The following is a 225,391-nucleotide window of genomic DNA, read 5'->3' on the forward strand; positions in this document are numbered from 1 at the left end:
GCGAACAGTTGGCCGCACCGCCCGGCTTCATGCTGGTGGTGTCGTACAACCCCGGCTACCAGCACGTGCTGAAAACGCTGAAGCCCTCCACCCGGCAGCGCTTCGTGGCGCTGGCGTTCGACTTTCCGCCGCCGGCGGTAGAGCTGACCGTACTGCGCGAAGAGGGCGGCGCCGACGAGGCGCTGGCGCGCCGGCTGGTGGCGCTGGCCACCCAGTTGCGCCGCTTGGGCGGCTATCACCTGGACGAAGCGGTCAGTACCCGCCTGCTGGTGTACGCCGCCAAGCTGATCGCTAGCGGCATGGCCGCCCGTACTGCCTGCCGGGTAGCGCTGGTGGAGCCGTTATCGGACGAGCCGGATACGTTGGCCGCGCTGATGGCGGTAGTGGATACACAGTTCGGAGCCTGACATGGAAGACCTCGTCGGCAGCTGGTGGGACCGGCTGGTGCGCCGTGCCGCCTACCCCGGCTACCCGCAAGCGGCGGTATTGCTGGATGACGTGGCGCCGCAAGCGTTGCTGTTTTTTCGTGCCATGGGCGGCGACCCTGGCCTGGCCATCCGCAGCGCAGTAGGCACGGCACACGGCGCCCGCCGCCGCTGGTTGGCACGTGTTGCCGGTATCGACACCCACGTCGAGCTGGCCTGGCGCGACGGACAGGCGCTGTACCTGCCCGAGCGCATCGACCTGTACCCGGACGCCGCGCTCAACCGCGGCCTGTATTTCTGGCTGATGGCCTTGGCCGCGCAGCCTCCAGCGCAGGGCGACTGGCTGCAAAGCAATAGCGAGGGCACGGCGCGCTGCCTGACCACCATGCCGGGGCTGGCGACCTTGTACCAGCGGCTGGTAGCGGCCTTGCTGCCGCTACGCAACTGGCCGGCAAACGGTACCGGCCAGGCCGCCGAGCAGGCCATCCGCCACGCGCTGTTGCAACCGGGTACAGCGACAGCTCTGCCTGCTGGCAGCCCGCCACCGCAGCCGGTGCCGCTGTGGCTGCACCCGTCACCCCCGTCTGCTGCCGCAGCTAACCAGGACGACGGCCAGCAGCCGGAGCAGGGCCATGGCGACAGCCGGGACAGCAAAGCCCGGCGCCGCTACCGTGCCCGCCGCGATAACCCGGACGATCGCAAGAACGGCATGTTGCTGCAGTTTCGCGCCGAAAGCATCTTTACCTGGGACGACTACGTGCGCGTCAACCGTCACCAGGACGAGGACGAGCCTGACGACGGTGCCGCCGCCGAAGACATGGATCGCCTCACCGTCAGCCGCGACGGCAAGACCCGCGCCAGCCGGCTGAAGTTTGACCTCGACCTGCCGGCTGCCGCTTACGACGACACGCCGCTGGGCGACGGTTTGCTGCTGCCGGAATGGGACTACCGCCGCGAGCGGTTGGTGGCCGACCATTGCCGCTTACAGCCGATGCTGCCACGTGACGCCAGCCCGGCACCTTTGCCGGACAAACTGCAGGCGGCCGCCCGGCGTTTGCGGCGGCAATTCCAGGCCTTGTCACCCGAGCGCAGCCGCAAAAGCGGTGAAGCCAGCGGGCCGGACCTGGACCTGGACCGCATCATCCGCTTCTTGGCCGAACAACGCAGCGGTGTGGCCGTGGCCGAACCGCCGTTGTACCAGGCATGGCCGCCCGCCGGGCGCAGCATGGCCTGCCTGCTGCTGGCCGACCTGTCGCTGTCTACCGAAAGCTGGCTGGGCGAGGCCGGGCAGGTGATTCACGTCATCCGCGACAGCCTGCTGCTATTTGCCGAAGCACTGGCGGCCTGCGGTGACGCCTTCGGCCTGTACGGTTTTTCGTCACTGCGGCGCAGCGAGGTACGCTACCTGCTGCTGAAAGATTTCGGTGAACCCTACGACGATGCCGCACGCGGGCGCATTCTGGCCATTCGCCCCGGTTACTACACCCGGATGGGCGCCGCTATCCGCCAGTCCACCTCCATCCTATTGCAGCAGCCTGCCCAGCGCCGCTTGTTGCTGATCGTGTCCGACGGCAAACCCAACGACCTAGACCACTACGAAGGCCGTTACGGCGTGGAAGACACCCGCCAGGCGGTGCTGGAAGCACGCCGCGCCGGGCTGATTCCGTTTTGTGTCACCGTCGACCGCGAGGCCGGCGACTACCTGCCGCACCTGTTCGGCAAGCGCGGTTACAGCGTGGTACACGACGCCCACCGCCTGCCGCAGGTGCTGACTAGCCTGTACGCCAGCCTGACTGCCTGAAACCCGTGTACCGGAGTGTGCCATGCGCCGCAAATTCCCCATTCACCCCGCCCATCCCGAGCGCCTGTGTTGGGGCTGCGACAAGTATTGTGCGGCCAGCGACCTGCAATGCGGCAACGGCTGCGGCCGCACCCAGCATCCGGCCGAGCTGCTGGGCGACGACTGGTACCTGCAGGGGGACTGGGGCTTCAGCACCGAGGAGCTGGCGCGTTTTACCGGGCTGGAAAGCGTTGATTCGAATCAATGATGATGTGCTGAGACGGGGCGGATGATGGACGCATGAATTCCCTCATAGCGTGGTGGAGAGCATCATGACAAGCTTCAGGATCCGTACCGTGGCCCAAGGCGTTTTATTGGCAACCCTGCCCTTTGCAGCTGCACTGGCCTATGCCGATGCGGCCAACAAACCTGTCAGTCCGGCTGAGGCAGCCTATCAGGCTGGCGGTTCGCCGCTCGCAGGCGAGGACATGCATCAGAATATCAACCCCAAAGCACCGCCTATGACTAAGGCTGAGTTTGCACGGGCTCGTCAGATTTATTTCGAGCGTTGTGCCGGCTGTCACGGTGTGCTGCGCAAGGGAGCTACTGGTAAACCGCTTACTCCAGATATTACTCTGGGTAAGGGTACCGATTATCTGAAGATCTTCATCGCCTACGGTAGCCCGGCCGGCATGCCCAATTGGCAGACCTCCGGCGAGATGAGCGAGCAGGATGTGGACCTGATGGCGCGCTACATCCAGCAGGAGCCGCCAACACCGCCCGAGTTTTCGCTGGCCGACATCGAGAAGTCGCGCAAGGTCTACCTGCCGGTAGACAAGCGCCCGACGCGCAAGATGAACAACTACAACCTGGACAACCTGTTCTCGGTAACGCTGCGCGACAGCGGCGAGGTGGCGCTGATCGACGGCGACAGCAAACAGATCATCAACATCGTCAAGACCGGCTACGCGGTGCACATCTCGCGGCTGTCCAAGTCCGGCCGCTACCTGTACGTGATCGGCCGCGACGCTCGCCTCAACCTGATCGACCTGTGGCTGCCCAAACCGGACAACGTGGCCGAGGTGAAAGTGGGGCTGGAAGCGCGCTCGGTGGAAACCTCCAAGTACAAGGGTTTCGAAGACAAGATCGCCGTGGCCGGCACCTACTGGCCGCCGCAGTTCGTGATCATGGATGGCGACACGCTGCAGCCGCGCAAGATCGTGTCCACCCGTGGCATGACCGTGGATAACGAGTACCACCCCGAACCGCGCGTGGCGTCCATCGTGGCCAGCCACTACCGCCCCGAGTTCGTGATCAACGCCAAGGAAACCGGCAAGATCATGATGGTGGACTACAGCGACCTGACCAACCTCAAAACCACCACCATCGATTCGGCCAAGTTCCTGCACGACGGCGGTTTTGATAGCAGTGGCCGTTATTTTCTGGTGGCGGCCAATGCCTCCAACAAGATTGCGGTAGTGGATACCAAGACTGACAAGTTGGCCGCACTGGTGGACGTGGGCAAGATTCCGCACCCGGGGCGCGGCGCCAACTTCGTGCATCCCAAGTATGGCCCGGTATGGAGCACCTCGCACCTGGGTAGCGACGAGGTGACGCTGATCGGTACCGACCCCGCCAAGCACCCGCAGTACGCGTGGAAGGCGGTTGCCACCTTCAAAGGGCAGGGCGGCGGCTCGCTGTTCATCAAGACGCACCCGAAATCCAGCAACCTGTGGGTGGATACCCCGCTTAACCCGGACGCCAAGGTCAGCCAGAGCGTGGCGGTGTACGACATACGCCAGCTGGACAAGCCGCCGCAAGTCATCGACATCGCCGCGTGTGCCGGCCTGGATGATGACGGTGCCAAGCGCGTGGTGCAGCCGGAGTACAACAAGGCCGGTGACGAAGTGTGGTTCTCGGTGTGGAGCGCCAAGAACAAGCAGTCGGCCATCGTGGTAGTCAACGACAAGACCCGCCAGTGCAAGGCCGTCATCAAGGACAAACGCCTGATTACCCCGACCGGCAAGTTCAACGTGTTCAACACCCAGCACGACGTTTACTGATCCAACCATCACGGCGGGCTGCGGCCCGCCCAGGGAGCCAATATGAAAACCCCGCTGCTTACCGCCATGCTGCTGTCTGCCGGCCTGCTGCTGGCCACCACCGCCCAGGCCTCGCCGGAACTGGCCAAGAAGTACAACTGCCTTGCCTGCCACAGCATGGACAAAAAGGTGGTCGGCCCGTCGTTCAAGGACATCGCCAGCAAGTACAAAGGCCAGAACGCCCAGGCCAAGCTGGAAGAAAAAGTGAAAAAAGGCGGTGCCGGCAGTTTTGGTCCGGTGCCGATGTCGCCCAACCCGCAAGTACCGGATGCCGACCTGAAGGTGCTGGTGAAGTGGGTGCTGTCGCAGTAAGCCGCCCGTGCCGCCAGCCCGTACCGGTATGGCGGCGTTGCGGCCAACCTTGCGCGGGCCGGCCCGGCCCGCGTTAGCCGGAGTACCGTCATGACGAAGCCACTGTACAGCAGGGGTAGCCTGATCGGCCTCATGCTGATGCTGCTGGCCTGTGCGCTGCTATTTGCCAGCGAGGCAGTGCCGGCGTCTCATCTGCCGAAGCCGGATGCGGCCCGGCGCCAGGTACTGCTGCATCTGCTGCGCGAAGACTGCGGCGCCTGCCACGGCCTGACGCGACAGGGTGGGCTGGGCAGCCCGCTCACCGCCGCCGCGTTGGCCGGCAAGCCGGCCGATAGCCTGGTGGCCACCATTCTCGATGGCCGCCCCGGTACCGCCATGCCGCCGTGGCGGCCCTTCATCAGCGAGCAGGAAGCCCGCTGGCTGGTAGAACTCTTGCAACAGGACCTCCCGCGATGACACTTCGAACCCTGCTGAGCGCCGTGTTGGCCGCAACTGCGCTGGCCGGCTGCGCCACCCCCACGCTACGCGGCAGCGGCGATCTGGGGGTGGTAATCGAACGTGCCGCCGGCAGCCTGCAGGTGGTGCAGCAACAGCCGCCGGCCAGCCTGGCACGCGTCAGAGGCCTGGGCGACCTGTCGCACGCTTCGCTGGTGTATAGCCGTGATGCCCGCTATGTCTACGTGTTTGCCCGCGACGGCGGCTTGTCCAAAGTGGACCTGCTCACCGGTACCTTGCAGGCCCGCGTGCTGCAGGCCGGCAACAGCATTGGCGGGGCCATTTCCAGCGATGGCCGCATCGTGGCGGCACAGAACTACAGCCCCGGCGGGGTGAAGCTGTTCGATGCCGACACGCTGACGCTGCTGGCCGACATCCCGGCGCAGGACGCCGCCGGGCAGTCGTCGCGTGTGGTGGGCCTGGCCGACTTGCCGGGTAACCGCTTTGCCTTTGCGCTGTTTGACGCCGGCGAAATCTGGCTACTAGACGCGGCCAACCCGTGCCAGCCGGCCATCACCCGTTACCGCGGCATCGGGCGGCAGCCTTACGACGGTCTGGCCAGTAGCGATGGCCGCTACTACATCGCCGGCCTGTTCGGCGAAGACGGCCTGGCCTTGCTGGACACCTGGCACCTCGATGCCGGCGTGCGCCGCATCCTGCCGGCGTACGGCCAGGGCGAGACCCGGCTGCCGGTGTACAAGATGCCGCACCTGCGCGGCTGGAGCCTGGCCGGCGATTATGCGTTCTTTCCCGCCATCGGCCAGTCACAGGTGCTGGTGGCCGATAGCCGCAGCTGGCAGTCGGTGGCCAAGGTGCCGGTATACGGCCAGCCGGTGTTCGTGATGGCCGAACCGGGCGGGCGCCGCGTGTGGGTGAACTTTGCCTTTCCACACAATGACACCGTGCAGGTGATCGACGTGCCCAGCATGCAGGTGGTGCACACGCTGAAGCCGGGGCGCTCCATCCTGCACATGGAGTTCACCGCCCGTGGCGACGCGGTATGGTTGTCCAGCCGCGACGACGACAAGGTCGTGGTTATTGATACCCGCACGCTGGCGGTACGCACCGAACTGCCTGCGGCCAACCCGTCCGGCATTTTCTTCAGCTGGCGTGCCGGCCGCATGGGGATGTGACATGCTGCAGCCACACGACCCGTTATTGCAGTTGCTGGACCGCCACCAGCGCGACTTCCCCTTGCTGGCATCGCCGTTCGGCTTTCTGGCCGCCGAATGCGGGCTGAGCGAGGCGCAATTGCTGCTGCGCCTGCGCTTGGTACAGGAGCAAGGCCTGCTGGCCAGGCTGGGGGCCGTGTTTGCGCCCAATACCGTGGGTGCCAGCACGCTGGCGGCGCTGGCTGTGCCCCCGGCGCAGCTGGACGCCGTTGCTGCGCTGGTCAGCGCCCAGCCGGAGGTCAACCACAATTACGCACGCGATCACCATTACAACCTGTGGTTCGTGCTGGCCGCTGATAGCCGCCCGGCGCTGGACGCCGCGCTGGCACGCATCGCCAGCGTGACCGGCCTGACGCCGCTGGACCTGCCGCTGCAGCGCGAGTACCACATCGACCTGGGTTTTGCGCTGGGCCCGCACGGCCCGCCGCGGCGTGCGCGCTTGCCGGCAGCGCAGCGCTTGCTGCAGCTGGCGGGCAGCGAGCAGCGCCTGCTGGCTGCGCTGGGACCGGGTTTGCCGCTGCAGCCGCAGCCGTTTCTGGCCCTGGCCGCTGCCAGTGGGCTGTCCGAACTGCATGTGCGCCAGCGCCTGCAGCAGTGGCTGGACGATGGCGTGATCCGCCGTTTCGGCTTTGTGCTGCGCCACCGCGAACTGGGCTACCGTGCCAACGCCATGTGTGTGTGGCAAGTGCCTGCCGCGCAACGCGACGCCATCGGCACGCAACTGGCCGCCGATGCCGCCGTCACCCTGTGCTACGCCCGACCGCCGCAGGGGGCGCACTGGCCGTACAACCTGTTCTGCATGGTGCACGCCCGCAGTAGCGATGAGGCGGCGGCGCACTACCGGCGGCTGAGCGCCGATTACGGTTTGCACGCCATGCCGTCGGCCATGCTGCTGTCTACCCGTCGTTATATCCAGCGCGGTGCGCGCTACCAGCAAGGGCTACTGACCCCATGACTTCTCCATTGGTACTGGACACGCTGGACGCGGCCATCATCGCCGGCCTGCAGGGCGGCTTCCCGTTGCAGGATACCCCCTACGAGGTAGCCGGCCAGCGCTGGGGCCTTAGCGGCAGCCAGCTGCAACAACGGCTGGCTGCCTTGTTGCAGCGCGGTGTGCTGACCCGCTTCGGCCCCCTGTACCAGATAGAACGCATGGGCGGCTGCTTCTTGCTGGCGGCACTGGCGGTACCCGAAGCGCGCTACGACGCGGTAGCGGCGCAGGTCAACGCGCTGCCAGCAGTGGCGCACAATTACCGGCGCGAGCACACCCTGAACATGTGGTTTGTGCTGGCCACCACCAGCCAGGCAGGGCTGGCCGAGGCAATGGCCCGCATCCAGACGGATACCGGCCTGCCGGTGTATGGCTTTCCCAAGCTGCGCGAGTACTACGTGGGCATGCAGTTGCTGCCCGGTGGCGACAGCGCGGTGGGGCGGCAGACGGTCACCGTCACCGACAGGCCCCCGCCAGTGCTGGACGACGCTGACTGGCGGCTGATCCGCGCCACCCAGGCCGGCTTGCCGCTGCTGGATGCGCCGTGGGCCGCGCTGGAGGACACCTGCCAGCTGGCGCCGGGCGAGGCCTGCAGGCGGCTGGCGGCCTTGCTGGCGGGCGGGGTGATCCGCCGCATCGGCGTGGTACCCAACCACTACGCGCTGGGCTATGGCGCCAACGGCATGGCGGTGTTCGATGTGGACGACGCGGCAGTGGACGCGCTGGGTACGCTGCTGGGGGCGCAGCCGGAAGTCAGCCATTGTTACCGCCGCGCGCGGCAGCTGCCGTCCTGGCGTTACAACCTGTTTGCCATGTGCCACGGCGCCAGCCACGCGCAGGTGACGGCTACGGTAAACCGGCTGCGCGGCCTGCTGGGCGAAGCTTGTGGCGACCATCAGGTGCTGTTTTCCAGCCGTATCCTCAAGAAAACCGGCTTGCGGGTGTAAGGGGCAGCCCAGCTGCGCACCGGTGCGGAAAGGCTTGATAGCCATCAAGGAGCCGGCTCCGCGCCAGGAAGAGCATGAGGCCATTGTCATCCGCGGAGCCTGCCATGCTGCGCCTCAGCCATTACCTGCATACCTTGCTGCATCCCGCCCCCTTGCCGCCGGCGCGCCGCCCGGCCGGCCCGGTGGTGATCTGGAACCTGCTGCGTCGTTGCAACCTTACCTGCCAGCACTGCTACGCCACCAGCGCCGACCGCGACTTTGCCGGCGAGCTGTCGCTGGACGAGCTGTACGCGGTGATGGAAGACCTGAAAGCCTGCGGCGTGTCGGTGCTGATCCTGAGCGGTGGCGAGCCGCTGCTGCACCCGGCTATTCACCAGCTGGGGCAGCGCGCCAAGGCGATGGGCTTCTACGTGGGCCTGTCCAGCAATGGCACGCTGGTAGACGCGGCCAATGTTGGCCGCATTGCCGAGACGGGTTATGACTACGTGGGCGTCAGCCTGGATGGCATAGGCACCACCCACGACCGCTTCCGGCGGCTGGCCGGGGCCTACGACCGTTCGCTGGCCGCCATTCGCCTGCTACGCGATGCCGGCATGAAGGTGGGCGTGCGCTACACAATGACCGAAGGCAATGCCCACGACCTGCCAGCGTTGCTGCAGCTGGTGGCCGACGAAGGCATCGACAAGTTCTACTTTTCGCACCTCAATTACGCCGGCCGTGGCAACAAGCACCGCGACGGCGACGCGCGCCACCAGCGTACCCGCTGGGCGCTGGACTTGCTGATCGACGCCGCGCTGGGCCACGTGCGCGCCGGACGGCAAAAGGATTTCGTCACCGGCAACAACGATGCCGACGCTGTCTACCTGCTGCAGTGGGCGCGCCGGCGCTATCCGCTACAAGCGGATGCATTGGCGGCCCGCTTGCAACAGTGGGGCGGCAACGCCAGCGGCGTGGGAGTAGCCAATATCGATAACCTGGGCAATGTGCACCCGGACACCATGTGGTGGAAAGTGTCGCTGGGCAATGTGCGGCAGCGGCCGTTTTCGGCCATCTGGGCCGACGCGGCCAACCCCTTGCTGGCCGGGCTGCGGCAACGGCCGCGGCCGGTGGCGGGGCGCTGCGGGGCGTGTCGGCACCTGGCCATCTGCAACGGCAATACCCGCATCCGCGCCTGGGAGCTGAGCGGCGATTTCTGGCAGGCCGACCCCGGCTGCTACCTGCACGATGCCGAAATCGGCGTGCCCGATGGCGCCTACCCGCTGCCAGCGCTGTCGCCGTGGCAACGGCCACAGGCACTACTGAGCGAGGTGCAATCATGAGCGCCCGCCACCTTGCCGCCGCGCTGGCCTGGCTGCTGGCTGCGCCACTGTGGGCGGCCACCCCCGTCACCCCCGTCACTGGCGCGCGCGCCGCAGCCCTGTACGACCAGCATTGCCTGGCCTGCCACGGTACCGGCCGGCTGGGCGGTATGGGCCCGGCGCTGCTGCCACAAAGCCTGGAGCGGCTGAAACCGGGTGAGATTCTGGCCACGCTGCGCCAGGGGCGGGCGGCCACGCAAATGCCGGCCTTTGCCGGTCGTCTCGACGATACCGAGCTGAACGAGCTGGCCGCCTGGCTGGGCACCCCTCCGGCCCAGCCGCCACAATGGACGGCTACCGATATGGCCGTGTCCCGTGTGCAGTACGTGGCCGAGGCCAGTCTGCCAGCCAGTGCGCAGCTGCCTGCCGGGGTAGACCCGCATAACCTGTTTGTGGTGGTGGAGGCGGGCGATCACCATGTGTCTGTGGTGGACGGCGACCACTTCACGAGGCTGGCGCGCTTCCAGAGCCGCTTTGCCCTGCACGGCGGGCCGAAGTTTTCGCCCGATGGCCGTTTTGTCTACTTTGCCAGCCGCGACGGCTGGGTCAGCCAGTACGACCTGTACAGCCAGCGCATGGTGGCCGAGATCCGCGTCGGCCTGAACACCCGCAACGTGGCGGTATCGGCCGACGGGCGCTGGGTACTGGCCGGCAATACGCTGCCGGAAACGCTGGTGCTGCTGGACGCACACGGCCTGATGCCGCGCCAGACCTGGCCGGTACGCGACCGCCATGGCCGATTGTCGCGGGTGTCGGCGGTTTACGATGCCGCACCGCGGCAGAGCTTTATCGTGGCGCTGAAAGACAGCGACGAGCTGTGGGAGATCAGCTACAACCCGCAGGCGGCGCCGGTCTACCCCGGTATGGTGCACGACTACCGCATGGGCGAGGGCGTGGCGCTGCCGGGTTTCCTGCAGCCGCGTGTTACCGCGCTGGACATGGTACTGGACGACTTCTTTTTCGACCCGGCTTACCGCCACGTGATGGCGGCGTCGCGCGAGGGCCGCGCCGAGGTCATCCAGCTGGACACAGGCGTGAAAGTGGCCGACCTAGCGCTGGATGGCATGCCGCACCTGGGCTCGGGCATTACTTTCGAGCGCGACGGCCAGCGCCTGATGGCCACGCCCAACCTGAAAGGCGGCAAGGTAACGGTGATCGACATGGACCGCTGGCAGTTGGTGAGTCAGATTGCCACGCCGGGGCCGGGGTTCTTTCTGCGTAGCCACGAAAATTCGCCCTACGCCTGGGTGGACGCCATGATGTCGCCGCGCAAGGACACACTGGGCATCATCGACAAGGGCACCTTGCAGCTGGTGAAAACCCTAAGCGTGCGCCCGGGCAAGACCAACGCCCACGTCGAGTTCACCCGCGATGGTCGCTATGTACTGCTGAGCATCATGGAGAACCCAGGCGAACTGGTTGTGCTTGATGCGACCACCTTTGCAGAGGTAGTTAGCCTGCCCATGAGTAAGCCAATCGGTAAATACAATGTGTACAACAAAATCAATCGCTCTGAAGGTACCAGCCACTAGGACTAGGTCATCTGGCCAGTGCCTTAGTCATGGTCGCCTGCGCTAGGCTGCCACTTTGGTCTTGTGGGGGCTTGGCATGAGTCAGATTGATATAGACGCTTTTTTACAGCACCAGCCATTGTTTCAGCAGCTGTCACCAGCGCAGCGTGCAGCTTTGGTTCCTGGTACGCATGAGGTACGTGGTCAGAAAGGACAGGTCATTTTCCAAAAGGGTGACCCTTGCGATGGCATGTATGTGGTGGTGTTCGGTAAAGTCAAGCTGGCATTGACCGCACAAAATGGCAGTGAAAAGGTGATGGAAATATTGCATCCTGGGCAGAGTTTTGCTGAGGCAGTGATGTTTCTCAACCGGCCTTGCCCGGTTATGGCACAGTTTCTGGAAGATGGGCTCCTACTGCACGTCAGTGCAGAAGTAATCTTTGGTGCTATTGCCAGTGACCCAGGTTTTGCTCAGCGTATGCTAGCCGGTCTATCGCTGCGTTTGCACAGCATGGTGCGTGATGTAGAGCGCTATTCGGTGGAAAACTCATTGCAAAGAGTGATCAGTTACCTTTTACAAGAGGGTCAGCCAGCATGTAATGGTAGAGTGGTGCACTTGCCTGTAAACAAGAACCTGATTGCGTCACGTCTAAATTTGACCCCGGAAACTTTCTCGCGGGTCCTGCATCAACTGGTTGAGTCGGTATTGGTAGAGGTTCGTGGACGTGACATTGTCCTTATGGATGTAGAAGGTATGCAGCAGCTGGTGTCTTGATGGCTGCTGCATCCAGGCTAGCTGTTTCGTAATGAAAAGTGCTCAAAGCGTGTTTTAGTCTCGGACAGTAAGGCTAGGTCTGGCCAGCCAGGGGGAGCGGCCCCTACTGGTGGTATTTGATCCGGTGCTGGGCGCAGCAGTTGCCAGGCGTAGTGGCGTACACCGTGTGTGGAGAGCCAAGCCGCCATCTGCTGCAGCGTTTGTCGGCTATGCCAGTGTGGATGAATGCTACTACGGCACTCAAATGTCACATTGCTGGACAGTAGTAGTGACAGGCTGTTCTGCACATGCTCGCCGCTGCCGGTCACGCCGGTCAGCGCCGCGTAATGTGACGGTAGCGTTTTGATATCTAATCCTACCCAGTCTAGCAGAGGCAAGGCCTTGGCCAATCTGTGTGGATAGCTGCCGCTAGTATGTAGGCCTGTTGCAAATCCCATCGCGCGAACTTGTTGCAAGAGCAGTGGCAGGGAGGGTTCCTGTAGTGGCTCTCCGCCTGAAAATACTACGCCATCTAGTAAACCGCACCGATTTGCCAACCAGGAAATAAAACGAGGCCAGTCCGTTTGCCCATTTTTTCTACGCAGCAAATGAGGATTGTGGCAATAACCACAGCGCCATGGGCATCCGGCCAGAAATACTACCGCACATAGCCGTCCCGGCCAGTCGCAGGCCGAAAACGGCTGCCAGCCACCCAGCCGCGCGCTAGTGGCGTCCTGGTTCGTCAAAGTGACGGCGTTCATAGAATTCGCCTTGTTTACCGGTGTTGAACGATGCCACTGGGCGGTGGTAGCCCATTACTCGGGTCCAGATTTCACAGCGAGTGCGCTCGCTGTCGTCCAGTAGCGGGCGTGTATCGGTGGTAGGTTGAGTCATGCGATAGCTCCTTCAGTGTTGGCCGCAGCGGTGGTCTTGCGCGCCAGAAGTTCGGCATCGCAGCGCGGGCAGAACTCGTGGCGGCCAGACAGATAGCCGTGTTGCGGGCAGATGGAAAATGTGGGAGTGATAGTGATGTAGGGCAAACGGAAGTTTTCCAGCGCCCGGCGCACCAGCTGGCGGCAGGCGTCGGCGCTGGACACCGCCTCGGTCATGTACAGGTGCAGCACGGTGCCGCCGGTATAGCGCGATTGCAGTGCCTCCTGGTGCGCCAGCGCGGCGAACGGGTCGTCGGTGTGGCCGACCGGCAGCTGGCTGGAGTTGGTGTAGTACGGCTTGTTGGCGCTGCCAGCCTGCAGGATGCCGGGGTAGCGCTTGCGGTCTTCGCGGGCAAAGCGGTAGGTGGTGCCCTCGGCCGGCGTGGCTTCCAGGTTGTACAGATGGCCGGTGTCGTGCTGGATGGCCACGATGCGCTGGCGGATATGATCCAGGTAGCGGCAAGCAAAGGCGTGCCCGCTGTTGCTGCTGATGTCGTCTTGCCCGGCGCTGAAGTTGCGGATCATCTCGTTGATGCCGTTTACCCCCAGCGTGGAAAAGTGGTTTCGCAGGCTGCCCAGGTAATGCTTGGTGTACGGATACAGCCCGGCATCGATGTGCTGTTGCACCACGCCGCGGCGCGCTTCCAGCACCTCGCTGCCCAGCGCCAGCAGGCGGTCGGTGGCGGCAAGCAGCGCGGCTTCGTCGCCGGCGTGCAGGTAACCTAGTCGTGCGCAGTTGACGGTAACCACGCCAACTGAGCCGGTTTGTTCGGCACTGCCGAACAGGCCGTTGCCGCGCTTGGCCAGTTCGCGCAGATCCAGTTGCAGGCGGCAGCACATGCTGCGCACCATGTGCGGCTGCAGGTCGGAGTTGACGAAGTTCTGGAAGTAGGGCAGGCCGTACTTGGCGGTCATGGCAAACAGCAACTCGGTGTTGGCGCCGTACCAGTCGAAATCGCGGGTGATGTTGTAGGTGGGGATGGGGAAGGTAAACGCGCGGCCACGGGCATCGCCCGCCAACATCACCTCGATGAAGGCGCGGTTGATCATTGCCATCTCGTCGGCACAGTCGCCGTAGCGGAACGGCATTTCTTCGCCACCGATCACCGGAATCTGCTCGCGCAGGTCGTCGGGGCACACCCAGTCGAACGTGAGGTTAGTGAACGGTGTTTGCGTCCCCCAGCGGCTGGGTACGTTCAGGTTGTATACCAGCTCCTGCAGGCATTGCCGCACTTGGAGGTAGTCAAGCTCATCCCTGCGTATGAACGGTGCTAGATAGGTATCGAACGAGCTGAATGCCTGGGCGCCGGCCCACTCGTTCTGCAGCGTGCCCAGAAAGTTCACGATCTGGCCGCAGGCACTGGAAAGGTGACGTGGTGGGGCCGACTCTACTTTGCCACCGACGCCGGAAAACCCCAGCTGCAGTAGCGTACGTAGCGACCAGCCGGCGCAGTAGCCGGACAGCATGTCCAGGTCGTGGATATGCAGGTACCCGTGGCGGTGGGCCTGCGCTGCGTCGGTGCTGAACACGGCGTTCAGCCAGTATTCGGCGCTGAGCTTGCCTGCCATGTTAAGGATCATACCGCCCAGGCTGTAGCCTTGGTTGGCGTTGGCCTGAACCCGCCAGTCGGCACGGCTCAGGTATTCCCGCACGGTGCTCACAGCGTCCACGTGGCCGGCGGTGAGGGGTTTTGAATGCATTTCGCATGGCTCCTGATGTAATTAAGTACAATATATAGTTAAATTTTTCTTTTAAATTACTATATGTTGTTTTCTTGATCGTTATCAAGCGTGCTAGCGCCGCAGGGCGGGCTCCCCGAAAGTCTTGATATGGGGCAAGGCTGCGCCGCCATCGCGCCGCGTAAGGTCGCCCCGTCTTGAACGGAGGGTTACACCATGCAGCTACCAGAGCTGGTCTGTCCGGCCGGCAACCTGCCCGCCCTGAAGGCCGCCGTGGATCACGGCGCCGACTGCGTTTATCTGGGCTTGAACAACGACACCAACGCCCGCCATTTCGCCGGGCTCAACTTTGATGCCGCCAGCGCCCGCGAAGGCCTGCGCTACGCTCGCCAGCGCGGGGTGAAGGTGCTGCTGGCCATCAATACCTTTGCCCAGGCCGGCGAAGAAGCCCGCTGGCGCGCGGCGGTTGACGAGGCGGCAGCACTGGCGGTGGACGCGGTGATCCTGGCCGATTTCGGCTTGCTCGATTACGCCAGCCAGCGCCACCCGCAGCTGCGCCTGCATCTGTCGGTGCAAGGCTCGGCCAGCAATTACGAAGCCATCAACCTGGCGCAGCGTATGTTTGGCGTGCAGCGGGCGGTGTTGCCGCGCGTACTCAGCCTGGAGCAGGTGGCGCAGGTGATAGCTGGCACTACGGTGGAAATCGAGGTGTTCGGTTTTGGCAGCCTGTGCGTGATGGCGGAAGGGCGTTGCCATCTGTCCAGCTACGCCACCGGCGAATCGCCCAATACCCACGGTGTATGTTCGCCAGCCCGTCACGTGCGCTGGTTGCCACACGCCAACGGTACCGAGGCACGTCTGAACGGGGTGCTGATCGACGATTTTGCCCACGACGAGCCGCGTGGCTACCCCACGCTGTGCAAGGGGCGCTTTCACGTGGGCGACAGCCTGGGCTACGCGCTGGAAGAGCCTACCAGCCTCAACGTGCTGCCTTTGTTGCCAAGGCTAATCGACATGGGCGTAGCGGCCATCAAGGTAGAAGGGCGGCAACGCAGCCCAGCCTACGTGGCGCAGGTAACGCGCACGCTGCGCCAGGCGCTGGACGAGGCACGCCGGTCTGGCTGGCAGCCGCCAGCCGCGCTGATGCAGCAACTGGGCCGGGTTTCCGAAGGACAACAAGTGACACTGGGGGCGTACAGCAGACCATGGAAGTAAGCCGACATACCGCATTACCACTACAGCTGGCCATCGGCCCCTTGCTGTATTTCTGGCCGCGCGACGAAGTGATGCGCTTTTATGCTGACGCGGCAGAGTGGCCTGTGGATCGCATTTATCTGGGTGAGGTGGTGTGCTCGCGCCGCCAGCAATTGAAGGTAGACGACTGGCTGGGTCTGGCGGCGGATCTGCAGGCTGCTGGTAAAGAAGCCGTGCTGTCCAGTCAGGGTTTGCTTGAGAGTGAATCTGACCTCAAGCGCCTGCGCCGCCTGATCGATGGGGCTGGTGTGCTGGTAGAGGCCAACGATACCGGCGCTGTCGGCATGCTGCAGCAGCGTGGCCTGCCATTTGTGGCTGGCCCACACCTCAACATCTATAACGCCGCTACCTTGGCACTGTACCAGCGCTGGGGAGCACAGCGCTGGGTGCCGCCGCTAGAAATGCCGGCACAGCGAGTGCAGGCTATTACTCATGCCTTGCCGCAGCTCGATACCGAAGTGTTTGCATGGGGGCGGATGCCGCTGGCGTTTTCATCGCGCTGTTTTACCGCGCGGCATGAAGGACTCCATAAAGACAGCTGCGAGTTTCGTTGTTTGGCGCATCCGGACGGGATGCCATTGCTCACCCGCGAGCAGCAGGGCTTCCTGCAAATTAATGGTACCCAGACACAGTCGGCCGCCTGCCACAGTCTGCTTGATGAGCTGGATGCCTTGCCTTCGTCGGGTGTGAATGCTATTCGCCTCAGCCCGCATAGCCAGCACTTTGCTGAGGTGGTCCAATGGGCAGCCGCCTGTTTGCGTGGCGAACCGGCTGGCATGCCGCTAGCTGGTCTGGCACCCGCACTGCTGGTCAATGGCTTCTGGCATCGACAGCCCGGTATGCAATTTCACGGAGTGCGCCATGACTGCTATTGACCCCCGTTTCGGTAAGTTGGCCGCACGCTTGTTGCGCGCTTGTCCTGATGCAGCTGCAAGCCAGTTGCTGGCACAGGCATTGAACCTCATGGGTTGGCGCGGTCTGATTCCATTGGATGACCCTATGCTGCAACAGCGCACGTTCCTTGTTGGTGTACGTGATGCAGGCCTAGTGCTATCACTAAGGCACGATGGCAGTACCTTTCGTGCCTGCCCGCGGCTTGCAGCCCCTGACTTTTTCTTGCACGCTGACTTGGCCGATCACTTGGCCCTGCTATGGCGGCAGGAAGATCCGGATACGCTATTTTTCCAGCGCCGTATCGACATCGGCGGCGATACCGAGCTGGGTTTGTGGGTGAAAAATGTGTTGGACAGCATTGATTGGCGATCACAGCTAAAGTTGTATTAATGCGATCAAGCGATACATGCGTTCAAGACAATTCAACGGGCTAGGCCTGCTGCACATGACGGGCTGGGACTTGATGCCAAAGATCAAACAGACTTGGGCCCAAGCCCTTGGCATCCAGTTGTTTCAGGACTCTGAGCTGGTTACTGGTGGGCAGCTAGTAGTGGATTGCCGTTCACATTCAGACTAAAGCATGGCAGGAAGGAGGCGTGCGCTTTCCTCGTCGATTTAGCAGGATGATACGGTCGGCACCGCCGAATTTCTGACCGTCAACAGTCATCCAGAGCGAACCCTGTAACCGGATAGTCTTGTCGTTAGCGTTCATACTTTGCCTCTGTTTATTGCTAACTTTTTGACATAATCAGGTATTGGTCCTGGCGCTTGCATGTTGGGACCTAATTGGTTTTCTGATGGCAAGATGCTGTTACTTGGCGGTCCAGATATCCGTCGCGCAGCTCGACGACATGGTCACCAAAGGTTTGTACGTCCAGCGGGTCATGGGTAATCAGCACCATGGGTATTTGTAATAGCTGCTGTAAATCGCTCAGTTCCCGACGCATGGTATTGCGCAGTGATGGATCGAGTGCTGCGAATGGTTCATCCAGTAACAGTGCCTGCGGTTCGGCAACGATTGTCCGAGCCAGGGCGACACGCTGCCGCTGCCCTCCGGACAGATCATCCGGCAGCTGGTGTGCCATGGCGGCTAAGCCGAAGGTGCGTACCCAGTATTCCACCTTATCGTGTCGATCTCGTGCTCGCGGGTTAAGCCAACCATGACTCAAGCCGAAAGCAATGTTCTGACGCACATTGAGGTGAGGAAATAGCGCATAGTCCTGGAATAGATAACCGACACGCCGCGCTTGCGGAGCCAAGTTCAAACTGGCCGAGTGGTCAAAAAACGTTTGGCCATTGATACGGATATGACCGCGCTCCGGGGTAAGCAGTCCAGCAATCGCCTTCAGAGTCAGGCTCTTCCCGGCGCCGGATGGGCCGTAGATCACATTGCGCTGGCTGCCAGACTGTAATTGCACGTTCAGCGTAAAACTACGCGTGCCTGCGTGCAAGGTCTTGTAGATATCGATATCAAGCTGCATTGCCTGCCTTACTCAATGCCGAACAATGCGCCCAGGCGCAAGATAGCCGGCAGTCAACAGTACCGCTATGCAAACGGCGGAGATGATGTACACAAGGATGTTGGCCAGATCGTCCTGCCCGGCCTGCACCGCCTCGTATACCGCGACGGACAGGGTCTGGGTCTTGCCGGGAATACTGCCAGCCACCATGAGCGTGGCGCCGAACTCGCCCAGCGCCCTGGCGAAGGCGAGTAGCAGCCCGGCCAGGATGCCGCGCCACGCTAGTGGCAGAGTCACCCGGAAAAAGACGGCGACATTGCTGATCCCCAATACCTTGGCGGCTTGCTCCAGCTGACCATCCACAGACTCGAATGCCGCTCGCGCCGGCTTGAATACCAAGGGAAAGATAACTGTGGAGGCCGCGATGACCGCGCCTTGCCAAGTAAAGATCAGGTTAATGCCGAACACATCGAACAACCATGCGCCAAAAGGGCTGCGACGACCGAGCAGAACCAGCAGGTAATAGCCCAATACGGTGGGTGGCAGCACCATGGGCAGGGTTAGCAGCGTGTCTAGCACATTACGCCCCGGAAACTTACCCCTGGCCAACACAAATCCTGCTGTCACACCCAGTACTGTTGTGGCAGTAGTGGCCAGCCCAGCCACTTTCAACGACAAGGCCAAGGCAACCCAGACCGATTCCATGATTGTGCTACTCCCGGGTCAGGGTTTCAGAAAGCCGTACTTGCCAAGAATGGTTTGGCCGGCGGGAGACAGGACGTATTCGATGAAGCTCTTGGCTTCCTTTGCATTGCTACTGCTGGTGCTCGCAGCAATCGGGTAACTGATTGCTGAATTGAGCGGCACGGTAAACGCTACTTTCACCTTGTCCGGCATCACCGCTGCGTCTGTTGCGTACACGAAGCCAGCCTCAACCTCGCCTCGTGCTACATAGTCCAAGGATTGGCGAACATTCTGTGTATTGATAGCCTTGGCCCGGATCACTGACCACAGGTTGGCAGTTTCTAGTGCAGCTTGGGTATAGCGGCCAACTGGCACACTGGCAGGTTTTCCAATAGCGACTTTGTCTATTCGCGATTGGGACAGGTCTCTGAGACGCTTGATCGCCAGTTTGCTGTCGAATGGCACAATAAGCACTAAGGCGTTACGTACAAAGTTATGCCGGCTGTTTGCAACGATCAGGCCCTGCTTGAAGGCCTGATCCATTGTTTCCTGATCAGCGGAGGCAAAGACATCCACTGGTGCTCCTTTGGCTATCTGCTGCAGCAGGGCTCCCGAAGCGCCGACGTTCAATAGGACCTTGGTGCCCGGGTGTTGCCCCTCAAATGACTGCGCCAGATCTTTGAAGGCATTGGTCAGACTAGCTGCAGCTGAAACAGTCACATTGCCTGCAGCAGCAAGGTTGCTGAGTATGAGCAGTATGGCACTCGCAATTGAATTCAGAGTGGGCTTCATGACGTCTCCATTCATGATCATATTTTCGCAATATAGCCAGGTACATAACGGTGCTCAATACTCCTTACGGCCTAGTCTGCGCTTCGGCAGCTGGGGTTATGAGGTAAGAATGTGACGGCTTAGATATAGACCTCGATTCTAAATTTTTTCACCCACATATCACCTCCATGTCAGCAGGGTGATGATGCCCTGGATTCGCCCCTCAAACCCCAGCCTAGCCTGGGGTTTTTCTATGGAGTCTGTGATATGTCTCATCTTGTCGAAACCATGGCTTACGTGGGTGCTACCCCTTGGCATGGCCTGGGTAACCAACTCACCGAACAACAGCCGATTGATGTCTGGCTGCACGAAGCAGGCATGAACTGGACCATCGACCAAAGCGATGTGCTGTTCAATGTCTCGCAGGACGGCATGCATATCCGCATGCACCGCGATGCGAAGGTGCTGTATCGCTCCGATACCTTGGCACCGTTGTCTGTCGTTTCCCCGCGTTACAAAGTGGTTCAACCCCATGAAGTCCTGCACTTCTATAACGACCTGGTGCATGCCGGGGGCTTTGAGCTGGAAACAGCTGGCGTGTTGAAAGGTGGCAAGAAGCTGTGGGCTTTGGCTAAGACTGGTCAGGAAACCTTGGTCCGTAGTGGTGACCGTGTGAAAGCCTACCTATTACTAGCGACCAGTTGCGACGGCACGCTGTGCACTACGGCGCAATTCACGTCTGTCCGAGTGGTATGCAATAACACGCTGCAGATTGCGGTGGGGGATAACCTGGGTGCAGTAAAGGTACCGCACTCGACCGTATTCGACCCTCTGGCGGTCAAGGATGCCCTAGGCCTGGGGCTGAGCGATTGGGATGTGTTCATGCGCAATATCAAAGCGCTGAGTCAACGGCCCATCTCGCCCGAAGAAGCCCGGCAGTACTTTGCCGATGTGCTGGATGAGCCAATGCCGGTAGAAGACGCCACACCCTCCAAAGCCATGCAACAGCTCCATGCTTTATATAGTGGGGCAGGGATGGGGTCGATGCTAACCGGTACCCGTGGCACCGCCTGGGGGCTGGTGAATGCCGTAACCGAATACGTCGATCATCACCGTCGGGCACGTAGCAGCGACTACCGTTTGGACTCTGCCTGGTTTGGCCAGGGTGCTACGTTGAAACAACGCGCAATGCATAAGTCATTGATTTTGTTGGATTGAATCGCGACTGCGCTTAACGCTGCCCCTTTCTATCGTTATCTGCCCAGCAGTGCTCGCCACTGCGGGTGCTGCTGTGGCCAAGGAGTGCTTTATGACTGCTCTGGCTCATTTCCCTAAAACCCTGCGCATCCAGCAACTGAACGACGCCCTGCGTACCCAGTTTGTCGGTGGCCAGGTGCTTCTCACGGCCGACTTTCAATCCCTGCCCGATGAGCAGCAAGCTGCCTTGTTGCTCGCCATCCGCCACTTCAACGACTTCACCCCCGACAACGACCCCTACGGCGAACACGACTTTGTCGCGGTCGAACTCGACGGCGTGCAGGTGTTCTGCAAGATCGATTACTACGACCCCACGCTGCAGCAGCACTCCGTTGATGCGGCCAACCCTGTACTGACCCACCGCGTGATGACGGTGATGTTGGCCGCAGAGTACTAAACCCTTTTACTCAAACCGATAGCCCGGACTGGCACTGCCAGCCCGGGCTTTATGCTTTTGGAGGTTTCTATGCGTGAACGCTACGGCCAGGCCAAGCGCCTGGCATCCACCCTGAATCTGCCGCGTGAACAATGGCTACAGCTGCGCCAGCTGGGTATTGGTTCGTCCGATGCGGCCGCCTCTGTCGGCCTATCTCCTTATAAGAGTGCGCTGTCGCTTTGGCTCGAAAAAACTGGCCGCAAACCGGCAGAGGATCTGTCCGATAAAGCCCCGGTGTTCTGGGGCACCATGCTGGAGCCGGTACTCGCCACCGTGTACGCCGAGCAAACCGGGCGCAAGGTACGTCGGGTAAATGCGGTACTGCAAAGCCCGCAGCACCAACACATGTTGGCCAACCTGGACCGTGAAGTACGTTGCGGGCGTGACGGTAACGGCATCCTAGAAATCAAGACCGCCAGCTATCACAGTGCGCCGCAGTGGGAAGAGGGCATTCCGGTCGCTTATCAGTGCCAGGTACTGCATCAGTTGGCCGTTACCGGCTTGGACTGGGCTGACGTGGCCGTACTGATCGGCGGGCAGGACTTCCGCATCTACCGCATTGAACGCGACGACGACAAGATCCTGGACCTGTGCGAACGCGAGGATGGCTTCTGGCAACAGGTCACCCAAGACCAGCAGCCATCGCCCGATGGCTCGGACGACGCGGGTAGGGCGCTGAGTTGGATGTTCCCTCGCGACCAAGGCATCACCCTGGACCTGTCCGAATCGATGGAAGCCAACAGCCTGTTTGGTACCTTGCTTGCCCTACGTGCCAAACAAGACGACCTCAGCCTGCTGGAAGCCCAAACCCGCCAGCAGCTGCAGAACATCCTCGGCACCGCCAGTGCCGCCGTGTTTGCCGACGGCAAAGTCAGCTGGAAGAAAACCAAAGACCGTACTAGCCCCGACCTGGACAAACTCAGCGCCGATTACCCCGACCTGCTGCCGCAATACAGCAAAACCGTCGAAGGGAGCCGGCGCTTTCTCATTCACACCGCAAGGAGCGCAGCATGATCAAAGGCCTCGCCATCACCCCGCCCGTGATCGGGCGCATCAGCATAGGCAAGCTGGTACAAAAGAACGACAAGTGGCTGCCGGAGAAAGACGACAGCTTCACCCTCACCACCCAGGTACAAAACCGCGACGGCTGGCTACTGCACCCGTTGCACCAACCGTTGGCCGACCAAGCCAACAACGGCAAGATCCGCGCTATCCCGGTACGCACCTTGTTTAACAGCAGCGAGCTGAACCTGCGTGCCGAATACTGCGCCTTCGATCGTGCCACCGGCCGCCCGCTGTGCGTAGGCAACGGTGAAAGCGCCAAGCTGTACCGCAAAGAAGGCCCCGAAGACGTGAAGTGCACCGGGCCAGACCGCTGCCTATACGCCAAAGAAGTGGGCTGCAAACTGTACGGCAGGCTGAACGTGCAGGTAGACGGGCAACAGGACGCGCTCGGTACCTTCATCTTTCGCACCACCGGCTACAACTCGGTGCGTACCTTGGCCGCCAGGCTGAGGTACTTCGAAGCCCTCAGCGGCGGGCTCACTCACTACCTGCCGCTGATGCTGCGCCTGCGCGCCAAATCCACCACGCAGTCGTATCGCACCCCCGTCTACTACGTGGACCTGACACTACGCGAAGGTGTGGAGCTGACGGACGCTATCTCACAAGCCCGGGCCGAAGCAGAGGCCGCGATGGAAGCCGGGGTCAACATCGAGCAATTCGAACAAACCGCCCTGCAGCTACTGGGTACTGGGCTGTTCGAAGAAACGGAAGAAGAGTTGCCACAGGTGATGGAAGAGTTCTACCCGGTAGAAAGCCCACCGCCAGAAGGGAGTACACCACCAGACAGCAAGCCTGTGCGCCTCACCGCCAGGCTGGGCAAGCAGACGGCCAAGTCAGCTTAATCACTGCTGCAGTCGGGCACTCAGTTGTTCTACTACCGAGATCACCATAGTGCGATCTTTTGTCGATAGCGGGGATAGGAGACGGGCCAGGTGCTGAGCCTGGCCGTCCGCGTGGCTGGACACCTCGGAGAGTAAAGCCGCGACATCGCATTCCAGTATCACGGCAATTTCGACCAAGCGGGCAACGGTGGGCATAACGATCCCGCGCTCCATACGCGAGACAGCTTCATTGCCAATGCCCAGCTGTTCCGCCAGTTGCTCCTGCGTTAGTCCTTTGCTCAGACGGTGGCGAGTGATGGCCTTGCCAATCACCTTCGCCAGTTGATCCAGGTCGATAGTTGTCATCACGCTCTCCAGTTCAACCTGAATAGTCGTAACTCAACCCATTGACATGAAGTGCCTGTCGGGTTGAAACTCAACCTATTGAGTTGATAAGCGACGTTTAAAGTTAGCGCTGTGCCAAGAGCTGCACCTCGGACTGCGCTTTCTTCCATCAAGGAACCCTCATGAAAACCAAAGTACGCACCTTCACGGTGCTGTGTCTGTGCGCCATGGCCCTGACGGGTTGTGGCGACAAAATCATGGACTTCCGTAATGCCGAGATAGCAAGCGGAAAGATGTACCGCCAAGGTGCCGATGAGCCTTTCAGTGGCAAGGTAACCAACGTGCCACTAGAGCGCCTGATCGATCGCCATCCTGGCTACTTCAAGGTGATGCCGGTTGCTTTTGTGGGAACCGGCACGCCAGCACCAGGGCTCGTATTCCAGGGATTGCAGGTGTACTCCAGCGGCTTGTTTGCACTGTGTGACGCTGAATTTACCGATGGCCAGATGGATGGCGCTATGTCATGCCGTAAGGAAAAGACCAACGAGAAATTGCTGGATATCCAGTTTGATAAAGGCATGCTCAGTGGCCCTTTCACCTTCTACACCAACCAAGCCTCGGCCAGCATCACGTTCAAACAAGGCATGCCAGAGGGCGTGTTGACGGTAAAGGTTAGCAAGACAGACAAGCCTGTTCATACCTACACATTCCAAGGCGGCAAGCTGAATGGCCGCGAGGAGGTACTGAATGAAGAGACCGGTGCGGTGACCAGCTATGCAAACTATGAGAATGGCTTGCTGGAAGGGGAGGTCGCGAGGTTTACGCCTGATGGCAAGCAGATGATCTACCTGGCGACCATGGTGAATAACCTGCAGGACGGTCCAGAAAAGTTCTTCTACCCCTCCGGCAAGTTAATGAAGACCGGCCAGTGGTCGAAAGGCATGCCTCAAGGCCGCTTCCAGTTCTATGACGAGCAGGGGAGTGTTACCCAGGAAGAAGTGTGGAAAGACGGCGTAAAGCAGAATCCTAACGCCAACACGCCTGAGTTGTGCCTTGACGAGAAAATCAAGGCATTCCGAGAAGAGAACGGTGATGAGCAACCCATCATGCATGACGTGATGATGGATTGGGAAGGCGAGTGCGGTCTACCTGCCACCGGTTACAACTAGCCACAAACGTTTATCAAGGAATGCACATGAAAACCAACGTTAGAGCTGTCTCGGTGCTGTGCCTGTGTACGATCGCACTGAATATCAGCCAGGCCAGCGTGCTGGATTTCCGCAACGCTGAAATTGCTAATGGCAAGGTATACCGCCAGGGTGCCAATGCTCCTTTCAGCGGGAAAGTAACCAATATGCCGCTGGAGCGCTTGATCAACAATCAAGGCGGCTACTTCAAGGTGATGCCCATCATTTTTTCGGGGACGGGCACTCCTGCACCAGGCATTTTGCTGCAGGGCTTGATGGCGTATTCAAATGGCCTGTTGGCTATCTGTGACGCTGACTTTACCGACGGCCAGATGGATGGCTTGGTCCAGTGCCGCAAAGAAAAAACGGGTGAGCGACTCCTCAAGATCCAATTCAAGCGAGGGATGCTCAATGGCCCGCTCAACTTTTACGGCAACGTCGCGACGGCCAATGTGAATTTCCAGCAAGGTCACGCTCAGGGACAGATGACCATCCGCATGGTGAAGTCCGGCAAGCTGATCCACACCTTCCAACTACAGAATGGCCTACTGCACGGGCGTGAGGCTGTACTGAATGAGCAAACAGGGGCCGTGACCAGCTACGCCAACTATGTCAACGGCTCGATGGAAGGGCAGATCGTCAGATTGACCCCCGATGGCAAGCAGATCATCTACCAGGGCACCATGGCCAACAACCAGCAGCATGGCCCAGAGAAGTTCTTCTACCCCTCCGGTCAGTTAATGAAAACCGGCCAGTGGGAGAAAGGTGTACCCGAGGGACTCTTCCAGTATTACGACGAACAGGGCAAGTCGACCAAGCAAGAGCTATGGAAGTATGGCGTGAAGCACGATCCTGTCGTCTATGCGAAGCGTGAGTGCGTACGAGAAAAAATAGAGGCATTCGAGGAAACCAATAATGACCCGGACATGGTGCGTCAAGAACTGAGAAGGTTGCAGGACCTGTGCTACGGGCCAAGCCCCGTCGAGCAATAGCAGCGAGTAAACAAGATTTCCAAACCATCAAAGCCACCTTCGGGTGGCTTTTTGTATTTGTGAGAGGACTCATTATGCAAGAACCAGACTTCCAGCCAGGCCAAGCCTTGGCGCAATTCAAGCAACTTATCGACCGCGCAGAGCTGCAGCTCACCAGCCAACAGCGCCAGCAGATCCTGGGCGTGGTGAACCAGGTACTGAACTACCACGCCGTGGTAGGCGTGATGGGCAAGACCGGTGCCGGTAAATCGTCGCTGTGCAACAGCCTGTTTGGTGCCACCGTTACCGAGGTCAGCGATGTGGGTGCTTGCACCCGCCACCCCAACGAAATCTCCTTGGTAGCCAAAGGCGATCGTGGCCTATCGCTGATCGACATGCCCGGGGTAGGGGAAAGCACGCAACGGGATGTGGACTACAAGCAGCTGTACCAAGAGTGGCTGCCCAAGCTGGACTGCATCCTGTGGCTGATCAAAGCAGACGACCGGGCACTGAGCGTAGATGAAACCTTCTATCGCGATGTGGTACTGCCAGCGTTGGCCGACAAACCCATCCCCATCCTGTTTGTGCTGAGCCAGGCCGACAAAGTCGAACCCTGCCGCGAATGGAATTGGCAGTTCCAGACGCCAGGCTTCATGCAAGCGGCCAACATCCGCGCCAAAGAAGCGCTGATCTGCCAGCAGTTCAAGCTCAGCCCGAAAAGTGTCTGCAGCATCTCGGCTGAAGAGAACTACGGCCTGCCCGGCTTGCTGGAGAAACTGGTGTTAGCTCTGCCCGCACAAAAAAAGTGGGCCATGGCCCGTGAAGCGAAAGCGGAGTGGGTCAGCGCGGCGGCGAAACAAGAAGCGCAAGACGGGTTGTGGTCAGTCGTGGTCGGCACGGTCAAGGCAGTGGCCAAAGAAGCCTGTGACTACGTGGTAGACCGTATCACTACCCTGGCCAGCCGTGTGTTTGGCTGGTTGTGGTAAGCCAAGTGAAGGAACGACGATGAAGATCCTGAGAATCCACGATGTGATGGCCATGATCGGTTTGGCCAGATCGACTATCTACAAGTACATCGGAGAGGGCCACTTCCCCAAGCAGATCCGCCTAGGTAGAAGGGCCGTGGGGTGGCTGCTATCGGACATCGAACGCTGGCTGCGAATGAAGGTGGCAGAACGGTAATGCGCAAGCACCATGTACCACCCGCTTCTACGCGGGCGGGACGTGGTGTTTTTTTTGCTATTGGTAGGTTGCTATCGGGAGCGACGACGGTTTGTTGTTTGGCCAATGTGTCCTGTCGATAACGGTGGCGTCATTGACAGCTACTGTCGTCGCTAGCTGCACGCGAAGGACAACTTAATTGACTTTCCGGGAATGCTTAACCATTACAAGTGGCCACTTTGGCCGATGAGCCAGAGTGGCCATATCCATTTTTTTTTGGTACAGTACTACCTATAAAAGTCTGTCCCCTTTATAGGTAGAAGAAAATTCTAATGAACAACCTTGTTGACGCATCATCGATTGAGAGTTGTAGTGTGCAAGAGCTAGGCCTAGGCATCTCCGATCATTGGAGTCAGATCCAGAAAACGGCAAACTTCAAGGGTGAGCGGCATGCTCTTCTTTTGGGGGATGCTACGAAAGTATTGCGAAAGCTCCCAGACGGATCAATAAACACCTGTTTGACATCGCCCCCCTATTGGTCCGTACGAGATTATGAGGCCGATGAACAGATTGGCTTGGAGGATTCAGTAGATGATTATGTCGAAAGAATAGTCAAGGTGTTTCGTGAGGTCAAACGAACCCTTACCAGCGACGGAACCGCATGGTTGAACATTGGGGACTGTTACATCAATGGCGCCAAGGCGGGAGACCCTACCTGGAAACGCAATAAGCAACTAGCATTGGTACCGTTCCGTGTAGCCATCGCACTCGAAAATGATGGTTGGTTGGTTCGAAATACCGTTGTCTGGCACAAGCCAAACGCGATGCCCTCCAGTGCATCTGATCGGTTAACGAATGCCTGGGAACCGATATTCCTACTAGCCAAGAATGAGCGTTATTTCTTTAACCTCGACGCAGTGCGAGTGCCCCATAAGACTGAAGATCATATTGAGCGACGCCGAGCTATGGAGGGTAATGCTGAAGGGAAGGCAAAGGGCAAAGATGAGCTTCGCCGTTGGCTCAACTCTCCTCGACATCGGGCTACTATCGATGGATTAAAAGAGGTTCGTCGTCGTCCAAACGCTCCTCTTGCGACGGAGCTTGCCGCTTACTTACGTGCTGCTGCTGAGCGTGAGGGTATTGCGATTAAAGAAGTTGCAAAAATCCTTAATCAACCATTCGAACGGGTTCGTCACTATTTCCGTACAGATGAAATTGGGGCGAGACGGCCTCCTGAGGAGACGTGGGGTACGCTAAAAGAGCTTTTATCACTTGATAGTCGCTACGATGAAGCAATGGCGGTTGAGGTAGGTGACAATGTGTTTCGAAACCATCCGAATGGCCGCAATCCGGGTGATGTGCAGTCTTTTTCCTTAACTGGTGGAGCAACTGATGCTAAAGGGCACTTTGCTGTAATGCCGCCGTCCCTAGCCAGTTGGTGTTTACAAGCGAGCCTTCCTCCCGGCGGAGTCTGTCTAGATCCATTCTTGGGTATCGGTACCACTGGCCTTGCTGCATTGGCACAAGGTGGACGCATCGTCGGGGTAGACGTTCGAGAGGATTATCTTGAGCTCGCCGCAAAGCAGTATGTCACCAACCCTAGCGGCCGAGGTAGGCAAAAGGGGTGATTGTGCCTGTTGGGCCCAGACCATCGCGCCACATGGGTTCAGCGTATGGATTGCCATTAAAATTTAGGCATTGAAGGCGCCAAGGACACATCGCCATTAAGCGAGTGAAGTAGACGCGGATGCGGGGATCTTCATCACGAGCTGATGAGTGCTTTCCTTGCCCAAAGAAAGTTGTTGTGGGGTCCGGGTTGTAGCGAGGTTTAAATCTAGCATGCGGAATGGCAAGGGCATAGATTGATTTCAGCTCTCGGTATGGTGCCTGTGTGGTGGATATGTCTCGGTAATAAAAATGTACAAATAGCGATGTTGTGACCGCATGAAGCGGTCCATTCATTGTGTCTGGCAACTCGAGGTGTGGTTCAACACCTGCGTTCATCGTCACATGGACGTCCTTCGAAATGAAGTCGGCGTTCATGGGCAGCTGTGATTGTTGAAGTGTCTCACGGTTATTTTCTGTTGATGCCTTGGCATCGACTAGTAAGGCTTGCGGAAGCAATCCGTAGGGCGTGGGCAGCCAGCGAATACGCTTGTAATCAATAAATCCAGCATATCGTCGGTTTATGGGATACGTTTCAGCCACCTCTAAGGCGTACTGTACTAGATCTTCTGCCAAAACAATGACCTCAGTCTTACTGGGGGCCTTTGTATTGTCGAAAATTTGCTTTGCTTCACGCGAATATTCCTGAAGCGCCTGCACTATCATCCGCAGTGATTGTTTCTCGACGGCTTCGTGTTCGTCGTCTGTAAGATTTCGGTAGTCCTGATTCATAGGTATGAATATTACAGGTGACTGCCTATTCAATGCTAGCCAATCCGTTGCATAGAGGGGTCGCTGTTGACTTCTCCTCCGTTTCTTTTGTGTCCAGCCTGGGTATCTAAATCGCCCTGGCTTCTCTAGAAACTCCGCAGCTGTCCACGGATTATCGCCATCTGTTGGGTGTGATGCCCTTTATCTGACAAGTCAGCTTTGATCGAATAGCAGCCATGCATCTCAACTAGCAGCCACCGTAAAGTCTGCAGGCTCTACAAACTCCCCGCGCTTTTCGAGTTCATCCAGCCAGTCGCTGTACCATTGCATCATCTCCTGTCGGTGCTGCAGGTAGCGTGCTTTCCGGTTGTACAGATCTCGTATGGCTTTAGCTGAGGGGGCTAGGTCGCCTTTGTCGTTTTTGGCTGCGTGGCCGATATGTAGTTCGATCGCATCCCTGTGGAAGCGCATGGCTTCATTCAAGGCTGATGTCATGGTGGTGCGGAAGCCGTGCAGGCATTGATCGGTGCCAGTGCTGTAGCCCATCGCCCGAATGGCATTGTTGATGCCAGTATTGGAAACCGGGCTGCCGACACGGCCTCCTGCGAACACGAAGGTGGCGTGTTCGTTTAGACCGTGTACCTGCTGCATCACCTCTATGGCTTGGCGGCTTAGGAAGATCATGCGTGGCCTGCCCATCTTTTCCCCGCGATAGCTATACGCTACGCCTTCTACCGGCTCTCGCTCCGGTGGGATAGTCCAGAGGCCTTCTGCTAGGTTGAACTCGTCCCAGCGGGCAAAGCGGATCTCTGATGATCTGGCACCTGTCAGCAAAGCAAAGCGCAGGAATAGCTTGATGATCAGCAGGCAATCTACCGAACGCAGCTTCTGTAGCAGCTGCGGCATGCTTTCCAGGGGAAGGGCAGCTTTGGGGGTGCTGACAATCACCGGCAAAATGCCATTACGCCCTGTAAGGCTGGATACCGGGTCGTGCTGGATGCGGCTGGTACGCTTACCGTGCTTCATCACGCTGCTGATGTGTTGCAGTACACGTGCAGCGGTTTGCTGGTGTCCTTGCTTGCTTAGCAGGTCTACCGGCTTGCGAAGTAGGGCTTCGTTCAGCGTATCGACCGGTAATCTGCCAATGTGCGGGAAGATATGCTTGCGTAGCTGGCTGGCAATGCGGGTGCTGGTCACCGGCTTGATGTTCTTTACCCTGCAGTGTTCTTCCAGCCATTCTAGTGCTACGACTTCGAACGTAGAGGCTTGGGCAAGCTTACCTGCCTCCTTATGCAATTTGCGCTCGACAGAGGGGTCCTTGCCACTGCGGATGCTATCTCTGCACTCTTCTGCGGCCAACCTTGCTTGTTTCAGTCCTAGCGCTGGGTAATCACCTAGCCAGATCTTGATACGCTTACCGTAAAGGCTGCTGACAAAGCGCCAGCGTTTTCTTTCTGCGGTTACAACCAACACCAAGCCGCCACCATCCCGGTAGTTCGACTCGGTCTTGCCCTCTTCTAGGTGGGCATTGCGACACTGAATATCCTTGAGTAGTGCCATGCCATTGCTTTTGTCTGCTGCCATAACGAAGTACCCCCATGCGTACCCCCTGAAGATAGCATGGGGGTACATATGGGGGTACGTTTTTGTGTGGCTGTAGTAACCCGGTACTAGACAGTCGTAGACATGTTGCCCAGTTTTATCTAGTAAATACAGGGTTGCATAGACACTCTAGAACAACTTGGAAATATCCTTCGCGTCCCAGTGCGGGAAGTGCTTGCGAACCAGCGCATTGAACTCGACTTCGAAGGCGCGCAGGCGGGCCAGGTCGCTTTGGTCCTGGCTGGCGCTGTCGATCTGCGCTTCGCCGCGGATCATGCCGGCACCGGAGGTGGCATTGCTCAGGCGGTCGATCACGATCAGGCTGCCGGTGGCACGGCACAGGCTGTAGGCGTCGAATACCACCGGGGCGGTGAAGGCGATGCGTACCAGGCCGATTTCGTTCAGCTGCAGCTTTTCGGCTTCGAAGGCGTCCAGCGTGTTCACGTCCACGCGGTGCACGATGCGCTCCACGCGGCCGGTAACGGTTTTGCCGGCCAGCTTGAAACTGTAGTCCTTGCCGACCGACAGCGGCGTTTCGTCCATCCACACCAGGTGGGCTTCCACCGCCTGGCTCACGGTTGGCGCAACTTCGTCGGCGCGCACGATCATGTCGCCGCGCGAGATGTCGATTTCGTCTGTCAGGGTCAGGGTAATGGCCTGGCCGCTGCCTGCTACATCCAGGTTGCCTTCGTACACCACCACGTTTTCTACCGTGCTTTGCTTGCCGGAAGGCAGGGCGATAACGCGGTCGCCGGGGTGGATTTCACCGCTGGCGATGGTGCCGCAGAAGCCGCGGAAGTCCAGGTTGGGGCGGTTCACGTACTGCACCGGCAGGCGGAAGGCGCTCTGGGCCACGTCGTGGTCGACTTCCACACTGTCGAGGATGCCCATCAGGGTCTGGCCGTCGTACCACGGCGTGCGCTCGCTGGCGCTCACCACGTTGTCGCCACGCAGCGCGCTGATCGGCACGAAGCGGATGTCGGCAATACCCAGGTTGGCCGCAAAAGCCAGGTATTCGTCGCGGATGCGGTTGAACACGGCCTGGTCGAAGTCCAGCAGATCCATCTTGTTGATGGCTACTACCACGTGCTTGATGCCCAGCAGGCTCACGATGTAGCTGTGGCGGCGGGTCTGGGTTTGCACGCCGTAGCGGGCGTCGATCAGGATCACGGCCAGGTTGCAGGTGGACGCGCCGGTGGCCATGTTGCGGGTGTACTGCTCGTGGCCCGGGCAGTCGGCAATGATGAACTTGCGGCGATCGGTGCTGAAGTAGCGGTAGGCCACGTCGATGGTGATGCCTTGCTCGCGCTCGGCTTGCAGGCCGTCTACCAGCAGTGCCAGATCGATGTCTTCGTCGGTGGTGTTGTACTTTTTCGAGTCGCGCTGGATGGCGGCCAGCTGGTCTTCGAAGATCAGCTTGGAGTCATGCAGCAGGCGGCCGATCAGCGTGGACTTGCCGTCGTCTACGTTGCCGCAGGTGATGAAGCGCAGCATGTCCTTGTTTTCGTGCTGCTTCAGGTAGGCCAGGATGTCGCTGGCGATCAGGTCGGATTGGTGTGCCATGAGCGTATGCCTTGCATCTGCAAGGTTGGCCGCGTGCGGCCAACCTTAGAATATTCGGTAGGGGCGAAGCGGGGCTTAGAAGTAGCCTTCCATCTTCTTTTTCTCCATCGAGCCGGCCGAGTCGTGGTCGATCACGCGTCCCTGGCGTTCGGAGGTTTTGGTCAGCAGCATTTCCTGGATCACTTCGGCCAGGCTGGTGGCTTCCGACTCTACCGCGCCGGTCAGCGGGTAACAGCCCAGCGTACGGAAGCGCACTTTCTTGTGCTGGATGCGCGCTTTTTCCTCTGCGCTCAGGTACTGCAGGATGCGCTCGTCGTCGATCATGATCATGGTGCCGTCGCGCTCGATCACCGGGCGTTCGGCAGCAAAGTACAGCGGCACGATCTCGATGTTTTCCAGGAAGATGTACTGCCAGATATCCAGCTCGGTCCAGTTGGACAGCGGGAACACACGGATGCTTTCGCCCTTGTTGATCTTGGCGTTGTAGATGTTCCACAGCTCGGGGCGCTGGCTTTTCGGGTCCCAGCGGTGGTTCTTGTCGCGGAAGGAGTACACGCGCTCCTTGGCGCGCGATTTTTCCTCGTCGCGACGCGCGCCGCCAAAGGCCGCGTCGAATTTGTACTTGTTCAGTGCCTGTTTCAGGCCTTCGGTCTTCATCACGTCGGTGTGCTTGGCACTGCCGGCGGTAAACGGATTGATGCCGGCGTCCACGCCGTCCTGGTTCACGTGCACGATCAGGTCCCAGCCGTATTCGCGGGCCTGCTTGTCGCGCAGGTCTATCATTTCCTTGAATTTCCAGGTGGTGTCCACGTGCATCAGCGGAAACGGTGGGCGGCCGGGGGCAAAGGCTTTCTGCGCCAAATGCAGCATCACGGCAGAGTCCTTGCCGATGGAGTACAGCATCACCGGGTTGTCAAACTCGGCGGCGACTTCACGGATGATGTGGATGGACTCGGCTTCAAGTTGCTTGAGGTGAGTCAGCCTCTCCTGACTGATTTTCATCTTTGCGCTCAATTCTCTGGCTGTTTGCATCGCGGCACCCGGGCAGGCGCCGTGCCGGACTTTCCGGCACTGCAAATGTACCGGAGAGCCGCTACCCCCGAAAGAATGAATATATATATCGATATGCTATATATGGGATGGTTTGATGCTATTGCGGGAATATAGACGTTCTGCGATTAGACAAAATAATCGAATAAAGCGGGTTTTTACTTAACGAACTGTGGCTAGAATGAAGGGTGCAGGCGCAATAGTGATCCAACATAAAAACCATGGCAGGTGCCCGATGAGCGACAAACCCCTGATTATTGTGATTGACGATGATGTGCTGACCACGGAAATGATCAGCGATGGCCTGGAGGATCAATACCGCATTGTCGGTTTCAGCAACCCGCTACAGGGCCTGGCACAGATCGCCAGCCTGCAGCCGGCACTGATCCTGCTGGATATCAACATGCCGCAAATGGACGGCTACGAAGTGTGCCGCCGGCTGAAGGAAGATTTTGAAACAAGTGACATTCCGGTGGTGTTCCTGTCCGGGCTTACCGCGCTGGAAGACCGCGTGGCGGCTTACGATGCCGGTGGTGAGGACTTTACTTCCAAGCCGCTGAACCTGGCGGTAGTGGCCTCGCGCATTGATGCCATCTTCCGGCGCCGGCGTGAAAAGGCAGCGTTGGCCAGCCAGGCCAGCTTTGCCACCGCTACGGCCATGACGGCGATGAGCAATGCGGCGGAGCTGGGCCTGGTGGTGGAGTTTTCGCGGCGTGCCATGGCCTGCGTGGACTTGCAGCAACTTGGGCGTACCCTGCTGGATACCGTGCAAGGCTTCGGTGTCACCGGTGCGGTAGCGCTGGCTAGCGGTGGCGAGCGGCTTGCACTGAGCCAGGAGGGTGAGGTCAGCGAGATGGAGCGCGGTGTATTGCAGCTGATTGCCGACTGTGGCCGGGTAGTGGCGATGGGTAAGCGTGTCGCTTTCAACTATGAAGGGATAACGCTGCTGATTCGCGATTTGCCGATAGAAGAAGACGATAGGGCCGGGCGCTTGCGCGACCACTTTGCCGTGCTGGCCGAGCTGGTGTCGGAGCGTTTGAAAATCCTGGCGCTACAGCAGCGCGTCTACCACCGGGAGAGCCAGTTGCGCTCGCTGTTGCAAACCATTCGCGAGGGTATTCATAGCCTGGACGCACAGCGCAACGAAGACCGCATGGCGGCCAGTACCTTTCTGGAAACCTCGCTGGGGCGGGTGGAGCGCGACCTGGTGCACCTGGGTTTGACCGAATCGCAGGAGGAGCAGCTGGTGTCTACCCTGCGCGAGACCAGTTACAAGGTACTAGACCTGTATCGTGGTGACCCAAGGGCGGTAGAAGCTTTGAAGCAGGCACTGGCCGCGCTGCCGGATCTGTAAACCCCCGGGGTTGGCCGCATGGCCAGCCCCGCTTTCTTTTATGCCCACTATGTCCCTACGCCATCGTTTCCTGCTGTGGTTTTTGCTGGGTAGCTTGCTGCCTGTGGTTTTTACCGGCGTGGTGGCCTACCAGCAGGCGCGGGAAAGCCTGCTGGCCGGCTTGTTTGACCAGATGCGCGCGCTGACCGACGACCGTGTACGCGAGCTGCAGCACTGGCGGCTGAGCCAGGCAGACCACGTGCAGGTGCTGGCGGCAAACCCGGCCATCCAGCAGTGCAAAACCCGTCTGGGTGAGGCCATGCGCCAGCACGGGCCGCTATCGGTGGCTTATGGTGTGGCACGTAGCATGTGTAGCCAGGCGCTGGCGCTGGGCGGGCTGGAAGGGGTGGACGATATCCTGCTGGCGGATGTGGATGGCAGGGTGGTGTATAGCGCCAAGGGGAGGCGCGATTTTGGCGCGGAGCTGTTTCGCGGCGAGCTGGGGCGTACCGTGCTGGCTGATAATGTGCGCAAGGCTTTGCGTGAGCCAGGCATGCATTTTGTGCCCTACGAGCTTTACGCACCTAGCGGTAGAGAAACGGCGTTCTGGCTGGCCAGCATGGTAGAGCAGGGCAAGGTGAGCGGCTTTTTCATCGTCAGTATCAGTAATGCTTCGCTCAACCCGATCCTGACCAGTCGCGAAGGCTTGGGGCAGAGCGGGGAGATGATGCTGGCCAGGCAAGAGCCGGATGGCAAGGCGCTGATCATGGGGCCGCTACGCCACCATAAAGATGCCGCTTTCCAGTTGCACCTTACCCGCCGTACTACCGACCCGCAGCCTATCTTCGACGCGCTGCAGGGGCAGCGCGGAGCGGGCTTGCGCCGGGATTATCGTGGCGAGCCGGTGTTGGCCGCCTGGGCCCCGGTGCCTGATCTGGGCTGGGCGGTAGAGGTCAAGATCGACCAGCAAGAGGCGCTTGAGCCGCTGCATCAGCTGCAGTGGCAAGTGCTGCAGGTGTTATTGCTGGTGGCGCTGGTCATCAGCGCCCTGGCTTACTGGGCCGCGCAGCGGCTGCTAAGACCGCTGCAGGCGCTGGTGCAAGCCAGCGTGCGCCTGGGTGAGGGGGATATTCACAGCCGTATCAGCCACCCCGGCACCGACGAAATAGGTGTGCTGGGGCACAGCTTCAACAGCATGGCCGAGCAACTGGCGCAGTCGCAAAAGCGGCTGTGGAACTATGCGTTCGAGCTGGAAGCCAAGGTGGCCGAGCACACCGCCACCCTGCTGCAGCGCCAGCAGCAGCTGGAAGATGCCGAGCAGATGGCCAGGCTGGGGTATTACATTGTCGATTTGTACAGCGGCGTGGTGTCGTGGTCGCGCCAGCTCAGCAGTTTGCTGGACTACCCCGAACAGTTTGACGCCAGCGAGGTGCTGTTCCTGGCGCGTATTCACCCTGACGATCAGGCGCGGGTGCTGGCCGCCTACCGTCAGGCGCAAACCGGGCCGTACCACCTGAACTACCGGCTGCTGCTGGCGGGGGAGGTGAAATACGTACAGGAACAAGGGCGCTACGACTTTACCGACACCGGCGAGCCGCTGCGCCGTATGGCGGTGATACAGGATATCTCGCACTACGTTGCCATTCTGGAAGAGAAAACCGCCACCCTGCAGGCGCTGGAGCAAGAACGCCTGGCGCGTGCGGAGCAGGCGGTAGGCCATGCCGAGGCCAAGGCGCAAGCCATTTTGCATGCCATCGACGATGGCATTATCGGCTTGAGCACGGCAGGGCAAGTGGTGTTCAGCAACCCGGCTGCTGCCAGCCTGCTGGGCCAGGTGGTGGCGACGCTTACCGGGCGGGCACTGGACGATGTGCTGCTGCACCATAACCCGGAAGGCGAGCCCTTTGGCACCCCCGGCCCGCTGGCGCAAGCCCTGGCCTTGGGCCAGCCCTGCGCCAGCCAGTGGGAGTTGTTTGGTAGTGCGCAGCGGGCGGCTTTTCCGGTGTCGTACGAGCTGCACCTGCTGCCGGAGGGGCACGGCGACCTGGCTGCCGTACTGTATTTCCGCGATATCAGCGCCCAGCGTGCCAGCGAGGCCAAGCTGGAGCAAATGTCGCGTGCGGTAACGCAAAGCCCTGCCGGGGTACTGATTACCGATACCCAGGGGGTGATCGAGTATGTCAACCCGCGGCTGATGGCCATGACGGGTTATAGCGAGCAGGAAATCCTTGGCCAGACGCCCCAGCTGTTCAAGTCCGGGCAGACCAGTGAACAGACCTACCAGGATTTGTGGCATACCTTGCGGCAGGGCAATAGCTGGCACGGCGAAATGCTGAATCGGCGCAAGGATGGCCGCGAGCTCTGGTTGATGCAGATGATCTCGCCGCTGCGCGATAGCGCCGGGCGGCTGACGCACTTCATCAGTATCCAGGAGGATATTGGCGAGCAAAAAGCGCTGGCACAGCAGATGGAGGCCGCGAGGTTGGCCGCGGAAGCCGCCGCTGCCACCAAGAGCGCGTTTCTGGCCAATATGAGTCATGAAATCCGCACCCCGATGAATGCCATCATCGGCATGGCCGACCTGGCGCTGCGCGATGCGCTGCCCGAGCGTACGCGGCAGTTCCTGCAAAAGCTGCTGGGGTCGGCGCGCGGCCTGCTGGACATCATCAATGACATTCTGGACTTTTCCAAGATCGAATCCGGCCACCTGCAGGTAGAGCACGTGCCATTCGACCTGGAAGACGTACTGGGCTCGCTGGCCGATATGCTGGCCATGCGGCTGGAAGGCAAGCCGGTCGAGCTGGTGTTTGACATCGCCCCCGGGGTGCCGCCCGTGCTGGTGGGCGATTCCTTGCGTTTGGGGCAGGTGCTGCTGAACTTGCTGGGCAACGCGGTGAAGTTTACCCGCGAAGGTGAAATCATCCTGCGCATTTACCCGCAGGACGGTGGTTGGCATTTCAGCGTGAGCGACTCTGGCATTGGCATGAGCGCTGCCCAGCAGCAAGGGCTGTTCCAGCCATTTAGCCAGGCCGATGTCTCCACGCAGCGGCGCTACGGCGGTACCGGCCTTGGGTTGGTGATTTCCAGCCAGCTGGTCCGCTTGATGGGCGGCGAATGTATCGATGTCGTTTCGCAGCCCGGTGTCGGCAGCACCTTCAGCTTTGCTCTGCCGCTGGCAGCGGGGGACGGTCAGAAGCAAGCCGGCCCGCTGGCGGTAAACCGGGTATACCTGTACGGCGTGCGGCCAACCTTGAGTGCGGTGTTGCAGCAGCAGTTAGCCGCCATGGGCTTGCCTGTGCAGCCCTTTGGCGGTGTCGGGGCTACCGTCTGCGCCTTGGCCGAGCAGCGTGCGGGCGATGTCTGGCTGGTGGATATCGATCAGCCGGGTTGGCCGCATGTGTTCAGCGAGGTGCACTGGCAGCCCGGCGTGTGGTGCGTATTGCTGAGTGTGCGCCACTTGGGTATGGCCGAGCTTGCCCCTTTCATGCCGGCCGCCATGCCAGTGGCTGCCATCTGGGTAAAACCGCTGACGCCGCAGCGCCTGCGGCACGGCCTGAAGCAGCTGGGGCGCAAGCCGGCCCAGCTGCAGCAGGTGCCTGCACAGGTGCACGAGCAATGCCTGGCCGGCAGGCAAGTGCTGGTGGTCGATGACGTGCTGCTGAACCAGGAGGTAGTGGCGGCCTACCTGATGGATGCGGGCGCCCAGGTAAGCTATGCCGGCAACGGTGAAGAGGCCTTGCACCGCCTCGCCAGCGAAAAGCCGGACATTATCCTGATGGACTGCCACATGCCGGTGATGGATGGCTTTGTTGCCACCGCGCGTATACGCGCCCACCCGCTCTGGTCCGGCATACCGATTGTGGCATTGACGGCAAATGCCTTGAGTGGCAGCCGCGAAGAAGCCATTGCCGCGGGCATGGACGACTACATCAGCAAGCCTATCGACCCCGACAAACTGTTTGCCGTGCTGGCGCGGCTGGGCATTAGCCAGCCGCAGGCAGGGGCGCGTGTTGTTGCACCGCTTGCTGTGGCTGGCGCCGCGATCGAGGCGGCGCCACAGGAGCACGATGCCTGGCAAGCCTTGCAGCATGCCGGTGTACACCTGGAAGAAGGGCTGGCGCGGGCCATGGGCAAGCGCAAGGTATACCTGAAATGGCTGCGGCTGTTCGCGCAGAGCCAGCAATCCTTCCCGCAAGACGCGGCGCAGGCGCTAGCGCAGCAAGATTGGGTGTTGCTGCAGCGTTTGGCCCATACCCTGAAGGGCGCGGCCAGCAATGTCAGTGCAGAAACGGTACGCGGACTGGCCGAGCAGCTGGAAAATAGTGTGCGTGATCAGCAGGCCGAGCCAGTGCTGGCAGGCCAGCTGGCGGCTTTGGTGCCGGTATTTGAAGCGTGCCGGCAGGCGATCGTGGTTTTGCCGGACAGCGAGTAGGCACAACAAAACAAAAAAGCCACCTTGCGGTGGCTTTTTTGTCGAATCCTGGCGTCCCCACGGGGATTCGAACCCCGGTTACCGCCGTGAAAGGGCGATGTCCTAGGCCTCTAGACGATGGGGACAGATTGTGGCGCACCCGGAGCGATTCGAACGCCCGACCCTTTGGTTCGTAGCCAAATACTCTATCCAACTGAGCTACGGGTGCGCTGTTCTCGTTTGACTGTTGTCTTTCGAGAAGGCGAACTATACGGAAGTGGGATTTGGCTGTCAACACATTTCTGTAAAATAACGTAATCAATGGCGGGGTGCTGGTTAGCCAGTAGCCCTTATGCGACAACATAAGCACAAGAACACCGAAGTAAGGCGAGGGGGAAATGGCATTTGACGACCGATTTCGTTTGAGCAGCCACGCCGTGATCTGCAATGTGGCAGGCGAGGTACTACTGCTGAAAGCCAGTTACGGCAGCCTGGCCTGGGGCCTGCCCGGCGGCGCGCTGGAGCCGGGTGAAACCATCCATCAGGCGCTATTGCGCGAGTGCCGTGAGGAGCTGGGCGTCACGCTAGAGATTTGTTACCTGTCCGGGGTGTATTACCACGCCCAGTACGATTCGCAGGCGTTTGTGTTTCGTTGCGCGTTGCCAGACGGCGCAGATATCCGGCTGAGCGCGGAGCACACGGCCTGGGCCTGGGTGGCACCCGCGCAGCTATCGCCAGTGCAGCGCCAGCGGGTGCAAGATTGTCTGGGGTTTGACGGCTATGTGCACAGTGCACGCTTTGACTGATGCGGCCAACCTGTCTAGGCAGGTTGGCCGCACGGGTTTCAGAGTGGCAGGTAGGGGGTAAGCTGGTTGATTTCGTTCAGTGCCTTGCGAAAGCGGGCGTGGGCACGGGATACGGTAGATTGGCTGATATCCAGCTGGCGCGAGGCGGCATAGCCGGTCATGCCATCAATTTCGATAAGCCACACGGCTTCGCGGGACTTCTTCTTCAAGCCGATCAGATTGGCGATATGGTTGAAGTGTTCCAGTCTCATGATGTGCTCTCCTGCGGGTGGTTGCGGTGGGCGAACCTGTGTTCAGCATAGAACGATGCAGGAAAAATGCACATATTTTGTTTGCGCCAGCCGGGCAGGAAAAAGCCCCGGGCGCGCCATGGGGTGGCAGCGCTGCGGGGCTGTTGGCCGCAGATCTAGAAGCGGCGGCCCAGGTGGGCTTTGTGCATGATGGTGGAGGCGATTTCTTCAATGGATTTGTGCGTGGTGCTGATAAACGGCACGGCATGGTGGCGGAACATCGACTCGGCCTCGTTTACCTCGCGGCGGCAGTTGTCCATGCTGGCGTAGCGCGAATCCGGGCGGCGCTCGGAGCGGATAAAGTGCAGGCGGTTCGGGTCGATGGTCAGCCCGAAAATCTTGCTCTTGAACGGCAGCAGGATTTTCGGCAGCGTCGGGCTGCCCAGGTCTTCCGGCGTCAGCGGGTAGTTGGCCGCCTTGATGCCGTATTGCAGCGCCAGGTACAGGCAAGTCGGTGTCTTGCCGGAGCGCGATACGCCCACCAGAATCACGTCAGCTTCGTCCAGGTCTTTCAGCTTTACCCCGTCGTCGTGGTTCAGCGAGTAGTTCACGGCTTCAATGCGATGGTCGTATTTTTCTTCATTGGACATGCCATGTGCCTTGCCCACTTCCAGTGTCGCTTTTTCACCCAGCTCTTTTTCCAGCTCGCCGATAAAGGTTTCGAAGAAATCGATCACCAATGCGCTGGGAATATTGAGAGCGGCGCGCACATCCGCCTTGATGATGCTGGTGAACACCAGCGGCTTTTCGTGGTCTTCGCGTGCCACTTCGTCAATACGCTGCGCGAGCTCCTGTGCTTTTTCGACTGTGTCGATAAAGGGGATGGTCTCGCGTTTGAATTCTTCGGTGTCAAACTGGGTCAGCAGGGTGTTGCCCAGCGATTCGGCAGTGATACCGGTGCGGTCGGAGACAAAGAAAGCAGAGCGGCGGTGTGGCATGGTGTGTCCTGTGCTTGAGTTGGTACGCTGGCATGAAGTCTGTGCCGTTTTGCCGCCAGCGGCAAGCAGGCAGATCAAGCAGCAGGCCGGATTGCCGGGGTGTTATGTAGTGGTGGCATTACATTTCTGTCTTTTATTCAGGGGGATAAACAGTATTCTTTATCCAGTATGCTGAAAATTCAGGGAAAGCCCTGTGTTGTGCGATGCAAAAGTCGCTACGCAAACCGGGGCTTGTTCGGCTAGAATGCGTGCTTCCCTATCGTCCAATCCAACACAGGAAGTGAAGTGATGGCAGAGAACTACGTCATCTGGTTCGAGAACCTGCGCATGACCGATGTCGAGAAAGTAGGCGGCAAGAATGCCTCGCTCGGCGAAATGATCAGTCAGCTTGCCCATTCCGGGGTGCGCGTTCCGGGAGGTTTTGCTACTACAGCAGACGCCTATCGGGATTTTCTCCAGCACAACGGTCTGGCTGACCGCATCAATACCGCGCTGTCGAAGCTTGATATCGACGACGTAACGGAGCTGGCTCGTGTCGGCAAGGAGATCCGCCAGTGGATCATCGACACCCCATTCCCGGCCAAGCTTGATGAAGATATCAAGACTGCCTGGGATCAAATGGTTGCCGATGCCGGTGGTGCCGATATTTCCGTAGCAGTACGTTCCTCTGCAACCGCAGAAGATCTGCCTGATGCCTCGTTCGCAGGCCAGCAAGAAACCTTCCTGAATATTCGTGGCCTTGACAACGTCAAGGACGCCATGAAACACGTATTCGCTTCCCTCTATAACGATCGCGCCATTTCCTACCGCGTACACAAAGGCTTTGCCCACGATGTTGTGGCCCTGTCTGCCGGTGTACAACGTATGGTGCGCTCCGATAGCGGCGCAGCAGGCGTGATGTTCACTATCGATACCGAATCCGGTTTTGAAGACGTGGTATTCATCACTTCTTCCTACGGTTTGGGCGAGACAGTGGTACAAGGCGCGGTGAACCCGGACGAGTTCTACGTTCACAAGCCAACACTGAAAGCCGATCGTCCTGCCATCCTGCGCAAGACCATGGGCTCCAAGCTGATCAAGATGGAATTCACCGACGCCTCGCAAGCTGGCCGTTCCGTGAAAACCGTTGATGTGGCCGAAGACCTGCGCAAGCAGTTCTCGATCACCGACGCCGAAGTGGCCGAGCTGGCCCAGTACGCGCTGATCATCGAAAAACACTACGCCCGCCCGATGGATATCGAGTGGGGCCGTGACGGCCTGGATGGCAAGCTGTACATCCTGCAGGCACGTCCGGAAACGGTAAAATCGCAGGAAGACCGCAAGGACACCCTGCGCCGCTACCGTCTGAAAAACACCTCCACCGTGCTGTGTGAAGGCCGTGCCATTGGTCAGAAGATCGGCCAGGGTACCGTGCGCATGATCAAGGACGCGTCCGAGATGGATCAGGTCAAAGCCGGCGATGTGCTGGTTACCGACATGACCGACCCGGACTGGGAGCCGGTCATGAAGCGCGCTGCCGCGATCGTGACCAACCGTGGCGGCCGTACCTGCCACGCGGCCATTATTGCGCGCGAGCTGGGTATTCCTGCGGTAGTAGGTTGCGGCGACGCCACCGACCTGCTGCGCGACGGCATGCAAGTAACCGTATCCTGCGCCGAAGGCGACACCGGCAACATCTATGATGGCCTGCTGGAAGTGGAAATCATCGAGCTCGAGCTCGACAAGATGCCGAAGTCGCCGGTGAAGATCATGATGAACGTGGGCAACCCGGAACTGGCTTTCGACTTCGCGCAGCTGCCGAACGAAGGCGTGGGCCTGGCGCGCATGGAGTTCGTGATCAACCGCCAGATCGGTATCCACCCGAAAGCGCTGCTGGAGTTTGATACCCTGCCGGCCGACCTGAAAGCGACCATTACCGATCGCATCGCAGGCTACGCCAGCCCGGTAGACTTCTACGTCGACAAGATCGCCGAAGGCGTGTCCACGTTGGCAGCGGCCTTCTCGCCGAAAAAGGTGATCGTGCGTATGTCCGACTTCAAGTCGAACGAGTACGCCAACCTGATCGGCGGCCAACTGTACGAACCGCACGAAGAAAACCCGATGCTGGGCTTCCGTGGTGCTGCTCGCTACGTGGCTGACAGCTTCCGCGACTGTTTCGAGCTGGAATGCCGCGCCATCAAGAAAGTGCGCGACGTGATGGGCCTCACCAACGTGGAAGTGATGATCCCGTTCGTGCGTACCCTGGCCGAAGCCGAAAAAGTGATCGAGATCCTGGCCGCCAACGGCCTGAAGCGTGGCGAAAACGGCCTGCGCCTGATCATGATGTGCGAACTGCCGACCAACGCTATCCTGGCCGAGAAGTTCCTGCAGCACTTTGACGGTTTCTCCATCGGTTCCAACGATATGACCCAGCTCACCCTGGGTGTGGATCGTGACTCCGGCGGCCCGATCGCGACCACTTTCGACGAGCGTAACGAGGCTGTGAAAGCCATGCTGCACCTGGCTATCCAGGCTTGCCGCAAGCTGGACAAGTACGTGGGTATCTGCGGCCAAGGCCCGTCGGATCACCCGGACTTTGCCAAGTGGCTGGTGGAAGAGGGCATCGAGACCATCTCGCTGAACCCGGATACCGTCGTGGAAACCTGGTTGTACCTGGCCAAGGAACTGAACGCCTAAGCGTTGCGTTTCGCCACACGCCCGACTCGCCAAAACGGCTTCCGTTTTGCCCTGGTCGGGCGTTTTTCTTTGCTGATGCATGTAGTGCGCAGGTAACACCCCAGACGCTTGGGGCAGGGTGGTAAACTTGGCTAACCCTTTCTGCGACCTATGTGATACGAGGACAATAATGAGCAGCCGTATCTCCCTCTCCCGATTCCTGATTGAAGAACAGCGCCTGCATGGTGCCCTGCCGCCGGATCTGCGTCTGCTGATCGAAACCGTGGCGCGTGCCTGCAAAGCCATTGCCCACTCGGTAAACAAAGGTGCGCTGGCTGGTGTGCTGGGCGATGCCGGTACCGGTAACGTACAAGGCGAAGCCCAGAAAAAGCTGGACGTGATCGCTAACGACATCCTGCTGGAAGCCAACGAATGGGGCGGCAACCTGGGCGCCATGGCGTCTGAAGAAATGGAGCTGCCGCACTCCATCCCCGAGCACATGCCCCGTGGCCGCTACCTGCTGATGTTTGACCCGCTGGACGGCTCGTCCAATATCGACGTGAACATCTCCGTGGGCACCATCTTCTCGGTACTGGAAGCGCCGGAAGGCAATACCCAGCCGACCGAAGCCGACTTCCTGCAAGCCGGTAGCCACCAGGTAGCCGCAGGTTATGCGGTATATGGCCCGCAAAACATGCTGGTGCTTACCTTTGGCCACGGTGTGTACGGCTTCACGCTGGACCGCGAGCTGGGCTCCTGGGTACTGACCCACCGCAATATGACCGTACCGGCTACCACCGGCGAGTTTGCCATCAATATGTCCAATCAGCGCCACTGGGAAGCCCCGGTGCAGCGTTATGTCGGCGAGCTGCTGGCCGGCAAGGAAGGCCCGCTGGGCAAGGACTACAATATGCGCTGGGTGGCCTCCATGGTGGCTGAAGTGCACCGCATCATCACCCGTGGCGGTATTTTCATGTACCCGAAAGACGCGCGTGACCCGGCCAAACCAGGCAAGCTGCGCCTGATGTACGAAGGCAACCCGATGGCGTTCATCATCGAGCAAGCCGGTGGCCTGGCTACCGATGGCCATCGCCGCATCATGGACATCGTGCCGCAGGGCCTGCACGAGCGTGTGGCTGTATTCCTGGGCTCCAAAGAAGAAGTGGCCCGCGTTACCGGCTACCATCAGGGCTGATACCCGTTTGCGGCCAACGTTGGCCGCAGTCGTACATGCCTACAAAACCGCCGGCGCTGAGTCGGCGGTTTTGCATTGTTCTGCTTTTATCTTCCTGCGTTGCAGCATTGCGCCTTCCTGCCCGTGGGCGAAACGCCTAAAATAGCGGCACAAACCCAACACAGCCCCTACGCTGGAGAACCCAATAATGACCATCATCCGTCAGGACGACTTCATCCAGAGCATTGCCGATGCCTTCCAGTACATCAGCTGCTACCACCCGAAAGACTATATCGACGCGTTGTACCAGGCCTATCTGCACGAAGAAAGCCCGGCCGCCAAAGACGCCATGGCGCAGATCCTGATCAACAGCCGCATGTGTGCCGAAGGTCGCCGCCCGATTTGCCAGGATACCGGTATTGCCGTGGTGTTCCTGAAAGTGGGTATGAAAGTGCAGTGGGACAGCACGCTGTCGGTACAGGAAATGGTGAACGAGGGCGTGCGTCGCGCCTATAACAACCCGGACAACAAGCTGCGCGCCTCCGTGCTGCTGGACCCGGCAGGCAAGCGCCAGAACTCCAAGGACAACACTCCTGCCGTGGTGCACTTCGAGATTGTTGAAGGCGACGGCGTGGAAGTGATCTGTGCGGCCAAGGGCGGCGGCTCCGAGAATAAATCCAAGTTCTACGCACTGAACCCGTCCGACAGCATCGTCGATTGGGTCGTGAAGACCGTACCGACCATGGGTGCAGGCTGGTGTCCACCAGGCATCCTGGGTATCGGTATCGGCGGTACGCCGGAAAAAGCCATGCTGCTGGCCAAAGAATCGCTGATGGACCACGTGGATATCCACGAGCTGAAGGCCAAGGCCGCCAGCGGCGCCGAGCTGAGCCGTGTAGAACAGCTGCGCCTGGAAATCTTCGAAAAAGTGAACGCGCTGGGTATCGGCGCGCAGGGCCTGGGCGGCCTGACCACCGTGCTGGACGTGAAGATCCTGGATTACCCGACCCACGCCGCCAGCCTGCCGGTCGCCATGATCCCGAACTGCGCCGCCACGCGCCATATCCATTTCCACCTGGACGGCAATGGCCCGGCCGTGCTGGAAACGCCGAAGCTGGAAGACTGGCCGGAAATCACCTACGACACCAGCAATGGCAAGCGTGTGAACCTGGACAGCATCACGCCGGAAGAAGTGGCCAGCTGGCAGCCGGGTGACGTGCTGCTGCTGAACGGCAAGATCCTGACCGGCCGCGACGCTGCGCACAAACGCATGGTGGACATGCTGAACAAGGGCGAGAAGCTGCCGGTAGACTTTACCAACCGCTTCATCTACTACGTCGGCCCGGTAGACCCGGTGCGTGACGAAGTGGTTGGCCCGGCCGGCCCCACTACCGCCACGCGTATGGACAAGTTCACCCGCCAGATGCTGGAACAGACCGGCTTGCTCGGCATGATCGGCAAGGCCGAGCGTGGCCCGGCTGCCATCGACGCCATCAAGGACAACAAAGCCGTCTACCTGATGGCGGTGGGCGGCTCGGCCTACCTGGTGTCCAAGGCCATCAAGGCATCCAAAGTGGTGGGTTTTGCCGACCTGGGCATGGAAGCCATCTACGAGTTCGAAGTACAGGACATGCCGGTAACCGTAGCGGTAGACGCCTGTGGCACCTCGGTCCACAACACCGGCCCGGCCGAGTGGAGCGTGAAAATTGCCGATATCGCCCGCGCTAAACACCCGGCCTGATAGTCTGGCCGTATCAAGCCCAACCCCTTCCGGTAGCCGGAAGGGGTTTTTTTATTGCGATCGAAAGCCTGATCTACAAAAGCGGTGCCAGCGGATGGTTTTTATTGGTTTAATACCAATTAAAGACCACGTGGCTTTGTCATGCCATAATGCCTTAACGCCCCGTAACTCGCCACGCTGGTGGCACCCCAAGACAAAGACAGGAACAGGCCATGAAAGTAAAACACAAGGCTTGGTGGGTATCGCTATTGATACTGGTCAGCATGCTGGCCATTGCACTGGCAGGCACCTATACCATGCGCCAGATGAGTGACCAGGACAACCGCGCGCGTATCAAGCAGCTGATGTCCAGTACGCATTCTGCCATTTTGCAGCTGGAACGAATGGCAGCCAGTGGCAAACTGAGCGATGCCCAGGCCAAAGACATTGCCACGCAAGTACTGCGGGAAAACAAATACAGCAGCTCCGAATATGTCTACGTGGCAGACGAGAAGCTCGATTTTGTCGCGACACCGCTAGACCCCCAGCTGCATGGCACCAGCTTTAACGACTTCAAGGACGCAGAAGGCCAGAGTGTCGGTGCCATCCTGAGTGCTGCGCTGCAGCGATCCGGTGGCGAGCTTACCCAGTACTGGTGGACGGCACGGCGCGAGGGCGAGGTGGTCAAGCTGCTGTCGGTCGCACAGCGCACCCCGCGATGGCACTGGGTGGTGGGGACCGGTATCAGCTTTGCCGAGGTTGACCAGCGTTTCTGGCACACCGCCCGTTGGCAGGTGCTGGTGTGCCTGCTGTTGGTGGCTGGCATTGCGACCGTCATACTGCTGTCTGTACGCGGTTTGTTAGCCAAGCTGGGGGGCGAGCCGGACGAGGTGCAGGCATTGGTGCAAAAAGTGTCTGCCGGTGACCTGCGTGGCGCAGAAGACCTGGCAGGCACTGTGCCGGCGCAGAGTATTTTTGGTGCGGTGCTTGCCATGCGTACCGCCTTGCGTGAATTACTGGGCAATATGAGCCAGTCTGTCATGACGCTGAACCAGAGTAGCCACGCCATTGTGGATCAGGCATCGGGTAGCCGGGTATTGGTAGCTCAGCAAACCGAAGCCACGGTGCGTATCAGCCAGGCCACTGATCAGTTCAGCCAGCAGGTAGCTGGCGCTGCAGGGCAAGCACTGGCGGCGCGGCAGCAAAGCGACGATGCCATCGATAGCGCGCTGAGCGGGCAACAAGTGATTGCCGGGGCTGTAGGGCGGCTGAATGACATCGGTACTCTGGTGATGGCCACGCAACGCAGTATTGACGAACTGGCCAGCCGCCTGGGCAGTATCAGCGCGGTGATCGGCGTGATTCGCGATGTGGCAGACCAAACCAATTTGCTGGCACTGAATGCCGCCATCGAAGCGGCCCGTGCGGGCGAGCAAGGGCGCGGTTTTGCCGTGGTGGCAGACGAAGTGCGTAAACTGGCCGAGCGTACCAGCCAGGCTACGGGTGAAATTACCCAGACCATCGGCAGCATCCAGGTCAACAGCCAGCAAGCCAAGCAGCGTATGGATGAAATGGTCGAGCAGCTGCATGGTGGTATTGCGCAAGCGCAGGACGGTGGCCAGGCGGTAGCCGTGATTCGCGAGAGCACCGAGTCGGTTTGTGTCAGCATGCAGAAGGTCGTGCTGGTACTGCAGCAGCAGGCAGACGCCAGCCGGGCCATACGTGAAGACCTGTCCGCCGTGGCCAGTATATCGTCCAGCACGCGAGAAGCATCCGAGCAAACCGTGCGTCTGGCCGAGTCCATCCGTCAGGCAGCCGACCTGCTGTCCCTGCTATCGGCCCGTTTTCAGCTGTAGCAGCACGCGCCGGCTGCGGGTAGGCCGGCCCGGGCCGTGCGCTGCAGTGCTGTTTGGCGCACTAGCGGCGGCGCAGCTGCTGTTTGACGCGCTGCCATAGCCACTTGGCCGCGATGCCTGCCAGCATCAGGGCGATACGTTTTTTTACCGACATGGCTAGCCTCCTTTTATCGTGGCATAAACATACTGACGGCCGGCACGGGTAAAGGCCATGACCTGATAGCTGTCGCGTATGCCGGTTTCCATGCCGGGGCTGCCTTGCGGCATGCCCGCCACGGCCAGGCCAGCGATGGCCGGCCGGTCGCGCAAGAGCTGTTGCACCATGGCAGCCGGTACGTGGCCCTCGATGGTGTAGCCGCCGATTTGTGCAGTATGGCAGGAGCGCAAGCTGGCTGGTACACCCAGCCGGTCTTTCAGCTGTGCCATGTCGCTGCGGTCCTGGCTTTGCAACGCAAGCTTGTTGGCACGCATATGTGTGGCCCACTTGCCGCAGCAACCACAGGACGGGTCTTTATACAGTTGGCCGCTATCGGCCGCCAGAACCGGCAGGCTGATGGCCAGGGCCAGAAAAAGCAGACGGGCAGTGCGCATAAGAGTTTCACCGGGCAAAATGGTGCATGGACGCGTATTCCCGTGGCAAGTTCCGCTACCAGCTATGCGATACTCTCGCTCCTGCCGTCCATGCTGACGGTGTCATGCGGGGTAAGAAGTGCGATTACGGTTTATTTTATGGCTCTGCTTGTTGTGCTTGTCGCCTGCATGGGCCACGCCAACCCAGGTCATGTCCCGGGCCTACCTGGTAGACCCGCAAGGCAAGCTGGATTTGCCCCAGGTACGCCAGCAGGCTTTCACCCCGCTGCCTGGCATCCTGGCGCGCGGTTATACCCCGACGGTGACCTGGCTGCGCGTCGTCGTGCACAATGGTGCGCCGGGCGAGCCGCTGGTGCTGCGCATCCGCCCGGGCTATCTGGATGAGGTCCGTCTGTACTGGCAAGACAGTCAGGGGCGCTGGCAGCAGCAAGCCGACGGGGACCGCTACCCCTACGCCAAGCGCAGTTATCCGGGTATCACGCCGTCTTTTATGGTGCGCCAGGTGCAGGCGCAGGCCGTGTACTACCTGCGTCTGCACACCACCAGTACCAGTATGCTGGGTATAGAAGCGCAGCCGCTGCACCAGGCGCTGCAGGCTGATGTGCGGCAATCGTCATGGCAGATCATCTACTACGCCATTCTGCTGTGGCTGCTGGTATGGGCCATTGCCGATTACCGCGAAAGCCGCGATCGCGTGGTGGGGCTGTTTATTCCCTACCAGCTATTGTCGGTGCTGGTAAACCTGGCTTTTATGGGTTACTACAGCATGCTGGTGCCCGCCAGCTACCCGCAGCTGGCCGATGTGGCCACCAGCTGGACGTCGACACTGTTCTGTCTGGCCAGCCTGATGTTCCATCGTCACTTGCTGCTGGGTTTCTCGCCGCCAGGCTTGCTGCGCTGGGTGCTCAAGTTATTGCCCTGCTATTACCCGCTGTTGTTCCTGATGCTGGCTTTCGGCACTATCCAGCCGGTCATGCAGACCAATACCATGGTGGCGCCTGTGCAGGTCCTGCTGATGGCCCTGACTGCCTGGCTGGTGCCGCCGCACCCGCTGCGCCGCCTGTTGCGTGTGCTATATACCCTTTCCATCGGGGTGATCGCCATTACCATGCTGCCCTTGCTGGGCATTGGCAATGTGCTGGAAATGAACCAGTACGGCCAACTGATACAGTCGCTATTGATCAGTGCACTGGCCTTTGTCCTGTTGCAGCGCCGTTCCGGCCAGCTGCGCAGCGAACGCCACGCCTTTGCAGTGGAGCTGGAGCTGGCTCGGCAACAGATTGTGATTGAACGGCAGCAAAGCGAAGAGCAGTCCCGTTTTATGGCCATGCTGACTCATGAGCTCAAGACCCCCATGTCTGTGATCCGTATGGCGCTGGGCAGCTTGCGTATGCAGCTGGGCGAGCAGCGCATTCTGGCGCACGCCGAGCGGGCGGTAGACGACATGAACGCCGTGGTAGAGCGCTGCACCCAGGCCGACCGTATCGAGCAGGGGCAGCTGGAGATTCAGAGCGAGACTATCGTGCTGGCCGAGCTGATAAATGATGTGCGCGACAACAGCCGTGAACCGGAGCGGGTAATATTGCACCCGGGCACGGTGCCTCTGTTGCGCAGTGACAGCCAGCTATTGCGGACTGTGTTATCAAATCTGATAGATAACGCTTTGAAGTATTCGCCGGCAGCCAGCACGATTAATGTGAAATGGGGCACAAAATCCACGGGATTGTGGCTATCTGTTGACAATGTTGCGTCTGCGGCAGGCATGCCGGATGCAAGTAAGGTATTTACAAAGTATTATCGAAGTCCTGGCGCTCATAGCAAAACCGGTTCTGGCCTCGGGCTGTATCTGGTGCGCGGCCTGTGTATACAGCTGCAAGGGATGGTTTCCTACCGGCCTGAAGCCAATATCGTGAGATTTGAAGTATGGTTACCCGTATCAACCCGTTAAACGTCGTGGTCGTCGAAGATCACGATGTCCTGCGAGAAGTCACCCTGGATGCTTTGCGCGTGCAGGGTTATCACGTGCAAGGTGTCGATTGTGCCGAAGCACTGGGCGACTTGCCGTTCCAGCCTGACCTGTACATTGTGGACTTGAACCTGCCGGGCGAGGACGGTATCAGCCTGTCGCGCCGCCTGCGCGCAGCCCAGCCCGAGGTAGGTATCATCATGACCACGGCGCGTAACAGTATTGCGGCCAAGGTAGAAGGCTATGCCAGCGGCGCAGACATCTACCTGACCAAGCCCTGTTCACTGGAAGAGTTGCTGGCGGCGGTGCGTTCGCTGGCGCGCAGGCTTACTGGCCAGGGCCCGGAGCATGGCTGGATACTGCAAACCGACAAGCAGCAATTGTCTGGCCCGGGCGGGCAGGTCGGGTTGACGTCGTCCGAGTTTGCCCTGCTGGCCGGGCTGTCCCGCGCCCCAGGGCGCCAGCTGGAAACATGGCAGATGATAGAGCTGCTGGGCAAACGGCTGGAGGAATACAGCAAGGCCAACCTGGAGGTACAGCTGGTGCGCCTGCGCAAGAAGCTGGTGCAGGCCGGCTGCGATAACCACGCGCTGAAAGCCGTACGCGGTCAGGGCTATCAGTTGGCGGTAACGCTGGCGATCCAGTAGCGCGCCAGCGCGAAGGTTGGCCGCAACAAACCCCGCGTGCATGGCAGGCGGGGTTTGTTTTTTAGCAGCCAGGCGGCCTGGCGCGCCGCTGTGCGGTATCAGGCGGCAGAGCGCATGCTGCTGCCTTCATCCGGCGCGCTAAAGTCGTCGTAGGCCCGCATCATCTCCATCAGCCGCTGGGCAATACGGCCCTGCATGTCCTGGCTACTGGACACACTGCCGCTGTTGCTCGAGCTGCTGTCGCTGCCAGTGCTGCCGGCTTGCTCTTGCTGGCGCTGGTAGGCCACGCTTTCGCTAAAGCTCACCTTGCCGTCACCATCGGCGTCTGCTTCGTCAAAGTTGTCTGCCAGCTGGCTGAACAGGCTGGCGGCCTGGGTATTGCCCGACTCTGCCGCGGCTGTGGCCATATCCCCCAGCTGGCTTTGGTCCAGGCCCTGATCCTGGCGCTGGCCACCAGGCCCGCCTGGCGGTGGCGGTGGCATGCCGCCGCCACCCATGCCCTGCATACTGCCTTGCATGCGCATGGTGTTGAACTGGCTATCCAGCTGTTCCTGCAGCGACTTGATGCCGCTGGTGAGTTCGTCCTGGGTGACTTTGCCGTCGCTATCGCTATCCAGGCTGGAAAACACCTCGTCGCTGCTGGCGGTGTTGCTGCTTTGCCCGCTACGCGATAGCTGGCTGATGGCGCTGGCAAAATCGTCAGCCTCCAGATAGCCCTGCTTGTCGGTGTCCAGCTTGCTGAAGATCTGCTCGGCGACCTCGCTGGCTTCCGGCCGCTGCCGCATGCCACGTGGCCCAGCGCCGGGGCCCTGCATCATATTGGGCATGTAGCTGCTGGTACTGCTTGTTACGCTGCTCATGGTCATTCTCCCTGAAGGGTAGGAAAACCCGCCCCAGCCGTGCACGGCCAATACCTGTCACGGCTTGTAGCGAGTCATGACACTGTATGGCTGGCTTGTCTGCATGATTTATCCGCTTTGTATCACGATGGATACAAACCACAGTGCTAGCGTGGCAGCACCAGCAGCGCAACCAGGCCGCCGTCATCGGCATTGCTCAGGTAAAGCTCCCCGCCCATGCGCCGCGCGGCATCACGGGCGATGGTCAGCCCCAGGCCGGTGCCACCGGTGTGGCGGTTGCGCGAGTCTTCCAGCCGCACAAAAGGCTCGAATACCCGCGCCAGCTGTGCCGCCGGTATGCCGGGGCCGTGGTCGCGAATGGCAATTTCTACCGTGGTATCGCTTTGCTGCAGGCTGATGTCGGCACTGCCGCCGTAGCGCAAGGCGTTTTCCAGCAAGTTGTCCAGGCAGCGGCGCAGGGTCGCCGGCAGGGTGCGCAGCTGGCTGGCTTGTCCGTTAAAGCTCACCGGCTGGCCCAGCTCCTGGGCGTCTTCCGCCATGGCTTGCAGCAGGGCTTCGATGTCCAGCTGCTCCCAGCCTTCTTGCTGGCTGTTATCGCGCAGGTAGGCCAGGGTGGCATCCAGCATGGCGGCCATCTCGTCTATGTCCTGATTCAACCTTTGCTGTAGCGCACTGTCGTCGATCTGGGTGCCGCGCAGGCGAATGCGCGTCAGCGGGGTACGCAGGTCGTGCGATACCGCGGCCAGAAAGTGGCTGCGCTCGTCCATCTGCCGGCGCAGTTTGGCGCGCATATCGTTGAACAACAGCGCTGCCTGGCGCGTTTCCAGCGGGCCGGTTTCGTCTATGGGCGGGGCGTCCAGCGTACGGCCCAGCTCCCGTGCGCCCTGGGTGAGCTGCTCGATAGGGCGTACCAGGCGGCGTGCGCCGTACCAGGCCAGTAGCGAAACGGCGGCCAACTGTAGGGCAAAGCCGGCCCAGAATTCGGGCGGCAAGCGGCGTTCACCCCTCTCGTGTGGCGGGCGCTCGCCAGGCGGCGGGCGCGGATGATCGGCCGCCCGTGGCGGGGGCGGGGCTTCGGGTGGCGGGCCGTCGGGCGCAAATACCACGAACAGGCCGGTCATCACCAGGTGGCTGCACAGCAGGGCAGCCAGTACCAGGCCAAACAGGCGGGTAAAAACGGTATCGGGTACAGGCCATTTCATGCGGTGGCTTTCAATTGATCTTGCAGTCCAGCAGGTAGCCTTCGCCGCGCACGGTTTTCAGTAGCTGCGGCTGCTTGGGGTCGTCGCCCAGCTTCTGGCGCAGGCGCGATACCAGCAGGTCGATGCTGCGGTCGAATGCCTCTACCGTGCGGCCACGGGCGGCGTCCATCAACTGTTCGCGGCTGAGGATGCGCTGCGGGCGAGCCAGAAAAGCGCACAGCAGGCGGTACTCGGCATTGGACAGCGGCACCAGCACTTGCCCGGGCGTAGTGATCTGGCGCTTCTGGTGGCTAAGCCGCCAGCCGGCAAACTGCACGGTGTCCTGGTCTACTGCCGAACCGGGTTTGCCGCGTACCCGGCGTAATACCGTGTGAATGCGCGCTACCAGCTCGCGCGGGTCGAAGGGTTTTACCACGTAGTCGTCGGCGCCCAGCTCCAGCCCCACCACGCGGTCGGCTGATTCGCCACGGGCGGTGAGCATGATGATGGGCGTGTTACCCACGGCGCGGATGTGGCGGCACAACGATAGCCCGTCTTCGCCCGGCAGCATCAGGTCCAGAATGATCAGGTCGACGCGTTCGTGTTCCAGCTTCTGGCGCAGGCCGTGGCCGTCACCTACGCACAGGCACTGCATGCCATAGCTTTGCAGGTATTGCGCCAGCAGGTTGCGGATATCGGGGTCGTCGTCCACGATCAGCAGGCGGATGCCGTGTTCGTTCATGCAGGCTCCTTGGGGAAGCGCCGTGCGCCTGCATGGTGGCGGCACGGCCGTGTGGTGGTGGGTAGCACAGCCCTAGCCCGGTGGCGGTATATCGTGTACCGGCGGTGGTGGTGACTGTAACACCTGGCGCACGATGCCGGCTTGCTGGCTGCTGAGGCTATCAAAAAATGCCAGCCAGGCAGCAGAAGGCTGCATGGCGGGGGCGGCCAGGCTAGCCGCGCGCAAGGCTTGCGACAGGCTCAGGCGGGTATCGGCCAGCTTTTCCTGTAGCCTGAAACCGGCGTGTTGCAGGCTGCGCTGCTGGCGCGTTTGCTGGTTCATATCGTGCTGTTCGGCGTGTAGCCACAAGGATTGCTGGGCGTCGCTCAGCTGCAGCGCGGGCAGGGCGTCCTCCAGCATGATAGCCAGCGGCGGCGGTGGCATGTCGCGCGGCATGTCGTGCCGGGGGCCATGCGCTGGCGGGGCGGCGTCGTCAGCCCGTGCAGGCAGGCTGGCGCCTAGTGCCAACAGGGCGGTAGCCAGTAGCAGGGTTTTCTTGTGCATGATAGGGCTCCTTGATCGGTGCGGCACGGGGCCGACGCTGGCAGTATCCGGCCCGGCTGTATCGCCGCCTTGTCCCCTTTGTAACAGCCCTGATACATCGCCGCGTACCTGGCTGGCCGCATGGCTGTATTTGTCCTGCACATGGCCAGCTACGGCATGGCACCCAGCTGTGCTGCCCGGCACAATAGCGCTATCTTCACTGGCATACAGGTAGCCCGCCATGTCCGCTTCTGCCCTGATCGTGATTGATGTCCAGCAATCCTTCCTGCACCGCCCGTATTGGGACCAAGCCGAGCTGCCGGCTTTCCGCCAGGCCGTGCTGGCGCTGATCGCCGGCGCGCGCGCCCGTGGCGTGCCGGTTATCTATGTGCTGCACGAGGATGGCGACGGCCCGTTTGCCGCCGCCAGCGGCCACGTGCAGCCGATGGACTGGCTGCCGCTGGCGCCGGACGTCACTTTTACCAAGCACGTGCACAACGCGTTTACCGATACCGGCCTGCAGGCGTGGCTGGCGGCACGCGGCATAAACCGCCTGATCATCAGCGGCATCCGCACCGAGCAGTGCTGCGAAACCACCACCCGCGTCGGCAGCGACCTGGGCTTTGCCGTGGATTACGTTACCGAAGCCACGCTGACCTTTGCCATGACCCATCCGCGCAGCGGCCGCGTGTTCAGCGCCGACGACATCCGCCAGCGTACCGAGCTGGTGCTGGCCGGCCGTTTTGCCGACATCCACACCGTGGCCAGCGTGCTGGCGCGGCTGGACGCCGCGGCGGCCAACCAGGCCACCCTCTGAAAGGACACACGCCATGCTGCAACTGCGCCCCGGCTGCGAACACTGCAACACGCCGCTACCGCCCGATAGCCCCGACGCCCGCATCTGCAGCTACGAGTGCACGTTCTGCGCCCGCTGTGCCGAGACGGTGCTGCACAACGTCTGCCCCAATTGCGGCGGCGGCTTTGCGCCGCGCCCCATCCGCCCGGCGCGGCAATGGGTTGGCCGCACCGGTCTGGCGGCACACCCGGCCACCAGCACCGTGACTTACCGGCCGGTGGATCTGGCAGCCCATGCCGCGTTGCTGGCAGCGCAGGGCGGGCTGCCGCCCACGCAGCGCTAGCGGCAGCTGTATCCGGTAAATCGGAACGCACTGTTGCTGTCTGGCGCGTGCCGGCTGGCGTAAGCTCGATGTCATCATGCACCGGCCGCGTGCGGCCAACCTTGGGGAGCAAGCCATGAACTGGCAAGACCGGCTGATCGCGTTGGCGATCGTTGCGGTATGGGGTTTCAACTTTGTGGTGATCAAGTGGGGCGTGGCCGGCGTGCCGCCGTTCCTGCTGGGGGCGCTGCGCTTTAGTGCCGCCGCCGGCCTGGGGCTGCTGTTTGTGCGCCGCCCCGCCATCCCGTGGCGCTGGCTGGCGCTGTACGGCCTCAGCGTGGGGCTGGGGCAGTTTGCCTGCCTGTTTACCGCCATCAAGCTGGGCATGCCGGCCGGGCTGGCGTCCATCGTGCTGCAATCGCAGGCGTTCTTTACCCTGATCATCGGCATGCTGTGGCTGGGCGAACGCTTTACGCCGTGGCAGCTGGCCGGCCTGCTGATCGGTAGCGCCGGGCTGTACCTGATCGGCGGCCTGGGCGCGGCCAACCTGCCGCTGGCCGGCTTTGTGCTGACACTGTGCGGTGCCGCCAGCTGGGCGTTGTCCAACGTGGTGGTACGCCGCATCGTGGCCGCCGGCTACAAGCCGGACATGCTTGGCCTGGTGGTGTGGAGTAGCCTGGCGCCCATCGTGCCGTTCTTTGCGCTGTCCGGCCTGTTCGAAGCCGACCGTATCGTGTGGGCGCAGGTGGCCACGCCGCAAAGCCTGTTTGCCATTGCCTACCTGGCGCTGGTGGCCACCCTGTTCGGCTACGGCCAGTGGAGCAAGCTGCTCAGCCGTCATGCGGCCAACGTGGTGGCACCGTTCTCGCTGCTGGTGCCGTTTTTCGGCGTGCTGTCGGCGGCGCTGGTGCTGGGCGAGCGCCTCAGCTTCTGGCAGCTGGCCGGTGGTGCGCTGCTGCTGGCCGGGCTGGCGGTGAACGTGTTCGGCCCGCGCCTGCTGGCCCTGTGGCGCAAGCCGCAGCCGGCGTAAGGTTGGCCGCATGTCTGCTTCCCTGATTTTGCGCCCGCCGCAACCGGCCGATTACACAGCCTGGCTGCCGCTATGGGACGCCTACAACGCCTTTTACGGCCGCCACGGCGCGCTGGCGCTGCCGGCCGCCATCAGCCAGCTGGCCTGGCAACGCTTTCTGGACCCGGCCGAGCCGCTGCACGCGCTGCTGGCCTGGCGCGGCGGCCAACTGCTGGGGCTGGCGCACTATGTGTTTCACCGCAACACGCTGATGGCGCAGCACGCCTGCTACCTGCAAGACCTGTTTACCGTGCCGGCCGCGCGCGGGCAGGGCGTGGCACGGCAGCTGATTGCCGCCGTACTGGCCGAGGCGCAGGCCGCCGGCAGCCCCAGCGTGTACTGGCATACCCGCCACGACAACGCCGCCGCCCGCCAGCTGTACGACCGCGTGGCGCGGGACACCGGCTTTGTCGTGTATCGTCATACCTTCTGACCACCGGACCCACACCATGAAACTGTACCGCTTGCTCACCGGCCCCGACGACAGCGCCTTCTGCCACCGCGTGACCGAGGCGCTGAGCCGTGGCTGGCAGCTGCACGGCGCGCCCACGCTCACCTTCAACGGCGAACGCGTCATCGCCGGCCAGGCCATCGTCAAGGAGGTGGACGGCGATTACCAGCCGGACATCAAGCTGGGCGAGCTGTAGATCATGAAATCACAAGAATGCGTCAGCAATGAATACAGCCCAGAACTATTTTGTTGAGACCGTAAAACCTACGGTTGATGAATTCTTAAATGATCCGTTTAGCGTGAGGAGAGCAAGACTAGCGGCGATTGTTCTGTATCACCTCGTGGATTACGTTCAGCTCCAATGGCCGGGGTCGAGTATTGGGTCGATTTCTGACAAGGTCGTTGTGCGATGTCCTGATTTCGTACTTATCCGAGATGTATGTAACGCAAGCAAGCACAACCTGCTGACCAAGAAAACCAAGCAACCTAGACAGCTTGATAGTGCATCGCAAGTTCTAGCAAACAGCTATGACGGCTTGTTCCATGCACCATTTGGTTATGGGCATTTTGCTGAGGCTAGCTATGTTTGGGTTCAGCTCAATGATGGCTCTTGGCGGAATTTTGTCGATATTGTGAGGTGTGTATCCGATTTTTTTGATCAGTTCGATTTTTCCAGTGAATTGAAGTGAAAGACATCTACTTCCTGCTCACCCCGCGCTACCTGGCGCTGGATTTCGTCGGCCCGGCCGAGGCTTTCCGCATGGCGCTGGACGAGGGTGCGCCGTTTCGGCTGCACATTGCCGGCCCGGCCACCGAGTGCGTCAGCTCGCTGGGGCTGGTGTCGCGCATCGCGCCGCTGCCGGACGCGGTGGCCGACGGCAGCCTGGTGATCGTGGTGGGCACGGTGGCAGAAGACCTGGATTACGCCACGCCCGAGGCGCAGCAGCTGGTGGCCTGGCTGCGCCAGCACATCCGCCCGCAGGTGGCGCTGGCCACCGTGTGCTCCGGCGCGCTGCTGGCCGGCATGGCCGGGCTGCTGGATGGCCGCGCCTGCACCACGCACCACAGCATTGTGGCCAAGCTGGCCGCCACCGCGCCGCGTGCGCGGGTGCTGGACAACCGCGTATTTGTGGAAGATGGCCACATCGCCACCTCGGCCGGCATTACTACCGGCATGGACCTGGCGCTGGCGCTGATCGAGCGCCACGCCGGGCCCGACGTGGCGGCGCGGGTAGCGCGGCGCATGGTGCTGTATAGCCGCCGCGCCGGCGACGATGCCCAGCTGTCGCCGTGGCTGGCTTACCGCAACCACCTGCACCCGGCGGTACACCGCGCACAAGACGCCATCGCCCGCGACCCCGCGCAGCCGTGGCCGCTGGCCGCGCTGGCCGAGCGTGTGCACCTGAGCCCGCGCCACCTCACGCGGCTGTTTCGCCAGCAAACCGGCGTCAGCATTGTGGAGTACCAGCAACGCCTGCGCGTGGCGCTGGTGCGCCAGCTACTGCAGCAAGGCGTGGCGGTAGAGCGCGCAGCCGAAGGCGGCGGTTTTGCCTCGGCACGCGATATGCGCCGTGTGTGGGCCAAGTTCGAGCCGCAGCTGCCGGGGCAGGTGGGCGGGCGTTTGTAAGCTGCCAGTTACCTGCGGCCACAATCTGCCAACCCTTTGCCAGGTTCTGGCTGGCATGCTGGTGTGTTTGGCCAGAAGGGAGCAGGGCATGAGTTACAGCGGTATGGCAGTTGGCGGCAGCCAGATGTTGAAAGGCGTGGCCGGCTTGGGTAAAGGTGCCTACCACGTGGGCGAGGCGGTGGTCGATGCGGTGGCTGCCGATTTCGGCGAGGCGGCGCTTGATCTGGGCGAGGCGGGCATCGAGCTGGCAGGTGCAGCCTTCAACCTTGCCGCGGGGGCGGCGGAAACGGCGGTGGAGGCGGCCGAGGTGGTATACGAAACGGTGTCGGCCACCGGCGAGAGCGTGGTGAACGGCCTGAAAGTGGCCGGTAACGTGATCGATATTTTTGCCTGAGGCAGATTCACGCAGTGAGATCAGCCAGCCCGCAGGCTGGCTTTTTTCATGGCGATTGCGTCGGCTACCACCAGTAGCGCGGGTAGCTGCCCGGCTGGCGCCAGCGGTGCAGCAGCCAGCCCAGCCCCACAATGACGAGGGTGCCCGACAGCACCGGCGTCAGCAGAAAGTGCCAGCTGGCCCCGCTGGCCAGCACCACCAGCGGGGTGGCCCCTGCCGGCGGGTGTACGGCGCGTGCCAGTTGCATCAGCGCTAGTGCCAGGGCCACGGCCAGCGCGGTACTCCACCACACCGGGCCGGCTAGCCACAGCCATAGCAGGCCGCTGAGTGCGGCCAGAAAATGGCCGCCCAGTACGTGGCGCGGCTGTGCCAGCGGGCTGTCCGGCAAACCGAAAACCAGCACGCAGCTGGCGCCGAACGGGGCCATCAGCCACGGGCTGCCGCTGTACTGGCTTAGCAGGCCACAGGCGCCGATGGCCAGTGCGGCCCCGGCAAAACTGGCGGCCACAAAACGGCGATCCGGCGCGGCCGGGGCTTGCGAAACGGGTAAGCGCAGCAGGGGCATGGCACGACTCCTTGGGGTGGTGTGTTTATAAAGTAAACCGATCTGTGTACTTGAGTCAACAGGTCTGTTTACTTTTGTGCGCCCAAAGGCGATACTGCTGCCATGAGAAAGTACCCGCAATTGCTGACCACCGCGCTGGACCTGTTCCACCAGCAGGGCTTCCACGCTACCGGTGTTGACCAGCTGGCCGCCGAGGCAGGCCTGACTAAAAAAACCCTGTACCGCTACTTTGCCACCAAAGAGGCGCTGATCGACGCCACGCTGCAGCTGCGCGACGACGACTTCATGGCCGCGTTGGACGCGTTCGTGGCGGCCACGCCGTTACCACAGCGGCCACAGGCCTACCTGGGCTATCTGGCACAGTGGTTTGCGCAGCCGGATTTCTGCGGCTGCCTGTTCATCAATGCTGCCGCCGAGTACCCGCAAGCCGACGATGCCATCCACCGCCAGGCGGCGGCGCACAAGACGCGCTTACGCAACTGGCTGCAGCAATGCTGCGCCGCTGCCGGGCTGGCCGAGCCGGTGCTGCGGGCGCAGCAGCTGTTTTTGCTGGGGGAGGGGCTGACGGTGGCAGCCCAGGTATCGGGCATGGACACGGCGCTACTGCAGGTGGCGCAGCTGCAGGTGGCGGCGTGGCCGTATCAGGATGAGGCGGTGCCGGCCAGCTAATCGCCGAACAGGCGCAGCTCGCGGGCGCGGTTGATCAGCTGCACCGCGTTGCTGGCGCCCAGCTTGCGTTGCAGGTTTTCGCGGTGTTTGTCTACGGTGCGTACCGATAGCGAAAAATGCGCGGCGATGCCGGCGTGCGGCCAACCCTGGCAGATCAGCTGCAGCACCTGGTACTCGCGGGCGGTCAGCGCTACCTGGCTGTCCTGCATCAGCGCGCTGGCCGCCGGGCTGATCACGCGCTGGCCGGCCAGCACCCGCTGCAGCGCGGCCAGCATGTCGGTGGCGCTGCCTTCCTTCAGCAGCAGGCCGTCGGCGCCGGCTTGCTGTACCTGGGCCAGCAGCTGCCCGCCGCGCTCTGCCGTCAGCATGACCAGGCGCAGGGCCGGGTAGCGCTGGCGCAGATGTTGCAGCGTGGCCAGGGCATTGCCGCCGGGCATGTTGTAGTCCATCAGTACCAGCTGCGGCTGGTGCTGTTGCACCAAGGGCAGCAGCGCGTCCAGCGTACCGCACTCGGCCACGACCTGGTATTCGGGCTGCATGCCCAGCAATAGCTTGAGGCCATCGCGAAAAATGGCGTGGTCGTCGGCTATGATCACGGCTGAGCGCATTTTTAACAGTTTTCCATGAAATCAATACGCAGCATTGTAGGCAGTCTGGCGTCCCTGTTGCTAGTGCTGCTGTGGAGCCTGCCACTGTCGGCACAGCCGCATTACTGGCAAGATCAGGCCGGCCAGCTAAGCGAGGAACAAGCCTGGCAGCAGGCGGCCAGCTGGCCATCGCAGCCGCCGGCACCGTGGCGTACGGCGGCGGCCGGCTGGGTGTGGCGGCCGGTTGCCGCGGCCGAGGCCGGGCCACAGCGCGTACTGGTGCTAGGGGTGCCAGACCTGCGCTTTGTCCAGCTGTGGCACCGCGCGGCCAACGGCCGGGTGACGGCGCTGGCCAACCTGCCGGCCGGCGCCTCGTACGCGGCACGGCCCTTGCCGGCGCGCATGCTGGCACTGCCGCTGCCGGACACCTTGCAGGCGGGCGATAGCCTGTTGCTGCGCTATCGCACCCACGGCAATACCCCGCTGCAGCTGGTGATCGAACCGCGCTGGCAGTGGCAGGCCGCCCTGGCCGACAGCAATATGGCAAACGGGGTGCAGCTGGGTGTGCTGCTGGCCTTGATGGTGTTTGCCTTGTTGCAGTACCTGCTGGCTGGTGAGCGCACCTTGGCACTGTACGCTGCGCTGGCGGCGGCCATGATGGCCATGCTGTTGCAGCTGGAAGGCTATGCTTTTGCCTGGCTGTGGCCGCAGGCCGGTAGCTGGAACCAGCTGGCGCCGCTCTTGCTGATGGGCGTGGTACTGCTGTTGCAGTCGCTGTTTGCTCTTGGCCTGTTTGCTGTGGCGCACAGCCACCGCCGTTTGTACCACGCTTATCTGCTGCAATTGGCCTCGCTACCGTTGGCCGCGGTGGCGTATCTGCAGGGCGGCTGGATGTGGCCGCCATTGCTGTCGGCGCTGGCCTACCTGGGGCTGATCGTCTACACCGGTGCTTACTACGGGCGGCGCGGTTCGCCGCTGGCCGTGCCGTTTCTGGCGGGGGCGCTGCTGAATGTGCTGTTGTCCAATGTGCTGTTTGGCCTGGTGCTTAGCGGCCTTACCTTGCCGGTTTCCCCTTTTGCCCTGCCCAAGCTGGGCTATGCCGCCGAGGCGCTGTGTTTTGCGGTAGCACTGGCGCGCAAGGTGGCGCTATTACAGCGCCGCGTGGCCGATAGCCGCCGCCGCCACGAGCAGGAGGCGCTACAGCTGGCGCAGGCCGAGGCCGCTACCGCTGCCGCCCGGCAGCAGGCGCGGGCCAGCCAGCTGCAGCTGGCCGCCACCAGCCACGACCTGTCGCAGCCGCTGGCGTCGCTGCGGCTGGCAGTGGGCGCGTTGGCACCGTTGCCGCAGGCGGCGCCGGTGCTGGCGCACGTGAACCGCACGCTGGATTACAGCGAGGCCTTGCTTGGCGGGCTGATTGCCGAGGCGCGCGGCCAACTGCAGGCGGTACCGGCCAGCCTGCCGCTGGGCCCGCTACTGGCTGATGCCTGCCAGCGCCACGCGCCGGCAGCGGTGGCCAAAGGTCTGCGCCTGGTATGCCACGATAGCGCCTGGCACTACCCGGCGGCACCGCTGCTGCTGGGGCGCATTCTGGACAACCTGCTGGTGAACGCCATCCGTTACACCCCGGCGGGCAGTGTGCTGCTGGGGGTGCGTTACCGGCCCGGTGCGCGGGTGATCGAGGTGCGCGACAGCGGCCCTGGCCTGGCTGCCGGCCAGCTGCAGCGCTTGCTGCAGCCGTTCCAGCGTGGCGCAGGGCAGGGCGGCGACGGCCACGGCCTGGGCTTGCACATCACCCGTTCGCTGTGCGAGGCGGCCGGCTATACCCTGGAGGTGCGCTCCACACCCGGCAAGGGGGCGGTGTTTGCCGTGGTGATGCCGCTGCTCGCTGCCGGGGCCGCCACCGGCTGACCGAAGCAGCGCGGCTCGGGCAGGCCCAAGCCTATTTCTGCAAAAGCACTGCCTATGCATTGGCGGTTGGCCGCTGTTACCTGGAACCAGTCGCGCCCGGCCAGCCAGCCAATGCCCAGGGTGTGGATGCTGTAATGCAGCGCCAGCGCCTCGCCAAAGCAGCCGAACACCACACCGCGCGACAACATCAGCAAGCGCCAGGACAAGCTGCCCAGAATGTAATGCAGCTGCGCCGAGTAGGCGTTGCCGGCGTCCTGGCGGATAACGTGGCTACGGCAGCGGGCATATTGCGCCATGTCCAGGTTGGCCGGCTCGGCCACGTCGATCACCACCAGCTTCTTATCGGGCCGGCACAGTAGCGCTACGTCTTCGGCTTGCAGTCTGGCCGACTGGCTGTGGGTACACGCCACCACCGCGTCTACCTGGCCGATGTCGGCGATGCGGGTGTGCACGGCAATGCCGTGTTCGGCCTGCACCTCGGCCAGCGCGCTGGCATTGCCGCCGTAGCCCACCACCTCGTAGCCGGCGTTGCGTAGTGGCTGCAGGATGGCCGAGCCCAGAATGCCGTAAGGGCCGATGACCAGCACGCGGCCACGGCCGGGGGCGATGGCGTGCGTTTTCAGCGCGCGGAACACGTCGGCCAGCAGCATGTTGGCCGTACCGTTATCGCCAATGGTGAACAGCAGCCCGGGAAAACGCGCCTTCAGCTCGGCACCGTCGCGGCCAAACAGGCGCTTGGTGGAGGCGGCCAGCAAGATGACGCGGGCACCGTTTTGTTCGGCCCACGCGGTAGCGTCAATAAACTGCGCCTTGGCCAGGCGGCGGCCGTCGCGGCTCAGCATCTCTTCTGCGGTGACAAAAATGCCGCGCACGCGGCCGGCCACGCCGCGCAGATAGATGCGCGGGCCGTTGGCGTGGCCCAGGCGCGGCGCCCGGCCGCCAAAAAAGCGCTGTCGTTCGTCTTCGTCACGCAGGTTGGTAATGAACACCACGTCTACCGGCGGGCGGCCGGTCAGCAAGCGTGCCAGGGCACGCAGATCGCACAGTGCTACCAGCAGGCGCCACAGATTGGCCAGCATGGCTTGTCTCCTGTTATTGAAATCAGCCGCCATGCTAGGGCGGGCAGCGCCCATACTGAATACGCGGTGTCGCGTATTCTTCGCCCTGACTGTGCAAAGCACGTACAATCCGCCGATTGATTTTGCGGTATCTGCCATGACCATTACCCTCCCTGCCGGCGACGGCAAACCCGGCCTGCACTTTCGCAGCCTGCACCGCGAGCGCTACGATTTTGCCGCGCTGATTGCGGCCAACCCCGAGCTGGCCGAGTACGTGCGCCATAACGAGCACGGCATCGAAACCGTGGACTTCCACAACCCTGCTGCCGTGAAGGCGCTGAACCGCGCGCTGCTGATGCACCACTACGGCGTGCTGTTCTGGGACATTCCGCCAGGCTACCTGTGCCCGCCGGTACCCGGCCGCGCCGACTACCTGCACCACGCCGCCGACCTGCTGGCCAAAAGCAATAAAGGCACCATTCCCAAGCGCGCCACCGTGCTGGATATCGGCGTGGGCGCCAACTGCATTTACCCCATTGTTGGCCGCCACGTGTACGGCTGGCGCTTTGTCGGCAGCGATATCGACGCCGACGCGCTGCGCATGGCGCGCTTGATCGTGGACGCCAACCCGCAGTTGAAAAGCGGCCTGAAGCTGCGCCAGCAAACCGATGCGGCCAACGTGTTCGACGGCATCATCAAGCGCGACGACCGCTTCGACCTGACCATCTGCAACCCGCCGTTCCACGGCTCGGCTGCCGAGGCCGACGCCGCCGCGCGCCGCAAGGTGGCCAACCTTACCGGCCAGCGCATGGCCAATGTGGAGCTGAACTTTGGCGGCCGCCACCACGAGCTGTGGTGCGAGGGTGGCGAGGAGTACTTCCTGGCCACCATGGCGCGCCAGAGCGTGCGCTACGGCCACCAGGTAGCGTGGTTCAGCTCGCTGGTATCCAAGGTGGACAATGTACGCGGCCTGCTGCGCGAGCTGGAAATGTGCAACGCCAAGCGCGTGATCACGCTGGACATGGCGCAGGGCAACAAGATCAGCCGTGTGGTGGCCTGGACCTTCCTGGACAAAGAAGCCATGGCCGAGTGGCGCGACGAGCGCTGGGACGCCTGATACGTTGTAGCAAGCTGCGGCAGGTGGCCGGTGCCGGGCGGCGCGCTGCCTGCGCAGCCACGGTGTGGTAATCCTTGATCTAGTGCAGGGTAAGGCAAAAACCCGACTGGTAGTATGTGTATTCGATAGAATATATTAACTTTGAGTGCGTGATTTTATGCATTTTGTTTGGTATTCTGCCCCTTAGCCAGCTGCCAAGCCGTCTGGAAACTTGTCATGAAATATGCCCTGCTTTGCCTGGCCACCCTGGCCACGCTACCTGCCGCTGCACACGCCGGCCGTCTGGACGACGTGCTGGCTACGCGCGAAGTGCGCGTGTGCATCTGGCCCGATTATTACGGTATCTCCTACCGTAACCCGAAAACCCGCCAGCTTAGCGGTGTCGATATCGATATGGCGCAGGGCTTGGGCCGCGACCTGGATGTGGCCGTGCGTTTTGTCGATAGCTCGTTTGCCAGCCTGATACCCGATATCGAGCAGAACCGCTGCGATATCGCCATGTTTGCCATCGGTATCAACCCGGCGCGCAGCGAAAAGCTAAGATTTACCCGCCCGCACCTGATCAGCGACATCTACGCCATTACCACCAAGAGCAACCGCCGCATCCAGCGCTGGGAAGATATCGACAAACCCGGCATGGTGGTGGCGGTGGCCAAAGGCACGCTGCACGAGCCGGTGATGCGTGACAAGCTGAAGCAGGCCACGCTGCTGGTGACCGACACCCCGCAAGGGCGCGAGCAAGAGGTGGAATCCGGCCGCGCCGATGTGTTCATGACCGACTACCCGTTTAGCCGCCGCATGCTGGAAACTACCGACTGGGCTCGCCTGGTGGCCCCGCCGGCCACCTATCACCTGACCCATTACGCCTACGCCATGAAAAAGGGCGACGATGCCTGGTACGAGCGGGTATCGCGTTACCTCGAGCGTACCCAGCAAGATGGCAGCCTGGCTGCGGCGATCAAGCGCCACAAGCTGGACCCGGTCGCCGAGCGCTAGGGCAGGGTAGCCAGTGAGTCAGTACGGCAGCCTGCAAACCAGGCTGGGCCTGCACCAGCGCGCTACCTTTGTCATGGTGGTGGTGCTGGTGCTGCTGTTTACCACCCTGGCTACCGCCTCGGTACAGTGGCGTTTGCGTAGCGAGGCACTGTCGCGGCAGTTTGCGCTGGCCAATCTGACCGTGCGCGCACTGGAAGACCAGCTCACCCAGAGCCTGAACGTGGTGGAGCGCACCTTGCTGCTATCGGGCAGCACCCGCCAGCGTAGCGACAAGCTGAGGGCGTTTTTGCAGCAGGCACCCTATATCCGCTCTATTGCGCTGCAGAACAGCCAGGGCGTGGTAGAGGCCAGCACCAATGCGGCCAACCTGGGGCTGCGCCTGCCGCGCCAGCAGTTCATGCCGCAAAGTACCGAGCCACTGGGCGTGCTGCGCACCGGCCCTTTAACCGCCGGGCGCGACTTTGCCGACAGCCGGCTGGCCGGCCAGCCGGCGCAAAGCGGCATCAGCTTTATCCCGGTGGCGCTGGATGTGATGCAGGACGACCAGCGCTGGGTCACCGTGCTGGCCGCGCTCAATACCGACTATTTCCTGAATTTCTACGATAACCACATCAACCCGCAGCAAGGCCAGGTGGCCCTGCTGCGTTACGACGGCAGCCTGATCATCAGCACCGACCCGCAGGCGCTGCCCGGCCACCGCGGCCCCAGCCGTTTGCTGGCCGCCAGGCTGGCGCAGACCGATGCCGACAGCTACCGCGAAACCTGGCCGGATGGCCGGCGCGTGCTGACCGCCTACCGTGCCTCGCGTGTCTACCCCTTTGTGCTGGCGGTGCACCTGGATGAAGCCTCTGCGCTGGCCGCCTGGCGTCAGGAAGCCTGGCGCACCGCCTGGGTGGTGGCCGGTGTGCTGCTGCTGTTGCTGGGGGTGGCCACGCTGTATTTTCTGCGCTTCGAGCGCCTGGCACGGGCGCGGGCGCGCGACGAGCAAGACCTGCGCATTGCTGCGGCGGCATTCGATTCGCAAGAAGGCATTTTTGTCACCGATACGCGCAGCATGATCTTGCGGGTTAACCGCGCCTTTACCCGTATTACCGGCTACACCCAGGCCGATGCCGTGGGGCAGACGCCCAGGCTGTTGAGCTCCGGGCGTCACGGGCCGGCGTTTTATGCCCACCTGTGGCACCAGCTGCTCAGCCACGGCAGCTGGAGTGGCGAAATCTGGAACCGCCGCAAAAACGGCGAAATCTACCCGGAGTGGCTCACCGTCACCGCCGTGCAGGACGCCTGTGGCGAGGTGACGCATTACGTGGCCATGCTCACCGACATTACCCAGCGCAAGGCGGCCGAGCAGGAAATCCAGCAGCTGGCCTACTACGACCCGCTGACCCGCCTGCCAAACCGCCGCCTGCTGCTGGAGCGCCTGCAGCGGGCGCTGGCGCACACCGATAGCGAAGGCGCCTTGCTGTTTCTTGACCTGGACAACTTCAAAACGCTGAACGACAGCCTGGGGCACGACCACGGCGATATGCTGTTGCAGCAGGTTGGCCGCAGGCTGCAAGCCGCTGTGGGCGAGGGGGATACGGTAGCGCGGCTGGGCGGGGACGAGTTCGTTATCCTGCTGCCCGTGCTGGGCAGTAGTGTGGACGAGGCGGCGGCGCTGGCGCAGCGCCTGGGTGAAAGCCTGCGCCTGGCGCTGAACGCCCACTACGACCTGAACGGCCACGACTACCAGTGCACGCCCAGCATCGGTGTCTCGCTGTTTGCCGACGGCCCGCGCGAGTGCGACGAGCTGATGAAGCGCGCCGACATGGCGCTGTATAGCGCCAAGGCGGCAGGGCGCAATACCGTGCGTTTTTTCGATATGCAGCTACAGCACAGCGTAACAGAACGCGCCCGGCTGGAAAGCGCCTTGCGCCGCGTACTGGCCGAAGAGCAGCTGAGTCTGCATTACCAGCCGCAGGTGGATGCCAGCGGCCGGATCTGTGGCGCGGAAGCCCTGCTGCGCTGGCACGATAGCGTACTGGGCAATTTGTCGCCGCAGCGCTTTGTGCCCCTGGCCGAGGAAAGCGGGCTGATCGTGCCCATCGGGCTATGGGTGCTGGAGCAGGCTTGCCGGCAGCTGGCGCGCTGGGCGGCCAGCCCGCATACGGCGGCCTTGAGCCTGTCGGTGAACGTGAGCGTATGCCAGCTGCGCCAGCCGGATTTTGTCGCCCAGCTGCGCGCCATCCTGGCGCAAACCGGTGCCGCGCCGGCACGCCTGGTGCTGGAGCTGACCGAAAGCGTGCTGATGGACGACAATGGCAGCGGTAGCAGCAAGATGCGCGCGCTGCGCCGCCTGGGGGTACGCCTGGCGCTGGATGACTTTGGCACCGGCTATTCTTCGCTCAGCTATCTGAAAAAGCTGCCGCTGCACCAGATCAAGCTGGACCAGTCGTTTGTGCAGGGCATGCTCAGCGACAGCCACGACGCTGCCATCGTGCGTGCCGTGCTGGGCCTGGCGCAAAGCCTGCAGCTGGACGTGCTGGCCGAGGGCGTGGAAAGCCAGGCGCAGTACACCGGCCTGCTGGCTTGTGGCTGCCAGCACTTCCAGGGCTACCTGTTTGGCGCACCGCAGCCGCTGGCCGCGTTCGAACAGCTGCTGTCTGCCGCGTACAGCAGCGGCGAGCGTTAAGGCTTGCCCGCCGCGGCGGCGGCGCGCAGCTTGTCTTTCTTGCTCATGCGTTTGCCCTTGATGCCGCCGTTATCGTCGGCTGCGGCCAACCTGGCAGCCGGCGTATCGGTGGCCGGGTAGGCTGCCAGCTGCTCGCGGGCAATCTTCAAACCCAGGCGTTTCTCGATCAGGCGAAAGTGCGCGCGGCTGTCGGCGTCGATCAGGCTGATGGCTACCCCAGTTTGCCCGGCACGGCCGGTGCGGCCGATGCGGTGGGTGTAGTCCTGCGGCGAGCGCGGCAGCTCGGCGTTGATCACCGCCGGCAGCGCCGGAATATCGATACCGCGTGCCGCCAGGTCGGTGGCCACCAGCACCTGTAGCGTGCCGTTTTTCAGGTTGTCCAGCACGCGCTCGCGCCGGCCCTGCGCCAGCTCGCCGTGCAGCGCAGCGGCACGGATACCCTCGCGTTGCAGCCATTGCGCCAGCTCGGCAGCGTCGTGCTTGCTGTTGACGAACACCAGCACCTGCGGCCACGCCGCCTCGTGCAGTAGCGCCTGCAGCACGGCGTAGCGGTGTGCCGCGTTGATCTCGATGGCACGCTGACTGATGTCCGGCGCCGCCTCGTCGGCGATAGCCACGCGCTGCGGTTGCTGCAGCAGGCGTGCGGCCAACTGTTGAACGTTGGCCGCAAAGGTGGCCGAGAACATCAGCGTTTGCCGCTGCGCCGGCAACAGGGCCAGGATGCGGCCCAGCTCGTCGGCAAAACCCAGCGCCAGCAGGCGGTCGGCCTCGTCCAGTACCAGGGTGTCGATGCTGCCCAGCGGCACGGCGTTATTGTCTATCAGGTCCAGCAGGCGGCCAGGCGTGGCAACGATGAAGTCGGCCCCGCCGCGCAGCGCCATCAGCTGCGGGTTGATGGACACGCCACCGTAAGCCACCACGATTTTCGGGCGCGGCAGGTGGGCAGACAGCTGCCACAGGGTGTCACCCACCTGCTGTGCCAGCTCGCGTGTAGGCAGCAGGATCAGGCTGCAGCCACGGCCGGCGGCCAGCTGCTTTTGCAGCAGGGGCAGGCAGTAGGCCGCCGTTTTGCCCGAGCCGGTACGGGCGGTAGCCAGCACATCGCGGCCAGCCAGAATCGGCGGGATGGCGGCGTGCTGGATGGCGGTGGCGCGGTCAAAGCCGGCGTCGGCCAGGGCGCGTTGCAGCGCCGCGTCGAGCGCCAGGGTAGAAAAAGGCATGGGGCAGGGCCGGGTAAGGTGCAAAGGCGGCAGTCTACGGGGTTTGCGCTGTGGCAACCAGCACAGCAAACACGCCATGGTATTGGCATAGTGGTTGACGCGGGTCGGCAGGATACGGATGATTCAAGCGCTTGTTTGATTATTGCCACCCCGCCACCGAGGCCACATGAAAAACCGCGAAGAAGACTTGTACGTGCCCGTTACCGCCAGCGATACCCTGTACGTAAAGCGTATCCGCCACCCGCAGCACAATGGCCAGCCGGTACTGATGGTGCACGGTGTGATGGCCAACGGGCGCATTTTTTATTCCGATAGCGGTAAAGGGCTGGCGCACTACCTGGCGCGCCACGGCTACGACGTATACGTGGCCGACCTGCGCGGGCGCGGGCGCAGCACGCCGCGCATCAGCCGCCACGCCCGCCACGGCCAGACCGAAATCATCCGCGAAGACCTGCCCGCGCTGCACGCGGCGGTGCGCCAGCTCAGCGGTGGCCAGGCGGTGCACTGGATGGCGCACTCCTGGGGCGGGGTACACATGAGCAGCGCGCTGTTGTACCAGCCGGCGTTGATTCCGCAGGTGGCCAGCCTGGTGTATTTCGGCAGCAAGCGCAGTGTGCACGCGCGTAACCTGAACAAGCTGCTGGAAGTGGACCTGATGTGGAACGGCGTGGCGCGGCTGCTGTGCCGCAGCGTGGGGTATTTGCCGGCGCAGCGCATCGGCCTGGGAGCGGACGACGAAACCGACAAAAGCCACTGGCAGAGCAAGCAGTGGGCCAAGGTACGCCCCTGGGTGGATAGCGACGACGGCTTCGATTACGCCGGCGCCGCCCAGCGCCATGCCTTGCCGCCGGCGCTGTATTTTGCCGCGCAGAACGACCCGTGCCGTGGCCACCCTGGAGATGTGCAGCGCTTTCGTGCCGAAAGCGGCGCCCATGCCTCGTGCGTACACCTGCTGGCGCGGCACACCGGCTACCGCCACGATTACAACCATGTCAGCTTGCTGACCCACCCCGATGCGGCCAACGACCACTTCCCGCTGGTGCTGGCCTGGTTGCAGGGCGCTTACGACAAGGTGGCAGAAAACTACTAGCTAGCCCGCACCTGCCCGGCGGCAAAGGCGTACGGTGCGCTTGATCTGGCGCATTGGCGGCAGGCGGCGCGCATGGTACAAAGCCCGCCTTGATGTTTTTTGCCGGATGTCGCCATGACTGTTTTGCAATTTGATCTGGATGCCGTACTGGACGCCTTGGCCGATAAAGGCTGGGTGGTGATACCGCACGCCTTGCCCGCCAGCCTGGTACAAAACCTGCGCGATACCTGCCTGTCGGTATGGCAGCAGGGCTTGTTTCACGAGGCGGCTACCGGCCGTGCCACCGGCCAGGCACGCCGCGCCGAGATTCGCAGCGACTCGGTGCTGTGGCTGGACCAGGTGGCGGCCGAGCCGGCGGTGCAGGCGTATAACGCCGCCATGGACGACATCATGCACGCGGTGAACCGTGGCCTGTATCTGGGCCTGGCCGAGCTGGAGTCGCACTTTGCCGTGTACCCGGCCGGCGCGTTCTACAAAAAGCACCTGGACCGTTTCCAGGATGACGACGCACGCACGCTGACTACCGTGTTTTATCTGAATGAAGGTTGGCCGCAAGGGGCCGGCGGGCAGATCCGCCTGTATCTGGACGACGCTTGCAGCGAGTACCTGGATATCGAACCGGAGGCCGGTACGCTGGTGTTGTTCCTGTCCGACCGTTTCTGGCACGAAGTGCTGCCGGCGCGGCAGCAGCGCCTGTCGGTAACCGGCTGGTATCGCCGCCGTACCGATCGCGTGCTGTAAGGCTGGCTGCTAGCCGGGTTTTGGCAGCGCGCTAGCCCAGGCTGTACAGCGCGTCGCTCAGCTCGCTATTGATGCCGGCTTCGCCGATGACGCAGTTACGGCCACTGCGCTTGGCGTGGTACAGGCGCTGGTCGGCCAGCTGCAGCAGTGCGGCCGGGGTGTCGGTAGCGCTTTGCAGGCTGGCTACGCCGGCGCTGATGGTGACGACCTGGCTGACCAGCGAAGCCGGGTGCGGGAGGGCCATGTTTTCTACCGTGCGGCGCATGCTTTCCAGCAGTTGCCACGCGCCCTGGCTCTGCGTAGCGGGCAGGATCAAGACAAATTCTTCGCCGCCATAGCGGGCGGCCAGGTCACCGGGGCGGCCCAGGTTGGCCGCAATGGTTTGCGCCAGCTGCTGCAGCACGCGGTCGCCCATGGCATGGCCACAGTGGTCGTTGTACTGTTTGAAGCAGTCTACGTCGATGATGGCTACCGACAGCGGTAGCTGGTTGCGGCGGGCGCGTTCCCATTCCCTGTGGTAGACCTGGTCCAGCTGGCGGCGGTTGGGCAGCTCGGTCAGGCCGTCGATATTGGCCAGGCTTTCCAGCATGCGGCGCTGTCGCTCCAGCTTCAGGTGGGTGGCCACGCGCGCCTTGACGATGACTTCGTTCAGCGGCTTGGTGATGTAGTCCACCGCGCCGCGCAGCAGGCCTTGCGCTTCGTCTTCCGGCCGGTCCTGGCCGGTAATGAAAATCACGGGAATATTCTTGGTGCGCGCGTCGTGGCGCAGGGCTTGCAGCACGGCAAAGCCGTCCATCTCGGGCATGACCACGTCGAGCAAGACCAGGTCGGGTTGGTGCTCGCGCGCCAGCTGCAAGGCTTGCTGGCCGTTCTTGGCCATCAGTACGGTGTAATCGGTTTTCAGCAGGCCATCCAGCAAGTGCAGATTGATGATCACATCGTCCACGATCAGGATTTTTTGTTGTTGTTTCATGTGGTACTTCCGATGGGCAAGTCCAGTGTCTTGATCAGTGTTTGCAGCTGTCGATAGGCCTGATCATATTCTATCTGGTCCAGTAATTTACCGATATTAATCAAATGCTCATGACAATCGATAGGCATGGCATCAAACAGTGCGGCTAGTGCTTCATCGGCACGCGAGTCGGCATGCTTGAGTTTATCTTGCAAATGTTGCAAAAGCCGCATTTGTTCCAGTGGTGTCTGCGGTGGTGCGGTGCTGCGGGCCTGTGTGCTGCGGGCAGCCTGCAGCTGATAGAGGATTTTATCCAGCTCGTCTTGCAGCTCGGGTAGCAGGGCTTCGGCCGCCAGGCGCTGGTGGTCGCGCAGGGCACTGTCGATATCCGACGCCAGCCGGGCCAGGCGCGGCGCGTCCACATAGGCGGCGGCCGCTTTCAGGCTGTGGGTGTGGTATTCGATGGCGGCCCAGTCCCCGGCTTCCCGTAGTAGCTGCAGCTTGGCGGGCAGCTGCCGGTAGCTGCTGACAAAGTGATACTGCAGGCGTTGCGCCAGGTTGTGGCTGCCCTGGCGCTGCGTGGGCTGCAGCGGGCGGCGCGGCTGTTGGGCGGGTAGCCAGCGCAGCAGGGTGGCAATCAGGGCGTCGGGGACAATGGGTTTGTCCAGGTGGTCGTTCATGCCGGCGGCCAGGCTGGCCTGATGGTCGCTGACCATGGCGTGCGCGCTGAGCGCCACGATGGGCAGGCTGGCGTGCGCCGGGTTGGCGCGTATTTGCCGGGTAGCGGCAAAGCCGTCCAGCATGGGCATCTGGATATCCATCAGCACCAGGTCGTAGTGGCCGATATTGACCGCGTCCACGGCATCCACGCCGTTTTCGGCGATGTCGATCAGCAGCCCGCTGTCTTCCAGCATGCCCAGTACCACTTCGCGATTGATGGCATTGTCGTCTACCAGCAGAACACGGCAGCCGGCTACGCCGGACAGGCTGGCCAGCTGGATGGCCATGCGCTGTTTTTCATCCGGCGGGGCGGGCAGGGCGTGGCCTGCCAGGCTTTGCAGCAGGGTAAGTACGCTGGCGGGGCGCGGCGGCTTGGCCAGCATGCCTTGCAGGCCCGTGGGCAGTTCGTCTTCGTTGTCGCCGTAGGGCTGGATCAGCATCACCACTGCCGGTTCGCACGCCAGGCGGGCATCGCGCAGGCGCTGCAGGGTGTCGCTACCGCTCCAGCCAGGCATCTGGCTATCCAGCAGCACCAGGTCTATGGGCTGGCCTTGTTCGCTGGCTTGATGCAGCTTGGCCAGTGCGGCCATGCCGTCGCCGGCTTCGCTGACCTGCATGCCCAGGTTGAACAGCATATTGCCGAGGGCGCTGCGTGCTTGCGGGTGGTCGTCCACCACCAGTACATGGCGGTTGGGCAGCGGGCTATCGGGGGCGGCATCGGTTTGCCATGGCAGGGTGATGCGCAGGGTAAAGCTGCTGCCGCGGCCAGGCTGGCTGTCTACCTGGAGCTCGCCTTGCATCAGGCTGGCAAGCTGTTTGCAAATGGCCAGGCCCAGCCCGGTACCACCGTAGCGACGGGTTACCGAGCCATCGGCCTGGGTAAACGAGTGGAACAGCTGCTCGCGCAGGGCGGGTTCTATGCCGATACCGCTGTCTTGCATGGTAAAGCCCAGGGTGACGCTGTGGGCGTCTTGCTCGGCCACGCTTACCGCCAGGGTGATCTGGCCGCGCTCGGTAAATTTGGCAGCATTGCTGGCCAGGTTGCACAGGATTTGTTCCAGCCGCAGCGGGTCGCCTATCAGCCTGCCGGGTACGTTGGCCGCAATCTGGTAGACGGGCTCGATGGGCTTGCCCTGGATACGCAGCACCATCACGTCGGCCACGCGTTCCAGAATGTTGTCCAGCGAGAAGGGCACGCTTTCCAGCGTGAGCTTGCCGGCTTCGATCTTGGAGAAGTCCAGGATGTCGTTGAGTATCTGCAGCAGCCCCTCGCCGCTGGCCAGAATCTTGTGCAGGTAGTGGCCTACTTGCAGGTCCGGGTCGCGCTGCAGCGCCAGGCGGGCCATGCCCAGAATGGCGTTCATCGGGGTGCGGATCTCGTGGCTCATATTGGCCAGGAACAGCGACTTGGTGCGCGTGGCGTCTTCGGCGCGCTGGCGCGACTCGGCCATGGCCTGCTCTGCCGCTTTGCGCGCGCTGATATCCATGATCACCACCACCATGCCGGCGTCCGGCTCGGCCGGGTTCACCAGCTTGGCGCTGATGGCGCACCACACCGGGCTGCCATCCTGGCGCCGCAGCGCCATGTCGGTTTCCAGATAGCTGCTGCGCGTCAGGTGGCCGGTGAGCTGGTAGTCGCTTTCGCTGAGGTAGGCCAGCTGGGTGGGCTGCTTGTCCAGCGCGCCGCGGGGGTAGCCCAGGATTTGTTCGAAGCCCTGGTTGCACTGCTGGAAGACGCGGTCGCGCACAAAGGCGATGCCCACCAGCGCGTTGTCCAGAATGGCTTGCTGCTCCAGCCGTATCTGGTTCAGCCGGGCGGTGCGCTCCTGGACCTGGCGCTCCAGGTTGTCGTACAGCCGCGCATTGTCGATGGACACCAGCGCCTGCAGCGTGAGCATGCGCAGGAAGGTGAGCCGGTCGTGGCTGAACGCATGGTGGATCAGGCGGTTTTCCAGGTACAGCACGCCGATAACCTGCTGCTTGCGCAGGATGGGCAGGCACAGCACCGAGCCTGGCTGGTGTTGCTCGACATAGGGGTCGGCATGAAAGCGTGGCGAGGCGGCCAGATTGCCTTCTACCAGCGCTTCGCCAGTGCGGATGACATAGCGCAGCAGCGACAGCGGCAGCTGCGGGTGCTGGCGTGCGTCCAGCAATACCGGCTCGGGCTTGCCGCGCTGGCCGTCGCCGCTTTCCAGCAACCAGTGGTTCTGGTAGTGCAGCAGCAGGCGGGCAGTCTGCGCCCCGGTGTTCTCGCGCACGATGTCCAGCAGCCGCGCCAGTACCCGCTCCAGGCTGAGCTCGCCAGACAAGGCACGCGTTGCTTTCAGAATGGAGGCCAGGTCCAGCGAGCTGGTGTGGTCGTGGCTGGCGTGGCTGCTATGGCTAACGGTGTGGGGCGCGCTGGCCGGGGCTGGCTGGTTGGCCAGCTGCAGGCCATGCGCCTGGTAAAGCTGTTGCAGCTGGCTGGCCTTGCCGCTGGCGCCCCAGGCCTGGTAACCCTGCCAGGCTTGCTGCAAAAATAGCTGGGCAATGGCTGGCTGGCCACAGGCCAGCCAGTAGTCGCCATAGCTTTCGCGCGCGATGGCGGCGATGTGGGCAAAGCCGTGCTGGGTGGCTTGCTCGATGGCTTGCTGGTAGTGCTGCTGTGCCGCGATATGCTGCCCGTCCAGCCTGGCCTGTTCTGCCAGCAGCAGGCTATGGCGCGCGGCGAAGTTGTCGGCGCACAGGCTGGCCCAGCCGGCGTAGCTGGCCAGGCAGCCGGCCAGGGTGGTTTGCCAGCTGTCCTGCTGCGGGTGGCCTGGCTGTTCGCGCAGGGCGCGGGCCAGGATCAGGCCGCAGTAGAAGGTGGCTTCTGCCACTTTGAACTGGCCGGCAACGTTGGCCGCAATGTGGGGCAGCTGCGCGGTCAGCGCGATGGTGTCGGGGCTGCGTAGCAGGTAGCCGGTAAACAGCTTGCTGTGATGGTAGTAGGCCAGGTGCAGCGGGCTGTGCTGGTAGTGCTGCAGGAAGTCGTGTTCGCTGAAAGTTTCGTCGTCGAAGCTGTGTGGCTGGTAGCTCAGCCCCATCAGGCAGCACAGCGGCTGCACGCTACCGACGCGGGTGCAGTCGTACATGTCTTGCCGGGTATGGCTTTGCAAGCGCTGCAGGTCTTGCTCGCCCAGCTCCAGCAGTTCGGGCAGGTACAAGCCCTGCATGATGCGGTCGGTGCCGCGCACGGCCAGGATATAGCCTTCGTTCAGCAGATCGCCGCTTTCCTGGCTCCAGTGCAGGGCTTCCTGGTAGTAGCCGCTCAGGCTGCGTAGCGGGTGCTGCCAGTGCCCCAGCTTGCTGGCGTACAGAAAGTGGGTATTGCCGCGAATGGCAAGCTGATGCTGTTTGTTGGACAGGTCCAGGGCGAGCTGGCCCCATTGCTCGGCCGCCTGGTATTGCTGGTGCAGCTGGCCCAGGGTAAAGCCGTACAGGGCGTAGGCGTAGGGGGAAAGCTCGCTATGGCCGTGCGTGAGCGATAGCCGCGTCATGTGCAGGACGGCGAGGGCGTCGAGGGTGAGCTGGCCAGACAGGTAGGCCGCGTGGCTCACGCCAAACAGCAGTGCCATGGCGGCTTGCGCCGTGTGGTCTGTCATCTGGCCCAGGCGGTGCAGGACGGTACTGTCGGGCAGGCCGTGCGCGGTACCCAGCTCGCTTTCCAGTGCCTGCAGCTGGGCTTGCTGCTCGGCCAGTGTGGCGGGCAGGCTGATGCCCAGCATGGCCAGGCCCTGGCGCTGCAGCTGTAGTGCCTCGTCAAAGCGGCCTTGCAGCAGGTACTGGTGCATCTGTACCAGATAGCCTTCGATTTGCGTGGTGACGCAGGGGCTGTGGGCTTGCAGTTGCGGGTAGAGGCTGTCAGCCAGGGCAAACTGGCCGCAGTGGCTGGCCGCGTCGCACAGGCCCAGCAGGATGTGGCGCAAGTCGTCGCTGGCGGCGTGTGCCGGCAGCAGCTGCTGCGCCAGCTGCATGTGGTGCAGGGCGGCGGGGTAGGCGGCTGCGCCTTGTGCCAGCTTGCCGGCTTTGTAGTTCAGCACGGCCAGTTGTTCGCGCTCGGCGGGGTCGTGCAGCAAAGCCACGGCCGGGTTCAGCTGTTCCAGAATGGCGTACAGGTCGTCTTGCAGCTGGGTGCTGTGTGCCAGCAGGCTGCGGCCAACCTTGAGGTGTTGCTGCAGCTGGCCGGCCTCGTCGTACAGCGCGTAGGCGGCTTGCTGGATGCGGTCGTGCACAAAGCGGTAGTCGTCGTGCCCGGCGGTGTTGTCGTGGCCGCCAGGGCGTATCAGCTCGTGTGCCAGCGCGGGTTTCAGCTGCAGGCGTGCGCTGGCCAGCGGCAGTGCCGCAATGCGGGCCAGCTGGCTTAGGGTAAAACGGTTGCCCAGTGTGGCGGCCAGTTGCAGCAGTGCCTGGGTATTGGCCGGCAGGCTGCGTAGCTTGTCTACCATCAGGGCAACAACGTTGTCGGTAAAGGCGGTGTTGTCCAGGGCTTGTTGCTGCCAGCACCAGCGCGCTTCTGCCGGGTGGTAGAACAGCAGGCCGCGGTCGTATAGGCTGCGCAGGAACTGGCGCAGGAAAAACGGGTTACCCCGGGTTTTGTGCTGGCATAGCGTGGCTAGCGCGCTGATGCTGTCTACCGGGCATTGCAGCGTATCGGCCAGCCATTGGCTGATCTGCGCCTGCCCCAGCGGGGCCACTGTCAGCGTTTGTATGGCAACACCGTGCTGTAGCAGCGCCGATTGCAGGTGTACCAGCGGGTGGTCGGCGCCGGTTTCGTTGTCGCGATAAGCACCCAGCAGCAGGATGTGGCGGGCTTGCGGGCTGGCCAGCAGCTGTTCGATCAGGCCCAGGGTGGCAGGGTCAGCCCATTGCAGGTCGTCCAGAAAGATCACCAGCGGGTGGTAGGGGCTGGCGAAGGTGGTGGCCAGGGTGAGCAGTAAGCGGTGTAGCCGGTGCTGCGCTTCTTGCGGTGGCAGCGGCGGGCTGACGTGCTGGGCTGGCAGCAGCAAGGCCAGCTCCGGCAGCAGGGCGCACAGGGTGTCGGCCTGTTCGCCCAGGGCATGGCGTAGTAGCTGCGACCACTGTGCCAGCTGGCTTTGCGGCAGGGTGAGCAGCTGGCGCAGCAGGTCTTGGAACGCCTGGATAATGGCCGCATAAGGCGTATTGCGCTTGTACTGCTCGCATTTGCCCGCCACGAAAAAGCTGCCTTGCTCGTTGGCGGGCTGGCGCAGGGCTTCTGCGAGTGCCGATTTGCCCACGCCGGCGAAGCCACCCAGTAAAACCAGCTCGTTATGCGGGCCACGGCAGCGGGTAAACGCTTGCAGTAGCTGGGCAAGTTGTGGCTCACGCCCGTACAGGCTATTCGGTAGCAGCAGTTGGCCGCGCTGGCTGCCCCAGCTGGCCAGGCCGCAGAGTGGCTGGGTATCGGCCAGCAGCTGGCGGCATAGCTGCAGGTCATTTTTGAGCAGGGCGATGGTCTGGTAACGGCGGTCCGGGTGTTTTTCCAGTAGCCGCTGCACCACGGCTACCAGCTGCGGCGGCAGGCTGGCAAAGGCCGGCAGCTGGAAGTCCGGCGGGCGTGCCAGGTGGCTATGCACCAGCTCCATCGCGTCCTGGCTATCGAATGGCAGCTGGCCACTGAGCAACTGGTACAGGGTAACACCCAGCGAATAGTAGTCGGCACGGTAGCCCAGCGTATGGCTGGTACGGCCGGTGTGTTCGGGCGAGCTGTAAGCCAGTGTGCCCTCGTAGCGCTGCCCGGTGGGCGGCTCGTAGCTGGGCGGCTGGGCCAGGCCGAAGTCGATCAGCTGTAGCTGGTGCGTGTCGGCGTTCCACACCATATTGGCCGGGTTGATGTCGCGGTGCACCAGCTGTGCCTGATGGACGCAGTCCAGGGCATCGCATAGCTGCAGGCTCATTTCTAGCACCAGGCCGGGCGGCAGTGCCTGGCCGGCCTGTGCCAGTAGCTGGCTCAGCGCCACCCCGCCGCAATCTTCCAGCACCATGACCCAGTGTTGCTGGTGCTGCAGCAACGCCAGCGGCTGCACGATACCGGCGTGGGCAAAACGCTGCAGACAGGCGTACTCGGCCTGGAAACGCGCTACGTCGGCAGCTTGTGGTTGCGGCTGGCGCAACACCTTCATGATGACGGGTTGGCCGCTTTGCCGGTGCCGGCTGCGGTAGATCAGCGAGGTGCCGCTATCGTGTAGCAGGCTGCCTGGGTGGTAAGCGGGCAGTGTGATCATGGTGTGAGCCTGTGTTCCTGCGTGTGCGGCATGCCCCTGCGCTATTGCCTGCGTGCCCCGGATAGGGGCTGCCGGGCAACTGGCGGGGTATCTGCTAGCTTTTTATATAGAACATGTGCTTATTCTATGATTTTGTGTGAAATGGTGGCCGGTTTGCCACTAATTCGCTGCAATTTGTGTGGCGCTGCGCTGCGTTGTGGCATTTTATGCAGCCCCATCATGCGGCCAGGCCTAGCCGCCAGCTGGCGGCAGCGGCGGTAAATGGGCCGCTGGCAGCACCTTGGCCACGCCAGAGGCCAGCCAGCTGCCGCGCCATGCTTTCCCCGCCTTCCCCTATACGGTTAGAATCGGGCTTTGTTTTTCAATCATTCAGATTCCGCCACATGCTCACTTTCCAGGAAATCATCCTCACCCTGCAGCACTACTGGAACCGTCAGGGCTGCGCTTTGTTGCAGCCGTACGATACCGAAGTGGGCGCAGGCACCTCGCACACTGCCACCTTCCTGCGCGCCCTGGGCCCGGAACCGTGGCACGCTGCCTACGTGCAGCCTAGCCGCCGCCCCAAAGACGGCCGCTACGGCGAAAACCCGAACCGCCTGTTCCAGCATCACCAGTTCCAGGTGGTGCTGAAACCGTCCCCGCCGGATATCCAGGACCTGTACCTGGGTTCGCTGCGCGAGCTGGGCATCGACCCGGCCATCCACGATATCCGCTTTGTGGAAGACGACTGGGAAAACCCCACCCTGGGCGCCTGGGGTCTGGGCTGGGAAGTCTGGCTGAACGGCATGGAAGTGACCCAGTTCACTTACTTCCAGCAAGTCGGCGGCCTGGACTGCAAACCGGTACTGGGTGAAATCACCTACGGCCTGGAACGCCTGGCCATGTACCTGCAAGACATCGAGAACGTGTACGAGCTGGTGTGGACGCGCCTGCCGGACGGCACCGTGGTGACCTACGGCGACGTGTTCTTCCAGAACGAGGTCGAGCAATCGAAATACGCGTTCGAAGAAAGCAATGTCGAGTTGCTGTTCAAACAGTTTGCCGACTACGAAAGCGAAGCCAAGCGCCTGCTGGAAGCCGGCCTGCCGCTGCCAGGTTACGAAACCATCCTGAAAGCCGGCCACACCTTCAACCTGCTGGATGCCCGCGGTGCCATATCGGTCACCGAGCGTGCCGCCTATATCGGCCGCATCCGCAACCTGTCCCGCGGTGTGGCCCAGGCTTATTACGACGCGCGCGAAGCCCTGGGCTTCCCGATGTGCAGAAAAGACTAAGCCATGAAGACAGCGGTCGCCTTTTTCACCCTGATCGCGGTGCTGGCCGGCCTGACCTGGTATTTGGCCAGCCAGCAGGAAGCACCGCAGCAGGAAGGCAATTTCCAGGTGTACCAGAGCGGTGACGCACTGGAGCTGGCCATCGACCTGGACAGCATTGCCAATGTGAACGAAGGCCTTGTCCGCTTCATCAACCAGGAGCGTTACGCCGAGAAAAAGCAGGAAGACAGCCTGGGTATCAGCTATCAGGTACGCCGCCTCGAAGGCCGTGCCGATTGCCAGAACATGCAATACGCCTTTGTGAACACCAGTTACTGGACCAAGCGCAACAAGCATGTCTACACCCAGATGTTCCAGCTGCAGCGCTTCAACTGGACCTTCGTGCCGGTAGAGCAGGGCTCGATAGCCGAAACCATGCTGAAGATTGTCTGCCGCCTGGCACCTAACGCCCCCAGCGAAAAGATTGAATGACCATGACCCAACAAGCCACCTTGCTGATCGAGCTGCTCACCGAAGAGCTGCCGCCAAAAGCTCTGGAAAAGCTGGCTAACAGCTTTGCCGACACCATTACCGACGAGCTGAAAAAGCTGCAGTTTGCCCCAGCCGATGCTGCGGCCAACGTATACGCCAGCCCGCGCCGCCTGGCGGTGCAGATTCCGGCCGTAGCCGCCATCCAGCCCGACCAGCACATCGTGCGTCGCGGCCCGGCCGTGTCCGCCGGCATGAAAGACGGCCAGCCGTCGCCGGCACTGGCCGGTTTTGCCCGCTCCTGCGGTGTGGATGTGGCCGCGCTGACCACCGTGCACGACGGCAAGCAGGACGTATACGCCTACGAATCCACCAAAGCCGGCGAGGCGCTGTCTGCCGTGCTGTCCGGCATTGTGGCCACCGCGCTGAAAAAGCTGCCGGCACCCAAGCTGATGCGCTGGGCCGACCTGGACCTGCAATTCGTGCGCCCGGTACACGGCCTGATGATGCTGCACGGCGAGCAAGTGATTGCCGGCGAGGTGCTGGGCCTGCAAAGCCGCAACCTCACCCGTGGCCACCGCTTCCTGTCCGCCGGTGACGTCACCGTGGCCAACGCCGACGCCTACGCCCGCACCCTGGCCGAAGAAGGCAAAGTCATTGCCAGCTTCACCGCCCGCCGCGAGCTGATCCGCCACAAGCTGGCCGAAGCCGCCGCCCGCCTGAACGCCACCATCGCCGCGCCGGATGCACTGTTCGACGAAGTGACCGGCCTGGTGGAATGGCCGGTGGTGCTGGAAGCCGGCTTCGAAGCCGAGTTCCTGAATGTGCCGCAGGAATGCCTGATCCTGACCATGCAGCAGAACCAGAAGTACTTCCCGCTGCTGGACGCGGACGGCAAGCTGATGAACCGCTTCCTGCTGGTGTCCAACCTGCAGACAGAAGACCCGCGTTACATCATCGGCGGTAACGAGCGCGTGCTGCGTGCCCGCCTGTCCGACGCCAAGTTCTTCTACGAGCAAGACCAGAAACAACGCCTGGACAGCCGCCTGCCGCGCCTGGCCAATGTGGTGTACCACAACAAGATCGGCAGCCAGCTGGAACGCGTCGAGCGCCTGCAGACCATCGCTGCCGCCATCGCTGGCAAGCTGGGTGCCGATAGCGCCCTGGCTGCCCGCGCAGCCTACCTGGCCAAGGCCGACCTGGTGTCCGACATGGTGGGCGAGTTCCCCGAGCTGCAAGGCATCATGGGCCGCTACTACGCGCGCCTGGACGGTGAAGATGCCGCCGTGGCCGACGCCATCGAAGGCCACTACCACCCGCGTTTTGCCGGCGACAGCCTGCCGCAAGGCGCCATTGCCACCGCCGTAGCGCTGGCCGACAAGCTGGAAACCATCGTCGGTATCTGGGGCATCGGCCTGATTCCTACCGGCGACAAAGACCCGTTCGCGCTGCGCCGTGCCGCGCTGGGCGTGCTGCGCATGGTGCTGGAACAGCCGCTGGACCTGAAAGCGCTGATCGCCGACGCCGCAGCAGCCTTCCCGGCCGGCCTGCTGTCTGCCAGCGTGGTGGACGAGGTATACGCTTTTGCGCTGGAACGCCTGAAGAACTACCTGGCCAACGACTACAAGGCCGACGAGATCGACGCCGTACTGGCGCTGGCACCAACCCAGCTGAACGAAGTGGGCGCCGTGCTGGCTGCCGTGGCGCAGTTCAAGGCGCTGCCGGAAGCCGCCACCCTGGCTGCGGCCAACAAGCGCGTGAAAAACATCCTGAAGAAAGCCGAAGGCGACATCGGCACGGTGAACCCGGCGCTGTTTGCCGAAGACGCCGAGCGCGCGCTGTTCGACGCCATCCAGGCGCTGGCCCCGGCCGTGGAAGCGAAGTTCGCCGCCCACGACTTTGCCGGTGCGCTAACCCAGTTGGCCTCGCTGCGGGCACCGGTCGATGCGTTTTTTGACGGCGTGATGGTGATGGCCGACGACCTGGCCGTGCGTGGCAACCGCATTGCGCTGCTGGCCAGCCTGGCCGCGCTGTTCAACCGCGTAGCGGATATCTCGCTGCTGGCGGAGTAAGACCGTTTTCGCCACGGACACACACGAAAGACACAGAAGACGGTGCGCTGCCTTCCGTGTTTTCTGTGTGCTTTCGTGGCGAACCAGCATTTTTTACGTGGCCTAAAAGGACACCATGAAACTCGTCATCCTCGACCGCGACGGCGTGATCAACCAGGATCGCGACGACTTCGTCAAGAACACCATGGAATGGCAGCCGCTACCGCGCAGCCTGGAAGCCATTGCCAACCTCACGCAAGCCGGCTGGCGCGTGGTGGTGGCCACCAACCAGAGCGGCATCGGCCGTGGCCTGTTCGACATGCACGCGCTGAACGCCATGCATGAAAAAATGCACCGCCTAGTGAACCAGGCCGGCGGCCGCATTGATGCTGTGATCTTTTGCCCGCATACGGCAGACGACCAGTGCGATTGCCGCAAGCCCAAGCCCGGCATGGTGCACGAGGTGATGGAGCGCTTCAATGTGCGCGGCGACGGCCTGCCGCTGATAGGCGATAGCCTGCGCGACCTGCAAGCCGTGGCCGAGGTGGGCGGCAAGCCCTTGCTGGTGCGTACCGGCAAAGGCCTGCGCACGCTGGAAAAAGGCGGCCTGCCGCAAGGCACGCAGGTATTTGACGACCTGTTCGATGCGGCAGACTACCTGATCAATCTGGACAACTGAGTGCCATGCTGCTGATTCGTAACCTGATTTACTGGCTGCTGGTGGCCATCCTCACCCCGCTGTTCTGCGCTGTACTGTTTCTGTGTGCACCGCTGCCGCGCCGCCGCCGCCACCTGGTGGGCGAGGGCTGGGCAAGGGTGCTGACCTGGCTGCTGTGGCACGTGGTAGGCCTGCGCTACCGCGTGATTGGCGAGGAGAACATCCTGAACCAGCCGGCCATCATCTGCGCCAAGCACCAATCCGGTTGGGAAACGCTGTCCTTGCAGCAGATCTTCCCGTCGCAGGTGTTCGTGGCCAAGCGCGAGCTGCTGCTGATTCCGTTTTTCGGCTGGGGTCTGGCGCTGACCAACCCCATCACCATCAACCGTTCCGACCGTGCCAACGCCAACCGCCGCCTGCTGGAGCAGGGGCTTAACCGCAAACAGCATGGTTTCTGGATCAGCGTGTTTCCGGAAGGCACGCGTATCCGCCCCGGCCTGGCCGGCAAGTACAAGCTGGGTGCCGCACGCATGGCGGTGCAGTTCGATATGCCCATGGTGCCAGTGGCGCACAACGCCGGCGAGTTCTGGCCGCGCAACGCCTTTCTCAAGCACCCGGGCGAGATCACCGTGGTGATCGGCCCGGCGCTGTTCCCGGCCGACTACGCCGGCCCAGAAGCCATGATGAAGGCCGCCCAGGCGTGGATCGAAGCGCGTCAGCGCGAGATCGGCGGCGTTGGCCCGTTTGCCCACCCCGATGAGCGCAAAGCCCGCGCCGCTCAGCCTCGCGCTGCCTGACGGCGTGGTGGCGGTGCAGCTGACGCGCCGCCCCCGCCAGAGCGTGGCGCTGCGCATCCGCGACGGCGTGGTAGAGATGATCGCGCCGCCGGGGCTATCGTTGGCCGCACTGCAGGACATCCTGGCGCAAAAGCGCGACTGGATTGCCGGCCACCTGGCGCGGCAACGGCAGGAAGACGCGCAGCGTGAGCAAAGCCGTGGCCAGGTGATGCTGGCCGGGCAGACGCTGCGCCTGGCGGTGGAAGACGCCAGCCGGCACCGCGCCTGCATCGACGGTGAGCTGCTGCGGCTGGCCGGCCCCGGCCTGCAGCAACCGGCCAGGTTGGCCGCCGCTGTCGTGGCCTGGCTGCAAAAAGAGGCGCGCCAGCGCTTCTGTGCGCGGCTGGAAGCCTGGGAGCAACGCGCGGCGCGGCCGCTGTCCGGTTGGGCGCTGTCGTCGGCGCGTTCGCGCTGGGGCAGTTGTACCAGCCAGGGCATCATCCGGCTGAACTGGCGCCTGGTGCAGGCACCGCCGACGGTGCTGGATTACGTCATTGCCCACGAGCTGGCGCACCTGCGCCACATGAACCATTCCCCGGCGTTCTGGGCCGAAGTGGAGCGCCTGTACCCGGGCTGGCAGCCGGCGCGGCAATGGCTGAAAACCCATGGCAACAGCCTGTTCCGCTATGGTTGAACAGCCTGTTCTGGCCACCTGCCTTTAACTTTGCCTGCCCGTCCCCATCTGCCTGCTCTTGCCGCGCTGCGGCCAACCTTATTGCCGGAGAACACCATGCGCCTGCTGCATACCATGATCCGTGTCGGCCAGCTCGACCGTTCCATCGCCTTTTACACCGAAGTACTGGGCATGACCCTGCTGCGCCGTCACGACTACCCGGAAGGCCGCTTCACGCTGGCCTTTGTCGGCTACGGCGACGAAGACAGTAACAGCGTGATCGAGCTGACCCATAACTGGGACACCGACAGCTACGAGCAGGGCAACGCTTTCGGCCACCTGGCGGTGGAAGTCGCCGACGCCTACGCCGCCTGTGACGCCGTGCGCGCCAAGGGCGGCAAGGTGGTACGCGAAGCCGGCCCGATGAAGCACGGCACCACCGTGATTGCCTTCGTGGAAGATCCGGACGGTTACAAGATCGAGTTCATCCAGAAAGGCACCCGCTAAGCACCAGCCTTCCGGTTGCGGCGAGTTTGCCGCTGCCGTCTACAGCCCTTCTGCTATGCTGAAGGGCTTTTTTGCGCCTGACACGGGTCACCCGTGGGCAGTATTTTGCTTTTGCAGCAAACAGATTCAGGAATTTATCGTTTAAACTGCGGTCACAGAACATTCTGTTACAAAAAAGAGCGGTTGTGACGCCGCCAGCACAAGGAGCCCTGATGACCCGTTTTACCTCTGCATTGCTGCTGAGCCTGCTACCCGGCCTGGCCCAGGCCGCCAGCCTGGATGGTGCCACGCTATCGCTGGCGTGGGGCCTGCCGTTTGCCGGCATCCTGCTGTCGATTGCCTTGTTTCCCATTTTCGCCCCCGGTTTCTGGCACCACCATTTCGGCAAGATTACCGCCGGCTGGACATTGCTGTTCCTGCTGCCGTTTACGGCTACCTTCGGGCTTGGCACCAGCGCCGGGCTGGTGGTGCATGCGCTGATGGCCGAGTTCATACCGTTCGTGGTGTTGCTGTTTGCGCTGTACACGGTGTCCGGCGGCATTCTGGTGTGGGGCAATCTGCACGGCTCGCCGGCGCTGAATACCGGCCTGCTGGCGCTGGGCACGGTGCTGGCGTCGCTGATGGGCACCACCGGTGCCGCCATGCTGCTGATCCGCCCGCTGATCAAGGCCAACGATAACCGCCAGCACAATGTGCACGTGGTGGTGTTCTTCATCTTCCTGGTAGCCAATATCGGTGGTGGCCTCACCCCGCTGGGCGACCCGCCGCTGTTCCTGGGCTTCCTGAAAGGCGTGGACTTCTTCTGGACCGTGTCGGCCATGGCGCTGCCTGTGCTGCTGTCGGTGCTGGTGCTGCTGGCGGTGTTCTACGCTGTGGATAGTTACTACTTCCGCAAAGAAGGCGTGCTGCCGCGCGACAAGACGCCGGACGCGCCGATCAAGCTGTACGGCCTGCGCAATATCCCGCTGCTGCTGGCGATTATTGTTGCGGTATTGTTGTCGGGCTTCTGGAAGCCCGGCATCAGCTTTGACGTACTGGGTACCCCGGTAGCGCTGCAAAACCTGGTGCGCGACGGCCTGCTGCTGCTGATTGCCGCCATCTCGCTGAAGATCACCCCGCACCAGGTACGCGCCGGCAACGAGTTCAACTGGGACCCGATTCTGGAAGTGGCCAAGCTGTTTGCCGGTATCTTCATCACCATCGGCCCGGTGATCGCCGTGCTGCAGGCTGGCCAGGCCGGTGCGCTGGCGCCGCTGGTAGGCGTGGTCACTGGCCCGGATGGCGCCCCGCTGAATGCCATGTATTTCTGGATGACCGGCATCCTGTCCAGCTTCCTGGATAATGCGCCGACCTATCTGGTGTTCTTCAACCTGGCCTCGGGCGACGCGGCCACGCTGATGGGCCCGCTGTCGCAGACCTTGCTGGCCATTTCGATGGGTGCAGTATTCATGGGCGCCAACACCTATATCGGTAATGCGCCGAACTTCATGGTGAAGGCCATCGCCGAGCAGCGCGGCATCAAGATGCCGAGCTTCTTTGGCTACATGCTGTGGTCCATCGTGTTCCTGCTGCCGCTATTCGTGCTGCAAACCTGGCTGTTCTTCTGATCCAGCGCGTAAATGCCGCCGTGGCCACCAAGCCACGGCGGCTTTGCGGTATGCTTCTGCCTTTCCCGCTTTCTGTCTGCAGCACATCATGCATATCCACATTCTCGGTATTTGCGGCACCTTCATGGGTGGTATCGCCGCCATCGCCAAAGCCGCCGGCCACAAGGTGACCGGCTGCGACGCCAACGTCTACCCGCCGATGAGCACCCAGCTGGAGGCCATGGGCATCGAGCTGCTGCAAGGCTTTGGCGCCGAGCAGGCCGATATCGGCGCCGACGTGTTTGTGGTGGGCAATGTGGTGACGCGCGGCAAGCCGCTGATGGAGGCCATCCTCAACCGTGGCCTGCCGTATATCTCGGGCCCGCAATGGCTGGCCGAGAACGTGCTGCACGACAAATGGGTGCTGGCGGTAGCCGGTACCCACGGCAAGACCACCACCAGCTCGATGCTGGCGTGGATCCTGCAGGACGCCGGCCTGGCGCCGGGCTTTTTGATTGGCGGCATCCCGCAAAACTTCGGCATTTCTGCGCGCCTGCCGGGTACCCCGGCACAAGATGCTGCCAGCCAGAGCCCGTTTTTCGTGATCGAGGCGGACGAGTACGACACCGCCTTCTTCGACAAACGCAGCAAATTCGTACACTACCGCCCGCGTACCGCGGTGCTGAACAACCTGGAATACGACCACGCCGATATTTTTGCCGATCTGGCCGCCATCGAAACCCAGTTCCACCACCTGGTGCGCACCGTGCCGGGTGAAGGCCTGGTGGTGGCCAACGGCCGCGAAGCCAGCCTGCAGCGCGTGCTGGAGCGTGGCTGCTGGACGCCGGTAGAAACCTTCGGTACCGACAGCGGCTGGCAAGCCGGCGCGGCGGACGCCGACGGCAGCTTTGATGTGCTGCTGGATGGCCAGCTGCAAGGCCGCGTGGTGTGGGATGTACCGGGCGAGCACAACCGCCTCAATGCGGTGGCCGCCATTGCCGCCGCGCGCCATGTGGGCGTGACGCCGGCGGTGGCCATCGACGCGCTGTCGCGCTTTCAGAGTGTGAAGCGCCGCATGGAAGTAAAAGGCACGGTGCGCGGCATTACCGTATACGACGACTTTGCCCATCACCCCACCGCCATCACCACCACGGTAGCCGGCCTGCGCCACAAGGTTGGCCGCAATACGCGCATCCTGGCGGTGCTGGAGCCGCGTTCCAACACCATGAAGCTGGGCACCATGAAGGCCGCGCTACCGGGCTCGCTGCAGGATGCCGACGTGGTGTTCTGCTACGGTGCGGCCAACCTGGGCTGGCGCGTGGACGAGGCGCTGGCGCCACTGGGTGACAAGGCGCACTGCTTTGACGATATCGACGCACTGGTCGCTGCCATCGTGGCCAAAGCCGCAGAGGGCGACCAGATACTGGTGATGAGCAACGGCGGTTTTGGCGGCATTCACGCCAAGCTGCTGGCGGCACTGGCCTAGCCAAGGCCAGCGCCAAGACAAAAAGCGCTTCGCGGATGTCATGCCGGCCAGTTGATACTGACCGGCAATTTTCTTTGGGTCTGTGTGTACCCTGTTTTCACAACGTGTGGACAAGGCCGGCCTGCTTTGCGAGCTGGCAGCAGAAATAGCCTGAACCACTCGAATCAACGATGTGTGTACCTGCGATCAAAAGTAATTTGTAAAGGGCCTGCCAAAATGAAAAGAGCCCTGCTGCTGCAGGGCTCCAGGGTGAAACGTTACACTTGATGCCGCAGGTGTATTTTAGAACGGAATATCGTCGTCCATGTCGTCCATGCGGGCGGCAGGCTTGGGTTCCTGGCGGCGCGGGGCGGCTGGCGGGGCAGACGGTGCTTCCTGGCGGGCTGGCGGGGTGGCGCTGTAGCCGTCGTCCATTGGCGGCATATCATCGCGGCGGCCGCCTTGCAGGCTGATCTCGCTCACGCGTACGTCTGGCGACAGGCGCTTGATGCCTTCCTTGTCTTGCCATTCGCGCAGGGTCAGCTGGCCGTATACGGTGACTTGCTGGCCTTTGTTCAGGTAGTTCTTCAGCGATTCGCCACGTTTGCCCCATACCTGGCAGCTAAACCAGTTGGTGGTTTTGCGCTCGCCAAAACCGATGTCGCTGGCCACGCGGAAGCTCAGCACCGATTCGCCGCTGGGGGTGTAACGCAGCTCTGCGTCTGCGGCCAGGCGGCCGTCAAAAGTAATGCTGTTCATGGAATCCTCCGAAAAATCTGTTCAATGTGTGGGGCGATAGCGTGTACCACCCTGCAGGGCTGCGTCAGCCCTGCGTATGTTTTCAGGCCTGGGCCGGGTAAGTGCTGGCAATCAGGGCGCGGGCGCTGGCTTCGTCCCAGCCTTGCTGGGCTACTTTCAGGAAAGCTACCCGCTCGTCCAGCATGATGACCACTTCGCTGACGCCTTGTACCGCCAGCAGCTGGCGCGATAGGGTGGCCACATCGCCCTGCCAGGTGTCACCAATGTGGAACATCTGCGTTTTTACTGCCTTGGGTGGCGTCATGGTAAACGACAACCATAGCCAGCTACCCATCAGCAGGCTGGTAAAGCCGAATACGCCAGCGGCACCGTGGTGGCTGTACAGCCAGCCGCCCAGCGCGGCGCCCAGAAACAGGCCTAGCGATTGCGCCGTATTATACACGCCGATGGCGGTGCCCTTCGCGTCGGCTGGGGCGATTTTCGAGATCAGCGACGGCAGTGTCGCTTCCAGAATATTGAAAGCAATGAAATACAGCGCCAGCCAGGTGACGATCAGCCAGAAGCTGGACAGCGCCAGCGCCATGCCCAGCTGGGCGGCGGTCATCAGCGCCACGGCGGCCACGAACACCTGCTTGAGCTTGGCCTTTTTCTCGCCGTAGATAATGGCCGGCACCATCAAAAAGAAGCCGGCTACCACTACCGGCAGGTACACCTGCCAGTGTTCGGACTTATCCAGGCCGCCGGTGCTGGTGAGCGCGAAGGGGATGGTGACAAACATCGCCATCTGCGCGGCGTGCAGGGCAAAGATGCCGTAGTTCAGCCGTAGCAGCTCCGGGTGGCGCAGTACGGCGGGCAGGCGCGCGGTATTGGTGCCGGTATCGGAGTGAAAGCGCGATACGGCAGGGTCGGGGATGATCTTCCATACGCCTACCAGTGCCATCAGCGAGAGTACGCCGGTAAGGGTAAAGATGCCGTCCACGCCGATGTGCTTGGCCAGCAGCGGGCCCAGTACCAGGCTGACGGCAAAGGTGGTGCCGATGCTCATGCCTATCATGGCCATGGCGCGGGTACGGTTTTCTTCGCGGGTAAGGTCGGCCAGCAGGGCGGTAATGGCGGCCGAGATGGCACCCGCGCCCTGGATCACGCGGCCCAGCATCAGCCAGTAGATGTCGTCGGCCTGGGCGGCAATAAAGCTGCCGGCGGCAAACAGCAGCAAGCCGGCGTAGATCACTTTTTTGCGGCCAACCTTGTCCGACAGCATGCCCAGTGGCAGCTGCAGCATGGCTTGTACCAGGCCATAGCTACCCAGCGCAATGCCGATCAGCGCATGATTATCGGCGCCTTTCAGCGTGGTGGCGTACAGGGCGAATACGGGCAGAATCAAAAACATGCCCAGCATGCGCAGGGCGTAAACACCGGCCAAACCCAGGCTGGCGCGCAGTTCTAATGCAGTCATGTGTATGCGTATAGAGAGGTGGCAAACGGGCAGCTGCCGTCGTGGCAGGGCTGCCGGTGGCCAGTGTAGCGGGGTTTTCCTGCCGTGCTGTGACGGTGTGTAAACCCTGCTGGCTATGTGGCCTGCTCAGGCTGCTGGAGCCTGCTGCAATAAGTCCGGTATAGTAGCAGGTTCCCCGATTCACGGTGAGACAGGCATGGACTCCATCCGCATACGCGGTGCACGCACGCACAACCTCAAAAACGTAAACCTGGATCTGCCACGCCACCAGCTGGTGGTGATAACCGGCTTGTCCGGCTCCGGCAAGAGCTCGCTGGCGTTTGACACGCTGTACGCCGAGGGCCAGCGCCGCTATGTGGAAAGCCTGTCGGCTTACGCGCGGCAGTTTCTGCAGCTGATGGAAAAGCCCGATGTGGACCTGATCGAAGGCCTGAGCCCGGCGATTTCCATCGAGCAGAAAGCGACCAGCCACAACCCGCGCTCCACCGTGGGCACCGTTACCGAAATACACGATTACCTGCGCCTGCTGTACGCCCGCGTTGGCGACCCGCATTGCCCCGAGCACGATGTGCCGCTGGCCAGCCAGACGGTAAGCCAGATGGTGGACCACGTGCTGGCGCTGCCGGCCGAAACGCGGGTGATGATCCTGGCGCCGGTGATTGTTGGCCGCAAGGGCGAAAACCTGGACCTGTTTGAAGACCTGCGCGCGCAGGGCTTTGTGCGCGTGCGGGTAGATGGCGAGGTGTACGAGCTGGATGCCGTGCCCAAGCTGGACAAGAACAAGAAGCACACGGTCGAGGTGGTGATCGACCGCCTGAAAGTGCGCGACGACATGAAGCAGCGCCTGGCGGAGAGCTTCGAGACCGCGCTGCGCCACGCCGAAGGCCGTGCCATTGCAGTAGAGATGGATAGCGGGCAAGAGCACTGGTTCTCGGCCAAGTTTGCCTGCCCGGTGTGCAGCTACAGCCTGCCCGAGCTGGAGCCACGCCTGTTCTCGTTCAACAACCCGATGGGTGCCTGCCCCAAGTGCGACGGCCTGGGCGAGATTACCTTCTTCGACCCCAAGCGCGTGGTGGCCCACCCCGAGCTGACGCTGGCTACCGGTGCCATCAAGGGCTGGGACAAGCGCAACCAGTTCTACTTCCAAATGCTGCAGGCACTGGCCGCGCATTATGATTTTTCGCTGGAGCTGGCGTTTGAAGACCTGCCGCAGCGCGTGCAGCACGTGGTGTTGCACGGCTCGGGCAAGGATGAGATCGAATTTACCTACGTGTCCGAGCGAGGCACCAAGTTCCAGCGCGCGCACGCTTTCGAGGGCATCATCCCCAATCTGGAGCGTCGCTATCGCGAAACCGACTCCGGCACCGTGCGCGAAGAGCTGGCCAAGTACCAGAACAACCAGTGCTGCCCGTCGTGCAAAGGCTCGCGCCTGCGCCTGGAAGCGCGGCACGTATTTATCGGCCGCAAGACCCTGCACGAAGTGAACCAGCTGGCGCTGAAAGAAGCGGCCGCGTTTTTTGCCGGCCTGCAGTTTTCCGGCCAGAAGCAGGCGGTGGCCGAAAAGATCGTGAAGGAAATCAGCGATCGCGTGTCCTTCCTGAACAACGTGGGCCTGGATTACTTGTGCCTGGCGCGCTCGGCCGACACCCTGTCCGGCGGCGAGGCGCAGCGTATTCGCCTGGCCAGCCAGATCGGCAGCGGCCTCACCGGCGTGATGTACGTGCTGGACGAGCCATCCATCGGCCTGCACCAGCGCGATAACGACCGCCTGCTGGCTACGCTGGTGCGCCTGCGTGACCTGGGTAACAGCGTGATTGTGGTGGAACATGACGAAGACGCCATCCGCGCCGCCGACTACCTGGTGGACATGGGCCCTGGTGCCGGCGAGCACGGTGGCGAGGTGCTGGTAGCCGGTACCCCGGCCGAGGTGGCCGCCTGCGAGCGCTCGGTTACCGGTGATTTCCTGTCCGGCCGCCGCCTGATACCGGTGCCGGCCAGCCGCCGCGAGGTGAACCCCGAGCGCATGCTGCAGATCGAAGGTGCCAGCGGCAACAACCTGAAAGACGTGACGCTGGATCTGCCGCTGGGCATGCTGGTGTGCATTACCGGCGTGTCCGGTTCGGGTAAATCCACGCTGATCAACGACACGCTGTACAAGATCGCCGCGCGCGACCTGAACGGCGCCAGCGAAGAACCGTCGCCGTACCGCCGCATCCATGGGCTGGACCACCTGGACAAAGTGATCAACGTGGACCAGAGCCCCATCGGCCGCACGCCGCGTTCCAACCCGGCCACCTACACTGGCCTGTTCACGCCGATACGCGAGCTGTTTGCCGGCGTACCGCTGTCGCGCGAGCGCGGCTACGGCCCGGGGCGCTTCAGCTTTAACGTAAAAGGCGGCCGCTGCGAGGCGTGCCAGGGCGATGGCGTGATCAAGGTGGAAATGCACTTTCTGCCCGACGTCTACGTGCCGTGCGACGTGTGCCACGGCAAGCGCTACAACCGCGAAACACTGGAAGTGCAGTACAAGGGCAAGAGCATTACCGAAGTGCTGGAAATGACGGTAGAGCAGGCGCTGGAGTTTTTCAGTGCCGTGCCTAGCGTGGCACGCAAGCTCAAAACGCTGATGGACGTGGGCCTGGGCTATATCCGCCTGGGGCAAAGCGCCACCACGCTGTCCGGCGGCGAGGCGCAGCGCGTGAAGCTGGGGCTGGAGCTGTCCAAGCGCGACACCGGCAAAACGCTGTACATCCTGGACGAGCCCACCACCGGCCTGCACTTCCACGATATCGACCTGCTGCTGCAAGTACTGCACCGCCTGCGCGAGCACGGCAACACCGTGGTGGTGATCGAGCACAATCTGGACGTGGTCAAAACCGCCGACTGGCTGATCGACCTCGGGCCCGAGGGCGGTGCCGGCGGTGGCCAGATCATCGCCAGCGGCACGCCGGAGCAAGTGGCGGCCAACCCGGTGAGCCACACCGGCCACTACCTGGCACCATTGCTGCAGCCGCGCAGCTAAGCGACAGGCAATGGCTAAAATGCAGTTAGAATCAGCTACCGGGCTGCATCGTGGCAGCTCGCTAAAGGGGAAAGCATGTTAACGCTAGGCAAGATCGACCATATCCATATCCGCGTCAGCGACGGCGCCAAGGCCGCCGAGTGGTACGACCGCGTACTGGGCCTGGCACCGGATGCCCGCTTCAAGCACATGCAGGAAGGCCCGCACAGCGCCATGATGCTGGCCAACCCCAGCGGCACCGTGCGCCTGGCGGTAAGCGAAGAACCCGGCGCCGGCTGCCTGGCGGGTGCGGTGGCCTTTGTGGTGAGCGGGCAGGACTTTCTGGAGTGGATAGACCAGTTGGCCGGCGAGCGCGTGCTGAACCGCGACGGCCAGACCATCGCCCGCGACAGCGTGCACGACCACGGCTTTTTCTGCTCGATTTCGTTTGTGGACCCGTTTGGCAACCCGTTCGAGATTGTCAGCTACGACCACACCTGGCTATCGGGCAAGCTCAAGCTGAAACGCCAGCCGGCCTGACGGCTGGCCTGGGCTACTGTGGCCCGTTGTTGCAATCACCCGCCGCCTGACCGCGTAATGCCAGTCAGTTAACGCTGACTGGCATTTTTTGCTTAGGGATTTTAAGAGGCGTGGGTGTCCGCTATGCGGACGTTGCTTACATGCCGTTTCCGCCCGTGACCGAGCGAGGCAAGCGCAGCGTCGCGAGGGAGTAAGACGGGAAAGGGGGCGGGTTGCCGCCCCCTTTTCTATCGTGGAGCGAATCAGAGATTCGCACGCAGACCCCGCAAGCCGGGGCTGCTCGGAACACCGTCCAAAATGGCAGGCCCCAGGCGCCGCCGAACTCGCATCACTGAGCAAATCAAAGATTTGCACGTAAATCGCTAACGGCTCGGGGCTCAAGCAAATCGGCGTCTTGTGCGTGCGAATCTTCGATTCGCTCAGCACAACCCTGCGGCGCATCATTTGGGCCGGCTCGCGCCAACGGGATGGGGCGCTTCATTCACGTCCTTATACTTGAAGGCCAAGCATATTCGCCTAACTAACTGGCATTAGCTTGCCGGCAGTTTTTTCTTGCGCGCGACACCGGCATAACGATAAGTTAACGCGTCGCCCTTGCGGCCAACCTTGTTCTTTACCGGAGCCTGCCATGTCACTGGCCACCTTGCTGTTGTTCCTGCCCGCCTGCTTTGCCCTCAACCTCGCCCCCGGCCCCAATAATCTGCTGTCGATCAGCAACGCTACCCGCTACGGCTTCCGTACCGCGTGCGTGGCGGGTGTCGGCCGTTTGCTGTCGTTTGCGTTGATGATTGCGCTGGCGGCCACCGGCTTGGCCGTGGTGTTGCAGGGCTCGGTACTGCTGTTTACCGCCATCAAGCTGGCCGGTGCCGGCTACCTGTTCTGGCTGGCGTGGCAGCTGTGGCGCGCCGGCAGCCTCAGCGGCCCGGCGGATACGCGGCCGCAGCAAGGTCTGCGCGAGCTGATGCGGCAAGAGCTGTGGGTGGCCGCCGGCAACCCGAAAGCCATCCTGATCTTTACCGCCTTTTTGCCGCAGTTTGTCGATACCACCCAGCCGGTGGCGCCGCAATTTTTGCAGCTGGGCGTGGCTTTTCTGCTACTGGAGTGGGTGGCCATCGGCGTGTACGCCGCGCTGGGCGTGCAGCTCAAGCGCTGGTTTGCCACGCCGCGCGGCCAACGTGTGTTCAACCGCAGCTGCAGCGTGCTGCTGGGCGGTGCCGGCCTGGGGCTGCTACTGGCAAGGCGCTAGCTGGGTAGGGGCTATGTGTCGCCAGGTTGGCCGCATGCTTTGACGTCATGGTGGCCAGGTATGAAAAAGCCTCACCTGTTTGACGGGTGAAGCTTTTGCTTGTGCGGTGGCGCGTGGCAGGTTCAGGCTGCCTGGCGCTGGCTGGACAACAGGCTGGCCAGGCGCGCCTGGTTGCCGGCGTTCTGCACATTGGCAAAGCCGGCGCTTTGCAGCTGCTTGCAGGCCATGGCCGAGCGCATGCCGCTGGCGCAGTACAGCAGTAGCGCCGGCGGTTTTTGCTGCTTCAGCCAGTCCAGGCGGCTGGCCAGCTGGCCCAGCGGAATATTGATGGCACCGGCGGCGTGGCCGCTGGCGAATTCCCCTTGCTCGCGTACATCGATGATCAGGGCCCCTTCAGGGATGGCAGCAGCCGGTTTTGCCGGGGCGCCGAACAGTTTTTTCAACCAGTGGATCATGGTCTGTCCTTGTGTGTCCGGTGGATATTGTTATCGGGCGGCAGCGTTTCGCTGCCGCTAATGTTATCGACAGCAATAAATCATTTCTGAAGGCAGGCTGCCTGTTCGGGCAGGCCGAGCTTTTTCAGCAGCAGGGCCAGCGGGCAGAAGTTGCTCAGCGAGTACTGCAGCAGGTTGGCGCCAACAAAGGCGGTGAGCCACAGCCAGTATTTGCTGATAAACAGCGGGCTGGCGTCGGCGCCCAGCGCCAGCGACAGCAGGATCATGCAGCCGGCAAAAAAGCGGATGGCGCGTTCGATGGTCATGGCGAGGTCCTTTCATGAGCTTGGCCGCGGAAGGCCATGTAATACAGCAGCGGGATGACCACCAGTGTCAGCAGGGTGGACACGAAAATGCCGAAGATCAGCGAGATGGCCAGCCCGTTGAAAATGGGGTCGTCCAGGATAAACAGCGCGCCTATCATGGCGGCCAGGCCGGTCAGGGCGATGGGCTGGGCGCGGGTGGCGGCCGAGCGCACCACCGCGTCGGCCAGCGCGCTGCCGGCGGCCACCTCCAGCCGGATGAAGTCCACCAGCAGGATGGAGTTGCGCACGATGATGCCGGCCAGCGCGATCATGCCGATCATGCTGGTGGCGGTGAATGGCGCGCCCAGCAGCGCGTGGCCTGGCATCACGCCCACCAGCGTCAGCGGAATCGGCGCCATGATGATCAGCGGCATCAGGTAGGAGCCGAAGTGCGCCACCACCAGCAGGTAGATCAGTACCAGGCCCACGGCGTAGGCGGCACCCATGTCGCGGAAGGTTTCGTAGGTGATCTGCCATTCGCCGTCCCATTTGATGGCGTACTCGCGCTGCGCATCGGCCGGCTGGTGGATAAAGTACTCGCCCAGCGGTTGCTGGTTAGCAGTGTGGATGCCGGCCAGTTGGCCGCGCATGGCAAACATGCCGTACAGCGGGCTGTCTTCGCCGCCGGCCATGTCGCCGGTCACGTAGTCTACCGCCATGCCATCCTTGCGCAGCTGCGGGCGCTCGGTGTCGGCCGGTACGGCGCTTACCAGCTCGGACAGCGGCATGACGCTGCCGTCGCCGGCGCGTACCGGCAGCGCCAGCAGCGCGTGGGTATCGGCTTGCAGTGCTTGCGGCAGGCGCAGCTGTACCGGTACCGCGTACTTGCTGAGGTCGCGCAGCCAGGTGGCGTTATCGCCGGCCAGCCCGGCGGCCAGCGTGCTGACAATGGCCGCTTGCGGCACACCGCGCTGCATGGCTTTTTCGCGGTCGATCAGCAGGATGCTGCGCGGGCCTTGCGGCTGCACGCTGCTGTCTACGTCCACTACGTGCGGGCTGCGTTTGAATACGGCTTCCAGCTGCTGCGCCACGCTGGCGCGGCCGGCAGCGGACGGGCCGTAGACCTCGGCCACGATGGGTGCCATCACCGGCGGGCCGGGCGGCACTTCCACCAGCTTGATACGGGCGCCGTACAGGCGGGCGATCTGTTGCAGCGCCGGGCGGTAGCGCAGCGCCAGGCTGTGGCTGGATTCGTGGCGCTGGTGTTTGTCCTGCAGGTTGATCAGGATATCGCCGCTTTCAAAGCCGCTGCGCAGATAGTACTGGCGCACTAGGCCGTTGAAGTTGATCGGCGCGGCGGTGCCGGCGTAGGCCTGGTAGTTCACCACCTCGGGCTGCCAGCCCAGCCAGGTGCCCAGGCTTTGCATCACCGCCGCGGTGTCTTCCAGCGGGGCGCCTGCCGGCATGTCCACCACCAGCTGCAGCTCGGATTTGTTATCGAAAGGCAGCATTTTCAACACCACCAGCTTGGCCACCGGTAGCGCCAGCGATAGCGCCACCATGCCGGCTACGCCCAGCAGCAGCAGGCTGCGCGCGCGGCCACCGCGTTGTACGTGCAAGAAGGGGGCGAACAGTTTTGCGGCCAACGGTTGCAGGCGGGCCGACAAACCATCGTGGTGCTGGTGTTGCCGTGGCAGCCAGCGCTGCGCCAGCCACGGTGTCAGCACAAAGGCGATGGCCAGCGAGATCAGCATGCCCATCGAGGCATTGATCGGGATCGGGCTCATGTACGGGCCCATCAGGCCGGACACAAAAGCCATGGGCAGCAGGGCGGCAATCACGGTGAGCGTGGCCAGGATGGTAGGGCCGCCTACCTCGTCCACCGCACGCGGAATCAGCGCTGTCAGCGGGGCTGATGGGTCCATCTGGCGGTGGCGGTGGATGTTTTCCACCACCACGATGGCGTCGTCCACCAGGATGCCAATGGAAAAGATCAGCGCAAACAGCGACACGCGGTTCAGCGTGAAGCCCCAGGCCCACGACGCAAACAGCGTGGCTGTCAGCGTAAGAATGACGGCCACGCCGACGATGGCCGCCTCGCGCCGGCCCAGCGCCAGCATCACCAGCGCCACCACGGCGGATGTGGCAAAAGCCAGCTTCTGGATCAGCTTCTGCGCCTTGTCGTTGGCGGTGGCACCGTAGTTGCGGGTGAGCGTGACCTCCACGTTATCCGGCAGCAGCGTGCCGTGCAGCTGGTCCACGCGCTGCGCCAGCGCGTTGGCGATATCGACCGCGTTCTGCCCCGGTTTCTTGGTGATGCTGAGGGTGACGGCGGGGGCGCTGCCCTTGGCGTCGCCGTACCACACGTAGTGGCTGGCTTGCTGTGCGCCGGCGCTGACCTCGGCCACGTCACGCAGGTACACCGGCCGCCCGTTGCGTACAGCCACGATCAGGCTGGCCACTTGCTCGGCGTTTTGCAGGAACGGCCCGGCCTCTACGGTAATGGCCTGGCGGTTCACGGTTTGCCCCAGTGGCAGCGCCTGGTTGGCCGCAGCCAGCGCCTGGCGCAGGTCGTCTACGGTGAGGCCGGTGGCTTGCAGCTTTTGCGGCAGCAGGCTCACATTGATGGCCTGGCCGGGGCCGCCGATGGTGGCCACTTCGCGGGTGCCGGGCACGCGTTTGAGCTCGTTTTCCAGCGCGTGGGCGATGCGTTCCAGGTCCAGGCTGCCCAGGCTGTTGTCGCGCGCGTGCAGGGTAAAGGTGACGATGGGCACATCATCGATGCCCTTGGGCTTGATCAGCGGCTGGCCTACGCCCAGGCCCGGCGGCAGCCAGTCGGCGTGGCTGTGGATGGTGTCGTACAGGCGTACCAGCGCGTCGATGCGCGGCACGCCTACCTTGAACTGCACGGTAAGGATGGCCATGCCCGGCCGGCTGACGGCGTACAGGTGATCCACGCCGTCGATCTGGCCCAGTACCTGTTCGGCCGGCTGCGCCACCAGGCTTTCCACGCTTTCCACGCTGGCACCGGGGAAGGGGATCAGCACATTGGCCATGGTGACGTTGATCTGCGGCTCTTCTTCGCGCGGCGTCACCAGTACGGCAAACAGGCCCAGTAGCAGCGCCAGCAGGGCGATTAACGGGGTAATGCGGGCGTGCTGGAAAAACGCGGCCAACCGGCCGGCCACGCCCAGCTTGTGCGGGCTATCCATCAGCGTGCTCCTGGTGTGCGGGTCTGCGCGGCTGCCTGTTCGGCGTTGGCGGCGATGCGTTCACCGGCGCGCAGGCCGGCCAGCACCGGGAAGGTGCCGTTTTCGATACTGCCCAGCCGCACATAGCGCAGGCTGGGGCGGCCGCTGCCATCTACGGTATAAACGGCGTCAAACTCGCGCTGGCGGCTGACGGCGCCGGCAGGCACCCGCAGCTGGCTGTCGCTACCGCGCAGGGTAAAGCCGGCTTGTACCATTTCACCTACCGGCACGGCGCTGCCGGCTTGCAGGTTGACGCGCACGGTACGGGTCTGGCTATTGGCGTCGGTGGCCGGGAACCACTCGATGCGGCCAACCTTCAGCGCCTGGCCGCGCCAGTTGAGCGTGGGTGGGGTTTGCTGGTTAACGTTGGCATAAACGCTGGCCGGCAGCTGTACTTCCACGCGCAGCGCGCTGCCATCGTACAGCTCGACAATGGCCTGGCCCGGCATGGCCAGCGCGCCCAGGTCGCCGTTGACGCGTGCGATGGTGCCGGTAAACGGTGCATTCAGCTGGTACAGGCCAGCCTGGGCGCCCGCGGCGCGGGCTGCGGCGATCTGGGCGCGCGCCTGCGCTTCGGCAGTTTTGAGCTGCGCTTGCGCGCTATCCAGTGCCGAGGCGCTGATGAAGTTCTGCGCGGCCAGCTTTTGGGAGCGGGCAAACTCGCGGCGCGCTTGCTCCAGCTGCGCCTGTGCGGCGGCGATCTGCGCCTGGCTGGCGCTGGCCGACTGCTGTGCCGCCTCGCCGTCCACGCGCGCCAGTACGGCGCCGGCTTTTACCGTGTCGCCAGCGCGTGCGCTAAGCTGGGTAATGCGCCCGGATACCGGTACCGCCAGCTGCGCGCTGCGTTGCGCCTGTACCACGCCCTGGCTCTGGTAGCTGGCCTGCTGCTGCAGGTTGCCCAGTAACAAGGTAGGTAGAGGGCTAGCCAGGGCTGGGCTGGCGCTGAGGGCAATGATACTGAGTCGAAGCAGGTGCACGGTGAGCTCCCGGGGGAATTGGCTACTACAAACATAATATAAAAATTGATAATGTACAACCTCGGCATTATCATGGTTTGACGATGGCACTTGGCCGATCGCTATTTCATACGGGAGAGATCATGCTGAAACGTAACGCACACGAGCTGGTGGCTGCTGCCAAGGCAGAAATCAAGGAATGCACGCTGGAAGAGGCCAAGGCGCTGGTGGCCACCGGCAGCGTATTGCTGCTGGATGTGCGAGAGCCGGAGGAATACCACGCCGGCCATCTGGCCAGCGCGGTCAATGTACCGCGCGGCTTGCTGGAGTTCCGCTTGTCTGGTGATGCTACGCTGGGCGATACCTCGCGCGCCATCTTGTTGTACTGCAAAACCAGTGGCCGTGCGGCGCTGGCTGCCAAAGTGATGCAAGAGATGGGCTTTGGACAGGTGGTATCGATGGCGGGTGGTTTTGACGCCTGGGTGGCCGCCGGGCTGCCGATAGAAAAGCCGCAAGCACTGGGCTTCGATTAGGCCAGTGGATAAAGCAAAAAGGTTGGCCGCGGCCAACCTTTTTTATTGGGTAATGCGCGCCTAGTACAGGCCGAAGATGCCCATCAGGGTAAATACCAGCACAAAGCAGGTCACGCCGGTCAACACCAGGTTGGTCTGCTTCTCTTTGCTGAGCGAGTCTTCCAGCGAGCGCTCCTGGGTTTTGATGGCGTGCACCTGACGTTGCAGCTCGGCTTTTTCGCCATCCAGCCGTGCGATATTGTCCAGCAGGGCGCTGACAGGTACCTCGGTGATTTTCTCGGTTTCCCAGCTGCTGATCAGGCGTGAAATCTTGTCCTTGAAGTAGCGGCCGGAGCGTTGTTCGCTATCCAGAAACTCTATGTCAAAGCCCTGTGCGGCCAGGCGGGCATTGCGCTTGATGCGCGCCTCTTCGCCTTCAGCCTCCGGGTTGGGCAGGGTGGTGGGCTGCACGCTGTATTCGGAATAGTGCGCTTTCAGCCACAAAATGGCCTGGGCATAAGCGTAGCTGGTCAGGCCCAGGCCGGTTAGCTCGGCGCTGAGGTTAAAGCCGGATTTGGGGCCAAACTGCACCGTCTGGCGCGGGTGATCTACCGAAACCTGCAGGCAGTTGCGCGTATTGAGCCACTCGCTGACTTCGCCCTGGTACGGCTTCCACTGCCCGCCTTGCAGCTGGGCATACGCGGCAAACTGGATGCGGAAAAAATCGGACTGCTGGGTTTTGCCAAAACTGCGCCGCACAAACACGTAAATCGGGCTGCCACCATCCATCAGCGCCAGCAGCTGTTCACCATGCGTGGTGGACAAACCAGCCAGAAACACCTCGTTCTCGACGGGCGGCAGCGGTGGCGGCTCTGGCGGGGGGGCTGCGACAGGTGTTTTGCTGGCTCTGGTGTTCATGGTGGTGCAGGCATTAAGAAGTAGCAGATTTCAGCCTACACGATTTTACAGTAAATGGTTATAACTATAGACAGGGCGGCTATGGGTTTGTCATGAGTGATGTGGGGAAGCCACACCCCTGCTGGCAGGGGTGTGGCTGGCGGGCTTAGGCCCAGGGAACGTCAATGCTGTCAGTGTTGCCGCTCTCGGGCTGGCTGGTCGCGGTGGTTGGGGCGGGTGTGCCCGAGCCTTGCTGGCTGGCCTCCAGGCCGCCCAGCGCGGCGACCAGGTCGTTTACCAGGTCGCCCAGTTCTTCCGCCATCAGCAGGAAGGTGGCTTCAAACAGGCTGGCCAGGTCGTCGCCGGCCTGGCTGGCTTCTTCTTGCAGCACATCCAGAAACTGCAGGCGCTTGAGTTGCAGCTGGTCGGTCAGTACAAAGCGGATACGCTCGCGCCAGATCAGGCCCAGCCGTGTTACCTGCTTGCCGGTGGCAATGTGCTGGCGGATTTCATCGGCGGTGAGGTCGATGCGGGTGCAGCGCACCACGGCGCCGTTCTCGCTGCTGTCTTTCAGCTCGCACTCGGCATCCAGCTCAAAGCCAAAGCCTGCTTCGCCGGCGGCCAGCCAGTCGGTCATCAGCGCATGCGGCGATACGGCGGTGCGCGGCAGCGCAGCCGGGAACGGTGGCAGTGCCTCGCGCAGGGTAGAGACCAGGTTTTCTGCTTTGCTGGCGGTACCGCTGTCAACCATCAGCCAGCCACGCTGGCTATCGATATAGGCGGTGGTACGGCCGGAGCGGGTAAAGGCGCGTGGCAGCAGGTCGTCGGTGATCTGCTCTTTGAGCTGCAGTTTTTCCTTGCGGCCAACCTTGCGCAGCTCGGCAGCTTCGATCTCGGCCAGCTTGCTGTCCAGGTGGTCGCGGATCACGCCTGCCGGCAGGACCTTGTCTTCACGGCGCAGGGTCAGCATCTGGTAGCCACGGGCCTGGTGCAGCGGGCTATCCAGGTGGCTGGCGGGGGCTACCCAGCCTTCGCTGAACCAGTCCAGGCCACTACAGCGCTGGAAAGGGCGTTTGGCCAGCTGATCGGCCAGCTTGTCGCTGTCGATAAGGAAATTCTCGTCCAGCCGAAAGAAAGACAGTTGCTTAAACCACATAATTGATAGATAATCTTCGTCCTCTGAGATCGGCAGATTGTAACGCAAAACAGCGGCAAACTGTCAGTTTCAGGATAAATGAATGGGTCGCGGGGTGTAGCTTAGCCTGGTAGAGCGCTACGTTCGGGACGTAGAGGCCGGAGGTTCGAATCCTCTCACCCCGACCAGCATTTAGCCTGATAGATCCGTCCTTATTCGGGGTGTAGCTTAGCCTGGTAGAGCGCTACGTTCGGGACGTAGAGGCCGGAGGTTCGAATCCTCTCACCCCGACCATATTTCAAAAGCCTGCTGAAAAGCAGGCTTTTTTCATGGTTGCTGCGGTGGCATGGCAAATTCTTGCAGCTGGTATTCGGTTGTTATCTGGTGGTAGCGCCCGTTCTGGTGCAGCTTCCATAGCCCGCGGTTGAAAGCGTCACGCCAGAACGACTGCATGGCACTGGGGGCAAACCCGACAGAGACCACCTCTTTGGCCAGTACCAGTTCTCCCCAGGCCAGTTGTGGCCTGCTTGGTAGCTTGCCGGAGCGTATCAGGGTATCGCCTACTGCCTTTTCTGTCATGGCGAACTGTACGCGCCGCTGCTGGAGTTTGCGCAGATTGGTTTCATCGTCGCGCGTATCGTCCTGATTCAGCTTGAGCTTGATTATGCTTTCCGGGTAGTGGTAGCCGGCTACGGTTCCGGCCAGCCTGCTGGTCAGCCAGCCCGCTGCTAGTGGTAGCGGTGCTTTGCCTTGTACGATATAGGCACCGATCAGGCTCTGGAATACCGGATTGCCTGGCTGGAGCTGCATGCTTTTCTGGTCGCTTCGCCATAAACCGATGACGCCATCAAAGCGGCCATACTGGTTGAGTGCCACGACGCGTTGCCATGGCATGACTATCACATTCACCGGAATGTCTTCCTGGGCAAACGCTTCCCTTACGATAGATACCAAGGCGCCGCCATCGGGGCGCTGGCGTTGGCAAAACGGCGGGTATTCCAAGGTGGCGAGTGTGATGGCTGGCTGGGCTGTCGTGGCGGCAGCCCGGGCGAAAGGGGTGATGCTGGCGGATAGGGCAAGTGCCAGAAAGAGAAGCGCGGTGTTCATGGCTGGCTTGCTTGGCGATGGGCAGCTTGTCTGGGTGAGCTGGGGCAGCATAAATGGGGTACGTGGGTGGTGTCGGGTTTTGCCGGATTGTGCGCTTGGCTGAAAATCTGGATAAAACAACTATTTCTTGTTGCAGATATTTCAATAAGTTTGAATGTTGGCATTTTGACACGTAGTGCCAATTGCATAAAAACTGCTATGTAATTGCTGGTGCTCCGGCCGGGCTCGGCGCAAAAAGAAAGCCCCTCTCGCACACGGCGTAGAGGGGTTTGTCGCAAGCGGGTAGCAGCTATGGCTTAGTTGCGGATGCGGCGCAGCACTTCTTCCTTGCCGATCAAGGCCAGTACCGCGTCAACCGACGGGGTCTGGGTGGTGCCGCATACCAGCACGCGCAGCGGCATGCCCAGCTGGCCCATCTTGATACCTTCGTCGGCGCAGAACGGCTTGAACAGGCCGTGGATGCTCTCGGCGCTCCAGCTGTCCAGTGCGGCCAGGAGGTCGGCAAAGCGCTGCATGCGCGCCAGGCTGTCGGCACCCAGGTGCTTTTCCACGTCTTCGGCTTGCGGGCTGCGCTTGGCGTAGAAGTAGTCCACTTCGCGGGCCAGGGCGTTCAGCTCTTGCACACGCTCTTTCACCAGGCCAATCACGTCGGCCAGGGCCGGGCCGTGGCGGGTGTCGACGTTGGCCGCAGCCAGGCGCTCGGCGATCAGCTCGCCCAGGCGGGCATTGTCGGCAGCCTTGATGTGCTGGGCGTTCAGCCACAGGAATTTTTCGTTGTTGAAGCGGCTGGCGGACGGGCTGACCGCTTCCAGCGAGAACCACTCGACGAATTGTTCCATGCTGAAGAATTCTTCGTCACCGTGGCCCCAACCCAGGCGCGCCAGATAGTTCAGCAGCGCTTCCGGCAGGATGCCTTTGGCAGCGTAGTCCACCACGCTGACGGCGTCGCGGCGCTTGGACATCTTCTGGCCGTCCTCGTTGAGGATCATCGGCAGGTGGCCGTATACCGGCAGCGGCGCGCCCAGTGCCAGCAGGATGTTGATCTGGCGCGGGGTGTTGTTGACGTGATCGTCACCGCGGATGACGTGGGTGATGTTCATGTCCCAGTCGTCCACTACCACGCAGAAGTTATACGTAGGGCTGCCATCCGGGCGCGCGATGATCAGGTCGTCCAGCTCTTCGTTATTGATCTCGATGCGGCCTTTTACCGCGTCTTCCCACACTACCGAGCCGGTCAGCGGGGTCTTGAAGCGTACGACAGGCTGCACGTCTGCCGGTGGCTGCGGCAAGGTCTTGCCGTCTTCCGGGCGCCAGCGGCGGTCGTAGCGTGGTTTTTCGCCACGCGCTTCCTGCTCGGCGCGCAGCGTTTCCAGCTCTTCCTTGCTGCAGTAGCACAGGTAGGCGTGGCCGCTGGCCAGCAGTTGCTGGATCACTTCCTTGTAACGGTCAAAGCGCTGGGTCTGGTAGAACGGGCCTTCGTCGTAGTCCAGGCCAACCCAGTGCATGCCGTCCATGATGGCTTTTACCGATTCCGGCGTGGATCGCTCCAGGTCGGTATCTTCGATGCGCAGCACGAAGGTGCCGCCTTGCTTGCGGGCAAAGGCCCAGGAGAACAGTGCCGTGCGCACGCCGCCGATGTGCAGGAAACCGGTGGGGCTGGGGGCAAAACGGGTGCGGATCATGGTCTACGCCTGCTGTGAATCGTAAAACCGGTATTGTACGTTGCCAGCGAAAGGGCGGGCAAACCGCGCAGGCGATAAATGGCCGCCAGGCAGGGCGGCCGTAGCAGTGGCAATGCTCAGATGGGGAAGTTGGCCGCGCCCAGGCGGCCGGCGGGCAGGCTGTCCAGCAGCAGCCACAGCGCTGTGCCGGCCAGCGTCAGCGCCATGGTGCCATTGAAGCAGGCCAGACGGCGCGGGGTGTTCAGCAGCTTTTGCAGCGCCACGCCGGCGCCGGCCCACACGCTGATACACGGCATCATGGTGATGAACACCAGCAGGAAAAACAACACGGCAGCCTGGCCGGCCGGCATGTCTTGCGGCAGGAACACCATGCCCATGTTCAGGCTCATCATCCAGGTTTTCGGGTTCAGCCACTGGAACCAGATGCCACCCATAAAGCTCATCGGTTGCTGCTCTTCTGCCTGCTTGCCCAGGGTGCCGGCTTGTTTCATCTGCCAGGCCAGATACAGCAGGTAGGCGCAGCCGGCCAGGGTTAGTGCCGGTTTGAGTGCGCCCAGCAGCGGCGCCAGCTGGCTCATGAACAGGATGATGATGGCCGATTGCAGCGCGATGCCGGTGGAAATGCCCAGCAGCGACGGTACGGTGCGGCCAAACCCGTGATTCAGGCCGCTGGCGGCCAGGATCAGGTTGTTGGGGCCGGGGGTCAGCGCCATCACGGACAGGTAAATCAGCAGGGCAGCGGTATTCATCAGGTGCGGCAACAAAGTATTAAACGATGGGCTGCATGATAAGGTGCGGTGCATTACAATAACAGATTCAGAATTTTCAATTTGCAACCATCACAGTTTGGTATGCGGCCAACTGTGCTGGTGCATGAGCGGCCAAACTGTGCCGGTGGAGCTAGCGATGGCGCAAGAGACGCTTTACATGCAGCTGGTCAACGAGTGGACGGCGCTGATCCAGCGCGGCGTGCTGCGCCCGGGCGAGAAAATGCCGTCGGTGCGCAAGGCCTGCGCCCAGTACCAGGTGAGCCCGGCCACCATCCTGGCCGCCTACCGCCTGATGGAAGAGCGCGGGCTGGTAGAGGCGCGCCCGCAGTCCGGCTTTTATGTACGTACCCAGACCCGGCTGCCGTTGCCGCACATGCGCCGCCAGAGCGGCACCGTGGCCACCGGCGACGAGGTACTGGACAACATCGAGCTGGTGTTGGCCGCACAGCAGCAGCCGGGCTACCTGGACCTGTCGATGGCGTCGCCACGCGGCGGTGACTTTTACCCCACCACGCGCCTCAAGCACATCCTGCACAAGCTCAGCCGCGAACAGCCGACGCTGGCCACCGACTACAGCTACCCGCCCGGCGCGCAGTCGCTGCGCGAGCAAGTGGCGCGGCGGGCGCTGGCCTGGGGCGTGGCGCTGGCAGCCGACGACATCGTCACCACCAACGGCTGTACCGAGGCGCTGCAGCTGGCGCTGCGCACTGTCTGCAAGCACGGCGACACCATCGGTCTGGAATCGCCTACCTACTTTCTGCTGCTGCCCTTGCTGAAAAGCCTGGGCCTGAACGTGATCGAGATCCCCACCCATCCCACTACCGGCCTGTCACTGGACGCGCTGGAGCTGCTGCTGGAAGAAAAACGGCTGCAGGCCATCGTGGCGATGCCCACCGTGCACAACCCGCTAGGCGCCACCATGCCGCCGGAAAACAAGAAAAGGTTGGCCGCGCTGGTGAATGCACACCGCGTGCCGCTGATTGAGGACTGCCCGCACGCCGACCTGTTTTACGGCCAACTGACCCCGGACGCGGTGAAGGCGCACGATACCGACGGCTACGTGCTGCTGTGCGGCAGCTTCAACAAGACGCTGGCGCCCGGCTTCCGGGTGGGCTGGATTGCGCCCGGCCGCTACCGCCGCGAGCTGACGCGGCTGAAGTTTGCTTCGTCGCTGTCGCAGCCGCGCCTGCTGGAAGAAACACTGGGGGTGTATCTGCAGGACGGCGCCTACGACCAGCACCTGCGCTTTTTGCGCCGCCATTACCAGGCACAGATGGCGCGCTTGCAAGATGTGGTGGCACAGGTGTTTCCGGCCGGCACGCGCGCCACGTCGCCGACCGGAGGCTGCCTGTTGTGGGTGGAGCTGCCAGGCGAGGCTGACGCGCTGCAGCTGTCGCGCGCGGCGTATGCCGAAAAAATGCTGGTGGTGCCCGGTGCGCTGTATTCGCCGCGCGGCCGCTACCGCAACTGCATCCGCCTATCGTGCTGCTACCCGTGGAGTGATGCGTACGAGCGCGGTTTGCACCGTCTGGCCGAGCTGAGCGCCGGGCTACTGCCCTGAGTGTGGCTCAAGGGCTTGTGCTGGGTGTCGATATAGCAATGGGGTGTACTGGGTACCAAATGGCATGGCTGGTTTAAAATGAAATTGCCTTTTAACAGCTATAAGCGAATGTCGGCGATATGTTTGTATCGATAGAGCGCACTGCGGTACGCTTGGTTTTATCGCGAGTTTGGTTTTGTAAAGCGTGCGCCGTGCCACAAGTACGATGCGCTAATCTAGAAGTAGTCTCGAGCGGGGTCAGATAAGGCAGCTATGACGCAGGAACGGGGTTTTACGCTGGTAGAGCTAATCATTACGGTAGCCATCATCGCCATCGTCATGTCGTATGCCGTGCCGGCCTACTCGCGTTTTGTCGCGCAGAACAAGGTGCAATCCTTTGCTTATGCGCTGGCTTCGGATCTGAACAACGCCCGCTCCGAGGCGATACGCCGCGGGTTTGATGTCAGCGTGTGCGCGGCTTCTTCCAGCACGGCTACCAGCTGTGGTGCTGCGACAGACTGGAACAAGAACTGGATTACCATCGTCCAGGGTGGTGGGGCCAGTGGCACCGTGCTGAAGGTGCATCAGGCAGAGGCGGGGGCCAACGCATCCAGCAGTTTGGCGGGTTTGCGCTTTGCACCGAGCGGCCAGGTGAAAAGCACAGCAACGAATGCCCGCGTAGCCAACAACCAGCTCATCACCTTCAGTAATAGTGACAACACGGTGTCCGCCAATGTCACGGTGGCACCCTACGGTACGATCAGGGTGACGAACTAATGAATAATCCTGTTCGAATGCACGGTTTCGCCTTTGTCGAGCTGCTGGTGTCGGTGGTCATCATCGGTTTTGGCCTACTGGCGATTTCTGCGCTACAGACCAATGCCCTGCAGGCGACCAACGCTGCCTATTTGCGTACCGCTGCCAGTGAATACGCGGTGGCATTTTCGGAACGCATGCGCACCAATACAGCAGACAGTATTTACCGTTACGACGAAGACAATAGCGTGTATATCCTGGCGCCTGTGGTGGCCTGCTACCTTCAGCAGGCGTCGAATACCGCGCTGACCGACCGGGCGACAGAGTGCGCCAAGGTGACCAATGCCAGCCAGACAGCCATTATGAACGCTGATATAGCCTCGATGACGCAGTGGGTAACCGATGCCTCCGGCACGCTACCGCAGGGGACCTGGGCGCTGAACTTGTTACGCAACGGCGCTGTAGCCAGCGGTATCACGGCGGCCAACTGCAATTTCTCGCTGGCAACCGGCGCCGCGGCAAGCCAGCCCTGCTCTTTGCAGGTGTCGGTGACCTGGCAAGAGCTGCGCGCCTCGGCGACAGTTGCCAGTATCAGTTACACATTCCGGTGAGCACCATGAGAAACAAACAAGCCGGTTTGACCATTATCGAGCTGATGCTGTCGCTGGCACTGTCGCTCTTTCTGATTCTGGTTGCGGCCCAGTTTTTTGTGGCCAACAAAATGACCTACCGCACCCAGCAGGCTCAGGCCGATATTCAGGAGCGTGGCCGTTTTGCCAGCTCCTGGCTGGCGCAGCAGCTGCGCCAGGCAGGCTATATCGGCGCGGTGCAGGTAGCCACTACAGATTTCAACACCGTGTTCGCGTCGCAAAACGCTAGCGGTACAGCACTGGCCATGGCGGCTGGGCAAGTGTTGCTGGGCACATCCGGCACGGTGCAGGTGCGTTACCGCGGTGCCGACGATACCAGCCTGGTGAATTGCCAGGGCCAAGGGGTGGCAGCCAATACCACGGCCACGCATATGATCAATACCAGTGGTACCAGCTTGATGTGTGATGGCACCGAGGTGGTACCTGGTGTCGTGCAGTTACGGGTGCAATACGGCCAGGATAGCGTGAACCCGCTGGACCGCATTGCAGACCAGTACGTGCAAAACGCACCGGCTTCTGCCGTGTATGCGGTCAGGTTATGCTTGCTGGTACAATCGCTGGAAAACAATGTCAGCCCGGTAAGCCAGACTATTGCAGCGGACTGTGATGGTAATGCGTATACCCCTGCCAACCGCGCGATGGCGAAAGTGTTCCGGTCTTCGGTTTATCTGAGGAATATCCCATGAGCAGGGTAGCAATGCAGCAGGGGTTTTCCCTGCTGGTGGTGATGGTTTTCCTGCTGGTGCTGGGTTTACTGGGCTTTGCCGTGACCAAAAGCGCCATTGTGCAAGAGAAAATCTCGGGCAACCTGCGTGAGAAGAACGTCTCGTTTCTGGCGGCAGAGGCCGCGCTGCGCGAAGGTGAAATCTATCTGACCACCGTGGAAGACCTGGCCAGTATCACCGCTTCCAGCTCGCTTCCCGCACAGAATGTGGTTTCATCGCTAGCCGGGGCATCGGCCAGCTACACCATAGGCTGTGTCAATAACTGTACGGCGTCGGCTGGTAAAGTCTATTACCGCATCGTGGCCAATGGTACCGGTGTGCGCAATGACTCGGTCACCGCATTGGAAGCGGTTGTGTCGGTAGAAGAGTAAGCGGCCAACAGGCTTTGGCAAGCAAGGGCAGGCCAGTGTGGCTATGCCCTAATGGAGAAAAAATGAAGCAAAACCAGGGTTTTACCTTGATCGAACTGGTAATCGTGGTGGCCATTGTGGGTATCCTGTCTGCTATCGCCATGCCGATGTACCGCGATTATGTTGTGCGTTCCAACCGTACCGAGGCCAAGACGGCATTGGCTGCTGTCGCGTTGGCACAGGAGCGCTACTACTCGGTGAATAACCAGTACAGTACGACGATTGCCTCGCTGGGCACCGTGATGGGTTTGAACAGCAGCGGTGTTACCGATAACGGTTTTTACAGCATCAGCGTTACTGCGGCCAACCCGGCTGCCAGCTATACCCTGAGCGCCACTCCGCAAAGCAAAGCCGGGCAGAATACCGACAAGTGCAATATCCTGACGCTCAGTAGCACTGGCAGCAAAGGCGTCAGCACAACTTACAGCGGGTATAGTGCGGCCAACTGCTGGTAAGTGGTGTCATGCAGCTGGCGTCTGGGCGCGCGCTGCATTAAGATAGCCCCCTTTTTGCCGGATGGCGTCGCTGTCCTAGTGTCTTGTTTTTGAAAGGACTGCGCGCAAACGTGTTTTGCCCAGTGACTTGAACCATGAAGAATGCAATGAAATCCAATAATGAAACGGCACTGGGTGCCGCACTGAAGACGGCAGTACAAAGTCTGAGCAAGAAAAGCCAGACCGAAATGATTGCTGCCCATGTTTACGCCAAATACGAAGTGTTCAAGCGCTTCCTGCCGCTGGCGCTGGGTATTCACGAAACACTGATCGCTGCGCTGCCGCAGTTCGATGCACAGCTGGTTGCCCGCGTACTGGCGAACCACTGCCGCCGTCAGCGCTATATCAAGTCGCTGGCCCGTGGTGGCAAGCGCTTTGATCTGGCCATGAAACCGGTAGGTGTGGTGAGCCCGGAAGAAAAAGCTGCTGCCGAACGCATGGCGCAGCCACGCCCAGCCAAAGCAGACGCAGCCGCCCCGGTGGCAGACCTGCCTGTTGCTGCCGAGGGTGTCGCACCCGACGCAGTTGCTGCTACACCGGCCACCGAGCCTGCTGCAGAGTAAGACAGCCTTGCTGTAAACCAACCCCTCCGGCCTGTGCTAGAGGGGTTTTGTTTTTATCGGGCTACGGTGGTAGCCAGGAAAGGATGCGCATGTTGACCAGGCAGCACGATGTCACTATTGAGCTGTGGCGAGGTGATATTACCCGGCTGACGGTAGACGCCATCGTCAATGCGGCCAACCGCGGCCTGCGTGGCGGCGGCGGGGTAGACGGCGCCATACACCGTGCCGCTGGCCCGGGCATGCTGCAGGCCTGTTTGCAGCACGGGTTTTGCCCGGTGGGCGAGGTGCGGGTGACGCCCGGTTTCGCGCTGCCGGCGCGCTGGGTGTTTCATACCGTCGGCCCGGTATGGCGTGGTGGCGATGAGGGCGAGGCGGAACAGCTGGCGCAGTGTTACCGCCATTGCCTGGACGAAGCGGCCAACCGTGGCGTGCGCGAGCTGGCGTTCCCGGCCATCAGCTGCGGTGTATACGGTTACCCGGCGCTGGCAGCGATGAGCGTGGCGTGGCAGGCCATTACCCAATGGTTGGCCGCAGCGCCGGCGCATGATTTGCAGCGCATCGTGCTGGTGGCCTTCGAGGACAGCGTCTGGCAAGCCGGCTGCCGCGTCATGCCGGGCATCAGCTAGCGCCGGTTATAGGCAAGCGTTCGAAACTTAGCAAAAAACGGTATTAGTCAGCGCGGGTACGGCTGTATAGAATTGCGCAGCATAACGGCTCGCGCCGTGCGCTCAACAGGAGAATAAACAATGCGTATTGCCTCTTCCGTCACCGACCTTATCGGCAACACCCCGCTGGTACGCCTGAACCGTGTCACCGAAGGCGCCGGCGCCACTGTGGTGGCCAAACTGGAGTTCTTCAACCCGGGCCACAGCGTGAAAGACCGTATTGCCGCAGCCATGATCGAAGCCGCCGAGCAAGACGGCAAGATCGGCCCCGGCACCGTGATTGTGGAGCCGACCTCGGGCAATACCGGTATCGGCCTGGCCATGGTGTGCGCGGCGCGTGGTTACAAGCTGATCATCACCATGCCGGAAACCATGAGCCGCGAACGCCGCCAGCTGCTGCGTGCCTACGGTGCCGAACTGGTGCTGACCCCGGGCCCGGACGGCATGGGCGGCGCTATCGCCAAGGCGCGCGAGATCGTGGCGGCCAACCCCGATACCCACTACCTGCCGCAGCAGTTTGAAAACCCGGCCAACCCCGAGATCCACCGCAACACGACCGCCGAAGAAATCTGGCGCGATACCGACGGCCAGGTCGACATTCTGGTAGCGGGTGTGGGTACCGGCGGCACCATTACCGGCGTGGGCGAAGTGCTGAAAGCGCGCAAGCCGGGCGTACAGATCGTGGCAGTCGAGCCTGACGCGTCGCCGGTACTGTCCGGTGGTGCCAAGGGCCCGCACCCGATCCAGGGCATCGGCGCCGGCTTTGTGCCGCCCATCCTGAATACCGGCATCTACGACGAGATCATCCGCGTGGGCAACGACGACGCGTTCGACACCGCCCGCAATGTGGCCACCCAGGAAGGCGTGCTGGTAGGTATCTCGTCCGGCGCGGCCGTGTGGGCCGCACTGCAGCTGGCCAAGCGCCCGGAAAACGCCGGCAAGCTGATCGTGGTGGTGATTCCCTCCTTTGGCGAGCGCTACTTGTCTACCGCGCTGTTCCAGCACCTGGCCGACTGATTATCGCTAGCACCCCAGTTGCAACCCTGCCTGTGTGGCAGGGTTTTTCTTTTATGGAAGGCAAGGCCGCGCCAGCCGCTATTCGGGTTTACAATCGGTAGCATGAAACGACTGCTTCTGATTCTGTCCCTGTTGTGGCTAGCCGGTTGTGCCACCTTGCAGGAGCTGGGTGGTGGCAATGCCGCTGCCGATACGCTGATGCGCGAGGCGCAACTGCTGGCGCCGCGTGTGGGCAAAGGCGAGCTGACCCGCGTGCAGGTGGCCGACAAGCTGGACGCGCTGCGCCAGCAGCAGGTTGGCCGCAATGCGGTGGACGATGACGTGTTCCGCACTTATCGACGCATCGCCCAGCAGCGCGACGCCGGCCAGGTCGATAGCGCCCGCGCGCAAAAACAGATGGAAGACCGTCTGGAGATGTGGCAACGCCGCTGGCCCGCGCTGCAAGACAAACCCGCCAACCCGGCTTTTACCCAATTTCTGCTCAAGCTCTACAGCCTGCCACCACTGCCGCGCTGATATCCGCATCATGAAAAAAACGCCCGCCACCACCGGCTGCCATTGCGGCCAACCTTTGTCCTACGCCGCTTGCTGCGGCCGTTATCATCAAGGCGAGCAGCCCGCCCGCGCCGAGCAGCTGATGCGCTCGCGCTATAGCGCCTTCGTACTGCAGCTGGCGCCTTATCTGCTACAAAGCTGGGCCAGCGCCACGCGGCCCGCCGATCTCGACTTGAGCGCCGACGACGGCGTGAAGTGGCTGGGCCTGCAGGTGCTGGCTAGCGCACAGGGTGGCGAAGGCGATGAAACCGGTACAGTCGAGTTCGTGGCGCGCTACAAGGTGGGCGGCCGCGCTTACCGTCTGCATGAAACCAGCCGCTTCCGCCGTGAGGACGGTGCCTGGCGTTACATCGATGGCGACTTGCATGAGGGCTAGGGTGTTGACCTAAGTATTTGATAGTGATCATTTTTTATCACTATCGTGCTGGAAATGCTGGCCGCGTGTGCCATGCTGAAACGGGCGTCTGCCCGGAAAGCGGAGGTGACACGTGAACGATACATTGCATGATTTCATTGCCCAGCTGGAACGCCACCAGGCCGAAGGGCGCGACCTGGGCCAGCTGTTGTCCGTCGACCCGGTGCGCCAGCTGGCGTTACCGCTCAATCACCAGACTTGCAGCCAGCTGCGTGCCATGGCGCAGGTGTTCCAGTGCGACGAGGCCTTGCTGGCATCGGCTATTCTGGCCGGGGCGTTGCGACACATGCAGCAGCATCTGGACGAAGACCTGGACGCGCTGGCCAGGCTGGCGCGCGAGGCGCTGGACAGCCCGTGCCAGGCCGCCAGCGAAGCCATTTAGCCCGGCTTGCCCTGCAGCAGCATGGTCAGTTGCTGCAGGGTCTGGCGCAGCAGCGCCGATTCTGCCTCGCGCCCCTCTGCTCCGTAGCGGCAGCGCATGGCCTGCGGGATGGCGGCGGCCTTTTCCTCCAGCGCCTTGCCGGTGTCGCTCAGCCACACTTCTACCCGCCGTTCATCGTCGCTGGCGCGCCGCCGCCGCAGCAGGCCGGCGGCCTCCAGTCGTTTCAGTAGCGGTGTCAGCGTACCGGAATCTAGCAGCAAGCGTTCGCCCAGCTGTTTGACGCTGGCACCGTCTTGCTCCCATAGCACCAGCAGCACCAGATATTGCGGGTAGGTCAGCCCCAGCTCGCCCAGCAGCGGCTGGTAGGCCTGCGTCATGCTGCGGCTGGCCGCGTATAGCGCAAAGCACAGCTGGCGGTCCAGTTGCAGTTCCGGCGTCATAGCAGGCGCTCGATCTCGCTGCGCAGTGCTTCCGGCGTGGTGCGCGGGCCGAAGCGGCCAACCACTTGGCCCTGGCGATTCACCAGGAACTTGGTGAAATTCCACTTGATGGCACGGGTGCCCAGAATGCCGGCTTTTTGCTGTTTCAGGTATTGCCACAGCGGGTGGGCATTGGCGCCGTTAACGTCGATCTTGGCCGCCATCCTGAAGCTGACGCCGTAGTTTTTCTGGCAAAAGCTGCCAATGGCTTCGGCTGCGCCGGGTTCCTGCTTGCCAAACTGGTTGCAGGGAAAGCCGATCACGGCCAGGCCCTGGTCGCCCAGCTCACGGTGCAGTGCTTCCAGGCCTTCGTACTGGTAGGTAAAGCCGCATTCGCTGGCGGTGTTAACCAGCAGCAGCACCTTGCCCTGGTAGTCGGCCAGCTGGATATCGCCGCCTGGCAGGGCTGGGACGCGGTATTGGTAGATGGACATAGTGTTATTTCGATTTTAGGAAATTAAATTGTACACAATTAAATATGCCAAAAAAAGAGCGAAGCGGCAAGGGGGAACCACAACGCTCATAAGAAACGGCTTGCTGTGCCCAGGGCGAGCATTGATTGACGCGCCCTGATTTCATCCTAGACCAGACGCCAGAAATTGCGAGTATTGATCCAAAACAAAAAACGCGGCCGGGGCCGCGTTGTGCTGGTGTGCTGGTTGGTTCAAGGGCGGGGCAGGGTAACGCCAACCTGGCCCATGTATTTGCCGGCACGGTCTTTGTACGACACGTCGCAGATTTCGTCCGACTCGAAGAACAGCACCTGGGCCACGCCTTCGTTGGCGTAGATCTTGGCAGGCAGCGGGGTGGTGTTGGAAAACTCCAGTGTGACGTAGCCTTCCCATTCCGGCTCGAACGGGGTCACGTTCACGATAATGCCGCAACGGGCGTAGGTAGACTTGCCCAGGCACACGGTCAGTACCGAGCGCGGGATGCGGAAATACTCCACGGTACGCGCTAGCGCAAAGCTGTTGGGCGGGATGATGCAGTAGCCCTTGCCGGAGACTTCTACAAACGAATCCGGGTCGAAGTTTTTCGGGTCGACGATGGTGCTGTTGATATTGGTGAACACCTTGAACTCGTCCGCGCAGCGGATATCGTAGCCGTAGCTGGAGGTGCCGAACGAGATCACCTTTTCGCCGTTCACGTTCTTGACCTGGTCGTACACAAACGGCTCGATCATGCCGTGTTGTTCGGCCATGCGGCGAATCCACTTGTCGGATTTGATGGTCATCGTATTGTTCTCTTTCGGGCTGGCTTTCAGTTGGCTGGATTTTACTGGTACACACGCGTAGGCGCTACCTTGCCATGCCTTGGCCTGATAGTGGGTGGATGCGGCCTTGTGATGCAGTGGCTATTGTTTTAAGTGCTTTAATTTTGTCATTATTGGCATTTAATGTCTTATTGGTGCGTATGATTGGTGGCGAATTGAATATTGTTGCGAATAATTCGCAAAAATGTACCATGACAGCCTGGGCGGCCTGTACTAGAATCCGCCTATTCGAATCATGACCAAGTATTACAGGGGCAAACACCATGCAAGGCCATCCAAAGATCATCGCGCTGCTTAACGACTTGCTGGCAGAAGAGCTATCTGCTGCCGACCAGTATTTTGTTCACGCCGAGATGTATAAAGACTGGGGCCTGAACAAGCTGTTTGCCCGCATCGACCACGAACGCGAGGACGAGCTGGAACACGCCCGCACCCTGATCGCCCGCATCCTGTTCCTGGGCGGCAAACCCAACGTGGCCAAGCGTGTGCCCATCGTGATCGGTGATGACGTACCGTCGATGCTGAAAAGCGACCTGGACGTGGAATACCGCGTGGCGGCTGCACTGAAAGACGTGATCGCCGTCTGCGAGCAGGAGCGCGACTACATCACCCGCGAACAGCTGATGGTGCTGCTGGAAGAAACCGAAAACGACCACGCCCACTGGCTGGAACAGCAAATCAAGCTGATCGACCTGGTGGGCCTGGCCAACTACCAGCAATCGCAAATGGCAGGCGACATCAGCGCCAGCTAAGCCCTGGCGGCCACCGTGTGCGGCCAACCTTGCCCGATACCCTGCCTGCCACTGCACGCAGGGTTTTTCATTGCACCATGTTTGAAATAATTGAAACACACGCTGTGCCGCTTTCTGTTAAACCTGATGGCAAAAACAGGGAGACGACAATGGACGACAGGCATGCCGTGCTGATTGTGGACGACGAAGCCGACATCCGCGACTGGCTGGCCGAGCTGCTGCAGGATTGCGGCTACGCGGCGGTGGGCGCGGCCAACGGTCGCGACATGCAGGCGGCGCTGCAGCAGCACACTTTTGCGCTGGTGGTGCTGGATCTGCGGCTAAAAGGTGAAGACGGCCTGCAGCTGGCGCGCACGCTGCGAGCACAGTCGGCGGTGCCCATCATCATGATGAGTGGCAAAGGCGACGAAACCGACCGTGTGCTGGGGCTGGAGCTGGCCGCCGACGACTACCTGACCAAGCCGTTTTCCGGCCGCGAATTCCTGGCGCGGGTGCGCGCCGCGCTGCGCCGTGCCACCGAGCTGTCGCTGCCCATGCTGCGCAAGCCGGGCGAGGCGCACGAGTGCTACTGCTTTCACGACTGGATTCTGGACGCTACCGCACGCGAGCTGCGCCATAGCCGTGGCGGCGAGCCGTGCCCGCTCACCCAGGGCGAATACGCGCTGTTGGCCGCACTGGTGCGCCACCCCGGCCGGGTGTGGAGCCGCGAACAGCTGCTGGAGCAAACCCGCGGCCTGGACACCGAGGTATTCGACCGCACCATCGATGTGCTGATCCTGCGCCTGCGCCGCAAGATCGAACCCAACCCGCGCCTGCCGGCGCTGATCTGTACCGAACGCGGCGCCGGTTATGTGTTTCGCGCCAGCGTCAGCAAAACCCAGAGCACATGATTCCCACCCTGTTGCAACAGCTGCGTACCCAGCCTATCCGTGCCCGGCTGCAGGCGGCTTTTGTCTTGCTGTTCGTGCTGATGCTGGTGGTGATCGTGGTCAGCATCAGCGCCATGCGCACTACGCTGGACACCCTCACTGGCTTTCGCGAGGAAGTGATGCCCGAGCTGGCGCGGGTGCTGGAGCTGGCCGAGAAAGTATCGCAAATCGCTGCCATCGCGCCGTCGCTGGCCGATAGCTACGCGCCGGAAACACTGTCGCGTGACATCAACCGGCTGCAGGCGCTGACGCGCGAGATTCGCCAGCTATCGCAAAACCTGCCACCGGAAGCCGACCGCCAGCTGGCGGTCAGCAGCATGCTGGAAGGGGCAGAGCGCGACCTGTCGCAATTGCTGCTGCTATCGGCGCAGCGCCGCAGCAGCCAGCAAATCCTCAACATCTATATGGCGCGGCTGGACGAGCTGGGTGGCCGGCTGGCTACCCAGCACGCCGCCCAGGCGCGGCGCGCACCCACGCTGATTCCGCTATGGCAAACGCTGCTGGCGGTGCCGCTATCGCGCGACCGTGCCCGGCTGGGCGAGCTGCAAGCCAGCGCCGAGGCGCAGATGCTGGCCATGGCACGCCGTGGCGAAACAGCCCAGCTGCCAGACTGGCTGGTGGCGGAGCTGGAGGTGATGGTGCAAGCACCGCAAAACCTGTTCGAGCAGCAGCGCGAGCTGACCGAAAGCGGCGAGCGCATTGCAGTACTGCTACAGCTGTACCGCAGCAATGCCGAGCACCTTAGCCGCCGTACCGCCAGCTATGTGCAGGCCATCCGCCAGCAGGCCGACGACCGCAGTGGCCAGATGGCCACCGAAATCCGTTCCGGCAGCAGCAGCGCCTTGCTGCTGGCCGCCATCGGCGTGGCCGTGGCGATGCTGGCCGCCGCCTATGTGCGGCGCGTGGCGCAGCGCATGCAAGCCATTTCCAGTGTGATGAGCCGGCTGGCCGGCGGCGATACCGGGCAGCTGACGCCGGCCACCGAGCAGGCCGATGAAATCGGCGACCTGGCGCGCGCCTTCCAGGTATTCCGCGACAACCTGCTGGAAAAGCAGCGCCTGTCGCACGGTATCGAGGCGCAGCGCCGCCTGCTGCAGACGGTATTTCGCAGCATGCACGACGGCCTGTCGGTGTATGACGAAGACGGCAAGCTGATGGTGTGGAACCCGCAGTTCCCGGCGCAGCTGGGCATGGCGCCCGATTGCCTGCACAGTGGCATGCCGTATACCGCGCTACGCGCCGCCATGCCAGCCGGCACGCGCTGGGAGGCGGTGGCCGGCGACACCGTGGCGCAGCCGGACGGCAGCCACCGCATCGCCAGCCACGCCGAGCTGCATCTGCCCGGCGGGCGCGTGCTGGAGTTCATGAGCCACGCTATGCCGGAAGGCGGCTGGGTGGCGGTATGCCGCGACGTCTCGGCGCGCCGCGCCGCCGAGGCGCAGCTGCAGCAGATGCAGAAAATGGAAGTACTGGGCCAGCTCACCGGCGGTGTGGCGCACGACTTCAACAATATCCTGATCGCCATCCTGGGCAACCTGGAGCTGCTGGAGCAGCGCGCCGACCTGCCGGCCGAGGCGCGCCAGCGCCTGGAGCGTGCCCAGGCTGCGGCCAACAAGGCGGCGGCGCTTACCCGGCGGCTGCTGGCCTTTGCCCGCCGCCAGCCACTGTGTACCGAGCGCGTGGACGTGGGCGACATGCTGTACGAGATGCTGGATCTGGTGGAGTACAGCGTCAGCGACGGTATACGCGTTAGCGTGGACGCAGCGGAAGGCATGGTGGTGCAGGTAGACCGTGGCCAGCTGGAAAACGCCATCCTCAACCTGGCGTTGAATGCGGCGCAGGCGATGGGCGAGCACGGCAGCCTGCAGCTACGGGTGGGCCGCATCCAGCGAGATAGCCGCGACTGGGTGGCCATCAATGTGCAGGACGACGGGCCGGGCATTCCGCCCGAGGTGCTGCCGCACGTGCTGGAGCCGTTCTTCACCACCAAGGCGCAGGGCAAGGGCAGCGGGCTGGGGCTGTCCATCGTGTACGGCTTCGTGAAGCAAAGCGGTGGCGAGCTGGCCATCCACAGCCGCCAGGGCGAGGGTACCACCGTGTGCATCGAGCTGCCGGCAAGCGCTGGCCAGTGCAGCCCGCAAGCCTGCGCCAGTGCGCTGCCTGCGGTACTACCCGCCCGCCACGTGCTGTTGGTAGAGGACGACGCCGACGTGCGCGACACCGCACAGCAGCAGTTGGCCGCACTGGGCGCCCGCGTCAGCGTGTTTGCCAGCGAGGCGGCGCTGCTGGGCTGGCTAACCGCCGGTGGCGAGGCCGACCTTGTGCTGTCCGACATCATGCTGGGCGAAGGCGGCGACGGCGTGCGGCTGTACCGCACGCTGCAGGTAGCCTACCCCGCGCTGCCGGTGGTGCTGACTTCCGGCTTGCCGCCCGAGCACCACGCCCGTCGCAGCGACTGGCCAGCCGGCGTACCGTTTCTGGCCAAGCCGTACCGCCGCGACGACCTGGCCCGCCTGTTGGCCTGGCAGGCGGCGGCACCATGAGCGATGTTGCAATTGTTAATGGCATCGGCATGGCGATGAAATTGCACATTAACGTTTCCGCGTTTACATGGCAGGGCGACGGCACGCAGCCGGCCTGCCTGGCCGCTGGCGTGCGGCCAACAATACAACGAGGAGACACAAGATGAAAAAATCCAGCCTGATGCATACTGCCGTGCTGATGACCCTGGCTGCTGCTGCCCAGGCCGCGCCGCTGAAGATTTCCTGCGGTGCCGTGGGCCAGGAGCTGGAGCTGTGCAAGCAGTCGGTGGCCGAGTGGAGCAAGAAAACCGGCAACGACGTGCAGGTGGTATCCACCCCGAACGATTCCAACGAGCGCCTAGCGCTGTACCAGCAGATTCTGGGCAGCGGCTCCGACAAGATCGACGTGTTCCAGATCGACGTGGTGTGGCCCGGCATCTTGGCCAACCATCTGCTGGACCTGAAACCGTACACCAATGGCGCCGAGAAGCAGCACTTTGCCGGCATCGTCGGCAACAACACCATTGGCGGCCGCTTGCTGGCCATGCCGTGGTTTACCGACGCCGGCGTGCTGTATTACCGCAAGGACCTGCTGGAGAAATACAAGCAGCCGGTACCCAAAACCTGGGAAGAGCTGACCGCCAGCGCCAAGAAAATCCAGGACGCCGAGCGCGCGGCCGGCAATGACAAGATGTGGGGCTATGTATGGCAAGGCCGTGCCTACGAAGGCCTGAGCTGCGATGCGCTGGAATGGGTGGTGAGCTACAAGGGCGGCACCATCATTGACGCTGCCAGCGGCAAACCTACCATCAACAACCCGCAGGCGGTGAAGGCCCTGACCACCGCCGCCGGCTGGGTGGGCACCATCACGCCCAAAGCGGTGCTGAACTACGGCGAAGAAGAAGCACGCGGCGTGTTCCAGGCGGGTAATGCGGTATTCATGCGCAACTGGCCGTACGCCTGGGCGCTGGCGCAAAAACCGGATAGTGTGGTGAAAGACAAGGTCGGCGTGGTGGCGCTGCCCAAAGGCGGTGCCGACGGCCGCAACGCCGCCACGCTGGGTGGCTGGCAGCTGGCGGTGTCCAAGTACTCCAAGAACCAGAAGCTGGCGGCCGAGCTGGTGAACTATCTGACCAGCAGCAGCGTGCAGAAAATGCGTGCCATCAACGGTGCCTACAACCCTACCATCTCGGCGCTGTACCGCGACCCGGACGTGCTGAAAGCCAACCCCTTCTTTGGCGAGCTGTACAACACCTTCACCAGCGCCGTGGGCCGCCCGTCCTCGGTATCGGCCGCCCGCTACAACCAGGTGAGCAACCAGTTCTGGAATGCCACCCACGACGTGCTGTCCGGCAAGACCGACGCCCAGACCTCGCTGGCGCAGCTGGACGCCCAGCTCAAGCGCCTGGCGCCGCAAGGCTTTAGCGCCGCCAAGTAAGCCCCTGCCTGCCCTGACCGGGGCGGCACCGGCTGCGGCCAACCCTGGCCGGCGCCCGCCCCGCGGAGAACCCTATGTCTAGCCCAACCCTGACCGCCAGCTTGCCGGCGGGCGGTGCCTTGTCGTCGCTGCAGCGCAGCCGGCAGCGCATGGCCTGGCTGCTGGTGTTGCCCAGCCTGCTGGTGCTGCTGGCCATCGCCGGCCTGCCGCTGGCGCGTACTTTCTTCATGAGCCTGACCGACGCCCAGCTGTCCGACCTGTCGGCGCGGCAGTTTGTCGGCCTGGCCAACTACATCGGCGACGCCGGCGTGCTGGCCGACCCGCAATGGTGGGAGGCGGTGCGCAACACGCTATGGTTTGCGCTGCTGTCGGTATCGCTGGAAACCGTATTCGGCCTGGGCGTGGCGCTGATGCTGAACCACCCGTCGCCGCTGAAAGCGCTGCTGCGCGCCGCCGTGCTGGTGCCGTGGGCCATCCCCACCGTGGTGTCGGCCAAAATGTGGACCTGGATGCTGCACGACCAGTTTGGCGTCATCAACGCCATGCTGCTGTCGGCCGGCCTGATCGACGCGCCGCTGGCGTGGACCGCCGACCCCGACCTGGCCTTTGCCACCATCGTGCTGGTGGACGTGTGGAAAACCACGCCGTTCATGGCGCTGCTGATCCTGGCTGCGCTGCAGATGGTGCCGGGCGATTGCTACGAAGCGGCGCGTGTAGACGGCGTGCCCACCTGGTCGGTGTTCGTCAACATCACGCTGCCGCTGATCACCCCGGCGGTACTGGTAGCGATGATCTTCCGCACGCTGGACGCGCTGCGCGTGTTCGACCTGATCTACGTGATGACGTCCAACAGCCGCAGCACCAAGAGCATGTCGGTGTACGTGCGCGAGCAGCTGATCGACTTCCAGCTGGCCGGCTACGGCTCGGCCGCCGCCACGCTGCTGTTCCTGCTGATTGCGCTGATTACCCTGTGTTACATGGCGCTGGCGCGCCGCCGCATGGAGGGCCACTGAGATGCTGCCCAAACGTTTGCAGGCCACCGACCTGGCCTATTACCTGTTGCTGCCCTTGGTGCTGGCGTTTTCGCTGTACCCGTTTGCCTACGCCATCGCCAGCTCGTTCAAGCAGGGCAGTGCGCTGTTTTCCAGCGATTTCTGGCCCAAAAGCTGGAGTGCGGCCAACTACGTGGCGGTGTTCGCCGAGCAGCCCTTCGGCCAGAACCTGCTGAACTCGGTGCTGGTAGCGGGCGGCGTGGTGCTGCTGTCGCTCACCGTGTCGCTGCTGGCGGCCTACGCGCTGGGGCGGGTGCAGTTCCGTGGCCGTGGCGTGCTGATGATGACCATCCTCGGCGTATCGATGTTTCCGCAGGTGGCCATCCTGTCCGGCCTGTTCGAGCTGATCTCCTGGCTGGGCCTGTACGACAGCCTGTGGGCGCTGGTGCTGTCCGACCTGATCTTCACGCTGCCGTTTACCGTGTGGGTGCTGGTGACCTTCATGCGCGAGCTGCCGCGCGAGCTGGAAGAGGCGGCGCTGATGGACGGCGCCGGCGTGCTGACGGTGATTTTCCGCATCTTCCTGCCGCTGCTGTGGCCGGCGGTGGCGGCCACCTCGCTGCTGGCTTTCATCGCGGCGTGGAACGAGTTTCTGTTTGCGCTCACCTTCACGCTGTCCGGCGAGCAGCGCACGGTGCCGGTGGCCATCGCGCTGATCAGCGGCGCCAGTAGCTACGAGCTGCCATGGGGCAACATCATGGCCGCCTCGGTGATTGTCACTGTGCCGCTGATCGTGCTGGTGCTGATATTCCAGCGCCAGATCGTGTCGGGCCTGACCGCCGGTGCGGTAAAAGGCTGAGGTAATGTCGCTATAAAACGCCTGTGTATTTCCAGGGAAAAATACTGCCTGATCGCCGGCATGAAATAGTCTGCTGCCATATAGGCAGCACAGGATGTAAAGCCTGATGGCACAGCCGTTTTTATTTCGTGATTTTCGTGGCCAAGGAATAAAAGAATGCAAAAGAATCAACACTGGTGGCAAAACACCGTGATTTACCAGATTTACCCGCGCAGTTACCAGGACAGTAATGGCGATGGTATCGGTGATTTGCCGGGTATTACCCGCCGCCTGCCGCATATTGCGCAACTGGGCGCCGAGGCGATCTGGATTTCCCCGTTTTTTACTTCGCCGATGGCCGATTTCGGTTACGACGTTTCCGATTATTGCAACGTGGACCCGATGTTCGGCACGCTGGACGATTTTAGCGCCCTGGTTGGCCGCGCCCACGAACTGGGGCTGAAAGTACTGATCGACCTGGTGCTGAGCCATACATCGGACCAGCACCCGTGGTTTGCCGAAAGCCGCGCCAGCCGCGACAACGCCCGCGCCGACTGGTACGTGTGGGCCGACCCGCGCGCCGATGGCACACCGCCGAACAACTGGCTGAGCATCTTTGGCGGCAGCGCCTGGCAGTGGGACGCCCGCCGCGGCCAGTACTACCTGCACAACTTCCTCACCAGCCAGCCGGACCTCAACTTCCACCAGCAGGCGGTGCAGGACGCGGTGCTGGACGTGGCGCGCTTCTGGCTGCAGCTGGGGGTAGACGGCTTCCGGCTGGATACCGTCAACTTCTACACCCACGACGCGCAGCTGCGCGACAACCCGCCACAGCCGGCCGGCAGCTACGCTGGCGGCGTGCCGCGCAGCAACCCGTATGCCTTCCAGCGCCACCTGTACGACAAGACGCAGCCGGAAAACCTGGCTTTCATCCGCCGTCTGCGCCAGCTGTGCGACGCATTCGGCGCCATTACCGTGGGCGAGATCGGCGACGATTTGCAGTACCAGACGCTGCGCGACTACACCGCCGGCGACGAGCTGCTGCACATGGCCTATGTGTTCACGCTGCTCACCGACGAGTGCCACCCGCGCTACCTGCACCGCGTGCTGCAGGAGTACGTAGCCGAAGCGGGTAACGCCACAGTGTGCTGGGCACTGTCCAACCACGACAACATCCGCGTGGTCAGCCGCTGGGCGGCACTGGGCGGCAGCGAGGCGGCGCGCGCCCGTGTGTTTGCCATGCTGCTGCTGGCGCTGCCGGGGCCGGTGTGCCTGTACCAGGGCGAGGAGCTGGGCTGGCCGGAAGCCGAGATCAGCTACGAGCAGCTGCAAGACCCGTACGCCAAGGTGTTGTGGCCCGAGTTCAAGGGCCGTGACGGCTGCCGCACGCCAATGGCGTGGGATAGCAGCGCCGACGGCGGCTTCGGCAGCACGCAGCCGTGGCTGCCGCTGTGGCCGGCGCACCGTAGCGCCGCCGTAGCCCAACAGGCAGGCCAGGCTGATAGCACGCTGGCGTTCTGGCAGCTGCTGCTGGCCTGGCGCCGTGCACAGCCCGCGTTGCATGGCGGTGACTTTGTGCTGGGCGCGGCCGACGACAGCCTGCTGCGCTTTGGTCGTCGCGCGGATGGCCAGCAGCTGCAGTGCGTGTTCAACCTGGGGAGTACCGCGGCCAACTTGCCGCTACCGGCTGGTGCCAGCGTGCTGCTGCACAGCGATGGTAGCCAGGCCGCCGGAAACGTTATCGAACTGGCGCCGATGTCGGCTGCCTTCATCCAGCTGGCCGTGGAGGGCTGATCATGAGCGAAATCCGACTGCAGGGCATGCATAAGCGCTTTGGTGGCAACCCCATCCTGGCGGATATCAACCTTACCATCGCGCCGGGCGAGTTCTGCGTGTTCATCGGCCCGTCCGGCTGCGGCAAATCCACGCTGCTGCGGCTGATTGCCGGCCTGGACGACGCCAGCGGCGGCGAGCTGTACATCGATGGCCGCTGCGTGAACGACGTGCCGCCGGCGCAGCGCGACGTAGCGATGGTGTTCCAGAGCTACGCGCTGTACCCGCACATGACGGTGTACGACAACATGGCCTTCGGCCTGCGCCACCTGAAGCTGGGCAAGGCCGAGGTGGAGCGCCGCGTGCGCAGCGCCGCCGAGTCGCTGCACCTTACTGCACTGCTGGACCGCAAGCCGGGCGCGCTGTCCGGCGGCCAACGCCAGCGCGTGGCGATTGGCCGCGCCATTGTGCGCCAGCCCAAGGTGTTTCTGTTTGACGAGCCGCTGTCCAACCTGGACGCCTCGCTGCGCGTGAAAACGCGGGTGGAGATCGCCCGCCTGCACCGCGAGCTGGGCCGCGCCAGCATGGTGTACGTGACGCACGACCAGGTAGAAGCGATGACGCTGGCCGACAAGATCGTGCTGCTCAAACCGCTGGCCGGGCAGGAGGGCGTGCCCAGTATTGCGCAGGTGGGCCACCCGCTGGCGTTGTACCACCACCCGAAAAACCGCTTTGTGGCCGGTTTTATGGGCTCGCCGGGCATGAACTTTTTCCCGGCCGAGGTCAGCATGGCGCGCAGTGACGGCCTGCAGTGCCAGGCCGGTACTGCCACGCTGCTGGCGGCGGTGAACGCCGCCGGCCAGCTGGCGGGTAGTACGGTGACGCTGGGCGTACGCCCTGAGCACGTGCAGGTAGGCGAGGGTAGCCTGCTTGGCCGCATCAGCCATCTGGAACACCTGGGCGAGCACAGCTATGCCTACCTGGAAACCGACCTGTCGCCGGCACCGCTGGTGGTGAAGCTGGTTGGTGGCGGCGCAGCCATTGGTGACGGCCTGCGCTTTGCGCTGCCGGCCGAACGTGTGCACGTGTTCGACGCCGCCGACGAGGCGCTGCCCAGGTTGGCCGCCAGCCAGGCTGCTGCATGAGTGGCGCCATGCGGGCTTGAGTAAAGGCACCGCAAGGTGCCTTTATTTATTTGTGCTGTATTTCAAATGTTAATGCTGTATTTTGTTTGTGATTAATATTTTGTTGCTGATAACCAATTAATGGCAGTAAATGGCAGATTTTGTTTTGTAATTTATTGGCTACATGTCTGGCGCCGTTTTAAATAAGCAACACCGGCAAGCGCTGGAAAATAAACACAAACGGAGACAAGCATGAACCAGAAACACATTGCCCTGCTGATCGCCAGCACCCTGATGGCCGGCCACGCCTTTGCCCTGGACGGCGATATCAAATTTACCGGCAAGGCCGAAGTCGGCATGGCATCCAAAAAAGAAAACGGCATTAGCAACCGTGCGGTGGAAGACGGTGGTTCCGAATTGAATGTGGTGGGCAGTGCCGATATTGGCAATGGCCTGAAAGCGCTGCTGCAGGTAAATACCGATATCAAACTGGATAATAATAAAGGCACCGATCATTTTGCCAATGGCGATACCTTTGTCGGCCTGCAGGGTGATTTTGGTACCGTAAAAGTAGGCCGTGGCATTAATGCCTATGGTGATGGCTACTTCAAGGCCAACCTGTACGCCTACGACGTGGGCCCGGACCGTGGCGATATTGCCAGTGGCGGTGGCAGCAGCCGCGGTGCTTTCAAGTACGAAGCGCCAAACCTGAATGGCCTGGCGCTGTCGTTCAGCTACTCGCCGGGTGAGGACAAGACCACCACGCAGCCGCGCGCCACCGACGCCTGGGCCGCCAGTGGCACCTACGAGCAAGGCATGTTTGGTACCCGCCTGTCGTTTGGCCAGCAAAAAGTGGCTGCCGGCGGCACGCTGAAGGACACGCTGCTGGCTTTCAAGCTGGTGCCCGCGGCCGGCTTGACGCTGGCGACCGAGTTCAACAACTCCAAGAATGTCAGCGGCCCCACGCAGAAGAGTGTGGGCGTGTACGCCGAATACAAGCCGCAGCGCTTTGGCGTGCGGGCCGGCTATATCAATACCAAGGATTACGGCTATGTGAACAATGGCAAGCACAAGGTCAGCCTGCTGGGTGCCGACTACGATCTGTCCGGCAAGGACAGCCGTTTCCAGACCAGCTTGTTTGCCGAGTACAAGTCGGACAAGAAGAACAACGGCAAGCGTGACAGTTACCTGTTTGGCGGGGTGCACATCGGCTTCTGATGCCGCTGTGTGTGGCAGCGCAAGCTGCCGGTTCCGGATGAGGTCTTGGCCTGCCGCGTTGCGGCAGGTTTTTTTCATGCAGGAGACGCAATGACACAGCCTTTACCGGCCTTGCTCTGTTTTGGCGAGGCCTTGACCGACATGATCACCCAGCCCGACGGACGCTGGCTGTCGCGCCCCGGCGGTGCACCGTGGAATGTGGCGCGCATCCTGGCTGGCTGGGGCTTGCCGGCGGCGTTTGCCGGCGCCATCAGCCGCGACTGTTTTGGCGATGCCTTGCTGGCGGCCAGCCGCGACGCCGGGCTGGACCGGCGCTATCTGCAGCAGGTGGCTGCCTCGCCGCTATTGGCCATGGTGTACAGCACGCAGCCGCCGAAATATTTCTTTGTCGGCGACTGCAGCGCCGATTTGCATTTCGATGCGGCCAACTTGCCGCAAGGTTGGCCGCAGGCGGCGCGCTGGGCGCTGTTTGGCGGCATCAGCCTGGCGCGGCCGCCACTGGCTGGCCACCTGTTGGCACAGGCCAGGCTACTGAAGGCGGCGGGCGTGCGTATCGCCTACGACCCGAACTTCCGCGTGGCGATGGACGCCGGCTACGACGACATGCTGCGCCAGATGGTGGCACTGGCGGATGTGGTGAAAGTATCGGACGAAGACCTGGCCGGCCTGTTCCGCCACGACGATCAGGCTGCCGCGCTGGCGACCTTGCGGCAATGGAACCCGCAGGCCTGGGTGCTGTACACCCGTGGCGCGGCTGGCGCGCAGTTGTACGTGGGTGATACTGCCTGGCAGCTGGCACCGCCTGCGGTAGCGGTGGTGGATACGGTAGGGGCGGGCGACGCCAGCATGGCCGGCTTGCTGGCCAGCCTGTGGCAAGCACCGCAGGCGATGCCGGCACAGCATCTGGCGGCGGCGGTGGCCAGCGGCAGCGCCGCCTGTGGCATGGCGGGGGCGTCGATTCCCTTGCGTAGTGCGGTAGATGCCTTATGTCAGCAAGAGCTGCCGCACGTGACGGTGATGGCGTGATGCAGTAGTAAGCGCTGCCGTTTGCCCAGGCCGGCAATTGATGCGCCGAAAAGCACAAGGCCGCCTGTGGGCGGCCTTGCTGTTGCCAGTGGCGCTGCTGGCGCTTAGTCCAGCTGCGAGGTGCAGCACGGGCAGCGCGTGGCTTTCACCGGGATGCTGGACAGGCAGTAGCGGCATTCCTTGGTGGTGACCTCGGCCGGGGCATCGGCCACTTTTTCTTCGCGCTTCAGGCGGTTGATGACCTTTACCAGCATGAAGATGGCGAAGGCCACGATGGTGAAGCTGACCAGGGCATTGATGAACAGGCCGATATTCAGGGTCACGGCACCGGCTTCCTTGGCGGCAGCAACAGACGCGTACGGGGCGGCCGCCTTGGCGCCTTCCTTCAGCACGACAAACAGGTTGGCGAAGTCGACATTACCTACCAGCAAGCCGATGGGCGGCATGATCACGTCGTCTACCAGCGACTTGACGATAGCGCCGAAGGCACCACCGATCACCACACCGACCGCCAGGTCGATCACGTTGCCGCGCATGGCAAATTCGCGGAATTCTTTCAGTACGGACATGTGTGCCCCCCTTTTGATTTTGTAATGAAGATTAACAAGCCGGATAAGTATCGAACGAAAATCGGAAAAACTGAAGCTTGGTACTTGATTTGATTATGTAGCATGCAAATGCAGCTGTGACTGTTTAGATTTAGCTTAACAACGGCGCGTCAGCACAGTCAGAAATGAAAAACCCCGGCAGGGCCGGGGTCTCTGAGGCGATGTGCACCTTGTGCGGATCAGGGGTGAATTACCAGCGCGGTAAATGGCGGCAGGTAGGCCATGGCCGATACCACCAGGCCCACCAGGCAAGCCAGCGCCAGCGAGTGGAAGAACACGTAACGCAGGATCACGCCTTCCTTGCCGTAGTACTGGGTGGCGGTAGAGGCCACCACGATGGACTGGGCGTCGATCATCTTGCCCATCACGCCACCGGCCGAGTTGGCCGCGGTCATCAGTACCGGCGACAGGCCCAGCTGTTGCGCCGAGGCTTTTTGCAGGCCGCCGAACAGCACGTTGGCCGCGGTGTCGGAGCCGGTCAGCGCCACGCCCAGCCAGCCCAGCAGGGTGCCGAAGAACGGGTAGAACACGCCGGTATGCGAGAAGGCCAGGCCCAGGGTGATGTCCACGCCGGAGAAGCGGGTGACGTAGCCCAGCGCCAGCATGGCCACGATGGTGATCAGCGAGTAGCGCAGCGACCAGAAGGTCTCTTTGTACACTTTCACCATTTCGGATGGGCGGTAGCCCATGATGAAGGCCGACATCAGGCCCGCTACCAGAATGCCGGTACCGGTGGTGGACAGCAGGTTGAACTTGTAAATGGCGGCTTCCAGGTGCGGTTCGGCCACAACAGGCGGCATTTTGTAGATCAGGTTATGCAGGCCTGGCCACTGGATTTCCAGCGTGAAGATGCCGTCCAGAATCTTTTTCACTGCCGGCGAGCCGAAAGCAAACACGCAGACCGACAGGATCAGCCACGGCAGCCAGGCGCGAATCACTTCGCCGCGGCTGTAGCCATGCTTGCTGTTGGAAACCACTTCTTTGGCGCCCAGTGCCGCTTCGCCACCCATGGTGCCAGCGGTGGAGGTGTAGATCTCGGCTGGTTTCCATACTTTCAGGAAGCCTACCAGTGCCGCGATGGAGCACACCGAGGCAATAACAGCCACCAGCTCGGGGCCCATGGTGTTGGACACGATCAGCTGCGGAATGGCAAACGACAGGCCAGCTACCAGTACCGCCGGCCAGATGCGCAGGGTGTTGCGCCAGCCGCAGAAGGCAATCAGCAGCCAGAACGGCACGATAATGGCGAAGATAGTCATCTGGCGGCCAACCATGGACGAAATCTGCAGCACGTCCAGGCCGGTTACCTTGGCCAGGGTGGTAATCGGAGTACCCAGCGCGCCGTAGGCTACCGGCGCGGTATTGGCGATCAGCGACAGGCCGGACGCGGCCAGCGGCGAGAAGCCCAGGCCGATCAGCATGGCACCGGTTACCGCTACCGGGGTGCCGAAGCCGCCGGCACCTTCAAAGAAGGCACCGAAACAGAATGCGATCAGCAAGAGCTGCAGGCGACGGTCGGTAGTGATGCCGGAAATGGACTCGCGCAGCACGGCGAACTGGCCTTTGCGCTCGGTCAGCTGGTACAGGAAGATCACGTTCAGGATGATCCAGCCAATCGGCATCAGGCCGTTGGCCGCACCCAGCAGGGTGGCGCTCATCGCCATGTCGCCAGGCATGCCGAAGATGGCGACGGCCACCAGCAGCGAGGTCGCCAGGCCCAGCAGGGCGGCAATGTGTGCCTTGATATGGAAAATGCCCAGCGCGCCCAAGAGGACGATTACCGGGATGCTGGCGGCCAGCGTGGACAGCCACGGGTTGCCAAGCGGGTCATAGACGTGTGACCACATGTTTGCTCTCCTAGTTGTGTCGGGTGGCGGGCACCGGCAATAAACCCTGGGGTCCGTCCGGTTTTACCGCGTCTGGCACGCACTGTAGCGGCAGGCAAATCGTGTGTCAGTTGGGGCTGCCCCTTGCGGGAAAACCCTTGCGGGATAACCCTTGTAGCGGTTTCTTGATTGTGATGGCCGGCGTCTGTGGCGGGAAACGGGAGCGGAAAGCAGGCAGAAGCGGGGTCTGCCGGACGTGCACCGGCAGGCAAGGTTGGCCGCAGCGTGCGGCCAACCATGGCTTACAGTGACAGCGGGTGGGCGCTGAGGCCGTGTTCGTCCAGGCGCAGGTAGCCGCCGCGGCCGGCGTACCAGTCGGCGATGACCCAGCGCTGGCGGGTTTCACCGTTCAGCGCTTGCGTGTGGCAGGCAGGCCGGTGCGTGTGGCCGTGAATCAGCGTGGCGCCGGGGGAGGCGGCCAGCAGCGCTTCAATGGCGGCCGGGGTGACATCGCCCATCTCGTTCAGCCCTTCGTCCTGTTTCTTGGCCTGGCTCATACCGCGTATCTGCTGGGCGATGGCGTGGCGCTCGGCCAGTGGCTTTTGCAGGAAGGCGGCTTGCCAGGCTGGCTGGCGTACCATGGCGCGAAACTGCTGGTAGGCCGCGTCGTCGGTGCACTGGCCGTCGCCGTGCACCAGCACATAAGGTTGGCCGCAGGCCTGCAACAGATGGGGTTCGTCCAGCAGGGTGGCGCCGCTGGCGGCAGCAAAGCCGGCGCCCAGCAGAAAGTCGCGGTTGCCGCGCATCACGTAGAGCGGCGTGCGGGCGCTGAATGCCTGCATGGCGGCCAGCATGTCTTGCGCAAACGGGTCGCTGTCGTCGTCGCCTACCCAGTACTCGAACAGGTCGCCCAGGATATACAGCGCGTCGATCTGCCCGCGCCAGCTCGCCAGCGTGCGGGTAAACAGCTGCCCCAGCCAGGGCTCGCCCGGGTGCAGGTGCAGGTCGGATATGAAGTGTATGGCCATGTGTCAGTCATGAAAAAAGGCCGCACGAGGCGGCCTGTGCAGGGCGGCTTAGCCCTGGGTGATTTCTGCTTTTTCGATGATCACTGCCTCGGATGGTACGTCCTGGTGGCCACCTTTGCGGCCGGTGGCCACGGTCTTGATGCGGTCAACCACGTCCTGGCCCTGTACCACCTGGCCGAATACGCAGTAACCCCAGCCTTGCATGGTTTCGCTGCGGAAATCCAGGAAGTCGTTATCGGACACGTTGATGAAGAACTGGGCGCTGGCCGAGTGCGGGTCCGGGGTGCGGGCCATGGCAATAGTGTAGGTCTTGTTGGACAGGCCGTTGTTGGCTTCGTTTTCGATGGTGTCGCGGGTGTCTTTTTGCTGCATGTCGGCAGTAAAGCCGCCGCCCTGGATCATGAAACCGTTGATGACGCGGTGAAAGATGGTGCCATCATAGTGGCCGTCGATTACGTACTGCTCGAAGTTGGCCGCAGTTTTCGGGGCTTTGTCGGCAAACAGTTCCAGAACGATGTCACCGTGGTTGGTCGTCAGCTTGATCATGTTGTTTATCCTTGCTATCAGGGTTTATAGGTGGCTTTGGTGATAACGACAGGCTCGATAGGCACATCCTGCATGCCACCTATCATGGCGGTGCGGGCTTTGGAAATGCGGTTTACCACATCCATGCCGGCCGTTACCTTGCCAAATACGGCATAACCCCAGCCTTGCGGGGTTTTGCTGCGGTAATCGAGAAAATCATTGTTCACCAGATTGATGAAAAACTGTGCGGTGGCAGAATTCGGGTCGTTGGTGCGCGCCATGGCAATGCTGCCGATCACGTTTTTCAGGCCGTTGTCGGCTTCGTTGGCGATAGGGCTGCGGGTGGGCTTTTGCGCCAGCTCGCCATCCTTGATGGCAAAGCCGCCACCCTGGATCATGAAGCCGTCAATCACACGGTGAAACAGGGTGCCGTTGTAGTGGCCGGCTTTGACGTAGGCGACAAAGTTGTCTACCGATTTGGGCGCACGCGCGGCGTCCAGCTCGATGGTAATCAGGCCTTTGTTGGTAGCCAGTTCCACAGTAGGGGCTGCCAGTGCCGACAGCGGCAGCAGCATCAGCAGGGAGCACAGCAGTTTTTTCATGATGAACTAGAGTCCTAGAGTGCGGGCGGCTGGCAGTTTATCACGCCGGCCAGCATGCGGTAGATTGCGCAAGGTCAGGGCAGCTTTCTAAATTAAAAGTGTAAGCTGGCTCAAGATTTCTATTTGATGTCCGATAAGCCGATGTGGCTATAAAATGATTTGGATACTCGGCGGAGCGAAATAATGAAGAATATCACCCGAATGATTCCCGGCTTGCTGGCCATGACCGTGCTGTCGGCCTGCGCCTCTGCGCCTGCGGCCAACACTGCGGGTGAGGGCTGGTCTGTGGTGGCGGTAGCGCCGGCCGCTGCCGATGCGCACGGTGCGGTGACTACTGCGCCGGCGGTGGGCGGCAGCCACGAGCAGCCAGGTATTTCGCGTCAGCCGGTTATGTCTCCGGGCGGGGTAATGATGGGTGGAGCCTATGCCGGCCCGCTGGCGGACCCGCCGGTAGAGCATAAGCAAGAGGCGTTCAATGCCCTGCGCATCCGCGTGGTGGGCTATGGTGCGCCGCCAAACAGCAAAGAGCTGTCGCCGGTGCAGCGCCGTCTGCTGGCCATGCGCGCCTCGCAGCTGGATGCCTATCGTGCCGTGGCCGAGCAGGTACAGGGCTTCAAACTGTCCGGCAGCAGCTCGGTGGGTAATCTGGTCACGGTCAACGACACCTTCCGTGTGTACGTGGATGCCTATCTGCGCGGCGTGCGTTTGCTGTCTACCGAGTTCAAGGCCGATGGCAGCAGCGAAACCATTGCCGAAGTGGTACTGGATGAAGGCTTCTTCAAAGCGTATCGTACCGCTTTGGTCAGCGCGGGCGATGTGGCCGCTGCAGCGCGGGTGATGCCCGCCGCAGACGGCAGCAAGCTGGGTTGTACTGATAGTGGCTGTGTATACGGCGGGGATTTCTACGTTTCGCACTAGGACATGATGCGACCATCCATTCTGTTACGCGCCGCCTGCTGGGCGGCGTTTGTTTTCGCGCTACCGGGCGCGCAGGCCGAGGTATACCAGGCCGAGGGCGTCGCTTCGCTGGAAGCTGGCCGCGTGGCCGCGCGCGAGGCGGCCATCGGCGATGCCCTGCGCCAGATTGCCATTACCCACCGTGGCGGCATGCTGGCGTCCAGCCAGGTTGTGGCTGGCCTGCAAACGGCGGAAAGCATGATGCTGGGGCCGTTGAGCTTGCCGGGTAAAACACGCGTCTTGTCCGAGACCCTGCGCGATGGCCTGTTGCTGGTGCGGGTAGAGCACGATACCGATGCCGCCGACGGCGAGCAGAAGGCCGATGCCTGCCAGCGCGCTGCCATGCCGCCAGGGCGCTTTCTGGCGCGCCGTATCGTTACCAGCTATTTCCAGCTGGAGCGGCCGGCTGACGCCAGCGATCTGGGCAGTATTGCCACCTGGTTTCCGGGCGAGCTGGTAAGGCTGTTCAACCTGCGCCGAGAAACCCAGGCGCTCTACGCCGGTGGCATGTCTGTTTTTCCTGGCGGGCGTATGCAGGAAGCCACGGCAGCTGCCGAAACAGTGCGCGAAATCGGCCGCCGCGAGGGGGCGCAGTTTGTGCTGGCCGGGCGCATTATCGATACCGCGGTCACCCGCCGCGAGCCCCGTGTCGGCGTGTTTGGCAGTGGCGCTGCCAGCGGGCAGGGCACGTACTATACCGGGCCGCTGGCAGGCTTGCTGGGCATGTCGGTGCGCAACGTGCCGGTCGAGCGCCGTTTCGAGATCGAATACTGGCTGTACGACACCCTCAGTGGCGGTGTCTTGCTGCGCGACAGCTTGCGCCGTGTGGCGCGCGGAGACGTTCACACGCAGTCCAGCCGCGTGTTTAACGTTGATGCCATGGCGCAGTCGGAGTACGGGCAGGCCATGGGTCAGGTGCTGGAAGAAGTCGCCGCCAAGGTGTCCGGTGCGGTGCAGTGCCTGCCGTTTGCCACGCGCGTAGCCCGAGTAGAGGGCGACAAGGTGTATCTGTCCGCTGGTGCGCTGGATGGCCTGGCCGTGCGCGACCGCCTGGTAGTGTACAAACCGCGCCCGGCTACCGAGATCCGCCGTATCGATGGCGAGGTGCTGGGGGTGCCCGAACTGCAGCTGGGCGATGTGGAAATCGAGCAGGTACAACCCCGCTTTGCCGTGGCCCGTTTGCGTAACGGAAAACTGAAAGTGGACGTAGGTGATTGGGTAAGGTTCCCGGTTTTGCCTAAATAATGCTGAAATGCGAAATGGTGTTGATAATGGTTCTCTTCACTGTTTATACTCGGCCCCCATGTTGATACACCTTGCCCTTGCCGGGCAATGCACAAGGAGTGGGTCATGAAGAAACAAGTAATATTGGCTGCAGTACTGGCAGCGTTCAGTGGTGTGGCCATGGCCGAAGAAGTCACGCTGTACACCGCGCGTGCCGAGCAGCTGATCAAGCCGATTCTGGAAGCCTACGAGAAAGAAACCGGCGTGAAGGTGAATGTAGTCAGCGGCGGCGAAGGCCCGCTGATGGAACGCCTGAAAGCGGAAGGCACCAATACCCCGGCCGATATTTTCATGACTGTAGACGCCGGCAACCTGTGGCAAGCCAGCAATATGGGCCTGTTCCAGCCGGTAAAATCGGCTGCGCTGACGGCCAACATTCCGCCCAACCTGCGTGACCCGGCGGGTAACTGGTTCGGCCTGTCCGTACGTGCCCGTACCATTTTCTTCAACAAGAAAACCGTGAAGCCGGAGCAGCTGTCCAGCTACGAAGACCTGGCCGACGCCAAGTGGAAAGGCCGCCTGTGCCTGCGTACTTCCAAGAAGGTGTATAACCAGTCGCTGGTGGGTACCATGATCGCCGACAAAGGCGTGGCCGCTACCGAAAAAGTGGTCAAAGGCTGGGTAGACAACCTGGCTGCGCCGGTATTTGCGGACGACACCAAGATGCTGGAAGCCATCGACGCTGGCCAGTGTGACGTGGGCATCGCCAACACCTACTACTACGGCCGCCTGCTGAAGAAGAGCCCGAACCTGCAAGTGGGCATTTTCTGGGCCAACCAGAAGCAGAACGGCGTACACGTTAACGTGTCCGGCGCCGGTGTGACCAAGCACGCCAAGAACCCGAAAGGTGCAGTAAAGCTGCTGGAATGGCTGTCGTCCGAAAAAGCGCAGAAGCTGTACGCCGATATCGACATGGAGTTCTCGGCCAACCCGAAAGTGAAAGCCAATGCCACCGTGGCATCGTGGGGCAGCTTCAAGTCTGACCTGATCAACGTATCCGAAGCCGGCGCCAAGCAGGCTGAGGCGGTGAAGCTGATGGACCGCATGGGCTACAAGTAAGCCTGAACCTGCCGGTAGATGGCAGATAGGCGGGGGCGCTGCGGCGCCCCTGTTTTCTTGTGGTTCCCTTTTTCTGCTGCGCTGTCTTTTCTTCATGGCGCAGCTGCAACGATAATGCTTCCTTTTCTTGCCCTTTTATTGCCATGAGCCGCCTGCACACGCTTGTGATCCCTTGGCTACTGGCCTGCCTGATTGCCCTGTGCACCATCGTGCCGCTGGGCGTGGTGATGTTGTCTGCCCTGACGCCAGACCCGGCCATCTGGTCGCACCTGATCGAATTCACGCTGCCCGAGCTGTTCAAGAACACCGCCATCATGTTGCTGGGGGTGGGTGCCGGTGTGCTGTTGCTGGGCGTCAGCCTGGCCTGGCTGGTGGCGGTGTACGACTTTCCCGGCCGCCGTATCTTCAACTGGGCGCTGATGCTACCGCTGGCGATGCCGGCCTACGTGATGGCTTTTGCCCAGGTGGGGTTGCTGGAATTTACCGGCCCGGTGCAGACCTGGCTGCGGCCGCACTTCGACACGATGCGCTGGTTTCCCGAGATCCGCAGCAGCTGGGGCCTGGTGCTGGTGATGTCGCTGGCCTTTTACCCCTATGTTTACCTGCTTAGCCGCAATGCTTTTGCCACCATGGGCCGCCGTGCGCTGGAAGTGGGGCAGAGCCTGGGCTTGTCGCGCAGCCAGGGTTTCTGGCGCATCGCCCTGCCCATGGCGCGGCCGTGGATTGCCGGCGGGCTGATTCTGGTGGTGATGGAAAGCCTGGCCGACTTTGGTACCGTGGCGGTGTTCAATTACGACACCTTTACCAGTGCCATCTACAAGGCCTGGTTTGCGCTGTTTTCGCTGGATACCGCCAAGCAGATCGCCTCGTTGCTGGTGATGCTGGTGTTTGTGGTGCTGGTGCTGGAGCAGCGCAGCCGTGGCCGCCGCGCCTATGCCCAGGCCGGGCGTGCCGCACCGCAGCCCCGCTTGCCGCTGCCAGGCTGGCGCGGCTGGGTGGCCACGTTGGCCGCAGGCAGCGCGCTGCTGCTGGCTTTTGTCATTCCCATGTTGCAGCTGGTGTATTGGGCGTCGCTGGATTTTGCCAACCAGTTCAGCAGTGATTTCCTGGGCTACGCCTGGCGTTCGGTCAGCCTGTCGCTGATCGCCGCCGTGCTGGTTACCGCTATTGCGCTGGTACTGGCCTACCTGGTGCGGCGCCAGGGCAGCCAGGCCATGCGCAACCTGGCGCGGGTGGCCACCATGGGCTACGCCATCCCCGGTACCGTGCTGGCGGTGGGGGTGTTTGTGCCGGTGGCGTGGCTGGATAACCAGATCATTGCCGCCATGGGCTGGCAGGGCGAAGTGACGGCGGTGCTGAAAGGTACGCTGCTGGCCATGCTGCTGGCTTTTGTCGCGCGCTTTCTGGCGGTGGCGTACTCGTCGGTAGACACCGCCATGAACCGCATTACCCGCAGCCACGACGAGGCGGCGCGTAATCTGGGTTATTCGGGCTGGGCGCTGCTGCGCAGGGTGTATCTGCCGCTGTTGTCCGGCGGCCTGTTTACTGGCGTACTGATGGTGTTTGTCGATGTGATGAAAGAGATGCCCATCACCCTGATGACCCGGCCTTTCGGCTGGGACACCTTGTCGGTACGTGTTTACAACATGACAGCCGAGGGCATGTGGGACCAGGCAGCGCTGCCGGCCATTGCCATCGTGCTGGTGGGGCTGATTCCCACCATCCTGCTGTCGCGCCAACGGGATGTTGCCTGATGAGTGCATTGCTAGAGTTACAGTCGGTGTCGCAACGTTATGGCGACAAGGCCGTGGTCAATGACATGAGCTTTACCCTGCAGCAAGGCGAGATCGCCTGCCTGCTGGGCAGCTCCGGCTGCGGCAAGACCACTGTGCTGCGCTGTATCGCGGGTTTCGAGCCTTTGGCCGGTGGTGAGATCCAGCTGGCAGGCCGCCGTATTGCCAGCGTGGCCAGCAGCGTACCGGCGCACCTGCGCCAGATCGGCATGGTGTTTCAGGATTACGCGCTGTTTCCGCACCTGAATGTGCAGGAAAACGTGGGCTTTGGCCTGGGCAAGCTGGGCCGCAGCGAGCGCGAGGCGCGCGTGATGGCGGTGCTGGACGTGGTAGGGTTGGCCGCGTACGCGCAGGCCTTCCCGCACGAGCTGTCCGGTGGCCAGCAGCAGCGTGTGGCGCTGGCGCGGGCACTGGCGCCCAAGCCCCAGCTGCTGTTGCTGGACGAGCCGTTTTCCAACCTGGATGTCGACCTGCGCGAACGCTTGTCGCGCGAAGTACGCGAGATCCTGAAATCGCAAGGCACCACCGCCATTCTGGTTACGCACGACCAGCACGAAGCGTTTGCCATGGCCGATAAGGTGGGGGTGATGCACCAGGGCCGGCTGCAGCAGTGGGCGCCGCCGTACGAGCTGTACCATGAACCGGCCAGCCGTTACGTGGCCGACTTTATTGGCCAGGGTGCCTTTGTGCCGGGCAAGGTAACCGGCCCGCGCTGTGTCACGCTGGAGCTGGGCGAGTACTGTAGCGCCGTGCCGCGCCAGTTTGCCGACGGCGATGAGGTAGACGTACTGCTGCGCCCGGACGACGTGGTGCACGACGATGCCAGCCCGGTAACGGCCAAAGTGCTGGGCAAGGTATTTCGCGGCTCCGAGTTTCTGTACACGCTGCAGCTGGATTCCGGCCAGCAGGTGCTGGCACAGGTGCCCAGCCATCACAACCACGCCATTGGCGAGCCTATCGGTATCCGCCTGGAGCTGGATCACCTGATTGCATTCCGGCGACAGCCGGCCTGATGCACCGTTGCGGCCAACCTTGTGGTGTGAAAGGTTGGCCGCAGCGTAATGAACAAGGCCCCGCGCAACTGCGCGGGGCCTTGTGCTGGGTGGCAGAGCCTGGCTTGAATCAGCCCGACAGCCAGCTGTTAGGGTGCGCCTCCAGCCAGGTCTTGATGGACTTGGCGTCGTTCACGCGCGCGGCCGAGCCGTTGGCCGCCAGCAGTACCACGATCAGGCGCTGGCTGCCCATGGTGGTTTCCATCACCAGGCAGCGGCCGGCTTCTTCGATGTAGCCGGTTTTGGACAGGCCGATATCCCACTCGCCTTCACGTACCAGCGGGTTGCTGTTTTTGTAATGCAGCACGCGGGTGGCGCTGGGGTGGGCAATGTATTCGTGGGTGGTAGAAAACTGGCGGATCAGCGGGTACTGGTAGGCCGCTTTCACCATGCGTACCAGGTCCATGGCGGTGGCACTATTGCGCATGTCCAGGCCGGTGGCGTCATGGAACACCGCATTGCGCATGCCGATGCTGCGCGCCTTCTGGTTCATTTTGGCAATGAAAGCCGCCTTGCCGCCGGGGTAGGTGCGTGCCAGCGAGGCCGAGGCGCGGTTTTCCGACGACATCAGTGCCAGCAGCAGCATTTCGCGGCGGGTGAGGGTGGAGCCCACACTCAGGCGCGAGCTGGTGTTTTTCAGGCGGTCGACTTCGTCCTCGGTGATGGTGATGGGTTCATCCAGCGACAGGCCGGCATCCAGCAGCACCATGGCGGTCATCAGCTTGGTGATGGACGCAATGGGCTGGGTTTGTAGCGGGTTTTTTTCGTAAACCAGCTTGCCGGTTTGCGAGTCTACTACCGCTACCGACTGGGAATTCAGCCGCGGGCTACTGGTCAGTGCCTGTGTTTGCAGGTTTACAGGCTGGGCGGCATAGGCCACCATGCTGCTGGCGGCAAGGCAGCCCAGCAGTGCAAAGGTTCTGAGCATCATTCATGACTCCGATGCAGTGTTCATACGGCAGGCAAGACGCTGGCAGGGCGGTATCACACCCGGTGATGCGCAAAAGCGCCGTGTCTTGGCACGGCCTGTCAGGCTTGCCCTGTTATTGGTTTATCGAGCACTTTTATTTTAAATTGATTCCCTTGCTTTGTCCGGCTTTACTTTTAGTCAAAACACACAAGTTATGCGTTAAATGCCGGCACGAAGCGTGACAAATGAGTGAAATTCCATGGTAGTCAGCTATCCAGGCAGTGCGTTCAAGCTCCATCAGCCCTTTGCCCCTGCGGGCGATCAGCCGGCGGCCATTGCCAGCCTGGTAGAAGGCCTGTCCGACGGGCTGAGCTACCAGACCTTGCTGGGGGTGACGGGGTCGGGCAAGACCTACACCATGGCCAATGTCATTGCGCAAACCGGGCGGCCGGCCATCATCATGGCGCACAACAAGACGCTGGCGGCGCAGCTATATAGCGAGATGCGCGAGTTTTTCCCCGAAAATGCGGTGGAGTACTTCGTGTCCTACTACGACTACTACCAGCCCGAAGCCTACGTCCCCAGCCGCGACCTGTTCATCGAAAAAGACTCCAGCATCAACGAGCACATCGAGCAGATGCGTCTGTCGGCCACCAAGAGCATTCTGGAACGGCCGGATTGCGTGATCGTGGCCACGGTATCGGCCATCTACGGTATTGGTGACCCGTCCGACTACCACCAGATGATCCTGCACCTGAAAGAGGGCGAAACCACGCCGCAGAAGGATATTGTCAGCCGCCTGGTGGCCATGCAGTACGACCGTAACGACACCGACTTTGCGCGCGGCACCTTCCGCGTGCGCGGCGACGTGATCGACGTATTCCCGGCGGAAAGCAACGACACCGCCGTGCGTATCAGCCTGTTCGACGATGAAGTGGAAACGCTCACGCTGTTCGACCCGCTGACCGGCACCACCAAGCAACGGGTTGGCCGCTTTACCGTGTTTCCGTCCAGCCACTACGTCACGCCGCGCGATACCGTGCTGCGTGCCTGCGAAAAGATCAAGCTGGAGCTGGCCGACCGCGTGGCCTGGTACCTGAAAGAAGGCAAGCTGGTGGAAGCGCAGCGTATCGAGCAGCGCACGCGCTTTGACCTGGAAATGCTGTACGAAATGGGCTTTTGCAAGGGTATCGAAAACTACTCGCGCCACTTTTCCGGGCGCGAGCCCGGTGGTGCGCCACCAACGCTGATCGACTACCTGCCCAAGAATGCGCTGATGTTTATCGACGAAAGCCACGTGACCGTGCCGCAAGTGGGCGCCATGTACAAGGGCGATGCAGCGCGCAAGCAAAACCTGGTGGATTACGGTTTCCGCCTGCCGTCGGCGGTGGACAACCGCCCGCTAAAGTTTCATGAATTCGAGCAGCTGATGCCGCAAACCGTTTTTGTCTCGGCCACGCCAGCCGATTACGAAAAAGAGCACGCCGGCCAGGTGGTGGAGCAAGTGGTGCGGCCAACCGGCCTGGTAGACCCGGTGATCGAGATCCGGCCGGTCGCGACCCAGGTAGACGACCTGCTGTCGGAGATCCATTTGCGCATCGGGCGTGGCGAGCGCGTGCTGGTGACCACGCTCACCAAGCGCATGGCCGAGCAGCTGGCCGACTACTACACCGAGCACGGCATCAAGGTGCGCTACCTGCATAGCGATATCGACACCGTAGAGCGAGTGGAAATCATCCGCGACTTGCGCTTGGGCATGTTCGACGTGCTGATTGGCATCAACCTGCTGCGAGAGGGCCTGGATATCCCGGAAGTCAGCCTGGTCGCCATTCTGGATGCCGACAAGGAAGGCTTTCTGCGTAGCGAGCGCAGCCTGATCCAGACCATAGGCCGCGCCGCGCGTAACCTGCACGGTAAAGCGCTGCTGTACGCCGACCGCATTACCAACAGCATGCAGCGCGCCATCGATGAAACCGAGCGGCGCCGTAACAAGCAGATGGCTTTCAACGCCGAGCACGGCATCGTGCCGCAAGGGGTGAGCAAGAAGATCAAGGACATCATCGACGGTGTGTACCAGAACGAGCCGGTGGACAAGAAAGCACTGGCCGAAAATGCCCGCATTGCCATGCTGGATGAAAAGGCGCTGGCCAAAGAAATCAAGCGCCTGGAAAAAGACATGATGGAAGCGGCGCGCAATCTGGAGTTCGAAAAAGCCGCCAAGCTGCGCGACGAACTGAAAGCCTTCAAAGAGAAGGCCTGGATGAACGGTTTGTAAGCCGCCTGCCTGTCAAGGTTGGCCGCAAAAGGAAGGTTATGGAGAAAAAGCGCATTCTGATGGTGTGCATGGGCAATATCTGCCGCTCGCCTACGGCAGAGGGGGTGATGCGCAGCATGTTGTTAAAACATGGCTTGCAAGACCAGCTTGAAGTAGACTCCGCCGGCACGCATGCCTATCACATAGGCGAGGCGCCTGACTTACGCAGTACGCACGCTGCTTTGGCGCGCGGCTATGATTTGCGCCGGCAGCGCGCGCGCCAGGTGTGTGCCGACGATTTCGAACGCTTTGACTATATATTGGCCGCAGACCGTGCCAACCTGGCCAGCTTGCAGGCCTTGCGCCAAAAAGGCGTGACGCCGCAATTATTGTTGTCGATATTGGGTACAGAGGCCGATGTGCCGGACCCCTACTACGGTGGCCCGCAGGGTTTCGAGCAGGTGCTGGATCTGATAGAGCAGGCATGCGAGGCGTGGTGTCTGGCGTTTTGCCGCAAGGCAGGGCCGGTGTAGAGTTTGTTTGCCGCAAAATGACTAAGGGAAAGTATGGCCCTCGATAAAAAAACAGCTGCGTCCAAGCCCATAGAGGTGGCCCCCAGCCATAGTGCCGACATGATTTTGCCGCGCCAGCCGGGCAAGCTCTCGCTGGGTAGGCAAACCGTCATCGTGATCGGCTCGTCCACCGGTGGTACCGAGGCGTTGCGGGTATTGCTGACGGCCTTGCCGGCAACCATGCCGCCTATTGTCATCACCCAGCACATGCCGGAAATGTTCACCAAGTCGTTTGCTGTGCGGCTGGATGCCCTGTGCAAGCTCACTGTAAAAGAAGCCGAAGACGGCGAGCGCCTGCAGCCGGGCCATGTGTATATCGCCCCCGGTCACTCCCATTTGCTGGTCAAGCCAGCCAGTACCATAGGCTACGCCACCAGCCTGCACCACGGCGTGCCGGTGAACCGCCACAAGCCGTCGGTGGATGTGCTGTTCCGTTCTGCGGCCAACGTGATCGGCAAAAACTGTATCGGGGTGATTCTTACCGGTATGGGGCGTGATGGCGCGGCAGGTATGGCCGAGCTGAAAGAGGCCGGTGCGCACAATATCGCGCAGGACGAAGCCTCTTGTGTGGTATTCGGTATGCCCAAGGAGGCGATTGCCTGTGGTGGTGTGCACGAAATCTTGCCCCTGTCGGCGATTGCTGGCCGTCTGGTAGCGCTGTGCGCGGGCCGTGCGCACGCGGACTAAGTTTTACGGATGTAGAAACACATGAAACGATTGCCGGTACTGGTAGTAGAAGATGACGCCGACCTGCGCGAGGCGCTGGTAGATACGCTGGAGCTATCCGGCTTCAGCGTGGTAGAGGCCAGCGATGGCGAAACGGCACTGGATGTATTGCGCCGCGAGCCGGTGGGTTTGGTGGTGTCCGACGCGCAGATGCAGCCCATGGATGGCTACACGCTGTTTACCCACGTGAAAGACCGCTACCCCGGCTTGCCCTTCGTGCTGATGACCGCCTATGGTGTGATCGAGCGGGCTATCGAGTTGCTGCGTGCTGGTGCCAGCCATTACCTGCTCAAGCCGTTCGAGCCGCAGCGCCTGATCGACGAGGTCGAGCGTTTCTTGCTGGATGCGCCCGAGGTGGCTGCCGAATCCATGGTGGCCGAATCGCCAGCCATGAAGCAGATCGTATCGGTAGCCAGCCGGGTGGCACCCAGCGACGCCAGTGTGCTGATTACCGGCCCTAGCGGGGCGGGCAAAGAGGTGCTGGCCCGCTTCATGCACCAGCATTCGCGACGCAAGGACGGCCCGTTTGTGGCGGTAAATTGTGCAGCCATCCCGGACAACCTGCTGGAATCCACCCTGTTTGGCCATGAAAAAGGCGCGTTTACCGGTGCGGCCACCGCGTTGCCTGGCAAGTTCGAGCAGGCGCAGGGCGGGACGATCTTGCTGGATGAGGTCACTGAAATGCCTTTGCCTTTGCAGGCCAAGCTGTTGCGCGTGCTGCAGGAGCGCGAGGTGGAACGTGTGGGTGGCCTGAAAACCATCAAGCTGAATATCCGTGTGTTGGCCACCAGCAACCGGGATATCCAGGCTGAGGTGGCTGCAGGGCGGTTTCGTGAAGACCTGTATTTCCGCTTGAATGTCTTCCCGCTGAATCTACCCGGCCTGGCTGCCCGCCCGGAGGATATCTTGCCTTTGGCACGAAAATTGCTGCGTAAACACGGTGATGCGATGGATAAGCCGCGATTGGTGCTAGGTAGTGATGCCGAGCGAGAATTGACGGCCTATAGTTGGGGAGGTAACATCCGCGAGCTGGACAATGTAATGCAAAGAGCGGCAATTCTTGCCGCGGGCGCGGAAGTTTCTGCCGCCGACCTGATGCTGAACGTTGGCCTGTTTGCCAAAACTGTTACCGCACCAGAAGCAGCACAAGAGGCGCCGCAAGAAACCGATATGCGTTCGGTGGAGAAACGGCATATTCTGGATGCGCTGGCAGCAACCGGTGGTGCAAAAAAGCTCGCGGCCGAAAGGCTGGGTATCAGTGAGCGCACCTTGCGGTACAAACTGCAGCGCTATCGCGAAGAAGATGGAGAGTCTGTCTAGGCAGATTCTTTAACGGGTAGAGGTCAACATGTCTACGCAAGGCATCAATCAGTTGCTGGGTGAGCTTCGAGCCATGTCCGCGCTTGCCGCTGGCAAGCAGGCACCTGCGGCCGAAGAGACTCCGGAAGTTGATTTCTCTAATGTGTTGAAGTCCACGCTGGAGCAAGTCAACCAGGTGCAGCAAACATCACAAGAGCTGCAAAAGCGTTTTGAGCTGGGTGAAGAGGGGGTCGACATCCAGGATGTGATGGTGACGATGCAGAAAGCCAGTCTGAGCTTCCAGACCATGGTGCAGGCCAGGAACAAGCTGGTTTCGGCTTATCAGGAAATCATGAATACGCAAGTGTAGCGCTGCGCTGCCCCGGTTTGGCTTGCAGCGGAAGATCAATAACGAAACAACCACTGTATGGCTGATCTGGTAGACAACGCTGCGCCTGCCTGGAAAGTGCGCCTGAATGAAGTGCTAGAGCGCTTCAAGGCCCTTCCCAACAATAAAAAAATTCTCTTCTTCACCGCTGTCGCAGCGGTGTTGTCTATTGCTATTGCCCTTTTTGCGTTCAATCGCGAACCTGCTTATAAAGTCCTGTTTACCGGCTTGGCCGACCGGGATGGTGGCCAGATCACTGCATCGCTGCAGCAGATGAATGTACCGTACCAGATCAGCGACGGTGGGGTGATTTCGGTACCTAGCGACAAGGTCTACGACGTACGGCTCAAGCTGGCAAGCCAGGGCTTGCCCAAGGCCGGCGGGGTGGGCTTCGAGCTGATGGACAAGCAGAAATTCGGCATCAGCCAGTTTGCCGAGCAGGTGAACTACCAGCGTTCCATCGAGGGCGAGCTGGCCCGTACCATTGAATCCGTCGGCGTGGTGGAAACGGCTCGCGTGCATCTGGCCATGCCCAAGCAAAGCGTGTTTGTGCGTGAGCAGCAGTTGCCTACTGCCTCGGTCATGCTGAGCATGCGTGGCGGGCGCATTCTGGATGCCGGCCAGATCGCCGGTATCTTGCACCTGGTTTCCAGCTCGGTGCCCAATCTGCCGGTGCGCAATGTGTCGATTGTCGACCAGGATGGCAACCTGTTGTCCAGCCTGCCGGACCTCAATAATGCCTCTGGCCTTGATCGCCGCCAGCTTGACTACGTGCGCCAGATCGAAACCGACTACGCCAAGCGCGTCGAAGTTATTCTGGAGCCCATCTTTGGCAAGGGTAATGCCCGTGCGCAGGTCACTGCCGCGGTGGACTTTGCCGAGGTAGAGCAGACCTCGGAAACCTATCGCCCCAATTCCACGCCCAACCCATCCGCCACGCGCAGCCAGCAGATTGTCGAATCGCTGGGCAAGGACGCCAGCCTGCCTTCTGGCGTGCCGGGTGCCTTGACTAACCAGCCGCCGTCAGCGGCTTCTGCGCCGCTTACCTTGCCGCCAGGCGCCGCCCCGGGTACGGCGACACTGTCCGGCCTGCCCATGGGTACGGCATCGGGCACCACACACCGGGAAATTACCACCAACTACGAAGTCGACAAGACCATCCAGCACACCAAGATGCCCAAAGGGAACATCAAGCGTCTGACGGCTGCCGTGGTGGTGAACTACAAAATGGTGCCGGATGCCAATGGCGAAGCCAAACCGACACCGCTGACAGACAAAGAGTCCGCCCAAATCCAGAGCTTGGTACAAGAGGCCATCGGCTACAATAAAGAGCGTGGTGATTCGGTTAACGTAGTAAATGCCAGCTTTGCCGATGCTGTACCGGTCACCACGGCGAAGGATCGTGCACTGGATTTCATCAGTGCCAATGCGGGTGAGCTGATCAAGTATGGTTTGTTTGCTCTTGCCGTGTTGTATCTGCTGTTTGGTGTGGTGCGTCCTATCATGCGGGATGTGGCCAAGCCGCCTGTGCCAGACACGCCAGAGGATGCAGAAGAAGCCGCTGCGGCTGGCGGGCGTCTGCTGGCTGTGGCCGGCGAGGATGGCGAAGAGGGAGGCCAGGCCGGTGCAGAAGGCGGCGCCGGTGGCGGCGATAGTGGCGATCCGAAAGAGCAAGCCCGTCGCCAGTACGAGGCCCATCTGCAGGCTGCGCGTGATCTGGTGAAAGCTGACCCGCGCATGGCAGCGCAGATCATTAAAGAATGGATAACGTCAGATGAGTGATGCCGGTATTCGTCGCAGCTCGGTGCTGCTGTTTAGTCTGGGCCAGGCCGAGGCCATTGAGGTATTCAAGTACCTGGGGCCCAAGGAAGTACAGAAGCTCAGCCTGGCTATGGCGGGCTTGAGCAACCTGAGCCACGAGGAAGTGGAAAAGGTGGTTGGCCAGTTCCGCGAAGAGTGCGCGGCCAGGGCCAACTTCGGTGCTACTGACGAGTACCTGCGCAATGTGCTGGTAGAGGCGCTGGGGCCGGATAAAGCGGCCAACCTGCTGGACAAGATTTTGCAGGGCAACGATCACAGCGGTATCGAAAGCCTGAAGTGGATGGACCCCTCATCCGCGGCGGACCTGATTCGCAACGAGCACCCACAGATTATTGCCACCATCATGGTACATCTGGACCCCGACCTGTCCAGTGCCATCCTGGCCTACTTCCCGGAGCGCATGCGTAACGAGGTGCTGATTCGTACTGCCACGCTGGAAGGCGTACAGCCACAGGCGCTGCGCGAACTGAACGACGTGCTGACCCAGCTGCTGTCCGGCTCCGACCGCGTGAAGAAGAGCGCGGCCGGCGGTGTGGGCATGACGGCCGAGATCCTGAACTTCCTGGGCTCCAACGTGGAGGCGTCGGCGCTGTCGTATATCCGCGAGTACGACCCCGAACTGGCGCAGCGTATCCAGGACAAGATGTTCGTATTCGACAACATCCTGGAAATCGACGACCGCTCTATCCAGACTATCCTGCGCGAAGTGCAGTCTGACTCTCTGGTGGTGGCGCTGAAAGGTACCAGCCAGGAGCTCAAGGACAAGATCTTCCGCAATATGTCGTCGCGTGCGGCCGAGATGCTGCGCGACGATCTGGAGTCCAAAGGCCCGGTCAAACTCTCCGAGGTGGAAGCCGAGCAGAAAGAGATTCTCAAAATTGTGCGCAAGCTGGCAGACGAAGGCCAGATCGTGATCGCAAGCAAAGGTGGAGACGAAGGCCTTGTCGAGTAACAACATCATCCCGGCGGAGTCGCTGGGTCAGTGGCAGTCCTGGCGCTTCGGCGAGATCGGGGCGCAGCCCGTCCCGCAGCCCGAAGCCAGCATTGCCGCGACAGAAGCCCCCGCAGAGGGGGTTTCTGCTTTGGACATGGTGGAAGAGGAAGTGGTGCAGGCCGCAGAGGCGGTGCAAGAAGAGGTTTTGCCGCCACCGGCCTACCCGACGGCGGCCGAGCTGGAGGCCATTCATCAGGAAGCCTGGCAGGCCGGGTTTGAAGCAGGCAAAGAAGAAGGCCTGCAGCAGGGCCAGGCCGAGGGGGCGCAGCAGGCATTGGCCGATGCCGCCCAGCAGTTCGAGAGCTACTGGGCGCCGTTGGCCGAGCTGCAGCAGGCCATGGAAACCCAGCTGCAGCAGCTGGGGGCGGCCTTGTCTGCCGAAGTGCTGCAGCTGGCCGTCGGCTTTGCCGAGCAGATCGTCTCCAGCAAGATTGTACTGGACCGCAATGCCGTGCTGCCCGTGCTGCAAGCAGCGCTGGATGAGCTGGGTCATAGCTTGCTGCAGGCTCGCGTGCGCGCGCATCCGGAGGACATGGCCGTGATACAGGCTTTTGCGCAGGAGCGTTTTGCGGCGGTGAGCTGGCAATGGGTGGCGGATGAGGCGGTAGCGCGTGGTGGCTGCGTGGTGGATACCGGCAGCGTCAAGCTAGACCTGACGCTGCCACCAAGGTTGGCCGCATTGCGTCAGGCGCTGGGGTTGCCCGTGCATGATTGACTTGCTGCAAAGCCAGCGTAGCTACCTGGCGGCGTGCCAGCAAACCATCGCCAACACGCCGGCCTGGCTGCCGGAAGGCCAGCTGACGCGTGTTACCGGCCTGGTGATGGAGGCGGTTGGCCTGCGTTTGCCGGTGGGGAGTGCTTGCGAGGTGCAAATTGCCCAAGGCCACAAAGTTGAGGCCGAAGTGGTCGGTTTTGCTGGCGACAAGCTGTTCCTGATGCCGGTGGCCAATATTCAGGGTTTGTTGCCAGGCACGCCGGTGCGGCCATCGCGCAGCATTCAGCCGCCCGCCTACGGGCAGCAGCAGATTACTGCCGAGGTGAATGGGCCGCTGGGCCGCCAGGTGCCGGTGGGCTTGAGTCTGCTGGGCCGTGTGCTGGACTCGCTGGGCCGCCCGCTGGATGGCAAGGGGCAGATTTTTCCCGAGGCTTATTTCCCCCTGTACAGCCAGCCCTTGAACCCCTTGCAACGTACCCCGGTGCGCCACGTGCTGGATGTTGGCGTGAAGGCCATCAACGGCTTGCTGACGGTTGGCCGCGGCCAACGTCTGGGCTTGTTTGCCGGCTCGGGTGTGGGCAAGTCGGTATTGCTGGGCATGATGGCGCGCTATACCCGCGCCGATGTCGTGGTGGTGGGGCTGATTGGCGAGCGGGGGCGCGAGGTGAAGGACTTCATCGAGCACATCCTGGGTGAAGAGGGCCTGGCGCGCTCGGTAGTGGTGGCGGCGCCGGCCGACATGCCACCGCTGATGCGCTTGCACGGTGCCGCCTACGCTACGGCGCTGGCCGAGTACTACCGTGCGCAGGGGCTGGATGTGCTGCTGTTGATGGATTCCGTTACCCGCTACGCCATGGCGCAGCGTGAAATTGCCCTGGCCATCGGCGAGCCGCCGGTCAGCAAAGGCTACCCGCCGTCGGTATTTGCCAAGCTGCCGCAGCTGATCGAGCGCGCCGGTAATGGTGAGGCCGGCGGCGGCTCCATTACGGCTTTCTATACCGTGCTGTCCGAGGGGGACGACCAGCAAGACCCGATTGCCGACTCGGCACGCGCTATTCTGGATGGCCACTTTGTGCTATCGCGCGAGTTGGCCGAATCCGGCCATTACCCGGCTATCGATATCGAGCAGTCGATCTCGCGCGTGATGGTGGACGTGGTGCCGCGCGAGCATATGGATAGCGCCCGCCGTTTCAAGCAGCTGTTCTCCCGCTACCAGCGCAGCCGTGACCTGATCAGCGTGGGTGCCTATGTGCCCGGCTCGGACCCGATGCTGGATGAAGCCATCCGCTTGCATACCCGGCTCACCGGCTTTCTGACCCAGGCGCAGCATGAAAACGTGGATGCCGGCATGACCACGCTGTTGCTGAACGATGTGTTGGCTAGCTAAGGGCTAAGTCATGAGCAAATTTGCCCTGTTGGTACGCCTGGCAACCGACCGCATGGATGCGGCAGCCGAGCGTATGCGCAAGGCGCAGCAGGCGCATGCTCAGGCTGAGGGCACGCTGGAACAGATCAAGGGCTATATCGGTGATTACCAGCAACGCATGCTGGCGCTGGGGCAGACCGGTACCAGCGTGGCGCAATGGGCCGACTATCGGCTGTTTTTGCAAAAGCTGGACGATGCGCGTGAGCAGCAAAGTCGCGAGGTGGACCGCAGCTTGCAGCGCTTTCTGATGGAAAAGCAGGCTTGGCTGCAGCAGCGCAAGCAGCTGAAATCCTACGAGGTGCTGCAAGAGCGGGAAAAAGCCCGCTTGGCACTGCGCCAGCGGCGACAAGAACAAAAGGCGCTGGACGAATTTGCAGCGAGACCCAAGCCCGAATAGCGGTGCGCGCCAGGCTTGCAAGGTGTTGTACTGACTGCATATCTATTGGCATGCTTCATGCTTTAACCACCTCATTCCGTACATGGGGTGCCGGCCATGAGCTTCTCCTTGAAACCCGTATCACACAGTGCCACTGCGGCCATTGCCAGCCAGAGCGCAGCTGCGCCCGCGGCGGGAGCACCTGCGGCTACTGCAGGGGATGGTTTGTTTGCCAGCCTGTTTGCCGGCCAGCTTGGCGAAGGGGGGCAAGGCCAGCAGGCTGACCTGACCAGCCTGCTGGGGTTGCCGGTGGCGACCCCGGCTACGCTATTGCCCGCTACGCCGGGGGTGCATGACACACCGGTCACGCAGGCTGAAGCACCGTTGGCCGCACAGCCTGCCGGTGCCGATGCGGCCATGATGATGCAGATGTCCGGCTTGCTGCAGCCTCCGGCATCGCTGCCCCCGCCCGTACAAGAAAAGCAGGCTTTGCCAGCCCTGGGTGACAGCGCACAGCAGCAACAGCAAGATCAGTCCGGGCAGCCAGACCAGGCATTGCTCGCCGCACAGGCTGGCATGGCTGCTTTGCCGCTTGCCGCGCAGCAAGCTGCGGCACCCGCTAGCCAGCCCGCGCAGGCCGCCATTGTGACGGCGAAGGACGTTGCTCAGGCTGCCAGTGTGGTAGCGCAGGAAGCCACGCAGCCCGCCTTGCCGCCGGCAACACAAGCGCAGCTGCGTATTGATGCGATCGTACCCAAGCGCGATGCCGGAGTCTTGCCGCCTGCAGCTGCGCCGGAGGTGGGCAAGCTGCAGGCAGACAAGGCTGGCCAGACGACCGTGTTGCCGCCGGCACAAACCGTCCCAGTGCTGGCCCAGCAAACGGCTCAGCAAAACAGCTTTACTGCCCGTGATGACACGCCAATGCCGGCTGTTGCGGCATCGGCACGTGGCAAGGCCGACATTCTTCCTGCGGATGTGCGCCTGATGTTCCGCAAGGAAATGCAGCAGGCTGGCAGCACGGTGGCACTCGAGGCGGCAGATGTAGTGGCCGGCCAGCGGCAAATCTTGCCGCCAGCCTTGACCGCTGCCACGCCGGCCGTGGCAGCGCCAGCGTGGCGTATTGACCCGCCCATGGCGCGTACTGCCGAGTGGCAAGCGGCATTTGGCGAGAAAGTGGGCAGCATGGTGTCCATGAAACTGGATAGCGCCACAATCCAGGTTTCGCCAGAGAATCTGGGCCCGCTGGATATTTCGATTCGTTTCGATAGCCAGGAGCAGGCGACGATTTCAGTGGTGGCGGCCACCCCCGAGGCCAAGTCCATTGTAGAGAGCAGCCTGCCGCAGCTGTCGCGCATGCTGGAGCAAAGTGGCATCCAGCTGGGTAATACCCAGGTATCGACCCAGCAGCAAGCTCATCAGCAAGCCCAGCAGCAGGCGCAAGAGCACGCCCGCCAGCAGGCCGGCAGGCCGGGAGGGGGGCGCAACCACGAAACGGCCGGGGAAGCGGTATTGCCCGAGACCGAGCTGGCACGCGCTGGCGTTGCTTCACGCCAAAACGGCCTGAGTATTCACGCTTGATGCTTTAATCTGTGGAAACGCTGTTCAACTGGCTCGGAAATGGGGAAAATACGCTTTAACAATTTCCTCATGACGAGTTAAACCCAAATGGCTGAAAAAGAGAAAAAAGAAGACCCGAAAGCAGCAGCTGCAGGGGCACCGGCGCCGGCCGGCGGCAATAAAAAGCTGATGATTATCGTGATTGTTCTTTTGGTTCTGGTGTTGGCTGCCGTTGGCGGTTTGGGTGCCTATTTGTTCCTGGGTCAGAAGCACGCAGCCGAAGCGGCCGCAGCTGGCGGTGCGCATGGTGCTGCAGCGACTGACCACGAAGCCGCCCCGAAGAAAAAAGAGAAAAAAGAAGGCCCGCCGATTTTCGAAAAAGTAGAGCCATTCGTCGTAAACCTGTCTGGCGGCCCTACCGCGCCCATGCTGCAGCTGGAAATGCAGGCCGAACTGCTGGACGAGCACGCCAAGACAAACTTCAAGGCTTACATGCCCAAGATTCGTAGCGCCGTGATTCTGCTGCTGTCTTCCAAAACCGAAGAAGACGTCGCCTCCGCCGAGGGCAAGGTGAAGCTGCGCGCGCAGATCAAACGCATCATGAACGAGTCCATGGATGCCGCCGAAGAGGAGCCGGTGGACAGCGTTCTGTTTACTTCTTTCATTATCCAGCAGCAGTAATACCGTATGGCTGATGAAATCCTGTCCCAGGAAGAGGTCGACGCGCTATTACGAGGCGTCACCGGGGAAGAGGACGACGAAAGTGGTGGTGCGGACAGTGGCGCGGTCCGGTCGTATGATATCGGCCGGCAAGAGCGCATTGTCCGTGGCCGCATGCCAACGCTCGAGATCATCAACGAGCGTTTTGCGCGTAACCTGCGCATCGGTTTCTTCAACTTTATCCGCCGTAATGCCGAGATTTCGGTCGGCCCGGTACGGGTACAGAAGTACAGCGAATTCATACGTAACCTGGTGGTGCCCACCAACCTGAACCTGGTTCACATCAAGCCGCTACGCGGTACCGGCTTGCTGATTTTCGACCCGGATCTGGTGTTTCTGGTGGTGGATAACCTGTTTGGTAGCGACGGACGCTTCCACGTGCGGGTAGAGGGGCGCGACTTTACGCCTACCGAGCAACGCATCATCCAGAAAATGCTGGAAGTGGTGTTTACCGAGTACCAGAAAGCCTGGGAGCCGGTATATCCGATCGAGTTTTCCTACCTGCGTTCCGAGATGAATACCCAGTTCGCCAACATTGCCACCCCTACCGAGGTGGTGGTGGCGGTCACTTTCCATATCGAGCTGGGTGCCGGTGGCGGCGATTTTCACGTTTGCCTGCCATACTCGATGGTAGAGCCGCTGCGCGACATCCTGGCCAGTACCATGCAGGCTGACCGTACCGAGGTGGATAACCGCTGGGTCAACCTGATGCAGCGGCAGGTGCAGGCTGCAGAGGTAGAGCTGGTGGCCACGCTGGCAACGGCCAAAATCAGCCTGGGCCAGATCCTGAACCTGAAAGAAGGGGATGTGGTCATGGTGGATATACCGGAAAAAATTGTCGCAGACGTATCGGGCATCCCCGTGCTGGAGTGCAGTTATGGCACGGTTACCGGTAACTACGCACTGAAAGTAGACGCAATCCTGGCTGGCGCGCACGATCTGGCCGACCTGCCCAATGGAGAGAACGAAGATGGCTGAAGAACAAGCCTTTGACCCGGATTCTGTTGCGGGTGCTGTTGACGACAGTGGCGACGCGGGCGTGATGGACGACTGGGCAGCGGCCATGGCCGAACAGGAAGTCGCGGAAAGTGCGGCTGCTGAGGTGAAGACAGCCAGCTCGCTGTTCCAGGACTTCTCCGGCGCAGCTGGTGCACAGTCGGTACCACAGAATCTGGACATGATTCTGGATATACCGGTACAGCTCACGGTGGAGCTGGGGCGTACCAAGATCGCCATCCGTAACCTGCTGCAACTGGCGCAGGGCTCGGTGGTGGAGCTGGACGGTCTGGCCGGCGAGCCGATGGACGTGCTGGTAAACGGCTGCCTGATTGCCCAGGGCGAGGTGGTGGTGGTAAATGACCGTTTCGGTATCCGCCTCACCGATATCATTACACCTGCCGAGCGTATTCGCCGCCTGCAAAAATGAAACTGAAACCTACGCTGTGTGTTTTGCTAGCCAGCCCGGCCTGGGCGGCCCCTCCGGTAGAGGGGCCTTCGCCTTTCTGGAGCATGGTACAGATGGTGTTTGGCCTGCTACTGGTGTTGGGGCTGATTTTTGCTGCCGCCTGGCTGTTCCGCCGTTTTACCATGGGCAGCATGTTGGGGCGCTTTCAGCCTGCTCGCGTTGTGAGCGGGGTCATGGTGGGCCCGCACGAGCGCGTGGTGATTGTCGAGCTGGGGGGCGAGTGGCTGGTATTGGGCGTAACATCCCGCAGCGTCAATCTGCTGAAAACCATGGATAAACCGCCGCAGGCCGATGCGGCCAACGTGGCGGCGGCCACGCCGCCATTTGCACAATGGTTGGCCGCAGCCATAGAAAAAAGCCGTAAGCGCCAAGGGGGCGAGGGCGAATGAAAAGAAAGTTCTGGCTGGCGATGCTGCTGTCGCTGGTATTGCCGGTAAGCGCGTGGGCGGCAGGCCTGCCCATGATGAACAGCACCCCGGCACCGGGGGGTGGGCAAAACTATTCGCTTAGCCTGCAGATGCTGTTGTTCATGACGGGCCTGGGCTTTATCCCCGCCATGACGCTGATGATGACGGCGTTTACGCGCATTGTGATTGTGTTGTCGCTGCTGCGCCAGGCGCTGGGTACCATGCAGTCGCCGCCCAACCAGGTACTGATCGGCCTGGCGCTGTTTCTGACCATCTTCGTGATGACACCGACGCTCGACCAGGTCTACAACAAAGCCTGGGTGCCGCTGTCGGAAGACCGTATCAGCTTCCAGCAGGCTGCCGAAGAGGCCGCCACCCCGATGAAGGCGTTCATGCTGTCGCAGACGCGCGAGAAAGACTTGCAGTTCTTTATCGAGATATCGCAGTCACCCGCCCCGGCCAGCAAGGCCGACGTGTCACTGAAAACGCTGGTACCAGCTTTTGTGGTGAGTGAGCTGAAAACGGCCTTCCAGATCGGTTTCATGGTCTTTATTCCATTCCTGATCATCGACCTGGTGGTAGCCAGTATCCTGATGGCCATGGGCATGATGATGGTATCGCCGGTCATCATTTCCTTGCCGTTCAAGATGATGCTGTTCGTGCTGGTGGATGGCTGGGCGTTGGTAATGGGCTCGCTGGTACAGAGCTTTGCCGCCAAGTAGGAGCTGACATGACCCCTGAAACCGTCATTAACCTGGTACAGAACGCGCTGTTTGTGCTGATTCAGGTATCGGCACCGCCGCTGGCCGTGTCGCTGCTGGTGGGTTTGCTGGTCAGCATCTTGCAGGCGGCGACCCAGATCAACGAAATGACGCTGACTTTCATCCCCAAGCTGCTGGCCATGTTTCTGGTGCTGGTGCTGGCCGGGCCGTGGATGATGACCACCCTGCTGGACTACATGACGCGCCTGTTCCAGAGCATCCCCAGTGTTATCGGCTAAGGCATGATCAGTTTCAACGATGCCCAGATCAATGCGCTGCTGGCGTATTTTCTGTGGCCGTTTGCCCGTATTGTGGGCCTGATGCTGGCCGACCCGCTGCTGTCGTCCAAAAGCATACCGCGCCGCTACAAGGCGGGTTTTGGCATGTTTCTTACCATCCTGCTGGCGCCGGTATTGCCGCCCATGCCCGAGGTGTCGGTGGTATCAGCACAGGGGACGCTGATCGTGATCCAGCAACTGCTGATCGGCATCATTATCGGCACGGTGATGCGCATTGTGCTCACCGGGGTGGAAATGGCCGGTTTCCTGATGGGTAGCCAGATGGGCTTGGGCTTTGCCATGTTTTTCGACCCACAGCATTCCGCCCAGGTGCCGGCGGTATCCCGTGTGCTAAGCGTGTTTGCCACCCTGATATTTCTGACCTTTGACGGCCACCAGGTCTTGATTGCCACCCTGGCGGAAAGCTTCCGCCTGATGCCGGTGGGGGCGCCATTTCCGGCGGCATCGCTGTATAGCCTGGCGGTATGGGGGGGCAAGCTGTTCGAGTGGGGGCTGTGGCTGTCATTGCCTGTGGTCGGCACGCTCTTGGTGGTGAACCTGGCCATCGGGGTGATGACGCGCGCGGCGCCGCAGTTCAACGTGTTTTCCTTTGGCTTTCCCGTGACGCTGTTTATCGGCTTTGTAGCGCTGTACCTGTCGCTGCCACTGATGGAGCCTGCCTTGTCACAGCTGTACCGCGAGTCGTTCGACTTTATTGCAGCGTTGCTGAAGGCGCGCTAGCTTTTTGCTAGAATCCCGCACTGAAAATTTTTGCGGCTTGCCGGTGGCAGGCTGCCAACACACTGAAACCGAGGCTTTTATGGCTGGCCACAGTAAATGTCCATAGCTATTTTTCTGGCTATGTTTTTTTTGGCCTTTTGGTGGTGTAAGTTGTTGATTTTTCTAGGTTATTGTGACTATTTACTTGGTTGTATAATGACTAGAAATGGCCAGAAATTACTGCTAATGACTGTGTAACTGTGTAAAAACTGTGTAGTGTGTAGTGCTCTACAACAATACTTTAAGAAAAAGTAAAGTGTGTAAAGAGCTGGAACTGTGTAAATCTTGAGAGTGAGCAAGCTATGTTTGAAGTGATTTTGAGAGAACTACAAAAAAAATTTGGTGATAAAATTTTGCTCACTCCTGAAGATTTAGTATTGATTACTGGTATCAGTGTGGGACAACAAGCCAAGTTGAGAAGTGAAGGAAGGTTTCCAATACCTTTTGAAAAGCTTGGAGGAAGAATAAAGATAAATATTTTTCATTTAGCTGAATATTTAGCAAGTAAAGCTAATAATTATGCTAAAAGTAAAATGAAAGAAGATAAGAAAGAAAGTGGAAATCTTGTAAATAATAGACTTGTAGCAAGAAAAGATAACAAGAAAAAGAATGAAAAAGGAAGATTGAAAGATAATTGGTTTAGAGAATTTCTTGCTATGTTTTGCTCTCATTTTGAAAAAATGGAACTAAACAACATTTCAAAATCAAGAATTGGGAAAAATTTTATTAAGTTATAAATAAAAAAAGGGGCTGATTGCCCCTTTTCTTTTTTTGGTATTTCATTATGCTGCTAGTGTTTTGTATTTTTCTGTTTTCTTGATTTCTTCTTCTTTTCTATTAGCATAAGCAATATTTTCATCAGTCTTATTAATCAAAATATCTGCCAGTTTTACACCTTGAAACTTCATTGCTTTAAGCAATATTTCTGGCCTTTTGCCTCTTTCCAGATTTCCATACTTTTTGCCATTGTGTTCAAAGAAGTGTGATTTTTCAGCAGTTTCAGTCTTGACAACTACAATTCCTGCTTTAATCAAATCATCAGCAGTCAAGCTAAATTTCTGCATCACTTCTTTAACTGCTGCAATGCCTTCATCAAAACTTGCTTGTTTCCTTTGAGTAGCAAGTTTGCTCAATTCTTCAATTTGCTTTTGAATTTCTTCAAGAGACATGTTGCTGAAATCAGTCATTTTCTGCTTTCAAGGTTGTTGAGTAAGTAAAGTCATTATAGCAACAATAGCAAAGCAAGAAAAGTATTTTTTCTTTTCTAGATTTTTTCAGTTTTTTATGTTGTTTTTTTGATTTTAAGTAAGTATTTCAATAAAACCCATGAATTTTAACTTTTCAGTAGCCTTTCTTTTGAAATATTTAAGGTATTGAGAAGGCCCAAAAGGTTTTCTTGGATAATTCTTTTTAATTGTAGAGTTGTGACTAGAAAAATCAACATGAAAATCATCTTTTTCTGGTTTTTTCTTTAAAGTAAATAACTCTTTAAGAACTTTTATTCCATCAAAAGTAAAGCCTAATATTTTTTTGTAGATTGTGCCAGTAGAAGTTTTCACAATTTCAGTTTCTAGTGAAATACTATCTGCTAATTTTTGAAAACTATATAAATCATTAGTAGTAATGATGTTGCTTAAAATAACATTGTCACTCAATGATTTTTCTCTTTTATAATTTCTAGCAAAAGTTCTCCATTTTGTTATCAAACCTTTTTTCAATCCAAAAAAGCTTAATGCTCTTACTGAACAAGCTTGACGCATTGCTTGATTTTTCATAGTTGTATAGTAATCTTTGTCAATTGTTGATTTTTCAGCTACATCACTAGATAAAGTCTTTTGAATATACTTAAAGCAATATGAACTTGCTGACGCATTGCCATTATTTAGTTCAATCTTTGCTTGATTTTCATTTGAGTTAAAGTGATTTTTTACTATCTTTGTAATTTTATTAAAATTTTCAGCATCATGAAAGACTAAAGCATGAAGATGAAAGCATCCATCTTGATGAACTTCTGCAACTTTCACTCCATAAACTCTAATTTGATTATCATGCAAGTTAGTTCTAATTCTTGCCCATTTCTTTTGTAAAATTTCTACACTTTCATAAACTGGAACACCATTCCAGTGATTTGAACCTTTTGTTGGGTTTGGATGGTATTCACCATCTAATGTCATGGTGATGAAAGACCAAGTGTAATTATCTTCTTCTGCCATTTTTTCATAGCAATTCATGATTGCCAATTTTTCAGCAAACTCTTGTTCTGGTGTTCTAACAATATCTTTCAAGTTCAAAACTTTATCACTTTCTCTTGAACTTAATATTGTATTTTCAATATAGTTTTTATTTCTTAATCTTTGTTGATTGAAAAGTTCAAGTGTTTTATTAGAACAGTATTTTACTTGCTTATTAACAAGTCCAAAAATTGAGCTAAGTTGCACTACTAATCTTCTTTGAAGTTTTCTATATTTTCTTCTTAATGACTTGCTGCTATATTTTTTGTTGAAATTCTCTTCATCTTTTTTTGTCATGTCTTTTGAGTAGTGTGCTTCAAAAAATATTCTATGCATAGCATTTGCTTTTTTTACAATTTCATCATCATCAAGATTGGCAATGTTGAACTCTTCTTCAGTTATGTTTGTAAGGAATTGATAATTAGTCACAAATATAGTGTAAAGTCTATCAATTAAATCTTTATCAAGAGATTGAAAGAATGATTTTGATGCTAAAGAGAAAAAATCAATATTTGTTTTCTCAAGCAAATGCTTATCAATTATTTGTCTTACTACATTGTTGCTTGTATATGTGCTTAAGAACTCAACAAACCAATAATCTCCAAATTCTCTAAAGTTATTTTTGTCTTTGAAAAACTCTATTTGAGTGTATTTTTCTTCAATTATCTTTGTTGTTTCTAAAAAATTAAAATTATTCATAAAAAAACCCTTTAAAAGTATTGACTTTTAAAAGGTTCCACATTACTATATATTTATAACTGTCGAGGTTATTTGAATAATTGGAACCTATTCAAAGTCGTTGTTAGAAAAAAGTGGAGCTACTAACTCTGCTTTTTTTATTTGTATTTGGATAATTTACCATATTTAATTTATTTGTCAATATAAAAAGGGCTTTATGCCCTTTTTTATTACATTGATAAACCTCTTTTTATTTTCTTTTCATCAATTTTAGTTTTCTCAAAATTTTTGATTATATCAGCCAATCCTATTTTCTCCTCTCTAGCTTTTTCAATTGCAACCAATTCACTAACTTTCATATTTGTATTTTTTTCCAGTTCAAGTTTAGCATAATTAGTTAGATGTTCTTTTGCATCAATTGATAATTTTTTAAAATCCTTTGATAAGTTTCTATCATCAGTAATATTTTTGTGAGTTGCATCAGATGTATCTATAATTTTATTTAAACTTAAGTAGTCAAATAGTTTGTCATTTGATAAATAATTTGCCATTGTGTATGGTTCTTTATTATTGTTTATGAAATACTTTATTTTGTTTTTCATTTCTTCCACATAATCTTCCAGTATTTGATTATTTTTATTTTTTGTGTCATTTATGCTTTCTGTTGTTGAATATGAGTTGTTTAACAATCTTGTAATTTTTTGATTTTCATTGCTTTTTGATTTTCCAACTATTGTGTTGTTGTAAAAAAGAAAACCAAAATTATTTTTTGTTTCTATTATTTCTCCAATTTTTAAATTTAGATTTTCTCTGTTTTTGTACTGAATAACATCTTTACCATCAAGTATGTTTTTTATATTGAATAATTCTTTCACACTTTCTAAATCTTTCATTGTTGAGTTTTTTATTTTCTCATCAATCAAATTGCTAAAAGTTGAAAAATCATACTCTTTTGCTATTGCTTTATCATGAAAAATCTTAACATCAAAAACTTTATCATCAATTCTTATGTATTCTCTATCTTCTTCAATTTTGATTTTTTCAATATCTAGTTGAGAATTTCTTGAAATGTCAAGACTGAATTTGCTTAAAAAATGCTCATTACTTAATATTTTATTAAGTTCTGCATCTCTTCTTGCCTCTTCAAAGCCTTCTTTTGCTTTTGCTATTTCTTCTGCTGCTATATCTTTGAAAAAGTTGAATGTTTTGCTAATGATTGACTTGCTTGTTGTAATGGCTGATGTGAAAGTTTCTTCAACTAGATTTTTTGTTTCAATCATTTTTTGCAATTTATTGTAAGCATTTACATTGTCAGCATTTAATTCTTTTGCTTTCTCTCTTGCTTCATTGTTAAGACTTTCTAATCTTCCAGTTTCTAACATTGATATATTGTTGTCTTCTCTAAATTTTTCAATAATTTTCTTTGAGTAGTATTTTTCTATTGAAACTGGCTTTATTCCATTTTCAATGTTTTCTTTTGTTATTTCTTTTTTCTCAATATCAATTTCTCTTACTATGTCTCTAATATTGTAAGTGTCTGCTTTTGAGCCATAAATTTGCTTGAAATTATCTTTTGTCTCTTGTGTTCCATATATTTTTACTTCATTTCTATGTCTAGTTAAAGCAACATTAAGATTGTTAGCATTAGATAAAGGTGTTTTTCTTGCAATATAAAAAGTATTATCAACTGTCAAGCCTTGGCTTGCATGTATAGTGCAGCCATAACCCAATCTAAAAGGAACATTATTTTTTTCAACATCAAGAGAAAATTTAGTTTTGTCTTCTTTTTCAAGTTCAATTCTCAATTTTCCATTCACTTCTTCAATGTTCAAAACTTTTGCTTTCATATTATTGTTGTAAAGTCTTGAGTTTGTTTTTCTATCTTTTTTTGCATTTTCAGTAAATTGTATTGTATCATTTATCATTAACTTATATTCTGTTTCAGTTGTTGATTTTGTATTTTTCAAATCAAAAGAAGTTCCAAAAAGTTCTCCATTCTTTATCTTTGCTTGCTGTACTTCATTGTTTATCATTTTCAATTCTTCATTAGTAGAACACAATATAAGTTTTGTTCCACTAGTTTTCATATAGTCTTTTACTGCTTCTTTTATGTTGTCTTCAAGTTTTTCACTTACTTTGAAAATGTCTTGCTTGTTAATCAATTCAAAAGTTTTTTCAATATCTAAACTTGAAACTGCATTTGCTAACTCAAGTCCTTCTTTTGTTTTCTGTCTCATTATCATGTCAAGATAAAAAGTTTTTGCTGCTTTTTCTTCTATTAAAGTTTGAAATGGATTGCCAGCACTCACTGGTGTTAATTGTTGCGGGTCGCCAAGCAAAATCAATTTGCATTTCTTTTCATTTACTAAATCAATTATTTTTTTCATTTCTCTAACACCAATCATTCCAGCTTCATCAATGATTAAGATGCTATCTTTGTTTAGTTTGTTTTGTTCTGCTTTGCTTGATAAAAGCATGGCAATGTTTGAGCCATTAACTTCTTTATTAACTTTATTTAGTACATTAGAAAAGTCTTTTTCTAGATTGCTTTGAAGTTCTTGACTTGTAGTAGAGACAAAAATGTTTTTGTTTTTTTGTAGTGCTGCATACTGAGCAAGAGAGAAGCTCTTGCCAGTGCCTGGAAGCCCTACTACAAGCTGCACACGCTCATTACTGTTGTGCAGGTTAGTGACTAGCTCTAGCTGTGCTCTGTTGTCTTTGAAAAGCTCTGCTGTGGCTTTAGGAAGGGGTAGAGGCTTTGGTGCTGGTAAAGAACTGGCTGGTAAAGAACTGGCAAGGTTCATAGCATTGACATTGCTTACTATATCAATGTGCATGTCATGCAAATGAGCTGGTATGTAATCAATCTTATTTTCTTCATTCTTATCTATATGTTTGACAAATAATTCTGGATTGTTCAATTTTTCTTCAAGTAACTTCTCTATTTCTTCACTTGTCTTGTTGTCATGATAGATAGTAAGTAATGTTTTGTATTTTGAAATATCTAACTTAATTTGATTTTTACAAATACAATCAATCAAATCAAGCTCACTCATTTCTTTTACTTTGTTTGTGTATGTTACTTCATTTGTTTTTATGTTCTTGTTTTCATAATTTGAAAAATTAGTTTTTATTTGCTCTTTCCAGTCTTGATGAAAATCTACACTCTTTTTACTTTTTCTTGTAATTTTAAGAGTGTCAGTTTTATCATCCCAGCTTTGGGCTTTTCCTTTAGTTGCATTACTTCTTTTTGAAAAATGATTTTTTATATCTTCACCAATTCCTTTTATTTCAATATCAAATAAATCTTTCCCAACATTGTATGTTAGAGTTGTGTTGTAATTTAGTTTTGACATTTGAATTGAAAGTTCTTTTTTGTAAATGTCACCTATTCTTTTCATTAAGTCTCTGTCAGTGTAAAAGTCAATAGTGTTAAGACTTCTAACTTTGCCATCTTCACATTTCATTGAATTTGAAACATAGACATGGTTATGAAGTTGTGGGTCGCCCTCGCGACTGTCTATGTGAAGAAATGAAGCAATGATGTTTGCTTCTGCTTTTATGTAAATTTCTTCTCTTTGTTTCTTGTCTTTTCTCTCTTCTGCTGACAATTTTTTCCATTCTTTTTCAGTGTAATTTCTTCTTATTTCTCTTGATTTGAAATGTTTTTTAAGTTCTTCAAGAGCTTTCTCTACTGCTATATTTTGAGCTTTTGTGATTTCAATTTTTTCATTTTCATTGGCAAGAGCAAATGCAACTGAAACTGATTTTGGTGCTGAAAAAGTAAAATCATGCCCCAAGATTTCAGTGTTTGTATTTTTGTTTTTTATGCTTGCTTCAAATGCTTTTTTAGCATTTTCATCAAAAGTATTTGATAGATTGTATTGTTCTTTGTATTCATTTGAAGCATATATTTTTGTCAATAATTCACTTTCATTAACTTTGTCTTTATTTGAGTAGTAAGACAAGCTTTCTTTGAATTCTTCATTGCTTAAATATTTATCATAGCTGAAACTTTTTGAACCATCTTTTTTTACTTCTATAATTGTGTGACTTAACATATTTTATTCTCCTGTTTTGTTATTTTGTTGTGGAACCTTTCTTTATTTTTAAAGTTTGAAGAACTTTGAAAATCTAAACACCTTCAGGTGTAATGGTGTATTAAAAACCATCTTTTAAAAAGATAACAAATAAAAAACAAAAGTCAACTGCTTGAAAAAAATTAACTGACAATTTATTGACTGCAAATAAGCCAAAAATAAAAAACTTTTTTGTTTTTATTTTTCTTGGCTTATTCAATCTAATGTTTTGAAATTAAGTAAAGAAAAAATAAATTACTGACAAACTATTGACAAATAAAATAAATAAGTTACAGTTTAAATGTCACAAATAATAATACAGGGGGGAAGAGTAGAAAAATGAAATACAAAACAATGGAGGACTATTTTTTAATGAATAAAAAACAAAGGAAAAAGTTTTTTAGACTTAAAGAAGAGGGGAAGACTTTTAGAGAAATACAAGAAATATTGTCAGCAGATTGTCAATTTAGATGGAAACAAACAATGTTGAAAAATTACTTTTATAACTCAAAAAAGAATGAACTTAATAGAAATGAAATAAAAAGCATTAACAATAAAATGAATGAGTATTGCAAAATATTAGATGTTGATTTTCATGATTATGTAAGCAAAATGATTAAGTATCTTGCTAATAAAGTAGATGCAGCAAAAGAAAAAACAAATAAAATTAATAATGAGGAGTAAGAAAATGGATATGGATTATATAAAGATTAAAAACACACTAACAATAATGGAATTGTATTCAATGAATACTTACTTGCTTTTAGATGAAAATAGAGAGAAAAAATATGGCGTTGTGATGACAAATAGTTTTTTCTTTGATGAAGAGTTTTTTTATGATTGTGCTGAGTTTGCAAAATTATTAGAAGAAAATGGATTGATTGAGTATTTTAGTTCTTATGATGACTTTTTTCAAAATAGTAAATATAGCAATCATCTTAAAGCTGACAAAGCAGCAATAGTAATTGTTGAAAATAGTGATTACATAATAGAGAGAAGTTTTGAATTTTCAGATTTTTATAGAGAATTTAATTTGGCATTTTATAATGCAAAATGCATTGAGGAAATAATAAAAAATCAAATGAAGAATGAACTTTTAGAATTGAGAAGGATTAAAAAATATGAGGTTGATTTTTGATATTGAAATGTTGTTTATTTCATTATCAAAAAGCAATCAATATAAACTTTTATTGATAAAATTTGGCTGATAAGCAAAAGAGTGAGAATTTTCAAAAAGAAAAAACCCCCAGCATTGGGGGTTTAGTTTATTGGTTACTTCCATAATTTTTTTACAATGTCTGTTGCTCTTAAGTTTGAATATCTTTGAAGCATAGACATAGTAGCATGTCCAGATATTTCTTGTATTTCTCTATCTCTTAAATCAGTTTTAAGATATAGATTTGTGATAGCAGTGTGTCTTAAGTCATGAAATCTAATGTCTTGAATGTTAGACATATCACAAATAAGCTTAAATCTATGAGAAAGAAGATTTTTAGTTTGCCACATATGAAAAACATAGTTGCTTTCACTTGTCTTAAACTTTTTTATTTCTTCTAAAACTTCAAAAGCATTTTTACTTAATGGTACTTGTCTTTCTCTTTTTGTTTTTGTTTTGTCTTTTTCAATCAAAATTACTTTATCTTCAAAATTTACATTCTTCCACTCTAATGTGATTATCTCATTTAGTCTTAAAGCAGTTTCAATGGCAAAGTCAATGACAAGTTTCAACTCTTCTTTTTTTACTCTCAATCTTTCATCAATAGTATTAAATAGAGTTTGTTTTTCTTCTTCTGTTAAAATTCTTGTTCTTTCATCACTTTTACCTGAATATTTCACAAGTTCAAAAATATCTTGTTTATATTCATACTCTTTTGAGTGATAAGTTAGGGCATTTTTAAGTGTTATGTAGAGCCAATAAATTGTCGCTGGCTTGTTTATTTCTTCTCTTTTTTCTAGATAGTGTCTTAATCTATCAGCAGTAAAGGTTTCAATTGTGTAATTTGTATTGCTAAAATCATCAATTAACTGATTTAATCTTCTAATGTGTTTCTCTCTTTTTTCTACTTTTTTGTAACTTTCTAGAACTTCAATGAGTTTGTCTTTTCTTTTGTTCTTGAATACTTTTTTGTTGTTGTTTGATATTTCATTTTCAGTGATGAAAGCATATTTTTGTGCTTCTTTATATGCTTTTTCTTTATCTTTTTCACTTTCAAATGAGAAAGATTTTGAAATTGTGGGATGGCCTGATTTTCTAATTTGAACTTGATAAAAGCCTTTTCCAGAAGTGCTGACTCTCTCTTTAATGCTTGCCATAGCTTGTGCCCATCTATGTGAGTATTTGGGGGTATGATAAACTTTGCTATCAGTAAAGTGTGTAAAAACTGTGTAAATCAGCAGTTTTACAAGCTCCTAATCCAGCTAAGTTGTTGAAAAATATAGGTAAAGGTGATTATATGGCAGGACACAGTAAATGGGCGAATATCAAGCACAAGAAGGAACGCGCTGACGCCAAGCGCGGCAAAATCTTTACCCGTCTGATCAAGGAAATCACCGTTGCCGCCAAAATGGGCGGTGCCGATATTGATTCCAACCCGCGCCTGCGTCTGGCGGTGGACAAGGCCTGGGATGCCAACATGCCCAAGGACAACATCCAGCGCGCCATCGACCGTGGCGCCGGCACGCTGGAAGGCGTGGATTACCTGGAATGCCGTTACGAAGGCTACGGCATTGGCGGCGCTGCCGTGATGGTGGACTGCCTGACCGACAACAAAACCCGTACCGTGGCCGACGTGCGCCATGCGTTCTCCAAATACGGCGGCAATATGGGTACCGACGGCTGCGTGGCCTTCCAGTTTACCCACTGCGGCTACCTGGTATTTGCACCGGGTACCGACGAAGACGCGCTGATGGAAAAGGCACTGGAGGTTGGTGCCGACGACGTAGTCAGCAATGACGACGGTTCGCTGGAAGTGATTACCCCGCCGTACGAGTTCACCCGTATCAAGGGCGAGCTGGAGGCCGCAGGCTTCAAGTCCGAAATGGGCGAAGTGACCATGCGTCCGCAAAACGAAAGCGTGCTGGCCGGTGACGACGCTGTGCGTATGCAGAAGCTGCTGGACGCACTGGAAGACCTGGACGACGTGCAAGAGGTGTATACCTCGGCCGTGCTGGAAGATTGATGCCGGCAGTGCGTCTGGCCAAAGCCTGCTTCATAGCAGGCTTTTTCTTTTTGCTTGGCCACGCAGGGTTGGCCGCAGCCACGCCTGTGCGCATGTATTGCAGTGAGCACACCGTGCCCAAGCACTTTGCCGAGCATGGCCGCCCCGCCGGTTACGGTGTAGATCTGGGCCTGGCTATCCTGAGGCAGGCAGGTATCGAGGCCGAAGCCTATTGCATGCCGTGGGCGCGCGCCATTCAGGAAGTGGCAGCTGGTAAAGGCATCATGGCACCGGTGTTTTCCAAAACAGCGGAACGCGAGCAGCAGATGCTGTTCTCGCACAAGGTCATGGATGACCCGGTGGTGCTGGTGCAAGCCGCTGCGCGACCATTTGCCTTTCGCCACCCTACGGATCTGGCCGGGCGCAGGGTGGGTACCACCCGTGCTTCACGCTTTGCCGATGCGTTCAATGCGGCCATGCCATCCATGCTGGTCAACGAGGATGGCGGCCCGCAGCAGCGTTTGCAGATGCTGGTAGCGGGCCGGCTGGATGCTGCGGTGATTGCCGGTGGGGTGCACGCGGTGCGTTACAACGCACGTCAGGCGGGTATTGTCATCGAGCAGCTGCGTATCGTGAGCCTGCCCATCATGCTGGACCCGAACTATTTTGCGGTCTCCCGCCATTATCCAGGTGCCCGCGCAATGATCGCGCGGCTGAATGCCACCATTGCCAGGATGAGGCAGGATCGTAGCCTGAACCGCTTGCTGGCCGAGCTCCAGGCGCAGTACTAGGCCCGGCAAGGTTGGCCGCAGGCAGCGTGCTGCCGCGTTGCGGCCAACCCGGCTCAGAACACCGACTGGCCGCTACGGGTGGTAAAGCGGTCCAGCGCCTCCAGCCCGGCTAGCGAGTTGCCGCGCGCGTCCAGCCCGGGGCTCCACACGGCGATGCTCATCTTGCCCGGCAGGATGGCCAGAATGCCGCCACCGACACCGCTCTTGCACGGCAGGCCCACGCGATAAGCAAACTCGCCGGCGGCATCGTAGGTGCCGCAGGTCAGCATGATGGCGTTCACCTGCTTGGCCTGGCTGCGGCTAAGCCGCTGCTGGCCGCTGATGGGCGAGGCGCCGTGGTTGGCCAGAAACAGGCCGGCACGCGCCAGTTCGCGTACCGACATGCGCAGGCTGCAGGCGCGGAAGTAGTGCGCCAGCACCTGGTCTACCGGGTTGCCGATATTGCCGCAGCTCTTCATGAAGTGCGCCAGCGCCGCGTTGCGGTGGCCGTGTTCGGCTTCCGATGACGCAATCACATAATCGAAATCCAGCGCCTCTTCGCCGCTTTCTTCGCGCAGGAAGCTGCGTAGCGCCGCGCTGCTGTCGCCCTGCTGGCTGATGGCGATATCGGTTACCACCAGTGCACCGGCATTAATGAAAGGGTTGCGCGGAATGCCGTGCTCGTACTCCAGCTGCACCAGCGAGTTGAACGGGTTGCCGGAAGGCTCTTTGCCTACGCGCTGCCACAGGGCTTCGCCGGTTTGGGCCAGCGTTTGCGCCAGCATGAAGGCTTTGGAAATGCTCTGGATGGAAAAACGCTTGTCGGCGAGGCCGGTATGGAAGTGCTGGCCGTCCAGGGTGGAAACCGCCATGGCAAACTGTGTGGCGCTTTCCCCGGCCAGCGCCGGGATGTAGTCCGCCGGCTTGCCGGCTGACAGGTAGGGAATGATATCGCGGGCGATATCGTCTATCAGTTGCTGAATGTCCATTTTTATCACAGGTGTTGTGGTAGTAAAGGTGGCGCGGGCGGTCTTTGCCGCCCTGCTGCCGATGGCTGTGGCCAGGGTTGGCCGCAGCGTGCCGCGGGCGGGCCCGCGTGCATTCAGGGTTGCTTGCTACCCCACTCCGCCAGAAAGGTGGCACGGAATTGCATGATCCAGGCCAGGCGCTGTTCGCCCAGTGCGCGGCCTGCGTCGGTTTGCATGGTGGCCGGCAGGGTGGCCAGCTTTACGGCGATGTGGTCCAGCGCGTAGCTACGGTCATCCAGCGGGCGCTGCTGTGCCTGCGGGTCGTCCGGGTGCGCCAGCTGGCTGTCCATTTTGCCGGCGGTGTAAAACAGCCGCGCCAGGCCGACGGCGCCCAGTGCATCCAGCCGGTCGGCGTCCTGTACGATCTGCGCTTCCAGTGTTTGCGGGGAGATGGCCGCGGAAAAACTGTGCGCCTCGATGGCGTGGCCGACTGCGGCCAACTTGTCGGCAGGGAAGCCGGCCGCGGCCAGCTCGCTGCAGGCCAGCGCGGCAGCCTGGCGCGAGGCCAGGTGGCGTTCCGGGTGGTTTTTGGGCAGGTTCACCAGGTCGTGCAGGTAGCAGGCTGCCATTATCACCAGCGCATCAGCTTGCGGGTAGCTGTGCAGCAGCTGGCTGGCGCTTTGCCATACGCGCTGCAAGTGGGCCAGGTCGTGGGCGCCGTCGTTGCCGGCGTGGCGCGCGGCCAGGTCGCGGCAGATGGCCTGCCAGTGGGGTAGAGCGTGCGTCATGGTGTGGCTTTCCGGTAAGGGCCGCCCATTTAAAAAGCCGGCGGGCAGCCTGTCAATGTGCTGCCTGCCAAAAAAACAAAAGCGCCCCGCAGGGCGCTTTTATCGGCATGAAGCAGGTTATTTCTTGCCTTTGATGCTTTCTTCCAGCTCCTGGAAGGTGGGGCGCTCGGTGGAGTACAGCACCTTGCGGCCAAACTCCACCGCAGTTTGCGGGGCATAGCCCTGCATGCTGGCCAGTAGCACGGTCTTGATGCACTGGAACTCTTTCGAGCTTTCATCCAGCTTTTGCTCCAGCAAGGTACCCAGCGGCGCCACGATACCGTAAGCCAGCAAAATACCCAGGAAGGTACCCACCAGTGCCGAGCCGATCATGCCGCCCAGTACCGCAGGTGGCTGGCCTACCGAGCCCATGGTGTTCACCACACCCAGCACCGCTGCCACGATACCGAAGGCCGGCAGGGCGTCACCCAGGCGGGTAATCGCCGCGGCGGGGGAGTGGCCTTCGTGGTGATGGGTTTCGATTTCGATATCCATCAGGTTTTCGATTTCCATGGCGTTCAGGTTGCCGGATACCATGATGCGCAGGTAGTCGGTGATGAAATCCATCACGTGATGGTCGTGAGCAATCGCTTCGTACTTGGAAAATACCGCGCTGCTATGCGGGTCTTCGATGTCTTTTTCCACCGACATCAGGCCTTCTTTGCGGATCTTGACCAGAATCTCGAACAGCATGCCCAGCAAGTCCATATAACGGGCCTTGGTGTAGGGCGAGCCTTTGAACAGGGTGGGCAGGGCGGCTTTCACCGCCTTGAGTGTTTTGCCCTGGTTGGATACCACAAAGGCACCAATGGCACCGCCCAGAATGGCCATCAGTTCGGTAGGCAGTGCATGGACAATCACCATGATGTCGCCGCCGTGAATGATGTAGGCGCCAAAAATACAAATCAGCGCAATTGCGTAACCGATACCAACGTTCATGAGCCTGCGTTCCCCTAAGTGTGCAAGGCGTGGATGTGAGTGAATTTAAGGACAGATACGGCCGGAATACCAGCCGCAGTGCAACATGTCAGTAGTCTACTTTCCCGCGCATGGCCTTGATGCTACCGCGATTGCATTTACCTGCCAACCGGCGCTGCTGGCTGCCCCAGGTGGGTTTGGTGGCTTTGCGGGCTTTTATCGTGATGTTGGCCGCATCAAGCATGGCCTGCAGACGTTGCAGTGCGTCATGACGGTTTTGTTCCTGGGTGCGGTATTGCTGCGCTTTGATGATGATGACGCCGTCTTTGTTGATGCGCTGGTCACTACTGGCCAATAGCTTCTCTTTCAGGCTGTCAGGCAGGCGCGAGGCGCGAATGTCAAAGCGCAAATGGATGGCGGACGATACTTTGTTCACGTTCTGCCCACCCGCGCCCTGGGCGCGTATGGCAGTAAAAGTCACGTCATCCGGGTGGAGCTGGGCCAAGTCATTCTTCCTGCGGCAAAAGTCTGGCGGCAGTGTAGTGCCTGCCGTGTCTGGCGGCTAGCGCTATGTGCGCTGCTGCCGCCGCTCGGCAAAGGGTCGCTGTCCGTCGCAGCTGCGTTCGCGCTTTTTCAGGTACATGGCGTTATCTGCCTGCTCGATCAGCGCTTCCAGCTGGCTATGGGCGGTGACCGGGCAGTAACCGATGCTCGCGCTAACCGATACGATAGCGCCGGATGGCAAGGCGATAGGGCGGCTTAGCGCATAGTCCAGCTCGTCTATGGTGCGGCGTATCGCCTGGCTGCTGTCCCGGCACAGCGCCACAATGAATTCATCGCCACCAAAACGGCAGCACACGTCTTGCACCTGCAGGGTGGTAAGCAGGCGTTCTGCCGTGATTTGCAGCACCATATCGCCCGCTTTGTGGCCGTGCTGATCGTTGATGGGCTTGAAGCGGTCCAGGTCGATTTCCAGCAAAGCCTTGTCGCCAGGCCCGGCTGCCTGCTCCAGCATCTGGCTGATATGGCGTATGCCCGCGCGCCGGTTGTACAGCCCGGTAAGCAGGTCACGGTCTGCCATGTGTTGCATCTCGCGGTGGCTGCTGGCGAGCTGGCGCATGGCTTGCTCGGTGCGTTGCCGTGACTTTTTCAGCAAGTGCAGATTGTTATCGTGCCGCCTGGCCTGCTTGCACATGATGCGGCCTATGGCCAGGCACAGCAGCAGGCTGATGGTGGCGTTTTCTGCCACGGTGGCTACGGCAAAGGTGGGCAGATTGAACAGCTGCAGCGAAGCAATGGCGATCAGCCAGTTACAGAGCGATGCCACACAAAGCAGGCTAAAGCGCGACGTGGTGGCAACCAGCATCAAGTCGACAATCGCAAAACCCTGGGTCATGGACAAATAGCCGATGCCGATGCCGATGCGATCCAGCTCATAGCCGAACCACACCACGGTGGCAGGGTAGAGCAGGCCGCCACCTACATGGAACACATTGCCCCACCGCCTGGCGTTGCGGCCGTGCATCAGCATGAGTGCACCAAAAGCCCAGCAGATACCGGCGACACGCGGCAGCAGGATGCTTTGCCAGTGAGCCTGGTTCTGTACGTACTCCATGCACAGCATCAGCGTAAAGATGCTGCCTACCAGCAGCGCGGCGGTGCGTCTGGCCGGCAGGGCGTGCAGGTCTTGCCGTGCGTGGTAATACGCCATGCGGGAGGGCTTGTCCGGCGATAGCATGCTAGTAGCTGAAGATCTTTCCCGGGTTCAGCAACTGCGCCGGGTCTAGCGCCAGCTTGATGGCGCGCATCATGGCGATGCCGTGGGTGCCGGCTTCCGCCGCCAGATACGGCTGTTTGCCAATGCCGATGCCGTGCTCGCCGGTACAGGTGCCTTCCATGCCCTGCGCGCGTTGTATCAGGCGGTGATTGACAGCCTTGGCCTGTGCCATGGCGGCTTCGTCGCCGGGCTGTACCAGCAGCATCAGGTGGAAGTTGCCGTCGCCAACGTGGCCGAACAGCGGCGCTTGCATGCCTTCGTGCCGCAGGTCGGCGTAGGTAGCTTCAATGCACTCGCTCAGGCGCGATATCGGTACGCATACGTCGGTGGCCACGCAGCGGCTGCCTGGCTGCAGCTGCAAGCCGGCAAAGTAGGCGTTATGGCGCGCCTGCCACAGCTTGTTGCGCTCTTCGTCGCGCGTGGCCCAGGCAAAGCCGCCGCCACCGTTGGCCGCGGCCAGCTCGCCCACCATGGCGGCTTGTTCGGCCACGCTGTCGGCGGTGCCGTGGAACTCCAGAAACAGCGTAGGGCGCTCGGGGTAGTCGGTGCGGCTGTGGCGGTTCACCGCCTGCATGGTCAGCGCGTCCAGCATCTCGGCGCGGGCCAGCGGGATGCCGCACTGTATGCTCTGGATCACGGTATCCACCGCGCCGGTAACGCTGTCGAAATTCACTACCGCCGCCGACATGGCATCCGGCATGCCGTACAGGCGCACGGTGACTTCGGTAATGATCGCCAGCGTGCCTTCCGAACCCACCAGCAGGCGGGTCAGGTCGTAGCCGGCAGACGACTTGCGTGCCCGCGTACCGGTGTGGACCACCTCGCCGCTGGCCAGCACGGCGGTGAGTGCCAGTACGTTTTCGCGCATGGTGCCGTAGCGCACGGCGTTGGTACCACTGGCGCGCGTCGCGCTCATGCCGCCCAGTGTGGCGTCGGCGCCAGGGTCGATCGGAAAGAACAGCCCGCTGTGGCGTAGCTCCCGGTTGAGCTGCATGCGTGTCACGCCGGCTTCTACCGTGGCGGTGAGGTCGGCTTCGTGAATGGCCACGATGCGGTTCATCTGCGACAAGTCGATGCAGATGCCACCGTGTATGGCCAGCGTGTGGCCTTCCACCGAGCTGCCGGCACCATAAGGCACCATGGGCACGCCGTGCTGGCTGCACAGACAGGCAATCGCGCTGACCTCGGCCGTGCTGTGTGGCCACACCACGGCATCGGGCAGGGCGTCCGCGTGGCAGGACTCATCGTGGCCGTGGTGGGCACGCATGGCCTCGCTGGTGGACATGCGTTCGCCTAGCAGAGCGTGCAGTGCTGCCAGTAGTGGCTCGCATGGGGAAGCGGTTGTCATGGGTGTCTCAAGATGGGCGGATGCGGAATTATCACCCAAAATGAATAATGTGACAGTATTTATATATAGCGCTTACGTAACAACGCGAGTCGCTGTGGTGAAACCCGCAAGCCGCCCCGCGGTGGGACGGCTTGCGTCGCCGTGCCAGGGCTATTGCAGCAGCCAGCGCCCTTCGCCCTCTAGCTGCAGCTGGTGGCTATGGTGTACCAGCAGGGTGCTACGGTGCCCTACGCTGACCAGTACCGTGTCCGGCAGCTGGCTGCGCACCAGCCGGTATAGTGCGTCTTCCAGGCCTTCATCCATGGCCGAGGTGGCCTCATCCAGGAATGCCACTTTCGGTGCGGCCAACAGCAGGCGGCCAAATGCCAGGCGTTGCTGCTCGCCCAGCGACAGGATGCGGCTCCAGTCTGCCTCTTCGTCCAGCCGGCTGGCCAGGTGCCCCAGCTGTACCGCTTGCAAGGTGCGCTGGATACGGTCGGTGTCGGCAATGGCGGCCTGCGGGTAGCTCAGTGCATCGCGCAGGCTGCCTAGTGGCAGGTAGGGCTTTTGCGACAGGAACAGCACGCTGTCCAGCGGGTAGCCGATATTGCCCTGGCAATACGGCCACAGGCCGGCGATGGCGCGCAGCAAGGTGGTTTTGCCACTGCCGGACGGGCCGCGTATCAGCAGCGCATTACCCGCTGCCAGGCTCAGGCTCAGGCCGCTCAGCAGGGGGCGGCCATCCGGGGTAGTGACGTCCAGCTGGCCAAGCTGCAGGCCGCTGCTTTGCTGTTGCGTATGGGCACAGGGCAGGGCGTCGCTGGCTTCGGCGGCTTCCAGAAAGCCGGTAAGACGATCCAGCACCGCTTTGTATTGGGCAAAGTCGTCATAAGCACGGCGGAAGAAAGACAGATTGTCTTGCAGTTGCCCGAAAGCCTGTGCGGTTTGCACCATGTCGCCCAGCGAGATCTGTTTGGAGAAAAACCGTGGTGCCTGGATGATGAACGGGAACACGGCAGCGGTCTGGCTGACAACAAAGTTGAAACCGGTGAATTTCAGGTTACGGAACAGGATGGCCCAGCTGTTATCGATAAGTCGGCCGAAGCGCTGGCGTAGCTGCGCGCCTTCGACAAGGTGGCCACGGTAGAAGGCAATGCTCTCGCTGTACTCGCGTAGCCGCACCAGTGCGTAGCGGTAGTCCGCACCCAGTTTTTCGTTAAGGAAATTCAGGCGGATCAGCGGGCGGCCAATGCCAAAGGCAAACACCGTGGCCACGATCACGTACAGGTATACGGCAAACACCATGCCGCGCGGAATCTCCAGCCCGAATACCGCCAGCACGCCGGACAGACCCCACAGGATCAGGGTGAACTCGAAGGTGGATACCAGGGCATCGATCACGCCCATCGACAGCGCCAGGCTGCTGCTGACAAAACTGGCGATATCCTGCTGGATGCGCTGGTCCGGGTTGTCTACCGGGTCGGCCAGGTGCTGGGTGCGGTAAAACGTCTGCCCCTGCAGCCAGCGTGACAACATGCGCTCGTTCAGCCACTCGCGCCAGCGGATAACAAAAGCCTGCTGGATGTATACCTCGAACAGGCTGCGGCCAACGTGCACGCTGGCCAACACGGCAAAAATCAGCATGGATGCCCAGAACAGCTTGGCATCCAGCTTTTGCAGCGAGGCGTACATTTCGTTGTACCAGTTGGAAAACAGCACATTTACCCGCACCCCGGCCAGCGTTACCAGCAGCACCAGCAGGATGGTCAGCAATGGCCGCCAGCCGTTACTGGCCGGGCGGAAAAAGTCACCGGCCAGGCGCAGGAACTGGCGCCCCCAGCGGCTGAAACGGGTGGTGAGCCAGATGGCCATGCTGCTGATCAGCACCGTAATCAGCATGGCCTTGCCCAGCCAGATGCCGCTGGCCAATAGTTCGTTTCCCCAGTTCATGTTCTACGGCTCCTGTTGTCATTTTATTTGTGAAACAAAGCATGCTGCCGGGTGTGAAAGCGGCCTGCTAGGGGCTTGACGGCTTTGCTACAATAGCGGTTCGTTACTTAACCGATACAGGCCAAGTTGTCATGCTCAAGCTCTACAACACACTGACCCGCCAGAAAGAAGAATTCAAACCGCTCGTACCCGGCCAGGTAAAGATGTACGTGTGTGGCATGACTGTCTATGACCTGTGCCATATCGGCCACGCCCGTATGCTCACTGCCTTCGACGTGATCTACCGCTGGTTTGCCGCCAGCAACTACGACGTGACCTATGTGCGCAATATTACCGATATTGACGACAAGATCATCAAGCGTTCTGCCGAGCGTGGCATTACTGCCGATGCGCTGGTGGAAGAAACCATCGCCGACATGCACGCCGATACCGAAGCGCTGGGCCTGCTGCGGCCAACCTTCGAGCCGCGTGCCACCCAGCATATTGGCGGCATGCAGGACATCATCAGCAAGCTGATCCACCGTGGCAAGGCCTATCCGGCACCGAATGGCGACGTGTACTACGCGGTGCGCGAGTTCGACGGCTACGGCAAGCTGTCCGGCAAGACGCTGGAAAGCCTGCGCGCCGGCGAGCGTATCGACGTAGACCCGAACAAGCGCGACCCGTTCGACTTTGTGTTGTGGAAAGCCGCCAAGCCGGGCGAGCCGCAGTGGCAAAGCCCGTGGGGCGCCGGCCGCCCTGGCTGGCACATCGAGTGCTCGGCCATGAGCTGCCACCACCTGGGCGAGCATTTCGATATTCACGGCGGCGGCGAAGACCTGCAGTTCCCGCACCACGAGAACGAAATCGCGCAGAGCGAAGGCGCACACGGCCACCAGTACGTGAACTACTGGATGCACAACGGCTTTATCAACGTGGATGGCACCAAGATGTCCAAGAGCCTGGGCAACTTCTTTACCATCCGCGATGTGCTGGGCCATTTTGATGGCGAAGTGATCCGCTTCTTCATCGTGCGCAGCCACTACCGCAGCCCGGTGAACTTTACCGATGGCATCCTGAACGATGCCAAGCAGGGCCTGACCCGTTTGTACACCGCACTGCGTGGCCTGGACCTGCCAGCCAGCAGCGGCATTGACTGGGCCAACCCGTACGCGGCGCGCTTCAAGGCGGCGATGGACGATGACTTCGGCACCTCCGAAGCCGTATCGGTACTGTTCGAGCTGGCTGGCGAGGTGAACAAGAGCAAGGACCTGGCACTGGCGCGCCTGCTGAAAGACCTGGGCGGCGTGCTGGGCCTGTTGCAGCGCGACCCGGAAGCCTTCCTGCAAGGCGATAGCGCCGAGGGTGGCCTGAGCGCAGAACAGGTCGAGGCGCTGATCCAGGCGCGCAAGGACGCACGCGCCGCCAAAAACTGGGCCGAGTCCGACCGCATTCGCGACGAACTCACCGCCGCCGGCATCGTGCTGGAAGACAGCGCCGGTGCCACGACCTGGCGCCGTGCCTGAGTTGAAACCGCGCTGCCCATAGCAGGAAAGGTTGGCCGCGGCCAGCTTTTCCTTGCCAATGGCCGTTTTAGTCTGGATAATCACGCGTTTTGAAGAAGTACAGGCAAAACCCCTGTACCCGAGTTAAAAGGAAAAGCCATGCAAGCCGATATTCAGCCGAACTACAAAGAAGTAGCCGTTACCTGCTCCTGCGGTAACCAGTTCACCACCAAGTCCACCATGGCTAAAGACGCCTTCCACATTGAAGTGTGCTCCCAGTGCCACCCGTTCTACACCGGTAAACAGAAGATCGTTGATACCGCTGGTCGCGTTGATCGCTTCAACCAGAAGTTCGGCAGCTTCTTCAAGCGCTAATTACCGCTTGCAAGATGGACATAAAGGCAGCTTCGGCTGCCTTTTTTCATGCCTGTCGTGCCGCCATGGCGCGGTGCAGGCCGGCCTTGGCTGAAATGTCAGCTACAGCGCGTGGTCATATCGTCTACACTATGCCGGTTTACGTTTTCGAGCCTGTTAGATGATGCCCGTCAATATCGTGTACCTGTCGCACGGCAGCCGCAAATACCACGACCAGACCCGCTTTTCGGTGCTGACCCTGCTGCATCTGCTGTTGCAGCAGCAGCGCGATGATATCCGTATCGTGGTGTACACCGACGATGCCCGCGAAGTACCGCAGCACCCGTTGATCCGGGCCATTGTCCTGCAGCGCGCCGAGTTGGCCGCATTCCGTGGCCCGTTTGACTACGTGCATCGCATCAAGCTCAATGTATTGCGCCGTGCCAGCGCCGAGCTGGACGGCCCGCTGCTGTATGTAGACTGCGACACCCGTTGGCTGCATCTGCCCGACGGCATTTTCAGCCGCCTGCGCGGAGACGGCGGCCAGGCGCCGTTGTGCTGCATGCATGTGGCAGAGGGCGCGTTCTCGCCAGCGTTCTTCCCGGATTACCACCGTTATGTGCAGCAAAAGCAGGCGCAGCTGCAGCGGCTGGGCATTACCGATACCTCGCGGCTGTTGATGTGGAACGCCGGTGCCATTGGTGTACCGGCGGGCAGTACTGCCTTCTTTGATGACGTGATTGGTGTCAGCGATTATCTGTTTACCCGTGTGGTGCCGCGTAACTGGGTAGAGCAGTTTGCCCTGTCGCTGGTGGCTTGCAGCCGCTACGAAATGGTGGCACTGGATGCAGCCTTGCACCACTACTGGAACTACAGCTACGAAGCGCCGCTATATCTGGCCAGTTTTTTTGCCGCCCAGCCGCCGGGCTTGTCGGTACCGCAGCTGGCAGCCGCGTGCGCCCGGCACGACTGGCGCGAGGACGAGCTCAAGCGCCTGCAAGCGGCGCCAGAGCACAAACGCCAGCGCCGCCGTAACAAGCTGCGCAACTCGCTGCAAAAGCGCCGTATCGACCTGAAAATCGCCATCGCCCGCCTGGGTTTGCGCCTGCGTGGACAGCTAGGCTAGCCCGCAAGCCGTTTGTCCGCCCGCGCCACGCCGCTTGCCGCGTGGCGTTTGTTTTGCCTGCTAGGTGCAGGCGACGATTATCACTACAATGTCGGCTTACTCTCTTTTGGTCATTTCCGCGCATGCTGACTTATTCCGCGCAAAGCCAGGTGGCCGCCCGGCCTACCGAAAAACCCTGGGTACTGTTGCTGCTGTGTTTTGTCTGGCTATGGCCAGGTATTCTGGGGCATACCCCGTGGAAACCGGACGAGCCTTACGTCACTGCCGTGGTGCAGAGCTTTGTTGCGGGTGGCCACTGGCTGCTGCCCGCCATCGACGGCCAACCCTATCTGGAAAACTCGCCGTTGTACTACTGGGTCGCCGCCGGCCTGGCGCGTTTGCTGTCCCCGTGGTGGCTGCCGCTGCACGATGCGGCGCGGCTGGCGACGCCACTGTTCATGGCAGTGGCGCTGGCGTTTGCCGGGGGCATAGGGCGCGAGCTGATCGGCCGCCGCCACGGCCGCAGTGTGGTGATGATCCTGATCGGTTGTCTGGGGCTGATCGTTACCGGGCATGAAATGAACCCGATCGTGGCGGGCTTTGCCGGTTTCTCGGCGGCTTTGTACGCCATGGTGCTCAGCCGCCGTGCCCCGGCGCTGGCCGGTGCGCTGCTGGGCGCAGCTAGTGTGGTGGTATTCCTGTCTACCAACCTGCTGCAGCTCATGCTGGTGTGGAGTGTGGCGCTGCTGTTGCCGGCCTTCGCCAGCTGGCGTAACAAGCGCTACGCCATCACCCTGGCTATGGCGCTGTTGTTTGCCTTGCCTTTGCTCATGGTGTGGCCGTGGGCACTGTATAAAAACTACCCGCTGGTATTCCAGCAGTGGTGGCAGGCTTACGCGCTGGGGCCGCTGCACGGTTTTGGCGGTATCGGCCTGTTTCATGAGCTGGGCTACTACCCCAAGCTGGTGTTGTGGTACGCCTGGCCAGCTTGGCCGCTAGCGGCGTGGGCACTGTGGAAAAACCGCCGTTACGAACTGCCCATGCTGCAGCTGCCCTTGCTGAGCTTTGCGGTGTTGTTGCTGTTGCTGACCTTTTCCAATAACAGCCACACCGAAGAGGCCATGCCGCTGCTATTGCCGCTGGCGGTGCTGGCTGCGGTGGAGCTCGACAGCCTGCGTCGTGGCGCGGCAGCTTTCCTGAACTGGTTTGGCCTGATGGCCTTTGGCTTCTTTGCCTTGCTGGTGTGGCTGGGTTGGGCGGCCATGAACTTTGGCTGGCCGGCCAGGTTGGCCGCACGCGCCGAGTATTTCAGCCCTTACTACACGCCGCAGGTATCGCTGCTGGCTGTGCTGCTGGCGCTGCTGGCGACGGCGGTGTGGGTGTGGGCCGTTACGCGGCGCCATTTGCGTGGCCGCCAGGCCATTACCAACTGGGCCGCCGGCTTGTCGCTGCTGTGGGGTTTGCTGCTAACGCTGTGGCTACCGTTTCTGGACGCAGCCAAAAGCTACCAGCCGGTGGTGGCAGGCATGATGAAAGCCATGCCGGCAGGGGATAAATGCGTGGCGATAGACGAGCGCCAGATGATGGCGCGGGTAAGCTGGCAATATTACGCGCAGCTGCGCCTGAAGCCGGTGGCGGCAGGGCAAGCCGCGCCGTGCACGCTACAGCTGGTGGTGGGGGAGAAGGACCAGCCACCCCATTACGATGGCTGGCAGCTGCGCTGGCAGGGTAGCCGCCCGCGTGACAAGCACGAGGTGTACTACCTGCTGCAGCGCCTGCCGGCAGCGCATTAAGTTTGTGCTTGGATACTGCCAGTAAAAGCCAAGGCCACCGCATGCGGTGGCCTTGGCTTTTGGCGCGATTGCGGCCAACTTGGGTTGGCCGCAGGCTACGTGCTAGCTTTGTAGCTGTGGCAGCCGGGCAAACAGCTGCAGCGCTTCCGGGTTGGCCAGCGCGCTCAGGTTGTTCACCGGTTCGTCGTGAATCACGTTTTTCACTGCCAGCTCCACGATCTTGCCGCTGATGGTTTTGGGGATGTCGGCCACGGCAATGATCTTGGCCGGTACGTGGCGCGGGCTGGCGCCGTTCTTGATCCTGTCCTTGATGGCCGCCACCAGCTCGCTATCCAGCGCCTGGCCGTCGCGCAGTTTCACAAACAGTACCACGCGCTCGTCGTCCTGCCAGCGTTGGCCTACCACGATGCTTTCCAGTACCTGCGGGAAGGTTTCTACCTGGCGGTAGATTTCGGCGGTGCCGATGCGCACACCGCCCGGGTTCAGTACCGCGTCGGAGCGGCCGTAGATCACCATGCCGCCGTGTGCGGTGAGCTCGGCGTAGTCGCCGTGACACCACACGTCGGCAAAGCGGTCAAAGTAGGCCTTGCGGTATTTTTCGCCGTTGTCATCGCCCCAGAAGCCGATAGGCATGGACGGGAAGGGTTTGGTGCATACCAGCTCGCCTTTTTCGCCCTGTACCGGTTTGCCATGGTCGTTGCGTATTTCTACCGCCATGCCCAGGCCACGGCATTGCAGCTCGCCACGGTATACCGGCAAGGCGGCGCAGCCTAGTGCAAAGCAGGACACGATATCGGTGCCGCCGGAGATGGACGCCAGGTTCATGTCGGCCTTGATGGCCTGGTAGGCCCAGTCGAAGCTTTCTGCCACCAGCGGCGATCCGGTAGAGAACACGGCGCGCAGGCTGGACAGGTCGTAGTGCTGGCGTGGCTGCAGGTCGATTTTCTTCAGGCCGTCGATGTACTTGGCCGAGGTGCCAAAATGGCTGCAGCGGTAAGCCTGGGCGTACTCCCACAGGATATGGCCGCCCTTGGCAAACGGCGAGCCGTCGTACAGCATCAGCGTGGCACCGCTACCCAGGCCGGACACCAGCCAGTTCCACATCATCCAGCCGCAGGTGGTGAAGTAGAACAGGCGGTCGCCCGCGTGGATATCGGCGTGCAGCTGGTGTTCTTTCAGATGCTGCAGCAAAGTGCCGCCGTGGCCATGCACGATGCACTTGGGTTTGCCAGTGGTGCCGCTGGAATACAGGATGAACAAGGGGTGATTGAAGGGCACGCGCACAAAAGCCAGCTCGCGTGCCACAAAGCCCTGCATGAAGCCATCCAGCGTGCTGGCCTGCGGCAGGCTGGCCGCAAAAGCGTCAGCCTCGCCCAGGTAGGGCACCACCACGATTTTTTCTACCGATGGCAAGCCGGCAGCGATAACACGCATCTTGTCCAGGATCTGCACCTGCTTGCCGTTGTACCAGTAGCCATCGGGGCAGAACAGGATGCGCGGCGCGGTCTGGCCAAAGCGGTCGATGGCACCGTCGGTGCCGAAGTCCGGCGAGCAGCTGGTCCATACCGCGCCCAGGCTGGTGGCGGCCAGCATGGCGGCCAGCGTTTCCGGCATATTGGGCATATAGCCGGCAATGCGGTCACCACACTGTATGCCGTGTTCTTTCATGGCCTGCTGCAGGCGTGATACCAGATCGTTCAGCTCCCACCAGCTCAGCTCGCGTTTTACCTTGTCTTCGCCCCAGAATGTTACTGCCAGCGCATCGTCTTTGCGCCGCAACATGTTTTCGGCGTAGTTCAGCGCGGCTTCGGGAAAAAAGCGCGCCTCGCGCATGCCACCCGGCTGCTGCAGCACGATCCCGCCCTTGCTGCCCAGCACGCCGCTGTAATCCCACACCTGGTTCCAGAACCGGTCTGGCCGGTCTACGCTGGCCTGCCACAGGCTGTCGTAGTCGGCATAGCCGCTGCCGTCCAGCGTGGACATCAGTTTGCTGAAGGCTGCCAGGTGGGTGGCGGCAGCGCGGCCCGGGGCGGGCTGCCAGATAGGGGTATCCGGTGCGTGCATGGGTGGGTCTCCTCTGTGTCGTGTTATTCCGGCGGTATGGCTAGTGTACGACGACTTACGTTAACGTAACAGGCTCAGTCTTCCTGATAGCTGCCGTCGTGCATCCAGCGGGCGTGTTGTGGCGCTTTACGCGTGGCCGCCCACTCGTTGAGCATGTCCCATTTCACTTCGTCCAGCAGCTGCATCATTTTGGGCGTGCCGGTATTGCAGGCTAGCTCCAGGCGGTGGCCGTTGGGGTCGAAGAAATAAATGCTGTGGAAAATGGTGTGGTTGGTGGGGCCGATCACCTTGATGCCCGCCGCCTCCAGCCGTGCCTTGGTGGCTAGCAGGGTGTCCATGCTATCTACCTGTAACGCCAGGTGCTGCACCCAGGCCGGGGTGTTGGTATCGCGGCCCATTTCCGGGCTGTTTGGCAGCTCGAAGAATGCCAGGATATTGCCCTGGCCGGCGTCCAGAAACACGTGCATGTACGGGTCTGGCTGCTTGGTGGATGGCACTTCGTTTTCGGCAATAGCCAGCACAAACTTCATGTCGAGGTGTTTTACATACCACTCGACGGTTTCTTTGGCGTCTTTGCAGCGGTAGGCCACGTGGTGGATTTTCTGGATCAGCATGGTGTTGTCTCCGTGGGCAGGGCAGCGATGGCTGCATGGGCTGAACCATACTGCATTGTTAGATATTGCTCAATAGATTCTATATTAACAAACATTCGCACCGCGGCAGCAATGCTACACTGCGGCCAACCTCACTCGCTTATATCGTTATGGACGCAGAAAAAGACGCCCGCCGCGGCATTCAATCTATTGAAGTGGGCGGCACCCTGTTGCAAGCGCTGGTACGTGCCGGCGCACCGATGATGCTGAAAGACCTGGCGCGCGACGCGGGCATGCCGCCAGCCAAGGCGCACCCTTATCTGGTGAGCTTTGGCAAACTGGGTCTGGTAGAGCAGGACACGGTGACCGGCCAGTACCGGCTGGGCAGCTTTGCCCTGCAGATGGGCCTGACCGCGCTGCACGAGCTGGATGCAGTGAAGATTGCCAGCGACGCTGCCACCCGGCTGGCGCTGGACATTAACCAGAACGTGGCGCTGGCGGTGTGGGGCAACCACGGGCCTACCGTGGTACGCATCGTGGAGTGCAACCGCATCGTGCACATCAATATGCGCGCCGGCAGCGTGATGTCGGTGCTGGATTCGGCCACCGGCCGCGTGTTTGCCGCCTGGCTGCCGGCCGAGCTGACGCGTGCCGTGATAGAAAGCGAGCTGGCGCACAAGCCGTCCGGGCAGCAGCCCGGGCTGGCGGCTACGCTGGCCGAGGTGCGCGAGCACGGCATGGCCCGCGCAGTGGGCTATCCGCTGCCAGGCATCAATGCACTGTCGGCACCGGTGTTCGACAGCAGCGGCCAACTGGCACTGGCCATTACCACGCTAGGCCCCGCTGCAGATTTTGACCCCGCCTGGGGCGGCGAGCTGGCCCGCAAGCTGGCTGCTTGCGCTGCAGCCATATCGTATAGCCTGGGTTTTAATGCAGCAGCGGGGGGCTAAGCTTTCTGCTGTGGTGCAGCATCAACACCTAATCGAAACAAGCTGGCTATAAATTGGCCATCAATTTTAAATATTAATTTTAATAACGTATGCTGTCATAGCCACCTTGGGTGGCTATATTTTTTTTAAATCAGCTACTTAAGGCGATGTGCACTGCTGCGGTGCACGTTATCCTATAAGAATGCGTGTAAAAAAAACCGGTTGGCATTAATGAAATTTGTACGATTGTTGTAAAATATAGGTGAAAGAATGGCAGTGTGAACAGCAATGCTATTTATCGAAATACCGTGCCGCGTCATCCCACTGCGGCGGTATGCTTACTGCAGGAAGTACACCATGAAAACCGGCCGCCTCAAGCAAGGCTCTGCCATAGTCAGCAATATCATCTTGTTACTGGATGCCCTTACCGTGTGGCAGGCCGCCGAGCTGGCGACCTGGCTGCGTTTTGGCGGCAGTAGCACCCTGCCACTGGGCTACGACAGCCTGATTGTAGCCACCAGCCTGTTAGCCATGCTGTGCTCGTCGCTGGTGTACCAGTCTTTCCGTGGCGGCTCGTGGCAGGCCATGTACGGGCGTGTAGTACTGGCGTGGGTCATCACAATAGGCTTGTTGTTGTCCTGGCTGTTTTTCAGCAAAAGCTCTGAAGCGTATTCGCGCCTGTTTGTGGGCACCTGGATAGCCAGCATGCTGCCGCTGCTGCTGCTGCAGCGTACCCTGGTGATGCAGGCCCTGCGCTGGCTGCACCGCCGTGGCGTAAACACCCGCGAAGTGCTGCTGATAGGCAAGGGCCCCATGAGCAACGACCTGGCCAAGCGCGCCCGTGAGGCATCGTGGAGCGGCTTTAAAGTCACGCGCCAGGTCAGTGCCAACGACCTGGCACGCATTACCCAGCTAGCCAGTGACGCCACCTACGACGAAGTGTGGATCAACCTGCCCGCGCACGAAGCTTCCAGCATCCCTGCTGTGCTAGATGCGCTAAAACACAGCGCTGCCGATATCCGCGTGGTGCCAGATCTGCTGACCTACCGTATGATCAACCACGGCGTAACCTTCATCATGGGCGTGCCTATGCTGGATATCAGCGGTAGCGCACTGGGTGGCATAAACCGACTGATCAAGCAGATAGAAGACTACGTACTGGCCAGCATCATCCTGCTTATGATCAGCCCGCTGATGCTGGGTATTGCCGCCGCCGTGAAGCTGACATCGCCCGGCCCTGTGATCTTTCGCCAGAAGCGCCACGGCTGGGGCGGTGAAGAGATTGTGGTGTACAAGTTTCGCAGTATGGCCGTGCACCAGGAGCACGACAAAGTGACCCAGGCCACCAAAAACGACGCCCGCATTACCCCGCTGGGGGCGTTTTTGCGCCGCACCAGCCTGGACGAGCTGCCGCAGTTCATCAATGTACTGCAAGGCCGCATGAGCATAGTAGGCCCGCGCCCGCACGCCGTGCAGCATAACCACTACTATAAAGAGCTGATCCCCAACTACATGCTGCGGCACAAGATGAAGCCCGGCATAACCGGCTGGGCCCAGGTAAACGGCCTGCGCGGCGAAACCGACACCATAGACAAAATGAAATGGCGTGTGGAATACGACCTGCACTACCTGGAGCATTGGTCGGTATGGCTGGATCTGCGCATTGTGTTCCTGACGGTATTCAAGGGCTTTGTGAACAAAAACGCTTATTAACACTGGATATGATATGACCATCAAAGTTTTGACTGTTTTTGGCACACGCCCCGAGGCTATCAAAATGGCCCCGCTGGTACACGCGCTGGCCGAAGCCGATGGTATCGATAGCAAGGTATGCGTGACAGCCCAGCACCGCGAAATGCTGGATCAAGTACTGGCGCTATTTGAAATAAAGCCAGATTACGACCTGAATATCATGAAGCCAGGCCAAAGCCTGTCTCAGATAACCAGCACCATACTGCAAGGCATGGAGCCAGTGCTGGCAGACTTCAAACCGGATATCGTGCTTGTACACGGTGATACCAGCACCACGCTGGCCGCTAGCCTGGCCGCATTTTATGCCCGCATCAAAGTAGGCCACGTAGAGGCTGGTTTGCGTACTGGCAACCTGTATTCACCATGGCCAGAAGAAGCCAACCGTAAACTGACCGGTGCATTGGCCGAATGGCACTTTGCCCCTACCGATACCAGTAGCCAAAACCTGGCAAAAGAAAATATACCTGCCAGCCAGGTAGCCATTACCGGCAATACCGTCATTGACGCGCTGCTATGGGTAAAAGCCAAACTGGATAGCAACGTCAAATTTGCAGAGCAGTTTAGCCAGCAGTTTGCTTTCCTGGACAGTAGCAAGCGCATGGTTCTGGTTACAGGGCACCGCCGCGAAAGCTTTGGCAGCGGCTTTGAAAATATTTGCAGTGCGCTGGCACAGTTGGCCGCAGATTACCCGGATGTACAGATTGTTTACCCCGTGCACCTTAACCCCAACGTACGTGAGCCGGTAAACCGCATACTGTCTGGCGTGGACAATGTGTACCTTATCGAGCCACAAGATTACCTGCCATTTGTCTACCTGATGGATAAAGCCCATATCATTCTGACGGATTCGGGTGGTATTCAGGAAGAGGCACCATCGCTGGGTAAGCCAGTACTGGTAATGCGCGATACCACCGAGCGGCCAGAAGCAGTAGCTGCCGGCACAGTAAAACTGGTAGGCACCGACCAGTCAAACATCATTAGCACCGTTAAACAGCTACTGGACAATCAGCAAGCTTATCTAAGCATGTCCAAAGCGCACAACCCTTATGGCGATGGCAAAGCATGCCAGCGCATTGTAGAAATCATTAAAACTTCACAAGGGAAATAGTATGTCTTTCAGCAAAATCTCTGTTATTGGCCTGGGCTATATCGGTTTGCCTACCGCGGCTGTCATTGCATCGCGTGGTATCGAGGTAATTGGTGTTGACGTTAACCAGCACGCAGTAGATACCATCAACCAAGGCAATATCCATATTGTAGAGCCGGATCTGGACATAGTCGTACGCAGCACGGTAATGACCGGCAAGCTGCGCGCCACCACCAAGCCAGAAGCAGCAGAGGCATTTGTTGTGGCCGTGCCCACTCCGTTTAAAGGTGAAAACCACGAGCCGGATTTGAGCTATATCGAATCTGCGGCCAACGCTATCGCCCCGGTGCTGGAAAAAGGTAATCTGGTGATTCTGGAAAGCACCTCGCCAGTAGGTGCCACCGAGCAGATGGCCGCCTGGTTGGCCGCAGCTCGCCCGGATCTGACCTTTCCACAGCAAAAAGGCGAAGCCGCCGATATCCGTGTAGCACACTGCCCGGAACGCGTACTGCCCGGCTATGTGTTGCAAGAGCTGGTAAGCAACGACCGCGTTATTGGCGGCATGTCGGCAGCCTGCAGCGCACGCGCAGTTGAGCTGTACAAGACCTTCGTACGTGGCGAGTGCATTATTACCAATGCCCGAACTGCCGAAATGGCCAAGCTGACAGAAAACAGCTTCCGCGACGTAAACATTGCTTTTGCCAACGAGCTATCGCTAATCTGCGACAAGCTGAAAATCAATGTATGGGAGCTGATCAAGCTGGCAAACCGCCACCCACGTGTAAATATCCTGAATCCCGGCCCAGGGGTAGGCGGGCACTGCATTGCCGTAGACCCGTGGTTTATCGTAAACAGCTGCCCGGATGAGGCAAAGCTGATTCGCCAGGCCCGCGAGGTGAATGACTACAAGCCGCAGTATGTGATTGAAAAGATTGCCGCCGCTGCGGATCAATTTAAAAAGCCAGTCATTGCCTGCTTTGGTTTGGCATTTAAGGCTGATATTGATGACCTACGTGAAAGCCCTGCTTTGGAAATCGTTAAATCATTAGCAGAAAAAGAAATCGGCAAAGTAATCGCTGTAGAGCCAAATATTGATACTTTGCCAAGTAAGTTAAAAGATGCAGGTATTGAATTGAGCGATGTTGAGTCAGCTTTAAATTTTGCAAATATCATTGTGATTTTAGTAGATCATAAGGAATTTAAAGTGATCGATAAGAGTAGCTTTGCAACTAAAATTGCAATTGACACACGCGGCATTATTTAGTATTAAATTTTTTTAAATCACACTAAGTAGTTTTAGTAACTAAATGAAAGTTATTCTATTGTTGCTGTGGGGCTGTCGCTTGTTGATTCATTTGGCGCGACACGGTCTAGATTTTTTCATCAAGTTACAAGGGGTTACTTAGTCGCTGTCTTCAATTATGGCTTTAGAATATCTAGTGTTCTTTATTTTTGACCTAGTCGTGAGTCGTTCTGTAGTTTTGTGCATACGATCTATTTGATGGTTGTTTTAGAGGTAGAGTTTAGCAATTCATCTCTCGCTAAAAATGTATTGCACAAGTTTTTTATGGAAGTGGAGTGTGAATTGATAATGAAATATTTTCGAATGGCCATGTACTTCTTGTATATGGCAATTTTTAGGCACACCCCCGAGCCATATAGGCCATATTCATTCTTTCTTCCAAAGGTACGTGTTTTCTTAGTAAGAAATTTCTTAACTGAGTGCGGCGATGGTTTGGTTGTTGGTTCTAATGCGGATATATCTTATGATATTAAAATTGGATCAAATAGTGGGATTGGCACTAGATCGGTTATACAAAGGAAAGTGACGATAGGTAGTGGTGTGATGATGGGGCCTGATGTAAAAATCTATAGTACAACGCATGGGCACTCCAAATTAGATGAATTCATGTATTTACAGCCAATAACAATTGTTCCTACAAGTATTGGCAATGATGTCTGGATCGGCGCAAATTCAATAATTTTGCCCGGGAAAAAAATAGGCAATCATGTCATCATTGGTGCAGGATCCGTTGTTACGAAAGATATACCCGATTGGGCTATTGTAGGGGGTAATCCTGCAAGAGTCATTAGGTTCCGCAAAGAGGTTATATAAAAGTCATTATTAATGTTTCCGTGTATATAGGAGTGGCTTGTGCTATCAAGTGCAAAAAGATTAATTGAGCAGGTTGCTTTTTCCGGTGCGAACTTATTTGTTGGCGTTGCAATTGCACATAACTTTACTTCAGATGGCCTGACGAATTTTAGTGTGGCTATAATCGTTGCCACACTTGGCGTTACATTAATTCGAGCAATGATTCTCGATCCTGTTAGTTTAAGATTTATTAAAATTAGTGATGTGAGAATTAATGGTTTTTATCTTTTTTTGGTGCCGCTTCTTATTTTGTTCCCATTTGTGTTCGTGTGGGAACCTGTTGGTGTTTTGTCTTTATTTATCTATTTGTTTGCGACATACTGTGGTGTTGAATTCTCTAGAGTAAAGAAAAATAATCACAATGAAAGCTTGGTTTTATCATTGCTCTTTTTGATCGGCGCTGTAATTATATTTGTTTTTTGTAAACAAGGGGCGGGTAATTGGGTTCTTTTTCTTGTTATGTGCTTTCCAGCTGTTTATCCACTGAGATTTTATCGATTACTTATTAAAATAAGGGTGAATTGTGTTTTGTTTCGTTTAGTATATTGCAAGGTCTTGAGAGCTAATGCGCTCCCTGTAATTGTTAATCAGATGATATTGAATCTACCATTTTTATTGGTTGCATTTGTTGATAAAGCACTTGTCGAGGTTCTATATATTGTACGATCTGTTTTTCAGCCAATTAATGTTGTGCTTAGATCGATGGAGGTTGTACACAAGCGGCAGATAGGTCGTAGTGAAAATAAAATAAACACTGCTGTAAAAAGCGTCTGTCTAGCTACATTAATACTAGTGCTCTATTTTATATTGGCTTTCTTTTTTGCAGATCAGGTTGTCTATTTGTTGTATAAAAGAATTTTTGATTATTTAAATTGGTGTATTTTTCTATTTTGGGTTTATCTTACAATTTTATGGTTTAACGTCTATATCGAATCACTTCTGGTGATCGAATCGAAGCTAAGCACAACACTTGGTCCGCGTATTTTAATCATGTTTTTAGGTGGTGGACTATTTGTTGCTGCCTATTTGCACCAGAGCCTGACCTCTATGATCGTGCTAGTAGTGAGTATTTTTCAAATAGGAATGCTAGCCTTAATGAACTTCAAAGTAATCAATTCAATTGTTAGGTGGAAACCATTTTTTTGAGGATAATGTATGCTAAAAAATAGTTTTTCAGGCCAAGAATTTAGAAAGATATGTGGAGTGATTCTGCTGCTTTCAGTTTTTCTATTAGATGCGGTTTTTCGCGTCCGTGAATATAGTGATAAAGGAGTTGATTTTCAGGTTGTAATTAAATTGTTGATTTATTTAGCAGCTATCTGTGTGCCATTCGTTGGTTTTTTGATTAGCCGTTCTGATGTGCGAGCTGCTTACAGTGGTGCAAACAAGTGCTTACTGTTATTGATCCTTGTTTTTGGATTTGGCGCGGTGTTCTCAATAAATTCAGAATATGCCTTAGTGTCGGTTTTTTCTTTGTTAGCTTTTTTTTTGCTGATTAATTTTCTGATTGATAAGTACGGTACTGAATGGGTAGTTAATTTAATTGGATACTCTCTATTTCTTTTTCTAATTGCTTCTCTATTGGTCTATATTGTTTTTCCATCACTTGGAAGGATATCATATTGGGAATATGGTGTTTTCATTGATGGTGGTAGAATGAGTGGTATTGCTGGTAGCGCAAATAACTTGGGGCGAGTCGCATCGCTAGGTTTTATTTTTGGTATTTATCTATTTTTTTCTGGAAATAAGACTATTTCAATTTGGTTGATTCCTATATCCATAATATGCTTGCTGTTGTCAATGAATAGATCAAGTGCATTGGTTGCACTTATTGGGTATCTGATACTAACTTATAAAAAAAAATACCATTTAATCTATACACTGTTTTTTGCTTTTGGGTTATATTTGCTACTTTGGGTGGCTCTTAATCTTGATTTTGTTCTTCCTCTAATATCTCGGTCAGGTGAGGTAGTAGAGGTATTAACTTTTACTGGGCGTACATATATTTGGGATGTAACCATAGATTTAATCAAAAGAAATCTTTTTTTTGGCTCGGGATATGGTAGCAGCATGTTTTTGTTGCCTCAGTATGAATCCGAAATTGGGTTCACTGCATCACATACGCACAACATATTGCTTCAGATATTGTTATATTCTGGAATAATTGGATTGTCTTTATTTTTTATATCTGTGATAGCTTTTTTTCGTGAGCATCCAAGTCGGCTCCAATACTGCCTCTTTTTCTTCACTGTAGCTAATGGATTGTTGGAATCTGGACCATTCAATGGCCTTGCAAACATTACCACGTTAACTCTATTTCTTGCATACTCTAATATTAGCTCGAGTTTTAAATTATGACCAAAATTTTGCATGTAACGGCAGATTTTCCTGATGTCTTTGTAAAAAACAAAACTACAGCTGTAAAAAATCTAGTAAATGGATGCGTCTTTGAATCATTCGTTGTTTCAATTAATAGGAAAAATATCCCTGGCAAGACAGAATTTGTCCGCGACGGGAATGTTTTGTCTGTGAAGTATTTTAGCCCTCCTTTAGGAATACTTAATATATTTTTTTTGAGAAAATTGGCGGGCGAGATTTGTAACTTCATAGATTGCCGTTCTTTTGATATTGTCCATGCACACAAATTATGTGTTGAAGGTGTTATTGCCGATGTGATCTGTGAAAATTCTAAAGCTAAACTAGTATGTAGTTTATGGGGATCTACGGATCATAAATTTCTATCGAAGCTAAAATGGAATAGGCCCGTTTACCGTCGTTTAATTGAGAAAGCTGCTTTGGTTTTACCAGCTTCTCCATGGATATCGGAATATGCCTATAATATTTTTGGCTTGAAAATGCGTAATGTTCATCTACTCCCAATTGTTACGGAAAATATAAAGCACACATTTTCAAGTGATTGCAACGATCGAATGGTTACAGTTTTTAATTTGGATTTGTTCGAACTTAAAGGTTTGGAAAATTTATTGCGTGCAATTAAGTTATTTGGTGACGAATCCCCCGCGTTGGATATTTTTGGCGGCGGGACAGAGGATAGTGTAAATAAGATTTCGCGATTGATCCATTCTCTAGAATTGGAAGATAAAGTTTTTCTGAAAGGGCGAGTTGAGAATGCAGATATTGTAGAAATCCTTTCACAATATTTATTCTTTGTTATGCCTACTCGCAGTGAAACATTTGGAATGGTGTATATAGAGGCTTTATTTGCGAATATACCAATTGTATATTCGCGAGATAGGGGGGTATCGGGTTATTTTGATGAAGTTCTTGTTGGGTCGAGTTGCGACCCTTTGTCGATTGAATCAATTCGTGATGCATTATCATTTTGTATGAAGAATAATAGCAGGATACGATTCGATATTAACCGGTTGCATCTAGATGGCTTTTTTTCTAAATTTACACGTGATTCTATTTTGTATGGGTACAATTCGCTTTTGGGGGCTTTATGAAATTATTTAAATCCTTTGTATTTTCTATTCGCAATTTTCTCATATTAGTCAGGGTTTGGTTTTTTAATTTTTTTGGTGCGAAAATTAGTTACAAAGCGAGAATTTCCCTTTCTGCGAATTTGGATAAGACGAATCTTAGGGGTGTTGTAATTAAAGATGGCAGTTATGTTGCATTTGATGCTGTCATTCTAACGCATGATTTTACGCGAGGTTTTCATGCTGAAACTCAGATTCTTGAAAATTGCTTTATAGGTGCTAGGTCAATAGTTCTTCCTGGCTTGAAAGTAGGGCCTGGTTCAATTGTTGCCGCTGGTGCGGTTGTTACGAAAGATGTTCCTCCTAGCGTGATTGTTGCTGGGAATCCAGCTCGAATAATTCGTGAAAATATTCTGACTGGTCAATACGGTAAATTATTAGATCATGCTAAATCACAGTATTAGCAAAATTACATTTTATTTATTTCTGATTTTTACAGTTCCAATTGTCTTCGCAGCAGACGAGCTTACTTTTGCAGGGTATGGCTGGATAACAAGGAATGGTAATGGTCAACCAGGCCCCAATAATTTTAGTTCATCCCGTGTTCGTGTCGAAAATGACAGTTTAATCATGTCGATGAGTAAGGATAAAGTGGTTGGCTGGTTATGTTCAGAAATCATAAGCACTAGCTATTTTCATTTTGGCGAGTTTATTTTTGAGCTCGAAGCACTTCCTACTTTTGATAAAAAGCTAGTGTTTGGTATTTTCACATTTCCAGATAAAAGTGATGAGGATGGTACAAACGAAATTGATATTGAGTTTAGTCATTGGGGGAGCCTTGCTATACCACGTGGGAATTTCGGTCTTTTTCGCAAAGATAAAGATTTACGAGGCAAGCCAGTGAGGTTCAGATTCGACGTTCCCGAGATGACAGAACGGGTTGTAGTGAAAATTTTATGGCTACCACACTCCATTAAATATAGTGTTAAATCACCACATATCAATGTGGAGTGGGTTTACTCACCACAAAATTATAAGGATTCCATACCGAACTTGCCACAGCGTTTACATCTAAATTACTGGAAAATGCCTGGTGATATTTTAATGTCACCTCCCGATGTTAAAGTAACCAGTTTTAAATATTTTCCATTAGATAAGGATTAAGTCATATGCCTAGGATTACTTTACTAAATTGTCCTGTTGATGTAATGACAATAGAAGAGTCTGTTTGTTTGATCGGTGAGCGTATCAAGGCTAATTTATTTACGCAGCATGTAGTTGTTAATGTTGCGAAATTGGTTCATATGCTAGAAGACCAATCCTTAGCTGACTCTGTGAAGTCTTGTGATATTATTAATATCGATGGCATGGGCGTTGTATATGGTGCGCGATTTCTTGGTTACCACATTCCAGAAAGGGTAGCAGGAATTGATCTGTTCCATAAATTGCTCGAGCATTCAGTGATCTGTGATTTACCGATTTTTTTATTGGGTGCTACTGAGGAGGTAGTATCAAAAACGGAAGAAGTAGTCAGGAATAAATATCCTGGCTTAAAAGTTGCTGGATTTCACCATGGCTATTTTTGGGATGACGAAGAGGCAATTGTTGATCAAATCGCTGCGTCTGGCGCACAATTGTTGTTTGTGGCTATTACTTCCCCAAAGAAAGAGAATTTTATTAATCGATGGCGTGATCGTTTAGGAGTTACGTTTGTGATGGGGGTTGGTGGTACTTTTGATGTTGTTGCTGGCAAAGTAAAGCGTGCGCCGCTATGGATGCAGAATGCGGGTTTGGAGTGGTTTTACCGTGTCTTGCAAGAGCCTGGCCGCATGTGGAAGCGCTACGCGGTTACCAATAGTAAGTATGCTTTTTTATTGTTAAAAGAAATCTGGCATGTGCGTATTTTAGGTAAGCACAAATAGGAGCATGTTTAACTTAAGGGTTGTTATATTCCTGGGTTTGTTTTTTTTTCGTAATATTATTGTTCTGGGGCTTTGTTGCATAACTCCACAGAGCGGCGGGCTTGACAGTGCTGGCATGCTGTAAGGATGAAACCACCAAAACCGCGTTACCACACCACCAACTGGCCCGAATACAACCGCAGCCTGCAAGCCCGCGGTGATCTGACGATCTGGTTTTCCCCCGAACTAGCCTGGCACGCCAATGAGCGAGCGGGCCAAACCGGACGTCCAACCCGCTACAGCGATCAGGCCATCCAGATCATGCTGCCGTTGAAGGTGCTATTCCAGCAGGGCTTGCGTCAGATGCGGGGGCTGGTTTCAAGTCTGGTGCGCATGCTGGGTTTGGACTGGAAGGTGCCGTGTTACAGCACGGTCAGCCGACGACAAGCCACCCTGACCGTACAGATTCCAGTCCGGCGCAGCCGGGAACCGCTGCACCTGCTGGTGGATAGCACCGGCATCAAGATTCACGGCGAAGGCGAGTGGAAGGTCAAAAGACACGGGCCAGAGTACCGACGTGGCTGGCGCAAGGTGTACTTGGCCATTAGTCGGGATACACAGGAAATCCATGCGGTGGAAATGACCGATCAACGTCAGGCCGATGGTTCGCAAGTGGAAGCATTACTGTCGCAACTGCCGACTGAAACCGTTCTGGGGAGCCTCGGCGGAGATGGTGCCTATGACAGCCGCCGGGTGTATCGGGTTGTGCATGGCTATGGTGCGGAGTTGATCGTACCGCCACGCAAGAATGGCAAACCGTGGCAGGACAAAGCCGCGTGGGCGGTCGGCCGCAATGACAAGTTGGCGGCGATAGGCCGTGTGGGGCGGTCGATCTGGAAACGCTGGAGCGGTTACCATCGGCGCAGTCTGGTGGAAACCGCGATGCATCGTTTCAAGCGGCTGGGCGACAGGCTGCTCGCACGGAAGCCGGAGCGGCAAGTGGCCGAGGTGCATGTACGCTGCGTGATCCTGAACCGGTTCGCGCATTTTGGCATGCCGAAAACGGTTGCTCACGCCTGAAATCCGTCTGGGGAAAGGGGGCGTTCGACCGGTGAATAGGTTATGCAACAAAGCCCTTAGGGACTGGCAGCAGGCGCTCTTCGATTAGTCGGTTAATTACTAGAAGATTGAAAAAGGAATCTCATGAGTTTAGTGCCGATAATTCTCTGCGGTGGTAGTGGTACCCGTATGTGGCCGCTATCGCGTTCGACTTACCCTAAGCAGTATCTGGCCTTGCACGGCGAGCAGATGTTGGTGCAGCAAGCCGCTGCCCGGCTGGATGGCCTGGCCAATGTGGCAGCTCCCATCATCATTACCAATAACGAACAGCGTTTTCTGGTAGCCGAGCAGATGTTGGCCGCAGGCTATGTTGCTGGAGCCGGTGGGCCGTAATACGGCGCCTGCAGTGGCGGTAGCGGCGTGGCAGGCGCTGCAGCACGATGCCAATGCGGTGTTGCTGGTGCTGCCATCAGATCATGTCATTCGTCATGAAGATGTATTCCGTGCGCTTGTTTTAAAAGCATTGCCAGCTGCGCAGCTGGTTACTTTCGGTATTGCTCCTGATACTCCGCATACTGGCTATGGCTATATCCGTAGCGGCCAACCTTCGGCTGATGTTGATGGCTTGTATGAAGTCGAGGCTTTTGTCGAAAAGCCGGATCTGGCGCGCGCGCAGGCCTTTGTGGCCGATGGTAGCTATTACTGGAACAGCGGCATGTTCCTGTTCCGTGCCGATGCCTACCTGCACGAGCTGGAGCAGCTGCAGCCAGCCATGCACCAATACAGCCAGCAGGCCTTTGCCCAGGCGCAGCGCGATCTGGATTTTGTCCGACTGGATGCGCAGGCCTTTGCTGCTTGCCCGTCGGACAGTATCGACTACGCAGTCATGGAGAAAACCGCCAAAGCCGCAGTGGTACCGGCGGCAGGCTTGGGCTGGAGCGATATCGGCTTGTGGGGCGCACTGGCTGATATCAGCGCGCAAGACCAGCACGGCAATGCCCTGCAGGGCGATGTGCTGCAGCATGCCACCCACGGCTGCTATGTGCGTGCCGAAAGCCGCCTGGTGGCCACCGTAGGGGTGCAAGATCTGGTGGTAGTAGAAACGGGCGATGCCGTGTTGGTAGCGCACAAAGATCAAGTGCAAGACGTGAAAAAGATTGTGGAACAGTTGGCCGCCGCCGGCCGTAGCGAGGCGGTGCTCCACCAGCGCCTCAACCGCCCGTGGGGCTGGTACGAGGGTCTGGCTATGTGCGAGCGCTTTCAGGTTAAGCGCATTCAGGTCAAGCCGGGCAGTTCGCTTAGCCTGCAGCTGCACCACCACCGTGCTGAAAAAGGCACAGCACCCATTACCAATGGCGATAGCGAGCTACTGCTTAGCGAAAACCAGTCCACTTACATACCCTTGGGTACCGTGCACCGCCTGGTGAACCCGGGGCGTATTCCGCTGGAGATTGTCGAGGTACAGTCGGGTAGCTACTTAAGCGAAGACGATATCGTGAGCCTGGAAGACGTGTATGGCAGGGCGCCGGCATGAGCCAGCAGCCCTTGCCGTTTGGCCAGTTCATGGCCGTGGTAGAGCACGCGCCGCTGGTTTCCATCGATCTCTTGGTATTTAACCCGCAGGGCCAGGTGCTGCTGGGCTGGCGCAACAACCGCCCGGCCAGTGGCCACTGGTTTGTACCCGGCGGGCGTGTGCTGAAAGAAGAACGGCTGGACGACGCTTTCATGCGCCTTACCAATGTAGAGCTGGGCATAGCCTTGACGCGACAGCAGGCGCAATGGCAGGGTGTGTACGAACACTTTTACTCCGACAACGCGGGCGATATGCCGGGCTTTGGCACCCACTATGTGGTGCTGGCTTACCGCTTGCAGCTGGATGAAACGCAGCTGGCTGCATTGCCCCTCGGTCAGCAGCATGCCCGCTACTGCTGGCTGACACCTGCCGAGGCTGCACAGCACCCGCAGGTGCACCAACACAGCAGGGACTACTTCGTATCGGCCAACTGATGGCGTGGCGTTTGGCGGTGTTGCTATTACTGTCGTCGCTGGTGGCGCTGTTGTTCTGGTTTCAGCACCAGCTATGGCTGCCCACGGTCAACCCGCCGTACGACAAGCTGGTACACGCGGTAGCTTACGGTTCGGCCTTGTTGCTGGCTGGCTGGGCTTTGCGGCCAACCTTTTGGCGCTGCCTGGTGCTGGCGCTGCTGGGCATGGCGGTGGGGGCAGGGCAGGAGTGGCACCAGGCGTGGTTGCCGGGGCGGGTAGCGTCGGTAGAAGACTGGCTGGCCGATGTGGCCGGTTTGCTGGTGGGGCTGCTGCTGTGCTGGCTGCTGTCTTGCTGGCAGCGGCGGCGCCCAACCCCGCCAGCGGCTAGCTAGGCTGCCTGGGTGCACGGGTGGCTTGCTTGTGCTTGGGGCGAGCTGCAGCTGGCTGCCGCACGCTCAACATAAAACGCACCAATGTTAAAACCCCCGCTGGCTTGACTGGCGGGGGTTTTGCGTTATGGGTTCAGGGCTGGCGTAGCTGGCTGGCGGTGGGGCCGGGTATCTGCTTTAGCAGGTGCTGTAGCTGCTTTTGCGCCGGCTCGCTCTGCTGCGCGTACACCTGGCGTGCAAACGCCAGGGTGGCGGGCGGCAGCTTGTCTTCAAACGGCAGCGTGGCCAGCAGCAGGCTGCGGCCTACGCTGTAGTCGCTGGGCGCCTGGCGCAGGGCGGTGGTCAGTGCTTGCTGGTATACCGCGCCCTGGTCGCCGGTAAGGATACGCAGCAGCGCAATATTGGCCCAAGCGCGGCCGTTTACCGGGCGCAGCGCCAGAGACTGGCGGTAGTAGTTTTCTGCCCGTTCGGCCATATAGGCTTGCACGCTGGCTACGCGCCCGGCACGCAGGGTGCGCAGGGTGTACAGCGTAGCCAGGTTGTCCAGTATCTGGTGGTGTGGAGGCTGCCTGTCCAGGCTGGCCTGGGTGAGCTGGCGCTCTATCGCTACGGCTTCTTCCAGTAGCAGAGGGGTTTGCTGGTCGGCGGTGGCGCGTTCCAGTGTGGCGCGGGGTTTGGCCAGTGCCAGGTCTTGCCAGGCGGTGCGCAGGGCGCCGGGTAACACCAGGGCAGCACAGCCTGCCATGGCCAGGGCCAATGCGTACGGTGTGGCGGCTTTCATAGTGTGTCTTCCTGGGTGGGTATGCTGGCGGGGGTGCTGTGGTACAGCAGGCCGGGGTGCTCGGTAGTCAGCATGTCGGCGTAGCCGCTATCAAAGCGGCGGCTTAGCCACTGGTGGGCCTGGGCCATATTGGGCTGCCGGGCTTTCAGGTTGTGGGTGTCGGTGGCTACCAGGTACACCAAGTCTTCTTCCAGCAGCTGTTCGGCGGTGGCCTGGGCGCGGGTGCCAAAGCTGCCTAGCAGGGCGCCGGTGGTCACCTGCAGCCAGCAGCCGGCGCGGTGCAGGCGGCTGGCCTGGCCGGGGTCGGCCATCACGGCTTTGTTGCGCTCGGGGTGGGCGATCAGCGGGCGTACCCTGTGCCGCATTAGCCAGGGTATCAGCTGCCACAGGCCGGCGGGTATCTGTTGGTCTGGCATTTCCAGCAGCAGGATATCGTAGCCGTTTACGTGCCCCAGCATGGGGATGCGCCCGGCTTGTATCAACTGCGGTAGTTCGTCGCACACTCGCACCTCGGCCCCCAGCTTGATGTCCAGTGCCAGGTTGGCCGCAGCCATTGCCTGGCGTAGCAGGTCTAGTGCGGGCTGCAGGTTGGCGTAGCCATTGTCCCAGCGGCCGGGGTAGATGTGCGGGGTGCATATGGCCTGGCGTATGCCGTTGCTGGTGCTGGCTTTTACCAGCGCCAGGGCGGCGGCCAGGTCTGCCGGGCCGTCATCTACGCCCGGCAGCAGGTGGCAGTGTACGTCTATCACGCGGGGCCTTACTTTTTGGCGGGGGCGCCATAGTTGCCGTAGTACTGGCCATTGGTGCCGTAGTCGCCATAGCGTTCTGCCTGTTTCAGGTCTACACCATTCAGCACAATACCCAGCAGGTGGCCACCGGCGCGTTGCAGGCGGCGGGTACCTTTTACTACCAGCGGGGCGGCGGTTTCACCGGCACGCACTACGTAAATCAGGCCAGTGGCTTTCGGTGCCAGGGCTACCGCATCGCTCACCATTTCACACGGTGTGCTGTCGATAATGATCATTTCGTACTGCTGCTGCAGCGTGGCCAGCAGCTCGTCAAAACGGCGCGATAGCAGCAGGTCCAGCGGGTTGGGCGGCAGTGTGCCGGCGCTGATCAGGTCTACCTGGCTGCCCGGCAGGCGTTGCAGTACGTCGGCCAGCTGCTTGGTTCCGGCTATCAGGTCGGACAGGCCGGCGGCGTGCGGGTCCAGCCCCAGTGACGCAGCTACCGACGGGCGGCGCATGTCGGCGTCTATCAGCAGGGTACGCTTGTTTTGTGATAGCGACAGCGCCAGGTTGCAAGATGTGGTGGTCTTGCCTTCGCCGGCTACGCTGGACGTTACCAGCAGCACGCGGCGTTCCTGGTCGATATCCGACAGCAGCACGCCGGTTTTGGCGGTGCGCACCGCCTCGGCAAACGGGGTGTGCGGGTCTTGCTGGCTCAGTACGGCAGCTTGCTGGCGCTGTTTTTTGTCTAGCAGGGGCAGGGTTGACAGCAGCGGCTGCTTTACCTTGCGTTCCACGTCGGCTGGCAGCTTCAGCGTGTTGTCCAGGCGTGCGCGCAGCAGGGCGGTGGCGGCACCCAGCAGCAGGGCCAGCACAAAGGCCATCAGGGTCACCTGGGCTTTTTTCGGCGCTACCGGTTTTTCGGGTACTTCGGCGCTGTCCACAATGCGGCCTACGCTGCTCTGCAGGTCTTGCGAGGCGGCGGTTTCTTTGGCGCGGGTCACAAACATGTCGTACAGCTGGCGGTTAGACGCTACTTCGCGTTCCAGCACGGCTAGCTCGAAGTTTTTGCGGTTGTCGGTTTGCGCGCCGCCACGTGCCTGGCCCAGGGTGCCTTCCAGGCTGCGCTCGGTGGCGCGGGCTACTTCGTACTCGTTGGTGACGCTGGCCACAATGCTGTTGATCTGGCGCTTGGCGCTATCCCGCGCCGACTGCAGCTCGGCTTCTGCCTGCACCATGCGCGGGTGTTCCGGGCCATAGCGCTGCGACATTTCGGCGTGTTTGCGCTCGGCGTCGGCCAGCTGTTTCTTGGCTTCGGCTACCAGCGGGTTGCGAATCACGGCAGGCAGCGAGCCCAGGTCTTGCACTTTGCCGCCACGTATCTGGTTGTAGGCGTTTTCGGCTTCGGCACGGCGCATGCGGGCTTCTACCAGGCGCTGGGTTACTTCTTCAATCAGCTTGCCGGTACCAAACTGGTTGCTGGCGTCTACGGTAATCACACCGGCGCGCTCGCGGTAGCCTTGCAGTTTGCGCTCGGAGGTTTCCAGGGCTTCGCGCAGGCTCTTGGTGCGGTTTTGCAGCCAGTCGCTGGCTTGCTGGGTCATCTTGAAGCGTGCTTCGCGGTCGTTCTCTATGTAGGCTTCACCCACGGCGTTGGCAAAGTCGGCTGCCACTTTGGCATCGGTAGAGTCAAACGACACGTTTACCAGCTGGCTCAGGCGTACCAGCTCGATATTGAGCTCTTTGTTGATACGTTGGTAGACGGCAGCGGCCAGCAGCTCGTCGTTCCACTGCGGCTGCGGTTTGCGTTCCATGCCCAGCATGTCCAGCAGCGGTTGGTGTACCGGCGGTTTTTGCAGGCGCGGGTTGTAGTCCGGGTGCTCCCACAGCTTCAGTTTCTTGATGGCGCGCAGGGCTACCTCGCGCGATTTCATGATTTCAGCCTGGGTCTGGAAGTATTCACGGTTGCTGCCTACGCCGCCGTATACCTCGTCAATAGACAGTACTTTGGCTTTGTTGGCTTCTATCAGTACTTCGGCGGTGGCGCGGTAGGTGGGCCGCATGGCCTGGGTGGTGATCAGGGCTACAGCACCTACAGCGACACCCAGCGCCAGAATGCCCCATTTTTTGGCATTGACTATGTGCCAGTACTCCAATATGAGGGAGGTGTGCTGTTGGTCGTTGTCCTGCAACAGCAGCGCAGGTTTGGCAGCCTGGGCTTGGGGTTTGGTTTCTTCACCAAAAAGCGACATTCGGTATCTCCGCGCGGTTTAGCGCACTATCAGCATTTCGATCAGAAAAAGCTTTGTTCCACAATAACCGTATCGCCCGGGTAGATGGGCGTGTTCATATCGGCTTTGATGGCTTCCTGGTTTTTGTCGTTGGCACGAATCACATACACCTTGTCTACCGACGCGCGTATCTTCAGGCCGCCCGCAATGGAGGCGGCTTTGCGCACGGTTAGCGCAGGCTGGTAGGGGTAGCTGCCCGGTTTTTCTACCAGGCCATTTACGTAAAACGGCCGGTATTCGTCCATCTGCACCGATACCTGCGGGTTTTTCAGGTAGCGGCCGCGCAGGCCGTCGGTGATGATTTTTTCCAGCTCGCCTACGGTCAGGCCTAGCAGGCGTATTTCACCCAGCACCGGGTAAGACAGCGTACCGGCGTCGGTCAGGCGGATTTTTTCCAGTGTCAGTTCCGGCTCGCCCAGCACGCGTATGGTCAGCATGTCACCCGCACCCAGCTGGTAGGTGGAAAACAGGCTGGCAGCATCGGCAGGCACTTGCAGGGTGGTCTGGGCACTGGCTGCCAAAGGCTGCATGCTTGCTACAGCGAGCAGGCATGCAGACAGCCAGCATTTCAGCGTAGAGCTACGTTGAAAAGCATTCAGGGCCATGAATTACAGTCCAATCAGGGTATTGAGCATGATCACGTTACGTTTGTAGCTGCTGGCTTGCACGGTGGAGTTATTGTCGGTGGTGGTCCACTCAAGCGATACTTTCATCCAGCGGCGGGCATCGTAGGCAACGCCGGCTTTGTAGCTCTTCTTTTTGTCTTGGCGAGTAGCACCTACGTAGTTGGAATCGGTGTAGGTGTAGCCCAGTACGGAGGAGAACAGGTCGGTCAGCTTGTGGTTCCACTGCAGGCCGTAGCTGCTGCGCTTGATGTAGTCACCGGTACCGCTGGAATCATCGGTGGAGCGGCGGGTGTTCAGGTCTACTACCGAGTATTCCAGTGGCGACCAGCGTACGGCACCTTCCCAGGTCAGGCCGCTAAAGTCGCGGCGGCTGGCTTGGGCAAAGTCTTTTTTCAGGTTACCGGCTTTCACTGTGCCCTGGGTGGCGGCAGTGGCTTCCCAGGTGTAGCCCAGCAGCAGGCGCTGTTCAGTGCTGTCCTGGTTCGGGCTGGCCAGCTTGTAGTCGTAGTCGGTGTAGCGGCCTTCTACAAATACTTTGCTGTTGGGTGCTACACGGTAGTAAAAGCGGCCGGCGGTATCCAGCGCAGCAAAATCACCGTCTGCAGTGGTGGCGCGGTTATTGGTGTAGCGCTTGTCGTTGTAGTTGATTTCTGCTTCCAGGCGGCCTTGGGCTTCAGGCGCGCCGTAGCCTACCAGGTAGCCAGCGTAGCTATTGCGGAACTCGTCCGGCTTGCTGGCGGTGGCGCGGTCGGTGGTTTCGCGCGGGTCGGCGCTTAGCAGTACACCGGCGCGGAATAGGGTATTCAGGCGGTCGTCGTACTGCACGGCAGCTTGACCCTGGAATTCGTGCAGATCGGTATTGTCGTTGCTGCTATTGGTGTACTGGGTAAACGAGCCGCTGTAGCTCAGGGTGTAGCGGTCGCCACCGTTGGTGTGTTCCAGCAGGGCGGCGGGGCTCAGGTTCCATACCGCAGACGATACTTTGTTGCTGTTTACTGCAGTCACGTTGTCGTCGTGGCCTACGCTTACGCCTACACGTGGGTACAGGTAAAAGCCGCCCACGCGGATAGCGCCATCTGGGTCGGCCTGTTCGTTAGGCTTGTAGGTGTCAAACGCTTTATAAATATCGTGTTGTTGCGGAATGGCAGCATTGGGGGCAGATTGCGCCACAGCATAACCACTCAGCAGCGACAGTGCCAGCGCCAGGGGGGTGAGTTTGTACATGGTGGAGCTCCACATTATTCTATAAAAATTCAGCTATTAAAGCTGCCGGGCAGGCCGCTCGATGAATCCGGCACACCAGCCCAAGCCTAAAATGCAGGTAAACAGCATGGCATTGGTGGGCACCTGCAGGTTGAAATCCACCAGGCTGTGCAACAGTGCAGCGCAGCATGCCATCATCGTAGAGAAAGCCAAGCCTTTGGCTAGCGCAGATTTTCTGTTTCTCAGTACCACAATTGTACGTGCTAAGACACACAGAACAAGTGCGGCGAACAATGAAATGCCGATAAATCCATGATCTGTAAGTAACTCTACATAATCGTTGTGGGCGTGATCGTAGTAGTTGTTTACAGTGGCTGGTTTGTATGTCGGGAATATTGTATAGAATGTGCCGGCACCCGTGCCGGTGAGCGGGTAGTCTTTGATGATGTTTGCTGCGTAATCGGCAGGCAGCATGCGTGCCTCTACCGATTCGTCGCGTGGCCATTCCGGGCTGTTTTCCTGGCCGCGTATCATGGCACTAAGCGTGGCGCTGTTTTTGCTCAGCGCGGTATTGCCTATGCGCTCGGCTACCTTGTCTAGCCCTACCCAGCTACCCAGTACCACGATATCGATAATCACCACGCTGGCTACCAGCCACAGCAGGTTTTTGTTACGCGGTTTTACCAGTGCCAGGTACACGGCCATGCTGGCCAGCAGGGCGGTAAAAAAGGCGGCGTTGCCCATGCGCGATTTGGTGAGTACCAGTGCAATCACAATCACAATCAGCCCCAGGCGCAGCAGCATCTTGCGGCTTTCCACAAAGGCCAGCAGCTTGTTGAGCTGCTGCTTCCAGCCACCGTTTTGCTGGGCGGCGGGCTCCGCCATGATCAGCCCTAGCCCGAGGCACAGCGTCATTACCAGGTAAAAGGCGTAGTGGTTGTGGTAGGTAAAAGTGCCAATGGTGCGCACATGGTGCAGGGCAAAGTAGAACAGGGTGTAGTCTGCATTAACCGAGTACAGGTAGATGCCGGCTACGGCCTGAAAAATGCCGGCCAGCACCAGTACCAGCAATAGCTGCTTTATCAGCCGGGCGGACTGCAGGGCAAAGTACTGGATAAACACAAAGGCGGATGCATAGCACAGGGTCAGCGTGGCATAGAGCTGGGTGTTGAAACGGTCTAGCGACAGGCTGCCCTGGCCCTGCCAGATGGTGGCCAGCCCGGGCGACAGAGTGGCCAGCCAGCTGGCAGGCAGGGTAAGGGTTTGTATGGTTTGCAGTAGGCCAATGCCTGCCAGGCAGGCCAGGGGGAGCTTGCTGTGGCTGATAGCCTGGCCTAGCTGCTGGCGGCTGCTGTCACTGGTTAGCAGCAGGCCCCATATGGCCAGCAGGCCGGGGGCGATAATCAGCAGCACCCATGATCGGTTGCCACCTAGCGGCAGTGGCATCAGTACCAAGGTAAGGCAAAACAGCCACCAGGCCAGATTGGGCAGGTGCGGTATCCGCAGCATGCGGTTTCTCCATCAGCAATCGGCAATAAAAAACCGAACTTGCGTTCGGTTTTTTGTGTAGCACCGTCGGTTCAGGCTTAGCTGCGGCTTACGCTGCTACCGCCGCCACCGCCCAGAGTCGGGCTGGAAGGGAAGGACAGGGCAGGATTATTGCCAAACGTACCGATACCGTTAGCCTGAGCCTGAGCCTGGGCCGGGCCGGCAGCGGTAGGCGATACTACGGTGTTCAGGTCCACGTTTTGTGCCAGTGCTACTTGTACCAATGTTGCAGCGTCGGCACCAGCGGCTTGCAAGCTTGCGATGGCTACTTGGGGTGTAACACCTGCAGCAACTAATGCACTTGCAATTGTTTGCGCATCAACACCTGCTTGCATCATTGCTTTGGCAATGTCTGCAGGGCTTGCGCCAGCTGTAACTGCAGCAGCAGCTACCACTGAACTGTCAAGCTTTGCAGCTATAGCTTGAGTAATCAGTTCACTTACCGACTCGCCTTTCGCTACCGCTTCAGCAATCTGTGCCTGTACTTGAGCCGGAGCCATGTCGGCAGTAAAAGTGGCTGCAAACGACACCGATGCCACCAAGGCTGCAGCAAGAATGAATTTCTTGGTCATGGTTGAATCTCCTGCTCACTAGAGCATGAACTTATCTATATGCTTGCATGATACGGTGGCAAAACCGAATTGGCAAGGCAGGATGGCAATAAATTTCCCCTGCGCGCACCGGTTAAAAGCTTGTTTACATTAATATTTTTTATATTAAATTGTTGCTGCAAAGTGACGGGGTTTTTTATTAAGCAGTTGTGTGTTGATGCGCTGTCATTACGGGTGTTTAGCCCTGCCAGGCGTGTGCTAGCCGTGAACCCGGGGCCCGGCCCAGCGCGGCAGCAATATAGTGCGAGGCAGCCACCAGCCGGCCCATGTCCACACCGGTGTGGTAACCCAGGCCGTGTAGCAGATATACCACATCTTCGGTGGCCACATTGCCCGACGCGCCCTTGGCGTACGGGCAGCCGCCCAGGCCGGACACCGAGCTGTCAAAGGTGCGTACGCCGGCTTGCAGCGCAGTGTGGATGTTGGCGATGGCCATGCCGTAGGTGTCGTGGAAGTGGCCGGCCAGCTTGGCTACCGGCACTTGTTCGCTCACCGCGTCCAGCATGGCGGTCACTTTATCCGGCGTGCCCACACCGATGGTGTCGCCCAGCGAAATCTCGTAACAGCCCATGTCGTACAGCGCGCTGGCCACCTCGGCCACCTTGCGCGGCGCGATGGCGCCTTCGTACGGGCAGCCCACCACGCACGATACATAGCCGCGTACGCGAATGTTGGCCGCTACCGCGCGCTTCATCACCAACTCGAAGCGCTGCAGGCTCTCGGCGATGCTGGCGTTGATGTTTTTCTGGCTAAAGGCCTCGCTGGCGGCGCCAAACACGGCAATTTCGCGCACGCCGGCTGCCAGTGCCGCATCCAGGCCCTTGTCGTTGGGCACCAGTACCGGGTAGTTCACCGTGCCATCCAGCTGCAGCGCCTGCAGCACCTCGGCGCTATCGGCCATCTGCGGCACCCACTTGGGCGACACAAATGCGCCGGCTTCGATGTTCAGCAGGCCGCTGGCGGCCAACCTTTGGATCAGCTCGATCTTTACCGCTAGCGGGACGGTCTGTTTTTCGTTCTGCAGCCCGTCGCGCGGGCCTACTTCCACGATTTTTACGTGTGTCATGTCGGTTTTCCTCACGCGCCCGCTGCTGACGGGCGCAGATCATTCAATAGCGGCTGCGGTAGCCAAAACGCGCCAGCCACAAGCCGGCCGCGATCCAGCCCGCGCGCACAAGCAGCCGCGCCAAGCCGGGCGGGGTGACCCAGCACATCAGATGGATAAAGCTGCCGAGTGCACCTAGTCGCCTCGGCCACGCCGGGTCGGGTGGCAGCAGCTGCAACCACGCCCACAGCCCGGAGTTTGGTGGCCTGGCATCCCAGACCTGCCATAACGCAAACAGGTGGTACGCCGCTAAAGCCAGGCCGGCCAAGGTAACTAGCCAGCCAAAGGTGTATCGATTCATTTAGTAGGGGCAACACGATGACGATGATCACCATGTTAGCCCAATGGCATTAGTCCGCCTCGAAATCAACCAGCTCGTCGCCGTCACCGACCTGTTCGCCAGCGGCAAAGTAGAACGCCTTCACCACACCGTCGGCCGGGGCGTTGATGGTGTGTTCCATCTTCATCGCTTCCAGGATCAGCAGCGGCTCGCCCTTGGCGATGCGGGCACCGGCTTCGGCTACCAGCGCGACCACACGGCCTGGCATCGGTGCCTTGAGGTGGGTTTCACCGTGTACGCCGCCTTCGGTAAAGGCGTACGGGTCCACGTAGTCCACTGCCACGCGTTCGCCATCGGCAAACAGCACGCGCTGGCGGGCGTGGCGTACCACCGTGGCTGCCAGCTGCTTGCCGTCCAGCGTCACGCGCAGTGTGTGGCCGTGCAGGCTGGCCTGGGCTTGCAGCGTGCTGCCTGCAGCATTGATGCGGTAGCCGTTGCTACTGTGCTGTAGCGTCACGCTGTGGCGGGTATCCCCCAGCTCGAAACTGACGCTGCGGTCGTGGCTGCCGTTCAGGCGCCAGCCGGCAAGCGTGGCAAAGGCATCATCGCCACCGGCTTGGCTGGCCAGCACTTCGGCCAGCGCCAGCAGGGCGAGCTGTGCCGCGCTTGGTGCGGCAGGCACGGGCAGCAGGCTGTCGTGGTGGCGGGCGATCAGGCCGGTGTCTACGTTGCCGCTGGCAAAGTCCACGTTGGCCGCAATGCGGCGCAGGAAACGGATATTGGTGGTGACGCCTACTACCTGGTAGGCAGCCAGCGCCGCGTCCAGCTGCTGTAGTGCGGCTTCGCGGTTTTCGCCCCACACGATCAGTTTGGCGATCATCGGGTCGTAGAACGGGCTGATGCTATCGCCCTGCAGCACGCCGGTATCCACGCGTACGCTGTCGCTTTCCGGTGGCGGCACCAGGTGCACCAGCGTGCCGGTGGCCGGCAGGAATCCTTTGTCCGGGTCTTCGGCGTAGATGCGCGCCTCGATGCTGTGGCCGTGAATCTGCAGCTGGTTTTGTGCCAGCGGCAAAGCTTGGCCGCTGGCCACTTTCAGCTGCCACGCTACCAGGTCCTGGCCGGTGATCATCTCGGTGACCGGGTGTTCTACCTGCAGGCGGGTGTTCATTTCCATGAAGTAGAACTGGCCGCTGTCGACATCCATGATGAACTCGACGGTGCCGGCGCCCACGTAGCCGACGGCGCGGGCGGCGGCCACGGCGGCCTCGCCCATGGCGCGGCGGGTGTCGGCCGGCAAGTGCGGGGCCGGCGCTTCTTCCAGCACTTTCTGGTGGCGGCGCTGTACCGAGCAGTCGCGTTCGAACAGGTACACGCAGCCGCCCAGGCTATCGGCAAACACCTGGATTTCCACGTGGCGCGGGCGGGTCAGGTATTTCTCTACCAGTACCTTGTCGTCGCCAAAGCTGGCGCGCGCCTCGCGCTGGCAGCTGGCTAGCGCGGCCTCGAAGTCGGCGCTTTTCTCCACGATGCGCATGCCTTTGCCGCCACCGCCGGCGCTGGCCTTGATCAGCACCGGGTAGCCCATGGCGTCGGCCTGCGCCTGCAGGAAGGCGGGGGCCTGTTCGTCGCCGTGGTAGCCGGGCACCAGCGGCACGCCGGCTTTTTCCATCAGTGCCTTGGCGGCCGACTTGCTGCCCATGGCGGCAATGGCGCTGGCCGGCGGGCCGATGAAGGCGATGCCGGCGGCTTCGCACGCGGCGGCGAAGTTTTCGTTTTCCGACAAAAAGCCGTAGCCGGGGTGCACGGCCTGGGCACCGCTCTGGCGCGCAATGTCCAGGATCAGCTCGGCCTTCAGGTAAGACTCTGCCGCCGGGGCCGGGCCCAGGCGCCAGGCTTCGTCGGCCAGCTTCACAAAGCGGGCGCCTGCATCGGCGTCGGAGTACACCGCCACAGTACGGATACCCATGGCGCGGGCGGTCTTGATGACGCGGCAGGCAATTTCGCCGCGGTTGGCTATGAGGATCTTGCTGAACATAGGGCGGTTTACCTCGGGGGCGGCCGGCGCAGGGTTGGCCGCAACGCGGCTGGCGCATGGGGTAGGGTAGGCGTGCATGATGTGTCCTGTCTGGCCACGAAGCCCACGCAAGTCACGGCAGGCGGGTGCCACGCGCACCTGTCAGGCTGCGCGTTCTGCGCTGCGCTGGCGCGCTTGTCCGTGTCTTGCGTGTGTTTTCGTGGCAAAAATCATTGCCAGCTCGGCGGGCGCTTTTCGAAGAAGGCGGCCAGGCCTTCGCGGGCTTCGTCAGTAATGCGGATGGCGGCAATGCGGTGCGCGGTGTCCGACAGCAGCTCGTCATCCAGCGGCGAGCTGTCGTGCAGGCAGCCCAGCAGGTCTTTGGCGGCGGCCAGTGCGTGCGGTGCGCCTTTGCATAGCTCGGCGGCGATCTCGGCGATGCGGCTATCCAGCGCGTCCTCGGCCACCACTTCGTGCACCAGGCCGATGCGCAGCGCGGTGGCGGCGTCGATGCGCTCTGCGCTCAGGAAGTAACGCCGTGCCTGGCGCCAGCCGATGGCATCGGCCACGTAGGGGCCGATGGTGGCCGGAATCAGGCCCAGCCGCACTTCGGTGAGCGCAAAGCGGGCGGCGTCGGTGGCCACGGCGATGTCGCATACGGCGGTGAGGCCGGTACCGCCGGCCAGCGCGGCGCCATGAATGCGGGCGATCACCGGTTTCTTGCTGCGGTAGATGCCCTTCAGCATGGCGGCCAGCTTGTTGGCGTCTTCCAGGTTCTGCGCCTCGGTGTAGCCGGCGGCGCGGCGCATCCAGTCCAGGTCGGCGCCGGCCGAGAAGCTCTTGCCGTAGCCGGCCAGTACGATCACGCGCACGGCGTCGTCACGGTTCAGCTCGCGGAAGGCGGCGCTCAGGTCGGCGATGAGGTGTTCGTTCATCGCGTTGTGCAGCTCGGGGCGGTTCATCCAGACGGTGGCCACCTGGCCGCTGCGGGTGATTTCCAAAGTGCTGTAGTTCATTTGAAAACCCTCTCATTTTTTGCCACGGAACCACACGGAGAGCACGGAAAAAGGCGAATGCAGCTTCGAGCCGGTCTTACGGGTTCGGGTTTGCTTCTGTGCCTTCCGTGTGTTTCCGTGGCTAAATAAAAATTACATGCGGAACACGCCGAAACGCGTGCTTTCTACCGGTGCCGACAGGCTGGCTTCCAGCGCCAGGCTCAGTACCTCGCGCGTTTGTGCCGGGTCGATCACGCCGTCGTCCCACAGACGGGCGCTGGCGTAGTAGGGGTGGCCCTGTGCTTCGTACTGTTCGCGTACCGGTGCTTTCAGGGCTTCTTCCTGCTCGGCGGTAAACGCATCGCCCAGCTGCTCTTTCTTTACCTGTGCCAGTACGCCAGCGGCTTGCTCGCCGCCCATTACCGAAATGCGGCTGTTGGGCCACATCCACAAAAAGCGCGGGCTGTAGGCGCGGCCGCACATGCCGTAGTTGCCGGCGCCGAAGCTGCCGCCAATCAGTACGGTGAACTTGGGCACGCTGGCGCAGGCCACGGCGGTGACCAGCTTGGCGCCGTCCTTGGCAATGCCGCCGTTTTCGTATTTCTTGCCCACCATGAAACCGGTGATGTTCTGCAGGAAGACCAGCGGAATGCCGCGCTGGCAGCACAGTTCGACAAAGTGCGCGCCCTTCAGCGCGGACTCGGAAAACAGGATGCCGTTGTTGGCGATGATGCCGACGCGGTAGCCGTTGAGGCGGGCAAAGCCGGTAACCAGCGTGGTGCCATAGTTTTGCTTGAATTCGTCGAAGTCGGAGTCGTCCACCAGGCGGGCGATAATCTCGCGCACGTCGAACGGTTTTTTGCTGTCGGCGGGGATGACGCCGTACAGCTCCTCGGCCGGGTAGCGTGGTGGCAGCGGTGCGGCGCGGTCCAGCCGGCCCTGCTTTTGCCAGTTCAGGTCGGCTACGATGCGTCGGGCAATGGCCAGCGCGTGGGCGTCGCTTTGCGCCAGGTGGTCAGCCACGCCACTGATGCGGGTGTGCACGTCACCACCGCCCAGCTCTTCGGCGGAGACCACTTCGCCGGTGGCGGCTTTTACCAGAGGCGGCCCGCCCAGGAAGATGGTGCCTTGTTCTTTGACGATGACGGTTTCGTCGCTCATCGCCGGCACGTAGGCGCCACCGGCGGTGCAGCTGCCCATCACTACCGCAATCTGCGGAATGCCGGCGGCCGACAGGTTGGCCTGGTTGTAGAAGATGCGGCCGAAGTGTTCGCGGTCGGGGAAGACTTCGTCCTGCAGCGGCAGGAAGGCGCCACCGGAATCCACCAGATAAACGCAGGGCAGGCGGTTTTCGCGGGCGATTTCCTGCGCGCGCAGGTGCTTTTTCACCGTCATCGGGTAGTAGGTGCCGCCTTTGACGGTGGCGTCGTTGGCCACGATCAGGCAGTCGATGCCGCTGATGCGGCCAACCCCGGTGATGACGCCGGCACCCGGTGCATCGTCGTTATACATGCCGAAGGCGGCCAGCTGCGACAGCTCCAGAAACGGCGAGCCGGCATCCAGCAGCAGGTCGATGCGTTCGCGCGGTAGCAGTTTGCCTTTGGCTACGTGCTTGTCGCGTGCCTTGTCGCCGCCACCCAGCGCGGCGCGGGCCACTTTGGCTTTCAGGTCGGCGACGATGCTGCGCATTTTGTCGGCGTTGGCCTGGAAATCGGCCGCGCGCGGGGACAGTTTGGATTCGATGATGGGCATGTTGTAGACCCTGTTATTTTTGCCACGGAATCACACGTAAAACACGGACTGAAAGGCCCGGACTGATGCAGACGCTAGCTAATCACTGCGCTGGGGGCGTGCTTTGCTTTCCGTGTTTTTTCGTGTGCTTTCGTGGCTGAAGAATAGTCTTTGAAGGCTTAGCGGGTTTCGGCCATCAGCTCGCGGCCGATCAGCCAGCGGCGGATCTCGCTGGTGCCGGCGCCGATCTCGTACAGCTTGGCGTCGCGCAGCAGGCGGCCGGTGGGGTATTCGTTGATGTAGCCGTTACCGCCCAGGCACTGGATGGCGTCCAGCGCCATCTGGGTAGCGCCTTCGGCGGCGTACAGGATGGCGCCGGCGGCGTCTTTGCGCGTCTGGCGGCCCGATTCGCCACGGTCCAGCGCCTGGCCCACGGCGTACACGTAGGCACGGCTAGCCGACAGCTTGACGTACATATCGGCCAGTTTGCCCTGCATCAGCTGGAAGTCGCCGATGGCCTGGCCAAACTGCTTGCGGTCGTTCAGGTAAGGCACCACCACGTCCATGCAGCCTTGCATGATGCCCAGCGGGCCGGCGGCCAGTACGGCGCGTTCGAAGTCCAGGCCGCTCATCAGCACTTTCACGCCGTTACCTTCGCCGCCCAATACGTTGGCCGAAGGCACGAAGCAATCATCAAAGAAAATGGGGTAGGTGTTGGAGCCGCGCATGCCCAGCTTGTCCAGCTTGCTGCCGTGGCTGAAGCCGGCAAAGCCTTTTTCCACGATAAAGGCGGTAATGCCTTTCGGGCCGGCGTTGATGTCGGTTTTGGCGTACACCACCAGGGTGTCGGCGTCGCCGCCGTTGGTGATCCACATCTTGCTGCCGTTGAGCTTGTAGCCGCCGTCCACCTTGTCGGCGCGCAGTTTCATGCTGACCACGTCGGAGCCGGCGTTGGGTTCGGACATCGCCAGCGCGCCGATATGGTCGCCGCTGATCAGCTTGGGCAGGTATTTCTGGCGCTGTTCGTCGTTACCGTTTTTGAAGATCTGGTTCACGCACAGGTTGGAGTGGGCGCCGTAGGACAGCGCCACCGAGGCGCTGGCGCGGCTGATTTCTTCCATGGCGATCATGTGCGCCAGGTAGCCCATATTGGCGCCGCCGTATTGCTCGGAGACAGTAATGCCCAGCAGACCCAGGTCGCCGAACTTCTTCCACAGGTCGGCCGGGAACAGGTTGTCGCGGTCGATCTCGGCGGCGCGCGGTGCGATCTCGCTGGCGGCGAACTCGCGCACTGCTTCACGCAGCATGTCGTAGGTTTCGCCAAAGTCAAAGCGCAGGCTGCTGTACATGTTTTCTCCTCCGTGCCCGGGCGGGCGGCTGTCTCGGTGTGCCTCTCGTGCTGTGTGCCGAGTGACCCTTGTATTGATAGGCGGTTTTCCGCCTGGGTATGGTTTTATGTTGACTTACGCTTACGTTAACGTCAATACAAAATGACAGGACCATCCCGCAGGATGGCAAAAAATGGCTCAGCTTGTGGCTTCTCTGCCAGTGACGGTGTCGATTACCTGGCGGCAATGGCCCTCCAGGGTGACGATTTCGGCTAGTACGGCATCAATATCGTGGCGCTGTTCTTCCAGCTGCTTCTTGCGCTCGGACAGGAGTTGCAGCAGCTTTAGCGACTGGCTGGCTTCGTCGCGTGCCAGCTCGTACAGGTCGAGGATCTCGCGGATCTCGGACAGCGCCAGGCCAATGCGCTTGCCGCGCAGGATCAGCTTGAGCCGGGCGCGGTCGCGGTGGGTAAACAGCCGCTGGCGTCCTTCGCGCTGCGGTTCGATCAAACCCTGTTCTTCGTAAAAGCGGATGGTGCGCAATGTGATGTCGAAATCGCGTGCCAGGTCGGAAATGGTAAAGAGGCGGTCGTCGCTCATGATGGTTCCTGTTGTTCTGCCGCGATTGTAGCGTTTTTTGCTCACCTTGCCCGTGGCGTGCTTGAGTTTACGTTAACGTAATAGTAAGTTTCACGCACAAAGACAACAGCATTCACCGGAGACTACGCCATGACCCGCTCGCCCAGCTACGTGCACGGCACCAGTGCCACCCCGCTTATCGGCCAGACTATCGGCCAGTATTTCGACGATGCCTGCCGGCAGTATGCCGCGCGCGACGCGCTGATCGTGCGTCAGCAGAATGTGCGCTGGACCTACGCCGAGTTTGGCGAGCAGGTTACGCGGCTGGCCTGCGGCCTGCGCCGGCTGGGCTTGCAGCCGGGCGAGCGGGTAGGGATCTGGTCGCAGAACAATGTGGAATGGGTGCTGATGCAGTTTGCTACCGCCAAGGCGGGGCTGGTGCTGGTCAACATCAACCCGGCCTACCGCCGCAGCGAGCTGGAGTACGCGCTGAACAAGGTAGGCTGCCGCGCGCTGGTGCTGTCGCCCAGCTTCAAGGGTAGCGACTACCTGGCCATGGTGGCCGACCTGGCGCCGGAGCTGGCCGCCAGTGCGCCGGGCCAGCTGCACGCCGCGCGCTTGCCCGAGCTGCGCTGGGTGGTGCGCATGGGCGACGATGCCACGCCGGGCATGCTGAACTTTGCCAGCCTGCTGGCGGATGCCAGCACTGAAGAGCGCGCAGGGTTGGCCGCTACCGCCGCCACGCTGCAGTTTGACGACGCCATCAATATCCAGTTTACCTCCGGCACCACCGGCAGCCCCAAGGGCGCCACGTTGACGCATCACAACATCCTCAACAACGGCTTTTTCGTCGGCGAGGCCATGCGCCTGGGCCCGGACGACCGCCTGTGCATCCCGGTGCCGCTGTACCACTGCTTCGGCATGGTGCTGGGCGTGCTGGCCTGCGTCACCCACGGCGCGGCCATGGTATTCCCTAGCGAAGCGTTCGAGCCGCTGGCGGTGCTGGAAGCGGTGCAGGCGGAGCGCTGTACCGCGCTGCACGGCGTGCCCACCATGTTTATCGCGGTGCTGGACCACCCGCGCTTTGCCGAGTTCGACCTGGCTACGCTGCGGACCGGCATTATGGCCGGTAGCCCGTGCCCGATCGAGGTGATGAAGCGGGTGGTGGCGCAGATGCACATGGCCGAGGTCACCATCGCCTACGGTATGACCGAAACCAGCCCGGTAAGCTTCCAGAGCCATACCGACACGCCGCTGGAGAAAAAAGTGGCCACCGTTGGCCGCATCCACCCGCACGTGGAAGTGAAGATCGTGGATACCAACGGCCGCATCGTGCCGCGCGGCGACACCGGCGAGTTGCTGACGCGTGGCTATTCGGTGATGTTGGGCTACTGGGGCGACCCGGCCAAAACCCGCGAAGCCATCGACGACGCCGGCTGGATGCATACCGGCGACCTGGCGGTAATGGACGATGGCGGCTACTGCAATATCGTCGGCCGCGTGAAAGACATGGTGATCCGCGGTGGCGAAAACATCTACCCGCGCGAGATCGAGGAATTCCTCTACCGCCACCCCAAGGTGCAGGACGTGCAAGTCATCGGCGTGCCGGATGCCAAATACGGTGAGGAGCTGTGCGCGTGGATACGCCTGCGCGAAGGCGAAAGCTGCAGCGCCGAGGATATTCGCGCCTTCTGCGACGGGCAGATTGCCTACTACAAGATTCCGCGCTACATAGAGTTTGTCGACAGCTTCCCCATGACCATCACCGGCAAGATCCAGAAATTCGTGATGCGCCAGCAAATGAAAGAAAAACTGGGGCTGGACGAAGCCAGAACCGCCTGATGCCGTGCGGCCAACCCCGCCCGAGACGGTAATGCCAGTCAGTTAGCCGAATATCTTTGGTTTTCAAGTAGAAGGACGTGGGTGAGGCGCCCCATCCCGTTGGCGCAAGCCGGTCTAAATGGTGCGCCCCAGGGTTGTGCTGAACGAATCGAAGATTCGCACGCGCAAGACGCCGATTTGTTTGAGCTCCGAGCCGTTAGCGATCTGCGTGCAAATCTTTGATTTGCTCCGCGATGCGAGTTCGGCGGCGCCTGGGGTGTGCCAATTTGATCGGGGTTTCGAGCAGCCCTGGGTTGCGGGGTCTGCGTGCGAATCTTTGATTCGCTCAGCGATAGAAAAGGGGGCGGCAATCCGCCCCCTTTCCCGTCCTATTCCCTCGCGACGCTGCGCTTGCCTCGCTCGGTCACGGGCGGAACCGGCATCTAGTCATCGTCCGCATCGCGGACACAAAAGCACTACTGAACGCAGCAAACGCCTAGCCAAGAAGACGCCAGTCCGCGTTAACTGAACAGCATTGCGCCCGAGGCGGGGTTTTTTGTGCTGTCACAATTCTGTGGCAGCGTGGATACGCTACAATGCGCGCCATACTTTTGGAGATTGCATCATGACCGTATTCAACGACGCCGACCTGACCCGTCTGGAAACCCTGCTGACCCCGCTGTCGCAAGCTGGCACCACCATGCGCCCCGATGAAGTGCAGGGTTTCTTTACCGCGCTGGCCTGTGGCCCGGATCGCCTGGGTGTGGACGAGTGGCTGGATGATGTATTGGGTGATGCGCCAGCATTTGAAAGCGCCGAGACCGAAGCCGAAATCCGCGCGCTGCTGCAAAAATTCTACGATAGCGTGGCCGCAGCGCTGGCCGAAGGCGAGCTGCCGGAACTGGTGCTGTATAGCGCCGACGACAGTGACGAGCCGGACTTCCGCCCATGGTGCAATGCCTACATGTACGCGCTGGACGTGGTGCCGACCGACTGGTTTGAAGCGGCCGATGACGAAGGCTTCGAAGAGCTGCTGATGCCGGTGATGGCACTGGGTGGCATGTTCGATGCCGAAGAAGGCGAAGCGCCGCTGATGCAGTTCAGCGCCAGCGAGCTGGAAAGCTTCAAGGGCGAGCTGGACGACGCCGTAGTGGCAGTGCACAACTACTGGCGCGCCAAAGAAGCGGCGCCGGTTACCGTGCGTAACGATGGCAAGGTTGGCCGCAATGACCCGTGCACCTGCGGTAGCGGCAAGAAATACAAAGCCTGCTGCGGCCGCAACTAAGCGCCGCAACCGTACCTGAAAGCCCCGCGTAATGCGGGGCTTTTTGTTTGTGGCGTGGGCTAGACTGCAGTATCACCTGTTGTGGAGTCTGGCCATGAAACTGGGGCTGGAAGAAGTGTTGACCCTGCTGGCTGCCATCGAGCAGGACTACCCATGGCTGACGGAAGAGTTGCCGTTTGACGAGAATGCCCTGCGCCGGCTGGTAGTGGCCGACTTGCTGGAGCGCGATGCCATGCTGCAACAGCAAGGCGTAAGTGCAGAAGACCGGCAGCTGGTGTACCTGGTGTCGACGGCGCGCCTGGTGCTGGATAATCTGCTGCTGTATTTGCGCTTGATGCGCCATGAAACGTTGCCGGACGAGCAGCTGGCCGAAGTGCGCCAGCTGATGCAGCGCCTGGCGCGTGGCGAGGGGCGGCTGTAGCACGCCCAAAAGCAACAAACCCCGCCTGTTGCCAGTGCGGGGTTGTGTAGTCAGCGGCTGAATCAATGAGCCAGGCTGATGTAGGCGTCGCCTTGATAGCTGGCGCTGGCAATGCCCAGCGCGGAGCGGAAAGTTACCAGAAAACGGCGGCCGATCTGGCGGATGGCAACAACTTCAAAAGCAACAGTACTGTTATCAAGCTCTTGGGTGACACAGTCACCCGGTTTCAATTCATTAATTTTCATTGGATTCCTATAAGACACAGCCGGAACCCGGTTGTGTCTTTTTCAATAGCGGCGTTTGGCAGGCGGCAAGCCTTCCATCTTCGCCGTTGGATGGCGGAAGTTAATGCGGCCTTTGGTCAGATCGTAAGGCGACATTTCTACGGTAACGCGATCACCCACCAGCACGCGAATACGGTGCATTTTCATTTTGCCGGAGCCATAGGCAAGGATTTCCACATTGTTATCGAGCCGAACGCGATAGCGCGATTCCGGCAGCATCTCGATGACAACACCTTGCAGTTCGATCATGTCTTCTTTAGACACAGTGTCTCCTTCCGGATGAGGGGTGAGCCCGGTCAAATCACGCAAAGCACAAAGTCTTGCGCCGCCGGGCGGCGGTTTGCATCGTTTAAACCTTAAGCGGGAAATTGCTGTGCGGAGTGGTAACAGCAGTTAAAGCAAGGCAGGTTTGGTGATGTGCGCCAAACCAGAAAATGAGGCAAAAATCAGTGTAAGGGTAAATGCATGATTTGTCTAGAAAAACTTTTACTACCATTCATGGTGGCCGCGCTGGCCGGTGTGCAGCCCACCCATTATACCGTTTGTCAGACAGAAAGCTCAGGGCGCGCCAGCTCAAAGCGCTGGCGGGTGGTGCAGTAGCTGTCTCCCCCCATTTTTCCTATTACATCAAGCTGTTCCGCCGAGAGTTGGCCGTGTTGCAGCAGCGCATCGTCTACGGCAATGCCCAGTACATCCAGTAGTACGATCGTGCCGCCTTGTGCTTCGGTGCTGATGTGGAGCTGCTGGCGCAGGCGGCACGCCAGCTGTACCGGGGCACCGGCTACCCCCGGGGTGGCCAGCCAGGGCAGGAAGCTGCCTTCCAGGCCGGCCGCGGCGAGCTCGCTGACTTCGTACGGGTAGGGCGCGCAGCTTTGGTTCATGGCGTCGGCCTGGGCGTGGCTAACAACATTGACCACGCATTCGCCATTGGCTTGCAGGTTGCGCAGGGTATCCTTGATCTGGCCGTCCCGCGGGTTGACCTGGGTAAAAAGTAACACCGGCGGCTTGATGCTGGCCACGGTAAAAAAGGAAAACGGCGCCAGGTTGATAACGCCTGCCGGGCTGCGTGTGCTGATCCAGGCAATAGGGCGTGGGCTAACCGCGTGTGTGAGCAGCTGATAGACAGTTCGGGTGTCCAGTGTGGCGGTATCAAATAACATGGCAGCGTGTCCGTGGCCGGGTAGGCCATGATTCTATCAGCCCATGCTCTTGCTACCGGCCTTGCTTTGGCGGAGCAGACCGTGAATAACGATAAAAACATCCTTATCGAGCCCGGCATGAGTGACCCCCTGACGATTGTGCAAGCCAATATCACTGTCTGCTGGGTGGCAGCCAGTGGCTGGGCTGTGGCTGGCATGGTGCTGAAAATGGCGCCTACCGTGGCTCGCCGTTTTTTCCTGTGCGATTTTCTGATGGGCCTTAGCCTGCTCTTGACGCTGCAGCGTGACGGCATGGCACCCGTGTGGCTGGCTTACCCGTTTGCCGATGTTTTGGGGCTGCTGGCGCTGTGTAGCCTGCGCTTGGGTATCCGCTATTTTGTACGCCGTGATGGTAGCGGGGTAGCAGAAAGCCTGGGTGTGGTTGTGCTGGGTGGGATTTTGTTGCTTAGCCAGCCATACGGGCGCATGCCGGGCTTTCATGCGGTGGTGTATTCCTTCACTGCCGCATGGCTATTGTTGCGCGCCACCCAGGATGCCTTGTCGCACGAGCAACAGCACTTTACCCCCGGCGCGCGGGCGCTGGTGGTCAGCCCGCTGGCGGCGGTGGGGGGCTTGTTTGTACTGCGCGCACTGATGGTGTTGGGGGGCAATGTGGCTACCGCGTCGGTTGCGTCAACCGAGCCTTTCAATGTGGTGTTCCTGCTGGTGGGGCTGGTGCTGAATCTGGCAGTGAACATCGCCATGGCCGGCGTCGTCACCATGCGCCTGATCGGCAAGCTGGAATACCTGTCGATGACCGACCCGATGACCGGTGCGCTGAACCGGCGCGCTTTCAGTATCAGCCTGAAGCAGCAGCACAGCGTGGCGCAGCGTGGCATGCCGTATTCGCTCTGTGTGCTGGATGTCGATCACTTCAAGCATATCAATGACCAACTGGGCCACGCTGCCGGCGATGCGGCCATTGTGCACTTGGTGACGGTATTGCGTAGTGTGTTGCGCGAGCAGGACTTGCTATGCCGCGCAGGCGGCGAGGAGTTTTGCATACTGCTGCCGGATACCAGTGAGCAAGGTGCAACCGCGGCGGCTAACCGGCTGCGCATCGCGCTGGAGCAAACGCCTTTTGTGTGGGCCGAGACACGTTGGCCGCTTACCGCCAGCTTTGGCCTGGCAGTGTTCGCGCCTGGCAAGGATGACCCTGAAACCCTGCTGCAGCGCGCCGACCGTGCGGTCTACCGCGCCAAGGAACGCGGGCGAAACCAGGTGGTATTGCTGTAGTGGCCGGCGTGGCCGCATGAAAAAGCCCCCGGCTAGCGGGGGCTGTGTGGTTTTGGTGTGCCGGTTTAGAAGGCAAACTGCCCGTCTTCCAGCGACATCAATGGCTTGGCACCGCCCTTGATGGTGGCTTTCAGGCTTTCCACCTCGGGCAGCAGCTTGGCAAAGTAGAAGCGCGCTGTAGCGATCTTGGCTTTGTAGAAGTCGTCGCTGGCACTGTCCAGCTTGGTGTAAGCCACTTCGGCCATGCGCGCCCACAGCCAGGCATAGGTCAGGTGGCCCACCAGGCGCAGATAGTCGGTGGCGGCGGCGCCGGCTTCGTCACGGTCTTTCATGGCCGCCATGCCGATGCCCATGGTGACATCGCCTACATCTTTCAGCAGCTTGGCCAGTGGGCCTACGAACTCGGCCAGCTGGGCATTGCCTTCGTTCGCCTGGCAGAACTTGTGGATCTGCTTGGTGAATTTGCGCAGCTTCTGGCCTTGGTCCATCAGCACTTTGCGGCCCAGCAGGTCGATGGCCTGGATACCGTTAGTGCCCTCGTAGATTTGCGAGATGCGGCAGTCGCGTACCAGCTGCTCCATACCCCATTCGCGGATAAAACCGTGGCCACCGAATACCTGCATGCCCAGGTTGGCCGCAGTGTAGCCGTTGTCGGTCATGAAGGCTTTGGCTACCGGGGTCAGCAGGGCTACCAGGTCGGCGGCTTCGGCGCGGGCGTCGGCGTCCGGGTGTTTCTCTTCGATATCCAGCTGCAGCGCCAGCAGGGCGGCCAGGGCGCGGCCGGCTTCGGTGTAGGCTTTTTGCGTCAGCAGCATGCGGCGTACATCCGGGTGCACGATGATGGGGTCGGCGGCTTTTTCCGGGAACTTGGCACCGGCCATGGCACGCATTTGCAGGCGGTCGCGGGCGTAGGTCAGCGCACCCTGGAACGAGGCTTCACCAATACCCAGGCCTTGCATGCCGCAACCCAGGCGGGCGGCGTTCATCATGGTAAACATGCAGGCCAGGCCTTTGTTCGGCTCGCCAATCAGGTAGCCTTTGGCGTCGTCCAGGTTGATCACGGCTGTCGCGTTGGCCTTGATACCCATTTTGTGTTCCAGGCTGCCGCAGTACACGGTGTTACGGCTGCCGTCGGCGTGGAATTTGGGCACGATAAACAGCGAGATGCCTTTGACGTCTTTAGGGGCATCAGGCAGGCGCGCCAGTACCAGGTGGATGATGTTGTCGGCCATGTCATGCTCGCCGGCCGAGATGAAGATCTTGGTGCCGGTGATGCTGTAGCTGCCATCGCCATTAGGCTCTGCCTTGGTTTTCAGCAAGCCCAGATCGGTGCCGCAGTGCGGCTCGGTCAGGCACATGGTGCCGGTCCAGCTACCGTCCACCAGGTGCGGCAGATAGGTCGCTTTCTGTTCATCGGTACCGTGGGCGTGGATGGCGGAATACGCACCATGCGACAGGCCCGGGTACATCGACCAGGCGACGTTGGCCGAACATTGCATTTCGATGATGGGGAAAGACAGTGTTTTGGGCATGCCCTGGCCACCGTAGGCCGGGTCACAGTCCAGTGCGGTAAAGCCCAGCTCGCAGAACTGCTTGTACGCTTCCTTGAAGCCTACCGGGGTGGTAACCGACTTGGTCGCCGGGTCGAAGTTGCAGCCTTCTTCATCGGCCTGGCGGTTCAGTGGTGCCAGCTCGTTTTCGCAGAATTGTGCGGCGGCTTCCAGGTAGGAGCTGAAGATATCCTGGGTGGCTTCTTCGTAGCCAGGCAGGCCGGGCAACACTTCCTGAACTTTGATCAGCTCGTTCAGGACAAAGTCGAAATCGCGCAGGGGAGCTTTGTAGCTAGGCATGTCGTATCTCCAGTGTTGTCGCAGCCCGCTGGCGGTGCTGCATCCTCGTGTTGGCCGCTTGTGGCCTGTTGGTGTTGTACTGCCGCGTTCGGGCAAGTGAGGGTGATTATAGAAGCAGTTCAAACGCTTGTTTTAATTTTTTCAGACTTTTTTATTACACTAGGAAAAAACATGAAAACAGATAAGCCATGTCAAAACTGAAACGCTGGGTGCGCGGCAAGATGCAGCACATTCACGGCTGGGTGCAGCAGCCCGGTATGGCGTGGCTGAAGCCTTATCTGGACAGGGATGAGCTGTGGTACGTACAGCGGCGCAAGGTGGCGGGGGCGGTGGCCGTGGGGATGTTTGCCGGCCTGATGCCGGGGCCCACCCAGATGTTAGCCGCCGGCATGCTGGCGTTGTATTTTCGCACCAATCTGCCTGTGGCCTTGTTGTGTACCCTTTATACCAACCCCTTGACCTATCTGCCGCTTTACTTCGTGGCCTACCGTCTGGGCAAGCTCTTACTCGGGCAGAGCGACACCGTTACAATGCCTGCCATACCGGATGGGTCGTGGCATGACATCACGGCCTGGGGGCCGCAGCTGCAGGCCTGGCTGGCGGATTATGGCCAGCCCTTGTTGCTGGGCGTGCCGGCGCTGGGTTTGCTGCTGGCGGCCTGCGGCTATGTGCTGGTAATGGTGCTGTGGCGTGCCGCCGTGGCGAGGCAATGGCGTAACAGAAAGAAAAACAGTGGATCTCACCGAAAAGCAGCTCGCTAGCGAACAGGTTTTTGAAGGGCGCTTCCTGAAGGTACGGCGCGACACGGTAAGCCTGCCGGACGGCAAGCAAGCGTATCGCGAGTTTATCCGCCACCCGGGGGCGGTGGCGGTGCTGGCGCTAAGTGACAATGGCGAGCTGGTGCTGGAGCGCCAGTTCCGCTACCCGGCAGGGCAGGATTTTATCGAGATACCTGCCGGTAAAATCGACCCGCAGGAAGACCCGGCGGATACCGCCAAGCGCGAACTGTGGGAAGAAACCGGTTTTATCGCAACGCAATGGCGTTATCTTGGCAAAGCCTACCCGTGTATCGGTTATGCTGACGAGGTGATTCATTACTATCTGGCCACCGGGTTGACGCAAACCCCCCGCCAGCTGGACGAAGGCGAGTTTCTGGAAGTGATGCTGCTGCCAGCCAAAGAAGCGCAAGCCATGTCGCTGGATGGCCGTATTACCGATAGCAAGACGCTGGTCGGCCTGCACTGGTTGGCCGCATGGCAACAAGGAACCCTGTCAGGTGAAGCCATTTGACACCCACTATCACGACCGCCGCGTAGGCAGGCGCCTGCGCATGGGCTGCCGTGCCAAGATGAAATCGCTGCATACCGGTGAAACGCACTATGGCGAGTGTGTGGACTTGTCGGTAGACGGCATGGCCATACGCTGCATGTATGTCCCGCAACATGGCGAGCGGCTGGAGGTGGTCGTGATTGTGCCGGGTGTGGGCAATATGCCGATGAAGCCACTGGAGGCGGTGGTAGAAGTGCGGCGCTGTAACGAAGTAGAGCGTGGTAGATTGTACGAGATTGGCACGCGCATTCTGGATCGCAAGCCATGACAAAATAATTTTGCAGTAAAAAGCACAAGGCCGGCAGCATGCCGGCCTTGTGCTTTTGCAGATGCCAGACATACCAGTACGCAGTGAATGAATATTTAAGTGTTTGAAAAATAATGGGATGCTGTTTTTTTGATATTTGCTGTGAAGAAGCCATTACTGGGTAATGGCTTTTTTATATCCTGTTTTGCATAACGATAGCTTTAGATTTTGTACTTGCCTTTTTTTTGCTGTGCTATACCCAAACCAAGAACAGGTTTTCCGCGTCAGCAGACTAATAGGCAAGGGGAAGCAGGGTGCTCCGCACCATGGCGACTTGCTTGCCTCTAACAGGAGGGTCACGCCATGAGCCCGGACATCTTCAGCCACTACGCATCCCGCTACGATCGCACCCGCGAAGAAGAATTCACCATCCAGGAGTACCTGGATATCTGCAAGCGCGAGCCACTGGCCTACGCCAGCGCGGCGGAACGCATGCTGATGGCCATCGGCGAGCCGGAGGTCATCGACACCCGCCACGATACCCGCCTGTCGCGCATCTTCAGTAACAAGATGATCCGCGTCTACCCGGCGTTCCGCGAGTTTTACGGCATGGAAGAGGTCATCGAG

At 59.5% G+C, this 225,391-nt stretch carries 214 protein-coding genes, 4 tRNA genes and 1 pseudogene (2 of these 219 only partly in view); 142 read left to right on the forward strand and 77 right to left on the reverse strand.

The window, feature by feature from the left end:
* The 12 genes from PQU95_RS01800 to PQU95_RS01855 all read left to right on the forward strand — a co-directional run.
* Positions 1-407 carry the 3' portion of a CbbQ/NirQ/NorQ/GpvN family protein gene (locus tag PQU95_RS01800; RefSeq protein ID WP_272750425.1) on the forward strand. The gene continues 403 nt to the left of window position 1, outside the view, so only the last 407 of its 810 coding nucleotides appear in the window; the start codon falls outside the window, past its left edge; it ends in the stop codon at positions 405-407.
* A gap of 1 nt (position 408) precedes the next feature.
* Entirely contained in the window at positions 409-2,226 is a 1,818-nt protein-coding gene (locus PQU95_RS01805) for a nitric oxide reductase activation protein NorD (RefSeq protein ID WP_147683175.1), read from the forward strand.
* A gap of 22 nt (positions 2,227-2,248) precedes the next feature.
* Positions 2,249-2,473 (forward strand): DUF3079 domain-containing protein, encoded by a 225-nt coding sequence (locus PQU95_RS01810; protein WP_017507119.1) that lies wholly within the window; start codon positions 2,249-2,251, stop codon positions 2,471-2,473.
* A gap of 64 nt (positions 2,474-2,537) precedes the next feature.
* A complete protein-coding gene (locus tag PQU95_RS01815) occupies positions 2,538-4,268 on the forward strand; it encodes a cytochrome D1 domain-containing protein (RefSeq protein ID WP_147683177.1) in 1,731 nt (576 codons plus the stop codon).
* Positions 4,269-4,310: 42 nt separating this feature from the next.
* Positions 4,311-4,619 (forward strand): c-type cytochrome, encoded by a 309-nt coding sequence (locus PQU95_RS01820; protein WP_147683179.1) that lies wholly within the window; start codon positions 4,311-4,313, stop codon positions 4,617-4,619.
* 90 nt (positions 4,620-4,709) lie between these two features.
* Complete coding sequence (locus tag PQU95_RS01825) at positions 4,710-5,075, forward strand: c-type cytochrome (RefSeq protein ID WP_147683181.1); 366 nt, start codon at positions 4,710-4,712, stop codon at positions 5,073-5,075.
* A complete protein-coding gene (locus PQU95_RS01830; RefSeq protein ID WP_272750427.1) occupies positions 5,072-6,247 on the forward strand; it encodes a cytochrome D1 domain-containing protein in 1,176 nt (391 codons plus the stop codon). The genes PQU95_RS01825 and PQU95_RS01830 overlap by 4 nt, the downstream gene beginning before the upstream one ends.
* A 1-nt stretch (position 6,248) precedes the next feature.
* A complete protein-coding gene (ahbB, locus tag PQU95_RS01835; protein ID WP_272750428.1) occupies positions 6,249-7,241 on the forward strand; it encodes a siroheme decarboxylase subunit beta in 993 nt (330 codons plus the stop codon).
* On the forward strand, positions 7,238-8,224 hold the full coding sequence (ahbB, locus tag PQU95_RS01840; protein ID WP_147683185.1) for a siroheme decarboxylase subunit beta: 987 nt from the start codon (positions 7,238-7,240) through the stop codon (positions 8,222-8,224). The genes ahbB (PQU95_RS01835) and ahbB (PQU95_RS01840) overlap by 4 nt, the downstream gene beginning before the upstream one ends.
* 104 nt (positions 8,225-8,328) lie before the next feature.
* Positions 8,329-9,543 (forward strand): heme d1 biosynthesis radical SAM protein NirJ, encoded by a 1,215-nt coding sequence (gene nirJ, locus PQU95_RS01845; protein WP_227302561.1) that lies wholly within the window; start codon positions 8,329-8,331, stop codon positions 9,541-9,543.
* Positions 9,540-11,114 (forward strand): nitrite reductase, encoded by a 1,575-nt coding sequence (locus PQU95_RS01850; protein WP_272750429.1) that lies wholly within the window; start codon positions 9,540-9,542, stop codon positions 11,112-11,114. Before nirJ ends, PQU95_RS01850 begins: the two co-directional genes overlap by 4 nt.
* 76 nt (positions 11,115-11,190) lie before the next feature.
* A complete protein-coding gene (locus PQU95_RS01855) occupies positions 11,191-11,868 on the forward strand; it encodes a Crp/Fnr family transcriptional regulator (RefSeq protein ID WP_272750430.1) in 678 nt (225 codons plus the stop codon).
* A gap of 17 nt (positions 11,869-11,885) precedes the next feature.
* Here the strand turns inward: PQU95_RS01855 and PQU95_RS01860 are convergent, their stop codons facing one another.
* The 3 genes from PQU95_RS01860 to PQU95_RS01870 are packed head-to-tail and all read right to left on the reverse strand — an operon-like array spanning position 11,886 to position 14,480.
* Positions 11,886-12,608, reverse strand: coding sequence for an anaerobic ribonucleoside-triphosphate reductase activating protein (locus PQU95_RS01860; RefSeq protein WP_227302563.1), 723 nt, complete (start codon positions 12,606-12,608; stop codon positions 11,886-11,888).
* Positions 12,571-12,741 carry an anaerobic ribonucleoside-triphosphate reductase gene (nrdD, locus tag PQU95_RS01865; protein ID WP_147683191.1) on the reverse strand — a complete coding sequence of 57 codons (171 nt, stop codon included), beginning with the start codon at positions 12,739-12,741 and terminating at the stop codon, positions 12,571-12,573. The genes PQU95_RS01860 and nrdD overlap by 38 nt, the downstream gene beginning before the upstream one ends.
* A complete protein-coding gene (locus PQU95_RS01870) occupies positions 12,738-14,480 on the reverse strand; it encodes a ribonucleoside triphosphate reductase (RefSeq protein WP_272750431.1) in 1,743 nt (580 codons plus the stop codon). Before PQU95_RS01870 ends, nrdD begins: the two co-directional genes overlap by 4 nt.
* A 195-nt stretch (positions 14,481-14,675) precedes the next feature.
* On the opposite strand from PQU95_RS01870, the gene ubiU reads away from it, so the two are divergent.
* The 3 genes from ubiU to ubiT are packed head-to-tail and all read left to right on the forward strand — an operon-like array spanning position 14,676 to position 16,997.
* Positions 14,676-15,674, forward strand: a complete 999-nt coding sequence (gene ubiU, locus PQU95_RS01875) for a ubiquinone anaerobic biosynthesis protein UbiU (RefSeq protein ID WP_017507130.1) — start codon at positions 14,676-14,678, stop codon at positions 15,672-15,674.
* Positions 15,665-16,588, forward strand: a complete 924-nt coding sequence (locus PQU95_RS01880) for a U32 family peptidase (RefSeq protein WP_017507131.1) — start codon at positions 15,665-15,667, stop codon at positions 16,586-16,588. The genes ubiU and PQU95_RS01880 overlap by 10 nt, the downstream gene beginning before the upstream one ends.
* A complete protein-coding gene (ubiT, locus tag PQU95_RS01885; RefSeq protein WP_370630707.1) occupies positions 16,575-16,997 on the forward strand; it encodes a ubiquinone anaerobic biosynthesis accessory factor UbiT in 423 nt (140 codons plus the stop codon). Before PQU95_RS01880 ends, ubiT begins: the two co-directional genes overlap by 14 nt.
* Positions 16,998-17,389: 392 nt before the next feature.
* Here the strand turns inward: ubiT and PQU95_RS01890 are convergent, their stop codons facing one another.
* Genes PQU95_RS01890 through modA form a run of 3 tightly spaced genes read right to left on the reverse strand, consistent with a single transcriptional unit; the run spans position 17,390 to position 19,543 of the window.
* Complete coding sequence (locus PQU95_RS01890) at positions 17,390-18,088, reverse strand: ABC transporter ATP-binding protein (RefSeq protein ID WP_017507134.1); 699 nt, start codon at positions 18,086-18,088, stop codon at positions 17,390-17,392.
* Between the two features lie 12 nt (positions 18,089-18,100).
* Positions 18,101-18,772: a molybdate ABC transporter permease subunit gene (gene modB, locus PQU95_RS01895; protein WP_017507135.1), complete on the reverse strand. Its 672-nt coding sequence runs from the start codon at positions 18,770-18,772 to the stop codon at positions 18,101-18,103.
* Between the two features lie 18 nt (positions 18,773-18,790).
* Entirely contained in the window at positions 18,791-19,543 is a 753-nt protein-coding gene (modA, locus tag PQU95_RS01900; protein ID WP_026107649.1) for a molybdate ABC transporter substrate-binding protein, read from the reverse strand.
* Positions 19,544-19,789: 246 nt separating this feature from the next.
* Here modA and PQU95_RS01905 point away from each other — a divergent pair, with 246 nt between their 5' ends.
* From PQU95_RS01905 to PQU95_RS01920, 4 genes are all read left to right on the forward strand, one after another.
* Complete coding sequence (locus PQU95_RS01905; protein ID WP_272750432.1) at positions 19,790-20,740, forward strand: DUF932 domain-containing protein; 951 nt, start codon at positions 19,790-19,792, stop codon at positions 20,738-20,740.
* A gap of 91 nt (positions 20,741-20,831) precedes the next feature.
* Positions 20,832-21,176 carry a DUF3768 domain-containing protein gene (locus PQU95_RS01910; RefSeq protein WP_272750433.1) on the forward strand — a complete coding sequence of 115 codons (345 nt, stop codon included), beginning with the start codon at positions 20,832-20,834 and terminating at the stop codon, positions 21,174-21,176.
* Between the two features lie 69 nt (positions 21,177-21,245).
* Positions 21,246-22,229, forward strand: a complete 984-nt coding sequence (locus PQU95_RS01915) for a YqaJ viral recombinase family nuclease (RefSeq protein WP_017507139.1) — start codon at positions 21,246-21,248, stop codon at positions 22,227-22,229.
* A complete protein-coding gene (locus PQU95_RS01920) occupies positions 22,226-23,122 on the forward strand; it encodes a recombination directionality factor (protein WP_272750434.1) in 897 nt (298 codons plus the stop codon). Before PQU95_RS01915 ends, PQU95_RS01920 begins: the two co-directional genes overlap by 4 nt.
* On the opposite strand, the gene PQU95_RS01925 is transcribed toward PQU95_RS01920, so the two are convergent.
* On the reverse strand, positions 23,123-23,467 hold the full coding sequence (locus PQU95_RS01925; RefSeq protein ID WP_017507141.1) for a helix-turn-helix domain-containing protein: 345 nt from the start codon (positions 23,465-23,467) through the stop codon (positions 23,123-23,125).
* Between the two features lie 161 nt (positions 23,468-23,628).
* Here PQU95_RS01925 and PQU95_RS01930 point away from each other — a divergent pair, with 161 nt between their 5' ends.
* From PQU95_RS01930 to PQU95_RS01950, 5 genes are all read left to right on the forward strand, one after another.
* Positions 23,629-24,615 (forward strand): toxin-antitoxin system YwqK family antitoxin, encoded by a 987-nt coding sequence (locus PQU95_RS01930; protein WP_017507142.1) that lies wholly within the window; start codon positions 23,629-23,631, stop codon positions 24,613-24,615.
* A gap of 26 nt (positions 24,616-24,641) precedes the next feature.
* Positions 24,642-25,625, forward strand: a complete 984-nt coding sequence (locus PQU95_RS01935) for a toxin-antitoxin system YwqK family antitoxin (RefSeq protein WP_272750435.1) — start codon at positions 24,642-24,644, stop codon at positions 25,623-25,625.
* 74 nt (positions 25,626-25,699) lie between these two features.
* Complete coding sequence (locus PQU95_RS01940; RefSeq protein ID WP_272750436.1) at positions 25,700-26,590, forward strand: GTPase family protein; 891 nt, start codon at positions 25,700-25,702, stop codon at positions 26,588-26,590.
* 19 nt (positions 26,591-26,609) lie between these two features.
* Positions 26,610-26,786, forward strand: a complete 177-nt coding sequence (locus tag PQU95_RS01945; protein ID WP_017507145.1) for a helix-turn-helix transcriptional regulator — start codon at positions 26,610-26,612, stop codon at positions 26,784-26,786.
* Positions 26,787-27,097: 311 nt separating this feature from the next.
* Positions 27,098-28,393 carry a DNA-methyltransferase gene (locus tag PQU95_RS01950; RefSeq protein WP_272750437.1) on the forward strand — a complete coding sequence of 432 codons (1,296 nt, stop codon included), beginning with the start codon at positions 27,098-27,100 and terminating at the stop codon, positions 28,391-28,393.
* Here PQU95_RS01950 and PQU95_RS01955 read toward each other — a convergent pair.
* The 4 genes from PQU95_RS01955 to cysD form a co-directional block, all read right to left on the reverse strand.
* Positions 28,365-29,162, reverse strand: a complete 798-nt coding sequence (locus PQU95_RS01955) for an SfiI family type II restriction endonuclease (protein WP_272750438.1) — start codon at positions 29,160-29,162, stop codon at positions 28,365-28,367. The two genes, PQU95_RS01950 and PQU95_RS01955, sit on opposite strands and share 29 nt — an antisense overlap.
* 222 nt (positions 29,163-29,384) lie before the next feature.
* Positions 29,385-30,725: a tyrosine-type recombinase/integrase gene (locus PQU95_RS01960; RefSeq protein ID WP_272750439.1), complete on the reverse strand. Its 1,341-nt coding sequence runs from the start codon at positions 30,723-30,725 to the stop codon at positions 29,385-29,387.
* A 147-nt stretch (positions 30,726-30,872) separates the two neighbouring features.
* Positions 30,873-32,306 carry a sulfate adenylyltransferase subunit CysN gene (cysN, locus tag PQU95_RS01965; protein ID WP_272750440.1) on the reverse strand — a complete coding sequence of 478 codons (1,434 nt, stop codon included), beginning with the start codon at positions 32,304-32,306 and terminating at the stop codon, positions 30,873-30,875.
* A 75-nt stretch (positions 32,307-32,381) separates the two neighbouring features.
* A complete protein-coding gene (cysD, locus tag PQU95_RS01970; RefSeq protein WP_272750441.1) occupies positions 32,382-33,308 on the reverse strand; it encodes a sulfate adenylyltransferase subunit CysD in 927 nt (308 codons plus the stop codon).
* A 283-nt stretch (positions 33,309-33,591) separates the two neighbouring features.
* On the opposite strand from cysD, the gene PQU95_RS01975 reads away from it, so the two are divergent.
* Positions 33,592-34,710 carry a response regulator gene (locus PQU95_RS01975; RefSeq protein WP_272750442.1) on the forward strand — a complete coding sequence of 373 codons (1,119 nt, stop codon included), beginning with the start codon at positions 33,592-33,594 and terminating at the stop codon, positions 34,708-34,710.
* A 40-nt stretch (positions 34,711-34,750) separates the two neighbouring features.
* Positions 34,751-39,121, forward strand: a complete 4,371-nt coding sequence (locus PQU95_RS01980; protein WP_272750443.1) for a PAS domain-containing protein — start codon at positions 34,751-34,753, stop codon at positions 39,119-39,121.
* Positions 39,122-39,170: 49 nt separating this feature from the next.
* Here PQU95_RS01980 and PQU95_RS01985 read toward each other — a convergent pair.
* Positions 39,171-39,246 (reverse strand) — tRNA-Glu (locus PQU95_RS01985).
* Positions 39,247-39,252: 6 nt separating this feature from the next.
* Positions 39,253-39,329 (reverse strand) — tRNA-Arg (locus tag PQU95_RS01990).
* Between the two features lie 169 nt (positions 39,330-39,498).
* On the opposite strand from PQU95_RS01990, the gene PQU95_RS01995 reads away from it, so the two are divergent.
* Complete coding sequence (locus PQU95_RS01995) at positions 39,499-39,906, forward strand: NUDIX hydrolase (protein WP_272750445.1); 408 nt, start codon at positions 39,499-39,501, stop codon at positions 39,904-39,906.
* A 38-nt stretch (positions 39,907-39,944) separates the two neighbouring features.
* On the opposite strand, the gene PQU95_RS02000 is transcribed toward PQU95_RS01995, so the two are convergent.
* Together PQU95_RS02000 and ppsR are read right to left on the reverse strand one after the other, a co-directional pair.
* Positions 39,945-40,157 carry a sigma factor-like helix-turn-helix DNA-binding protein gene (locus tag PQU95_RS02000; RefSeq protein ID WP_017507160.1) on the reverse strand — a complete coding sequence of 71 codons (213 nt, stop codon included), beginning with the start codon at positions 40,155-40,157 and terminating at the stop codon, positions 39,945-39,947.
* A gap of 155 nt (positions 40,158-40,312) precedes the next feature.
* Entirely contained in the window at positions 40,313-41,134 is an 822-nt protein-coding gene (gene ppsR / locus PQU95_RS02005; protein ID WP_272750446.1) for a posphoenolpyruvate synthetase regulatory kinase/phosphorylase PpsR, read from the reverse strand.
* Between the two features lie 288 nt (positions 41,135-41,422).
* Between ppsR and ppsA the strand changes: the two genes are divergently transcribed.
* The 4 genes from ppsA (at position 41,423) to PQU95_RS02025 (ending at position 48,539) form a co-directional block, all read left to right on the forward strand.
* A complete protein-coding gene (ppsA, locus tag PQU95_RS02010) occupies positions 41,423-43,810 on the forward strand; it encodes a phosphoenolpyruvate synthase (RefSeq protein ID WP_272750447.1) in 2,388 nt (795 codons plus the stop codon).
* Positions 43,811-43,979: 169 nt separating this feature from the next.
* Complete coding sequence (locus tag PQU95_RS02015; protein WP_272750448.1) at positions 43,980-44,984, forward strand: class 1 fructose-bisphosphatase; 1,005 nt, start codon at positions 43,980-43,982, stop codon at positions 44,982-44,984.
* A 187-nt stretch (positions 44,985-45,171) separates the two neighbouring features.
* Positions 45,172-46,704, forward strand: coding sequence for a fumarate hydratase (locus PQU95_RS02020; protein WP_272750449.1), 1,533 nt, complete (start codon positions 45,172-45,174; stop codon positions 46,702-46,704).
* 212 nt (positions 46,705-46,916) lie between these two features.
* Complete coding sequence (locus PQU95_RS02025) at positions 46,917-48,539, forward strand: methyl-accepting chemotaxis protein (RefSeq protein ID WP_272750450.1); 1,623 nt, start codon at positions 46,917-46,919, stop codon at positions 48,537-48,539.
* Positions 48,540-48,695: 156 nt separating this feature from the next.
* On the opposite strand, the gene PQU95_RS02030 is transcribed toward PQU95_RS02025, so the two are convergent.
* Positions 48,696-49,130 carry a DUF411 domain-containing protein gene (locus tag PQU95_RS02030; protein ID WP_272750451.1) on the reverse strand — a complete coding sequence of 145 codons (435 nt, stop codon included), beginning with the start codon at positions 49,128-49,130 and terminating at the stop codon, positions 48,696-48,698.
* Between the two features lie 190 nt (positions 49,131-49,320).
* Here PQU95_RS02030 and PQU95_RS02035 point away from each other — a divergent pair, with 190 nt between their 5' ends.
* Together PQU95_RS02035 and PQU95_RS02040 are read left to right on the forward strand one after the other, a co-directional pair.
* Positions 49,321-51,078: a sensor histidine kinase gene (locus PQU95_RS02035; RefSeq protein ID WP_272750452.1), complete on the forward strand. Its 1,758-nt coding sequence runs from the start codon at positions 49,321-49,323 to the stop codon at positions 51,076-51,078.
* On the forward strand, positions 51,054-51,743 hold the full coding sequence (locus tag PQU95_RS02040) for a response regulator transcription factor (RefSeq protein ID WP_272750453.1): 690 nt from the start codon (positions 51,054-51,056) through the stop codon (positions 51,741-51,743). The genes PQU95_RS02035 and PQU95_RS02040 overlap by 25 nt, the downstream gene beginning before the upstream one ends.
* Positions 51,744-51,841: 98 nt before the next feature.
* Here PQU95_RS02040 and PQU95_RS02045 read toward each other — a convergent pair whose 3' ends face one another.
* The 4 genes from PQU95_RS02045 to PQU95_RS02060 form a co-directional block, all read right to left on the reverse strand.
* Positions 51,842-52,603 (reverse strand): EF-hand domain-containing protein, encoded by a 762-nt coding sequence (locus tag PQU95_RS02045; RefSeq protein WP_272750454.1) that lies wholly within the window; start codon positions 52,601-52,603, stop codon positions 51,842-51,844.
* Positions 52,604-52,749: 146 nt separating this feature from the next.
* Positions 52,750-53,805 (reverse strand): ATP-binding protein, encoded by a 1,056-nt coding sequence (locus PQU95_RS02050; RefSeq protein ID WP_272750455.1) that lies wholly within the window; start codon positions 53,803-53,805, stop codon positions 52,750-52,752.
* 10 nt (positions 53,806-53,815) lie between these two features.
* Positions 53,816-54,526, reverse strand: a complete 711-nt coding sequence (locus PQU95_RS02055; protein ID WP_272750456.1) for a response regulator — start codon at positions 54,524-54,526, stop codon at positions 53,816-53,818.
* A gap of 72 nt (positions 54,527-54,598) precedes the next feature.
* Positions 54,599-55,069 (reverse strand): hypothetical protein, encoded by a 471-nt coding sequence (locus PQU95_RS02060; RefSeq protein WP_272750457.1) that lies wholly within the window; start codon positions 55,067-55,069, stop codon positions 54,599-54,601.
* Between the two features lie 220 nt (positions 55,070-55,289).
* Here PQU95_RS02060 and PQU95_RS02065 point away from each other — a divergent pair, with 220 nt between their 5' ends.
* The 8 genes from PQU95_RS02065 to PQU95_RS02100 all read left to right on the forward strand — a co-directional run bounded on the left by PQU95_RS02065 (position 55,290) and on the right by PQU95_RS02100 (position 59,707).
* Positions 55,290-55,865 (forward strand): isochorismatase family protein, encoded by a 576-nt coding sequence (locus PQU95_RS02065; RefSeq protein WP_272750458.1) that lies wholly within the window; start codon positions 55,290-55,292, stop codon positions 55,863-55,865.
* A 13-nt stretch (positions 55,866-55,878) separates the two neighbouring features.
* Positions 55,879-56,187: a DUF1272 domain-containing protein gene (locus tag PQU95_RS02070; protein WP_272750459.1), complete on the forward strand. Its 309-nt coding sequence runs from the start codon at positions 55,879-55,881 to the stop codon at positions 56,185-56,187.
* Between the two features lie 115 nt (positions 56,188-56,302).
* The gene (locus PQU95_RS02075; RefSeq protein WP_272750460.1) at positions 56,303-57,196 is read left to right on the forward strand and encodes an EamA family transporter; all 894 of its coding nucleotides are present in this window, start codon (positions 56,303-56,305) and stop codon (positions 57,194-57,196) included.
* 10 nt (positions 57,197-57,206) lie between these two features.
* On the forward strand, positions 57,207-57,668 hold the full coding sequence (locus PQU95_RS02080; protein ID WP_272750461.1) for a GNAT family N-acetyltransferase: 462 nt from the start codon (positions 57,207-57,209) through the stop codon (positions 57,666-57,668).
* Between the two features lie 16 nt (positions 57,669-57,684).
* Positions 57,685-57,882, forward strand: coding sequence for a DUF1737 domain-containing protein (locus PQU95_RS02085; protein WP_272750462.1), 198 nt, complete (start codon positions 57,685-57,687; stop codon positions 57,880-57,882).
* 28 nt (positions 57,883-57,910) lie between these two features.
* Positions 57,911-58,375, forward strand: coding sequence for a hypothetical protein (locus PQU95_RS02090; RefSeq protein WP_272750463.1), 465 nt, complete (start codon positions 57,911-57,913; stop codon positions 58,373-58,375).
* Positions 58,372-59,313, forward strand: a complete 942-nt coding sequence (locus PQU95_RS02095) for a GlxA family transcriptional regulator (RefSeq protein WP_272750464.1) — start codon at positions 58,372-58,374, stop codon at positions 59,311-59,313. The genes PQU95_RS02090 and PQU95_RS02095 overlap by 4 nt, the downstream gene beginning before the upstream one ends.
* 88 nt (positions 59,314-59,401) lie before the next feature.
* Positions 59,402-59,707, forward strand: coding sequence for a hypothetical protein (locus PQU95_RS02100; RefSeq protein WP_272750465.1), 306 nt, complete (start codon positions 59,402-59,404; stop codon positions 59,705-59,707).
* A 64-nt stretch (positions 59,708-59,771) separates the two neighbouring features.
* Here the strand turns inward: PQU95_RS02100 and PQU95_RS02105 are convergent, their stop codons facing one another.
* Positions 59,772-60,272, reverse strand: a complete 501-nt coding sequence (locus tag PQU95_RS02105) for an HPP family protein (protein WP_272750466.1) — start codon at positions 60,270-60,272, stop codon at positions 59,772-59,774.
* Positions 60,273-60,374: 102 nt separating this feature from the next.
* Between PQU95_RS02105 and PQU95_RS02110 the strand changes: the two genes are divergently transcribed.
* Complete coding sequence (locus PQU95_RS02110; RefSeq protein WP_272750467.1) at positions 60,375-60,941, forward strand: TetR/AcrR family transcriptional regulator; 567 nt, start codon at positions 60,375-60,377, stop codon at positions 60,939-60,941.
* On the opposite strand, the gene PQU95_RS02115 is transcribed toward PQU95_RS02110, so the two are convergent.
* Entirely contained in the window at positions 60,938-61,537 is a 600-nt protein-coding gene (locus PQU95_RS02115; RefSeq protein WP_272750468.1) for a response regulator, read from the reverse strand. The genes PQU95_RS02110 and PQU95_RS02115 overlap by 4 nt on opposite strands.
* 27 nt (positions 61,538-61,564) lie before the next feature.
* Here PQU95_RS02115 and PQU95_RS02120 point away from each other — a divergent pair, with 27 nt between their 5' ends.
* Positions 61,565-63,436, forward strand: coding sequence for an ATP-binding protein (locus tag PQU95_RS02120; RefSeq protein ID WP_272750469.1), 1,872 nt, complete (start codon positions 61,565-61,567; stop codon positions 63,434-63,436).
* Here PQU95_RS02120 and PQU95_RS02125 read toward each other — a convergent pair.
* The gene (locus PQU95_RS02125; protein WP_272750470.1) at positions 63,346-64,515 is read right to left on the reverse strand and encodes a hypothetical protein; all 1,170 of its coding nucleotides are present in this window, start codon (positions 64,513-64,515) and stop codon (positions 63,346-63,348) included. The two genes, PQU95_RS02120 and PQU95_RS02125, sit on opposite strands and share 91 nt — an antisense overlap.
* Before the next feature lie 136 nt (positions 64,516-64,651).
* Between PQU95_RS02125 and rlmF the strand changes: the two genes are divergently transcribed.
* The 3 genes from rlmF (at position 64,652) to PQU95_RS02140 (ending at position 69,278) form a co-directional block, all read left to right on the forward strand.
* Positions 64,652-65,611 carry a 23S rRNA (adenine(1618)-N(6))-methyltransferase RlmF gene (rlmF, locus tag PQU95_RS02130; RefSeq protein WP_272750471.1) on the forward strand — a complete coding sequence of 320 codons (960 nt, stop codon included), beginning with the start codon at positions 64,652-64,654 and terminating at the stop codon, positions 65,609-65,611.
* 216 nt (positions 65,612-65,827) lie between these two features.
* Positions 65,828-66,607 carry a substrate-binding periplasmic protein gene (locus PQU95_RS02135; protein WP_272750472.1) on the forward strand — a complete coding sequence of 260 codons (780 nt, stop codon included), beginning with the start codon at positions 65,828-65,830 and terminating at the stop codon, positions 66,605-66,607.
* A gap of 13 nt (positions 66,608-66,620) precedes the next feature.
* Positions 66,621-69,278 carry a bifunctional diguanylate cyclase/phosphodiesterase gene (locus tag PQU95_RS02140; protein ID WP_272750473.1) on the forward strand — a complete coding sequence of 886 codons (2,658 nt, stop codon included), beginning with the start codon at positions 66,621-66,623 and terminating at the stop codon, positions 69,276-69,278.
* Here the strand turns inward: PQU95_RS02140 and PQU95_RS02145 are convergent.
* Positions 69,275-70,498: a DEAD/DEAH box helicase gene (locus tag PQU95_RS02145; protein ID WP_272750474.1), complete on the reverse strand. Its 1,224-nt coding sequence runs from the start codon at positions 70,496-70,498 to the stop codon at positions 69,275-69,277. The genes PQU95_RS02140 and PQU95_RS02145 overlap by 4 nt on opposite strands.
* Positions 70,499-70,664: 166 nt before the next feature.
* On the opposite strand from PQU95_RS02145, the gene PQU95_RS02150 reads away from it, so the two are divergent.
* Positions 70,665-71,588 (forward strand): alpha/beta fold hydrolase, encoded by a 924-nt coding sequence (locus tag PQU95_RS02150; RefSeq protein ID WP_272750475.1) that lies wholly within the window; start codon positions 70,665-70,667, stop codon positions 71,586-71,588.
* Between the two features lie 114 nt (positions 71,589-71,702).
* Positions 71,703-72,329 carry a 2OG-Fe(II) oxygenase gene (locus PQU95_RS02155; protein ID WP_227302744.1) on the forward strand — a complete coding sequence of 209 codons (627 nt, stop codon included), beginning with the start codon at positions 71,703-71,705 and terminating at the stop codon, positions 72,327-72,329.
* Between the two features lie 31 nt (positions 72,330-72,360).
* On the opposite strand, the gene PQU95_RS02160 is transcribed toward PQU95_RS02155, so the two are convergent.
* Both PQU95_RS02160 and PQU95_RS02165 read right to left on the reverse strand, forming a co-directional pair.
* Positions 72,361-73,302, reverse strand: a complete 942-nt coding sequence (locus PQU95_RS02160; protein ID WP_272750476.1) for a diguanylate cyclase domain-containing protein — start codon at positions 73,300-73,302, stop codon at positions 72,361-72,363.
* Positions 73,299-80,264: a response regulator gene (locus PQU95_RS02165; RefSeq protein ID WP_272750477.1), complete on the reverse strand. Its 6,966-nt coding sequence runs from the start codon at positions 80,262-80,264 to the stop codon at positions 73,299-73,301. The genes PQU95_RS02160 and PQU95_RS02165 overlap by 4 nt, the downstream gene beginning before the upstream one ends.
* Before the next feature lie 383 nt (positions 80,265-80,647).
* On the opposite strand from PQU95_RS02165, the gene glyQ reads away from it, so the two are divergent.
* The 9 genes from glyQ to mpl all read left to right on the forward strand — a co-directional run bounded on the left by glyQ (position 80,648) and on the right by mpl (position 89,743).
* The gene (gene glyQ / locus PQU95_RS02170) at positions 80,648-81,538 is read left to right on the forward strand and encodes a glycine--tRNA ligase subunit alpha (RefSeq protein WP_272750478.1); all 891 of its coding nucleotides are present in this window, start codon (positions 80,648-80,650) and stop codon (positions 81,536-81,538) included.
* 3 nt (positions 81,539-81,541) lie between these two features.
* The gene (locus PQU95_RS02175; protein ID WP_147689115.1) at positions 81,542-82,009 is read left to right on the forward strand and encodes a surface-adhesin E family protein; all 468 of its coding nucleotides are present in this window, start codon (positions 81,542-81,544) and stop codon (positions 82,007-82,009) included.
* A 2-nt stretch (positions 82,010-82,011) separates the two neighbouring features.
* On the forward strand, positions 82,012-84,078 hold the full coding sequence (gene glyS, locus PQU95_RS02180) for a glycine--tRNA ligase subunit beta (RefSeq protein WP_272750479.1): 2,067 nt from the start codon (positions 82,012-82,014) through the stop codon (positions 84,076-84,078).
* A gap of 115 nt (positions 84,079-84,193) precedes the next feature.
* Entirely contained in the window at positions 84,194-84,736 is a 543-nt protein-coding gene (gene gmhB, locus PQU95_RS02185) for a D-glycero-beta-D-manno-heptose 1,7-bisphosphate 7-phosphatase (protein WP_227302748.1), read from the forward strand.
* A gap of 5 nt (positions 84,737-84,741) precedes the next feature.
* A complete protein-coding gene (locus PQU95_RS02190; protein WP_272750480.1) occupies positions 84,742-85,512 on the forward strand; it encodes a lysophospholipid acyltransferase family protein in 771 nt (256 codons plus the stop codon).
* The gene (locus tag PQU95_RS02195; RefSeq protein ID WP_272750481.1) at positions 85,472-86,185 is read left to right on the forward strand and encodes a M48 family metallopeptidase; all 714 of its coding nucleotides are present in this window, start codon (positions 85,472-85,474) and stop codon (positions 86,183-86,185) included. Before PQU95_RS02190 ends, PQU95_RS02195 begins: the two co-directional genes overlap by 41 nt.
* A 96-nt stretch (positions 86,186-86,281) precedes the next feature.
* A complete protein-coding gene (gene gloA, locus PQU95_RS02200; protein ID WP_017507195.1) occupies positions 86,282-86,671 on the forward strand; it encodes a lactoylglutathione lyase in 390 nt (129 codons plus the stop codon).
* 212 nt (positions 86,672-86,883) lie between these two features.
* On the forward strand, positions 86,884-88,278 hold the full coding sequence (locus tag PQU95_RS02205) for a sodium:proton antiporter (RefSeq protein ID WP_272750482.1): 1,395 nt from the start codon (positions 86,884-86,886) through the stop codon (positions 88,276-88,278).
* Between the two features lie 88 nt (positions 88,279-88,366).
* On the forward strand, positions 88,367-89,743 hold the full coding sequence (mpl, locus tag PQU95_RS02210; protein WP_272750483.1) for a UDP-N-acetylmuramate:L-alanyl-gamma-D-glutamyl-meso-diaminopimelate ligase: 1,377 nt from the start codon (positions 88,367-88,369) through the stop codon (positions 89,741-89,743).
* A 282-nt stretch (positions 89,744-90,025) separates the two neighbouring features.
* On the opposite strand, the gene PQU95_RS02215 is transcribed toward mpl, so the two are convergent.
* Positions 90,026-90,481, reverse strand: a complete 456-nt coding sequence (locus PQU95_RS02215) for a single-stranded DNA-binding protein (protein ID WP_017508765.1) — start codon at positions 90,479-90,481, stop codon at positions 90,026-90,028.
* 82 nt (positions 90,482-90,563) lie between these two features.
* Positions 90,564-91,937: an MFS transporter gene (locus PQU95_RS02220; protein WP_227302879.1), complete on the reverse strand. Its 1,374-nt coding sequence runs from the start codon at positions 91,935-91,937 to the stop codon at positions 90,564-90,566.
* Positions 91,938-92,133: 196 nt separating this feature from the next.
* On the opposite strand from PQU95_RS02220, the gene uvrA reads away from it, so the two are divergent.
* The 3 genes from uvrA to PQU95_RS02235 all read left to right on the forward strand — a co-directional run bounded on the left by uvrA (position 92,134) and on the right by PQU95_RS02235 (position 96,724).
* Entirely contained in the window at positions 92,134-94,959 is a 2,826-nt protein-coding gene (gene uvrA, locus PQU95_RS02225) for an excinuclease ABC subunit UvrA (RefSeq protein ID WP_272750484.1), read from the forward strand.
* A 75-nt stretch (positions 94,960-95,034) separates the two neighbouring features.
* Positions 95,035-95,478 carry a VOC family protein gene (locus PQU95_RS02230; protein ID WP_272750485.1) on the forward strand — a complete coding sequence of 148 codons (444 nt, stop codon included), beginning with the start codon at positions 95,035-95,037 and terminating at the stop codon, positions 95,476-95,478.
* Positions 95,479-96,106: 628 nt separating this feature from the next.
* Entirely contained in the window at positions 96,107-96,724 is a 618-nt protein-coding gene (locus tag PQU95_RS02235; RefSeq protein ID WP_272750486.1) for a LysE family translocator, read from the forward strand.
* 122 nt (positions 96,725-96,846) lie between these two features.
* Here the strand turns inward: PQU95_RS02235 and PQU95_RS02240 are convergent, their stop codons facing one another.
* The 4 genes from PQU95_RS02240 to PQU95_RS02255 all read right to left on the reverse strand — a co-directional run bounded on the left by PQU95_RS02240 (position 96,847) and on the right by PQU95_RS02255 (position 101,691).
* The gene (locus PQU95_RS02240) at positions 96,847-97,179 is read right to left on the reverse strand and encodes a rhodanese-like domain-containing protein (protein WP_272750487.1); all 333 of its coding nucleotides are present in this window, start codon (positions 97,177-97,179) and stop codon (positions 96,847-96,849) included.
* A gap of 80 nt (positions 97,180-97,259) precedes the next feature.
* On the reverse strand, positions 97,260-97,484 hold the full coding sequence (locus PQU95_RS02245) for a YgaP family membrane protein (protein WP_272750488.1): 225 nt from the start codon (positions 97,482-97,484) through the stop codon (positions 97,260-97,262).
* Complete coding sequence (locus tag PQU95_RS02250) at positions 97,481-100,675, reverse strand: efflux RND transporter permease subunit (RefSeq protein ID WP_272750489.1); 3,195 nt, start codon at positions 100,673-100,675, stop codon at positions 97,481-97,483. Before PQU95_RS02250 ends, PQU95_RS02245 begins: the two co-directional genes overlap by 4 nt.
* Positions 100,675-101,691, reverse strand: coding sequence for an efflux RND transporter periplasmic adaptor subunit (locus PQU95_RS02255; protein ID WP_272750490.1), 1,017 nt, complete (start codon positions 101,689-101,691; stop codon positions 100,675-100,677). Before PQU95_RS02255 ends, PQU95_RS02250 begins: the two co-directional genes overlap by 1 nt.
* A gap of 122 nt (positions 101,692-101,813) precedes the next feature.
* Here PQU95_RS02255 and PQU95_RS02260 point away from each other — a divergent pair, with 122 nt between their 5' ends.
* The gene (locus PQU95_RS02260; protein ID WP_272750491.1) at positions 101,814-102,203 is read left to right on the forward strand and encodes a rhodanese-like domain-containing protein; all 390 of its coding nucleotides are present in this window, start codon (positions 101,814-101,816) and stop codon (positions 102,201-102,203) included.
* A 60-nt stretch (positions 102,204-102,263) separates the two neighbouring features.
* Here the strand turns inward: PQU95_RS02260 and PQU95_RS02265 are convergent, their stop codons facing one another.
* Together PQU95_RS02265 and PQU95_RS02270 are read right to left on the reverse strand one after the other, a co-directional pair.
* A complete protein-coding gene (locus PQU95_RS02265) occupies positions 102,264-103,100 on the reverse strand; it encodes a hypothetical protein (protein ID WP_272750492.1) in 837 nt (278 codons plus the stop codon).
* A gap of 145 nt (positions 103,101-103,245) precedes the next feature.
* Positions 103,246-104,235 carry a recombination-associated protein RdgC gene (locus PQU95_RS02270; protein ID WP_272750493.1) on the reverse strand — a complete coding sequence of 330 codons (990 nt, stop codon included), beginning with the start codon at positions 104,233-104,235 and terminating at the stop codon, positions 103,246-103,248.
* A gap of 90 nt (positions 104,236-104,325) precedes the next feature.
* On the opposite strand from PQU95_RS02270, the gene PQU95_RS02275 reads away from it, so the two are divergent.
* Both PQU95_RS02275 and PQU95_RS02280 read left to right on the forward strand, forming a co-directional pair.
* Positions 104,326-104,402: transfer RNA gene (locus PQU95_RS02275), tRNA-Pro, on the forward strand.
* 29 nt (positions 104,403-104,431) lie between these two features.
* Positions 104,432-104,508: transfer RNA gene (locus tag PQU95_RS02280), tRNA-Pro, on the forward strand.
* Positions 104,509-104,541: 33 nt separating this feature from the next.
* On the opposite strand, the gene PQU95_RS02285 is transcribed toward PQU95_RS02280, so the two are convergent.
* The 3 genes from PQU95_RS02285 to PQU95_RS02295 form a co-directional block, all read right to left on the reverse strand.
* On the reverse strand, positions 104,542-105,321 hold the full coding sequence (locus PQU95_RS02285; RefSeq protein ID WP_272750494.1) for a substrate-binding periplasmic protein: 780 nt from the start codon (positions 105,319-105,321) through the stop codon (positions 104,542-104,544).
* 296 nt (positions 105,322-105,617) lie between these two features.
* Entirely contained in the window at positions 105,618-107,003 is a 1,386-nt protein-coding gene (gltX, locus tag PQU95_RS02290; protein ID WP_272750495.1) for a glutamate--tRNA ligase, read from the reverse strand.
* 116 nt (positions 107,004-107,119) lie between these two features.
* Entirely contained in the window at positions 107,120-107,752 is a 633-nt protein-coding gene (locus PQU95_RS02295; protein WP_272750496.1) for a LysE family translocator, read from the reverse strand.
* A gap of 124 nt (positions 107,753-107,876) precedes the next feature.
* On the opposite strand from PQU95_RS02295, the gene PQU95_RS02300 reads away from it, so the two are divergent.
* From PQU95_RS02300 to PQU95_RS02355, 12 genes are all read left to right on the forward strand, one after another.
* Positions 107,877-109,334, forward strand: coding sequence for an aminotransferase-like domain-containing protein (locus PQU95_RS02300; protein WP_272750497.1), 1,458 nt, complete (start codon positions 107,877-107,879; stop codon positions 109,332-109,334).
* Positions 109,335-109,586: 252 nt separating this feature from the next.
* A complete protein-coding gene (locus tag PQU95_RS02305; protein WP_272750498.1) occupies positions 109,587-110,090 on the forward strand; it encodes a GspH/FimT family pseudopilin in 504 nt (167 codons plus the stop codon).
* Positions 110,091-110,107: 17 nt separating this feature from the next.
* Complete coding sequence (gene pilV, locus PQU95_RS02310; RefSeq protein ID WP_272750499.1) at positions 110,108-110,680, forward strand: type IV pilus modification protein PilV; 573 nt, start codon at positions 110,108-110,110, stop codon at positions 110,678-110,680.
* A gap of 5 nt (positions 110,681-110,685) precedes the next feature.
* The gene (locus tag PQU95_RS02315) at positions 110,686-111,405 is read left to right on the forward strand and encodes a PilW family protein (RefSeq protein ID WP_272750500.1); all 720 of its coding nucleotides are present in this window, start codon (positions 110,686-110,688) and stop codon (positions 111,403-111,405) included.
* Positions 111,402-111,815, forward strand: a complete 414-nt coding sequence (locus PQU95_RS02320) for a pilus assembly PilX family protein (RefSeq protein ID WP_272750501.1) — start codon at positions 111,402-111,404, stop codon at positions 111,813-111,815. The genes PQU95_RS02315 and PQU95_RS02320 overlap by 4 nt, the downstream gene beginning before the upstream one ends.
* A gap of 62 nt (positions 111,816-111,877) precedes the next feature.
* Positions 111,878-112,309 carry a type IV pilin protein gene (locus PQU95_RS02325; RefSeq protein WP_272750502.1) on the forward strand — a complete coding sequence of 144 codons (432 nt, stop codon included), beginning with the start codon at positions 111,878-111,880 and terminating at the stop codon, positions 112,307-112,309.
* A 146-nt stretch (positions 112,310-112,455) separates the two neighbouring features.
* The gene (locus PQU95_RS02330; RefSeq protein ID WP_373321362.1) at positions 112,456-112,911 is read left to right on the forward strand and encodes a ProQ/FINO family protein; all 456 of its coding nucleotides are present in this window, start codon (positions 112,456-112,458) and stop codon (positions 112,909-112,911) included.
* An 89-nt stretch (positions 112,912-113,000) separates the two neighbouring features.
* Positions 113,001-113,537: a macro domain-containing protein gene (locus PQU95_RS02335; protein WP_272750503.1), complete on the forward strand. Its 537-nt coding sequence runs from the start codon at positions 113,001-113,003 to the stop codon at positions 113,535-113,537.
* 120 nt (positions 113,538-113,657) lie between these two features.
* Positions 113,658-114,593, forward strand: coding sequence for a cysteine synthase A (cysK, locus tag PQU95_RS02340; protein ID WP_272750504.1), 936 nt, complete (start codon positions 113,658-113,660; stop codon positions 114,591-114,593).
* Positions 114,594-114,695: 102 nt separating this feature from the next.
* Positions 114,696-115,109 (forward strand): hypothetical protein, encoded by a 414-nt coding sequence (locus PQU95_RS02345; RefSeq protein WP_272750505.1) that lies wholly within the window; start codon positions 114,696-114,698, stop codon positions 115,107-115,109.
* Between the two features lie 10 nt (positions 115,110-115,119).
* Entirely contained in the window at positions 115,120-115,524 is a 405-nt protein-coding gene (locus tag PQU95_RS02350; RefSeq protein WP_272750506.1) for a YchJ family protein, read from the forward strand.
* Between the two features lie 112 nt (positions 115,525-115,636).
* Complete coding sequence (locus tag PQU95_RS02355) at positions 115,637-115,945, forward strand: hypothetical protein (protein ID WP_144372091.1); 309 nt, start codon at positions 115,637-115,639, stop codon at positions 115,943-115,945.
* On the opposite strand, the gene PQU95_RS02360 is transcribed toward PQU95_RS02355, so the two are convergent.
* The 3 genes from PQU95_RS02360 to dcd all read right to left on the reverse strand — a co-directional run bounded on the left by PQU95_RS02360 (position 115,942) and on the right by dcd (position 117,658).
* Entirely contained in the window at positions 115,942-116,385 is a 444-nt protein-coding gene (locus PQU95_RS02360) for a MarR family winged helix-turn-helix transcriptional regulator (RefSeq protein ID WP_272750507.1), read from the reverse strand. The two genes, PQU95_RS02355 and PQU95_RS02360, sit on opposite strands and share 4 nt — an antisense overlap.
* Entirely contained in the window at positions 116,382-116,858 is a 477-nt protein-coding gene (locus tag PQU95_RS02365) for a glutathione peroxidase (RefSeq protein ID WP_272750508.1), read from the reverse strand. The genes PQU95_RS02360 and PQU95_RS02365 overlap by 4 nt, the downstream gene beginning before the upstream one ends.
* Before the next feature lie 230 nt (positions 116,859-117,088).
* Positions 117,089-117,658, reverse strand: a complete 570-nt coding sequence (gene dcd, locus PQU95_RS02370; RefSeq protein WP_272750509.1) for a dCTP deaminase — start codon at positions 117,656-117,658, stop codon at positions 117,089-117,091.
* A gap of 302 nt (positions 117,659-117,960) precedes the next feature.
* Here dcd and bfr point away from each other — a divergent pair, with 302 nt between their 5' ends.
* The 11 genes from bfr to PQU95_RS02425 all read left to right on the forward strand — a co-directional run bounded on the left by bfr (position 117,961) and on the right by PQU95_RS02425 (position 130,309).
* Positions 117,961-118,449 (forward strand): bacterioferritin, encoded by a 489-nt coding sequence (bfr, locus tag PQU95_RS02375; RefSeq protein WP_017508795.1) that lies wholly within the window; start codon positions 117,961-117,963, stop codon positions 118,447-118,449.
* 149 nt (positions 118,450-118,598) lie between these two features.
* Positions 118,599-119,339, forward strand: a complete 741-nt coding sequence (locus PQU95_RS02380; RefSeq protein ID WP_272750510.1) for a response regulator — start codon at positions 118,599-118,601, stop codon at positions 119,337-119,339.
* The gene (locus tag PQU95_RS02385; protein ID WP_272750511.1) at positions 119,336-121,921 is read left to right on the forward strand and encodes an ATP-binding protein; all 2,586 of its coding nucleotides are present in this window, start codon (positions 119,336-119,338) and stop codon (positions 121,919-121,921) included. The genes PQU95_RS02380 and PQU95_RS02385 overlap by 4 nt, the downstream gene beginning before the upstream one ends.
* Positions 121,918-122,067, forward strand: coding sequence for a hypothetical protein (locus PQU95_RS02390; RefSeq protein ID WP_272750512.1), 150 nt, complete (start codon positions 121,918-121,920; stop codon positions 122,065-122,067). Before PQU95_RS02385 ends, PQU95_RS02390 begins: the two co-directional genes overlap by 4 nt.
* A complete protein-coding gene (locus PQU95_RS02395) occupies positions 122,064-123,338 on the forward strand; it encodes an ABC transporter substrate-binding protein (protein WP_272750513.1) in 1,275 nt (424 codons plus the stop codon). The genes PQU95_RS02390 and PQU95_RS02395 overlap by 4 nt, the downstream gene beginning before the upstream one ends.
* Before the next feature lie 74 nt (positions 123,339-123,412).
* On the forward strand, positions 123,413-124,351 hold the full coding sequence (locus tag PQU95_RS02400; RefSeq protein WP_272750514.1) for a carbohydrate ABC transporter permease: 939 nt from the start codon (positions 123,413-123,415) through the stop codon (positions 124,349-124,351).
* A 1-nt stretch (position 124,352) separates the two neighbouring features.
* The gene (locus PQU95_RS02405) at positions 124,353-125,189 is read left to right on the forward strand and encodes a carbohydrate ABC transporter permease (protein WP_272750515.1); all 837 of its coding nucleotides are present in this window, start codon (positions 124,353-124,355) and stop codon (positions 125,187-125,189) included.
* Between the two features lie 156 nt (positions 125,190-125,345).
* Positions 125,346-126,962: an alpha-amylase family glycosyl hydrolase gene (locus tag PQU95_RS02410; RefSeq protein ID WP_272750516.1), complete on the forward strand. Its 1,617-nt coding sequence runs from the start codon at positions 125,346-125,348 to the stop codon at positions 126,960-126,962.
* Between the two features lie 2 nt (positions 126,963-126,964).
* The gene (locus PQU95_RS02415; protein WP_272750517.1) at positions 126,965-128,086 is read left to right on the forward strand and encodes an ABC transporter ATP-binding protein; all 1,122 of its coding nucleotides are present in this window, start codon (positions 126,965-126,967) and stop codon (positions 128,084-128,086) included.
* Positions 128,087-128,317: 231 nt separating this feature from the next.
* Complete coding sequence (locus tag PQU95_RS02420; protein WP_272750518.1) at positions 128,318-129,283, forward strand: porin; 966 nt, start codon at positions 128,318-128,320, stop codon at positions 129,281-129,283.
* 90 nt (positions 129,284-129,373) lie between these two features.
* The gene (locus PQU95_RS02425; protein WP_272750520.1) at positions 129,374-130,309 is read left to right on the forward strand and encodes a carbohydrate kinase family protein; all 936 of its coding nucleotides are present in this window, start codon (positions 129,374-129,376) and stop codon (positions 130,307-130,309) included.
* 104 nt (positions 130,310-130,413) lie between these two features.
* Here PQU95_RS02425 and mscL read toward each other — a convergent pair whose 3' ends face one another.
* The 5 genes from mscL to PQU95_RS02450 form a co-directional block, all read right to left on the reverse strand.
* On the reverse strand, positions 130,414-130,878 hold the full coding sequence (gene mscL / locus PQU95_RS02430; RefSeq protein ID WP_272750521.1) for a large-conductance mechanosensitive channel protein MscL: 465 nt from the start codon (positions 130,876-130,878) through the stop codon (positions 130,414-130,416).
* 218 nt (positions 130,879-131,096) lie between these two features.
* Positions 131,097-132,764, reverse strand: coding sequence for an L-lactate permease (locus tag PQU95_RS02435; RefSeq protein WP_272750522.1), 1,668 nt, complete (start codon positions 132,762-132,764; stop codon positions 131,097-131,099).
* Between the two features lie 281 nt (positions 132,765-133,045).
* Positions 133,046-133,771, reverse strand: coding sequence for a UDP-2,3-diacylglucosamine diphosphatase (locus PQU95_RS02440; protein ID WP_272750524.1), 726 nt, complete (start codon positions 133,769-133,771; stop codon positions 133,046-133,048).
* A gap of 48 nt (positions 133,772-133,819) precedes the next feature.
* Entirely contained in the window at positions 133,820-134,317 is a 498-nt protein-coding gene (locus tag PQU95_RS02445; RefSeq protein ID WP_272750525.1) for a peptidylprolyl isomerase, read from the reverse strand.
* A 17-nt stretch (positions 134,318-134,334) separates the two neighbouring features.
* Positions 134,335-134,898 (reverse strand): peptidylprolyl isomerase, encoded by a 564-nt coding sequence (locus PQU95_RS02450; protein WP_272750526.1) that lies wholly within the window; start codon positions 134,896-134,898, stop codon positions 134,335-134,337.
* 183 nt (positions 134,899-135,081) lie between these two features.
* Here PQU95_RS02450 and PQU95_RS02455 point away from each other — a divergent pair, with 183 nt between their 5' ends.
* The 5 genes from PQU95_RS02455 (at position 135,082) to PQU95_RS02475 (ending at position 141,004) form a co-directional block, all read left to right on the forward strand.
* Complete coding sequence (locus PQU95_RS02455) at positions 135,082-135,816, forward strand: LPP20 family lipoprotein (protein ID WP_272750527.1); 735 nt, start codon at positions 135,082-135,084, stop codon at positions 135,814-135,816.
* A gap of 3 nt (positions 135,817-135,819) precedes the next feature.
* Entirely contained in the window at positions 135,820-137,100 is a 1,281-nt protein-coding gene (locus PQU95_RS02460; RefSeq protein WP_272750528.1) for a flagella assembly protein FlgT middle domain-containing protein, read from the forward strand.
* A gap of 105 nt (positions 137,101-137,205) precedes the next feature.
* On the forward strand, positions 137,206-138,198 hold the full coding sequence (locus tag PQU95_RS02465) for an extracellular solute-binding protein (protein WP_272750529.1): 993 nt from the start codon (positions 137,206-137,208) through the stop codon (positions 138,196-138,198).
* Positions 138,199-138,362: 164 nt separating this feature from the next.
* Positions 138,363-139,952: an ABC transporter permease gene (locus PQU95_RS02470; RefSeq protein ID WP_373321363.1), complete on the forward strand. Its 1,590-nt coding sequence runs from the start codon at positions 138,363-138,365 to the stop codon at positions 139,950-139,952.
* Positions 139,952-141,004, forward strand: coding sequence for an ABC transporter ATP-binding protein (locus PQU95_RS02475; RefSeq protein ID WP_272750531.1), 1,053 nt, complete (start codon positions 139,952-139,954; stop codon positions 141,002-141,004). Before PQU95_RS02470 ends, PQU95_RS02475 begins: the two co-directional genes overlap by 1 nt.
* Before the next feature lie 109 nt (positions 141,005-141,113).
* On the opposite strand, the gene pbpG is transcribed toward PQU95_RS02475, so the two are convergent.
* Positions 141,114-141,974, reverse strand: a complete 861-nt coding sequence (pbpG, locus tag PQU95_RS02480; RefSeq protein ID WP_017508815.1) for a D-alanyl-D-alanine endopeptidase — start codon at positions 141,972-141,974, stop codon at positions 141,114-141,116.
* Positions 141,975-142,212: 238 nt separating this feature from the next.
* Here pbpG and uvrB point away from each other — a divergent pair, with 238 nt between their 5' ends.
* The 19 genes from uvrB to PQU95_RS02575 all read left to right on the forward strand — a co-directional run bounded on the left by uvrB (position 142,213) and on the right by PQU95_RS02575 (position 159,229).
* Positions 142,213-144,228, forward strand: a complete 2,016-nt coding sequence (gene uvrB / locus PQU95_RS02485; RefSeq protein ID WP_272750532.1) for an excinuclease ABC subunit UvrB — start codon at positions 142,213-142,215, stop codon at positions 144,226-144,228.
* A 38-nt stretch (positions 144,229-144,266) separates the two neighbouring features.
* The gene (locus PQU95_RS02490; RefSeq protein ID WP_272750533.1) at positions 144,267-144,740 is read left to right on the forward strand and encodes a low molecular weight protein-tyrosine-phosphatase; all 474 of its coding nucleotides are present in this window, start codon (positions 144,267-144,269) and stop codon (positions 144,738-144,740) included.
* A 33-nt stretch (positions 144,741-144,773) separates the two neighbouring features.
* Positions 144,774-145,466, forward strand: coding sequence for a chemotaxis protein CheB (locus PQU95_RS02495; protein ID WP_272750534.1), 693 nt, complete (start codon positions 144,774-144,776; stop codon positions 145,464-145,466).
* Between the two features lie 21 nt (positions 145,467-145,487).
* Positions 145,488-146,825, forward strand: a complete 1,338-nt coding sequence (locus PQU95_RS02500) for a sigma-54-dependent transcriptional regulator (protein WP_272750535.1) — start codon at positions 145,488-145,490, stop codon at positions 146,823-146,825.
* A gap of 28 nt (positions 146,826-146,853) precedes the next feature.
* Positions 146,854-147,174 carry a flagellar hook-basal body complex protein FliE gene (fliE, locus tag PQU95_RS02505; RefSeq protein ID WP_147685628.1) on the forward strand — a complete coding sequence of 107 codons (321 nt, stop codon included), beginning with the start codon at positions 146,854-146,856 and terminating at the stop codon, positions 147,172-147,174.
* A gap of 57 nt (positions 147,175-147,231) precedes the next feature.
* On the forward strand, positions 147,232-148,974 hold the full coding sequence (fliF, locus tag PQU95_RS02510; protein ID WP_272750536.1) for a flagellar basal-body MS-ring/collar protein FliF: 1,743 nt from the start codon (positions 147,232-147,234) through the stop codon (positions 148,972-148,974).
* Positions 148,967-149,965 carry a flagellar motor switch protein FliG gene (fliG, locus tag PQU95_RS02515; RefSeq protein WP_147685632.1) on the forward strand — a complete coding sequence of 333 codons (999 nt, stop codon included), beginning with the start codon at positions 148,967-148,969 and terminating at the stop codon, positions 149,963-149,965. The genes fliF and fliG overlap by 8 nt, the downstream gene beginning before the upstream one ends.
* The gene (locus tag PQU95_RS02520; RefSeq protein ID WP_272750537.1) at positions 149,955-150,722 is read left to right on the forward strand and encodes a FliH/SctL family protein; all 768 of its coding nucleotides are present in this window, start codon (positions 149,955-149,957) and stop codon (positions 150,720-150,722) included. Before fliG ends, PQU95_RS02520 begins: the two co-directional genes overlap by 11 nt.
* On the forward strand, positions 150,715-152,109 hold the full coding sequence (gene fliI, locus PQU95_RS02525; RefSeq protein WP_272750538.1) for a flagellar protein export ATPase FliI: 1,395 nt from the start codon (positions 150,715-150,717) through the stop codon (positions 152,107-152,109). The genes PQU95_RS02520 and fliI overlap by 8 nt, the downstream gene beginning before the upstream one ends.
* A 10-nt stretch (positions 152,110-152,119) precedes the next feature.
* Entirely contained in the window at positions 152,120-152,545 is a 426-nt protein-coding gene (gene fliJ, locus PQU95_RS02530; protein ID WP_272750539.1) for a flagellar export protein FliJ, read from the forward strand.
* A gap of 96 nt (positions 152,546-152,641) precedes the next feature.
* On the forward strand, positions 152,642-154,102 hold the full coding sequence (locus PQU95_RS02535; protein ID WP_272750540.1) for a flagellar hook-length control protein FliK: 1,461 nt from the start codon (positions 152,642-152,644) through the stop codon (positions 154,100-154,102).
* 87 nt (positions 154,103-154,189) lie between these two features.
* Complete coding sequence (locus PQU95_RS02540) at positions 154,190-154,762, forward strand: flagellar basal body-associated FliL family protein (RefSeq protein ID WP_272750541.1); 573 nt, start codon at positions 154,190-154,192, stop codon at positions 154,760-154,762.
* A 6-nt stretch (positions 154,763-154,768) separates the two neighbouring features.
* Entirely contained in the window at positions 154,769-155,779 is a 1,011-nt protein-coding gene (gene fliM, locus PQU95_RS02545) for a flagellar motor switch protein FliM (protein ID WP_147685645.1), read from the forward strand.
* A complete protein-coding gene (gene fliN, locus PQU95_RS02550; RefSeq protein ID WP_373321364.1) occupies positions 155,772-156,227 on the forward strand; it encodes a flagellar motor switch protein FliN in 456 nt (151 codons plus the stop codon). The genes fliM and fliN overlap by 8 nt, the downstream gene beginning before the upstream one ends.
* On the forward strand, positions 156,224-156,655 hold the full coding sequence (gene fliO / locus PQU95_RS02555) for a flagellar biosynthetic protein FliO (protein WP_272750542.1): 432 nt from the start codon (positions 156,224-156,226) through the stop codon (positions 156,653-156,655). Before fliN ends, fliO begins: the two co-directional genes overlap by 4 nt.
* On the forward strand, positions 156,652-157,395 hold the full coding sequence (gene fliP, locus PQU95_RS02560) for a flagellar type III secretion system pore protein FliP (RefSeq protein ID WP_227302936.1): 744 nt from the start codon (positions 156,652-156,654) through the stop codon (positions 157,393-157,395). The genes fliO and fliP overlap by 4 nt, the downstream gene beginning before the upstream one ends.
* An 8-nt stretch (positions 157,396-157,403) precedes the next feature.
* On the forward strand, positions 157,404-157,673 hold the full coding sequence (gene fliQ / locus PQU95_RS02565; RefSeq protein WP_272750543.1) for a flagellar biosynthesis protein FliQ: 270 nt from the start codon (positions 157,404-157,406) through the stop codon (positions 157,671-157,673).
* 3 nt (positions 157,674-157,676) lie between these two features.
* A complete protein-coding gene (gene fliR / locus PQU95_RS02570; RefSeq protein WP_272750544.1) occupies positions 157,677-158,453 on the forward strand; it encodes a flagellar biosynthetic protein FliR in 777 nt (258 codons plus the stop codon).
* A 341-nt stretch (positions 158,454-158,794) separates the two neighbouring features.
* Positions 158,795-159,229, forward strand: coding sequence for a hypothetical protein (locus PQU95_RS02575; RefSeq protein WP_272750545.1), 435 nt, complete (start codon positions 158,795-158,797; stop codon positions 159,227-159,229).
* 45 nt (positions 159,230-159,274) lie between these two features.
* Here the strand turns inward: PQU95_RS02575 and PQU95_RS02580 are convergent, their stop codons facing one another.
* From PQU95_RS02580 to mobF, 3 genes are all read right to left on the reverse strand, one after another.
* Positions 159,275-159,679 (reverse strand): H-NS family nucleoid-associated regulatory protein, encoded by a 405-nt coding sequence (locus PQU95_RS02580; RefSeq protein WP_272750546.1) that lies wholly within the window; start codon positions 159,677-159,679, stop codon positions 159,275-159,277.
* A 114-nt stretch (positions 159,680-159,793) separates the two neighbouring features.
* Entirely contained in the window at positions 159,794-161,422 is a 1,629-nt protein-coding gene (locus PQU95_RS02585) for a replication endonuclease (protein ID WP_272750547.1), read from the reverse strand.
* Positions 161,423-161,631: 209 nt separating this feature from the next.
* On the reverse strand, positions 161,632-165,462 hold the full coding sequence (gene mobF / locus PQU95_RS02590; RefSeq protein ID WP_272750548.1) for a MobF family relaxase: 3,831 nt from the start codon (positions 165,460-165,462) through the stop codon (positions 161,632-161,634).
* A gap of 390 nt (positions 165,463-165,852) precedes the next feature.
* Here mobF and PQU95_RS02595 point away from each other — a divergent pair, with 390 nt between their 5' ends.
* Both PQU95_RS02595 and PQU95_RS02600 read left to right on the forward strand, forming a co-directional pair.
* Positions 165,853-166,164, forward strand: coding sequence for a hypothetical protein (locus PQU95_RS02595; RefSeq protein WP_272750549.1), 312 nt, complete (start codon positions 165,853-165,855; stop codon positions 166,162-166,164).
* Between the two features lie 4 nt (positions 166,165-166,168).
* Positions 166,169-166,618, forward strand: coding sequence for a hypothetical protein (locus PQU95_RS02600; RefSeq protein ID WP_272750550.1), 450 nt, complete (start codon positions 166,169-166,171; stop codon positions 166,616-166,618).
* A gap of 134 nt (positions 166,619-166,752) precedes the next feature.
* Here PQU95_RS02600 and PQU95_RS02605 read toward each other — a convergent pair whose 3' ends face one another.
* Positions 166,753-167,793 (reverse strand): site-specific integrase, encoded by a 1,041-nt coding sequence (locus PQU95_RS02605; protein ID WP_272750551.1) that lies wholly within the window; start codon positions 167,791-167,793, stop codon positions 166,753-166,755.
* Positions 167,794-167,933: 140 nt separating this feature from the next.
* Here PQU95_RS02605 and PQU95_RS02610 point away from each other — a divergent pair, with 140 nt between their 5' ends.
* Together PQU95_RS02610 and PQU95_RS02615 are read left to right on the forward strand one after the other, a co-directional pair.
* Complete coding sequence (locus tag PQU95_RS02610; RefSeq protein ID WP_017508834.1) at positions 167,934-168,659, forward strand: YebC/PmpR family DNA-binding transcriptional regulator; 726 nt, start codon at positions 167,934-167,936, stop codon at positions 168,657-168,659.
* Entirely contained in the window at positions 168,659-169,429 is a 771-nt protein-coding gene (locus PQU95_RS02615) for a substrate-binding periplasmic protein (protein ID WP_272750552.1), read from the forward strand. Before PQU95_RS02610 ends, PQU95_RS02615 begins: the two co-directional genes overlap by 1 nt.
* A 53-nt stretch (positions 169,430-169,482) precedes the next feature.
* Here PQU95_RS02615 and PQU95_RS02620 read toward each other — a convergent pair whose 3' ends face one another.
* From PQU95_RS02620 to PQU95_RS02650, 7 genes are all read right to left on the reverse strand, one after another.
* Positions 169,483-170,397, reverse strand: coding sequence for a glutaminase (locus PQU95_RS02620; protein WP_272750553.1), 915 nt, complete (start codon positions 170,395-170,397; stop codon positions 169,483-169,485).
* 113 nt (positions 170,398-170,510) lie between these two features.
* On the reverse strand, positions 170,511-171,164 hold the full coding sequence (locus tag PQU95_RS02625) for an HD domain-containing protein (protein ID WP_272750554.1): 654 nt from the start codon (positions 171,162-171,164) through the stop codon (positions 170,511-170,513).
* Between the two features lie 117 nt (positions 171,165-171,281).
* A complete protein-coding gene (gene motA / locus PQU95_RS02630; RefSeq protein WP_272750555.1) occupies positions 171,282-172,142 on the reverse strand; it encodes a flagellar motor stator protein MotA in 861 nt (286 codons plus the stop codon).
* A gap of 88 nt (positions 172,143-172,230) precedes the next feature.
* Complete coding sequence (arfB, locus tag PQU95_RS02635) at positions 172,231-172,626, reverse strand: alternative ribosome rescue aminoacyl-tRNA hydrolase ArfB (RefSeq protein ID WP_272750556.1); 396 nt, start codon at positions 172,624-172,626, stop codon at positions 172,231-172,233.
* A gap of 63 nt (positions 172,627-172,689) precedes the next feature.
* Positions 172,690-173,859, reverse strand: coding sequence for a sensor domain-containing diguanylate cyclase (locus PQU95_RS02640; protein ID WP_272750557.1), 1,170 nt, complete (start codon positions 173,857-173,859; stop codon positions 172,690-172,692).
* Position 173,860: 1 nt separating this feature from the next.
* Entirely contained in the window at positions 173,861-175,246 is a 1,386-nt protein-coding gene (locus PQU95_RS02645) for an FAD-binding oxidoreductase (RefSeq protein ID WP_272750558.1), read from the reverse strand.
* A gap of 150 nt (positions 175,247-175,396) precedes the next feature.
* The gene (locus PQU95_RS02650; RefSeq protein ID WP_272750559.1) at positions 175,397-177,175 is read right to left on the reverse strand and encodes an ABC transporter ATP-binding protein/permease; all 1,779 of its coding nucleotides are present in this window, start codon (positions 177,173-177,175) and stop codon (positions 175,397-175,399) included.
* Between the two features lie 131 nt (positions 177,176-177,306).
* Here PQU95_RS02650 and cysS point away from each other — a divergent pair, with 131 nt between their 5' ends.
* The 4 genes from cysS to PQU95_RS02670 all read left to right on the forward strand — a co-directional run bounded on the left by cysS (position 177,307) and on the right by PQU95_RS02670 (position 181,911).
* Positions 177,307-178,680: a cysteine--tRNA ligase gene (gene cysS / locus PQU95_RS02655; protein ID WP_272750560.1), complete on the forward strand. Its 1,374-nt coding sequence runs from the start codon at positions 177,307-177,309 to the stop codon at positions 178,678-178,680.
* A gap of 138 nt (positions 178,681-178,818) precedes the next feature.
* Positions 178,819-179,034, forward strand: coding sequence for a 50S ribosomal protein L31 (rpmE, locus tag PQU95_RS02660; RefSeq protein WP_017508844.1), 216 nt, complete (start codon positions 178,819-178,821; stop codon positions 179,032-179,034).
* Between the two features lie 160 nt (positions 179,035-179,194).
* Positions 179,195-180,139 (forward strand): hypothetical protein, encoded by a 945-nt coding sequence (locus PQU95_RS02665; RefSeq protein WP_272750561.1) that lies wholly within the window; start codon positions 179,195-179,197, stop codon positions 180,137-180,139.
* Between the two features lie 122 nt (positions 180,140-180,261).
* Complete coding sequence (locus PQU95_RS02670) at positions 180,262-181,911, forward strand: ArnT family glycosyltransferase (protein ID WP_272750562.1); 1,650 nt, start codon at positions 180,262-180,264, stop codon at positions 181,909-181,911.
* A gap of 102 nt (positions 181,912-182,013) precedes the next feature.
* Here the strand turns inward: PQU95_RS02670 and PQU95_RS02675 are convergent, their stop codons facing one another.
* Positions 182,014-183,975, reverse strand: coding sequence for an acetoacetate--CoA ligase (locus PQU95_RS02675; protein ID WP_272750563.1), 1,962 nt, complete (start codon positions 183,973-183,975; stop codon positions 182,014-182,016).
* A gap of 74 nt (positions 183,976-184,049) precedes the next feature.
* Positions 184,050-184,589, reverse strand: a complete 540-nt coding sequence (locus PQU95_RS02680; RefSeq protein ID WP_272750564.1) for a VOC family protein — start codon at positions 184,587-184,589, stop codon at positions 184,050-184,052.
* 149 nt (positions 184,590-184,738) lie between these two features.
* On the opposite strand from PQU95_RS02680, the gene PQU95_RS02685 reads away from it, so the two are divergent.
* The 16 genes from PQU95_RS02685 to PQU95_RS02760 all read left to right on the forward strand — a co-directional run bounded on the left by PQU95_RS02685 (position 184,739) and on the right by PQU95_RS02760 (position 199,272).
* On the forward strand, positions 184,739-185,518 hold the full coding sequence (locus PQU95_RS02685; protein ID WP_272750565.1) for an IclR family transcriptional regulator: 780 nt from the start codon (positions 184,739-184,741) through the stop codon (positions 185,516-185,518).
* A 336-nt stretch (positions 185,519-185,854) separates the two neighbouring features.
* The gene (locus tag PQU95_RS02690; protein WP_272750566.1) at positions 185,855-187,210 is read left to right on the forward strand and encodes an undecaprenyl-phosphate glucose phosphotransferase; all 1,356 of its coding nucleotides are present in this window, start codon (positions 185,855-185,857) and stop codon (positions 187,208-187,210) included.
* A gap of 13 nt (positions 187,211-187,223) precedes the next feature.
* The gene (gene wecB, locus PQU95_RS02695; protein WP_373321366.1) at positions 187,224-188,357 is read left to right on the forward strand and encodes a non-hydrolyzing UDP-N-acetylglucosamine 2-epimerase; all 1,134 of its coding nucleotides are present in this window, start codon (positions 187,224-187,226) and stop codon (positions 188,355-188,357) included.
* A gap of 1 nt (position 188,358) precedes the next feature.
* Complete coding sequence (gene wecC / locus PQU95_RS02700; protein WP_272750567.1) at positions 188,359-189,600, forward strand: UDP-N-acetyl-D-mannosamine dehydrogenase; 1,242 nt, start codon at positions 188,359-188,361, stop codon at positions 189,598-189,600.
* A 237-nt stretch (positions 189,601-189,837) separates the two neighbouring features.
* Positions 189,838-190,452, forward strand: coding sequence for an acyltransferase (locus PQU95_RS02705; protein WP_272750568.1), 615 nt, complete (start codon positions 189,838-189,840; stop codon positions 190,450-190,452).
* Positions 190,453-190,491: 39 nt separating this feature from the next.
* Entirely contained in the window at positions 190,492-191,637 is a 1,146-nt protein-coding gene (locus PQU95_RS02710; protein ID WP_272750569.1) for a hypothetical protein, read from the forward strand.
* 9 nt (positions 191,638-191,646) lie between these two features.
* Positions 191,647-192,849: an O-antigen ligase family protein gene (locus PQU95_RS02715; protein WP_272750570.1), complete on the forward strand. Its 1,203-nt coding sequence runs from the start codon at positions 191,647-191,649 to the stop codon at positions 192,847-192,849.
* The gene (locus PQU95_RS02720; RefSeq protein ID WP_272750571.1) at positions 192,846-193,958 is read left to right on the forward strand and encodes a glycosyltransferase family 4 protein; all 1,113 of its coding nucleotides are present in this window, start codon (positions 192,846-192,848) and stop codon (positions 193,956-193,958) included. The genes PQU95_RS02715 and PQU95_RS02720 overlap by 4 nt, the downstream gene beginning before the upstream one ends.
* Positions 193,955-194,398, forward strand: coding sequence for an acyltransferase (locus tag PQU95_RS02725; protein ID WP_272750572.1), 444 nt, complete (start codon positions 193,955-193,957; stop codon positions 194,396-194,398). Before PQU95_RS02720 ends, PQU95_RS02725 begins: the two co-directional genes overlap by 4 nt.
* Complete coding sequence (locus PQU95_RS02730) at positions 194,379-195,098, forward strand: family 16 glycosylhydrolase (protein ID WP_272750574.1); 720 nt, start codon at positions 194,379-194,381, stop codon at positions 195,096-195,098. Before PQU95_RS02725 ends, PQU95_RS02730 begins: the two co-directional genes overlap by 20 nt.
* Positions 195,099-195,103: 5 nt before the next feature.
* Positions 195,104-195,856 (forward strand): WecB/TagA/CpsF family glycosyltransferase, encoded by a 753-nt coding sequence (locus PQU95_RS02735; RefSeq protein WP_272750575.1) that lies wholly within the window; start codon positions 195,104-195,106, stop codon positions 195,854-195,856.
* Between the two features lie 126 nt (positions 195,857-195,982).
* Positions 195,983-196,915, forward strand: a complete 933-nt coding sequence (locus PQU95_RS02740) for an IS5 family transposase (RefSeq protein WP_272750576.1) — start codon at positions 195,983-195,985, stop codon at positions 196,913-196,915.
* Between the two features lie 123 nt (positions 196,916-197,038).
* A complete protein-coding gene (locus tag PQU95_RS02745; RefSeq protein WP_272750577.1) occupies positions 197,039-197,287 on the forward strand; it encodes a sugar phosphate nucleotidyltransferase in 249 nt (82 codons plus the stop codon).
* Positions 197,262-198,428 (forward strand): mannose-1-phosphate guanylyltransferase/mannose-6-phosphate isomerase, encoded by a 1,167-nt coding sequence (locus tag PQU95_RS02750; protein ID WP_272750578.1) that lies wholly within the window; start codon positions 197,262-197,264, stop codon positions 198,426-198,428. The genes PQU95_RS02745 and PQU95_RS02750 overlap by 26 nt, the downstream gene beginning before the upstream one ends.
* Positions 198,425-198,901 carry a GDP-mannose mannosyl hydrolase gene (locus PQU95_RS02755; protein WP_272750579.1) on the forward strand — a complete coding sequence of 159 codons (477 nt, stop codon included), beginning with the start codon at positions 198,425-198,427 and terminating at the stop codon, positions 198,899-198,901. The genes PQU95_RS02750 and PQU95_RS02755 overlap by 4 nt, the downstream gene beginning before the upstream one ends.
* Positions 198,901-199,272, forward strand: a complete 372-nt coding sequence (locus PQU95_RS02760; RefSeq protein WP_272750580.1) for a VanZ family protein — start codon at positions 198,901-198,903, stop codon at positions 199,270-199,272. Before PQU95_RS02755 ends, PQU95_RS02760 begins: the two co-directional genes overlap by 1 nt.
* 130 nt (positions 199,273-199,402) lie before the next feature.
* On the opposite strand, the gene PQU95_RS02765 is transcribed toward PQU95_RS02760, so the two are convergent.
* The 14 genes and pseudogenes from PQU95_RS02765 to PQU95_RS02825 form a co-directional block, all read right to left on the reverse strand.
* On the reverse strand, positions 199,403-200,050 hold the full coding sequence (locus PQU95_RS02765; RefSeq protein WP_272750581.1) for a tetratricopeptide repeat protein: 648 nt from the start codon (positions 200,048-200,050) through the stop codon (positions 199,403-199,405).
* Entirely contained in the window at positions 200,047-200,799 is a 753-nt protein-coding gene (locus tag PQU95_RS02770) for a tyrosine-protein phosphatase (protein WP_272750582.1), read from the reverse strand. The genes PQU95_RS02765 and PQU95_RS02770 overlap by 4 nt, the downstream gene beginning before the upstream one ends.
* 8 nt (positions 200,800-200,807) lie before the next feature.
* Entirely contained in the window at positions 200,808-203,030 is a 2,223-nt protein-coding gene (locus tag PQU95_RS02775; RefSeq protein ID WP_272750583.1) for a GumC family protein, read from the reverse strand.
* 41 nt (positions 203,031-203,071) lie between these two features.
* Positions 203,072-203,599, reverse strand: a complete 528-nt coding sequence (locus tag PQU95_RS02780; protein WP_272750584.1) for a polysaccharide biosynthesis/export family protein — start codon at positions 203,597-203,599, stop codon at positions 203,072-203,074.
* Positions 203,600-203,677: 78 nt separating this feature from the next.
* Positions 203,678-204,919 (reverse strand): outer membrane beta-barrel protein, encoded by a 1,242-nt coding sequence (locus PQU95_RS02785; RefSeq protein ID WP_272750585.1) that lies wholly within the window; start codon positions 204,917-204,919, stop codon positions 203,678-203,680.
* Positions 204,920-204,955: 36 nt separating this feature from the next.
* Positions 204,956-206,407: an O-antigen ligase family protein gene (locus tag PQU95_RS02790; RefSeq protein WP_272750586.1), complete on the reverse strand. Its 1,452-nt coding sequence runs from the start codon at positions 206,405-206,407 to the stop codon at positions 204,956-204,958.
* A gap of 77 nt (positions 206,408-206,484) precedes the next feature.
* Positions 206,485-207,018, reverse strand: a complete 534-nt coding sequence (locus PQU95_RS02795; RefSeq protein WP_272750587.1) for a hypothetical protein — start codon at positions 207,016-207,018, stop codon at positions 206,485-206,487.
* Positions 207,019-207,235: 217 nt separating this feature from the next.
* Entirely contained in the window at positions 207,236-208,123 is an 888-nt protein-coding gene (locus tag PQU95_RS02800; RefSeq protein WP_272750588.1) for a hydroxymethylglutaryl-CoA lyase, read from the reverse strand.
* 389 nt (positions 208,124-208,512) lie between these two features.
* Positions 208,513-209,190: a biotin/lipoyl-containing protein gene (locus PQU95_RS18560; RefSeq protein WP_441374513.1), complete on the reverse strand. Its 678-nt coding sequence runs from the start codon at positions 209,188-209,190 to the stop codon at positions 208,513-208,515.
* Positions 209,167-210,480 (reverse strand): annotated as a pseudogene (locus PQU95_RS18565) (acetyl-CoA carboxylase biotin carboxylase subunit); the annotation flags it as partial. The gene PQU95_RS18560 and the pseudogene PQU95_RS18565, both read right to left, overlap by 24 nt.
* A 209-nt stretch (positions 210,481-210,689) precedes the next feature.
* Complete coding sequence (locus tag PQU95_RS02810) at positions 210,690-211,475, reverse strand: enoyl-CoA hydratase/isomerase family protein (protein WP_272750590.1); 786 nt, start codon at positions 211,473-211,475, stop codon at positions 210,690-210,692.
* Between the two features lie 132 nt (positions 211,476-211,607).
* Positions 211,608-213,206: a carboxyl transferase domain-containing protein gene (locus PQU95_RS02815; protein WP_272750591.1), complete on the reverse strand. Its 1,599-nt coding sequence runs from the start codon at positions 213,204-213,206 to the stop codon at positions 211,608-211,610.
* 158 nt (positions 213,207-213,364) lie between these two features.
* Positions 213,365-214,534 (reverse strand): isovaleryl-CoA dehydrogenase, encoded by a 1,170-nt coding sequence (locus tag PQU95_RS02820; RefSeq protein ID WP_272750592.1) that lies wholly within the window; start codon positions 214,532-214,534, stop codon positions 213,365-213,367.
* Between the two features lie 177 nt (positions 214,535-214,711).
* Entirely contained in the window at positions 214,712-215,113 is a 402-nt protein-coding gene (locus PQU95_RS02825; protein WP_272750593.1) for a MerR family transcriptional regulator, read from the reverse strand.
* A gap of 129 nt (positions 215,114-215,242) precedes the next feature.
* Between PQU95_RS02825 and PQU95_RS02830 the strand changes: the two genes are divergently transcribed.
* From PQU95_RS02830 to PQU95_RS02840, 3 genes are all read left to right on the forward strand, one after another.
* Complete coding sequence (locus PQU95_RS02830) at positions 215,243-216,934, forward strand: AMP-binding protein (protein WP_272750594.1); 1,692 nt, start codon at positions 215,243-215,245, stop codon at positions 216,932-216,934.
* A gap of 604 nt (positions 216,935-217,538) precedes the next feature.
* A complete protein-coding gene (locus tag PQU95_RS02835; protein ID WP_272750595.1) occupies positions 217,539-218,198 on the forward strand; it encodes a UPF0149 family protein in 660 nt (219 codons plus the stop codon).
* Between the two features lie 94 nt (positions 218,199-218,292).
* Positions 218,293-218,619 carry a hypothetical protein gene (locus tag PQU95_RS02840; RefSeq protein WP_272750596.1) on the forward strand — a complete coding sequence of 109 codons (327 nt, stop codon included), beginning with the start codon at positions 218,293-218,295 and terminating at the stop codon, positions 218,617-218,619.
* Between the two features lie 62 nt (positions 218,620-218,681).
* On the opposite strand, the gene PQU95_RS02845 is transcribed toward PQU95_RS02840, so the two are convergent.
* From PQU95_RS02845 to PQU95_RS02855, 3 genes are all read right to left on the reverse strand, one after another.
* Positions 218,682-218,864: a hypothetical protein gene (locus PQU95_RS02845; RefSeq protein WP_147685740.1), complete on the reverse strand. Its 183-nt coding sequence runs from the start codon at positions 218,862-218,864 to the stop codon at positions 218,682-218,684.
* A 42-nt stretch (positions 218,865-218,906) separates the two neighbouring features.
* Positions 218,907-219,167 carry a translation initiation factor IF-1 gene (infA, locus tag PQU95_RS02850; RefSeq protein WP_038297484.1) on the reverse strand — a complete coding sequence of 87 codons (261 nt, stop codon included), beginning with the start codon at positions 219,165-219,167 and terminating at the stop codon, positions 218,907-218,909.
* Between the two features lie 281 nt (positions 219,168-219,448).
* Positions 219,449-220,063 carry a flavin reductase family protein gene (locus PQU95_RS02855; protein ID WP_272750597.1) on the reverse strand — a complete coding sequence of 205 codons (615 nt, stop codon included), beginning with the start codon at positions 220,061-220,063 and terminating at the stop codon, positions 219,449-219,451.
* Between the two features lie 81 nt (positions 220,064-220,144).
* On the opposite strand from PQU95_RS02855, the gene PQU95_RS02860 reads away from it, so the two are divergent.
* Positions 220,145-221,338 (forward strand): GGDEF domain-containing protein, encoded by a 1,194-nt coding sequence (locus PQU95_RS02860; RefSeq protein WP_272750598.1) that lies wholly within the window; start codon positions 220,145-220,147, stop codon positions 221,336-221,338.
* Between the two features lie 65 nt (positions 221,339-221,403).
* Here PQU95_RS02860 and PQU95_RS02865 read toward each other — a convergent pair whose 3' ends face one another.
* Positions 221,404-223,188 carry an acyl-CoA dehydrogenase C-terminal domain-containing protein gene (locus tag PQU95_RS02865; protein ID WP_272750599.1) on the reverse strand — a complete coding sequence of 595 codons (1,785 nt, stop codon included), beginning with the start codon at positions 223,186-223,188 and terminating at the stop codon, positions 221,404-221,406.
* A gap of 188 nt (positions 223,189-223,376) precedes the next feature.
* On the opposite strand from PQU95_RS02865, the gene PQU95_RS02870 reads away from it, so the two are divergent.
* The 4 genes from PQU95_RS02870 to PQU95_RS02885 all read left to right on the forward strand — a co-directional run.
* On the forward strand, positions 223,377-223,949 hold the full coding sequence (locus PQU95_RS02870; RefSeq protein ID WP_272750600.1) for a DUF2062 domain-containing protein: 573 nt from the start codon (positions 223,377-223,379) through the stop codon (positions 223,947-223,949).
* The gene (locus PQU95_RS02875) at positions 223,921-224,478 is read left to right on the forward strand and encodes an NUDIX domain-containing protein (protein WP_272750601.1); all 558 of its coding nucleotides are present in this window, start codon (positions 223,921-223,923) and stop codon (positions 224,476-224,478) included. The genes PQU95_RS02870 and PQU95_RS02875 overlap by 29 nt, the downstream gene beginning before the upstream one ends.
* Positions 224,465-224,785: a PilZ domain-containing protein gene (locus tag PQU95_RS02880; RefSeq protein ID WP_272750602.1), complete on the forward strand. Its 321-nt coding sequence runs from the start codon at positions 224,465-224,467 to the stop codon at positions 224,783-224,785. The genes PQU95_RS02875 and PQU95_RS02880 overlap by 14 nt, the downstream gene beginning before the upstream one ends.
* A gap of 342 nt (positions 224,786-225,127) precedes the next feature.
* On the forward strand, positions 225,128-225,391 hold the beginning of the coding sequence (locus PQU95_RS02885; RefSeq protein ID WP_272750603.1) for a PrkA family serine protein kinase. The gene runs 1,665 nt beyond the window's last position; 264 of the gene's 1,929 nt are visible here — the first part of the coding sequence; it begins with the start codon at positions 225,128-225,130; the stop codon falls past the right edge of the window.

This window comes from Vogesella aquatica (assembly GCF_028548455.1).
GTDB classification, from domain to species: domain Bacteria; phylum Pseudomonadota; class Gammaproteobacteria; order Burkholderiales; family Chromobacteriaceae; genus Vogesella; species Vogesella aquatica.

Excerpts from the sequence above, each read along its gene's own strand:
- PQU95_RS01805 (WP_147683175.1), top strand. The coding sequence starts at position 409 with ATGGAAGACCTCGTCGGCAGCTGGTGGGACCGGCTGGTGCGCCGTGCC.
- PQU95_RS01810 (WP_017507119.1), top strand. The coding sequence starts at position 2,249 with ATGCGCCGCAAATTCCCCATTCACCCCGCCCATCCCGAGCGCCTGTGT.
- PQU95_RS01815 (WP_147683177.1), top strand. The coding sequence starts at position 2,538 with ATGACAAGCTTCAGGATCCGTACCGTGGCCCAAGGCGTTTTATTGGCA.
- PQU95_RS01820 (WP_147683179.1), top strand. The coding sequence starts at position 4,311 with ATGAAAACCCCGCTGCTTACCGCCATGCTGCTGTCTGCCGGCCTGCTG.
- PQU95_RS01825 (WP_147683181.1), top strand. The coding sequence starts at position 4,710 with ATGACGAAGCCACTGTACAGCAGGGGTAGCCTGATCGGCCTCATGCTG.
- PQU95_RS01830 (WP_272750427.1), top strand. The coding sequence starts at position 5,072 with ATGACACTTCGAACCCTGCTGAGCGCCGTGTTGGCCGCAACTGCGCTG.
- ahbB (WP_272750428.1), top strand. The coding sequence starts at position 6,249 with ATGCTGCAGCCACACGACCCGTTATTGCAGTTGCTGGACCGCCACCAG.
- ahbB (WP_147683185.1), top strand. The coding sequence starts at position 7,238 with ATGACTTCTCCATTGGTACTGGACACGCTGGACGCGGCCATCATCGCC.
- nirJ (WP_227302561.1), top strand. The coding sequence starts at position 8,329 with ATGCTGCGCCTCAGCCATTACCTGCATACCTTGCTGCATCCCGCCCCC.
- PQU95_RS01850 (WP_272750429.1), top strand. The coding sequence starts at position 9,540 with ATGAGCGCCCGCCACCTTGCCGCCGCGCTGGCCTGGCTGCTGGCTGCG.
- PQU95_RS01855 (WP_272750430.1), top strand. The coding sequence starts at position 11,191 with ATGAGTCAGATTGATATAGACGCTTTTTTACAGCACCAGCCATTGTTT.
- PQU95_RS01860 (WP_227302563.1), bottom strand. The coding sequence starts at position 12,608 with ATGAACGCCGTCACTTTGACGAACCAGGACGCCACTAGCGCGCGGCTG.
- nrdD (WP_147683191.1), bottom strand. The coding sequence starts at position 12,741 with ATGACTCAACCTACCACCGATACACGCCCGCTACTGGACGACAGCGAG.
- PQU95_RS01870 (WP_272750431.1), bottom strand. The coding sequence starts at position 14,480 with ATGCATTCAAAACCCCTCACCGCCGGCCACGTGGACGCTGTGAGCACC.
- ubiU (WP_017507130.1), top strand. The coding sequence starts at position 14,676 with ATGCAGCTACCAGAGCTGGTCTGTCCGGCCGGCAACCTGCCCGCCCTG.
- PQU95_RS01880 (WP_017507131.1), top strand. The coding sequence starts at position 15,665 with ATGGAAGTAAGCCGACATACCGCATTACCACTACAGCTGGCCATCGGC.
- ubiT (WP_370630707.1), top strand. The coding sequence starts at position 16,575 with ATGACTGCTATTGACCCCCGTTTCGGTAAGTTGGCCGCACGCTTGTTG.
- PQU95_RS01890 (WP_017507134.1), bottom strand. The coding sequence starts at position 18,088 with ATGCAGCTTGATATCGATATCTACAAGACCTTGCACGCAGGCACGCGT.
- modB (WP_017507135.1), bottom strand. The coding sequence starts at position 18,772 with ATGGAATCGGTCTGGGTTGCCTTGGCCTTGTCGTTGAAAGTGGCTGGG.
- modA (WP_026107649.1), bottom strand. The coding sequence starts at position 19,543 with ATGAAGCCCACTCTGAATTCAATTGCGAGTGCCATACTGCTCATACTC.
- PQU95_RS01905 (WP_272750432.1), top strand. The coding sequence starts at position 19,790 with ATGTCTCATCTTGTCGAAACCATGGCTTACGTGGGTGCTACCCCTTGG.
- PQU95_RS01910 (WP_272750433.1), top strand. The coding sequence starts at position 20,832 with ATGACTGCTCTGGCTCATTTCCCTAAAACCCTGCGCATCCAGCAACTG.
- PQU95_RS01915 (WP_017507139.1), top strand. The coding sequence starts at position 21,246 with ATGCGTGAACGCTACGGCCAGGCCAAGCGCCTGGCATCCACCCTGAAT.
- PQU95_RS01920 (WP_272750434.1), top strand. The coding sequence starts at position 22,226 with ATGATCAAAGGCCTCGCCATCACCCCGCCCGTGATCGGGCGCATCAGC.
- PQU95_RS01925 (WP_017507141.1), bottom strand. The coding sequence starts at position 23,467 with ATGACAACTATCGACCTGGATCAACTGGCGAAGGTGATTGGCAAGGCC.
- PQU95_RS01930 (WP_017507142.1), top strand. The coding sequence starts at position 23,629 with ATGAAAACCAAAGTACGCACCTTCACGGTGCTGTGTCTGTGCGCCATG.
- PQU95_RS01935 (WP_272750435.1), top strand. The coding sequence starts at position 24,642 with ATGAAAACCAACGTTAGAGCTGTCTCGGTGCTGTGCCTGTGTACGATC.
- PQU95_RS01940 (WP_272750436.1), top strand. The coding sequence starts at position 25,700 with ATGCAAGAACCAGACTTCCAGCCAGGCCAAGCCTTGGCGCAATTCAAG.
- PQU95_RS01945 (WP_017507145.1), top strand. The coding sequence starts at position 26,610 with ATGAAGATCCTGAGAATCCACGATGTGATGGCCATGATCGGTTTGGCC.
- PQU95_RS01950 (WP_272750437.1), top strand. The coding sequence starts at position 27,098 with ATGAACAACCTTGTTGACGCATCATCGATTGAGAGTTGTAGTGTGCAA.
- PQU95_RS01955 (WP_272750438.1), bottom strand. The coding sequence starts at position 29,162 with ATGAATCAGGACTACCGAAATCTTACAGACGACGAACACGAAGCCGTC.
- PQU95_RS01960 (WP_272750439.1), bottom strand. The coding sequence starts at position 30,725 with ATGGCAGCAGACAAAAGCAATGGCATGGCACTACTCAAGGATATTCAG.
- cysN (WP_272750440.1), bottom strand. The coding sequence starts at position 32,306 with ATGGCACACCAATCCGACCTGATCGCCAGCGACATCCTGGCCTACCTG.
- cysD (WP_272750441.1), bottom strand. The coding sequence starts at position 33,308 with ATGAAAATCAGTCAGGAGAGGCTGACTCACCTCAAGCAACTTGAAGCC.
- PQU95_RS01975 (WP_272750442.1), top strand. The coding sequence starts at position 33,592 with ATGAGCGACAAACCCCTGATTATTGTGATTGACGATGATGTGCTGACC.
- PQU95_RS01980 (WP_272750443.1), top strand. The coding sequence starts at position 34,751 with ATGCCCACTATGTCCCTACGCCATCGTTTCCTGCTGTGGTTTTTGCTG.
- PQU95_RS01995 (WP_272750445.1), top strand. The coding sequence starts at position 39,499 with ATGGCATTTGACGACCGATTTCGTTTGAGCAGCCACGCCGTGATCTGC.
- PQU95_RS02000 (WP_017507160.1), bottom strand. The coding sequence starts at position 40,157 with ATGAGACTGGAACACTTCAACCATATCGCCAATCTGATCGGCTTGAAG.
- ppsR (WP_272750446.1), bottom strand. The coding sequence starts at position 41,134 with ATGCCACACCGCCGCTCTGCTTTCTTTGTCTCCGACCGCACCGGTATC.
- ppsA (WP_272750447.1), top strand. The coding sequence starts at position 41,423 with ATGGCAGAGAACTACGTCATCTGGTTCGAGAACCTGCGCATGACCGAT.
- PQU95_RS02015 (WP_272750448.1), top strand. The coding sequence starts at position 43,980 with ATGAGCAGCCGTATCTCCCTCTCCCGATTCCTGATTGAAGAACAGCGC.
- PQU95_RS02020 (WP_272750449.1), top strand. The coding sequence starts at position 45,172 with ATGACCATCATCCGTCAGGACGACTTCATCCAGAGCATTGCCGATGCC.
- PQU95_RS02025 (WP_272750450.1), top strand. The coding sequence starts at position 46,917 with ATGAAAGTAAAACACAAGGCTTGGTGGGTATCGCTATTGATACTGGTC.
- PQU95_RS02030 (WP_272750451.1), bottom strand. The coding sequence starts at position 49,130 with ATGCGCACTGCCCGTCTGCTTTTTCTGGCCCTGGCCATCAGCCTGCCG.
- PQU95_RS02035 (WP_272750452.1), top strand. The coding sequence starts at position 49,321 with ATGTCCCGGGCCTACCTGGTAGACCCGCAAGGCAAGCTGGATTTGCCC.
- PQU95_RS02040 (WP_272750453.1), top strand. The coding sequence starts at position 51,054 with ATGGTTACCCGTATCAACCCGTTAAACGTCGTGGTCGTCGAAGATCAC.
- PQU95_RS02045 (WP_272750454.1), bottom strand. The coding sequence starts at position 52,603 with ATGAGCAGCGTAACAAGCAGTACCAGCAGCTACATGCCCAATATGATG.
- PQU95_RS02050 (WP_272750455.1), bottom strand. The coding sequence starts at position 53,805 with ATGAAATGGCCTGTACCCGATACCGTTTTTACCCGCCTGTTTGGCCTG.
- PQU95_RS02055 (WP_272750456.1), bottom strand. The coding sequence starts at position 54,526 with ATGAACGAACACGGCATCCGCCTGCTGATCGTGGACGACGACCCCGAT.
- PQU95_RS02060 (WP_272750457.1), bottom strand. The coding sequence starts at position 55,069 with ATGCACAAGAAAACCCTGCTACTGGCTACCGCCCTGTTGGCACTAGGC.
- PQU95_RS02065 (WP_272750458.1), top strand. The coding sequence starts at position 55,290 with ATGTCCGCTTCTGCCCTGATCGTGATTGATGTCCAGCAATCCTTCCTG.
- PQU95_RS02070 (WP_272750459.1), top strand. The coding sequence starts at position 55,879 with ATGCTGCAACTGCGCCCCGGCTGCGAACACTGCAACACGCCGCTACCG.
- PQU95_RS02075 (WP_272750460.1), top strand. The coding sequence starts at position 56,303 with ATGAACTGGCAAGACCGGCTGATCGCGTTGGCGATCGTTGCGGTATGG.
- PQU95_RS02080 (WP_272750461.1), top strand. The coding sequence starts at position 57,207 with ATGTCTGCTTCCCTGATTTTGCGCCCGCCGCAACCGGCCGATTACACA.
- PQU95_RS02085 (WP_272750462.1), top strand. The coding sequence starts at position 57,685 with ATGAAACTGTACCGCTTGCTCACCGGCCCCGACGACAGCGCCTTCTGC.
- PQU95_RS02090 (WP_272750463.1), top strand. The coding sequence starts at position 57,911 with ATGAATACAGCCCAGAACTATTTTGTTGAGACCGTAAAACCTACGGTT.
- PQU95_RS02100 (WP_272750465.1), top strand. The coding sequence starts at position 59,402 with ATGAGTTACAGCGGTATGGCAGTTGGCGGCAGCCAGATGTTGAAAGGC.
- PQU95_RS02105 (WP_272750466.1), bottom strand. The coding sequence starts at position 60,272 with ATGCCCCTGCTGCGCTTACCCGTTTCGCAAGCCCCGGCCGCGCCGGAT.
- PQU95_RS02110 (WP_272750467.1), top strand. The coding sequence starts at position 60,375 with ATGAGAAAGTACCCGCAATTGCTGACCACCGCGCTGGACCTGTTCCAC.
- PQU95_RS02120 (WP_272750469.1), top strand. The coding sequence starts at position 61,565 with ATGAAATCAATACGCAGCATTGTAGGCAGTCTGGCGTCCCTGTTGCTA.
- PQU95_RS02125 (WP_272750470.1), bottom strand. The coding sequence starts at position 64,515 with ATGCTGGCCAATCTGTGGCGCCTGCTGGTAGCACTGTGCGATCTGCGT.
- rlmF (WP_272750471.1), top strand. The coding sequence starts at position 64,652 with ATGACCATTACCCTCCCTGCCGGCGACGGCAAACCCGGCCTGCACTTT.
- PQU95_RS02135 (WP_272750472.1), top strand. The coding sequence starts at position 65,828 with ATGAAATATGCCCTGCTTTGCCTGGCCACCCTGGCCACGCTACCTGCC.
- PQU95_RS02145 (WP_272750474.1), bottom strand. The coding sequence starts at position 70,498 with ATGCCTTTTTCTACCCTGGCGCTCGACGCGGCGCTGCAACGCGCCCTG.
- PQU95_RS02150 (WP_272750475.1), top strand. The coding sequence starts at position 70,665 with ATGAAAAACCGCGAAGAAGACTTGTACGTGCCCGTTACCGCCAGCGAT.
- PQU95_RS02155 (WP_227302744.1), top strand. The coding sequence starts at position 71,703 with ATGACTGTTTTGCAATTTGATCTGGATGCCGTACTGGACGCCTTGGCC.
- PQU95_RS02160 (WP_272750476.1), bottom strand. The coding sequence starts at position 73,302 with ATGAAACAACAACAAAAAATCCTGATCGTGGACGATGTGATCATCAAT.
- PQU95_RS02165 (WP_272750477.1), bottom strand. The coding sequence starts at position 80,264 with ATGATCACACTGCCCGCTTACCACCCAGGCAGCCTGCTACACGATAGC.
- glyQ (WP_272750478.1), top strand. The coding sequence starts at position 80,648 with ATGCTCACTTTCCAGGAAATCATCCTCACCCTGCAGCACTACTGGAAC.
- PQU95_RS02175 (WP_147689115.1), top strand. The coding sequence starts at position 81,542 with ATGAAGACAGCGGTCGCCTTTTTCACCCTGATCGCGGTGCTGGCCGGC.
- glyS (WP_272750479.1), top strand. The coding sequence starts at position 82,012 with ATGACCCAACAAGCCACCTTGCTGATCGAGCTGCTCACCGAAGAGCTG.
- gmhB (WP_227302748.1), top strand. The coding sequence starts at position 84,194 with ATGAAACTCGTCATCCTCGACCGCGACGGCGTGATCAACCAGGATCGC.
- PQU95_RS02190 (WP_272750480.1), top strand. The coding sequence starts at position 84,742 with ATGCTGCTGATTCGTAACCTGATTTACTGGCTGCTGGTGGCCATCCTC.
- PQU95_RS02195 (WP_272750481.1), top strand. The coding sequence starts at position 85,472 with ATGAGCGCAAAGCCCGCGCCGCTCAGCCTCGCGCTGCCTGACGGCGTG.
- gloA (WP_017507195.1), top strand. The coding sequence starts at position 86,282 with ATGCGCCTGCTGCATACCATGATCCGTGTCGGCCAGCTCGACCGTTCC.
- PQU95_RS02205 (WP_272750482.1), top strand. The coding sequence starts at position 86,884 with ATGACCCGTTTTACCTCTGCATTGCTGCTGAGCCTGCTACCCGGCCTG.
- mpl (WP_272750483.1), top strand. The coding sequence starts at position 88,367 with ATGCATATCCACATTCTCGGTATTTGCGGCACCTTCATGGGTGGTATC.
- PQU95_RS02215 (WP_017508765.1), bottom strand. The coding sequence starts at position 90,481 with ATGAACAGCATTACTTTTGACGGCCGCCTGGCCGCAGACGCAGAGCTG.
- PQU95_RS02220 (WP_227302879.1), bottom strand. The coding sequence starts at position 91,937 with ATGACTGCATTAGAACTGCGCGCCAGCCTGGGTTTGGCCGGTGTTTAC.
- uvrA (WP_272750484.1), top strand. The coding sequence starts at position 92,134 with ATGGACTCCATCCGCATACGCGGTGCACGCACGCACAACCTCAAAAAC.
- PQU95_RS02230 (WP_272750485.1), top strand. The coding sequence starts at position 95,035 with ATGTTAACGCTAGGCAAGATCGACCATATCCATATCCGCGTCAGCGAC.
- PQU95_RS02235 (WP_272750486.1), top strand. The coding sequence starts at position 96,107 with ATGTCACTGGCCACCTTGCTGTTGTTCCTGCCCGCCTGCTTTGCCCTC.
- PQU95_RS02240 (WP_272750487.1), bottom strand. The coding sequence starts at position 97,179 with ATGATCCACTGGTTGAAAAAACTGTTCGGCGCCCCGGCAAAACCGGCT.
- PQU95_RS02245 (WP_272750488.1), bottom strand. The coding sequence starts at position 97,484 with ATGACCATCGAACGCGCCATCCGCTTTTTTGCCGGCTGCATGATCCTG.
- PQU95_RS02250 (WP_272750489.1), bottom strand. The coding sequence starts at position 100,675 with ATGGATAGCCCGCACAAGCTGGGCGTGGCCGGCCGGTTGGCCGCGTTT.
- PQU95_RS02260 (WP_272750491.1), top strand. The coding sequence starts at position 101,814 with ATGCTGAAACGTAACGCACACGAGCTGGTGGCTGCTGCCAAGGCAGAA.
- PQU95_RS02265 (WP_272750492.1), bottom strand. The coding sequence starts at position 103,100 with ATGAACACCAGAGCCAGCAAAACACCTGTCGCAGCCCCCCCGCCAGAG.
- PQU95_RS02270 (WP_272750493.1), bottom strand. The coding sequence starts at position 104,235 with ATGTGGTTTAAGCAACTGTCTTTCTTTCGGCTGGACGAGAATTTCCTT.
- PQU95_RS02285 (WP_272750494.1), bottom strand. The coding sequence starts at position 105,321 with ATGAACACCGCGCTTCTCTTTCTGGCACTTGCCCTATCCGCCAGCATC.
- gltX (WP_272750495.1), bottom strand. The coding sequence starts at position 107,003 with ATGATCCGCACCCGTTTTGCCCCCAGCCCCACCGGTTTCCTGCACATC.
- PQU95_RS02295 (WP_272750496.1), bottom strand. The coding sequence starts at position 107,752 with ATGAATACCGCTGCCCTGCTGATTTACCTGTCCGTGATGGCGCTGACC.
- PQU95_RS02300 (WP_272750497.1), top strand. The coding sequence starts at position 107,877 with ATGAGCGGCCAAACTGTGCCGGTGGAGCTAGCGATGGCGCAAGAGACG.
- PQU95_RS02305 (WP_272750498.1), top strand. The coding sequence starts at position 109,587 with ATGACGCAGGAACGGGGTTTTACGCTGGTAGAGCTAATCATTACGGTA.
- pilV (WP_272750499.1), top strand. The coding sequence starts at position 110,108 with ATGCACGGTTTCGCCTTTGTCGAGCTGCTGGTGTCGGTGGTCATCATC.
- PQU95_RS02315 (WP_272750500.1), top strand. The coding sequence starts at position 110,686 with ATGAGAAACAAACAAGCCGGTTTGACCATTATCGAGCTGATGCTGTCG.
- PQU95_RS02320 (WP_272750501.1), top strand. The coding sequence starts at position 111,402 with ATGAGCAGGGTAGCAATGCAGCAGGGGTTTTCCCTGCTGGTGGTGATG.
- PQU95_RS02325 (WP_272750502.1), top strand. The coding sequence starts at position 111,878 with ATGAAGCAAAACCAGGGTTTTACCTTGATCGAACTGGTAATCGTGGTG.
- PQU95_RS02330 (WP_373321362.1), top strand. The coding sequence starts at position 112,456 with ATGAAATCCAATAATGAAACGGCACTGGGTGCCGCACTGAAGACGGCA.
- PQU95_RS02335 (WP_272750503.1), top strand. The coding sequence starts at position 113,001 with ATGTTGACCAGGCAGCACGATGTCACTATTGAGCTGTGGCGAGGTGAT.
- cysK (WP_272750504.1), top strand. The coding sequence starts at position 113,658 with ATGCGTATTGCCTCTTCCGTCACCGACCTTATCGGCAACACCCCGCTG.
- PQU95_RS02345 (WP_272750505.1), top strand. The coding sequence starts at position 114,696 with ATGAAACGACTGCTTCTGATTCTGTCCCTGTTGTGGCTAGCCGGTTGT.
- PQU95_RS02350 (WP_272750506.1), top strand. The coding sequence starts at position 115,120 with ATGAAAAAAACGCCCGCCACCACCGGCTGCCATTGCGGCCAACCTTTG.
- PQU95_RS02360 (WP_272750507.1), bottom strand. The coding sequence starts at position 116,385 with ATGACGCCGGAACTGCAACTGGACCGCCAGCTGTGCTTTGCGCTATAC.
- PQU95_RS02365 (WP_272750508.1), bottom strand. The coding sequence starts at position 116,858 with ATGTCCATCTACCAATACCGCGTCCCAGCCCTGCCAGGCGGCGATATC.
- dcd (WP_272750509.1), bottom strand. The coding sequence starts at position 117,658 with ATGACCATCAAATCCGACAAGTGGATTCGCCGCATGGCCGAACAACAC.
- bfr (WP_017508795.1), top strand. The coding sequence starts at position 117,961 with ATGCAAGGCCATCCAAAGATCATCGCGCTGCTTAACGACTTGCTGGCA.
- PQU95_RS02380 (WP_272750510.1), top strand. The coding sequence starts at position 118,599 with ATGGACGACAGGCATGCCGTGCTGATTGTGGACGACGAAGCCGACATC.
- PQU95_RS02385 (WP_272750511.1), top strand. The coding sequence starts at position 119,336 with ATGATTCCCACCCTGTTGCAACAGCTGCGTACCCAGCCTATCCGTGCC.
- PQU95_RS02390 (WP_272750512.1), top strand. The coding sequence starts at position 121,918 with ATGAGCGATGTTGCAATTGTTAATGGCATCGGCATGGCGATGAAATTG.
- PQU95_RS02395 (WP_272750513.1), top strand. The coding sequence starts at position 122,064 with ATGAAAAAATCCAGCCTGATGCATACTGCCGTGCTGATGACCCTGGCT.
- PQU95_RS02400 (WP_272750514.1), top strand. The coding sequence starts at position 123,413 with ATGTCTAGCCCAACCCTGACCGCCAGCTTGCCGGCGGGCGGTGCCTTG.
- PQU95_RS02405 (WP_272750515.1), top strand. The coding sequence starts at position 124,353 with ATGCTGCCCAAACGTTTGCAGGCCACCGACCTGGCCTATTACCTGTTG.
- PQU95_RS02410 (WP_272750516.1), top strand. The coding sequence starts at position 125,346 with ATGCAAAAGAATCAACACTGGTGGCAAAACACCGTGATTTACCAGATT.
- PQU95_RS02415 (WP_272750517.1), top strand. The coding sequence starts at position 126,965 with ATGAGCGAAATCCGACTGCAGGGCATGCATAAGCGCTTTGGTGGCAAC.
- PQU95_RS02420 (WP_272750518.1), top strand. The coding sequence starts at position 128,318 with ATGAACCAGAAACACATTGCCCTGCTGATCGCCAGCACCCTGATGGCC.
- PQU95_RS02425 (WP_272750520.1), top strand. The coding sequence starts at position 129,374 with ATGACACAGCCTTTACCGGCCTTGCTCTGTTTTGGCGAGGCCTTGACC.
- mscL (WP_272750521.1), bottom strand. The coding sequence starts at position 130,878 with ATGTCCGTACTGAAAGAATTCCGCGAATTTGCCATGCGCGGCAACGTG.
- PQU95_RS02435 (WP_272750522.1), bottom strand. The coding sequence starts at position 132,764 with ATGTGGTCACACGTCTATGACCCGCTTGGCAACCCGTGGCTGTCCACG.
- PQU95_RS02440 (WP_272750524.1), bottom strand. The coding sequence starts at position 133,771 with ATGGCCATACACTTCATATCCGACCTGCACCTGCACCCGGGCGAGCCC.
- PQU95_RS02445 (WP_272750525.1), bottom strand. The coding sequence starts at position 134,317 with ATGATCAAGCTGACGACCAACCACGGTGACATCGTTCTGGAACTGTTT.
- PQU95_RS02450 (WP_272750526.1), bottom strand. The coding sequence starts at position 134,898 with ATGAAAAAACTGCTGTGCTCCCTGCTGATGCTGCTGCCGCTGTCGGCA.
- PQU95_RS02455 (WP_272750527.1), top strand. The coding sequence starts at position 135,082 with ATGAAGAATATCACCCGAATGATTCCCGGCTTGCTGGCCATGACCGTG.
- PQU95_RS02460 (WP_272750528.1), top strand. The coding sequence starts at position 135,820 with ATGATGCGACCATCCATTCTGTTACGCGCCGCCTGCTGGGCGGCGTTT.
- PQU95_RS02465 (WP_272750529.1), top strand. The coding sequence starts at position 137,206 with ATGAAGAAACAAGTAATATTGGCTGCAGTACTGGCAGCGTTCAGTGGT.
- PQU95_RS02475 (WP_272750531.1), top strand. The coding sequence starts at position 139,952 with ATGAGTGCATTGCTAGAGTTACAGTCGGTGTCGCAACGTTATGGCGAC.
- pbpG (WP_017508815.1), bottom strand. The coding sequence starts at position 141,974 with ATGATGCTCAGAACCTTTGCACTGCTGGGCTGCCTTGCCGCCAGCAGC.
- uvrB (WP_272750532.1), top strand. The coding sequence starts at position 142,213 with ATGGTAGTCAGCTATCCAGGCAGTGCGTTCAAGCTCCATCAGCCCTTT.
- PQU95_RS02490 (WP_272750533.1), top strand. The coding sequence starts at position 144,267 with ATGGAGAAAAAGCGCATTCTGATGGTGTGCATGGGCAATATCTGCCGC.
- PQU95_RS02495 (WP_272750534.1), top strand. The coding sequence starts at position 144,774 with ATGGCCCTCGATAAAAAAACAGCTGCGTCCAAGCCCATAGAGGTGGCC.
- PQU95_RS02500 (WP_272750535.1), top strand. The coding sequence starts at position 145,488 with ATGAAACGATTGCCGGTACTGGTAGTAGAAGATGACGCCGACCTGCGC.
- fliE (WP_147685628.1), top strand. The coding sequence starts at position 146,854 with ATGTCTACGCAAGGCATCAATCAGTTGCTGGGTGAGCTTCGAGCCATG.
- fliF (WP_272750536.1), top strand. The coding sequence starts at position 147,232 with ATGGCTGATCTGGTAGACAACGCTGCGCCTGCCTGGAAAGTGCGCCTG.
- fliG (WP_147685632.1), top strand. The coding sequence starts at position 148,967 with ATGAGTGATGCCGGTATTCGTCGCAGCTCGGTGCTGCTGTTTAGTCTG.
- fliI (WP_272750538.1), top strand. The coding sequence starts at position 150,715 with ATGATTGACTTGCTGCAAAGCCAGCGTAGCTACCTGGCGGCGTGCCAG.
- fliJ (WP_272750539.1), top strand. The coding sequence starts at position 152,120 with ATGAGCAAATTTGCCCTGTTGGTACGCCTGGCAACCGACCGCATGGAT.
- PQU95_RS02535 (WP_272750540.1), top strand. The coding sequence starts at position 152,642 with ATGAGCTTCTCCTTGAAACCCGTATCACACAGTGCCACTGCGGCCATT.
- PQU95_RS02540 (WP_272750541.1), top strand. The coding sequence starts at position 154,190 with ATGGCTGAAAAAGAGAAAAAAGAAGACCCGAAAGCAGCAGCTGCAGGG.
- fliM (WP_147685645.1), top strand. The coding sequence starts at position 154,769 with ATGGCTGATGAAATCCTGTCCCAGGAAGAGGTCGACGCGCTATTACGA.
- fliN (WP_373321364.1), top strand. The coding sequence starts at position 155,772 with ATGGCTGAAGAACAAGCCTTTGACCCGGATTCTGTTGCGGGTGCTGTT.
- fliO (WP_272750542.1), top strand. The coding sequence starts at position 156,224 with ATGAAACTGAAACCTACGCTGTGTGTTTTGCTAGCCAGCCCGGCCTGG.
- fliP (WP_227302936.1), top strand. The coding sequence starts at position 156,652 with ATGAAAAGAAAGTTCTGGCTGGCGATGCTGCTGTCGCTGGTATTGCCG.
- fliQ (WP_272750543.1), top strand. The coding sequence starts at position 157,404 with ATGACCCCTGAAACCGTCATTAACCTGGTACAGAACGCGCTGTTTGTG.
- fliR (WP_272750544.1), top strand. The coding sequence starts at position 157,677 with ATGATCAGTTTCAACGATGCCCAGATCAATGCGCTGCTGGCGTATTTT.
- PQU95_RS02575 (WP_272750545.1), top strand. The coding sequence starts at position 158,795 with ATGTTTGAAGTGATTTTGAGAGAACTACAAAAAAAATTTGGTGATAAA.
- PQU95_RS02580 (WP_272750546.1), bottom strand. The coding sequence starts at position 159,679 with ATGACTGATTTCAGCAACATGTCTCTTGAAGAAATTCAAAAGCAAATT.
- PQU95_RS02585 (WP_272750547.1), bottom strand. The coding sequence starts at position 161,422 with ATGAATAATTTTAATTTTTTAGAAACAACAAAGATAATTGAAGAAAAA.
- mobF (WP_272750548.1), bottom strand. The coding sequence starts at position 165,462 with ATGTTAAGTCACACAATTATAGAAGTAAAAAAAGATGGTTCAAAAAGT.
- PQU95_RS02595 (WP_272750549.1), top strand. The coding sequence starts at position 165,853 with ATGAATAAAAAACAAAGGAAAAAGTTTTTTAGACTTAAAGAAGAGGGG.
- PQU95_RS02600 (WP_272750550.1), top strand. The coding sequence starts at position 166,169 with ATGGATATGGATTATATAAAGATTAAAAACACACTAACAATAATGGAA.
- PQU95_RS02605 (WP_272750551.1), bottom strand. The coding sequence starts at position 167,793 with ATGGCAAGCATTAAAGAGAGAGTCAGCACTTCTGGAAAAGGCTTTTAT.
- PQU95_RS02610 (WP_017508834.1), top strand. The coding sequence starts at position 167,934 with ATGGCAGGACACAGTAAATGGGCGAATATCAAGCACAAGAAGGAACGC.
- PQU95_RS02615 (WP_272750552.1), top strand. The coding sequence starts at position 168,659 with ATGCCGGCAGTGCGTCTGGCCAAAGCCTGCTTCATAGCAGGCTTTTTC.
- PQU95_RS02620 (WP_272750553.1), bottom strand. The coding sequence starts at position 170,397 with ATGGACATTCAGCAACTGATAGACGATATCGCCCGCGATATCATTCCC.
- PQU95_RS02625 (WP_272750554.1), bottom strand. The coding sequence starts at position 171,164 with ATGACGCACGCTCTACCCCACTGGCAGGCCATCTGCCGCGACCTGGCC.
- motA (WP_272750555.1), bottom strand. The coding sequence starts at position 172,142 with ATGAACGTTGGTATCGGTTACGCAATTGCGCTGATTTGTATTTTTGGC.
- PQU95_RS02640 (WP_272750557.1), bottom strand. The coding sequence starts at position 173,859 with ATGCTATCGCCGGACAAGCCCTCCCGCATGGCGTATTACCACGCACGG.
- PQU95_RS02645 (WP_272750558.1), bottom strand. The coding sequence starts at position 175,246 with ATGACAACCGCTTCCCCATGCGAGCCACTACTGGCAGCACTGCACGCT.
- PQU95_RS02650 (WP_272750559.1), bottom strand. The coding sequence starts at position 177,175 with ATGAACTGGGGAAACGAACTATTGGCCAGCGGCATCTGGCTGGGCAAG.
- cysS (WP_272750560.1), top strand. The coding sequence starts at position 177,307 with ATGCTCAAGCTCTACAACACACTGACCCGCCAGAAAGAAGAATTCAAA.
- rpmE (WP_017508844.1), top strand. The coding sequence starts at position 178,819 with ATGCAAGCCGATATTCAGCCGAACTACAAAGAAGTAGCCGTTACCTGC.
- PQU95_RS02665 (WP_272750561.1), top strand. The coding sequence starts at position 179,195 with ATGATGCCCGTCAATATCGTGTACCTGTCGCACGGCAGCCGCAAATAC.
- PQU95_RS02670 (WP_272750562.1), top strand. The coding sequence starts at position 180,262 with ATGCTGACTTATTCCGCGCAAAGCCAGGTGGCCGCCCGGCCTACCGAA.
- PQU95_RS02675 (WP_272750563.1), bottom strand. The coding sequence starts at position 183,975 with ATGCACGCACCGGATACCCCTATCTGGCAGCCCGCCCCGGGCCGCGCT.
- PQU95_RS02680 (WP_272750564.1), bottom strand. The coding sequence starts at position 184,589 with ATGCTGATCCAGAAAATCCACCACGTGGCCTACCGCTGCAAAGACGCC.
- PQU95_RS02685 (WP_272750565.1), top strand. The coding sequence starts at position 184,739 with ATGGACGCAGAAAAAGACGCCCGCCGCGGCATTCAATCTATTGAAGTG.
- PQU95_RS02690 (WP_272750566.1), top strand. The coding sequence starts at position 185,855 with ATGAAAACCGGCCGCCTCAAGCAAGGCTCTGCCATAGTCAGCAATATC.
- wecB (WP_373321366.1), top strand. The coding sequence starts at position 187,224 with ATGACCATCAAAGTTTTGACTGTTTTTGGCACACGCCCCGAGGCTATC.
- wecC (WP_272750567.1), top strand. The coding sequence starts at position 188,359 with ATGTCTTTCAGCAAAATCTCTGTTATTGGCCTGGGCTATATCGGTTTG.
- PQU95_RS02705 (WP_272750568.1), top strand. The coding sequence starts at position 189,838 with ATGGTTGTTTTAGAGGTAGAGTTTAGCAATTCATCTCTCGCTAAAAAT.
- PQU95_RS02715 (WP_272750570.1), top strand. The coding sequence starts at position 191,647 with ATGCTAAAAAATAGTTTTTCAGGCCAAGAATTTAGAAAGATATGTGGA.
- PQU95_RS02720 (WP_272750571.1), top strand. The coding sequence starts at position 192,846 with ATGACCAAAATTTTGCATGTAACGGCAGATTTTCCTGATGTCTTTGTA.
- PQU95_RS02725 (WP_272750572.1), top strand. The coding sequence starts at position 193,955 with ATGAAATTATTTAAATCCTTTGTATTTTCTATTCGCAATTTTCTCATA.
- PQU95_RS02730 (WP_272750574.1), top strand. The coding sequence starts at position 194,379 with ATGCTAAATCACAGTATTAGCAAAATTACATTTTATTTATTTCTGATT.
- PQU95_RS02735 (WP_272750575.1), top strand. The coding sequence starts at position 195,104 with ATGCCTAGGATTACTTTACTAAATTGTCCTGTTGATGTAATGACAATA.
- PQU95_RS02740 (WP_272750576.1), top strand. The coding sequence starts at position 195,983 with ATGAAACCACCAAAACCGCGTTACCACACCACCAACTGGCCCGAATAC.
- PQU95_RS02745 (WP_272750577.1), top strand. The coding sequence starts at position 197,039 with ATGAGTTTAGTGCCGATAATTCTCTGCGGTGGTAGTGGTACCCGTATG.
- PQU95_RS02750 (WP_272750578.1), top strand. The coding sequence starts at position 197,262 with ATGTTGCTGGAGCCGGTGGGCCGTAATACGGCGCCTGCAGTGGCGGTA.
- PQU95_RS02755 (WP_272750579.1), top strand. The coding sequence starts at position 198,425 with ATGAGCCAGCAGCCCTTGCCGTTTGGCCAGTTCATGGCCGTGGTAGAG.
- PQU95_RS02760 (WP_272750580.1), top strand. The coding sequence starts at position 198,901 with ATGGCGTGGCGTTTGGCGGTGTTGCTATTACTGTCGTCGCTGGTGGCG.
- PQU95_RS02765 (WP_272750581.1), bottom strand. The coding sequence starts at position 200,050 with ATGAAAGCCGCCACACCGTACGCATTGGCCCTGGCCATGGCAGGCTGT.
- PQU95_RS02775 (WP_272750583.1), bottom strand. The coding sequence starts at position 203,030 with ATGTCGCTTTTTGGTGAAGAAACCAAACCCCAAGCCCAGGCTGCCAAA.
- PQU95_RS02780 (WP_272750584.1), bottom strand. The coding sequence starts at position 203,599 with ATGCAGCCTTTGGCAGCCAGTGCCCAGACCACCCTGCAAGTGCCTGCC.
- PQU95_RS02785 (WP_272750585.1), bottom strand. The coding sequence starts at position 204,919 with ATGTACAAACTCACCCCCCTGGCGCTGGCACTGTCGCTGCTGAGTGGT.
- PQU95_RS02790 (WP_272750586.1), bottom strand. The coding sequence starts at position 206,407 with ATGCTGCGGATACCGCACCTGCCCAATCTGGCCTGGTGGCTGTTTTGC.
- PQU95_RS02795 (WP_272750587.1), bottom strand. The coding sequence starts at position 207,018 with ATGACCAAGAAATTCATTCTTGCTGCAGCCTTGGTGGCATCGGTGTCG.
- PQU95_RS02800 (WP_272750588.1), bottom strand. The coding sequence starts at position 208,123 with ATGACACACGTAAAAATCGTGGAAGTAGGCCCGCGCGACGGGCTGCAG.
- PQU95_RS02810 (WP_272750590.1), bottom strand. The coding sequence starts at position 211,475 with ATGAACTACAGCACTTTGGAAATCACCCGCAGCGGCCAGGTGGCCACC.
- PQU95_RS02815 (WP_272750591.1), bottom strand. The coding sequence starts at position 213,206 with ATGCCCATCATCGAATCCAAACTGTCCCCGCGCGCGGCCGATTTCCAG.
- PQU95_RS02820 (WP_272750592.1), bottom strand. The coding sequence starts at position 214,534 with ATGTACAGCAGCCTGCGCTTTGACTTTGGCGAAACCTACGACATGCTG.
- PQU95_RS02825 (WP_272750593.1), bottom strand. The coding sequence starts at position 215,113 with ATGAGCGACGACCGCCTCTTTACCATTTCCGACCTGGCACGCGATTTC.
- PQU95_RS02830 (WP_272750594.1), top strand. The coding sequence starts at position 215,243 with ATGACCCGCTCGCCCAGCTACGTGCACGGCACCAGTGCCACCCCGCTT.
- PQU95_RS02835 (WP_272750595.1), top strand. The coding sequence starts at position 217,539 with ATGACCGTATTCAACGACGCCGACCTGACCCGTCTGGAAACCCTGCTG.
- PQU95_RS02840 (WP_272750596.1), top strand. The coding sequence starts at position 218,293 with ATGAAACTGGGGCTGGAAGAAGTGTTGACCCTGCTGGCTGCCATCGAG.
- PQU95_RS02845 (WP_147685740.1), bottom strand. The coding sequence starts at position 218,864 with ATGAAAATTAATGAATTGAAACCGGGTGACTGTGTCACCCAAGAGCTT.
- PQU95_RS02855 (WP_272750597.1), bottom strand. The coding sequence starts at position 220,063 with ATGTTATTTGATACCGCCACACTGGACACCCGAACTGTCTATCAGCTG.
- PQU95_RS02865 (WP_272750599.1), bottom strand. The coding sequence starts at position 223,188 with ATGCCTAGCTACAAAGCTCCCCTGCGCGATTTCGACTTTGTCCTGAAC.
- PQU95_RS02870 (WP_272750600.1), top strand. The coding sequence starts at position 223,377 with ATGTCAAAACTGAAACGCTGGGTGCGCGGCAAGATGCAGCACATTCAC.